Raw genomic sequence first — 177,714 nt, forward strand, 5'->3', positions numbered from 1 at the left:
CGTTCACCGTCACCTGTCCGAAGATCGCCGCGGCCATCAGCCCCGCCACCGGCAGCACCATCCAACCCTGCAAGGTCGACAGCAGGAGAAAGCCGGGCATCTGGATGCAGGCCAACGGCAGGAACACCCGCTTCAGCGTGTGGCGGTCGATCAGCCGGCCCACGGTGAACTGTGTCAGCCCGCCGCAGATCGTCACCAGGAACGCCAGCAGTCCCACCACCGGCAGCAAATCCGGCGAATGCGCCAGGCGCTCCGCCATCAGCTTCGGCAGCAGCAGGGTGAAGGCGTTGAAGATGAAGCCGGACACGGCGGCGAGTGACAGCAGCACCACCACGGCGCGCCGTACCACCGCGCGCGGAATCTCGGGGAACGGCTTGCCCGCGGCCTTGTTGCGGGCAACGTCCTCCGGCCCTTCGCGCAGGTACAGCAGCCCGAAGCCGATGCTCAGCACGCCGGGGATGACGAAGGCCCAGCGCCAGCCGATCCAGGCCGCGACGAAGGCCGTCACCACCGGCGCCAGCGCCACGCCGAGGTTGCCGAACACGCCGTTGACGCCAACCGCCGCGCCCACCTTCGGCCCCGCCGCATCCACCAGCATCGCCGTGCCGATGGGATGGTAGATCGCGCTGAACGCCCCCATCAGCGCCAGCCCCGCGGCCAGCCAATACGGCCCTGGCGCAAACCCGGAGAACACCAGGGCGGCGCCGCTGCCGATGAAGAAGCCGGCCAGCATCGCCGGACGTCCGAAGCGTTCCGCCAGCCAGCCCATCGGCAGGCTGCCGAGCCCGTACAGCACGAACATGCCGGTGCCGAGTGCCAGGATCGGCCCATAGTCGGTGCCGAACATCGCCGGTTCCTGGAGCACCATCGCCAGCACGGCGGTGGCGAGGATCAGCAGCCCGTAATGGGTGAAGACATGCGCCGCGTTGACGAACCAGATCTGTCGGGTTGCCGCATCCATGACCGTACTTCCCTCGCCTCCGGGCATGCTAGCCTTGGCGGCTTCACGACGTCCCGACAGGTCATGTCGCCAATCCGCCAGAATCCGCCGCCCATCCGCTCCGACCTGCCGCAGGAAGCGGTGGACCGTCCGCTGTCCGCTTTCGCTCGCGACTATGCGGCAGGGGAGCTGGTGCCGCGCCATGCCCACGGGCGGGCGCAGCTTCTCTACGCCACGCGCGGCGTCATGCGGATCACCACGGACGAGGCCGGCTTCATCGTGCCGCCGCTGCACGCGCTGTGGATGCCGGCCGGTGCGCCGCATGAGGTGGCGACGGAGGGCGGCGTTGCCATGCGGGCGCTGTTCCTGCGCGCCGATGCCGCCGCCGCCGGCCCTGGCGCGACGACGGTGCTGGCGGTCTCCGCCCTGCTGCGGGAGCTGATCCTGGCGGCCTGCGCGGAGCCGCTGGAATGGGACCCGGCGGGCCGCGGCGGCCACCTCGCGGCGCTGATCCTGGACGAGATTGCCCGCGCGCCATCGCTGCCCTTCCGCGTGCCCGAACCGCGCGACCCGCGCCTGCGCCGCCTGACCGCCGCGTTGCGCGCCGCGCCCTCCAGCAGCCGCACGCTGGAAGAATTTGCCGCGCTCGCCGGTGCCAGCCCGCGCACCCTGGAGCGCCGCTTCCGCGCCGAGACCGGCCTGTCCTTCGCCCGCTGGCGCCAGACGCTGCGCCTGGCCGAGGCCGCCGCGCGCCTCGCCAGCGGCGAAACACCCGCGCGGGCCGCCGCGGCGGTCGGCTACGCCAGCGCGCCCGCCTTCGGCGCCGCCTTCCGGGCCGCCTTCGGCATCACGCCGGGGGCGGCCCGGGGGTGAGGGGCGTGGTGAGGCGCTGGAACCAGGCGGTGGAGCGCAGCAGGCCCTCCGGCCGTGGCGCCAGCCCCTCGCGCTCGATCAGCCCGGCGATATGGCGCTGGGCCTCCGCCAGCGGCAGGCTGGCGCCGACCAGGGCGCGGTACAGCGCGGCGGCTTGTGCCACATCCGCCTGGGTCACATAAGCCTGGGCCGCCTGCACCCCGCGCCCGGCCCGGCTGCGCAGGAAGGCCAGCGCCTCCCGCTCCGCCGCCGCCACCGTCGCCTGGCCGCGTTGCGCGGCGGCGCTGGACAGGGCGGCGCGCGCAACCTCCGCCGTCAGGCCGTGCCGGGTCACGCCCTCCACCAGCAGCGCGCGCTCGGCCGCCGCATCCAGCGCGCCATCGCCGATGCGCAGGCGGGCGAGGTCGGCGAAGCGCGCCGCCGCAGGGTCCGGCACCGCCTCCGCGCGCAGTGGCCCCGTGGTGGGGCCAGCCGCGGCGCAGGCGGCGCAGGGCAGCAGGGTCGCGGTGCCGTCCAGCTCCATCAGCCGGATCTCCACCGACATGTCCGGATGCCGCGCCCGCACCGCGGCGGCAGCGCCTTCCAGCACGCCATGATGCTGGCGCAACTCCTCCGCCGGGTCGTCCGACAGGCGGCGCCTGGCCCACAGATGCATGGCGCCGCAATCCCGGTGGTTCACGAAGACCACGGTGCGCACGCCGTGCAATTGGCGGGAGGCCGCCAGATTCTCCCACAGCGCGGTGCCCCAGGCCGGCCGCGCCGGGTCCACCGCGGCCAGCGCGGCGCCGGCGATGCGCATTTCCGAATACCGGTCGGTGCGGCCCAACGCCGCCATCAGGAAGGTGGTGTCGTCGGTCAGCCGTGGGTCGATGCAGCTGACCACGAAGGCATCGGCCTTGGCGGGCGGGGCGGGGGTCACTTGATCTCCTCGGTATGGGTGATGCCGCCCAGGCGGTGATCAAGGTGGGAGTAGGACAGGCCGGCGGTGAACAGCACGGCGAGGCTCAGCAGCGCCCAGACCAGGAGCGAATCCGCGCCCAGCACCGGCAGCCCCGTGACATGCGACCAGCTCATCCCCGCGCCGAGGCAGAACAGCCCGACCAGCACGATGCCGGGCCGCTTCAGCACGCCGCTGGTGGTGCGCCACAGCATCAGCAGCACCACGGCCAGAAGGGTGCCCACCGCCAGCTTCAGCCAGAACCATCCGGATCCCTGCGCCAGCCAATGCAGGTAGGAATAGCCGGAGGGATTGTAGAGCGCGAAGACCACGAACAGGCAGAACAGGCCGCGCGCCAGCACGCCACGCCAATCGAAGCGCGGAACGCTCATTTCAGCCGCACCCCGTCGCAGCCGGCAGCAAGGCGGCGCGCCGGGCCGCCAGCGCCGCCGCCACCGCCGCCGCGCCCTGCGCCGCCAGGCGATGCTCGGCGCGGTCGATCGCGTCCAGGGCCTGCGCCTCGAAGGCCTGCCGGTTGAGCGCGGAATCCACCCGGTTGAACGCCCAGTCCACGCCCCAGGACAGGCCGACGCCACCCGCCAGCCCCAGCGCCACGCCGGGCGAGCCGGCCAGCGCGTAGCCGAAGGCGCCGCCGGTGGCGACGAGCGATCCGGCCTCGCTAACCCGCAGCGCCAGCGCGCCCAGCCGTGCCGCCATCGGCCGCATGGCGCGCAGGAAGACCATGCCGCTGTCGGCGCCTTCCTCCGCCAGCAGCGCCATCGGGTCGGCGGGGCCGGCCTCTGCCAGCCACGGCGCGATGGGGCGGGTGGCGGCGGCGAAATCCACGCGCATGGCGGCGACGGCGCCAGGGGCGATGGTGACGGCGCGTGGCAACAGCGCAGCGTCCCGCGCCATGGCCGCCACCGCCTGCCGCCATTCGGCATCGACCAGGACGGCGACATGCAGCCGGTCCGCCGCCAGCGCCTCCGCCGGGATCGCCGGGTCCAGCACGCGCTGGCGGAACGCCTCCCGCACCGGGATCGCCATGGCCAGCGCGATGCGGTCCGGCAGGGTGGCGGCATCTGCCTCCGCCACGCCCTCCGCCAGGCCGCGGGCGGCGAGGCCCAGGACGCGGTAGGCGGTCATGTAGCTCTGCACCCAGTCATAGGCCCAGTCGCCGAAGGCCGGCACCGCCTCCCGCGCCGTGGCCAGGCGCATCGCGGCGGCATCGGCCAGCAGGCGCGCGGACAGGGCGCGCAGCCTGGCCGCGGTTTCCTCCAGCCGCGCATCCCACGCGGCAGGCTGGTCCTGCGGCAGCGTCCGGAGCGTACAGATGCCATCCGGCGTCCGCACCGCAACGGGCTGCGCCGAAACCGATGACGCGAAAAACAACAGAAGAACCACAACCCATGGACGCGGCCCGCCGATCCCCCTAAGCCTTCGGCGATGGATGCCGGCATCCTCCTGATGAGCGTGTGGAGCGGGGTGGAAGCGGTCGTCGCCATCCTGCTGGGCTGGGCCGCCGCACATCTGGCGCGACTTGGCTCCACCACCCTGGCACCGCCGGATGCCGAGGCCGTGCCGCTGCTGGCGCTGGCGCTGGCCGCCGGCCTCGCGCTCGGCGTCGCCCTGCTGCTGGCCGTGCCGCATGGCGACAGCTTCCGCCCCGCCCGCATCTTCGCGCCCGAGGGTCCGTGGCAGATCGGCCTGCCGGTGCTGCTGCGGGATTTCGGCCTGCCCGCGCGCGCCACGCTGGACCAGGCGCTGATGGTGCTCCGCGGTGGCGGGCCGGGCGCGCTGCCGGGGGGCGTTGCGCTGCTGCTGCTTACCGCCGCGGCCGTCCTGGCACTGCGCCGGTGGCACGGCATCGCCGGGCTGCGCGCGCTGGTCGCGCTGCTGCTGGTTGCCACCGCCACGGCGCTGCTGCTGCACTACGCCGCGCATCTGCTGGCCTGGATGCTGGCGCTGCTGAATTTCTGGGCCTTCGCCATCGCGCTGTTCGTCTTCCAGCGCTGGCGGTACGCGCGGCCCAGGCCGGACCACTGAGGCATCACGTCACCTCCATCAGCGCGAGGAAGGGCCGCGGCGTCAGCAGCGCCGGGTCGCCGACGAAGGGAAACGCCAGCTTCACCGCCACCAGCAGCACCGAACCCACGATCAGCGCCACCACCGCGCCCATTGCGTAGTGCAGCGCCGCCTGACCGCCGCCGAAGAACCACTGGAAGGCGATGGTGGCGACGGATACCGTCAGCACCAGCGCCCAGATCAGCCCCGCCAGGGTGCGGGACATGACGGATAGCCGCGCCACCCGCGCCTCCCCCACCTGGGCCATCCAGTCGCCTGTCGTCTGCTTCAGGGATTGCTGGCCCGGCGTCGCCCCCTCCGCATCGAAGAAGGCGCGCGCCAGGCGCTGGAAGGCAGCCTCGGAGCCGCTGGCACCATGGCCTGCCTGCATCGCCGGCCAATCCTGCTCCACCACCGCGCCGGCATACATCCGGATCGCCGTGCGCATTTCCGCCCGCAGCGGCGCCGCTTCCGGCCCGGCGAAGCTGTCGACCGACAGCGCCAGCATGTAGAGGCCGGCGGTCTCCTTCTGCACGGTGTCGCGCGCCGTCTGGTAGGTGTCCCAGGCACCGACCAGCGCAAGCGCCGCGACGACGGCGTAGATCTCCACCACGAAGCCGTACTTCACCACGCCGAGCGGCACGTTGGCCGCCAGTTCCACCGGCGTGAACAGCGCATGCACGACATGGCCGATGCCAAGCGCCAGCAGCACCGGAACCCCGGTGGTCAGCAGGATGCCCAGCCAGAAGGGCAGGGCAGCGATCTGGTGTGGCAGCGAAAGTTCCAAGCCGGCCCCTCCTGGGCTGGTGCCGCGTGGTCAGGCCCCGATCGAGCGGTACCAGCGCCGCGTGCGAATCAGGCCGCCGGAGGGCTTCGGCTCCAGCGCCAGCTCCTCCATCTGCCGCTTCACCCGCCGCGCGGCCTCCGCCTCCGTCAGCCCGGCGCCGGCGCGGGCGCGGTAGAAGGCGACGGCCTTGGCGAAATCGGCGCGCGCCACGCGGTTGCGACGATCCGCCAGGGTCTTCAGCAGCAGCCCGGCGGACCGGCCGATCTCGCCTTCCAGCGCGATCTCGCCCTGCTCGGCGGCACCGCGCAGCAGCCCCGTCGCCTCCTCCAGCCGCAGGCCGTAGCGCGTCAGCCCTTCCTCCAGCAGCCGGCGTTCCTCCGCCTTGTCGAGGAAGCGGCGGCCCTGCATCTGCAACTTCACCAGCTCCCCGAAGCGGGACCGGCCATCCTGGTCGGTGGCGTGCATGGGGTATCCTTCAGAATGACGCTGGGCGCAGCGACGGCGGCTGCGGCGTGGTCGGCAGGTCCATGCCCTGCGGCTGCTGCACCGCCATGCCCTGCACCCGCGCATTCAGCCGGTCGATCGCACGCAGGATGCGGCTGGCCTCGATGCCGAGCGGCGCATCCGTCGGCGTCAGCACGAACTTCACGCGCGGCAGCGGGAACAGGTCCACATCCACCTTGTCCACGGTGAAGCCGCCGATCTCGCTGGCATCCAGGATGCCGCGCACGATGGTCCGCTGCATCACCGCGATCGGACCCGGGTTGCGCGCCGCGTGCCGGTCCAGCATCCGTGCGACGAAATCGCGATCCGCCTCCGTCAGCTCCCGCGCCTGACCGAAGGTGAGGCCGAAGGTCGGGATCAACCCGACGGAGCTTTCGATCTCCTTCAGCTTGTAGCCGGAGATGTCCATCAGCCAGGTGAAGTCGTCCTGACTGGCGCGGCCACGCTGCAGGGCGCCGTGGCGACGCATGAAATGGCCGGAGCCGGTGCCGAACCCGAACAGGTCCAGCACCTCCCCCCACATCTCGCCCGCCCGTTCGCCGAAACCACCGGAATGCGGCAGGTCCTGCAATGGCGCCGTCACCACCGTACGTGGCACCATTGGCGCGGTCTGCGCCAGGGACGCGCCGGAGGTCAGCGCCATCGCGGCCGCCAGCAGCAGTCGCCGCAGGCCGGGGGGTTGGGGCATCGCGAAGCTCTCCTTGCTCGGGCGCGTCATCGGGACATCGCGGTCAGGTTGTCGGCGATCCGGCGCTGCGCCGTGCGCTCCGCCGGGCCAAGCGGCACCAGCCCGGTGACGGACAGCGCACCGCCGGGGCCGGTGGAGGATTCCGCCATTGCCTCGTTCAGGAATTCGCGGATGCCGCGCACCACGCCGATGCCTTCCCGCAGCCGCGTGTGCTGCCGCTTGGCGTAGAGGTAGACGGTGCGCGTCGCGACGTAGTCCTGCGCAAAGATCGAAGCCTGCGTCGGCAGCACGCCATCCAGCGCCAGCGCCACCAAATTGCCGCCGCTGGCCAGAAGTTGGTCGTAGGAAATCAGCCCGACGGTGCCGGGCGGGCTGGCCAGCAGCGCCGCCGGAATCTCCGCGCCCTCCATCAGCCGCACGCGGCCATCGTCGCGAAGCGTGATGCATTTGCCACGGCGGTAGCTGGCCTCGAACAGAAGCCGCACCGCCTTCACGTCGCGGCAGCCGCCTTCCAGCACCATGTCCTCGAACAGGCCGGTGGTGCCGTTGCCGGCGGGCGGCATCAGCAGGCGGATCGGCGTCTGCGGCAGCGTGGGCGCAAGGTCGGACCAGTTCGCGGTGCGGTTCGGCACGAACTCTTCCGCCGCCACACGCTCCGCCGCCAGTGCTTCCCAGACCTGGCGCGTCGTCAGGTTCGGCGTCGGCTCGCCGCGCCGCACCGCCAGCACCACGGCGCCGAGGCCGAGCTGCAGTTCCACCACGTCCCGCACGCCGTTAGCCTGGCAGGTGTCCAGCATGCTGCGCGCCATGCGTCGCACGACGATGGCGATATCCGGCGTTTGCGCGCCCAGGCCCGCACAGAACAATTCGAGCGCAGCCGAGGACGGCAGCAGGCGGACCAGCGGTGCCGTGACGCCCTCGTAGCGCTCGGTGAAACCGCTCGCCAGCATCTGCGTCACCGCGGTGGCGGAGCCGGAGCTGATCACGACCAGCCGGTCCCGCATCGCGAGCCCGGTCTGCGCCGCGGCGGTCGATGCCAGTGTCGCCGCCAGTGCGAGGCCGGCCACCAGCCGGCGCAAGGGCTTCATGCCGGACCTCCGATCGCCATCGCTTCGCGCGGCGGGCCCAGCGCGCGCAGCAGCGTTTCCTGCACCGCCTGTTCCACCGCGAGCCGCGCGCGGGCCTGCGCCAGCCAGCCGGCCAGCAGGGGCTGCACCGCGGCATCGAGCGCCCCGGCATCGGCCACCGCACCGGCCAGGTTGCCGCGGCGCAGATGCTCCAGGATGCCGTCCATGGCGCCTTCCAGCAGCCCGGCCGGCGCCGGCCCCGCCAGGCCGAGATTGGCCAGCAGCCCCACCGCCGCGGCCGAGGCCCGGTCCAGCATCGTCTCCGGCCGCGGCGCGCGGGCCAGCAGTTGCGGCGCCAGCACGGCGAAACGCTCGCGCAGCTCGGCCTCCGACGGCAGGCCGCGGGCGGCATGGCTGGCCAGCACCTCGGCCAGCGAGGGTGGCAGCGCGCCGGGCGGGGCGAGGGCTGCCATCGCCTGGTATTCGCGCAGCCACGGCCGCGGCGTGGCGATGCTGGCGCGCAGCAGCAGCGCCGCGACCAGGAACCGCTCGCCCGGCGGGCCACGCTCCGCGACCAGCGTCGCGACACGCTCGGTCGCCGCGACAGCACGCTGCGCCGCGGCCTCCGCCCGGCTGGCCTGCGCGGCGGCGTTGCGCAGCAGCGGGTCGAGCTGTTCGGTGGACGGCAGGCCGGGCGGCGGCAGATTGGCCTGGGCGGCACCGAACGGCCCTGGCCCCAGCAGCGCCAGCCCGGTCGCCGCCAGGGCGAGGCCGGCGACGAAGCCGGTCAGCGGGCCAGGCCTGCGCTTCGGCGCGGACTCCGGTTCAGGCGCCGCCTGGGTCGCGAGCAGCAGGGCGTTGGGGGCTCGCCGCGAGAACGGAATGGTCACGAGGTGCATCGCCTCCGGAGGGGCCGACCTGCGCCGGCCCCCCTGGATTAGCGAAGATTGGTTGTCATTCCGTGAAGCTGCCCTGCCGCAATGCCACGGCACACCGATCAGCGCCCGAGGCTGTCCTGGATGTGGCGCAGCTTGTCGGGGTTGCGCGTCATGTAGATCGCGGTGATCCGGCCATGCTCGATCTCGAGCGCAGTGGTCTGCAGCGTGCCGTTGTGCAGGCTGACGTAGCCGGGCGATCCATCGATCCAGGCCGCACGAAGCAGCGTCTCCACATCGCCGTAGTTCTGGAACAGTCCCTGGTAGAGGCGCAGCGCCCGGTCGATGCCGATGATGGCGTTCGGATAGGACATGACCTTGCCGCCGCCATCGGAGCGGATCGTGACCCCCGCGGCGAGAAGGGCGCGGAGGCTTCCCACATCGCCCGTCCGCGTCGCCTTGAAGAAGGCCATGGCGATGCGCTCGCCCTCCTCCCGCTCCACCGGATAGCGCGGGCGCGCCGCCTGGATGTTGCGCCGCGCCCGGGACGCGAGCTGGCGTACCGCGGCGACATCCCGCCCGAGCGTCGCGGCGATCTCGTCCGCCGGCGTGTCGAACACGTCGTGCAGCAGGAAGGCCGCACGCTCCAGCGGCGAAAGCCGTTCCAGCGCCAGCATCAGCGTGATGGTCAGATTGTCCGCCCGCAGGTCGTCATCCTCCGGCTCCGGCATCGGGTCCGGCAGCCAGCTCCCGACATAGCTCTCGCGCCGGGCACGGGCTGTCTTCATCGCGTCGAGGCAAAGGCGCGTAACGATGCGGCTGAGGAAGGCGGGACCGTCCCGCACCTCCTCCGGTCGCGTGCCCTGCCAGCGCAGCCATGCATCCTGCACGACGTCCTGCGCCTCGGAGATGGAGCTGAGCATGCGGTAGGCCAGGCGCAGCAGCCGCGGCCGCTGCGCCTCGAACAGCCCCGCGGCCTCCGGCGTCATGCCGCGCCCCCCGCCGCGTCACTCATGCGACCCGTCGTCCCGAAAGCAGCCGCTCCTCCGCGCCAAGGCCCTCGGCCCGCATCGCCAGCCGCGTGGCCGGACGATCGCGCATCTCACGTCGTAGCCTGGCCATCGCATCGGGAACCTCCACCTCGAAGCGCTCGGCCCAGAGCAGCATGACGAACAGGTACATGTCGGCGACGGTGGGTTCGTCGCCGAACAGCCAGGTCCCCCGCATGCCGCCGGCCATCAGGGTCAGCAGGCCACAGATCGTCGCCGCCGCCCGCGCCCTCTCCCGCTCGGAGCCGCCGTGCCACATCGGCTTGAAGGCGCGATGCAACTCGGTGGAGATGAAGGCCAGCGCCTCGATCAGCCGGCTGCGGCCGAGCGCACCCGGCGGCGCCAGCCGGGGATACCGCGCCGCCAGGAAATCCAGCACCGCGATATTCTCGGTCAGCAGCTGGCCATCCTCCAGCACCAGCGCGGGGACATAGCGCTTGGCGCTGATGCTGCGGAAGTCGGTGCCCCGCTCGGTCATTCCGGTGCGGAGATCGACGCGTTCCACGCTGAATTCGGCACCGGCTTCGTGCAACGCGATGTGGTCCGCCAGGCTGCAGGCGCCCGGCGCGTAGTACAGCTTCAGCATGCTCATGTCCGGAGCCCGCCGCGCTGCAGGAAGCTCTCGAACGTCGCGCGGCCAAGCCGGGCGGGCCCGGCCGGCACCAACTCGGAATCTTCGAGGACCAGGCCGAAATAGGGCGCCGCCGGATCCGTCCGGACCACCCGCGCATCGCCCGCGGCAGCCAGGAACCGCGCCACCATGCGGTCGAGCGGCGCACGGTCGGGGCCCGCGATCTCGATGCGGCCATCCAGCGGGGCGGCAAGCGCGACATCGGCAACGGCCTCCGCCACGTCGTCCGAGAAGATCGGCTGGATCAGCGCGGATGGCAGCAGCACCTCCTGCCCCTGCGTCGCGGAGCCCGCGATGGCGCCCATGAATTCGAAGAACTGCGTCGACTGGATGATCGAGTGCGGCACGCCCGATGCCTGGATCAGGTCTTCCTGCGCCTGCTTGGCACGGAAGTAGCCGCTGGCCTGCAGCCGGGCGGTGCCGACGACCGAAAGCGCGACATGGTGCCGGACGCCCGCCTTGCGTTCCGCCGCGATCAGGTTGCGGCCGGAGGCCTGGAAGAACGCCATCGCGGCCTCCGCTTCGAAGGAGGGCGAGTTGGAGAGGTCGATGACGATTTCGGCATCGTCCAGCGCCGCCTCCAGTCCGACGCCGCTGGCCGCGTCCACGCCGGTCGAGGGCGCCGCGGCGATGGCCTCATGTCCGCGCGCCCGCAACTGCGAGACGGTCTTTGACCCGATCAGGCCGTCCCGCCGATGACGACGATCTTCATGTCCGTGGCTCCTGGCTTTGCTTCTCCAACAGGACGAGGCAGCCAGGCCGGGTGTGACATGAGGCGGCAGATTTTCGTGCGGCCAGCGGCGGGAGGCGACCCTCGCGCCGTCGACCGCCCGATTCTCAGGCGACTCCGGCCGCGTCGAAGCCGTCCGCCACGCGCCCCGTCGGACGCGCCGCCGCATAGGCGCCGCGGGCGAGAAACCGCCCGCTGCCCGGCTGCGCCAGCACCTCCCCATCCCGCACCGCGACGCGGCCGGCGGCGATGGTGAGGCTGGGGAAACCCTTCACCGAAAAACCTTCCCACGGCGTGTAGTCGATGGCGTGGTGCAGGTCCTCGTTGCGGATCACCCGCTCCGCATCCGGGTCCCACAGCACCAGATCGGCGTCGGCGCCCGGCATCAGGCTGCCCTTGCGACCCTCCAGCCCGAACAGCTTCGCCGCATTGGCGGAACTCAGCCGGACGAAATGCGGCAGGTCGATGCGGCCCTTCGACACGCCTTCGGAAAACAGCACCGGCAGCCGCGTCTCGATGCCCGGCACGCCGTTCGGAATCGCGTTGAAGGCCGGCGTGCCATCCGGCCGCAACCCGGCGCTGCCCATCCCATAGCCGCCGCCACCGGGCGAGCGCTTCGCCGTGGCAAACGAAAAGCCGCAATGGTCGGAGGACACCACGTCCAGGGTGCCATCCAGGATGCGTCGCCAGACCCGCTCATTCTCGCCCTTCTCGCGCAGCGCCGGCGAACACACCGCCTTGGCGCCTGCAAAGTCCGGGCCCTGCAAATCCTCATGCGAATGCGTCAGATATTGCGGGCAGGTCTCACCCCACACCTTCACGCCCCGCGCCCGCGCCCGCGCGATTTCTTCCGCCGCCTCCTCGCAAGATACGTGAAAAATCTGCACCGGCTGGTCCACCAGCTCGGCCAGCGCGATCGCGCGATGCGTCGCCTCGCGCTCCACCACCGGCGGGCGCGACCAGGCGTGCTGCAAGGGGTCGGTCAGCCCGGCGCGCAACAGCGCCTCGATCCGCCAGCCGATCGCCTCGTAGTTCTCGCAATGGATGGTGACGAAAGCCCGGTGCCGCCGCGCCACCGCCAGCACCTCGATCAACTCCCGATCCGTCAGCCGCAGCGGATCATAAGTGAGGAACACCTTCAGGCTGCGCACGCCACGCGCCACCAGCGCCGGAATTTCCCGCCGCAACACATCCGGCGTCGGGTCGGTGATGATCTGGTGGAAGGAATAGTCGCAGCGCGACTGGCTCGCCCGCGCCTCATACCCCGGCGCACTGTCCGCGATGCTGTGGCCCTTCCACTGCGGAAGAAAACAGATGAACGAGGTTGTCCCGCCCGCCAGCGCCGCCGCCGACCCACTGGCGAAACTCTCCTCATGCACGGACCCGTCCTGGCCCAGCTCCTCGATATGGCAATGCGGATCCAGCCCGCCCGGCGTCACCACCATGCCCTTGGCCGAAACCTCCTCCCGCCCCGCCGCCAGCCCGCGCCCGAGGGCGACGATCTGGCCGCCAACGATGCCGATATCGGCCTCCACCACCTCCGCCGCCGTCGCCACGGTGCCACCCCGCACCACCAGATCATACGCCGCCATGCCAAACCCCCACCGCCACCATCGCCCCCACGGTGCGCATCCCGCCCGAGCTTGTCCACCGGAAGCCGCAACGGAAAGGCGGTGGTCCTGGGGCCTTGGCGGCGGAGGTGGCGCGGGCTGCCCGCGGGGAGGGCGCTGCCCTCCCCACACCCCACCTGCCAAGGGGCAGCGGCCCCTTGGAACCCTTTGATTCATGAACAGGATGGGAGAGGGGCGCAGCGGTCGCGCCGGGCAAGCGGTCGCTTCGTGCCCCTCTCCCTTCCTGTTCAAGGTCCTGGCGGTCCAGGTGGCCCTGCCACCTGGTCGGGGGTGCGGGGGGCTGACGCCCCCCGCGAGCCACCCGCGCCGACCACGCCCCGCCAGCGACCCTAGACCGCGCCGTCCGCCGCGGCTTCGGCGAACCGGCTCAGGCGGGTGCGGACGAGGGTTGTGATGGCGTCGAGGGTGGTGCGGCGGGGGAAGGTGGTGCGGAAGGTCAGGTTGATCTGGCGGCCGGTGTTGTTGGTCAGGGGGCGGAGGGTGATGCCGGCGTCGCGGGCCACTCCGGCGGCGAGGCCGGGGATGAGGGTGGTGCCGTAGCCGGCGGCGACCATGTTCATCAGGGTCGCCAGGCTTGAGGCGCGCAGCGCCCCGGCGCGGAGGCCGGGTTGGCCGCAGGCGGCCAGCGCCTGGTCGCGCAGGCAATGTCCGTCGGCCAGCACCAGCACGTCCGGCGCCAGGTCTTCCTCCCGGATGCGGTCCAGTGCGGCCAGGCGGTGGTCGGGCGGCAGGGCGGCGAGGAAGGGTTCGGTGAACAGGTCGTGGGATTCGAGTTCGGGTGTTTCCGGCGCGGTGGCGAGAAGCGCGGCGTCGAGGTCGTGGGTGCGCAGGCGGTCGAGCAGGGCGGTCGTGACGTCCTCCCACGGTTCCACCACCAGGTCGGGCAGCGCGTCGCGCAGCGGGCCGAACACCAGCGGCAGCAGGTAGGGGGCCAGCGTCGGGATGATGCCGAGGCGGAGCCGGCCGCGCAGTGGGTCGCGGGAGGCCTGGGCCAGGGCCAGCATGGCGTCCGCGGCGTCCACTGCAGTGCGGGCGTGGGCGAGAAGGGCTTCGCCGGCGGGGGTGGCGGCGACGGATTTGTTGGTGCGTTCGAACAGCACCACGCCGAGTTCCTCCTCCAGCTTGCGGAGCTGGGTGGACAGGGTGGGCTGGCTGATGTGGCAGAGCTTGGCGGCGCGGCCGAAATGCCGGTGCTCCGCGACGGCGAGCGCGTAGCGCAGGTCGCGCAGGTTCATCGCGGCGTTTCCCCCCTGGTGCGTCTTGTTGTCCATCAGCCTAGCAGGGTTTTTCCCAGGCGCATGATATATCTGGTCTATCGATGCGGTTGACGAGGCTTTGGCCCTGCCCTTGCGCCGCGGCCCCTGTTGCCCCTACCTCCGGTCGGTTTGCGGCGGTGCGTGAGGGTTTGGACCTATGAACTGGATCAGCGACTGGGCGCTGCCGAAGGTAAAGGCGCTGTTCGGCCAGCCGCGGGAGGTGCCGGACAACCTCTGGCACAAATGCCCGGCCTGCGAGCAGATGATCTTCCACCGCGACCTGGAGCGAAACCTGCATGTCTGCACCCATTGCGGCCATCACATGCGGCTATCCGCCGCCGGCCGGGTGAAGGCGACGCTGGACGAGGGCTGGTCGCGGATCGAATTGCCGAAGGTGCCAACCGACCCACTACGCTTCCGCGACCAGCGGAAATACGCGGACCGGTTGAAGGAGGCGCAGCAGAAGGCCGGCATGGATGATGCCGTGCTGGTGGCGCAGGGCAACATCCACGGCCGCCGTGCGGTGGTCGCGGCCTTCGAATTCAGCTTCATGGCGGGGTCGATGGGTGCCGCGGTGGGCGAGGCGCTGGTGACGGCGGCCAAGCTCGCGGTGCTGCAGGACAGCCCGCTGATCGTCTTCACCGCATCGGGCGGTGCCCGCATGCAGGAAGGCGCCGTCAGCCTGATGCAGATGCCGCGCACCGTGATCGCCACGCGCATGGTCAAGGAGGCCGGGCTGCCCTTCATCGTGGTGCTGTGCGACCCGACCACGGGCGGCGTCACCGCCAGCTTCGCCATGCTGGGCGACATCCAGATCGCCGAGCCCAACGCGCTGATCGGCTTCGCCGGCGCCCGCGTCATCGAGCAGACGGTGCGGGAGAAGCTGCCGGAGGGGTTCCAGCGGGCGGAATACCTGTTGGAGCACGGCATCCTCGACATGGTGGTGAAGCGCCACGACATGCGCGACACGCTGGCGCGCACCATTTCCCTCCTGCGGGAGCCAACGCTGCCGGAGGCGCCGGTGGAGGAACTGGTCGCCCTGCCGGCGCCGGAACCCGTGGAAGCCGAGGTCGTGAAGCCCGCGTGACCACGACCACCTCACGCAGCGAGGCCATCATCGACCGGCTGCATGCGCTGCACCCGAAGCTGATCGACCTCAGCCTCGGCCGGCTGCAGCGCTGCCTCGCGGCACTGGATCATCCGGAACGGCGGCTGCCGCCGGTGGTCCATGTGGCCGGCACCAACGGCAAGGGCAGCACCTGCGCCTTCCTGCGCGCCATCGCGGAAGCCGCCGGGCTGCGTGTGCATGTCTACACCAGCCCGCACCTGGTCCGCTTCCATGAGCGCATCCGGCTGGCCGGCGAACTGGTGACCGAGGACGCGCTGGCGGCGGCGCTGGAGCATGTCGAGCGGGTGAACGCCGGCGCGCCGATCACGGTGTTCGAGGTCACCACCGCCGTCGCGCTGCACCTGTTCGCCAGCGTTCCGGCGGACCTGCTGGTGCTGGAGGTTGGGCTTGGGGGGCGGTTCGACGCGACCAACGTGGTGGACCGGCCGGTGGCGACCGCGATCGCCAGCATCTCCATGGACCACATGGATTTCCTGGGGGATTCGCTGGCCGGAATCGCCGGCGAGAAGGCCGGCATCATCAAGCCCGGCGTGACCTGCGCCACCGGTGCGCAGCCGCCGGAGGCGCTTTCCGTTATCGCCGCGGAGGCAGCCGCCCAGGGCGCGAGGTTGCTGGCGCGCGGCCGGGACTGGGACGTGGCGCGGCATGCGGACGGCACGCTGACCTACCGCGACGCGGCCGGAAGTATCGCCCTGCCGCCGCCGGGGCTCGCCGGACCGCACCAATCCGACAATGCCGGCATCGCCATCGCGGCGCTGCGCGCCTGGAATCCCGCCTGGCTGACGGAGGCCGCGATCCGCGCCGGCATCGCCCAGGCGAAGTGGCCGGCCCGCATGCAGCGCCTCGGCGGGCGCCTCGCGGGGATGCTGCCGGCGGGGTGGGAGCTGTGGCTGGATGGCGGCCACAATGCCGGGGCCGGCGTTGCGGTCGGTCGGCACATCCGGGAGAATTTCGGCGACCGGCCGCTGCATGTGCTGGTCGGCATGAAGGCCGGCAAGCAGGTGCCGCAATTCCTCGCCCCGATCATCCCGGCCGCGACCAGCCTCTGGGCGGTGGCGGAGCCGGGGCAGCATCTGGCGATGCCGGTCGAGGGCATCGTCGCCGCCAGCGGCGGCGCGGCGCGGGCCGGCGGCACGGTGGAACAGGCCCTGGCGGCGCTGCCACGGGAGGGCCCGCCCGCCCGGGTGCTGATCTGCGGCAGCCTGTACCTGGCGGGCGAGGTTCTGAAACGGGACGGTTCTCCCCTGGCGTAAGCCGGCACATTGCGGCATGCAGTTCGCAACCGGCGCGTGCAGGATACAATGAGCATCGAAACGACCGCCGGCCCGCGCTGGCCCCTGCACAGTGCGCCGCCGCCCGGCGTGCTGTGGCCGGCGGCGTTGCAGCATGTCGGGCTCGGCTCCGTCACGCTGGTTTTTCCGCTGCTGGTCGCCGACACGGCGGGCGTCGATGGCGCGACGGTCTCCGGCTACCTGTCGCTGGCCATGCTGGCGCTCGGCATCGCCACGCTGCTGCAGGCCTGGGGCCGGCATGGCATCGGCTCCGGCTACCTGCTGCCGGCGGTGTTCACCGCCATCTACCTGCCGCCCAGCTTCATCGCCGCGCAGCAGGGCGGCATCGCGGCCGTTTCGGCACTGACCATGGTGGCGGGGGCGACGCAGATCCTGTTGTCCTTCGCCGTGCGCCGCCTGCGGCCCTGGCTGCCGACGGAGCTGGTGGGCCTGGTGGTGCTGATGATTGGCATCGGGCTCGGCCTGCTGGCGCTGCGGCTGATGCTCGGCTTCGGGCCGGGGCTGGACCGCGGCACGGATGACCGGCCGGCGACAGCCGTCGCGCTGGCGGTCATCATCGGCCTCAGCGTCTGGGGCGGGCCGCGGCTGCGGCCGGTGGCGGTGCTGGCCGGGCTGGTGCTGGGTTTCTGCTTGCATGCGGGGCGGGTGATGCTGGCGGGCGGGACACTGCTGCCCGTGCCGGTGGCCTGGCAGCTACCAGCCTGGCCGCTGGCAGTGCCGAGCCTGGAATGGGCGCTGGTGCCGGGCTTCGCGATTGGGGCGCTGGCCTGCCTGGTGCGGGTCTGCGGCGATGTCGTGGCCTGCCAGCGGGCGAACGACCCGGCCTGGCGCCGCCCGGATTTCGGGCCGATGCGGGCCGGGGCGCTGGCGGATGGGATCGGCACCTTCATCGCTGGCGGGCTCGGCCTGCCGGGGACCAACAGCTACACGGCGAGCGTCGGGCTTTCGATCGCGACCGGCGTCGCGGCGCGGCGGGTCGCGCTGGCGGTGGGGGCGCTGTGGATCGGCCTCGCGCTGGTGCCGGGCTCGGCGGCGGTGGTGTTGGCGGTGCCGCACGGCGTGCTGGGCGCGGCGCTGTTCTTCGCCGCCGCCTTCATCGTCGCCACCGGCATGGGCATCGTCACGCAGCGGCTGATGGATGCGCGGCGCACGCTGGTGGTGGGCGCGGCGCTGGTCATCGGACTGTCCTACGACGCGGCGCCGCAGATCTTCTCCAGCATGCCGGCGGGACTCCGGCTGCTGGTTTCCTCATCCCTCGTACTGGCGATGGTGGCGGCGCTGCTGCTGGTCGCCGCCTTCCGCATCGGCACCGCCCGCCAGCGCCGCCTGTCCTGGCAGCCGGCGGATGGCGCGGAGGCGTTGCAGGCCTTCGCCCGCCAATCCGGCGCCGAGTGGGGTGCACGGGCGGAGGTGGTGGCGCGGCTGGAGGCGGCGCTGGAGGAAGTCGCCGCCGCCCTGCCCGGGGTCCTTGCCCCGCGCGGGACGCTGGAGCTTTCGGCCCGCTTCGACGAATTCAACCTCGACGCCGTGCTGCGCTGGCCGGGCGAGCCGCTGCTGCCCGCCGATGGCACACCGCCCAGCCTGGAGGCGGCGGAGGATGCCGCGCTCGCCGCCCGCCTCGCCGCCATGCTGCTGCGCCGGTCGGCGGACCGGGTGGCGGAGATCGTGCTGCCGGATGGCCGGCACGAACTGCGGCTGCACTACGATCATTGATACTGCCCGGCAACGACGCCCCCGGTACGAGGCGGAGTGCGTCGCGAGCCCCCCCCCCTCACCCAACCATCTCCCCCGACCGGAGAAGACGGCTCAGGGGGGTGCCAGCCGCAGGATGCGGCCGCTGGCCTCGTCGGTCAGCACCAGCACCGCGCCATCCTGCGCCACCAGCACGTCCCGCATGCGGATGCGGCGGTCGAACAGCAGGCGTTCCTCGGCCACCACGCGGTCGCCCTCCGTCGTCAGCCGCACCAGACCCGGCGCGTTCAGCGCGGCGACGAACAGGCTGCGCTGCCAGCCGGGAAACGCCTGGCCATTGTAGAAGGCGATGCCGGAGGGGCTGACCACCGGGGTCCAGACATGGATGGGGTCCACCATGCCGGGTGCCGATTGCCGGTCGCTGATCTGGGTGCCGCTGTAGTTCACGCCATGCGTCACGACTGGCCAGCCGTAATTGGCGCCTGGGCGGACGATGTTGATCTCATCGCCTCCGCGCGGCCCGTACTCGGAGGACCACAGGCTGCCGGTCCAGGGATTGAAGGCCAAGCCTTGCGGATGCCGGTGCCCGTAGGAGAACACTTCAGCCCGCGCGCCGGCCTGCCCAGCAAAGGGATTGTCCTGCTGCGGCCTTCCCTCGCGGTCAACTCGTAAGATCTTGCCGGCGAGGTCGTCCAGCCGCTGGGCGCGCATGCGATCCACGTTGCGGTCGCCGGTGGACAGGAAAACCCGGCCATCCGGGCCGAAGGCGATGCGGCAGCCATAGTGCTGGCGGCCGGAGGATTGCGCCGGCGTCGCGTCCAGCAGCGGCGTCACCGCCTCCAGCGCCGTGCCGTCCGCGGACAGGCGTGCGCGCACCAGCCGGGTCAGCGCGCCGCCCTGCACCAGCATGGCCTGGCAGAGGAACACCTCCCGCGTCCGGTCGAACTCCGGTGCTGTGGCGACGTCCAGCAGCCCGCCCTGGCTCGCCGCCTCCACATCCGGCACGCCGCGCAGCGGCGCGGAGACGGCGCCATCGCGCCCGACCAGGCGCAGCCGGCCGACGCGTTCCGTCACCAGCAGCCTGCCATCCGGCAGCAATGCCGCGCCCCAGGGCCGTTCCAGGCCAGTGGCGAAGGTGGTCAGCCGGAAGCTTTCGCGTTCCGAGCGGACCACCTCCCCCTCCTGCGCGCGGGCGGGGGCCAGTCCCAGCAGGGGCAGCAGGGCGAGCGCGAGGCCCAGGGAGCGTCGGGGTGTGCGTCGGGTCATGCGCGTCATCTGGGTCGCCCCGCGCCAGCCGCCAGACGCACGCCGCCTCACGCCCGTGTCAGGCGCGGCCGTAGGTATCCTCCAGGCGGACGATGTCGTCCTCCCCGAGGTACGACCCGGACTGCACCTCGATCAGGGTCAGCGGGATCATGCCGGGGTTCTCCAGCCGGTGCACGCAGCCGAGCGGCAGGTACACGCTCTCGTTCTCCCGCAGCAGAATGCGCTCGCCATCGCGCTCGACGATCGCGGTGCCAGCCACCACCACCCAATGCTCCGCCCGGTGGTAGTGCTTCTGCAGGCTCAGCTTGCTGCCCGGCCGCACCGTGATCCGCTTCACCTGGAACCGCTCGCCCAGCGCCACGCCTTCGTAGGCGCCCCAGGGGCGGTAGACGCGGCGGTGTTCGGTCGCCTCCTTGCGGCGCGCCGCCTTCAGCTGCTCCACCATCTTCTTGACGTCCTGCGCGCGGTCGCGGTGGCAGGCCAGCACCGCATCGTCCGTCACCACCAGCACCACGTCATCCAGCCCGACCACCGCGGTCAGGATCCCTTCCGACCGCACGTAGCAGCGCCGCGCGCCGAGCAGCGCGGTGGGGCCGGTGGTCGCGTTGCCCTCGGCGTCCTTCGGCGCGATCTCCCATAGCGAGGACCAGCTGCCGACATCGGACCAGCCGGGCTCGCAGGGCACCACGGCGGCCAGGCCGGTGCGTTCCATCACCGCCGTGTCGATCGATACCGACGGCGCGGCGGCGAAACCGGCCCCGAGGCGGACGAAGCCGAGGTCGCGTGTGCCCTCCGCCACCGCGGCGCGGGCCGCCGCAAGCACCTCGGGCGCATGCGCCTGCAATTCCGCCAGAAGCGTGCCGGCGGTGGCGACGAACATGCCGCTGTTCCACAGGTGCCGGCCGCCGGCGAGGAAGGCCGCGGCGGTGGCCGCATCCGGCTTTTCGACGAAGCGGGCGATCTCCCGTGCGCCCTCGGCACCGGCCAGCGGACCACCGGCCTCGATGTAGCCATAGCCGGTCTCGGGCGCGGTCGGACGGATGCCGAAGGTGGCGATGCGGCCAGTGCGGGCGGCCGCGGCGGCGACGGCCAGCGCGCGCAGCAGCGCCTGCACGTCCTGCACGGCGGCGTCGGCGGCCATGATCCACAGCACGGCATCCGGCTGTTCCTCGCCCACCAGCACGGCGGCGGCGGCGATGGCAGCGGCGCTGTTGCGCGCCTCCGGCTCAAGGATGATGCGCGGATCGGCGATGCCGGCCTCGCGCAGCTGCTCGGCCACCAGGAAGCGATGCGCCTCCCCGCTCACCACCACGGGCGGGGCGAAGCCGGGACCGCGGGCGCGCTCGGCGGCGTCCTGCAGCATGGTCCGCGATACATCGGCACCTGGGACCAGGGGCCAGAACTGCTTCGGATACCCCTCCCGCGACAGCGGCCAGAGGCGGCTGCCGGTGCCGCCGCACAGGATCACAGGGACGATGGGATCGGTCGGGAGGGGAGGGGTCACGGGCGGGTCCAGGACGAGAGGAGCGACGGGTTCGGCCGGCGGAGGAACCAGCCGGGCGGCATACTACAGCGCAAGCGTGGCGCAGGTATGTCGCAGCGTTGCGCGAAGGGAAAGGGCGCGCCGCCTTGACGTCGCCGACGGTCCCGGCACAAGGGTGCCGGACCTTGCAGATTGGCCTGACCCGATGACCCGCGTCTTCTCCGGCATCCAGCCCTCCGGCGTGCCGACCCTCGGCAACTACCTCGGCGCCATCCGCAACTGGGTGCCGATGCAGGACACGCATGAAACGATCTTCTGCGTCGTCGACCTGCACGCCATCACGGTCTGGCAGGACCCGAAGGAACTGGCCCGGCAGACACGGGAGATGGCGGCGGCGCTGATTGCCTGCGGGCTGGATCCGAACCGCTGCACGCTGTTCATCCAGTCCCATGTCCATGCCCATGCGCGGCTGGCCTGGATCTTCAACTGCGTGGCCAGGCTGGGCTGGCTGAACCGGATGACGCAGTTCAAGGACAAGGCGGGCAAGGACCGGGAGGCCGCCAGTGCCGGGCTGTACGTCTATCCGAACCTGATGGCCGCCGACATCCTGACCTACCACGCGACCCAGGTGCCGGTCGGCGACGACCAGCGCCAGCACCTGGAACTGGCCAACGACATCGCCCAGAAGTTCAACCACGACTACGAAGTCGATTTCTTCCCGAAGATCGAGCCGCTGATCCAGGGCGTCGCCGCGCGGGTGATGTCGCTGCGCGACGGCACGAAGAAGATGTCGAAGTCGGATGCTTCCGACCAGTCGCGCATCAACCTGACCGACGACCACGACACCATCGCCCTGAAGATCCGCAAGGCGAGGACGGATGCGGAGCCGCTGCCGGAGCATGTCTCGGGCCTGGAGGGACGGGCGGAGGCGCGCAACCTGGTCGGCATCCTCGCCGCCATCACCGGCACGTTGCCGGAGAACGTGCTGCGGGAACATAGCGGCAAGGGCTTCGGCGCCTTCAAGGAAGTCCTGGTGGCCGCCCTGATCGGCCACCTCGACCCGATCCGCCGCGAGATGTCGCGGCTGCTGGACGACCCCGCGGCCCTGGATGCGCAGCTTAGACTCGGCGCCGACCGGGCGGAGGCGATCGCCGCGCCGATCTGCGCGCGGGCGGAGGAGATTGTCGGCTTCCTGCCGCGGCGGTAGCCGCTACATCCGGTTACCGAGGAACCACACCCAGATCGGCAAGGTCAGCACGGACAGCACGTGCTCGCTGGTGGTGATGGAGGCCATCAGCGGCGCATCGCCGCCCATGGCACGTGCCATCACATAGCTCGTCGCCGCGGTGGGCAGCGCCATCAGCATCACGCAGATGGCGGTGGGCAGCGGGCCCAGCCCCACCGCCAGCGCGATTCCCAGCGTTGCCAGCGGCATCAGCACCAGCTTCAGCACCGCCGTCGCCAGTTGCACCAGCGGCCGGTCGCCGAGGCCGCGCAAGGTCAGCGCCGCGCCGACGCACAGCAGTCCGAGCGCCACCGAGGCCTGGCCCAGTGCGCGCACCATCGGCGACAGCCCAGCCGGCAGCCCGCCCGCCAGCGATACCGCGAAGCCGAGCGCGCAGGCGATGATGAGCGGGTTCAGCAGCACCTGGCGCAGCAGCCGCAGCGGGCGGATGCGCCCCGCGGCCCCCATGGCGAAGGCGATGGTGGAGATGGTCTGCACCATTGGCACGATCAGCCCAGTGCAGATGGCGCACAGCGCGATGCCGGCCGGACCCCAGATCGCGCCAGCGATGGCGAAGCCCATCAGGTTGTTGAAGCGGATGCCTCCCTGCAGGATGGAGGTCATCGCCGGATGCCCGGCGCCGAGCGCGCGGGCCAGCAACAGCGATACCGCGGTGCCGGCCAGCAGCGCGCCCCAGATCGCCCCGGCCAGCCCACCCACCGGCAGATCCGCCAGCCGCATCCCGGACAGGGCGTTGACGATCAGGCTGGGCAGCAGCACCCAGAAGACCAGCTTCTCGATTCCGGCCCAGACCGCATCGTCGCGCAGCAGCTTCTGCCGCAGCAGCGCGCCGAGGCCGAGCAGGCCGAAGACCGGCACGAAGGCATCGAGCCAGGCGGACATCATGGAGAAGAATACACCATCCCGCCCATCCTGGCCGCCAACTCAGCGCCGCGCCACCACCACCAGGTAGTGGCAGGCCTGCGTCGCGGAGGGGTTTTCGTACAGGCAATCCGCGGGAGGGCCGAGCGCAAGGCAGTCGCCCGGTGCCAGGTCATGCGTCACCGCGCCCTCATGGAACCGCAGCGCCCCCTCCAGCAGCCAGATGCACTGCCCGCGCAGCAGCGCGTAGGAGGCTGCCGGGTAGGGCACCCGCGCCGCCGGCGGCAGTTCCACCCGCACCACCTCCGGCTCCGCGCCAGGCGGCGAGACCATGCGCCGCAGATAACCGGAGCCGGGGTCGCGCCACAGCGCCTGGTCGGCACGCCGCGCGACGACGCCACCACCGGGCGCCGCCTCGGCGCGGGCCAGCAGCGCCGAAAGGGTGAGGCCGAAGGGGCCGGACAGGCGGCCGAGCAGGGCGGCGGTGGGGCTGGCCTCCGCGCGTTCCACCTTGGAGATCATGGCACGGGAGACGCCGGAGCGTTCGGCCAGCTCGGCGATGGTCCAGCCGCGCGCCTCCCGTTCCGCCCGCAGGCGTGCGGCGAGACGGGCGGCGGCGGCATCGGGCGCTTCGGCTTCGTCTTGCATGATGGATTTCTGTCTATCATAGTTTCCGTGGATTGACCGCGGAGGCTGCATGTCCTTCCCACGACGCCGGCCCTCGGCACCCGATGCTCCCGGTGCGGCATGAGCGCCCCGCCCGGCCACAATGGCGGCCCGCCGCTGGAAAACCCGGACCCGGAGGAAGGCTGGCGGCTGCATTGTTGGCGCCGCGCCCACAAGGCCGCCTGGAAAAATCCGGGCCGGGAGATCGTGCTGCGCCGCCTGGCGCGGGCCGAGGAGCTGGGCATGAGCTACCGCGACTACACGCGGGAGATCCTGGAACGCGGGCGGTATCTTTAGGTGGCGGGCGCGCCGCCGCGGGCGATGTCCCGCAGGCAGGCGGTCTCGCCACGCCGCGCCGTGCCGACGGCACGGGCCGCCGCGAAGGCGACTCGCAGGCCGCCGCCGGGTGCCTCGTCGCGGTATAACACCAGGTCCAGGTGGCATTGCTCCGCCTGGTAGTGCCAGATCTCGGCACTGCCTTCCTCCCGCCGCAGCCGCGGTTCGCCGAACCAGGACGTCACGGCGGCGGGGCCGTGGCCGACAACCTGGCCGGCCATGGCGGGCAGGCTGCCGCCCAACTGTGCGACGGGCGGATGTCCCGCCGCCGCAGGTCGCGCCGCCGAACCCTCTCCACCCGCCGCCGCGGGGTGCGGCGAGATGCCGGACAGGCTGGCCTGGTGTGAGGCCAGCGCCTCCTGCAGCAGAAGCGCCGGATCAGCCGGGTCCTGCGTCGCGCAGGCGGCCAGCAGGCTCAGCGGCAGCAGGAGGGCGCGGAAGCGCATGCGGTGGTGCAGCAGGCGGCGCCGGCAGGGTGCCGGGCGCCGCGCGGCCGCATCAGCCCTCGGCGTAGGCGCGCGGCGCCGGGCCAGGGGCGACCTGGGCGTCGCCCAGCATCTCCATCTTGCCCGAGATCTGGCCGCCATCCTCGACCATCAGGCGGCGGCAGCGCGCGACGCCGATGACGCGGCCGGTGCCGCGGATGACAAGCTGGCCACGCGCGGTCAGGGTGCCGTCGAAGGTGCCGGCGATCTCGGCGTCCTCCACCTGGACCTCGCCCTTGAAGACGCCTGTCTGGCTGATGGAGAGCTCCGTCGCCTGGATCATCTGGCTCTCGACCGTGCCTTCCACCACCAGGCGCTCGGCATCGGCCACCGTGCCCTGCAGGCTGATGCCGCGGCCGACGACCAGGGTGCGACGCTCCGGCGCAGCGGGGCGCGGCGTCGGCATGGTCGGCGCGCCGGGCATCGGGCCCTGGGGGTTGCCCATCGGGTTGCCCATGGGACCGCCCATCTGGCCCCCCATCTGGGGCGGCCGCGGCGGGATGGCGGTGCCGGCGGGCGGCGTCGGCATGGTCGGCGTTGGCGGCTTCGGGGCGAGGCTCATGGTGGAGGCATCCCTGGTGGGTCGGAGAAAGGTGGCGCCGGGATCGGGGTCGCGGCTGGTGGGCACGATGACGGATCTGGCGTCCGAGCCGGGCTCGTGGCGAGGATCGGGCTGAGGTTCCGCGTTGGGCGCGTCGGGTCGTTCTTCGCGGCGACGGCCGAAGACATTCATCATCGTCCCCCTTCAAAGCCCCCTGCAACGGTCCATGCGCCCCTGCAACGCATGGCGGGCGGCGTGGCGCCCCGTCCGGCTGCATCGGCTAACACATGCGTGGGCGAGGGGACAACGGCGCACGGGATGCGTTTCGCTGAATCGGGCTTTCCCAAAGGTCAGGAAATGCAGGGCGGAAGGTTCCGGGACCGGTGTTCAACCGGCCCTTCTGGGGCGATTCAGCAGGTGCGTCATCGCCGCCGTGCCAAGCACCGGCACCAGCAGGTTCAGCACCGGCACCGCCGCCAGCAGCGCAAGCGCGCCGCCCAGAGTCCAGATCTCGCCACGGCGGCGCTGGCGCAGCGCTTCCGCCGCGTCGCGGCCCATGCGGCGCAGGGCGACACCTTCGAACAGCCCCTCGCCCAGCCCGATCGCCGCCACGGCCCAAAGCCCGAGCACGCCGATGATCGGCAGCAATAGCGACAGCGGCAGCAGGATCAGCGTCAGCCCGACCATCTTCGCCGCCAGGATCGCGGCACTCCAGGCCTGGGTCACGGTGCTGGCGCCGCTGGGAGGTGGCAGGGTCGGGTAGTGGCGCCGCTCCACCGCTTCCGCCACGCCGTCCAGGAAGATGCCGGACACCGCCAGCAGCAGCGGGATGAACAGCCAGTAGGCGGCCACCACGACCAGCACGGCGCCGGCCGCCGCGGCGGCGGTGGCGAACCACCCCTCGCCGCCGGCCACGGCGCCGAGCGCCCAGCCGGACAGCAGCGCCAGCCCGACCAGCCCCAGCAGCGCCCCGAGCGCACCGAGCAGCAGGGGCCGGCGGAAGGCCGGGTCGGGGATCTGGCGCAGGGCCAGCAGCAGGGCATTCAGCATGTGCCGGCAGATGGGCCGGCCAAGGGTGCCGGCCAAGCAGGCTCGCCCAACCGTCAGATGGGGTAGCGGTGCTGACGTCCTTCCGGCACTTTCCGCGCCGAAACGCAGCAAGGCCCGCATCGCATGACTTCCTCCCCATCTGGCTCCCCATCTGGCTCCAGCCTCGATCTCCTCGGCATCGGCAATGCCATCGTGGACGTGCTGGCCCGCGCCGAGGACGGCTTCCTGGCCGCGCAGGGCATGGCCAAGGGCGGCATGGCGCTGATCGACACGGCGTCGGCGGAACGCATCTACGCCGCCATGGGCCCGGGCATCGAGGGCAGCGGCGGATCGGGCGCCAATACCTGCGCGGTGGCGGCAGCCCTCGGCGCCCGTGTCGGCTTCCTCGGCAAGGTCGCGGCGGATGAGCTGGGCCGGGTCTTCGCGCACGACATCCGCGCCGCCGGCGTGCGCTTCCCGACCGCACCGCTGGAAGGCGGCGCCCCCACGGCGCGCTGCCTGATCCTGGTGACGCCGGACGGCCAGCGCACCATGAACACCTTCCTTGGCGCCTGCGTCACCTTCGGGCCGGACGACGTGGACGAGGCGGAGGTTGCCAGCGCAGCCGTCACCTACCTGGAGGGCTACCTGTTCGACCCGCCCGCTGCCCAGGCCGCGTTCTACAAGGCGGCGAAGGCGGCCCACGCTGCCGGGCGCAAGGTGGCGCTGACGCTGTCCGACCCGTTTTGCGTCGGCCGCCACCGCGCCGCCTTTCGCGCCTTCGTCCAGGGCGAGGCCGACATCCTGTTCGCCAACGAGGCCGAGCTGCTGTCGCTGTACGAGACCGAGGATTTCGACGCGGCCGTGGCGCAGGTCCGGACCGAGGTCGCGCTGTCCGCCATCACGCGGTCCGAAAAGGGCAGCCTGGTGGTGGCCGGCGGCGAATCCTGGCCCGTGGCCGCGGTGCCGACGCAGGTGGTGGACACCACCGGCGCCGGCGACGCCTATGCCGCGGGCTTCCTGGCAGCCCTGGCGCAGGGCAAGCCGATGGCGGAATGCGGCCGCTGGGGCTCCGTCGCCGCGGCGGAGGCGATCAGCCATTTCGGCGCCCGCCCCCAGGCCGACCTGAAGGCGCTGGTCGCCGCCTGACGCCACGTTCCTGAAACCATGGCGGGTGCAGGGCGTTGAGGGGGCTTGAACCGGAGGACCCGCCATGCGCCTACGCCACGCCCTGTTGCTGGCCGCCGCCCTGCCGGTGCTGGCCAGCCCCGCCCTGCTGCCACGGGAGGCCCAGGCGCAGCCGGCCTACAGCGCCGACCGCGACGGAGCCGAATCGCTCCTGCGCCTGGCACGGGAAGCCGTGGCGGCCAGCAATGCCGGCCGGGCGCGGGAATACCTGGAGCAGGCCGAAACCCGCGTCCTGACCCGCTCCGTCATCGCCACCCGTGCCGGCGAGCCTGCACAGGGTGGCGCAGTCGGGGAGATCTCGGCGGCACGCCAGGCGGTGGACCGGCGTGATCGCGCCGCAGCGTATCGCCACATCGATCAGGCGATGGACCGGCTGCGGCAGCCGGCGCCGATGGCGTCCGACATGCCGCGCTCCAAGACGGACGACATGGGCGCTGGCGGCACGGCACCGGTGGATCCCGGCGAAACCATGGGCGGCGGCGCGCCGCGCGTGATCGGGCCGGCGCCGGCGCCGATGTTCACGCCAGGGCCGATGCCCGCGCCCAGCCTGCGCTGAGCTCCCTCGGACGGAGCCCTGCCGTGCCGGCAGGGCTGCCTCCTGCCGCATGACGGGGCCGGTCATGCGGTTCTTGCTCGCTTTTTGGCGTCCGCACCCTTATGTGTGCGCCGCATCAATGCCAATGGCCCAGCGAAGTGCCTGGATGACCTCACGGTCATTCCCGGGGCGGCGGGGGTCGGCGCGAAGGTCTCTGTTGGGATCCTTCGCTAAACTCTTTGCCCGGATCCGGATTACCCCATGGAACTTCGCAACGTCGCGATCATCGCCCACGTCGACCACGGCAAGACCACGCTTGTCGACAACCTCCTGAAGCAGGCCGGCGCCTTTCGCGCCAACCAGCAGGTCGCCGAGCGGGCGATGGACCGCAACGACCTGGAGCGTGAACGCGGCATCACCATCCTCGCCAAGTCCACCGCGGTAGAATGGAAGGGCGTGAAGATCAACATCGTCGATACCCCCGGCCACGCCGATTTCGGCGGCGAGGTCGAGCGCATCCTCTCCATGGTCGATGGCGCCGTGGTGCTGGTGGACGCCGCCGAGGGCGTGCTGCCGCAGACCAAGTTCGTGCTGACCAAGGCGCTCGCCCGCGGCATCCGCCCGATGGTCGTCGTCAACAAGGTGGACCGCCAGGACGCGCGCCCGGACGAAGTCCACAACGAGATGTTCGACCTGTTCGCGGCGCTGGGCGCGGATGACAACCAGCTCGACTTCCCGATGCTGTTCGCCTCCGGCCGCCAGGGCTGGGCCGACGAGACGATGGACGGCCCGAAGAAGGACCTGTCCGCGCTGTTCGACCTGATCCTGAAGCATGTGCCGGCGCCCGGCCTCGACCCCAGCCTGCCCTTCGCGATGAACGCGGCGATCCTGGAGGCCGACAACTTCCTCGGCCGCATCCTGACCGGCCGCATCGAGCAGGGCACCGCCCGGCTCAACATGCCGGTGAAGGTGCTGCGCCGCGACGGCTCCGTGGTGGAGACCGGCCGCCTGACCAAGCTGATGACCTTCAGCGGCCTGGACCGCGTGGTGGTCGACACCGCCTATGCCGGCGACATCATCGCGATCGCGGGCCTGGGCAACGGCACGATCCCGGACACCATCTGCGACCCGTCGGTCGCCGAGCCGCTGCCGGCCATTCCGGTCGATCCGCCGACGCTCGCCATGACCTTCCGCATCAATGACGGCCCGCTCGGCGGCCGCGAGGGCAAGAAGGTCACATCGCGCCAGATCCGCGACCGCCTGATGAAGGAGGCCGAGGGCAACGTCGCCATCACCGTGAAGGTGTCCGAGGAAGTCGACGCCTTCGAGGTCGCCGGCCGCGGCGAATTGCAGCTCGGCGTGCTGATCGAGCAGATGCGCCGCGAGGGCTTCGAGCTGACCATCGGCCGCCCGCGCGTGCTGACGCGGGAAAATCCGGAGACCGGCGAGAAGGAAGAGCCGTTCGAGGAATGCCTGGTCGACGTGGACGAGGAATACTCAGGCGTCGTCGTGCAGAAGCTGTCCCTGCGGAAGGGCCAGATGCAGGACATGCGGCCGTCGGGCGGCGGCAAGCAGCGCCTGACCTTCCACATCCCGTCGCGCGGCCTGATCGGCTACCACGGCGAATTCCTGACCGACACGCGCGGCACCGGCATCATGAACCGCATCTTTGCGGGTTATGAGCCGTGGGCCGGGCCGATCGAGGGGCGCCGCAACGGCTCCCTGATCTCGAACTCCGATGGCGAGGCGATCCAGTATTCGCTGTTCTCGCTGCAGGAGCGTGGCACGCTGTTCGTCGATCCGGGCGTGAAGGTCTATGTCGGCCTGATCCTCGGCGAGCATTCGCGGGACAACGACCTCGACGTGAACCCGATCAAGGAAAAGAAGCTCACCAACATCCGCGCCGCCGGCAAGGACGAGGCGCTGCTGCTGGTGCCGCCGCGCCGGATGAGCCTGGAGCAGGCGATCGCCTACATCGAGGATGACGAGCTGGTGGAAGTCACCCCCGCCGCCATCCGCCTGCGCAAGCGCTACCTGGACCCGCACGAGCGCAAGAAGCATGCGCGCCGGTCGGAGAGCGAGGCGGCGTAAGCCGTCCGCTTCTCAGGAGCCCATCGACCATGAACCAGCGGCGCCATCCCAGCGCCGCTGTTTTCATGTCCGAGCCATGACAACGGCATCGCCTATCAGCTCGAAAGGCACGCCAAACGTTTCGCCTTCGGTCATTGTCGCGTAGCCTTCGGTCATCGGGACACGCAACAGAAGGAGGCTTCGATGAGCAGCACACCCAGGGCGATCGACGGCGAAGACCTGGCGAAGGTGGTGGGCGGCAACTACACCGAACGCCGGGGCACGGAGGGCGCCGACACCATCACCGGCGGTGACGGCATGGACAAGGTCTTCGCCGGTGGCGGCAACGACCTCATCTCGACCGGCAGGGGCGATGACGAGATCCATGCCGGCTCGGGCAACGACTTCGTCAATGCCGGGGCAGGCAACGACAAGGTATTCGGCGGTGATGGCAACGACACCATCCAGGGCCGCGGGGGCTCGGACGAGCTGCATGGCGAGGCCGGCGACGACGCGATGGATGGCGGCTACCGCGACGGTGCGGCCGACAAGGCCTTTGGCGGCGAGGGCAACGACAGCTTCATCTGGTCGCCCGGCGACGGCAACGACGAGTTCCACGGCGGCAACGGCCAGGACACGCTGTTCCTGCATGGCGTGAACCTGGAGACCTTCCAGAACGCCGTGCAGCTCTACAACCCGAACCTGCAGATGCTGCTGGCCTCCGACGGGACGATGAGCTTCACCGACCAGTCGGGCGCGCAGGTGCCCTTCAGCGGGGAGATCACCATCGGCGGCGAGACGATGAAGTTCTTCGACGTGGAGCGCATCAAGATCAACTTCTGATCTGTCGCGCCACGGAAGACAGGGGCGGTGCCGGCAGCGGCGCCGCCCCTTCTCGCATGGGCTGGCCAAGGGCGGACCTATGACTTCCATCGGCACGGCCCGCCTGCCGAGCCTACAGCCCGCAACCTATCCTGTTGCATCGGCACAGGAGGTTGCGATGGCCCGGCACAGCGGCAAACCCTTTTCACGAAGCCGGCTGGTGTCCGGCCGGGCTTGGCCGGACCTGTCCTCCGCCTGGGGCCGGCCCGCGCCGGTCCTGATCCGGCCGTTGGGCACGCTGGCAGCCGCCGCCGCGCTGGACCGCATCAGGGCGCCGGCCTGCTGGTCTCCCGCCGATGGCGACGTGATCCTGGCCGGGCGTCCGGGCCGGGACCGGCTGGTCCTGCCGGGGATCGGTCTGGTACGCCTGCTCGCTGCACTGGACCTGGACGATCCCCGCCTGTCCCTGCACCTGGATGCGGAAGGTGCTGTCCGCTTCCTGGGGCCGGAGGGCGAGTCCGTTCACTTCGGCGGCGCCCTGATGCTCGATGGCGCCACGCTGCGCTTCACCGGCATGGCCTGCCTGCTGCTGGGCTGAAGTGGGACCTGCGGCGCGCCGCCGGAGGAGGTCCGGAAGGCGGTGCGCGGCGCGCCGCAGGGGAGCGACCTCGGGCGGGGGGACGCCTCAGGGCCTCGTAGGCGAGGCTACACCCGGCCCGTGCCGCCTCCAAAAGGGTTTCGGGCGCGCGGGCATGTGATCTTCACGCGCCACCCATGCCTGCCACGCGGCTCCTTTTGCATTGAGCGTGGTTGCGCCCCACACTCCGAATTCGCAACGTTCGGATGCTGTGCATGCGCGCCCACAGATTGCTGCTCGATTCCCGCGGCCGGGTGCTGCTGACGCCCGCGCTGCGGGCCGCCACGGGCCTTGTTCCGGCCATGCCGCTGTCGGTTTCGGTGGAGGATGGCGAGGTCTGCGTCCAGCCTGCCGCCGCGGTGGCAGCCCGCAGCCCAACCCTGGATTGGAAGGGGCGCCTGACCCTGCCCGGTCCGTTGCGCCGCACACTCGGCCTGGTCCCGGGCACGACGCTGCTGCTGCGGGTGGCAGCCCCGGGGCTGCGGCTGGTGACGCCGGCCCGGCTGCTCGGCCGGCAGCGGGCGGCGAGGCTGGCCCTCACCGAGGCGCTCGGTGAATGATGGCTGCCGGTGGGATGATATCAGGCGGCTTCCGTTGCCGGGGGCGCGCGGGTAAGCACGGGTGGAGCAACTAAGGACACCCGCTTGGCAGCGCTGTTCCGGGACCGGCGATTCGTGGTGCTGCTGGCGCTGGGCTTTTCCGCCGGCGTGCCGCTGCCGCTGACGGCCTTCACGCTGCGCCAGTGGTTTTCCGAATCCGGCGTTTCCCTGACGGCCATCGGGCTGACGGCGCTGATCGGGCTGGCCTACGCCTTCAAGTTCCTCTGGGCGCCGGTGCTGGACCAGGCGGCGCCGCCGCTGTTCCGCTGGCTCGGCCGGCGCCGGGGCTGGCTCGCCACCATCCAGCCCGTGCTGGCGGCCGCCATCCTGGCGCTCGGCTTCACGGATCCGGCGACGGCGGCGGAGGTCACGGTGATGGTCGCCGTGCTGGTCGCCTTCCTGTCGGCCAGCCAGGACGTGGTGGTGGATGCCTACCGGATCGAGGTGCTGGAGGAATCCAACCAGGGCTATGGACTGGCCTGCTACATCTGGGGCTACCGGGCGGCGCTGCTGGCGGCCAATGCCGGGGCGCTGGCGATCGCGGAATTCGCCGGCTGGACCGCCGCCTTCGCCTATTGCGCGGCCCTGGTCGGCATCGGCTTCACCGCCGTGCTGCTAGGGCCGGAGCCGGAGGCACCGCCGGTGGTGGTGCTGCCCTGGGGCGCGCGCCTGAAGCTGGCGGTGGTGGACCCCTTCGTCGATTTCACGCGGCGCCGGTACTGGGTCGCGATCCTCGCCTTCGTCGCGCTGTTCAAGCTGGGGGAGGCGCTGGCCGGGATCATGACGGCGCCGTTCTACCGGGAACTCGGCTTCTCCCGGCTCGAGGTCGCGGCGGTCGGCAGCGTGTTCGGGCTGTTCATGACGCTCGCCGGCGCGTTGGCTGGCGGCTGGGTGGTGGCGAAACTCGGCACCGCGCGGGCGTTGGTGGTGACCGGCGTGCTGCAGATGCTGTCCAACCTGATGTACGTGGCGCTGGCCCATGCCGGCTATTCGCCGCCGATGCTGTGGCTGCAGGTGGGGGTTGAGAACTTCACCGATGGCCTGGCCGATGCCGCCTTCGTCACCTACCTGTCGGCGCTGACCAGCCGGACCTTCACCGCCACGCAATACGCGCTGCTGTCATCGCTGGCCGCCGTGCCGTTGCGCACGCTCGGCGCAGGATCGGGCTGGCTGGCGGAGGGGCTGGGCTGGTCGTGGTTCTTCGGGCTGACCACGCTGGCCGCACTGCCCGCCATGGCGATCATGCTGTTCCTGCTGAAGCGCCTGCCGCCGCCGCCAGACCCTGCCGCGCCCACTGCGAAGGAACTGCCAGCGTGATGTCCGGTTCATCAGGCTCCGACCTGCGGCCCGAGGGGCCGAGCGCCCGAACGGCCGCCGCGGCTCATACCGCGAACGTCCCATGACTCCCTATTTCCTGACGCCACTGCTGCTGGTGTTCTCGAACGTGCTGATGACCTTCGCCTGGTACGGGCACCTGAAGCAGCCCTCCTGGCCGCTGTGGCTCGCCATCCTGCTGAGCTGGGGCATCGCCTTCTTCGAATACTGCTTCGCCGTGCCAGCCAACCGCATCGGCTACGGCACCTTCACCGGCCAGCAGTTGAAGGTGATGCAGGAGGTGATCACGCTGGCGGTCTTCGCCGTGTTCAGCGTGATGTTCCTGGGCGAGCAACTGCGCTGGACCTACTTCGCCGCCATGGGCTGCCTGGTGGCGGCGGTGGTCTTCATCTTCCTGCCGGTGGATTAACTCTCCAGCACCCCGTGCTGGCGCAGGAAACGCAGCAGCGGCAGCAGCGGCAGGCCGAGGATGGCGCTGTGCTCGCCCTCGATCTTCGCCATCAGCTGCACGCCGGGGCCTTCCAGCCGATAGGCGCCGACCGACGCCAGCAGCGCCTCGCCCTCCGCCGCCAGATAGGCATCCAGGAACGCGTCGGAAAAGTCGCGCATCGTCAGGCGCGGGGTGGTCACGTCCTGCCAGATACGCTCGCCGCCGCGCCAGGCGACCGTCGCCGTCACCAGCTCATGCCGCCGGCCGCGCAGCGCCAGAAGCTGGGCGCGGGCGGCGGCCAGGTCCGGCGGCTTGTCGAACCAGCGCGGCGCGCCCTGATCGTCCGGGGCCACCAGAAGCTGGTCGCAGCCGATCACCAGGGCCCCCGGCGCGCCACGGGCGATGCGCATGGCCTTGGCCTCGGCCAGCATCAGCGCGGCCTCGGCGGGCGGAATGCCCTCCGCCTGGGCGCCTTCCTTGATCGCCGCCTCGTCCACCGCCGCGGCCCGCGCCTCGAAGCGCAGCCCGGCTGCCTCCAGAACCGCGCGCCGGGCCGGGGAGGCGGAGGCGAGGATCAGCGCCGGGACCGGCGATTGCCGCATCAGGCAGGCCCGGCCCCGCCGGCCAGCACGGCGGAGGCGGGGTCCTGCACCGCCGGAGGCTCCGCCGCGCGCGCGCCGCGCCGGGCGTGCCAGGCTTCCATCAGTTGCAGCACGGTAGCCGCCGTTTCCTCGATGGACCGCCGCGTCACGTCGATCACCGGCCAGCCATAGCGGGTGCACAGCCGCCGCGCCGCCTGGATCTCCGCCTTCACCGCCTCATGGTCCACGTAGTCGGTGACGTCGCTATGGACGCCATGCGCGCCGATCAGCTTCAGCCGGTGCCGGCGGATCTCGATCAGTGCGGACACCTCGATATGCAGGCCGATCACCGGGCAGGGCGCGGCCTCCAGCTCCATCGGCAGCGCCGCCCCCGGCACCAGCGGCACGTTGGCAGCCTTGATGCCGCGATTGGCCAAATAGAAGCAGGTCGGCGTCTTCGAGGAGCGGGAGACGCCGACGATGCAGACATCGGCCTCCGCGATGCCGGCCGTGCCCTGGCCGTCATCATGCGCCAGCACATAGTGCATGGCGTCGATCCGGCGGAAGTAATCCGCATCCATCACGTGCTGCGCGCCGCGCTTTTCCCGCGCCTGGGCACCGATCGCCTGCTGCAGCATCTCCATCACCGGCTCGAGCGGCGACATGTGCTCGATGTTCAGCCTCGCGCAATGCTCCTCCAGCGCCAGCCGCAGGCTGCGGTCGACCAGGGTGAACAGCACCGGGCCGGGCTCGTGCTCGATCCCCTCCAGCACCCGGTCGAGCTGAAGGCGGGAGCGGATCAGCGACCAGCGGTGGTGGATGACATGCGGGTCCTCGAAGCGGGACAGCGTGGCGCGCGCGATGGAATTCAGCGTCTCACCTGTGCTGTCGGACACCAGGTGCAGGTTGATGGTGCGGTTCGGCATGTCGGTGCGCCTGCCTCCGGGGGTCCCGCTTCCTGCGGGTGGGCCCAGGCTTACCGCAAGGAAGGGCGCGCCGACAGGGTTCCAGAATCAGGGGAGTCCTGGGGATGGAATCACCCCGCCGGACGGCGCGGCGCCGACAGCGGGGACAACCCCCGGCCGCGCGGCACACGGGGTGGAATCCAGGGGCTCCCGCCGCGCCGTGGGGATAATCCGGATTCGCGTTTCGCATCAGCGGTCTGAAGCGCGAGTCCGGCCGGGACAGGTCTGTGGATGGAATCCGCGCCGGCTTGATCCACAGTGCCCACAGGGCCCTACAACCTCCTCCTCCATTCAGATTCTTTCTCTATTATGGGTGATTGGCGTTTCGACGGTGGTGCCGTAGGCAAGGGCGCCAGGGGCGAAGCCCTGGATGGGATCGGGGGAGGCGGGTTTGACGGCAGAGCCAGCAGGCGCGGCAACCTTGACGGCCAAGAGTGAACAAAAACCCCTGCTCCGGGCCCTGGGCGGTGAGGCGGTGTGGCCGCCGCCGATGTGGCTGATGCGCCAGGCCGGCCGCTACCTGCCGGAATACCGCGAGATCCGCGCCACCGCCGGCGGCTTCATCAAGCTGTGCACCACGCCGGAACTGGCGGCGGAGGTGACGCTGCAGCCGATCCGCCGCTACGGCATGGATGGTGCCATCCTGTTCTCCGACATCTTGATGGTGCCCTGGGCGCTCGGCCAGCCGCTGCGCTTCGCCGAAGGCGAGGGCCCGATGCTGGAGCCCCTGCGCGACGCAGCGGCGGTGAATGCCCTGGAACTGGGCGCGGTGCGGGCGCGTGTGGCCCCGATCCTGGAGACGGTGCGGCTGGTGCGCGCCGCGGTGGATGCGCAGCACCCGAAGACCGCGCTGATCGGCTTCGCCGGCAGCCCCTTCACCGTCGCCTGCTACATGGTGGAAGGCCATGGCAGCCGGGATTTCGCGACCACGCGCAGCATGGCGTTCGGCGACCCGGCCCTGTTCGGCAAGCTGATCCGCACGCTGGTGGAGGCCACGACCGAATACCTTCTGGCGCAGGCGGAGGCCGGGGCCGAGGCGCTGATGCTGTTCGACAGCTGGGCCGGCCTGCTGCCGCCGAGCCAGTTCCGCCGCTGGGTGATCGAGCCGACCACGATCATCGTGCGCAGCCTGAAGCGGCAATACCCGCACATCCCCGTCATCGGCTTCCCGCGCCTGGCCGGGCCGCTGATCGGCGAATACACCCAGCGCACAGGCGTCGACACCGTGGCGATGGACACGTCGATGGACCCGAAATTCGCCGCCGGCGTAGTTCCGCCGAATGTCGGGCTGCAAGGCAATCTGGACCCGCTGGTGCTGATCGCCGGCGGCGCGGCGCTGGAGCTGGAGGCGCGGCAGATCCTGGCGGCGATGCGCGGCCGGCCCTTCGTGTTCAACCTGGGCCATGGGATCGAGAAGGTGACACCGCCGGACCACGTGGCGCAGCTGGTGCGGATCGTCCGTTCGGGCGGCTGATCCGGGTGGTTAGTTGGGCACCAGCACGAACAACGCCGCGCGGTCCCGCATCCGCCCGGCCTGTTCTGCGGCGGTGTCGCCCCAGCCGGTGAACAAATCGGCTCGTGCGGCGCCGCGGATGGCGCCGCCGGTATCCTGCGCCACGGCCAGGCGCGGCATGGCGCCCGCGACCCACACAGGGGCGCCCAGCGGCGTCTGCGTGCGGTCCACCGCGACGGAGCGCTGCGGCGTCAGGGGCGCGCCCAGGGCGCCAAGCGGCCCTGCATCCGGCGGGAGGTCCAACAGGGGCCGGAAGAAGACGTAGCTCGGGTTGCGGTTCATCAGCGCCGCGGCCTCGGACGGCGCGGCGTCAGCGAGCCAGGCACGGATGGACTGCATGGAAACCGTCTCCCGCGTCAGCGCGCCACTCTCCACCAGGGCGCGACCCACAGCGAAATAGGGGTGGCCGTTCTGCGCGGCATAGCCGAGGCGCAGCACGCTGCCATCCGCCATGCGAACCCGGCCGGAGCCCTGGATCTGCAGGAAAAAGGCGTCCGCCGGGTCATCCACCCAGGCCAACTCCAGGCCCCGCCCGTCCAACGCTCCGCGGACGATGGCGGCGCGGTCGGCAAAGGGATGCAGACGGCCTTCCCGCACCACGCCGGAGGTCCGGCGGCCACGCAGATCAGCGGCGAACTGGCCAAGATCGACCTCCACCAGGTCCGGCGGCCGGGCGTGCAGGGGGGTGGCGAAGGTGTCGGTGCGGGTCGGGCTGCCGCGCAGTTCCGGCTCGTAGTAGCCGGTCAGCACATCTTTGCCGACCTGCCAGGCGGTGAAGCGGCGTTCCAGGAAGGTACGGGCGGCGGCCTCATCGCCCGCTGGTAGCGCCGCGGCCTCGGCGCAGCGGCCGGCAAAGTCACCCGCGCTGCGGGCGAGCGGCCCGGCGCCGCCGAGGCTGCGGTCAGGGGGCAGGCGGGCCAGCACCGCGCAACTGCTCAGGAAGGCCGGAATGGCCTCCGCCACGCGGTCGGACCGCCAGCCAGGCACTTCGGCGAAGGGCACCGGGCGCGGCAGCGCCGCCTGCTCCGCGCAACCCGCCAGTGCTAGGGCGCCGGCGAGAAGCAGCGCCCGGATCGGGCGCCCGGTAAGGTGCCCGGTCAGGCGCTGCGGGTCGCGACCAGGCGCCAGGTCGGGTCGCCGCTGCGCAGGTCGCGCTGGAAGGTCCAGATGTCCGTCAGTTCGGTCACCGCCTCGGCCCCGGCCGAGACGCTGCCGTCGGCGGCAGTGGTCAGGTTGATCTGGTCGCTGACGAAGCGGACGGTGATGTCGGCCACGGTGCCACGCAAGTCGGCGGCCTCGATCCCGGCCTCCTGCATGGCGCGCACTTCGCTGCGCTGCGTCTCGCCGGCCTGCTCGCGAGCGGTGATGGCGCCCTCGAAGCCGCCATAGGTCTCGTCGGCCAGCAGCGCGCGCAGCGTCTCACGGTCGCCGCGGGCGAAGGCGTCCACCACCATGCGGAAGGCGCCCTCGGCGCCATCCAGAAACCCATGCGGCTCGAAGCTCGGGTCGACGCCCTTGATGCGGACCAGGGCCTGGCCGACCGGCGTGCGTGGGTCCGGCACCACGTGGCGGGTGGTGCTGGCGGAGGCCACGGCCGGCGGCAGTTCCGGGATGTCGCCTTCCGCGGCCGGGCGCCGGGCGCGCGGGTCGAGCGGCGGCGCCGCGGCGTCCCGTGGCGGACGTTCGAAGCCGGTGCGGCGGCCGAGCACGCTCCGCAGGCGCAGCACCAGGAAGGCCGCCACCATCGCGAACAGGATCAGATCGACAGGAAAGCCGCCCGACATTGCCAACTCCTCATCAGTCACTCACTTAAGGCGGCGCCCGTCCCCCCGCAACGCCTGCATCCCGCTGCACTGCCGATTGCAGCCCGAAGCTGCGCATCCAGATGCAACGCTGCGACGTGGCGGAAGATTGCCGTCCTGCTCGCAAATCCTCCAGGAGTTCGCCCGACCATGATCCTGCTGCGCCACGGCCAGAGCGAGTTCAACCTGCATTTCAGCGCGACGCGACGCGACCCCGGCATCGCCGACCCGCGCCTGACCCCGCTGGGCCACCAGCAGGCGGAGGAAGCGGCGGCGGCGCTGGCGGCGGCGGGCATCACGCGGATCATCGCCTCCCCCTACACCCGCGCCTTGCAGACCGCGGCTCCGGTGGCGCAGCGGCTGGGGGTGCCGGTGCTGGTGAACCCCCTGGTGCGGGAACGCTACGCCTTCAGCTGCGACATAGGCAGCCCTTGCACGGCCCTCGGCGCCGAATGGCCGCACCTGGATTTCCAGCACATGGAGGAGGTGTGGTGGCCGGCGGTGGAGGAACCTGCCGACCAGGTGATGGCCCGCGCCGCGCTGTTCCGTGGCGAGATGGCGGCGCTGGAGGATTGGTCCACCACGCTGGTGGTGGCGCATTGGGGCTTCATCCTGGCGATGACCGGCCAGAGCATGCCGAACGGCAGCTGGCTGCGCTGCGACCCGACGGAGCCCGCGCTGACGGAGGTCAGCTGGAAACATCACTGACGGAGGTCAGCTGGAAACATCACTGACGGAGGTCAGCTGGCAACATCACTGACCGAGGCCGGTCCGGAGCACGCCGTCCGCGGGGTGCAAGGCTGACGGTGGTCCAGCCCTGGGCCTCGGCAAAGGCGGTGATGCGCGCCGCCGCGCCCTCGGCCAGCGTGCCAATTTCCTGCGGGCCACGCGTCTCGCTGAGCGCCCCGCGCAGCGCCACGCCGACGGCGACGGCGCGCGCCCCGCCGCCGACGCCGATGAGCCCGCCGGGCAGGCGGCCACTATCCGCATCCAGGGCGAAGCCATCCACGCTCTGCGAGTCCACCCCATCCTGCCAATCCAGCCGCGCCCGGCCGGCGACGCGACTGGCACCGAGGCCGAAGCCGACGACGGCGCGGCGGGCGCGGTTGCCTTCCTCGAGCGCCGAGAAATCGCCACGCACGACCAGGCGGGGCATGGCCGGGCTTTCATGTCCGGACGGAACCGCCGCGAAACCACGCTCGCGCAGGGCCGCAACCAGCGCCGTCTGGAAGCCCGCCACCGCTTCCGCCGCCGAGGCCTGGCGTGCGGCGGCGTCGTTGCCATCGACCATCCGGCGGACCCGTAGCAGCGGTGCCGCATCCAGCGTGACCATGGCGGGATCAAGCCGGAATGGCTCCACCACCACCTGCACGGGACGCGGCAGGGGCAGCGCCGGGGCGGCGGTAGTGGAGGCCGCCGGCAAGGCACCGACCCTGGCCTGGGCGCAGGCGCCGAGCAGCAGCAGGACGGACAGCGGAAGGAAAAGGGCGGCGGAGCGGGTCATCGGATGCGGTTCCTGGCGGCTGTGTCCGCCATCCTCGCCCCGAACCGATGCATGAATCGTTCAGGCCCGCCGCTTCAGGCAGCCCGTCCTCACACCGCGCGGATGGCGCCGTCCGGCGGGATCTCCGGCGCGCCGAGCGCCACCAGCAGCGCGCTGCGCAGGGCGGAGAGCTTGCGCTCGTTCTCCACCTTCAGGCCGAACACGTCCTTCACGTAGAAGACGTCCACCGCCCGCACGCCATAGGTGGTGATGTGCGCGCTGGCGATCTGCAGCCCCTGGCCGCTGATCGCGGTCGTCACGTCGTGCAGCAGGCCGGGCCGGTCACGGCCGTTCACCTCGATCACGGTGTGGGTGTTGGAGGCGTGGTTGTCCAGCACGACGCGCGGCGGGATGGTGACGGCGCGCAGCCGCGCCGGCTCGCGCCGCACCTTGGCGATCTCGGCCTCCAGCCGCAGTCGGCCAGACAGCGATTGTTCCACCAGCACGGCCAGGCGCGCCAGGCGGTGCGGCGCATCGAAGGCGCCGCCGGCGGCGTCCTGCACCCAGAAGGTGTCCAGCGCCATGCCGTTGGTCATGGTGTGGATGCGGGCATCGACGATGGAGGCGCCGGCCACCGCCAGTGCGCCGGCGATGCGGCTGAACAGGCCGGGATGGTCGGAACAGTAGACCGTCACCTCGGTGACGGAGCGCGCCTCGATGACGCGGCTTCGGACGGTCAGCGGTGCGTCGTTGGCCTCGGCCTCGCGGATCATCTCGGCGTGGCGGGCGTGTGTTTCCGGGTCGAAGGACAGCCAGTAGCCGGGATAGCCCAGGCCGAGGAACAGGTCGGTCTCGGCCTTGGTCTGGTGCGTCAGCAGCGCCGCGGCGGCGGCCCGCGCGCGGGCCACGCGGGTGTCGCGTTCCGGCACCGAGAGCCCGCCGGCCAGCACTTCCGCGACGCGCCAGTACAATTCGCGCAGCAGCGTCGCCTTCCAGCCGTTCCACACTTTCGGGCCGACCGCCCGCATGTCGGACACCGTCAGGACCAGCAGCAACTTCAGGCGTTCAGGTGACTGAACCGTCTCGGCAATGTCCAGGATGGTCTTCGGGTCGTCGATGTCGCGCTTGAAGGCGGTCTGGCTGATCAGCAGGTGGTTCAGCACCAGCCAGGAGACGGTTTCCGTCTCCTCCGGCGACAGGCCGAGGCGCGGGCAGATTTCCTGCGCCACCTGGGCGCCGAGTTCCGAATGGTCGCCGCCGCGGCCCTTGGCGATGTCATGCAGCAGCACGGCCACATACAGGGCGCGGCGCGATTGGATCTGGCCGATCAGCTCCGAGGCGACCGGCGCGATCTCGCCCAGTTCGCCGCGTTCCAACGCGGCGAGCACGCCGACCGCCTCGATCGTATGCTCCTCGACGGTGAAGACATGGTAGGTGTCGAACTGCATCAGGCCGACGATGCGGGCCCAGTCCGGCATGAAGCGGGACAGGAAGCCCACCTCGTTCAGCACGCGCATCTGGCGCGCCGGGTCGCGGCCGGTCAGCAGGTCCAGGAACAGTGCATTGGCCGCCGCGTCGTCGCGCAGCTGCACGGCGTAGCGGGCGTTGCGGATCAGCGCGCGATGCGCCAGCGGATGGATTTCAAGGTTGCGGTCGCGCGCGGCGCGCACCAGGCGCAGCATGATGGCGGGCTCGGCGGCGACGTTGCGGTCGGGTGCGAACAGCACCTTGCCATCGGCCAGCGCCATGCCGGCCTGCGACAGCGCGGCATCGCCCGCCGGCACCACGGCGGGCGGGCCGAGTGCTGCGCGTTCCAGCGCCGGCTCCAGCAGCCGCGTCAGCCGGACCACGTCCCGCGCCGTCAGGAACAGGTGCTTCATGAAGCGCTCGACGCCGTCCTGCACGCCGTGCCGGGTGTAGCCCATGCGGGCGCCGACGACGGGTTGCAGGTCGAAGGTCAGGCGTTCCTCGGCGCGGCCGGTCACGTAGTGCAGGTGGAAGCGCACGGTCCACAGGAAGTTCCAGGCGCGGCGGATGGCCCGCGCTTCCTGCGGCGTCAGCAGCCCGCCGCCGGGCGTGTCCGGCCCAACCAGTTCTGGCATGCGCTGCACGCCGAAGGCATGGCGCGCCAGCCAGTACAGCGTCTGCAGGTCACGAAGCCCGCCGCGGCCTTCCTTGACGTGGGGCTCCACCAGGAACGGGCTTTCCCCGTAGCGGGCGTGGCGCGTGCTGCGCTCGGCGCGCTTGGCGGCGAGGAAGGAGGCCAACCCGCTGGCCTTGCGGGCGGCAAGGAAGGCCTGCTCGAAGCGCTCGTACACTGTGCGTTCGCCGGCCAGGAAGCGGGCGTCGATCAGCGCGGTCTGGATGGTGACGTCGGCGCGCGAATCCTCGATGCATTCGGACAGCGTGCGGGTCGCATGGCCCACCTTCAAGCCGAGGTCCCACAACAGATACAGCAGGAATTCCACCGAACGCCGCCCTTGCGGGCCGAGCGGCTGGTCCGACAGGAACAGCAGGTCGATATCCGAATAGGGCGCCAGCACGCCGCGGCCGTAGCCGCCGGTCGCGATCAGCGCGAAGGGCGCCTCCGGCGCGGCGCCGGGTTCGGAAGTGGCGGCCAGGGTGTAGGTGTGGATGGCGGCGACGATGCCGTCCGTCAGGGCAGCCAGCCAACGCGCGGCGCCGAGGCCCGAAAGGTCATGCGCCTCGAAGGCCCGCTGCACCCGGCCCTGCACGCGGCCCAGTTGGCGGCGCAGCAGGCCAAGGGCCACGTCGCGGGGCACCGGGCGACCGGCTTCGACCAATCCCGCGATCAGGTCCGGCAGGACCTCGGGCGGTTCGGTGGGAAGGGCGAGAGCGGCCGCCGGGGTTGGCGGTTGGCCGAGGCTGGCGGTCATTGTCGTCACACTAACGTGTCACTTCCCGCTGCAACAGGGTTCTCTTGCTGCGCTGCGGTAACTTCCGCGGCGAGCGCCTTGAGACGATACAGCGCATCCTGCGCTTCTCGCGGAGTAAGCGTGTCCGGATCGAGTTCTGCAAGCTCCGCGTGCAGCGGGCTCGGCGGGGTGGCCGGGGCAGCGCGCGCGAACAGCGGCAATTCCTCCGCCAGCGTGTCCGGCCCGCCGGACCGGGCGCGGGCCTCGAGCGCCGCCAGCACTTCCGCGGCCCGTTTCAGCACCGGGCGCGGCACGCCGGCCAGCCGCGCGACATGCACGCCCCAACTGCGTTCGGAGGCGCCCGGGCCGACGAGGTGCTGGAACACCACCTCCCCGCGCCATTCCCGCACCTGCATCCGCGCGAGCTGGACTTCCGGCAGGCGTCCCGCCAGCGCCGTCAGTTCGTGGAAGTGGCTGGCAAAGATGGCGCGGCAGCGGATGCGGTCATGCAACGCCTCCAGCACCGCCCAGGCGATGGCGAGGCCGTCCCAGGTGGCGGTGCCGCGGCCGACCTCGTCCAGCACGACCAGGCTGCGGGCTGTCGCCTGGTTCAGGATCGCGGCGGTTTCCGCCATCTCGACCATGAAGGTGGACCGCCCGCCGGCAATGTCGTCGCCGCCACCCACGCGGCTGAAAAGCCGGTCCACCAGCCCCATCCGGGCCGCCTGCGCCGGCACGAACAGCCCGGCCTGGGCCAGCACCACCATCAGCGCGTTCTGCCTCAGCCAGGTGGATTTGCCGGCCATGTTCGGACCGGTCAGCAGGCACAGGCGCCGGCCGGGCGACAGGTCGCAGTCGTTCGGCACGAAGGCGGGGCCGCGCGCGCGCTTCTGCACCGCCTCCACAACCGGATGACGTCCGGCGGTGATGCAGAACTCCGCGCGCTCGGTCAGTTCCGGCCGACACCAGCCGCCCTCGGCGGCCAGCGTCGCGGCGGCGGCGTGCAGGTCGAGCTCGGCGAGCGCCCGCGCGGCGGCGGAGATCGCGGCGCCGGCATCGAGCGCCAGGCGCTTCAGATGGGCGACGCAGGAGCGTTCCCGGGCGGCCGCGCGGTCGCCGGCTTCCGCCACCTTGCGGTCGAGCTCGGCCAGCGCCGGGCAGGTGAAGCGCATGGCGCTCGCCATCGTCGCCCGGTGGATCCTGGCAAAACGCGGGTCGGGATGGGCCGCATCGCGCAGCAGCTTCTCGCCGGCCGCGGACGGGACCTCCGCCAGGAAACCGTATTGCTGGTGGTGGCGGATCTTCAGGCTGGCGACGCCCCATTCCTGGGCGAGGTTCGTCTGCAGCGCCGCCACCGCCTCCCGCGCCCCGTCGCGCAGGCGGCGGAGCGCGTCGAGTTCGCCGTCGTAGCCCGCGGCGATCATGCCGCCATCCTCCAGCCGCGCCGGCAGCTTTTCCAGGTTCAGCGCGCGCGAGAATTCGGCGGCAAGCGCCGGGTCCAGGCGCAGGGCGGCCTGCGCGGCCAGGATCGGCGCGGGCGGCGGCAGCGGCGCCTCGGCAATGGCGGCAGCCGCCGCCTCGACCCGGGCCAAGCCGGTGGAGATCGCCGCGAAATCCCGCGGAAAACAGCGATCCAGCGCCAGCCGGCCGAGCGCGCGGGCCATGTCCGGCGCGCCCTTCAGCGTGGTGCGGAGCGCCGTGCGCGTCGCCTCCGCGCCCAGCAGGAAAGCCACCGCATCGTGCCGGGCGGAGACCGCCTCGGCCTCTGCCAGTGGCGCGGCAAGCCGGGCGGCCAGTTCGCGGGCGCCGGCCGCGGTCAGGGTCCGGTCTACCGCGGCGAACAGCGTCGCCTCCGTCCCACCCCGCTGGTCCCGCAGGATCTCCAGGCTGCGGCGGGTGGCGGCGTCCAGTGCCAGAGTGCCGGCCGCACCGGCTTGCGGCCGCGGCGGGTCCAGCCGCGGCAGGATGCCGGCCTGGGTTTCCCGCACATAGGACAAGGCGAGGCCGGCCGCCGCCAGCTCCGCGCCGGAGAACCGGCCAAAACCGTCGAGCGTCGCGACGCCGAAGGCCTCCCGCAGCAGCCGGGCGGCATCCCGGGCCGGGGCGCGTTCGGCGATGCGGCCGGGCAGGCGCAGGGCGAGTTCGGGCAGCGTGGAGAGGTCCGGCGGTGCCACCGCCTCCACCGGCTCGATCCGCGCCAGCAGCCCGCCGAGATCCTCCCGCGGCAGGGCCATGGTCTCGAAGCCGCCGGTCGAGACGTCGATCCAGGCGGCACCGAAGCCGCCTTCCACCTCGGCCAGCGCCAGCAGCCAGGCGGGGCGGGCGGCATCCAGGAGTCCCTCCTCGGTCACCGTCGCAGGGGTGACAACCCGGACAACCTCGCGCCGTATGGTGGAGGATTTCCGGGCCTTCGCCGCCTCCGGCGTCTCCACCTGGTCGCAGACGGCAACGCGGAATCCGTGCCGGATCAGCTTCGCCAGGTAGGCTTCCCAGGCATGGACCGGCACGCCGGCCATTGGCACCTTCTGGCCGCGGTGCTCGCCGCGGAAGGCAACCGCGATGTCCAGCACCGGGGCGGCGGCTTCCGCATCACCGAAGAACAGCTCGAAGAAATCGCCCATGCGGAAGAAGACCAGCGCATCCGGGTGCGCCGCCTTGGCCGCGAACCACTGCGCCAGCGCCGGGGTGGCGCCGTCCGCGGGTGGGAAATTTCGGAGGTCCGTCACCCGTCATCCCTAGCCCGCCACATCGGCGATGCGGAAGCCCCCGCTTCCCACGCACCCCATGGGCTGCGATGAAGGGAGGACGGGGAGTTGGGGAAGACCGTGACCATGGATGAAACGCTCAAGCAACCGGCCGAGGCCCTGGCCGATACGCGCACCGCCCGGATCACGGAGCAGGAAGCGCTGGCGATGCATGCCGAGGGCCGGCCGGGCAAGCTGGAGATCCGGCTGACCAAGCCGCTGACCACCGCCCGCGACCTGTCGCTGGCCTACAGCCCCGGCGTGGCGGCGCCCTGCCTGCACATCCACAAGAACCCGGCGCTGGCCTACGACTACACAAGCAAGGGCAACTTTGTTGCCGTCATCAGCAACGGCACGGCGGTGCTGGGGCTCGGCAACCTCGGCGCACTGGCCTCGAAGCCGGTGATGGAGGGCAAGGTCGCGCTGTTCAAGCGCTTCGCGGATGTGGACGGCATCGACCTGTGCCTGGACACGGAGGATGTGGACGCCTTCGTAAATTGTGTCCGGTATCTCGGTCCGTCGTTCGGCGGCATCAACCTGGAGGACATCAAGGCCCCCGAATGCTTCGTCATCGAGCAGCGGCTGCGCGAGCTGATGGACATCCCGGTGTTCCACGATGACCAGCACGGCACCGCGATCGTCGCCGCCGCCGGCCTGATCAACGCCTGCCACCTGACCGGCCGCGACCTGAAAAGCGTGAAGCTGGTGATCAACGGCGCCGGCGCCGCGGCGGTGGCCTGCGCGGAACTGGTCAAGGCCATGGGCATCCACCCGCAGCACGTCATCCTGGCCGACACCAAGGGCGTGATCTACCGCGGCCGGACGGAGGGCATGAACCAGTGGAAGTCGGCGCACGCCGCCGATACCTCCGCCCGCACGCTGTCCCAGGCGATGGAGGGTGCCGACTGCTTCATGGGCCTGTCCGTGAAGGGCGCGGTGACGCCGGAGATGGTGCGGTCCATGGCCGCCCACCCGATCATCTTCGCCATGGCCAACCCGGACCCCGAGATCACCCCGGACGAGGCGCGCGCCGTCAGGCCCGACTGCATCATCGCGACGGGGCGCAGCGACTACCCGAACCAGGTCAACAACGTCCTCGGCTTCCCCTTCATCTTCCGGGGCGCGCTGGATGTGCGGGCCTCCACCATCAACGACCCGATGAAGGTCGCCGCCGCCAACGCGCTGGCGCTGCTGGCGCGCGAACATGTGCCGGAGGAAGTGGCGGGTGCGGGCGCCGGCAAGTCGCTGCGCTTCGGGCCGGACTACATCATCCCCAACGCCTTCGACCCGCGCCTGATCAGCCGCATCCCGCCCGCCGTCGCCAAGGCGGCGATGGATAGCGGCGTGGCGCGCAAGCCGATCCTCGACCTGCACCGCTACGCCCGAGACCTGGCCGGGCGGCTCGATTCCACCGCGCATGCGATGGAGGCGATCGCCGAGCGCGTGCAGGCCAACCCGCGCCGCGTGGTCTTCGCCGAGGGCGAGGAGGAACGCGTGATCCGCGCCGCCATCGCCTTCCGCAACGCCGGCTACGGCACCCCCGTGCTGGTCGGGCGGGAGGACCGGGTGAACGAGGTGGTGGCCTCGCTCGGCATCGCCATGCCCGAAGGTGTCGAGATCCACAACGCCCGCCTGTCGGACCGCAACACCGCCTATGCCGACTGGCTGTACGCCAAGAAGCAGCGCCAGGGCTTCCTGCAGCGCGACTGCCAGCGGCTGGTGAATTTGGACCGCAACGTCTTCGCCGCCTGCATGGTCGCGGCCGGCGATGCCGATGCGATGGTGACGGGCGCGACCCGCAGCTACGCGGCGACGCTGGAAGGCGTGCTGACCGCGATCGACCCGGCGCCGGACACCGTTCTGTTCGGCCTGACGTTGATGCTGGCGCGGCGGTCCGGCACCGTGCTGGTGGCGGATACCGCCATCCATGAACGCCCGGATGCTGCGACACTGGCCGAGATCGCCAGCAAGGCCGCGGCCGCCGCCCGTCGCCTGGGGCACGAGCCGCGCGTCGCCTTCCTGTCCTTCTCCACCTTCGGCGACCCGAAGGGCAGCATTCCGGGCAATGTGCGGGATGCGGTCAAGCTGCTGGATCAGCGCCAGGTGGATTTCGAGTACGACGGCGAGATGGCGGCCGACGTGGCGCTGGACCCGGGGCTGCGCGCCGCGCTGTACCCGTTCTGCCGTCTCACCGGCCCGGCCAATGTCCTGGTGATGCCCGGCCTGCACGCCGCCCACATCCTGACCAAGGCGGCACCTAGGCTGACCTCGGCGCAGACCATCGGCCCGCTGCTGATGGGCCTGTCCGCACCGGTGCAGATCGTCGGCATGGAGGCCGGGGTGAACCAGATCCTGGATATCGCCTGTCTCGCCGCCCACGCGGCGCTGCCGAAGTAAGGTGGCGCTGCCGGTCTGCACCATCGGCTACGAGGATGCGACGCCGGCGCGGCTGATCGCGGCGCTGCGCGACCAGGGCATCGCGACCCTGGTCGATGTCCGCGCCTTGGCGAACAGCCGGCGGCCCGGCTTTGCGAAACGGGCGCTGGGCGCGGCACTGGCGGAGGCTGGCATCGGCTACGTGCATGTGCCGGCGCTGGGCACCCCGGCCGAAGGCCGCGCCGCCGTCCGCGAAGGCCGGCCGGAGGAGATGCGCCGCATCTTCGCGCACAGGCTGGCGGGGGTGGAGGCGCAGGCCGCGCTGGCGTCGCTATCCGACCTGGCGCGGCGGCAGGCCGTGTGCCTGTTGTGCCTGGAAGCCGACCCGCAGCGCTGCCACCGGACCCTGGTGGCCGAAGCTGTGGGATTGCCCGTTCACCACCTCAGCGCCGCGACGCCCGCCCCCCCATGTAGCGCTGCTCCGGCCGGTAGCTGAGCCAGCGGCGCAGGCTGCGCAGGAAGTCGCGCACCGGTGTGCGGGCGCGGAAGGCGAAGCTGGCGAAGTCGAGGCGTGCAGGCATGACGGAAGGCTCCCGATCCTTGGGTTCGCCTTCCTGGCGTAGCAAATCCATGTGCCGTCGGTGTGTCGGCAATATGTCGCAAGATGTCGGAGTGGGACATCCGGCCAGGGCATCATGGCACCGGGGGATGAATCAATCGTTGCGAAGCGCGGGGTTTGGCGGCGGCCCGGCGGCGGCTATGCTGTCGGCGGAATATCCTGACCCGAAGGTGGCCGAGCGTGCTCCGTAGCCTGTTTTCCTCCCGCTCCGCCGCCGCCCGCGCTCCGCGCAGCACCTACTGCTTCCTGGGCACGAGGGCGGTGGCGCTGACCCATTCGGGCCTGAAGATCTACCTCGACGTGCGCGACACCGCGATGACGCCGCATATCGCACTGTCCGGGGAATGGGAGCGCGAGGTGGAGAACGTGCTGCGCCGCCTCATCAAGCCGGGCGCGCAGATTGTCGAAGTCGGCGCCAACATGGGCTACCACACCCTCGCGATGGCCCAGATGGTCCGCGACGCCGGCCACGTCCATGCCTTCGAGGCCAATCCCCGCGTGCTGGCGCTGCTGCGCGACAGCATCTTGCTGAACGGGTTTTCCGGCCGCGTCACGGTGCACGGTGCCGCGGCGGTGGCGACCACCGGCCCGGTTGCCTTCGCCGCCGAACCGCAGAACATTGGCAGCGGCCATGTCGCCCTGCCCAACACCGTGGCCAGCTACTCCGATCGGTTCGAGGTGCGTGGCGTCCGCATCGACGACGTGCTGGCCGACCTGCCGGCAGCCGATCTGATGCGGCTGGATTGCGAGGGCAGCGAGCCCCTGGCGCTACGCGGCGCAGAGGCGCTGATCCGCCGGTCCCCCGGGCTCGTGATGGTCATGGAATGGGATGCGCCGATGCTGGCATCGCGGGATGATCCGGCCGGCTTCGAAGCCTGGCTTCGCGGCCTGGGCCTCGACCATGTGCAGCAGATCACGTCCGCCGGGCTTCGCAAGGTCGAACCCGGCAGCCTGCACGGAATCCCTCACGCCGACCTGTTGCTGTCCCGCCGGCCAATCTGACGGGATCGACCTCCCACCCTCACTCCAGCATCCCGAAGAACCAGGCCAGCCCGAGGTCGAGCATGGCCCCCCTGGTAGCGACGGCGTTGAGCCGGAACCGCGGCAGCCGAAGCGGCGGTTCCAGGCCGACAAGTCCGAAGCCGGCCGCATGCCGCGCGACGAAGCGCCGCGGCATCGCGGCGATCATGTCGGTCTCGGCCAGCACCGCGAGCGCCAGCATGAAGCTCGGAACGGTCAGCGCGACCGACCGGGCCCGGCCTTGCCGTATGAGGGCCTCGTCGACGAATCCGTGCGGGTCGCCCTCGAACGACACCACCAGGTGGCGGGCCTGGCAGTAGCGGTCCAAGGTCGGGTCGGCCGCGTAGGGATGACCGGCACGCAGGACGAGGACGAAATCCTCCTCGTACAGGCAGCGCGCATGGAACCGCGCCGGGATGTGGTCCGAGGGGATCACCGCGACATCCACGGCGCGCGCCTCGATCTCGGCGAAGGCGCTGCGCCAGACGCGCTCCGGCGCCATGTCGCCCGCCAGCGGCAGCACCTGGCGCAGGCCGATGCCCACGCCGGGCGCGCTCCGACCCAGTCCGGCGAGCAGCCGCGGCAGGAGCACGGCGGAGACGCCATCCGGCGCACCGAGCGTGAACCTGCGTCGCGAGGTTGCCGGGTCGAATGGCTGGGCCGTCGCGATCACCTGCCGGACCCGCGCCAGCACGTCGGCGACCGGCGTGGCCAGCTCCGCCGCGCGCGCCGTGGGCACCACGCCGCGCGGCGTCCTGAGGAACAACGGATCGCCCAGCAGCCGCCGCAGCCGGCCGAGCCCGTGACTGACAGCCGAGGGCGTCAGGTTCAGCCGGGCCGCGGCCCGCCCGACATGTCGCTCCTCCAGCACGGCCTCAAACAGGACGAGCAGATTCAGGTCGGCCCGGGAGAGGTCGATTTCGTTCAGCATATCGCTGAAATCATATCACTCGATTCAGCAAAACACAGGGGCGACCTTCCGGGGCGGGCCAGGCCATGCCGCCTGGCCCGATCGACACCGGAAAAAGGAGCGACTTCATGTCGATGTCACGACGCTCGACCCTGGCGGCGGCCGGCACGACCCTGCTGGCATCCCCAGACGCCTTCGGCGACGACCTCGCGGCGGGCCTGGCCCACTGTTCGGCCGAGGCGAATGCGGCGCTGATGCGCGGCGACGTCCAGCGCTACCTGGAACTTGTCACACTCGCCGACGAATTCACCCTGATGTCGCCTTTCGGCGGACCCGCGAGCCGGGCCGCCAGCTTCACCCCCGAGCGCTGGGAGGCAGTCGGAAAATTCTTCGCGAAGGGCACGCTGCGGCAGGAGGTGGTCCAGACCTACGCCGCGGCGGACATGGTGGTCCTCGTTTTGATCGAGCGGTCGCATGTCGAGGTCGGAGGGCTTCCGGCGCAGGATTGGGCGTTGCGGGTGACCCTGGTGTATTGCCGGGTGGACGATGCGTGGCGGCTCGCCCACCGCCACGCCGATCCCCTGGCACCGGGGATCAGCCTGCAGCAGGCCGCCAAGCTGGCGCGTGGCGAGGCCGCCTGACAGGTTGAGACAGGCCCTGCCTCGGATCAGCCTGAACCGGGTTGTGCGGAACGACCGGCGCCCACCGCGCGATGTGAAGGTGCCAGTCGCCCGCGAACCGGGCGGCGGGCAGCCTCCGGGGCACCTCGTGCGAGGCGACGCCGGACCACCGCCCCTGCCTCGGAGACGCCCATGCTGCGCCTGCGCCTGCGCCCACCCGCCGACATCTTCCCCGCCGATCCCTGGGCGCTGGAGGAAACCCGCTTCGGCCCGGAGGTGCAGGATTTCCTCGGCCAGGCGGAAACCATGTTCGCCCTCGCCAACGGCCATCTCGGCCTGCGCGGCACGCTGGACGAGGGCGCGCCGGTGCGGGAGCCAGGCGTGTACCTCAACGGCTTCCACATCCTGCGCGCCATCACCTATGGCGAGCACGCCTACGGCTTCCCGCGGGTCGGCCAGAGCCTGGTGAACCCGCCGGATGCGACGCCGATGCGGCTGCATGTCGGCAGCGAGCCGTTCCGCCTGGACCGGGCCGACCTCACCCACTTCAGTCGGCGGCTCGACATGCGCGCCGGCCTGCTGGAACGCCGCGTCGCCTGGCGCCTGCCGACCGGCCAGCGCCTGGCGCTGCGCACCCTGCGGCTGGTCTCGCTGGAGGATCGCAACCTGGCCGCGATCGGCTGGGAGTTGAGTGTGGAGGACGCCGCCGCCGACATCACGCTGCACTCCGACCTGCTGCTGCGCCCGCCGCTGCCGGTGGACCCGGTCGACCCGCGCCTCGGCGAGCCGATCGCCGCGCGCCGGCTTCTGGTGCCATCGGGGCAGACGGTGCAGGGACTGCGCGCCATCCTGTCGCACGAGGCCTTCGGCTCCGGCCTCATGCTCGCCTGCGGCATGGACCATGCGCTCGAGGAGCCGGGGCGGCTGGTGGCGGAAACCGAGCTCCGGGAGGATTGCGCGACGGTGCTGCTGCGCGGTCAGGTCGCGCCGGGCCGGCCGCTGCGGCTGTGGAAGGCGCTGGCCTACCATTACGACGTCGCCGGAACCCCGGCCGAGGAACTGCGGACCCGCGCCGGCCACACCCTGGACCGCGCCAAGGCGCAGGGGATGGAGGCGCTGGTCGGCCGGCAGCGGCTGCACGCCGCCAGCTTCTGGGACCGCGCGGATATCGAGGTGGTGGACACCGACCCGCACCGCCAGCAGGTGATCCGCTGGAACCTTTTCCAGCTTCTGCAGGCCTCGGCGCGGGCGGAAGGCAACGGCATCGGCACGCGCGGGCTGACCGGGCGCAGCTACGAGGGCCACTACTTCTGGGACACGGAAATCTACGTCCTGCCCTTCCTGGTCTACTGCAACCCGCCGATGGCCCGCAGCGTGCTGATGTTCCGCGCCCGGATGCTGGACAAGGCGCGCGACCGGGCGCGGGAGCTCGGCCATCGCGGCGCCTGCTTCCCCTGGCGCACCATCGATGGGCGGGAGGCGTCCGCCTACTACGCCGCCGGCACCGCGCAGTACCACATCAACGCCGACATCGCCTTCGCCGTCCGCAAATACGTCGAGGTGACCGGCGACAGCGGCTTCCTGCACGAGCATGGCGCCGAGATCCTGGTGGAGACGGCGCGGCTGTGGCGCGACCTCGGCTTCTTCTCGGCCCGCCACGAGGGCCGCTTCTGCATCAACGGCGTCACCGGGCCGGATGAATACAACACGGTGGTGGACAACAACCTGTTTACCAACCTGATGGCGCGCGAGAACCTTCGCTACGCCGCCGAGACCGCCGATGCGATGGCGCGCGACCAGCCGGCCGCATGGGCGGAGCTGGTGCGCCGCACCGGCCTGGCGCCGGAGGAGCCGGAAGAATGGCGCGAGGCCGCGCGGCGCATGTACCTGCCCTGGGACGAGCGGCTGCGCATCCACCCGCAGGATGACAGCTTCCTCGACAAGGAACCGTGGGATTTCGCCAACACCCCGGCGGACCGCTACCCGCTGCTGCTGCACTACCACCCGCTGAACCTGTATCGCGCCCAGGTCATCAAGCAGGCCGACACGGTGCTGGCGATGTTCCTGCTCGGCGAGCATTTCACCGACGCCGAGACCAAGCGGAACTTCGACTACTACGACCCGCTGACGACGCATGACAGCTCGCTGTCCGTCTGCATCCAGGCGATCGTCGCGGCGGAGATCGGCTACCTGTCGAAAGCGCTGGAGTATTTCGAATTCGCCGCGGCGATGGACATCTCCGACCTCGGCGGCAACGTCGTGCATGGCGCGCATATCGCCTCCATCGGCGGCACCTGGATGGCGCTGGTGCACGGCTTCGGCGGGCTGCGCGACCATGGCGGGCGGATCTGCTTCGACCCGCGCCTGCCCGCCCCCTGGCGATCGCTGCGGTTCCCGCTGACCATCCGCGGGCAGCGACTGCGGGTGGAGGTGCGGCACGATGTCACCAGCTATCGGCTGGAGGTCGGTGAGAGGCTGGTGGTGTTCCATGCCGGGGCGGAGGTGGTGCTGACCGCCGCCGAGCCACTCGCGATCCGCGACACGCCGGCGGCGCGGCCGGAGCCGGTGCCCGAGTTTCCGCCAGCCGCGATGCCCGCGGGTTAGGCTGGCGTCAGGTCAGGCGGCCGAAAGCTGGGTCAGGTCGCGCACGACATGGTGCGCGCCATGCTGGCGGAGCGCCTCCGCCTGTCCGTGGCGGTCGATTCCGATCACCAGGCCGAAGCCGCCGCGCTGTCCGGCCTCCACGCCGGCCTGCGCATCCTCCACCACCACGCAGCGCGCCGGGGCCGCACCGAGGCGGCGGGCGGCTTCCTCGAAAGTGTCGGGCGCCGGCTTGCCGGGCAGGCCGAGCCGCGCCGCCTCCACCCCATCCACGCGTGTGTCGATCAGCGCCGCCAGCCCGGCGGCTTCCAGAACCGCCGCGCAGTTGCGGCTGGCGGAGACCACCGCGATGGGCATGCCGCGCGCCCGCAGGGCCCGCAGCAGCGCGGCAGCCCCGGGCAGCGGCGCGACGCCCTGCCGGCGCAGCAGGTCCTCGAACAGCGCCTGCTTGCGGCGGGCGACGGCGGCGACCGTCATCGCATCCGCCGGGTCCGTGGCCGAGCCTTCCGGCAAGGCCAGGCCGCGGGAGGCGAGGAAGCCGCGCACGCCATCCTCCCGCTTCCGCCCATCGACATGCGCCAGGTAGTCGCCTTCCGGGTCGAAGGACCGAAGTTCGGCGTGCTGGCGGCGCAGCACCTCGTCGAACAGCGCCTGCCATGCTACGGCGTGGATCCGCGCCGTGTCCGTCAGAACGCCGTCGAGGTCGAACAGCACCGCGTCCCAATCCCGTCGTGCCAGAACGACGGGTTGGGAAGGTTCACCCATCGCGGGCACGCCGGCCGACCGGCGCCCGCTATCCGTCCAGCCGGATGCCCAGCTCCCGGATCAGCGGCCGCCACAGCGCATTCTCGCGCTGCACGAAATCGGAGAATTCGGTGGGGGACCAGGGCTGGTATTCGATGCCGAGGTCGGCAAGGCGCCGCGCGATGTCGGGGGAGGTCATGGCGCGCACCATCTCCTGCGCCAGGCGGTCGATCACCGGTGCGGGCGTGCCGCGCGGCACGCTCATGCCCTGCCAGCCATAGGCCACGGTCCCGGCGTGGCCAAGTTCGACCAGCGTCGGCACATCCGGGAACAGCGCGCTGCGCGCCTCGCTCATCACGCACAGCGCGCGGACGCGGCCATCGCGGATGAAGGGCGTGCCGGTGGCGGTGTCGATCACCACGATGTCGACGTTGCCGGCCAGCAGGTCCTGCATCGCCGCCGGGCCGCCGCGATAGGGCACGTGTTCCGCCGCAAGCCCCGTGCGGCGCTTCACCAGCTCCATCGCCAGGTGGTGCGGGGAGGCGACGGCGGGCGTGCCGTAGGTCGGCGCCCGGGTGCGGGACGCCGCGACCAGCCCGGCAAAGTCCCGCACCGGGTCGCCCGGCCGCACCACGATGTACAGCGGAAACCGCCCGATGAAGCCGACGCCCGCAAAATCGCGGTCGGGGTCGTAGGGCAGGCGGGTGTACAGCGCCGGGTTGTAGACCAGGATGCCGTTGTCGACATGCATCCAGGTATTTCCATCCGCCGCGCTGCGCGCCACCAAGTCGCTGGCCAGCACGGCGCCGCCGCCGGGACGGTTCTCCACCACCACGTTCTGGCCGAGCCGCGGCGTCATCTGCGCCGCGATCAGCCGGGCGAAGGCGTCGGAGGCGCCACCGGGCGGATATCCCACGATCCAGCGCATCGGCCGGTCCGGCCAGGAGGCTTGCGCCCGCGCGCCCGGTGCGGCCGCCAGTGCCGCCATCGAAAACCCCGCCAGCACACCGCGCCGCCCGACCATCCCACGCCTCCCTCGATCCGGCGCGCATTGTGCGGCCTGTTGAGCCGCATGCAACAGCAACCATGCGCGCCGTGGCGAGGTTGAAGCCGCTTCGCTGGCAAAAGCGGCAGGTGGCGGCGTGCCGGGCGGCAACACCATGCTGCCATGCGCGCCACGCGCGGCGATTCCGGCAAAGATTGTCTTGATCCTGCCATGGACAGGGTCGAGATTTATGGACATGCGCGCGATGGTCGGTATCTCCTGCTGTGTCAAAGCCTTCGGCCTGTTCGGCACGCCGAACCATGCGGCCTCGGACAGCTATGTCCGCGTCTCGCTTGGCCCCATCGGCGCCGTGCCGGTGCTGCTGCCCGCGGCCGGGGAGGCGCTGGTGCCGGATATCCTGCCACGCCTCGATGGCCTGATGCTGACCGGCAGCCGGTCCAACGTGCATCCGAACCATTATGACGGCCCCGCGCACGCCGAGGGCACGCCGGAAGACCCGCAGCGGGATTCCACCACCCTGCCGCTGATCCGCGCCGCCATCGCGGCGGGGCTTCCTGTGCTGGCGATCTGCCGCGGCTTCCAGGAACTGAACGTGGCGCTCGGCGGGTCGCTCGACCAGCGCATCCAGGACCTGCCGGGGCGGATGGACCATTCGACGCCGTCGGACCAGCGGCTGCCCGGCGTCCGCACCGGCAAGGCGCATGCGGTGCGGGTGGCGCCGGATGGCGACCTCGCACGGCTCTGGTCCGCCGCCGGGGTCCGCATCCGGCCGGAGGCTGTGCCGGTGAACTCGCTGCACAACCAGGGTATCTGCCGCCTGGCGCCGCGGCTGGTGGCGGAAGCCTGGGCGCCGGATGGCACGGTGGAGGCGGTGCGGGTGGCCGATGCGCCGGGCTTCGTGCTGGGTGTGCAGTGGCACCCGGAATACGACTGGGAACAGGATGCGCGGTCCCGCGCTATCTTCGAAGCCTTCGGCGCCGCCGCGGCAGCCTGGGCGGCGGGGCGGCGCCCGGGCGCGGGACGACTGGCTGCCGCCTGACGTCGTAACGACCCTTCAAGCCCGCGCGATCCGGTGCTTGAATGGGGTTGCATGCGCGTTTGCGGTCCATTCGCCTTTTGCATCGCAACCGTGGGCCGCGCTACACTGACGTCACCGGCCTACTCTCGCCGGTGAGCGATGCCCGGTTCCCCTGCCGGCTCGCCCGACCACTCCGATCGGAAGTGATTATAGCGTGGCGCCCGGTCACCCCCCTGACCGGGCGCTTTGCGTTTGCGGGAGGTTGTCCACGGATGGTTGCGGAGCGACTGGCGGCGCTGCGGGCGCGTTTTGCGGCCACTGGCGGGACGGAAACCGAGGACCCGCTGTTCCGCCGCATCATCGCAAGCCAGTTCACCGGGGACCGCCGCGCCTGGCCGTTTTCCGGCCTCGCCACCTTCTGCGGCGCGCCCTTCCAACCGGATGCCTTCACCAGCCCGCCCGAGATCGGCCTGGTCGGGGTGCCGATGGACCTTGGCGTGACCAACCGCGCCGGCGCCCGGCTCGGCCCGCGCGCGATCCGCGCCGTGGAGCGAATCGGGCCGTATGAGCCCGCCCTGCACATGGCGCCGCTGACCGAGGCGCGGGTGGCCGATATCGGCGACGTGCCCATGGCCTCCCGCTTCTCGCTGGAGTCGTGTCACGCGGACATCGAGGCGTATTTCCGGGCGCTGCGCACGGCCGGCATCCGAACCGTGGCAGCCGGCGGCGACCATTCGATCAGCCTGCCGATCCTGAAGGCGCTCGGCGAGGGACGTCCCCTCGGCATGGTGCATATCGACGCGCATGCCGACACCGGCGGCGAGTATGAGGGCACCCGCTTCCACCATGGCGGCCCGTTCCGCCAGGCGGTGCTGGAAGGCGTGCTGGACCCGGACCGGACCATCCAGATCGGCATCCGCGGCGGCGCCGGCTACCTCTGGGAATTCTCCACCGCCAGCGGCATGACGCTGATCCCCATGCACGAAGTTTCCGCCATGGGCATCCCGGCGGTGCTGCAACGGATGCGGCAGGTGGCGACCGGGCCCATCTACGTCTCCTTCGACGTGGACGCGGTCGATCCCGGCTTCGCGCCCGGCACCGGCACGCCGGAAGTCGGCGGGCTTGCGCCGTGGCAGGTGCTGGAACTGCTGCGCGGCCTGGCGGGGCTCGACGTGGTCGGCGGCGACGTGGTGGAGGTGGCGCCGCAATACGATGCCGGCACCGCCACCGCGCAGATCGGCGCGCAGATGATGTTTCAGCTATTGTGCCTGCTGGTGCGGGCACCGTCCTTCCGGACCTGAATCGCCGGCCGGGCGCCCTTCTACTGGCGATTCCGGCCTGTTAGAGTGGCAACCCGCGCGGGGCGGGCAAGAGGTCGGCCGGTCGCCGCCATTTCGGGAATCCAGGGACCATGAAATTCACGGTGGACCGGGCGGTGATGCTCAAGGCGCTCGCGCATGTGCAGAGCGTGGTCGAACGTCGCAACACCATCCCCATCCTCGCCAACATCCTGCTGGAAGCCCGCGAGGGTGGCCTGCGACTGACCGCGACGGACATGGAGATCGCGGTGGTGGAGGACGTGCCCGGCGTCAGCGTCACCCGCGCCGGCCGCACCACCGCGCCGGCCGCGACCCTGTTCGAGCTGGTCCGCAAGCTGCCGGACAGCGCGAAGCTCGAATTGGACCACCCCGGCGGCGACGCGCAGATGACGCTGCGGGCGGGGCGCTTCGACGCCAAGCTCTCGGTGCTGCCGGTGGAGGATTTCCCCTCCATGACCGAGGGCAAGCTGCCGCATAAATTCGCCATCGGCGCCGCCATGCTGCGCGGCCTGATCGACAGTACGCGCTTCGCGATCTCCACCGAGGAAACGCGCTACTACCTGAACGGCATCTACATCCACGCCACCGAATCCGGCGGCACCAAGGTTCTGCGGGCGGTCGCGACCGATGGGCACCGGCTGGCCCGGGTCGAGGAAGCGCTGCCGGACGGCGCCGCCGGCATGCCGGGCGTCATCATCCCGCGCAAGACGGTGAACGAGCTGCGCAAGCTGGTGGAGGAAGTGCAGGACGAGGTCGCGGTGGCACTGTCCGACACGAAGATCCGCTTCACGCTGGGCTCGGTGCAGCTCACCTCCAAGCTGATCGACGGCACCTTCCCGGAGTATGAGCGGGTGATCCCGCGCGGCAACGACAAGATCCTGCGGGTTCAGAAGAAGGACTTCTCCGAAGCGGTCGGCCGCGTCGCAGGCATCAGCAGCGAGCGGTCGCGGCCCGTGAAGTTGTCCGTGGACCGCAACCACCTGCTGCTGTCCGCCGCCAGTGCCGAGCTCGGCCAGGCGCAGGAGGAGCTGGATGGCGACGTGGTGAGCTACGAATCCGGTCCGCTCGAGATCGGCTTCCAGGCCCGCTACCTGAACGACATCACGGACCAGATCGCGGACACGGTGGAATTCCGCTTCTCCGACGGCTCGGCGCCGACCATCGTGACGGACAGCGCGAAGCCGGAAGCGCTCTACGTGCTGATGCCGATGCGGGTGTGACGAAGCCCTCTCCCCCCACTTCAGGGGGGAGGGTTCCCTGGCGCACCTCACCTGCACGCCCTCCACGGCCCCATGTCGAAATGAAAATGGTCGCGATGCGCTGCGTTGTAGTCCGGGCCGAGCACGGCGCGGAACCAGTCGCAGGCGCCGTCGCGTAGCGCCCGCAGGAAGGCGGCCTCCGCGCCGCCCGCATCCCAGTGCCGCAGCAGGGTCACCTGCCGCCCGTCGCGCAGCGTGAAGCCGGCGATGTCGATGGCGTTCGCCGTGGCGTGCTGGCTGCGCCGCCCCGTCGCGGCATGGTTGACGTTTCGGCAGGCCTGGGTGCCGAGGTGGCGTATACTGGCCACCTCCGACCCCAGGTGCCGGCGCGCCGCCGGCTGCATCACTTGGCGCTCGAACAGCAGCCAGCTCGCGGCGACACGGCAGGTGGCGACCGGGCCGCCGGGCACGACCCGCGCGGCCGAGGGCAGCCGCACCGCGTCGCGGATCTCGCAGCCGATGTCGGAGTCCCGGTCGGCGATGCGGGAAATGCCGAGCCCGCTGGTCTCCAGCGCCGCGAAGCAGCTTTGCGAGTGTAGCGCCAGGCGCCGCAGCTTCAGGCCGGTGACCAGGTTGGGCTCCGCCGTCAGGTCGAGCGGCTGGCGCGGGTCCCACTCCGGCGGCAGATGGCGCAGGCTGAAGAAGCCGGCCGCGCCGAGCAGTCCCAGCACCGCCAGCCAGGCCAGCGCCCGGCGCAGGGTCAGCGCCCGATCACTCCGCCACCGATCACTCCGCCGCCTGCCGCGCCGGCTCCCCGGCCAAACCGGGCCGGCGCACCCGCAGCCGGCGGATGCGGCGCGGGTCGGCGTCCAGCACGCGGAATTCCAGGCCCGAGGGGTGCGAGATCAGCTCCCCCCGCGCCGGCACGCGGCCGGCGAGCGTGAAGATCAGCCCGCCCACGGTGTCGATATCGGCGCTGCGCTCCTCATCGGTCAGCACCGCGCCGAATTTCTGCTCGAATGCCTCCACCGTGGTGCGGGCGTCGAGTTCGACGGTGCCGTCCGGCCGGTCCAGGATCGTCACCGGCGCCACCTCGTCATGCTCGTCCGAGATGTCGCCGACGATGGTCTCGACCAGGTCCTCGATCGTCACCAGCCCATCGATGCCGCCGTATTCGTCCACCACCAGCGCCATGTGGATGCGGGCGGCGCGCATCTGCAGCAGCATGTCCAGCACCGGGATGGTCGGCACCACGAACAGCGGCCGGCGCAGGATCGCCTTCAGCGAGAAGCTGGCCGGGTCGCGGCCGACGGCGGCGAAGACGTCCTTGATGTGGACCATGCCGACGATGTCATCGAGGTTCTCCCGGTATACCGGGAAGCGGCTGTGGCCCTCGCGCTGGATCAGGCGGATCGCCTGGTCGAGCGTCAGATCCTCCGACATCGCCAGGATGTCGGCGCGCGGCACCATCACGTCGTAGGCCGCCTTGTCGCGCAGCCGCAGCACGTTGCCGAGCAGCGCACGCTCATTCGGGTCGAGCCCGCCGCCGAAGCCGTCCGGCGTACGCGGCGCGCCTTCCTCCTGCCGGCCTTCCAGCAGTTCCTCGACCTGGTCGCGCACCGTGTCCGCCGTGCGGCGCCGCAGCAGGCCCTGGATGCGCCAGAGCAGGGTGTTGCGCTTTTCGACGGGCGTGCCGTCTTCTCCGTTGCCGCTCATGATGCTGGCCGTCCCCGGCCCTCCTTCCAGGGGTTGGGGCGGCCGAGGCGGCGCATGATGCGCGCCTCCGCCTGTTCCATGCGCCGCGCCTCGCCGGCCAGCAGGTGGTCGTGGCCGGCCAGGTGCAGGGCGCCATGCGCCAGCAGGTGCGCCAGGTGGTCCGCGGCGCTGCGCCCGGCCTCCCGCGCTTCCCGCCGCACCACGCCGAGCGCGAGCGCGATGTCGCCCAGGTGGCCGGGCATGCCGCCGGGGAAGGACAGCACGTTGGTGGGCTTCGCCTTGTCGCGGTGGCCGGTGTTCAGCCGCTTGACCTCGGCGTCGTCGGTCAGCAGCACGGTGACGGCGCCCTCGGCGCCGGCATCCCGCAGCGCCGCGGCCACGGCACGGCGGGCCAGCGCGTCCGGCCGTTGCACGGCGGCGCGCCACTTCTGGGTGGCGAGGACGACGGTGATACCCGCCTCCCCGTCCTGCATCCCGGCCCCGGCAAGCTTGCCCGGGTCGGGATGACTACTTAACGGTTCCATCGCTCTCCAACTGCCTCCGGCCCGGGGCAGTGGCCCCGTGCCGCAAATCTCTCAACGCCCGCGCGGTGCCGGGTCCGCCCGGCCGGAGGCCGATTGGTCCATGCGGCCATAGGCCGCGACAATGCGTTGCACGAGGGGATGCCTTACCACATCCGTTTCTGCAAATCGCGCCACCGTGATGCCCTCCACCCCCTCCAGGATCGAAAGCGCCTCGGCGAGGCCGGATTTCTGGCCGTAGGGCAGGTCCACCTGGGTCGGGTCGCCGGTGATGACCATGCGGCTGCCCTCGCCCATCCGGGTCAGGAACATCTTCATCTGCGCCGCGGTGGTGTTCTGCGCCTCGTCCAGGATGGCGTAGCAATGCGCCAGGGTGCGGCCGCGCATGAAGGCGAGTGGCGCCACCTCGATCTCGCCGGCGGTCATCCGGCGGGTGAGTTGCTCGGCCGGCATCATGTCGTGCAGCGCGTCGTACAGCGGCCGCAGGTAAGGATCGACCTTCTCCTTCAGGTCGCCCGGCAGGTAGCCGAGTTTTTCGCCTGCCTCCACGGCCGGGCGCGACAGCACGATGCGATCGACCCGCCCGGCCTGGAGCAATGCGACGCCCTGGGCCACGGCCAGGTAGGTCTTGCCGGTGCCGGCCGGGCCGACGCCGAACACCATCTCGTGCCGCGCCAACGCGTCGATGTAGGCGGCCTGCGCCGGGGTACGCGGCGCGATCGCGCCCTTGCGGGTGCGGATCGCCGGCAGGTCCTGCAAGGGCAGGCGCGGGTCCGCTTCCTGCACGCCTTCCGCCATCCGCATCGCCGCCTCGACCTCCGCGCTACCCACCGGTTCGTTCTTCTGCAATCTTCGCCACAACGCCATCAACGCTGCTTCCGCCACATCGGTCCGCTCGGGCGCGCCGGTGATGGTCAGACGGTTGCCCCGGCTGCCGAGGCGGACGCCGAGGCGGACCTCCATGCGGGCCAGGTTGCGGTCATGCTCGCCGTACAGCAGCGGCAGCAGGGCGTTGTCGTCGAACTGCATGGTGACGACGCGCTGCATGTTGGGGTTGCCCGCCAGGCTGGCGGGCGGGGCCGGGCGAGCGGCGGGACGCAGGCTGATCGCGGCGGGGGGGGTGTTCAAGCGGCGGCCTTCTCCTGACGGGGCGTTTGTGCGGGAGGACCGAGCGCCTCATTCCCCTCGAGGCGCACGGCGAGCGAATTGGGCAGCGCGGCGGTGACCACCGCCGGAAGCACCTGGCCGGCGAGGTCGGGGGAGCCCTCACCCTTCGATCCGGGCGTCGCTACGCCATGCACCCCAGGCGTAGCCACGCCATGTACCGGCTGCAGCCAGGGGGAACGCCCGGCGAACTGCCCGGGATGCCGCCCCGGGCCGGTCACCAGGATATCGCAGGCACGGCCGACGCAGGAACGGTTGAAGGCGTCCTGTTGTTCCCGCAGCAGGGCCTGGATTTCCTGCAGCCGGCGGTCCTTTTCCGCCTCCGTCACCTGGAGTTGCGCGGTGGCGGCCGGCGTGCCGGGGCGAGAGGAGTACTTGAACGAGTAGGCCAGCGCGAAGCCGACCCGCTCGATCAGCCGCAGCGTCGCCTGGTGGTCGGCTTCGGTTTCGCCCGGGTGGCCGGCGATGAAGTCGGACGACAGCGCGATGTCGGGCCGCGCCGCCCGCAGCTTGTCGGCGATGCGGAAATAGTCGTCCGCCTTGTGGCCGCGGTTCATCGCCGCGAGCATTCGGTCGGACCCCGACTGCACCGGCAGGTGCAGGAAGGGCATGAGCTGCGGGATCGTCCCGTGTGCCGCGATCAGTGCGTCGGTCATGTCGCGCGGGTGGCTGGTGGTGTAGCGCAGCCGGGCGAGGCCAGGGATCTCGGCCAGCTCCAGCAGTAGCCGGTCGAGGCTCCAGCTGCCGCCCGACAGGCCCTCGCCGTGCCAGGCGTTCACGTTTTGACCGAGCAGCGTGATTTCGCGCGCGCCCTGCCCGACCAGGTGCCGAGCCTCCGCCAGTACGGCGGCGGCAGATCGCGAAAATTCGCTGCCACGGGTGTAGGGCACAACGCAGAAGGAACAGAACTTGTCGCAGCCTTCCTGGATGGTCAGGAAGGCCGTGACGCCCTGCGGCGTGACCGAGTCGGGCAGGAAGTCGAACTTCTGCTCGGTCGGGAAATCGGTTTCGATCACCGCGCCGACGGCGCGGCTGATCCGCGTCACCATCTCGGGCAGGCGATGATAGCTCTGCGGTCCCAGCACGAGGTCCACATAGGGTGCGCGCGCGGTGATTTCAGCGCCCTCCGCCTGGGCGACGCAGCCAGCGACCGCCAGGATCAGCCGGCCGCCGCCCTGTTCCTTCGCCTGCTTCAGCACCCGCAGCCGGCCAAGCTCGGAGAACAGCTTCTCGCTGGCCTTCTCGCGGATGTGGCAGGTGTTCAGCACGATCATGTCGGCGTCTTCCGGCGCCGTGGCCGGGGCATAGCCGAGCGGGGCCAGCACATCGGCCATGCGGCCGCTGTCATAGACGTTCATCTGGCAGCCCCAGCTGCGGATGAAGAGCTTCTTCTTGTCGGAACTCATGCCGGACCGTGCTCCGCCGCCCCGCCCGGACCGGGGCAGGGGAAAGCGGGGGATTTGCGCAGGCCGCGCGCCGGGGTCAAGCGCGGTCCAACGGTCCAGGAGGGTTCGGCCCGGCGGGCCAGGCGGGGTTCAGCACCATGAGAGGCTGCGGGATGGCGCCGTGTCGGGTCAAGCGGGAAGCGTCTCCGCGCGCTGGACCTTGAGGGGGATCGGCGCCTGCAACGGGACAGCGGGCCGGTTCTGGCGCAGCGTCGAGCAGGAATCCGCCACCACCCCGGCACAGGCCGCGGCCAGCGCCTTGCGGTCGGGGTAGTCTGCCGGGTTCATCGGTGCGTGCAGGATAATGGTGGCGCGGCTGTTGGACCGCCGGGCGATGCGCCAGAAATGCGTCAGGATGTCCGTGTCGCCGTACCAGGCGAACAGCGGCCGGTCGCGCCGGCAGGCCGGCAGACCGCCGAGCCGGTCGAACACCACGGACACCGGCTGCACCACCTGCGCGCGGTCCGCCACCGACAGGAAGGCGCTGCGGAAGGGCAACACGCGGCCGCCATCGCTGGTGGTGCCCTCGGGGAACAGGATCAGGTTGTCGCCGGCGGCAAGCCGCGTGCGGATTGCATCCGCCTCCCCCTTCGTGCCGGTGCGGCGGCGGCTGACGAAGACGGTGCGGCCGAGCCGCGCCACCATGTTGATCAGCGGCCAGCCATCGATCTCAGACTTGGCGACGAAGGCGGCTTCCAGCGTCGCGCCCAACGCCAGCACGTCGAGCCAGGAGGAATGGTTCGAGACGTACAGCACCGGTGCCCCCGGCGCGGGTTCGCCGACCACCTGAAGCCGCAGGCCCATCAGGGCGCACAGGGTGCGGTGGTAGATCCGTGCGAAGGCGATGTGCCCCCGCCCCGGCAGCACCAGCAGCAGCGCCTGGATCGGGATGGCGATGATGGTCCACAGCAGCAGCGTGACCAGCCGCCGCACCGCGCGGAATCGCCCGCCATGCGGCCGGAAGCCGAGCACATCCCCCCACATCCCTTCCGGGTCCGAGGCGGAGAACTGGATGGCCTTGCGCCGCTTGCGGGGGCGCAACGCGTCCGGTGCGGTCAGTCGAGCGGTTGCCTGCATGACATCGCATTAATACCGCGTTTCGAGGCAGGGCAATGAATCCCTTGCGACGATCGCATGAACTCGACGCTGAACTCCCTGCGCGGTTCCGACCATGGCAACCTTGCCGGGTGGGGTGCGAAGCTCGATGCGGGGCTGTAAGCTTGCCGGATGACCCTGTTTCCGCACCGATCCTGTCCTGCCACCCGCCCTGCCGCGGCGGGGGCCTGAGCCGATGCGCCTGGCCGTCCTGGGTGCCGGTGCCGTCGGGCCGGGGGCGGCCGCTCTGGCCGTCAGCCGCGGGCATGAAGCTGCCATCTGGTCGCCGCGCGGCGGCGGCACGCACGGCATCGGCAGCAGCCTGAGCGTGCAGGGCGTGCTCTCCGGCACCGCGCGGGTCTCCGTCGCGGTGGATGTGGCGCGCGCGCTGGACCGTGCCTCCGCCGTGCTGGTCAGCGTGCCGCCGCATGCGCTGGGCCCGCTGCTGCGCCGCATCGCGCCGATGCTGCCCGATGGCGTGCCGGTGCTGCTTGCGCCGAGCCATTCCCTCGCCCCCCTGCTGCTGGACCGGCTGCTGGCGCGGCGCGGGCTGCGCGTGCCGGTGGCGGCGCTGGCGGTGCCGCCGGTGGTGGCGGAACGCCTGGCCGGTGACGAGGTGCGCATCCTGGCGCTGCCGGAGGCCGTGGAGATCGCGACGGTGCCGGCGGCTTCCGCCGAAGCCATGGCGCGGCTGTGCTCGGACCTGTTCGGCATGGCCTTCGTGCACCTGTCGGATGCTCTGGGCGCGGCACTGGCGGCGCATGAGCCGGTCCTGCAATCGGCGCTGATCCTCGGCAACGTAACCCGGATCGAAGCCGGCGAGGCCTGGGACCAGCATCGCCAGATGACGCCCGCGATCTGCCGGCTGGCGGAACGGCTGGATGCCGAGCGCCTGGCGCTGGCCGAGGCCTATGGCCACGCCGTGCCAAGCCTGCCGGCCGGGCTGCACCGCATGGCGGGCGTGCCGGTCGGGCCGCTGCCGGTGATGGCGCGCGCCCTGGCCGCACTTCGCCCGGCGCCGGGGCTGCGCGGGCTGGATGCGACGCAGCTGGCGCAGAGCGTCACCTACGGCCTTGCGCTGTGGCTGCGGCTGGCGGCGGCGCGGGGCGTGCCGATGCCGCTGACCGGGGCGGCGATGGCGGTGCTGGAGGCGATGTGGGGGGCGTCGCTATCCGCCGACGACCTGCTGGAGGGGCTGGATTTCTCCCGCCTGCGGCAGTTGCTGCGGGATGGGCATCCCAGGGATTAACGTGCGGCGCGGCGCAGCCGGGGTTTCTCGCCCGGCACCTCCCCCGGGACGTCCCGATCCAGCAGCCCGTGCATGGCGGCGACCGTCTGCGGGCTGAGGCGGTGGATCGACTCCGCCAGGCGGTTGGCCAGCGCCGTTGCCTCCGGCGTCAGGCCGCCGGTGTCCAGCGAGACCTTGGGGTGGGACAGCTTTGCGAGATCGGAAAGCTCCTCCGCCTCGTCCCAGATCAGGCCGAAGAACTCGTTCACCTGGTGCACCAGGCCCGCGGAGGGCCGTCCGCGATGGCCGTGTTCCAGCGCGGACAGGTAGGCGGAGGAAACCTGGAGGTGCGTCGCCAGCGCCTTCAGCGTCACCCGACGCTGGCGCCGCAGCATGCGCAGCCGGGCGCCGAAGGGGGTCATCGCTGATCCTTGCCGGCTGTCGCAGCCCTCCCCGCCCTGCGGGGGAAAGGGTTGGGTGAGAGGGGGCCGTGCCAGCCGGACAAGGTGGTTGTCACCCCCGGTTCGTCCGCCGCCGCCGCAGCAGCAGGTTCACCGCCCCGGAATTGGTCGGGTGCGGATGCGCGGCGCCGAGTACCAGGGGGCGCATGTCCGGGTCGTTCAGCCAGTGCGGCAATTCACGCTGCAGGATGCCGCCTTCCGGCTGCGGTCCCTTGCCAGTGACCACCGTGACGGTGCGGATGCCCTCCGCCGCCGCCCGGTGCAGGAAGGCGCGGAACACCAGGTGCGCCTCCGCGGCGCGCCGCCCATGCAGGTCCAGCGTGCGTTCCGCACGCATGTCGCCGCGGCGCAGCGCCGCCCAGCGCTTGCGATCGAGCCCGCCCGGCACCTCTCCCACCCGGATTTCCGGCGGCGGCGCCGGGCGCGCGGGTTTCACGGGCGTCGGCGCCACCTGCACCGGCGCGGCGGACGCGGGCGCCGGCGGCTCGGGTGGCGCAGGGGGCCGCTCATGCCCGAACAATGGGGAGATCTCGGCAGTGAAGGCGCGCCACAGCGCGAGGTCGGCCGGGCTCAGCCGCTTGGCGCGCATGGGGATTGCTCAGTCGCCCGGGACGGCGGCGGTGCCGGGCTGCGCCACCGCCTCGGCCCGGGCCTCCGCGGGGCTTTCCATGCGCGGGGCGGGCTCGTCCTCGATCAGCAGGATGTGCAGCCGGCGCGGGCCGTGGGCGCCGAGTTCCAGCGTCTGCTCGATATCGGCGGAACGCGACGGGCCGGTGACCAGCATGATGTTGCGCGGCATGAAGCCACCAGTCAGCGCATCCGCCTGCCCGGCCCGCAGCCGGTCCCAGGCTTCCTCATAGGCGCCGACCACGTCGGAGGCGCGCAGCACCGCGATCTCGGTATCCGGCAGCAGGTTCAGCGTGGTCGGACGCTCGGGACCGGAGGGCAGCACCAGCGTGCCGGTCTCCGCGATGCCGGCCCAGGCATGTTGCAGGGAGACCGCATCGCCATCCTGCGCGCGGCGGGCCTCGCGTTCCAGCATCGGGCGAGTCGACCAGTCGATGCCCAGCAGGTCCGGATGCGGCGCCATCACCAGGCGGGAGGGCAGGTTCTGCGCGGCCAGGTAATCCGCCACCGCGGCCGGAATTGCGGCTGCGTCCGGCACCCGCTCAACCGTGGCGAATTCCTTCTCGGCGTTGCGGATGAACAGCGCGATCTGTTCGGCGCGCGGCAGGCGGGACCGCGCCGGGATCAGGTGGCGCGGGTGGGTGGCGAGCCGCCCTTCCAGCATCGCCGCCTGGTCGGCGGGCAGCGGGCCGCGCTTCAGGCCGCGGCGGATGGCGCCGAGGATGGCGTCCTTGGTCATTGGCGATCCTGCTCCAACGCTTCGCGGACCGCCTGTTCCAGCCGGGCCAGCGCGGTCTCGATGCGGTCGAGATCCTCGTTCAGCCGCGCCGCGGGGGTGGTGGCGTCGATCCGGGCGTAGATTTCCTCGAGCGTTCCGGTTGGGCGGGGCGCCACGCGGTCCGGCGCGCGCTGGTCCGGGAAGGGGTAGCCGCGGACGCGCTCGGCCTCGTCGCCGGCTGGCTCATAAGGTGGACGGTTCATCGGCGGCGTGCCCCGTGCCGGGTGGTGCGGTAGCGGGCCATGAAGGTGCCGCCCGGCTCCGGCGCCGGCAGGTCCCGCCCCGCCGTCCAACCGCGGGCCAGCGGCAGCGACTTGAACCCGCCCTTGCCGCGGCCGAGCAGTGACAGCGCGCCGATGCCGAGCTTCGTCGCCATCCGGTACATCCCCGGCCGCTTCGCGAACCAGGCCCAGAAGGCAAGGCCGGAGCGCACGGATTGCGGCGACAGGTGCCGCTCGAATTCGCGTTCCCGCCAATGCCGCATCAGCTTCGGCAGCGGGATCTTCACCGGGCAGACGCTCTCGCACTTGCCGCAGAAGGTCGACGCGTTGGGCAGGTTGCCGGCCTTGTCGATGCCGATCAGGGTGGGGGTCAGCACGCTGCCCATCGGGCCAGGGTAGACCCAGCCATAGGCATGCCCGCCGGCGACGCCATAGACCGGGCAGTGGTTCATGCAGGCGGCGCAGCGGATGCAGCGCAGCATTTCCTGGAAGTCGGTGCCGATCATGTTGGACCGGCCATTGTCGATCAGGACCACGTGGTAGTCCTCCGGCCCATCCAGGTCGCCATCGCGCCGGATGCCGGTGGAAAGGGTGGTGTAGACGGAGAAATCCTGGCCGGTGGCGGACCGTGCGAGCAGCCGCAGCAGGCTGGTCGCATCCTCCAGCGTGGGCACCACCTTCTCGATGCTGGCCAGCACGATGTGCGTCTTCGGCAGGGTCTGCGTCAGGTCGCCATTGCCCTCGTTGGTGACGATGACGTTGCTGCCGGTCTCGGCGATCAGGAAGTTGGCGCCGGTGATGCCGACATCGGCGGCGAGGAAGCGGGAGCGCAGCTTGGTCCGCGCCTCCGCCATGATATCGCTGCGTTCGTGGAACACCCGGTCCTTCGGCAGTTCCGTATGGATCTCCCGGAACGTGCTCTCCCAGTCCTCGCGGTTGAGGTGGAAGGCCGGGCCGATGATGTGGCTCGGCGGCTCCTTGCGGATTTGCAGAATGTATTCGCCGAGGTCGGTCTCCACCGGCTCGATGCCATGCGCCTCCAGGTGGTCGTTGATGCCGAGTTCCTCGGAGATCATCGACTTGCCCTTGGTGACCGTGCGCGCGCCCTTGTCGCGGCAGATCTTCAGGACCGTGGCGCGGGCGTCATCCGCGGTGGAACACCAGTGCACCGTACCGCCGGCGCGCTCCACCTTCGCCGCATAGGCTTCCAGGTAGAAGTCCAGGTTCGCCAGCGTGTGGTTCTTGATGTCCCGGCCGATGTCGCGCAGCCGCTCGAACTCCGGCAGCGCCGCCACCGCCGCCGCCCGCTTGGCGTGCGAGGTGCCCTTGCTGCGGTCGAGCGCCTTCTGCAGGCCGACATCGGCCAGGGCGCGGGAGGCGTTCGCCTTGAAGGCGGGGGAGGTGATGTGGACCACGGGGCGCTCCTGCTTCCCCCTGATATAGCCGGGAAAAGCGCCGCGTGCAGTACCGGCCTGGCCAGGCCCGTATCAAGCCGTTGCGGCCTGCCGCAGGAGCAGCCCGAACCCCTCCAGCACCGCCGCGCTGGGTCGCGTGGATTTGCCGTAGCGGTGCTGGCGCAGCCCAAGCCAGGTGGCGGCGAAACGCTGCTTTTCGGCGCATCCCGACGCGGCCAGCGCGCCGGTGACGAAGCGCGCCACCTTCGGCGCCGCAGCGTCCACGAAAGCCCGGAGGTACGCCGCATGATCGGCGGCATCGGCCAGGCGCCAGCCGCGGACCGCACGGTCGAGATCGGGCGCGCCGACGCTGGCGAGAATCGGGCGGTAGATCTCGTCCGCCTCCGCACCCGAATCATCGGGGCCCTGGCGAAACAGCTCCGCCTCGAAACGGGCCCGGGTCGCCTGGTCGGCCGGGCTGCCCAGCAGCCGCCCGACCAGGTCGCCGAAGCAATCGAGGTCCCCGGTGAAGATCGCATCGAAGGACACGACCAGCGTCCGTTCGGGAAAGCTCGCCAGCGCATCCAGGGCCAGGATCCACTCCCACAGGCCGATCAGCCCGGTCTGGTGCACATCCCAGCCGCGCCGCTGCCGGGCGGCCTTGACGTCCCAGGACCGCAGGAAGCCCGCGGTGCCGCGATGGATCACGAGGTTCCGGCAGTCGGGGAATTGCGCCCGAAGCTGGGAGACGATGCTGACATAGCCGGGATGCTTGTTGCCATACAGCGCGACGCCGCCGGCCTTCAGCTTGGCGCGCAGCAGGGCCCGCGCCCGCGTCAGTTCCTCGGCGCCGATCCAGCCTCGGTCGCCACCCAGGACGAAGCGGGGGAACCGGGGTTCGGGCGGCTGCGGCTGGAAGCCGATCTGGCCTTCATGCAGGCAGAAGATGCCGGGGACCAGGTTGGCCGCCCGCTCGAGTGCCGTGGTGCCGGAGCGGGCGACACCCCAGATCACGAAGCCGAGTGGGTGATCGCTATCCAAGCAACCGCCCGATCACCCGCGCCGTGTAATCCACCACCGGGATGATCCGCCCGTAGTTGATCCGCGTCGGACCGATCACCCCGATGGCGCCGACGATCTGTTCCGCGCCGTTGCGGAAGGGCGAGACCACCATCGAGAGCCCTGCGCTGTCGAACAGCCCGCTCTCGGCGCCGATGAAGATCTGCACCCCCTCCCCGCGCTGCGCGAGATCCAGCAGCCGCAGCATGGTCTCCTGCGCCTCCAGCCGTTCGAACAGAGCCTGGATTTCCTGCACGCGCTGGGCGTAGTCCAGGTTCTGGCCCAAATTCTGCAACAGCTTGGCCTGGCCGCGCAGGATCAGCGAGCCGCCGGCGCCGCCGGACCAGGTGCCGAGCCCGGCCTCGATCACCTGATTGGTCAGGGCGTCCAGCGCGGTGCGGTTGGCGGATATCTCCTCCGCCACCGTGCCACGGGTTTCTTCCAGCGTGCGGCCGGACAGGCGGGCGTTCAGGTAGTTGCTGGCCTGTTGCAGGGCGCTGGGCGGCAGGCCGAGCGGCACCTCGATGACGCGGTTTTCCACCTGGCCATCGGCGGTGACCAGCACCACCAGGGCGCGGCCGGTGCCCAGCGCCACGAATTCGATGTGCCGCACCGGCGCTTCCCGCTTCGGCGCCACCACCAGGCCCGCGGCGCCTGCCAAGCCCGACAGCATCTGGCTGGCCTCGCCGAGGGTTTCCTGCAGGGACCGGCCGCCGGCGGCGCAGCGCGCGGCGATCGCATCCCGCTCCTCTTCCGGCAGTGCGCCGAATTGCAGCAGGCCGTCGACGAACAGGCGCAACCCACGCTCCGTCGGCAGGCGCCCGGCGGACGTGTGCGGGGCGAACAGCAGCCCGGCTTCCTCCAGATCCGCCATGACGTTGCGGATGGTGGCCGGGGACAGCGAATGCGGCAGGCGGCGCGACAGGGTGCGGGAGCCGACCGGCTCGCCGGTCTGGACGTAGGTCTCCACCAGCTCCCGCAGCACCGCGGCACTGCGCTCATCGAGCCCCGGCGGCAAGGGAATGGCCGTGTGGGCGAAGGTCATGCTGGGCGCCCCGGTTGGGCGCGGCGGCCTGGTGATGGGACCCATGGCGATCCGGTCCGTGAAGATTTCATTGCGACGCTAGGGGCCTGCGATGGTGCGGGTCAACCTTGCGACCACCGATAGGTCATGCCGGGCCGCCCGACCTGCAAGATCAGCCGCCCTCACGTTGCGGCAAGGTTTCGACACAGTCGTGCCATGCGGTGGTTACAACGCCCTGGTCTGGTGTGCCTGGCGAACAGGGGTGACGAGGATGACCGGCCAGGGGCAGGCACCGGCGGAGTTGTGGGCGGCCCTGCTGCGGGCCTGGCTGCCACGGCCATGACGGCGATCTTCGCCGCGGCGACGTTGATGTTGGCAGGCGGGGCCGGGCTGCTGGCTTCCCTGCTGGTCGCACCGCTGCGCAGCGCGGCGCGGATGGCGACGCTGGTGGTGGCCTCCGCGGCCGCGGTCGGGCTCGGCCTGCTGCTGCTGGTCGGGCTGCCGGAGACGCTGCCCTTCTTCACGACCGAGGTGGCGACCCCGATCCGAGGTTGACGCGGCCGGCATGGCCCCGGCAGGTGGCGGCATGGCCCTGCTTCGCCTGATTGTCCTGTGCCTGCTGCTGTGGCCCCTCGCCGCGCGGGCGCAACCGGACCCCTGGACTGCCTGCGCCCGCGCCATCGCGGCGGCGGAGGCGCGCAGCGGCATCCCGGACGGCCTGCTGCTGGCCATCGCCCGCGTCGAGAGCGGCCGCGCCAGGCCGGGCGGCGGCACCGCCCCCTGGCCTTTCGCGCTGAACGCCGGCGGCGAGGGCCTCTTCCCGGAATCCGCGGCGGAGGCGGTGGAGACCGTGCAGGCCCTGCGCGCCGCCGGGCGACGGTCCATCGATGTCGGCTGCATGCAGGTGAACCTGGTGTATCACCCGGAGGCCTTCCTGGACCTCGCCACCGCCTTCGACCCGCAGGTCAACGTCGCCTACGCCGTGCGCTTCCTGCGGGAGCTGCGCGGCCGCACCGGGAGCTGGGCGGAGGCGGTGGCGCAGTATCATTCGATGGAGCCTGGCCGCGGGCTCGCCTACCACACCAAGGTTCGCGTCGCGCGCGGCGCCGCCCTGCCGGCGCGGACGGTAGCGGGGCTGTGCCCGCCGGGGCGGCAGGCGCGGCTGGTGATCCCGCCGGGGGCCGGGGCGCGGCCGCGGATGGTTTGCGGCAGATAGATTGGGAACCGCGAGGGTTTTTGGCGCTTACATCGCCATCGGGGCAGGGAGAGTGCACGTGGGTTTCATCTGGACGATCATCATCGGCTTCCTCGCGGGCGCGCTCGCGAAGTTCCTCATGCCGGGGCGCGATCCCGGCGGGTTCATCATCACCATCCTGCTCGGCATCGTCGGTGCCGTGGTGGCGACCTGGCTCGGCCAGGCAGTGGGCTGGTATCGAGCTGGGGAGGGCGCGGGCTTCATCGGCGCGGTTGTCGGCGCAGTGATCGTGCTGGCAATATACCGCATGGTCATCGGCCGCCGTGCCACCTGATACCAAATCTTATTGATTGGAACCTGCGCCCGCCGAAGGCGGGCGAGCGGTCGGATGGCCGCCGCGCCAAGGGGCGCGCAGCCAAGCCGGCGGTTGCCGGCGCCGGCGATCGCAGCGGTGATCGGCCACGATCACCGGAATTGGTAAGTGGCACGCCCTGGGGCAGGCCAGCAGTCATTCGGACATCTTGCTGGTCTGCCCGCGTGTGTCGATGTGGCAGAAATTTTCGCTTGGATAAGCGTGGATGTAGCCCTTGAAGGCGAACCACACGCCGAGCGGCCAGACCCGCCAGGTGCGGGGCAGTTCTCCGAACGGGATGGTGCCGGCCTTCACCTTCTCGGCCTTCCTTTCGAACATCACCGGGGAGTGGAACATCCTCCCGCTGTTGCTCCATTCCATCAGGATCTTCTCGATATCGGTGCAGGGCATGCCGGCGACTTTGAAGTCGATGGCGCTGAAGGCCATGTGCTGGCTGGTCTTGGCGCGGCCGGTGTAGCCGGTGGATTTGTCGCTCGATGCCTGGTTGTAGGCCTCGCTGCGGTAGATGCTGACCAGGCTGATCGATTTGCCGAGATGTTCCCGCAACGCATCCAGCACCAGGATGGTGGGGATGATGTTGTCCCACAGCCGCTCCGGCGGCTTGCTGTTCGCCGTGCCGAACTTGTTCTTGGCCGAGGTCCGCGCCAGCAATTCGCCGGGGCTGAAATACTTCAGCCCCAGCCCGCCGATCCGCGCGTCGAAATCCGTCCTGTAGTCGCCCATCTCCGTATCCTCCCGGCAGGGAGGCTACGGTCGGTTCCGCCTCACAGCGGTTTCGCCCGATTTCAGGCCTGGACCTTGGCTTCGATGGCGTCCCACAGGGCGCGTTCCAGGTGGATGCCGTCGAAGCGGGCGATCTCCTGCAAGCCGGTGGGGGAGGTCACGTTGATCTCGGTCAGGTAGCCACCGATGACGTCGATGCCGACGAAGATCATGCCGCGCGCCTTCAACTCCGGTCCGATCACGGCGCAGATCTCGCGCTCCCGGTCGGTCAGCGTCGTCTGCATGGGCGTGCCGCCGACATGCATGTTGCTGCGCGCCTCGCCGGCCGCCGGCACGCGGTTGATGGCGCCCATGGCAACGCCGTCCACCAGGATGATGCGCTTGTCACCCTCCCGCACCGCGGAGACGTATTTCTGGATCACCAGCGGCTCCCGCGATCGCTCCGTGAACATCTCCACCAGCGCATTCATGTTCGGGTCTTCCGGGCGCAGGTGGAACACGCCGGCGCCGCCATTGCCGAACAGCGGCTTGATGATGATGTCGCCGTGCTTCTGGCGGAACTTCCGGATCTGCCCGACATCGGCGGTGACCAGCGTTTCCGGCATCAGGTCGGGGAAGTGGGTGACGTAGAGCTTCTCCGGCGCGTTGCGGACGCTGGCCGGGTCGTTCACCACCAGGGTCTTCGGGTGGATATGTTCCAGGATGTGCGTCGCCGTGATGTAGGCCATGTCGAAGGGCGGGTCCTGGCGCATCAGCACCACGTCCACCCCGCCCAGGTCGATCTCCTGCTTCGGGCCGAGGGTGAAGTGGCGGCCCTTCTCCCGCCGCACCTCCACCGTCTCCGCCTGCGCCAGCACCCGGCCGCCAAGCAGGGCCAGGTCGCGGACGTGGTAGTGCCATAGGGCGTGGCCGCGCGACTGCGCCTCCAGCATCATGGCGAAGGTGCTGTCGGCGTCGATGTTGACCGAGGCGATCGGGTCCATCTGGACCGCGACCTTGAGGCTGCGCACCATGGGCGGGTTCTCCTGATTGCCCCTCCTGTCGCATTGCCCGCGTCAGCTTGGAAGGGGGGCGTTGACGGCGGCCCGCGGCCGGAGTCACTTCGCCCGATGCAGATATTGAGCGGCAAAGCGTTGAAGGCCGGGGTGCTCGGCTGGCCGGTGGCGCATTCGCGATCCCCCCGGCTGCACGGCTTCTGGCTGGACCGGCACGGCATAGACGGCGCCTACCTGCCGCTTCCGGTGCGGCCGGAACACTTTGTTGAATCGGTGCGCGCGCTGCCCCGACTTGGGTTTGCCGGGGCCAATGTGACGATCCCGCACAAGGAAGCGGCCTATGCGCTGTGCGACGCGGTGGATGCCGTGGGCCGGCGGGCCGGATCGGTGAACACGCTGTTCTTTCGCCCCGATGGCCGGATCGAGGGCACCAGCACGGATGGCTACGGATTCCTGGAATCCATCCGCGAACAGGCGCCGGGCTGGCAGGCCTCGGACGGGCCGGCGGTGATTCTCGGCGCGGGCGGGGCGGTGCGGTCCGTCGCCGCGGCGCTGCTCGATGCCGGCTGCCCGAAACTGGTGCTGGTGAACCGGACGGTGGCGCGGGCGGAGGCGCTGGCGCGGGATCTCGGCGGGCCGGTGGCGGTCAGCGACCAGCCGCTGCTGCGGGATGCGGCGCTGCTGGTGAACGGCACCTCCATGGGCATGCAGGGGGAGCCGCCGCTGGAGATCGACCTGGCGCCGCTGGCACCCGGTGCCGTGGTCGCGGACATGGTCTATGTGCCGCTGGAAACCCCGCTGCTGGCGCAGGCCCGCGCGCTTGGGCTGAGGGCGGTGGATGGCCTCGGCATGCTGCTGCACCAGGCGCGGCCCGGCTTCACCGAATGGTTCGGCGTGGCGCCCCGGGTGGATGCGGAACTGCGCGCCTTCGTGGCGCATGACCTTATGCCCCGATGAGGATCATCGGCCTGACCGGCAGCATCGGCATGGGCAAGTCCACGGCCGCCAACACCTTCCGCCGCCTGCGCGTGCCGGTGTTCGACGCGGACGCCGCCGTGCATGCCCTGCAGGGGCGCGGCGGCGCGGCGGTGGCGCCGATCGAGGCCGCCTTCCCCGGCACCACGCGCGCGGGCCGCGTGGACCGGGAGGCGCTGCGCAGCCGGGTGCTGGGTGACCCGGCGGCACTGCGGCGGCTGGAGCGGATCGTCCACCCGCTGGTCCGCCGCGCCGAGGAAGCCTTCCTGAAGGCCTGCCGCCGGCGGGGGGAGCGGCTGGCGGTGCTCGACATTCCGCTGCTGCTGGAAACGGCGGGCGAGGACCGGGTGGACCTGGTGCTGGTGGTCTCCGCCCCCGCCAGGGTGCAGCGCGCGCGCGTGCTCTGCCGCGGCGGGATGACGCCGGACCGCATGGCCGCCATCCTGGCCCGGCAGCTGCCCGATGCGGAAAAGCGTCGCCGGGCCGATATCGTGGTGCCAACCGGCCTGTCGCGGCATCATGCGCAGCGCCGGATCCGACGGCTGGTGCGGGAGATGGTCTAGACCATGCGGCAGATCGTGCTGGACACCGAAACGACTGGCCTCGACCCCGCCTCCGGCGACCGGGTCATCGAGGTCGCGGCCATCGAGATCTTCAACTTCATGCCGACCGGCGCGACCTTCCACCAGCTGGTGGACCCGGAGCGCGACATCCCGGAGGACGCGACGCGCATCCACGGCATGACGGCGGAGATGCTGCGCGGCAAGCCGCTGTTCCGCGACATCGCCGGGCCGATGCTGGATTTCCTCGGCGACGCCGAGATCATCGCCCACAACGCGCCCTTCGACTTCGGCTTCCTGGATGCGGAGCTGGTGCGCGCCGGCCATAAGCGGCTGGACCGGGCCCGGATGGTGGATAGCCTGGCAATTGCCAAGCGGCGCTACCCTGGGCTTCCGAACAGCCTGGATTCGCTGTGCCGGCGGCTCGGCGTCGATAATTCCATGCGGACCAGCCACAACGCCCTGCTCGACGTGAAGCTGCTGGCCGAGGTCTACCTCGAGTTGATGGGCGGCAAGCAGCCGGGCTTCGAGCTGGCGGCGCGGCCGGCCCGGCCGGTGCTGGTGGGTGACGTGGTGGTGGCTCCCGTGGTGCGCACGCCGCGCCCGATCATCCCCAGCGCGGCCGAGATCGCGGCGCACGAAGCTTTTGTCGCAAAGAAGCTGAAGGACCCCCTCTGGCCCACCCTCGCCGCGCCCGTGGCCTTGCAGTAGACAGTCAAGGATGTCCCAGACCCGCCCGCGCGTCGCGCTGTTCGTCACCTGCCTGGTGGACCTCTACCGGCCCACGGTCGGCTTCGCCGCGATCAAGCTGCTGGAGGCGGCGGGGTGCGAGGTGGTGGTGCCGGACCGGCAGACCTGCTGCGGCCAGCCGGCCTACAATTCCGGCGACCGCGCCACCGCGACCGAACTGGCGCGGGCCATCGTCGACGACTTCCTGCCCTATGACTACACCGTGGCGCCTTCCGGGTCCTGCGCCGGGATGATCAGCCACCACTTCCCGGCCCTGTTCGCCGACGATCCGCATTACCGCGGCAAGGCCGAGGCGCTGGCCGCCAAGACCCATGAACTGGTCTCCTTCCTGGCCGATGTGCGCGGCATGCAGGGCGTGGCCGCCCAGTATGACGGCGTGGTGACCTACCACGACAGCTGCTCCGGCCTGCGGGAGCTGAAGGTGAAGGCGCAGCCGCGCCGGCTGCTCGGCAGCGTCGCCGGGCTGGCGCTGCGCGAGATGGGCGACAGCGAGCTGTGCTGCGGCTTCGGCGGTACCTTCTGCGTGAAGTACCCCGAGATCTCCACCCGCATGGTCGAGGACAAGACCAAGGACATCACGGCCACGGGCGCCGACACGCTGCTGGCCGGCGACCTCGGCTGCCTGCTGAACATGGCCGGAAAGCTGGCCCGCGAAGGCTCCCCGGTGCAGGTCCGCCATGTGGCGGAGGTGCTGGCGGGGGTGACGGAGGAGGTGGCGCCGATCGGGATGGCACCCCGCTGAGGCCGGGCGCCGCGCCAGTGCGACGACTGGCCGCGCGCCGTGGCGCGTGGTAGCCGGGCGCCTGCCGAAGTCCCGATGAGCTGGAACGCCCCATGTCCGACGCGAACGCCAACACCAATCCCCCTGGCTCGCCCATCCCGAATGGTGCCCAGGCGGGCCAGCCGGCGCCGCCGCTGCAATTGAACATCCAGTACACCAAGGACCTGTCCTTCGAGGTTCCAGGTGCCCCCGAGATCTACGTGACGCTGCGCGAGCAGCCGCGCGTCGACCTGGCATTGGACGTGCAGGCGCGCCCGATCGAGCAGGGCCAGAACGTGTTCGAGGTCTCGCTGCAGATCCGCGCCGACGCCAAGGTGAACGACACCCCCTGCTTCATCGCCGAGCTGGTCTATTGCGGCGTCTTCACCATCAACGTGGAACAGCAGCACCTGGAAGCGGTGCTGCTGGTGGAATGCCCGCGCCTGCTGTTCCCCTTCGCCCGCAACATCCTGGCCGACATCACCCGTGACGGCGGCTTCCCGCCGGTAATGCTGGCGCCGATCGATTTTGTCGCCCTCTGGCAGAGCCGCCGTGGCCCGGGCGTGCAGGCCGCGACGCCCCAGGTCGGTACCGCCTGAAGACGCGCGACCTGAAGGATCCGGCGCGCCCCCCGCGCGCCGGCGTGATGCGCGGGCTGGTGGCGCCGGGGCGCTGGCGCATGGCGCTGGTGCGGCGGCTGGAAGGCCGCGGCTTCTGGCGCGCGCTGGCCACCGCCTTCGGGCTTGGCGCCATCGCAGCCCTGGCGCTGCCGCCGGTGCATCTTCTGCCGGTGCTGCTGCTGTCGCTGCCGGGTCTGTTCATCATGGTCACGAGCGCGCCGAGTCGCGGGCGCGCGGCCTGGATCGGCCTCGCCTGGGGCTGGGGCTTCCATGTCGCCGGCCTGCACTGGCTGACCAACGCCATCCTGACCGAGGTCGAGCGCTTCTGGTGGCTGGTGCCGATTGCGGTGCCGGCGCTGGCCCTGCCGCTGGGCGCCTTCACCATCCTGCCGGCGCTGGCTGCCCGCCTGGCGCGGCCCGGCTGGCCGCAAGGGCTGGCCTTCGCCGGCGCCTGGCTGGCGGCCGAGATGCTGCGCGGTGTGGTCTTCACCGGCTTTCCCTGGAACCTGCTCGGCACCGTCTGGGCCTTCGCCAGCCTGCCGGTCCAGGCCGCCGCGTGGATCGGCGTGCATGGGCTTTCGCTGGCCACCGTGCTGCTGGCGTTGGCGCCGCTGGCCGGGCGGCGCGGCTGGGCCGGCATGGCTGTGGCGCTGCTGGTCTTCGCCGGGATCGGGCTGGCGCGGCTGTGGCCGGCGGAGCCGGAGCCGGAAGATGTCGCCCTGGTGCTGGTACAGGGCAACGTGGCCCAGGAGGCGAAGTGGCGGGAGGAGTCCCGCATCCCGATCTTCCAGCGCTACATCGACCTGTCCGCCGGTGGCGTGCGCACCGCGCGGCAGGAGGCGCCGGAGGCCCGGATCATCGTGGTCTGGCCGGAAACCGCCAGCCCCTTCCTGCTGGCCAGCGACCCGCGCGCGGCCGAGATGGCCACCGCTCCGCTGCCACCGGATGCGCTGCTGCTGGCCGGCAGCGTGCGCGCCGAATTCGGCGCCGATGGACGCGCCTCGCGGGTCTGGAACAGCCTGGTGGCGCTGGACGCCCAGGGCACCGTGCTGGATGCCTATGACAAGGTTCATCTGGTGCCGTTCGGCGAATACACGCCGCTGCGCGGCCTGCTGCCGATCCGGCTGGTGATCTCGGCGCTGGATTTCTCGGCGGGTCCCGGTCTGCGCAGCATCCGGCTGCCCGGCCTGCCGGCCTTCGGCGGACTGATCTGCTACGAGGTGATCTTCCCCGGCGCAGTGACTCCGGCGGACCGACCCGGATTCCTGCTGAACATCACCAACGATGCCTGGTTCGGCGTCTCTGCCGGGCCGCACCAGCACCTGGCCAGCGCCCGGCTGCGCGCGGTGGAGGAAGGCCTGCCGCTGGTCCGGGCGGCGCAGACCGGCATTTCCGCCGTGTTCGACAGCCGCGGCCGAACCGTGGCGCGGATGGGCCTGGCGGAAACCGGGGTGGTGGTGGCCCCGCTCCCGAGGGCGGGAGCCGCGACACCGTTTGCCTATCTGGGGTTGTGGATGCCGTTTCTTTTGCTCGCTCTGGTCTCGGGTGTTGCGATCGCGGGATCCATTACGAGAAATGATTCGCGCGGCGAAGAGGCGTCTTAAGGTCGCGACACAGCGGGGGGTAAGGCAGCTTTATTGAGATTTCTCAAAAGAGTTGACAAAAGATGACCGGACGAATACGGATTGCCTCGGCCCTCGGCGCAGCGCGTTCCTGCCCTTAGTCGGCCCCGCCCGGGCCAGGATGGCCCCCTTCGAACGGGCGGCCTTGTCTTTCCTGGAGTGGAGTGCGCGTGTTGGCCATCCCGAGCGAAGACGTTGTTGAGCGCGTGGAAAAAGAGCACCGCCCCAGCCCGATCGATGTGCATGTCGGCAGCCGCGTGCGGCTGCGGCGCACCCTGCTCGGCATGAGCCAGGAGAAGCTCGGCGAAGCGCTTGGCCTGACATTTCAACAGGTTCAGAAGTATGAGCGGGGCGTGAACCGCATCGGCGCGAGCCGTTTGTTCGACATCTCCCGGGTGCTCGATGTGCCGATCGGCTTCTTCTTCGACGACATGCCGCCCGAGGTCGGCGGCAGCCAGGGCAACCGTCGCTTCGGTGGCTTCCAGGAACAGCAGGAAGGCTTCGAGGACGATACGCTGCACCGGCGTGAGACGCTGGAGTTGGTGCGGGCCTACTACCGCATCACCGATGCCTCGGTTCGCAAGCGCGTTTTCGACCTGATCAAGAGCCTCACGCCGTCCGAGTGAATTAACCCTCAGCGCAACTGCGGGTTGTCGAATTTCGGCGTGCGATAGCGCCGCAGGGCGGCGTCGAGTGCCTCTCCCAGGTCACGTTTCTCAGGATCCGAGAGGAAGCAGCCCAGCTCGACCTGACGGCTGCGCTGCACCAGGAACAGCCGGGCCACGCCGCCGGCCACCTCCTGCACCACCACCCGTGTCCAGTACGGCTCCAGCACCGTCTCCCGCCGCCCGCCGCGGCCGTTGGCGGTGGTGACGCGCAGTGTGCCCTCCGTCAGCTGCACAGCCTCCCAGGCCGCGGCGCTCCAGCGGCGGTGCAGCGCGACCAGGGTGAGCACGCCGACCACCTCGAGCCCCAGGAAGCCGAGCACGGGCCAGGCGCCGAGCACCAGGAAGAACCCGCCCGGGACCGCCGCGCCGGCCGCGGACAGCACGCACAGCAGCCGCATGCCGCGCGCCGAGAGGCTCTGCGACGGCGTGCTGACGGCTTCGAACAGGATCGGTTCCGCGGCGGCTGACATCACTCCTCACTATGGTGTAGCAGCGGCGATCCGCCATGCCAGAAAATACCTCTCCCGCACCCGTTCCCGCCTCTCGAAAGCCCCGGCCCCGCGCACCGCGCCGTGCCCGGCGCATGTCCGCGGCGCAGGCGCAGCTTTTCCTGCGCGCCCTGGCCGCGGCGAACCCGGCGCCGGAGACGGAACTGCATTTCCGCGATGCCTACACGCTGCTGGTGGCGGTGGCGCTGTCCGCGCAGACCACGGATGTGGCGGTGAACAAGGCGACCGCGACCCTGTTCGAGGCCGCCCCCACTCCGGCCGCCATGGTGGCGCTGGGGGTGGAGGGAGTCGCCGCGCATATCCGGCGCATTGGCCTGTGGCAGGGCAAGGCGCGCAACGTGGTGGCGCTGTCGCAACTGCTGCTGGACCGGCATGGCGGGGAGGTGCCGAACGATCGTACGGCGCTGGAAGCGCTGCCCGGCGTCGGCCGCAAGACCGCCAACGTCGTGCTGAACGTCGCCTTTGGGCAGGACACCATGGCGGTGGATACCCACATCTTCCGCCTCGGCAACCGCACCGGCTTGGCGCCCGGCAAGACGCCGCGGCAGGTGGAGGATGGGCTGGTGAAGCGCTGCCCGCCGGAGATGCTGCGGGATGCGCATCACTGGCTGATCCTGCATGGCCGCTACTGCTGCAAGGCGCGCGCCCCGGAATGCTGGCGCTGCCCGGCGATCGGCCACTGCAACTACCCGGAGAAGGTGCTGGCCCCGCCGGTCAGGTAGAATGCCGGTCAGGTGGAATGCTGTTCAGCTAGAATGCCGGCGGTGGGATTCGGGGGGCTTGCGGGGCTGCACGGCCGCTCACCCTGCCCCCTCCCCCAAGGGGGGGGAAGAGAGTCCTTTTGAAAAGCTACCGATCCACATCCTCGATCGACAGGCCGAAATCGGCGACTCCCTCGGCCAGCAGGTCGCCGAAATTGTCCATCGCCAGCAGGATCTCGGCGGCATCCGTGCCGCCTTCGCGCTCCGCCGCCTGGGCCAGCGCATCGTCCCATTCCTCGGATGTAAAGTCGCCCCGGCCGACCATGGCGAGGGCGATGAGGGCCGTCTGCTCATCCTCGTTCAGGGCCAGGATGGCGGCGCGCAGGCTATCCTCGTCGAACTCATCCTCGATCTCGGCGGATTCGGCCGCGTCTGGGCCTTCCTCGGCATCCAGGTCCGGGATCTCGGTCCCCTGCACCGCCCGGGCGTGGTCCACGATCGTGGCCACCGTCTCCAGGCTGATGCCGAGGTCGGGGTCGTCTTCCGAAGGCTCCGCCATGGGCCCTGATTCCTTTGCGTCGTCTCGGCTGATTAGAACGACGGGCGGCGAAAGGTTCCAAGCCCCACGCGCCAAAAATCCTTCAGCCGTCGATCCAATCCGGCGCCATGGCCGGGTTCACGAAGCGGCGGTCCTTCGGCAGGCCGGCAATCGCGGCCAGGTCGGCCGCATCCAGCTTCAGGTCGAGCGCGCCCAGATTCTCCGCCTGCCGCGCCCGGCTGGCAGCCTTCGGCACCATGGCGACGCCGGGCTGCGCCAGCAGCCAGGCCAGCGCCACCTGGGCCGCCGTCGCGCCATGCCGGCGGGCGATGCCCTGCAGCACCGGGTCGGAGGAGGCGTTGCCCTTGGCGAGCGGCGAATAGGCGGTCAGCGCCATGTCGTTGGCGCGGCAGATCTCCAGCAGCCGGGACTGGTCCAGCATCACGTGGAACTCGACCTGTAGCGCGGCCAGCCCGACACCCTCCGCGATGGCGCGGGCGAGCAATTTCGGTGGGAAGTTGGAAATGCCGATGGCCCGCGCCGTGCCCTCCGCCCGGATCGCGGCGAGGCCGGCCAGCGCGTCCGGCAGGTTCAGTTCCGGGCTCGGCCAATGGATCAGCAGCAGGTCGACATACGGCGTCGCCAGGCGCTTCAGGCTGGCGTCGAAGGCGCGGCGGATGCTGGCGCCATCCGGCTTGTCGTTCCAGATCTTCGTGGTCAGGAAGATCTCCGCGCGGGGGAGGCCCGATGCGGCAAGGCCGACGCCGACGGCGTCCTCGTTGCCGTACATCTCCGCCGTGTCGATGTGGCGGTAGCCGAGCCCGATGGCGCTTTCCACCGCCGCGCTGCACGCCGCCCCCGTCATCGGCCAGGTGCCGAGGCCGAGGCGCGGCATGCGGAGGTGGGCCGTCTCGATGATCGGCATGATCATGGGCATAGATCCTCAGCGCTTGGTCAGGTCGACGGAACCCGCAAAACCGCCCTCGGTGCCGAAGGCGAGACGGGTGCCGGTGGCATTCCAGGCGAGGCTGGTGACGGCGCTGCCGCGCGGCGGTGCCACCGGCACCACCTTGCCGGAGGAGACCTCCGCCATCAGCACCAGCCCGTCGCCGAAGCCGGCGGCGATGACCTCGTGCTGCGGGTGGCAGGCCACCGCGCTGCACAGCACCTCGTCCCCGCCGGCAAGTTCGGTCGGCGCCTTGCCCATCGGGCCGCCGCCGAAAAACGGCCACAGCACCACGGATTCGGCGCCGCTGGTGGCGAGCCACCGGCCGCGGGAGGTGAAGGCGATGGAATGCGTCTTGGACGGGTAGCCCGACATCCGCATGTGCTGGCCATCGGCCAGCCGCCAGCCGTGCAAAGCGGTTTCCTGCATGGCGGTGACCACATGGGTCCCGTCCGGGCTGAAGGCGATGGCGTGGTGGCTGCCCTTCCACTCCAGGACCTTTGGCTTGTCCTCCTTCGCCGCCACGAACCACAGCGAGGCGCCGCCATAGTGGCTGGCGGCCAGGCGCTTGCCCTTGGTGTCGAAAGCCAGCCCGCCGACGGAGGAGGGATGCGGCAGCGCTTTCAGCACCTTGCCGGACGCATCCAGCACATGCGCGACCTTGCCGACCGAGGCGGCGCGGATGCCAGAGTCGTGGGCGGCGACGTGATCGACCCACTTGCTGCCGAACTTCTGCAAGGTGGTCACGGTGCCGTCCGGGCCGGTGTGCTGCACCTTTCCATCGTCGCCACCGGTCAGGAAACCGCCCTTGGCGTCGGCGCAGGCCGACAGGATGGCGCCGTCATGCGCCTCCACCGTCCGGTCGCCGATGCGGATGGTGCCATCGGCAAGCGCGAAGCCGAGCTGGCCCTGGCGATCGAAGATCGCCGCCACGACCCAGCCGCCAAGCTCCTGCGCCTCGCCCCGCGCGGCGAGGAGGAAATCCGCTTCCGAAACTCCTGCCATCAAGCCGGCACCTGGCAGCCTTCAAAACCGCGGCGCAGTTGCGGGCGGTTCAGGTCGCGGCCGATGAAGACGATCTTGGAGCGGCGCGGATCGCCCTCCTTCCAGTTCCCGATGTAGTCGCCATCGGCGATCATGTGCACAGCCTGGAAGGCGAAGCGCCGGTCGTCATTGGCATAGGCCAGGATGCCCTTGGTGCGCAGCAGGTCCTGGCCCTTCTTCTGCAGCAGCTCGCTGATCCACATGTTGAACTTCTCAGGGTCGAGCGGACGGCTCGCCTCAAAGGACAGGCTCATCACCGCGTCGTCGTGGGTGTGGTCGTCCTCGCCCGAGAGGAACTCCGGCTCGCGTTCCAGGATGCGCTCCAGGCTGAAGGCGTCGCGGCCGATCACCGCCTCGATCGGCACGTCGGATTTCGTGGCGCGGCGGATCTCGGCATAGGGGTTGATGCCGCGGATGCGGCGTTCCACCGCATCGGCTTCCTCGGCCGTCACCAGGTCCATCTTGTTCAGCACGATGATGTCGGCGAAGGCGACCTGTTCCTGCGCCTCCTTGCTGTCGTCGAGGCGGGCGAACAGGTGCTTGGCGTCCACCACGGTGACGATGGCGTCGAGCTTCGTGGCGCGCTTCACATCCTCGTCGGCAAAGAAGGTCTGCGCGACGGGAGCGGGGTCGGCGAGGCCGGTGGTTTCCACGATGATGCCGTCGAAGCGGCCACGGCGCTTCATCAGCCCGCCGATGATGCGGATCAGGTCGCCACGCACGGTGCAGCAGATGCAGCCGTTGTTCATCTCGAAGACTTCCTCGTCGGCATCCACCACGAGGTCGTTGTCGACGCCCAATTCGCCGAATTCGTTGATCACCACGGCGAATTTCTTGCCGTGGTTCTCCGACAGGATGCGGTTCAGCAGCGTGGTCTTGCCAGCGCCGAGATAGCCGGTGAGGACGGTGACAGGGACGGGCCCAGGGGAAACAGCGGCATCGGACATCACGAAAAACTCCGGGAGCGGTTGGGCGCATATATGGGATCGCGCCCGCCCGCTACCCGTTCTTCAGGCCGGTACGGCCTCGATCGCCTCCGCCAGCGTGCCGAACAGCCGGTCCACATGCGGCCGCTCGATGATCAGCGGCGGCGACAGCGCCACGATGTCGCCGGTGACGCGCACCAGCACCCCGCGGTCGAAGCACGTCCGGAAGACTTCCATGGCGCGGGCGCCGGGCTTGCCGGCGCGGGGCTCCAGCTCCACCCCGGCGACCAGGCCCATGCTGCGCACGTCGATCACGCCGGGGGTGTCGCGCATGGCATGCGCGGCGTCCTCGAAATACGGCTCCATGGCGCGCGACCGGCCCGGCAGGTCCTCCGCGCGGTGCAGATCCAGCGTGGCGATGGCCGCGGCCGAGGCCAGCGGGTGGCCGGAATAGGTGTAGCCGTGGAACAGCTCGATCCCGGCCGGCATGCCGTCCACGATGGTGTTGTAGACCTCGTTGCTGGTGGCGACCGCGCCCATCGGCACGGCGGCGTTGGTCAGGCCCTTGGCCATGGTCATGATGTCCGGCGTCACGCCCAGCCGCTCCGCGCCGAAATTGGCGCCGATGCGGCCAAAGCCGGTGATGACCTCGTCGAAGATCAGCAGGATGCCGTGCTTGGTGCAAAGCTGCCGGAGCTTCTCCAGGTAGCCCTTTGGCGGGACCAGGACGCCGGTGGAGCCCGCCAGGGGTTCGACCATGACGGCGGCGATGGTGTCGCCATGCAGCGCGACCAGGTTCTCCAGCGTATCGGCCAGGTGCGCGCCGTGTTCCGGCTGGCCCTTCGAGAAGGCGTTCTGGGCCGGCAGGTGGGTGTGCGGCAGGTGGTCGACATAGGGAAGCTGGGCGCCGAACTGCTTGCGGTTCGGCCCGATGCCGCCCACCGACATGCCGCCGAAGCCGACGCCGTGGTAGCCGCGTTCCCGCCCGACCAGCCGAACGCGCTGCGACTCGCCGCGCGCCTTATGGTAGGCGAGGGCGATCTTCAGCGCGGTATCCGCGGCTTCCGACCCGGAATTGACGAAGAAGACGCGGTCCATGCCCTCCGGCGTCATCTCCGCCACGCGGGCCGCCGCCTCGAAGGCGATGGGGTGGCCGAGCTGGAAGGTCGGGGCGAAATCCATGATGGCGGCCTGCTTCTGGATCGCCTCGACGATCTCCCGCCGCCCATGCCCGGCATTGCAGCACCACAGGCCCGCGGTGCCGTCCAGGATCTCCTGCCCATCCTGGGTGAAGTAGGACATGCCCTCGGCGCGGGCGAGCATGCGCGGGGTGGATTTGAAATACTTGTTGTCGCTATAGGGCATCCAGAACGCGTCGAGGTTGTTCCGGCGCGGGATGTTGATTTCGTTCATGGGCGGGGTCCTTTTGCGCGGCAATCCAAGCAAGCGGCGCGCGCGGGGGCAAGCTTTCGCATGAATCTTCTGGTGCTCGACGGCGCGCTGGCGCGCTGTTCCGTGGCAGTCTTCGCCGATGGCGTGTTGCTGGCGGAAGAGGTGACGGAGGGCGCGCGAACGCAGCCCACCGCGCTGCCGCCGATGGCCGCGCGCATGCTGGCCCGGCTGGGTCGGCTGGATGCAGTGGCGGTGGTGGTGGGCCCTGGCGGCTTCACCGGGCTGCGCGCGGCGATCGCCCTGGCGGAGGGCCTCGCGCTGGGCGCCGGCGCCCGCCTGATGGGCGTGACGACGGCGGAGGCGCTGGCCGCCGCACTGCCGACGGATTTGCGCCAGGCCCGCGCCGTATGGTCCGCGGTGGACACGAAGCGCGGCCGGCTGGTGCTGGAATGCCTGGACCCCGGCGCCTGGCATGCCTCCGCGCCGCCGCGGCCGATGGCGCTGGAGGACCTGCCGCAACCAGACGGGCCGTTGGCGCTGGTCGGCGATGCGGCCGGGCCGGCCGCTGCGCTGCTGCTTGGGCGGGGCGCCAATGTGATCCTGACGGATTCCCTGCTGCCGCTGGCCTCAGCGGCCGGGCAGGTGGCGCTGCGGCGGCTGCGGGGCTTGGTGCCGCCGCGCGATGCGACGCCGCTGTACGTCGAGCCGCCGGCCGTGCGGGCGCCCGGGTGATGGATGCCGCCGCCGCCGCGGCGCTGCATGCACGCGCCTTCCCGCCGGGCGAGGCGTGGGGGGTACAGGCCATCACGCTGATGCTGGAGATGCCCGGCTGCTTCGGCATCCTGCGCCGCGACGCCGGCTTCGTGCTGGCACGGGTGGCGGCGGACGAGGCCGAAATCCTTACGCTGGCCGTGGTGCCGGAGGCGCGCCGGGCCGGGCTGGGCGGGGCGCTGCTGGCGGAGGCGATGGCGGCGGCGGTGCTGCGCGGCGCGGGCACGATGTTCCTGGAGGTTTCGGAGACAAACCGTGCGGCGCGGGCGCTGTATCGAGCGGGCGGATTTACCGAGGTCGGCCGGCGCCCCCGCTACTACGCCGATGGATCGGACGCGCTGGTGCTGCGGCGCGCGCTGTCCGGCTAGGATTTCTTCCGGATCAGTAATATCTGTACGCCATCCGCCGCCTCGGTCGCCGAAAGCACGACGTGGCCTTGCTCCGAGGCCGTCCGTGGCACGTTGCGGCGCGGCTCGTCGCCCTTGAGCGCGAGACGGAGCACCTGGCCCGGCGCCATGCGGTCCAGCGCCAGCCGGGTGCGGACGAAGGTCATCGGACAAGTCTCTGTAGTGATATCGAGGATGGTGTCGTAGGTCTCTTCTTCGGTCGGCAAGGAGTTCATGTCAGGATTCCTCTTTTCTTTGCCAATCGTTGTTGCAATGCGCCGATTCAAGGCAATATGATGGCGGCAAGCGTCACGGCACAGGACATAGCGTCCGGTTGTCCGCGGAGTATTCGGCACATTCAGGCCGAACGACGCGAATGAGAGCAGATCGATGTCCGACACCTCGGCAAATGCAGACATTCTTGGCCTTACCGCGGAGATCGTTTCGGCGCACGTCTCCAATAATTCGGTCGCGGTGGCTGATCTGCCGAACCTGATTCAGGAGGTGTATCGCACCTTGTCCGGCATGGGCCAGCCGGTGGTGGAGGTGGCGGAGCGTCCGCAGCCGGCGGTGCCTGTGAAGAAGTCGGTGACGCCGGAATATCTGATCTGCCTGGAAGACGGCAAGAAGCTGAAGATGCTGAAGCGTCACCTGAAGACGTCCTTCAACCTGACGCCCGACCAGTACCGGGAGCGGTGGGGCCTGCCGTCCGACTATCCCATGGTTGCGCCGAACTACACGAAGCACCGTTCCACGCTGGCCAAGCGGATCGGCCTCGGCACCAAGCCGCGCGCCCGGCCGGTGGGCAGGCCCCGCGCGGCAGCGCGGGAAGCCTGATGCTGGCGGCAGCGCGGGAAGCCTGATGCCGGCGGCAGCGCGGGAAGCCTGATGCCGGCGGCAGCGCGGGAAGTCCAGGTCGCCTGGCGAGGCCGTTCTGCGCAGATGGGTGGTGGGCCGGCGCGGTCGGGGCTATGGATAGCGGGCCGGCCGCATTGGGCCGGATCGCCGGAGGGTGCCGCGCCGACGCATGCAGAGTTCCCACGCCCCGACACGCGCTGAGGCGGACCGCCCAGATCCCTCGCGGATCGAGCGGCTCTGCATCGAGCGCGGGCTGAAGATGACCGGCCAGCGCCGGCTGATCGCGCGCGTGCTCAGCGAGGCGGAGGACCACCCGGATGTCGAGGAACTGTACCGTCGCGCGGTGACGCTCGATGCCCGCATTTCCGTCGCCACCGTCTACCGCACGGTCCGACTGCTCGAGGAGAAGGGCATCGTCGAACGCCGCGACTTCGGCGGCGGGCGCGCCCGCTACGATCCAACCGACCGCGGCCACCACCACCACCTGATCGACGTCGACACCGGCAGCGTGATGGAGTTCGAGGATCCGGAGCATGAGAAGCTGGCCCAGGCCATCGCCCGCCGGCTTGGTTTCACCCTGGTCGGCCAGCGGCTGGAGCTGTTCGGCCGCCGCGCGCCCGCCGAGACGGCACCGCGCCTGCCCGGGCCCGCCCCCCGTGGCAAGCCGCGCGGCTGAGGCATCCCGGGTCTTCGCCCGATGAGCGTGGACGGTCCCCTGCCGGAAGACGCCCCGTTGCCGACTGAGCCGCCGCGCGCCGCGCCGCTGGCCGATGGCTTCGAGGAGCTGCGCGCCGGCAATCTCGGCCTGCGCCTGGCGGAGACGGAGGCGGAGATCGACGCCGCGCAGGCGCTGCGCTACCGCGTCTTCTATGAGGAGATGGGTGCGCACGCCGATGCCGCGACCCGCGCGGCGCGGCGTGATAGCGATGCCTTCGACGCGGTCGCAGACCATCTGCTGGTGCTGGACCACGATCTGGGGCAGGGGCCGGAGGCGGTGGTCGGCACCTACCGGCTGATCCGCCGCCGCGCCGCGGACCGCATCGGCGGCTTCTATTCCGCGGCAGAGTACGACATCGCGCCGCTGCTGGCGTTCGATGGGGAGGTGATGGAGCTTGGCCGGTCCTGCGTCGCCGGCGCCTATCGCACCCGCGGCACGCTGCAATTGCTGTGGCGCGGCATCGCCGCCTTCGTCTTCCGCCATCGCATCGACCTGATGTTCGGCTGTGCCTCCCTGCCCGGCACCGACCTGGAGGCGCTGGCGCCCCAGCTCAGCTACCTGCACGCCAACCACCTGGCGCCGCCGGCGCTGCGGCCGCGGGCGGTGCCGGACCGCTATGTGGCGATGGACCGCCTGCCGCCCTCTGCACTGAACATGCGCGCTGCCCTGGCGTCCCTGCCGCCGCTGGTGAAGGGATATCTGCGGCTCGGCGGCTTCGTGGGCGATGGGGCGGTGATCGACCGGCAGTTCAACACCACGGATGTCTGCATCGTGGTGAAGACCGACCTGGTGACCGAGAAATACTTCCGTCACTACGAGAGGACGGCGGGGCCGGGTTAGGCCCCGCGCCCCGACGGCGCATCAGTCGCCGGCGGCCACCCGGCCGGCTGCCACGGCATCGTTCGCCGCGACCGGTGGCACCGCGTCCTGGATACGCGCGAAAGTCGCCAGCGCCTGACCGACTACCTGGTCCATGTTGTAGTAGCGGTAGGTGGCTAGCCGCCCGACGAACCAAGTGTCCCGTTCGGCATCCGCCAGCGCCTCGTATCGCTTGTACAGCGCCTGGTTCTCCGGCCGGGGGATCGGGTAGTAGGGGTCACCCTCGGCCGCGGGGAATTCATAGGTCACGCTGGTCTTCGGGTGGGTCTGCCCGGTCAGGTACTTGTATTCCGAGACGCGGGTGAAGGGTGTGGCCTCCGACGGGTGGTTCACCGTGCCGGTCGGCAGCGCCCATTCCTGGTCCAGCGTCTCGTGCCGGAAGCGCAGGGACCGGTAGGGCAGGCGACCGTGGCGGAAGCCGAAATACTCGTCCACCGGGCCAGTCCAGATGACCCGTCGGAAGCTGAAGCGGCGCCGGGCCTCGTCGAATTCCATCCCTGTGCGGACATCGATCAGCGGATGGTCGAGCATCCGGGCGAACATGGCGGTGTAGCCATGCAGCGGCATCGCCTGGAACTTGTCGGTGAAGTAACGATCGTCGCGGTTGGTGCGCGTGGGCACGCGGGCGGTGACGGATTTGTCGAGCTCGCTGGGGTCCAGCGCCCATTGCTTCCGGGTGTAGCCGCGGAAGAACATCTCGTACAATTCGCGGCCAACCTTGCCGACCACCACGTCCTCGCTGGTGCGGACCTGCTCCACCGTCTCGGCACGGGCGGCGAACCAGGCCTCCAGATCGTTCTCGGACAGGTCCAGGCCGTACAGGCGGTTGATGGTGTCGAGGTTGATCGGCATCGGCACCTGCACGGTCTGGCCGGTGGTCGGGCTGACGACCTCCGCCAGCACGCGGTGCTCATAGGGGCGCCAGTCCGTGAACCTCGACAGGTGGGCGAAGACCGCCTCGCTGTTGGTGTGGAAGATGTGCGGGCCGTAGCGGTGGATCAGCACGCCCGCCTCGTCCAGGTGGTCGTAGGCGTTGCCGGCGATGTGGTCGCGCCGGTCGATCACCAGCACGCGGTCGCCACGCTCCGCCGCCAGGCGCTCCGCCAGGACGGACCCGGCAAACCCGGCGCCGACCACAAGCCAGTCATAGGTAGTGCGTTCAGACATGCGAGGCTCCGGCGGCCAGGGTTGTGGCGGGCACGGCGCCGGCGCCGGGAAAGGCGGCCGGTTGCGTCACGCGCTGGCTGCGGATCAGCGCCGCCATGCGGGTCCAGGTGAGGTCCCAGGAGTTGGTGGCGAGCTGCGCATCGACGCGCGCCAGCCATTCGGGCGAGACCGCATGCAGCAGCCGGTCTGCCTGTTCGGCCATCTCGGCGGCGGAGGATACGACCTCCACCAGCCCGGCCTCGCCATAGTCCCGCACCACGTCGACCACGGGGGTCGAGACCACCGGCAGGCCGGCCGCCAGGAATTCCGGCGTCTTGGTCGGGCTGATGAAGCGGGTGCTCTCGTTCAGCGCGAAGGGCATGAAGCCGAGGTCCCAATGCGCCAGATAAGCCGGCAGCTCCTCGTAGCGACGGCCACCAAGCCAGTGCAGGTTCGGTGCCTGCGGCAGGCTTGCCGGGTCGATCTTCACCACAGGGCCCAACATGACGAGCTGCAGGTCGGGCCGCAGCGCCGCCAGGCCAGCGACCAGGCCGAGGTCCATGCGCTCGTCGATCACGCCGAAAAAGCCCATGCGCGGGCGGGCGATGCAGGCCATCGACTCCGGCTCCGGCACCCCGCCGCGGGCCTGGGCGAAATGCGCGGTGTCGATCGAGGAGGGGAAGCAGCTGACGCGCGGATGGCGGTCCCGCTTCGCCTCGTACAGGCTGCGGCCGCCGGTGAAGACCAGGTCGGCGCGCTCCAGCAGCCGGCGCTCCATGTCGAGCATGGCGGGTGGCGCGCCGCGGAAGGCGGAAAGCTCGTCCATGCAGTCATAGACAGTGACATCGGGCCGCAGGTGGTCGGCGAAGGCCAGCGCCATCGGCGTGTAGAACCAGGCGACGAGGCGGCGGCCGGCGCGTTCCTCCAGCAGGTCGTCCAGCAGCGCCCGCTGCGCTGCCACGGCATCCACGCCGCGCGGCAGGATGGGGATGGCGCGGGTGACGCCGCCGGTCTCGGCCGACAGTTCGAGGCGCGGCGCCTCGACATCCCGCTCCACAGGCTCCTCGAAGAAGATCACCTCGTTGTCGCGGGCCGCGCGAGTCATCAGGTGTTGCGGGCGCTGGAAGACGAAATCCCAGCGCAGATGGGACAGGCAGAGCAGCACGGGCCGGGAATCACGCCCGCTGGAACGCGTGGGGGGTGCAGCCGTCTTCATTCTGGTCTCCTGTGACCAGCATCCGGGCACACGACCAGTGTCGCGCGGCCTGATCTGCCGCTGCCCTTGTCCTGCTGGAAATCCTGATGGGGACCAAACGCGGCATGCTGCGGTGCAGTTGCAGCCGACCCCGGAACGGCAGGTAATGCCTTATTCCTGCCCTATACGCGCAGAGGTTGCCCAGGCCGTTCCGCGATCTCACGGATCAGCTTGCGACGGACCGCCTGGCCAAAATCGCCAAAATCCTCCGCGGCGATCATGAAGGCGCCGGGGCCGCCGATCACGCTTTCCCGGAAGTAGATGTCGAGCGGGATGGGGGGCCGGCGGCCGAAGGTGGGGCGGTCGTTCAGGATCGGCAGGCCGTTGATGGTGATGCCCTCCGCCACCGCGCGGTCGCGGGCTTCCTCCGCCGGCGGGCCGCTGTTGTTAACGCCGTCGCCGGAGACGTCGATGACCTTGCGCGTCGCCTCGAAGGGGCAGGAGTCCAGGGTGCGGCGGGAGAAGTCGATGGCGCCCGAGATGGAGGTCCAGGACAGCGAGGCGAACGGTGCCTCGTCCAGTGCCGTGGCCCAGGCTTCCGCCGCCTGCTGCGTGCCGATGCGGGTCCAGGGCAGCACCAGGCGCTGGTACTCGATGCCCGCCCATTCGACATAGGCGAGCGCGATGGACCCCATCATGCCGCCGCGGATCGCCTGGATCAGTTGTGCGTCGGTCAGCGCGGTGCGGTAGCCAAGGCGTTGCAGCCGCGCCTCGTCGGCGTCGACGGAGCGGCTGACATCGACCGCGAGGACCAGCGCGACATCGACTGGGTCTTCCGCTTTCGCGCGGCTCGTGGGGTGGAGGGCGGCCGCGGCACCGGCCGCGGCGAGAAGGGACCTGCGGCGCATCGCGATCTCCCGGCTGCTTGACCGGGCCATGCAACCGCACCGTGTGGCTGCGGTTCAAGCGCCAAGAAATATATCTGCGCGGGGTCTTGCGGGCTTACCCCCGCGGCCAGTCAGGTGGCGCCCGCCACGGCGGCCACCACGCGCGCCACCTCGGCCTCCGTCAGGTAGGGGTGCATGGGCAAGGACAGGATGCGCTGGCACAGCGCCTCCGACACCGGCAGCTCGGGTGCGCCGGCGGCGATCCCCTCGGCATGCGCGGCGGCATAGGCCGGCTGACGGTGCAGGGACTTCGGATAGTAGATGGCGGTCGGCACCCCGGCCTCCTTGCAGGCGGCCTGCACCCGGCCGCGGGCGGCCTCGTCCGGCAGCAGGATGGAATACAGGCCGAAGGCGTGGCCGGGCACCATCGCCGGCACCTGCACCCGTGCCGCGAGGCCGGCGTGGTACTGCGCGGCGACGTGGGTGCGGGCGGCCAGTTCATCCGCCAGCAGCGGCAGCTTGGCCAGCAGGATGGCCGCCTGCATGGTGTCGAGCCGCCCGTTCATGCCGGTGCGCTCCACCTCGTAGCGAGTGCGGCCCTCGCCATGGGTCCGCAGGCTGCGCCACAGCTCGGCACGGTCGGCATCGTCCGTCAGCAGTGCACCGCCATCGCCGTAGCAGCCCAGCGTCTTGGTCGGGTAGAAGCTGAGCGCCGTGGCGTGGCCCCAGCGGCCGAGCCGCTTGCCATCCAGCGAGGCGCCGAAGGCCTGGGCGGCGTCATCCAGCGCGAACAGGCCCTTCGCGGCGCACAGCGCCTCGATTGCCGGCCAATCCGCCGGCAGGCCGAACAGGTCGACGCCGATGACGGCGGCCGGGCGCAGCCTTCCCTCGGCCTCGACCAGCGCGATGCGGCGCGCCAGGTCGGCGAGGTCGATGTTGTAGGTCAGCGGGTCGACGTCGACGAAAATGGGCGTGGCCCCCAGCACCAGCGGCACCTCCGCCGTGGCGGTGTAGGTGAAGGCCGGCAGGAACACGGCGTCGCCGCGTCCGATGCCCTGTCCCATCATGGCGATCTGCAGCGCATCGGTGCCGGAGGAGACGCCGACGGCATGGGCACAGCCGGCGAAGGCCGCCAGCTTCTGCTCCAGCTCCACCACCTCCGGGCCGTTGATGAAGCGGCCGCCATCCAGCACCGAGGCCAGTCGCCGGTCGATCTCGGCGCGAATCAGCGCCTGCTGCGCCTTCATGTCGAACAGGGCGATGGGCGGGCTGGCGGGGGAGATGGTGTTCATGGAGATCCGTCGTTCGTGCCGTCCGCCTTCCTTAGCCCCGGCCCGGCGCCGCGGCCAATCACCGGGCGTTTCGCCGCTTTGCCGAAGCCGGGCGCGCCGGAAGACGGGGGACCAGAACGCGAAACGCGCGCCCGGCGATGTGCCGGACGCGCGTTCCTGAAGTCACGTCAGCCAGGGGCCGAAGGTCAGGCCTTCTTGGCCCGCGCGCGGCGCGCCAGGCCGAGGCCCAGCAGGCCGGCACCGAACAGCGCCAGGGACGCCGGCTCCGGCACCGCGACGGCATCGACGGTCGCCGAGAACGTCACCTCGGTCGGGAAACCGGACTGCGTGGAGAACACGAAGTTCGCCTGCGTCGGGTCGTAGCCGGTCAGCGTCACGGTGCCCGTGCCGATGATGTCGACGGCGCCCGGCGCGCTGCCGACAGTGGTCGTCGAGGCGCCCGGGTTCAGCGTGAAGGTGGTGGTCAGGCCGGCATTGCTGATCGTGAAGATCTGGCCGGACGACACCGTCGGGGAGATGGTGATGTTGCTCAGTTCCACGCAGCCGAAGCAGGTGCCGAGGCCGGAGAAGGTGCCGGTGCTGACGAACAGGGAGCCGTTCGAGGGGAAGCTGATCGAGGTCGGGGTGACGGTGTTGACGCCAACGATGGACAGCGTGCTGCCCGGCGCGATCGGGCCGGCGAGAGCGGGTGCTGCCGCGAGAGCGACGGCTGCAACGGCGCCGAGGAGAGCCTTCTTCATGGTCGCAAGTCCTTATCCATTTGGCCGCCACAGGGATCGGGCGGTGCTGGCCTAACTTTGCAAGAGGTGTGCCAGGCCTCTAAATCGCTGATATATAACAATAAAACAGGCTTGTGCCCACGGGCTTCCCAGCCCGTGTAAGATTGTCCGACCGATCCGCGACGCACGCTGGAAGTGCAATGAAAGCCTGCCGCCATTGCGGACGTGCAAATTCCGGACGGCGATGCAACCGTTGCGCATCGGTGAGATCAATTCGGGGCGGAGAGGAATTGGGTCGCTACGTTGGAACAGGATTCGCTGCCCCATCGGAGGCCGGCGCAGGCTGCGCCAACCCTCTGACCTGACGGATGGGGCGTGGGCGCCGGTGGCGCCGATGATCCGGCCAGCAATGCACGGCGGCAGGCCCCACACCGTGGAGGTGCGCGAGGCGCTTGGCATGGTCTTCCACGTGCTCTCCGCCAGATGCCAGTGGAGCGCGCTGCCGAAGAGCACGGTGTGGGACGACGTCTCACGGTGGGAATGGGATGACAACATCGAGCGCATCCACCACGCCCCCTACGTCGCGATGCGCGAGCAGCCAGGACTGCCCAGCGACCGCGATCATCGACAGCCAGGCGGCAAAGGCGGCACGAAAGCGGGCGCCACGCTCGACCCGTCCGGCTAGGGTGCGGGCAGGAAGGTCGTTGGCCGCAAGCGCCATTTGCTGGCCGACACCATCGGCATGCTGCGCGCGGTGATCGTGCATCCGGCTGATGTGCGGGACCGCGACGGCGCCGCGCCGCTGCTGCGTCAGGCGTGGCGGCGGCTTCCCTTCGTCGGGCGCCTGATCGGCGACGCAGGCTGTCAGGGGCCGAAGATGGCTGCTGCCATGGTCCGCACCGGCGCGCGGAAAATGGAGATCGTGCGTCGCCGTGACCGCCACCGCTTCGTCGTGCTGCCGAAGCGCCGGATCGGCGCGCGCACCATCGGACGGATCGACCGCAACCGGCGGCAGGCCCGCGACTTGGAGCGGCAACGCCGCATCGCCGCCCACTTCGTTCGAACGGCCATGATCCGCATCATGCTTCGGAGGTTGGCCGCAAAGTCCTCAGCGCTGATCCGAACTTCCCGGATGGCGCTCAGCGACCCTTGGACAGTCCCGCCGCTTCCATAGCGAGGCCTTCGGCCTGGGCGGCCAGCACGCGGCGCAGGGCCTGGCTGGGCGGTGTCCCGGCTTCAGCGGCGGGCAGGAACTCAACGACCGCGAGCACCGGCGCCGCACCGCCGCCGCGCAGGCTGGACAGCGCCTGGGCGAGGCGCGAGCGCAGCCCGTCCCCGGCCGGTTCGCCATCGCGCCAGGCGGCGACCGCGGTCAGGGCCGGGCGGCCGGGTTCCTGACGCGCCTGCCAGGCCATGCCCGGCGCATTGACGTTGAAGGCCAGCGCCGCATCGTCCACGGCATCCAGCGCGGCACGGCGGGCGGCGGCGATGGCGGCCCAATTGGCGGCGGGGTCGAACAGCACAAGGCGGGCGGTTGCGGTGCCCTCCGCGCAGCGCAGCGCCAGTCCCTCGGCGACGCATCCCTCCGCGGCCCCGAGCGTGGTGGGGATGATCCGTGGGGCGGTGACGGCGGAATCCAGCTGCGCGGCGGCCAGCGGGCCGATGCCGGCCAGCCCGGCCACCAGCACCGCGGCCACGACGCCGCGGCCGGTGGCGCGCGGCGCGGGCCGCAGCGGGGCCAGCGCATCCGCCTCCCGGCCGGGCTCGCCAGCGTCCTCGCGGAACGGTAGGCCGGCCAGGACCAGCAGCAGCAGCACGAGCGAGAAGAAGCCCCAGCCATAGACCAGGTGATCGGCCGCCGCCGCTTCGGCGCTGCCGAGGTAGTGGCCGTACAGCACGATGCCGAGCGCGCGCAGGCCGTTCGCCAGCACCGGCACCACCAGAGCCAGGACCATGACGATGGCGCGCCGGCCGGGGCTGCGGAACATGACCAGCGCGTACAGCGCGCCGAAGGCCAGCGCCGCGATCAGGAAGCGCAGCCCGGCGCAGGCCTCGGCCACCAGGAAGGTGCCCGAGGGGATCTCGATGATCAGGCCGTCAATGTAGTGCGGGATGCCTGTGATCCGCAGGCCCAGCTCGATCATGCGCAGGGTCAGGTCCTGCAGCATCGGGGTCAGGAACTCGCCGAAGGGGACCAGGAAGACCAGGTAGGCGAGCGGTCCCGCCATCGCCAGCGCGATGCGCCAGCCGAGCGTCGCCAGCACCAGCACCCAGACCAGCCCGATGAGGACCAGCTGCCGGCCCTCCATGATGCCGAGGCGCTCGGCGACCAGCCAGGCTAGGGCGCCGCCGATTGCGGGCAGCGCCAGCAGCAGGCTGGGCCGCGGGCGCAGCGTCGCTAGGCGTTCGCGGCGCGACCACGCCAGCCAGGCGGCGATGGGCAGCACCAGCCAGCAATGCGTGTAGGCGGCGGAACGCTCCCAGGTCGCGATCGCCGCGGTGACTTCCGTCTGGAACAGCAGGCCGAGCGCGAGCAGGCCCAGCGCGAGGCCGGCCAGCGGCAGCGTCCAGGCCCCCTGTGCGGCCACTGCCGGACGGTTGGGCGCGCGCAGCATCATGTTCATGCGAAGGCCCGCCACGCCGCGGCCGCATCCGGCGCCATCACCGCATCCAGGCGGCGCAGCGTGGCGCGCCAGTCATGCGCCTCCGTCACCGCCGCGCGGGCGCGGGCGCCGAGGCCGGGGTGGCGGCCGGCCAGGACGTCCAGCACGCTGGCGGCCATGGCCGTGGCGCCTTCCGCGACGAGGATGTCCCGGCCGGGCAGCGCGCGGACGCCCTCGAAGGCCTCCGGCGAGGCGACGACCGGGCGCGCGAGCGCCATCGCCTCCAGCACCTTGTTCTGGATGCCGCGGGCGATGCGAAGCGGCGCGACGGAGACCGCGGCGTGGGCGATCCAGGGCTGGATGCGCGGCACGCCGCCGGACACGCGCACGCCCGGCAGCGCCGCCAGGGCGCGCACGGCCGGGGTCGGGTTGGCACCGACGATATGGAATTCGGCTTGCGGCGCTGCATCGCGCAGCAGCGGCATGACGGCTTCGGCGAACCAGGCAACCGCCTCGATGTTCGGGCGGTAGTCCATGGTGCCGGTGAAGACGAGGGGCAGGGTGCCGGGCGCGTAGGGGCTTGGGCCGGGCTGCTGCGGGTCGTAGGCCGAAAGGTCCACGCCGTTGTCGACATGGTCGATGCGCCCGGCCGCTTCCGGCGCCATGGCGCGGAACTGCGCGGCCTCGGCGGCGGAGACGAACAGGGTGCGGTCGAAGGCGGCGGCGGCGCGGCGTTCGAAGGCGAGCAGCGTCCGCGCCTCCCGCGCCCAGACCTGGCGCATCGGCGGCTTCGCGTCCGCGGCGTAGGCACGCCACTTTTCCGAATCCACGTCGACCATGTCCAGCACCCGGCGCAGGCCGGGTCGCCTGGCCGCAGGCGTCATGACGTAGGGCGCCATGGCGGAGGAATAGACGAACACCGCGTCATGCGTGCCGGCGGCCAGATGCGCCTGCGTCCAGTCCCACAGCGCCGCCTCGCGGAACCAGCCGAGGCTGAGCGGCTGGCCCGGGCGGCAGCGCAGGATGGCGCGCAACGCAGCCTGGCGCCGGGTGCCGGTGCGCCGCGCCTCGACGCTGACGCAGCGCGTGCGCAGCGTGGGCAGGTGGTCGAGATCCGCCGGATCATCCACCAGGCAGCCGAGGTCGATCTCCCAATCCTGCGCCAGCCGGTCCAGCATGTGCCAGGCGCGGATCTTGTCGCCCTTGTCGGGCGGGTAGGGGATGCGGTGGCACAGGAACAGAAGACGTTTCGCCATCACCCGAGGCCCCGCACGATGGTCGGTCCGATGACGTTGGCCAGTTGCAGCGGCAGCTTGCGCCAGGCGGCGATCATCAGCTTGAACTTCGGGTTGGAGGGGTTGTTCTCCGACAGCTTCGCGCCCTCCCGCAGCTGGTAGCAGTAGTGCAGCGGCTGCGCCTCGAAACCCCAGTTGCGCTTGAAGTCGAAGGCGCCGGTGTTGGCCTTGCTGCGGCCGAAATCGAACAGCCGCGCGCCGCGCTCGGCACCGGCGCGGCGCATGACTTCCCAGTACAGGAAATCGTTGCCGGCCAGGCCGCGCGCTTCCGGCGTGCCGCCGCCGTAGTAGGGCAGCACTTCCTCCCGGAAGTGGAAGTTCAGCACGGCCGAGACGGGCTTGTCCTCGTGCAGCACCGTCGTGACGTCGTGCGCGTCGGGAAATGCCTCGCCCAGCAGACGAAAATACTTCTCGGAGAAGACCGGCGTGCCGAGGGCGTGCACCATGCGGGCGTAGACATGGTGCAGCCGCCGCGTGTCGCGGTCGGACACGCTGGTCAGGCCGTTGGCGATGCCCTTGCGGACCATGGCGCGCTGCTTGCGCGGGATCGCCTTCATGTCGGCATCGGCGTTGCCGGTGATGGCGCGGCGGAAGGTGTAGTGCAGCGCCGGCCGTTCGTCCCAGCCCTCATCGGCGACGTCGCGGCGGCGGAATTCCAGGCTCGGCACGCCGGTGCGGCGCATCAGGTCGCGGGCATGCGATTCCAGCAGCCGCGCGGCTTCCGGCGTGGCGGCGACGGGGCCGCCATAAACGCAGAAGGGGGTCGAGATCAGCGCATCGCCGAACAGCAGCGTCTTCATCCGCGCCAGCGGCAGCACGCCGACGATGGCGCCATCCTGTTCCGCATAGGCGTAGTGGGTGCGATGGCCGAAGGCGCGTTCGATGACATGGCGCCAGGGCGCCAGGTGGAAGAAGGTGGCCTCCGGCGTCGCCTGCACGAAGGCATCCCAGGCCGGCTCGGCACCGGCGTCGAGTTCACGGATCCGCAGCATGGGCTCAGCTCGCCATCGCGCGCAGCGGGGCAAGCTGGGCAGGCTGCATGATCTCCGCCGCAAAGACATCCGCCATGCGGCCCCAGGCGAAGTCACGTAGCAGCCGGTCAAGCCGGGGGCCCATGCTGGCAAGGCCCGTATAATGCCGGAAGCGCGACAGCGCGCGGGCCTGGAAGACACGCGGCTGGTCCGGGTCCACCTCCCACGGGTGGAAGTAGAAGATGCCGGGCCGGCCTTCCTCCGCGTTCACGCGTTGCAGCCCGGCGCGGAACAGCGCGTAGGGTACCAGGCGGAACCAGCCACCCCCGGAACAGGGCAACGTGCGGCGGAAGGCGCGCACCGTGGTCATCGGCAGCTCCACAACGCCATCCGGATGCGGACGGTAGGGGCCGCGCGGCGCATCCGGCGCGCCGTACAGGTCGTGCCGCACCGGGAAGATGGAGGAGGAGTAGTGGTACCCCTCCTCCGCCAGGATCGCATGCGCCCACGGCGTGCGCGGGCCGATCGAGAAGGTCGGCGCGCGGTAGCCATGCACGGCGACGCCGCCGGCATCCTCCAGCAGCGCGCGGGCGCGGCGGATGTCGGCGCGGAAGGCATCCGCGCCGATCCGGCTCACCAATTCGTGGCCGTGGCCGTGGCTGGCCAGTTCGTGGCCGGCCGCGACGATGCGCCGCACCAGCGCCGGGTAGCGCTGCGCCACCCATCCGAGCGTGAAGAAGGTACCGCGCACGCCGGCCTCGGCGAAGCGTTCCAGCACCTGTTCGGTGTTCGCTTCCACGCGGCAGGACAGCCAGTCCCATTCCTCACGCGGGATCGCGTCGGCGAAGGCCTGGACCTGGAACCAGTCCTCGACATCCACCGTCATGGCATTGCGCAGCCGCGCTTTGGGCGGCGGCAAGCCGAGTTCCTGGACTGTCACCGGTGCATCCTCCGCCCGCCACCGAACAGTTCCGCCATCTGCTGGAACACCCGTTCGCGGCGGGCGGTCAGGTTCTCCAGTGCCTCGATCCGGTTCTCGATATCACGCAGAACCACGCCCGAATCTGCGCCCGCATCGCCGAAGAAGGCGTTGGCCATGCCGCCGCCCAGGTCTTCCTCCAGCTCGATCGCGGTCGCTTCCACCAGCGGCACGGTCAGCAGCGTCGCGCGTTCCAGCGCGGCGCCGAGCAGCACGCGCGAGCACAGGCGGTTGATGCGACGCGGAATGCCCTCGCTGTGCCGGTGCACCACGTCAAGCGCGCCGGTGTCCCATTGCGGGTTGTCCTGCCAGCCCACCGCGCGCATGCGGTGTTCAATGTAGGCGTGGGTTTCCTCGCGCGACAGTGCGCCCAGGTGGTAGCAGGCCAGCACGCGCTGGCGCAGCTGGTCCAGATCCGGGCTCGCCAGCGTGCGGCGCAGCTGTGGCTGGCCGAGCAGGATGGTCTGCATCGGCGCCGCACCGCCTTCCGTCACGTTGGACAGCATGCGCAGTTCCTCCAGCGCCGCCGGCGCCAGCGCCTGCGCCTCGTCGACGATCAGCAGGAAGCGCCGGCCGCCATGGCGCAGCGCCGCGCTGATGCTGCGCAGCACCGCGGCCTTGTTGCCTTCCGGTTCCGCTCCGAAGGCATCCGCCACCAGGCGCAGCAGGTCGTCGCCGGCCACCTGCGTGGTGCTGACGCGGGCGACGGCGAAGCCGGTGGGGTCGAGCTGCCCGCACAGGCGCTCGACCAGCGTGGTCTTGCCGGCGCCGACCTCGCCCGTCACCACCACGAAGCCTTCGCGCTGGGCGATGCCGTAAAGCAGGTGGGCATAGGCGCGGGCGTGGACGGAGCTTTCGTAGAACAGCCTGGCGTCCGGCGTCATCTGGAAGGGATGCGCGCGAAAGCCGTAGATCTCGTCTAGCATCGCGGGCCTCCTAGAATGTCTGGCGTAGTCCGATGAGCATGAAATTCTGTGTCGAGCGGCCGCCGGTCCCTGAATTGTCACGGGTATTGCGGCCGAATTGCAGCTGGCCGGTCAGACCCTCGCGAAGTTGCTGCACGAAGGTCAGGCCGATGCTGGAAACGGTGCCATCGCCGAAGACATCGCTGCTGGTGCGCCCATACTGCACGAAGGCCACAGCCTCCGTGCTTTCCGAAAGGCTGCGGGCCCAGGTCAGGCTGCCGGAGGTCCCGGTCTGGGCAAAGTTGCTGCCACCGACCGCGACGGAGATCGGCGTGCGCTCCTCACGCCGCACTGTCAGCGCGAAACGGTCGCGCGGCCAGGCCTGGGACAGGGTGGCGGAGGCAGTCTTCACACGGTTCAGGCTGTTCTCCGCACCCAGGAACGATCCCGTCAGGGGCCGCGTCGCCGGCAGCCCGGTGCGGAGGTCGACGGGGTTGCCGAACTGGTCCAGCGTCGTCGTCGTCAGCAGGTCGCCCGCCTCCAGCGCCGAATTGCTCAGCCCCTCGCTGTATTGGGCGGAAATCCGCGTACGGACGCCGACCTGCACCGCGGCGTCGAGCGACGCCGAGTTGAAGCCGTTGCGCCGGCCGTAGCGCAGCGTGATGGTACCACGGTCGGTAACATCCACCCGAACGCCGACGGACCACACCGGTTCGTCGATGTCGACGCCGGGATTGCCGCCGTAGCGCTGCTGCTCGTAGCCGACCTCGCCCAGCACATAGAGGCCCCGCAGGATCGCGTAGCGCGCCTCCACCGTGCCGATGCGACGATAGGCTTCGTCCAGCACGCCCTCGCCGATATACTCGGTGGCCTCCAGCCGGCCTTCCATGGCCAGCCGCCCGAAGGCGGGGCCGGTGCGGACCACGGCGTAGCCCTGGTGCGCCTCGTAGGACTGGCCGACGTTGAAGACCTGCCCGTTCGGCCCCTGCACCAGCGAATTGCCGGACTGGTCCACATTCAGGTAGGCGTAGCCGATCTGCATCGTCGCGGTGTCGCCGAAGCGATGCACGATGTAGGGCGAGACCTGGAAGCTGGTGGTCTGCAGCCGGTCGTCGTCATCCGTCACCAGCCCCGATTCCGGCGCCCGGCCACCGCTCGAACTGCGGACGGCGGATTGCCCCCGCAGATCCAGGTAGGCGAAGCCCGGCACCAGGGTGACCAGCGCGGCGCCGTTGAAGTTGTGGTCGATGCGGTTCTGGTCCGAGTTGTCGGCGTAGAAGCGCGCGCTCGGGCGATAGTTCAGCACGCCCTGGAGGCGTGCGGTGTCCGCGGAGATCACGACGCCGGGCGTCACGGTGGTGATGACGTCCGAGGATTTCCGGTTGGGGCTGTTGAATACGTTGTCCGTCGCCAGTGCCTGCACCTCGATGCTCGGCGTGATGGTGAAGGCGCGTCCGGGTTCGGCGACGGAAGGCTGGTCGCCGGTGATCGGGAAGCCGAAATTGCCCAGGCGGATCTGCGGCGCCGTATCGGTGGGCGGCAGCGGCAGGCCATCCTCGCCGCGCGGCAGTGCCGCGGCGCGCGCCGAAGGCAGCGAGCCCACGCCGGTATCGCCCGGCAGCGGCGGTGTGGCGGCATCGCCGGCCATCGGGGCCAGGGACAGCGCCAGCGCCGCCGCCATGAAGCTGCGCGGGCCCAGCGTGAAGCCCGGCGCCGGAAGCGGAACGTCACGGCGGGTGGCGCTGCGGCCGAAGCGGATCATTGCGGCGCCGTCCGGCGACACACGTGCGGCCCCACGGCCGCGCTGGGAGTTACGCATCATTGGCCGCCGTGGTCTCACCGAAGCTGTCATCGCTGCTGATCCGGCTGCGGTTCAGCACAAGTTGCAGGACCGGGCAGGCCTCCAGCACGTCGAGCGCGGCTTCCACCGCGTCCCGCTGGGTTTCCTCCGCCTGCACCACCAGCAGCACCTGGCCGACCATCGCGGCCAGCGTCGGCGCGTAGGAGGAGGCGAGGGCCGCGGGCGTGTCCAGCACGACCACGTGGCGCGGCAGGGCGAGTGCCACGGCGCGCAGGGCCGCGGCCAGCGCGGTGCCGCTCGGCGCGCCCTGACCGGCCAATCGGGCACCATGCGGCAGCACGGACAGGCCGGGGATCGCCGTGCTGCGCAGCAGCAGGGAGATCGGCTGCGTCGGATCCTGGGCCAGCGCGCGCAGGCCGGCCTCCCCGCTGATGCCAAGACGGTCCGTCAACGCATCGCTGCTGCCGTCCACATCCACCAGCACCACCGCCTGCCCGGTGCTCGAGGCAATGCTGCAGGCCAGGTTGAGGCCGATGAAGCTCTTGCCTTCCTCCGGCCGCGCGCTGGTCACCATCACCAGCTGGCGGCAGGCGGCGCTGTTGCGCACCGTCTCGACCGGCGGGATGGCGCGCAGCACCTGGTTCTGGATGAGCAGCAGTTCCTCCGCCAGGCGCGACCGCGTCTCCGCCCCCGGGTCGAAGGACAGGCCCGCGCTGCGCAGCGCGTCCATTCCGATGGCCGGCGGAGCGCCGGATGGCGACGCCACGGGCGGGATGCCGAAGGCGTCCGTGTTCGGCCGCGGCGGCAGGGTGAAGTCCGCCGTCCCGCCGTTCGGGGCCAAGCCGCCGGGGGCGCCGGGGGCGAACGCGTCAGGCGCCAGGGTGTCGCCGCCACGCAGCGGCCCCATCGCCGCCACCGCGCGTTCCGCGAGGTGGCTTCTGGGTGCAGTCAGGCCGGTCATGCCAACATCCTTGCGATGAGGCGGGGCGCACCCGCGAGAACCGCGCCGAAGGCGAGGAACAGCATGGCCACGCCGCCGGCGAAGCCGAGGCCGGACAGCGCCGCCATGCGGCGCCGGGGCGCGGTGATGGCACCCAGCACCGGCAACCCGATGCGGCGCAGGTCGGCCACCGTGTAGAAGCTGCGGTCGAACTGCATCAGCAGCAGCACCAGGCCGACGCCGGCGCCGAGGCCCACGACCAGCACGCCGGCCGAGAACAGCAGGCGGTTCGGCGCCACCGGCTGCGTCGGCACCGTCGGCGGGTCCACCACCTCGAGCCGCACGCGTTCCGAGTTGTCGCGAGCCGCGCCGGCTATCTGGAGGGATTCGCGACGCGTCAGCAGTTCCTCGTAGTTGTTGCGCAGCACCGTGTAGTCACGGTCCAGGTTCAGGAACTGCGCCTGGACCTGCGGCGCGCTGCGGGCGATGTCATCCAGGCGTTCCACCTGGACCAGGCCCTCGCGTTCCTGCCGCTCGAGCGAGGCGATCTCGGCATCGGCATCGACCAGCCGCAGCCGCATCAACTCCAGCGCCTGGCTCTCGCGCGGCGCGGCGGCACGGGGACCACCGCCGCCGCCGCCACCGCCACCACCCGCGCGGAGCGAGGCCACCAGGCTCTGCGCCGCGCGCACGTCCGGGTGCGCATCGGTGAAGCGCAGCTGCAGGTCGGCCAGCACGCGCTGCGCTTCCTGGAGCCGCGGATTGCCGCCGCCGCCGAGCACCGGGGCCGGCTGCGCCGCCGCGGTATCGAGCTGCAACTGCGTCAGTTCGCGCCGCCGGCGTGCATCCTCCAGCTGTCCCTGCACCTGCGCCACCCGGGCGCGCGCGGCCTCGAGCCGGGAGACGCCACCGAGGGCCGCGTTGGGCAGGATGTCCATGTACTGGGTCTGGAACTCGGCCCGGCGTCGTTCCGCCTGGCGCAGCTGCACCTCGTAGGAGGCGATCTGCTGGTTCACGAACTCGCGCGCATTGTCCATCTGCTGGCGGTCGGTGACCGTCGCCGCTTCCATGAACAGGTTCAGCGCGGTCAGCACCACGTCATGGGCGATCTGCGGGTTCTGGTCGCGGTATTCGATGCTGAACAGGTTGCGCGTCTGGGTCCGCATCTGGATGTCGCGGGCCAGGTTGGTCAGCAGCTGCTCACGGGCTTCCACCGTGCGTGCGCGGGCCTCGAGGCCCGTGCGGTCGATGATCTTCTCCAGGTTCGGACGGCTGAGCAGCGTGCGCTGCAGCGTCTCCACCTGCCCGGCCGGGGAGCTGTCGATGGCGATGCCACGCAGCAGCAGGCCGAGGATCGCATCCGCGTCGGCATAGATGCGGGTGGTCGAGGCGTACTGGTTGGGGATCGTCGCGACCCCCGCCCAGCCGGCCAGACACACCACCCAGGCGAGTGCCAGGGCCTTCCAGCGATGCCGCGCGCCAGCGGCGAGGGTGCGGCGCAGAAGCGCATTCAGGTTCATGGTTCAGAACCAGCCTTGTGGGATGACGAGGGTGTCGCCCGGTTGCATGGCAACATCCTGGCTGATGTCGCCGCCACGCAGCAGGTCGTCGAGGCGCACCGGGATCACCTGCGCGTCACCGCCACCGGGCGGGCGGCGAACGATCTCGGCGCGGTTGCCGGCGGCGAAGCGGGTCAGGCCGCGCGCGTTGATCATGACATCCAGCACGCTGAGGCCTTCCCGGTAGGGGATCGCCAGCGGCTGCGTCGCCTCGCCGATCACGCGGATCTGGCGGCTCGGCTGGCCGACGAAGGACTGCACCATGACGGTGACATTCGGCTCCCGCACATATTCGCGGAGCTGGCCCTCGATGGCGCGGGCGAGTTCGGTCGGCGTGCGGCCGGCGGCCTGCATGTCGGGCACCAGCGGCAGCGAGATGCGGCCATCCGGGCGGACGGGCAGGTTCGGCGCGCTGAGCTCCGGTGCACGGTAGACGAAGACGGAAAGCGTGTCGCCTGCGCCGATCTGGTAGCCGGAGGTCGGCTGCGCCGCCTCGGGCGGCGGCAGGCTTGGCGCGGGCGCCGTGCATGCCGCGAGACCAGTCGCGAGAAGCGACAAGGCCGCGATCCCTGCGAAGCGGATACTGTTCATGCCGGATGCCCTTGGCTGGAGTGAACTGCGGACACGTCAATCCGGAGGGTTTCCCCGACGGTACGCGCCGCATGACAGCGGGATCGATACAAAACGCTGCGCCGCAACGCCACCTAAAATTCAAGTACGCTTATTTACGCTTAGATCAATCAAAATACACCGGAAGCAATGTTAGCAATTTTCGGGGTCGAAAACAGGGGTGCATTTTTGCAGAGCGAAAGTTTGTCCAATTTATGCCTAAATCATCTCATTTACAATCTTTTGTGATTATTATTCGGATCACATGATGTCCGCGTTTGCCGCATTATGCTTCCCGACGAGGACATCTCCCCATGACAAATCTGTTTGGCCATTCGGTTCGATCTGAAATCCTTGCGCTGTGCCTCTGGGAGGCGGGCGCCGTGTTCCTGGCGGTCTTCGCCCTGCTCGCCGGCGCCGGCCCCTTCGGCACTTCCGAAGGGCTGGCCGCCGCCGGGTTGCTGGCGGCCACCACTGCGACGGTGGTGATGCTGGTGGCGGGCGCCGTCGGCCTCTATGAGCCAGGAACGCTGGCCGGGCTGCGCGCCACGCTGGTCGCCGGCCTGACCGGCACCGTGATCCTGCTGCTGCTGGCGGTGCTCGCGCTGCAGTTCACGGATGGCGACACCGTCAGCCCAGTGCAGCGCCATGCGCTGGTCTCCGTGATGCTCGGCACGGCGGCGGCCATCCTGGTCACCAGGCTGGGCTTCACGCTGCTGCGGCCGCCGCTGCGGCGGGTCGCGGTGCTGGGCGGCGACGCACCTGCGGACCCGTCGGCGATGGGCGCTGGCGAGGCGGCCGACAGGCCGCCGGCCGATCGCGGCTTCCAGCCCTTCGAGGTGACGCTGGCGCTGCCGGTGGGGGAGGCACTGACCCAGGCCCTGCAACGCGGCCGTCTGCGCGCCTGGCGCATCTGGGCCGTGGTGGCGCCGGGGCGCGCGCCGGTCTCGGCGGCGGTCCGGCAATCCTGCGCCGCGGCCGGCCTGCAGGTGTTCACCCCGGCCGAGTTCACGGAACACGGCCTGCGGCGGCTGGACCTGGAAAGCCTGCAGCCGGGCTGGCTTGCCGGTGCCAAGGCCGCGCATACCGGCCGGATGGAAGCGGCATTCCGGCGCGGCCTCGACATCACCACCGCGGGCTCGCTGCTGCTGCTGACCCTGCCGCTGCTGCTGCTGACCATGCTGGCCATCAAGCTGGATAGCCGCGGGCCGGTCTTCTACCGGCAGGAACGCGTCGGGCTGAACAACCGCCCGTTCATGCTGTTCAAGTTCCGCAGCATGATCACGGATGCGGAGGCCGGCGGCGTCGCCCGCTGGGCGATGCGGGGCGACCCGCGGGTGACGCGCGTCGGCCGCTTCCTGCGGCTGACCCGCATCGACGAGATCCCCCAGGCGCTGAACGTGCTGCGCGGCGACATGTCCGTCGTCGGCCCGCGCCCGGAACGGCCGACCTTCGTCGCCCAGCTCGGTGAGATCATCCCGCACTACAACGACCGCGCGGTGGTGAAGCCCGGCATCACCGGCTGGGCGCAGGTGAACTACCCCTACGGCGCCTCGGTCGAGGATGCGCGGATGAAGCTGTCCTACGACCTTTACTACGTGCGCCGCCGCAGCCTGCTGCTGGACCTGCTGATCCTGCTCGGCACCGTGCGCGTGGTGCTGTTTCAGGAAGGCGCGCGCTGATGCGTGTCGCGACCGCACCGCGGCGCGGGGGGGAGCCATGACCACGGGCGCGTCCCCGCTGCTGCACGGCGCGGTCGCTGTGCTGTGCCTTGGCTGGGTGGCGCTGATCCTGGTCTGTGGCCGGGGCCGCGCCGGGCTGCTGCTGGCGCTGGCCAGCGTCGCCGCTTCCGCCTGGGCCGCCGCCGTCGCCTGGCAACCGGAGACGCCACTGACCGGCCTGTCCGGCGCGCTGGAGATCGCGCGCAGCGCCACCTGGCTCGGCGTGCTGCTGCTGCTGGGATGGCGGGTCGGCGGCACCGCCGCCCGGTCGCTGTCGCTGCGCTTCGCGCTGGCCGGCGTGGTGCTGGTGCTGGGCGGCCTGGCGGCGCTGTTGCCGGGGACGCCGCAGCCGGAAGGCCTCGGCTCACCCAGCCTGCTGGCGCGGCTCGGCCTGGCGCTGCTGGTGGTGGTGGTGGCGGAGAACCTGCTGCGCAATGTCGGCCGCGCCGTACGCTGGCACGTGATCCTGCCCTGCCTGACGCTAGGCGCGCTGTCCGCCTTCGATGTCGTGCTGCACGCCGATGCCGCACTGCACCACAGCTACGCGCAGGCCATGCTGGATGCACGGGCGGTGCTGACGGCGGTGGCGCTGCCGCTTCTGGCCATCGCGGCCGCCCGCGACCGCCGCTGGCACCGGGACCCGCCGGTGTCGCGGCAGGTGGTGTTCCACGGCGCCACGCTGGTGATCGCCGGCACCTTCCTGACCGGTGTCGGCGCGGTGGGGGAGGGCCTGCGGCGACTCGGCGCCGATTGGGGCCAGGCAGCGCAGATCAGCCTGCTGGCCGGGGCGCTGCTGGCGGTCGCTGTCGGGGTTTCCTCCGCCTCCATGCGGTCGCGGCTGCGGCGGCTGGTGGTGGATCACTTCTTCGCGGCGCGCTTCGATTACCGCGCCGAATGGCTGCGCTGCGTCGCCACGCTGTCGGCGCAGAACGCCGAGGCCGAGCAGCGCGCCATCACCGCCATCGCGGACCCGGTGGACAGCCCGGCCGGGCTGCTGCTGCTGCGAGACGCCCCGATGACGCCGCTGCGCTGGGCCGGATCGTGGAACCTGCCGGCCAGCGCCATGGTTCTGGCCGCCGGGCATCCGCTGCTGCAGGCGACGGAAGACGGCACCCGCATCGTCACGCAGATGCCGGGCGACCTGGACCCCGCGCTCGGTCCGATCTGGATCGCCGTGCCGTTGCGCCACCACCGGGACGGGCTGCTCGGCCTGGTGCTGCTGGCGCCGCCGCGCGCGCCCTTCCGCCTGGACCAGGAGGCCTTCGACCTGCTGCGCGCCGTAGGGCGCGAGGTGGCGCTGTTCCTGGCTGAACGCCGCGCGGCGGAGCGCCTGCACGACCAGCGCGCGCTGGCGGAACATGCGAAGCGCTTCGCCTTCGTGGCCCATGACGTGAAGAACGTGGCAAGCCAGCTGACGCTGGTGCTGGCCAATGCCGAGGACAACATCTCCGACCCGGACTTCCAGCGCGACATGCTGCTGACGGTCGGGGCCGCCGCCACCCGCATCAATGCGCTGATCGCGCGCCTGCGCGCGCCGGACGCCGAAGCGTCGGCGTCCGGCCTCGCCACGCCCGGCATCGCGGCGATCACGCCAACGGCGCCCGGCGGCCCGGCGATGGCCACCGAGCCGGCCGAGACGCTGCAGCGCGTGCTGCGCGACGTGCCGCATCCGGTGCAGTTGCTGGCGGAGGATCGCGTTCCACGCATCCAGATCCCGCCGGAGGATCTCGAGGCGGCGCTGCGCCATCTGCTGGACAATGCCGCGGAAGCCTCGCCCCCCGGGGTGCCGGTGACGGTGGAACTGCGGCGGGAGGCCGGATGCGTGGTGATCGACATCATCGATCGCGGCCCCGGCATGACCCCCGATTTCGTCCGCGACCGCCTGTTCCGCCCGCTGGTGTCCGGCCGCGTGGGCGGCAACGGCATCGGTGCCTGGCAGGCGCGCGACCTGCTGCGCGGCGCCGGTGGCGACCTGCTGGTGCTCAGCACCCCCGGCACCGGCACCACAATGCGCCTGACCCTTCCCTGCCCGGCTTCGGGCCAAGACATCTTCGAGGACATCGCGGCATGAGCAAGCCGAAGCTGCTGGTGGTGGAGGACGATCCGGGCCTCTGCGCGCAGTATCGCTGGGCCTTCCCGACCTGCCGCGTGGTCATCGCCAACGACCGCAAGCAGGCCGAGGCGATGGCGAAGCGGGAGGAGCCGGCCCTGGTGCTGCTCGACCTGGGCCTGCCGCCGGATGCGGAGGGCGTGGCGGAAGGCTTCGCCACCTTGGCCGCACTACGTGCCATCGCCCCCGGCACGCCCATCATCGTCGCCAGCGGCCAGGGGCAGCGGGAGACGATGCTGCGCGCGGTTTCGCTCGGCGCCTACGATTTCTGCGAGAAGCCGGTCGACCTCGACGTGCTGCGCACCATCATGGATCGCGCGCTGCGGCTGCGCGCGCTGGAGGAGGAGAACCAGCGCCTGGCCGCGGCGCCGCGCCCGAGCCCGATCGCGGACATCATCACCGCCGACGAGACGATGCTGAAGCTGTGCCGCAGCGTCGAGCGCCTGGCGACGGTCTCCGTCCCCGTGCTGATCCTGGGCGAAAGCGGCACCGGCAAGGAAGCCCTCGCCCGCGCCCTGCACACCCTCGGCCCGCGTGCGTCGAAACCGTTCATCGCGCTGAACTGCGCGGCGATCCCGGAGGCGCTGCTGGAGAGCGAGCTGTTCGGCCATGAGCGCGGCGCCTTCACCGGCGCGGTGCGCCAGGTGACCGGCCAGATCGAGGCGGCGAATGGCGGCACGCTGTTCCTCGACGAGGTCGGTGACCTGCCGATGTCACTCCAGGCCAAGCTGCTGCGCTTCCTGCAGGACCAGGTGGTGGAACGCGTCGGCGGGCGGACAAAGATCCGTGTCGACGTCCGCGTGGTCTCCGCCACCAACCAGCCGCTTGAGGAACACGCGGCCGGTGGCCAGTTCCGGCAGGACCTGCTGTACCGTCTGAATGCGCTGACGTTGCGCGTGCCGCCGCTGCGGGACCGTGGCGACGACGTGCTGCTGCTGGCGCGCTGGTTCCTGGCGCGCTTCGCGCAGGAGGCGCAGCGCCGGCTGCGCGGCTTCGACGACGGCGCGCTGGCCGCTATCGCGGCGCATGGCTGGCCCGGCAACGTGCGCGAACTCGGAAACCGCATCCAGCGCGCGGCGCTGATGGCGGAAGGCCCGCTGGTCGGTGCCGCCGACCTGGAGCTGGCGGTGCCGGCGACCGACACGGCGACCGAGGACCTGGACCTGCGCGCCGCCCGGGCGCGTGCGGAGCGCGAGATGATCGGCCGTGCCCTGGCGCGCGGCAATGGCAGCCTCTCGGCCGCCGCGCGGCTGCTCGGGATCAGCCGGCCAACGCTCTATGACCTTCTCGAAACGCATGGTCTGACGCCGCAGCGCGCCGACCCGACCCCCAGCTGACCGGAACCCCCCATCATGGCCCGCCGCACCCTCGCGCTGCCCGTTCTCGCCCTGACCGCCCTGATGGCGGCCGCGCCGCTTGCCCAGGCCCAGCAGGGCCACCCGTCGCAGGAACGGGCGCGTGCCGCCGCCGCCCGTGGCGAACTGCGCGCCGCGCAGATCGAATGGCGCAACGCCGTGCGCGCCCTGCCGGATGACCCGCAGATCCGCGCCGCGCTGGCCCGTGCCAGCCTCGACCTCGGCGATGGCGAGACGGCGGAGCGCGAGGCGCGGGCGGCGCTGGAGCGCGGGCTGGACCCGGCCGCCGGCACCGCGCTGCTGGTGCGCGCCTACCTGGTGCAGAACAAGGCGCGGGAGCTACTGGCGGACTTCCCGCAGACGGAAACGCCGCCGGCCGCCGCCGCGCAGGTCGCCGTCGGACGCTCCATGGCGCAGCTGCTGCTGCGTGACATCCCGGCGGCGCGACAGTCCGCGGAACTCGCGGAACGCCTGGCGCCGGAGGCGATGGAGCCCGGCATGGCGCTCGCGGAGGTGCTGCTGGCGGAAGGCGATCGCGCCGCGGCCGAGGCGCGCCTGGACCGCCTGCTGGCGGCGCACCCGACGGCCAGTGAGGCCCGGCTGCGCCGCGGAACGCTGCTGCTGGAACGCGGCGCCGTGGCTGAGGCGATCGCCAGCTTCGGCCAGGTCATCGAGCGCAACCCCGGCGATATCCCGGCCCGGCTGCGCCGCGCGGAGGCGCTGCTGCGGGCCAATGATGCCGCCGCCGCCGGGCGCGACCTGGACGTGGTGCTGACCGGCGCGCCGAACAGCGCGACCGGCGTCTACCTGCGCGCCATGCAGCTGGCCAGCCAGAACGACTGGGCCGGTGCCGATGCCGCGTTGCAACGCCTCGGCCCGCAGGTCACCAATTTTCCGGACGGGCTGCTGTTGCAGGCCCTGGCCAAGGGCGGGCTGGGCCAGGCGGCGCAGGCGGAGGATGCGGCCCGGCGCCACGTGGCGCGCAACCCGGATGACCCGCGCGGCGCCAAGCTGCTGGCCAGCATGGCGATGGCGGCCGGACGGCACGAGGAAGCCGCCGCCGTGCTGTCCCGGGCGACGCAGAACCGGCCGCGCGATGCGGTGCTGTACGAGGCGCTGGCCCGGGCCCAGACCGCAGCCGGCCGCCCGGCGGAGGCGGTGCCGGCGATGGAGGAGGCGGTGCGGATCGCCCCCGATGACCCGGCGCTGCTGACCCGGCTGGGTGCCGCGCGCATGGCGGTGGGCGACAACGCCGGGGCCGAGCAGGCGGTGCGGCGCGCACTGGAACTCGGCCCGCCCCAGGCTGGGGCGCGGGAGATGCTGGTGGCCGGCGCCATGGCGCGCGGCGACCTGGAGGCGGCCGCCGCCGAGATGGCGAAGCTGGACGAGGCCGCGCGCCGGGGCGAAATGGCCGGCGTGCTGGAGGGCACGCTGCGGCTGCTGCGGCTGGATCTTCCGGGCGCGAAGCAGGCCTTCGAGCAGGTGGTGGCGCGGCACCCCGGCAGCGTCGGCGGCCGGCTCGGCCTGACCCGCGTGCTGGTGCAGCAGGGCGCGGTGGCGGAGGCGGTGCCGCTGCTGGCCACGGTGCTGCGCGAACAGCCCTCCAATGCGGAGGCGCTGTCGCGGCTTTCCACCCTCGCCCGTGCCGAAGGGCCGGTGGCGCAGGCGGCGTTGGCGGCGATCGCCGGCGTGCAGGCCTCGCGGCCGGCCTCGGCGCCCCTGGCGCTGGCGCATGCGAATCTGCTGCTGCAACGGCGCGACCCGGCCGGCGCGCTGGCGGTGCTGGACACCCCTGCGCTGCGCGGCCAGCGCGGGGCCGCGCTACCCCTGGCGCGGTCCGAGCTGCACGCCGCGGCGGAACAGTTCAGCCTGGCGGAATCCGCGGCGCGGGAGGCGCTGGCGGAAGACCCGACCTCGGTCGCCGCGCGCCGGCAGCTGGCGGCGCTGCTGCTGCGCGGCGGCGACAAGCGCGGTGCGGAGACGCTGCTGCGCCAGGGCCTGCGGGAGAATCCCGGCGAGCCGGTGCTGCAACAGGCGCTGATCGGGCTGCTGCTGCAGGATGGCGGGCAGGAGGCGGCGCTGGCCGAGGCGCGGCGCCGGTCCACCGCGCCCAACGCGCCGGCCACCGCGCAGGCGCTGCATGGCGACCTGCTGATGACGCTGCGCCAGCCGCAGCAGGCCGCGGAGGCCTATGCGGCGGCGCAGGCGCGCGCCCCCTCCGGCACCCTGGCGGTGCGCCTGGCCGGCGCGTTGCAGGCAGCGGGCAAGGCCGCGGACGCGGAGCGCGGGCTGGCGGCATGGGTCGCGGCGAACCCTGGCGATGCGGTGGCGCTGAACCTGCTGGCGCAGCTCGACCTGGTGGCGGGCCGCCTGCCCCAGGCGGAACAGCGGCTGCGCCGGGTTGTCGCGATGACGCCGGAGAATGCCGTGGCGCTGAACAACCTGGCCTGGGTGCTGGGCGAGCAGGGGGAGGCGAAGATGCCGGAGGCGCGCGCCTTCGCCGAGCGCGCCTACTACCTGTCCCCCAACGTCGAGACGGCGGACACGCTGGGCTGGATCCTGGCGCGCAGCGGCGAGACCCGGCTGGCGGTGGAGTTGCTGCGGCGCGCCATTGGCCCCGGCAGCCAGCCTGGCGCGCGCTACCACCTGGCCTATGCGCTGCACCAGGCGGGCGAGCGCGCCGAGGCGCTGGAGGTGCTGGCCCCGGCGCTGGCCGAGGGCACCGCCTTCGGCGAACGCGCGGCGGCCGAACGCCTGCGCGCCACCCTGACCTCCTCTCCGCGGTGATCCACGACCATGCGTGATGCAGTCCTCCTCATCGCCATGCTGGCGCTGCTGCCGATGTCGTTCTTCAAGCCCTTCGTCGGCGTGCTGCTGTGGTGCTGGATTTCCTTCATGAATCCGCACCGGCTGGTCTACGGCTTTGCCGGCAGCGTTCCCTGGGCGGCGCTGGTGTTCATGGCGACCGTCGCCGGCTGCGTCCTGTCGGTGGAGGCGCGCAAGCCGGTGTTCAACGCGGTGACCTGGCTGCTGATCGCCTTCCTGCTGTGCATCACGATGACCACGGCGATGGCGATCGCGGCCCCGGACGCGGCCTGGGCCAAGTACAGCCAGGTCAGCAAGGTCATCCTCGGCCTGCTGCTGACGAGCTTCCTGCTGACCGACCGCTGGCGCATCCACGCGCTGGTCTGGATCATGGTGATCTCGGTCGGATATTTCGGCGTGCGAGGCGGCATCTTCGCCATCATCACCGGCGGCAGCTACCGGATCTGGGGGCCGCCCAACACCATGATCTCGGACAACAACCATCTGGCCGCGGGCATGCTGGTGACGCTGCCGCTGATGAACTACCTGCGGCTGCAATCGCGCCACCACCTGATCCGCCTCGGGCTTGCCTTCGCCATGGGCCTGACGCTGCTGGCGACCGTCTCCACCTACTCGCGCGGCGCGCTGCTGGGGCTTCTGGCGATGCTGGCCGTGCTGTGGTGGCGCAGCCAGCGCAAGATCGTCGCCGCCATCGTGCTGCCCTTCGCGCTGGCCGGGGCCATCGCCTTCATGCCGCCGGCCTGGACGGAGCGGATGGAGACCATCGGCACCTACGAGCAGGATGGCTCCGCCACCGGCCGGCTGGTGCTGTGGGGCATCTCGTGGAAGCTGGCGGTGCAGAACCCGCTGACCGGCAGCGGCTTCACCGGGCCGTACAACCAGCGCGTGGTGGATACGGTGGAGTTCGGCGGCCCTGCCCGGGCGGTGCACAGCATCTGGTTCGAGCTGCTGGGCGAGCACGGCTTCATCACCTTCTTCGTCTGGTCCGGCCTTCTCGTTACCGGCGCGATCTACGCGCAGATGATGGTGGCGATGGCGCGCAACAGGCCGGAGCTGAGATGGGCCTACGACCTCGGGCGCATGTCGCAGGTCTCACTGGTCGCCTACGTGGTCAGCGGCACCTTCCTGTCGCTCAGCTACTGGGACTTTCTGTGGACGCTGCTGGTGGTGATCGGGGCCGGCTACGGCTTGGCGCGGCGCCAGATGAACCCGGAGGTGCAGCCGGCGTGGCGCCAGGCCGGCGCCGCCGCGGCGCAGACGGGATGGCGCACGGCATGACCCTCGCACATCCCATGGCAATTCTGACGAAGGAGCCGCCGCATGGACGGCATCTATTTCCTCTGCATGCTCATCGGCATCGGCTGGCTCTGTGCCTGGGCGGCACAGGACAAGCCGATGAAGGGAAACATCTGGTGGCCATTCGACATGATCGAGGAGGGCGCGCCTGATGCCGCCGGACCAGACGATTCTGACGGGTCCGGCCGCGCCGCCCGCGCCGGCGCCGCTGCCCGGAAGCCAAGCTGGCGCAGCCTCGGCGCATTGCCCGGCCGCCGCCCCGCCGGCGCCTTCGCCCGTGAAGCCACCCCGAAGCGGGAGCCGGCCGGGCCACGCTGGCGTGCTGCGCCTGCTGACGTTCAGCACCCTGTACCCCAACGCGGCGCTGCCCAATCATGGCGTGTTCGTGGAAAATCGCCTGCGGCACCTGGTCGCCGGCGGTGAGGCGACCAGCACCGTCCTGGCGCCGGTGCCGTGGTTTCCCTTCGGCACGGGGCGCCTGAGCGCACGGCTGCCGCAGCGCCTCGGCACGAAACTGAAGGTCTGGGGCCGCTTCGCCGCGGTGCCGGCGCAGGAGGTCCGGCACGGGCTTGTGGTGCACCATCCGCGCTATGCGGCGCTACCCGGCATCGGCATGCTGACTGGCCCTGCGGCGCTGCACCTGGCCGCGCGCGCCGCGTTGGCGAAGCTTCTGGCGGAAGGCCACCGCTTCGATGCGATCGACGCGCACTACGCCTATCCGGATGGCGTCGTTGCCGTCTGGCTCGGGCGGGAATTCAACCTGCCGGTGGTTGTGACGGCGCGTGGGTCCGACATTTCGCAGCTGCCGGACCACCGCCTGCCGCGCCGCCTGATCCAGCGCGCGATCCGCGACGCGGATGCGCTGATCGCGGTCAGCGTCGGCCTGAAGGACGGGCTGGTGAAGCTCGGCGCACCGGCGGGCAAGGTGACGGTGCTGCGCAACGGCGTCGACCTCGAGGCGTTCCGGCCGATCCCGGATGGCGACCCGGAGGACCGCGCTTCGGTGCGGCGCGCGCTGGGCCTCGGCGCCGGCCCGCTGCTGGTCTCGGTCGGGCACCTGATTCCGCGCAAGGGGCACGACCACATCATCCGCGCCATGCCGCTGCTGCCCGGCCACGCGCTGATGGTGCTGGGCGATGGGCCGGAACGCGATGCGCTGGCGAAGCTGGCGCAGGACCTCGGCGTGGCGGACCGCGTGCACCTGCTCGGCGCCAGGCCCCATGCCGAACTGCCGCGCTACTACGGCGCCGCCGATGCCCTGGTGCTGGCTTCCAGTCGCGAGGGCTGGGCGAATGTCCTGCTGGAAGCCATGGCCTGCGGCACCCCGGTGGTGGCCAGCCCCGCCTGGGGCAGCCGCGAGGCGGTGCGCAGCATCGCCGCCGGGGTGGTGATGGAGGAAACCACGGCGGAGGCGATCGCCGCCGCCGTGCGGCGCCTGCTGCTGCTGCACCCCGGGCGGGCTGCGACGCGCGCCTATGCCGAGGGCTTCGGCTGGGGCGAGACCACCGCAGGCCAGCTGGCCGTTTTCCGCGAGGTACTGGCATGAGTGTGACAAGGCGTGGGCTGGGTGCGCTGGGAGCCGGCCTCGGGCTGCTGCCGCTGATGCCGCGCGACGCCGCGGCGCAGTCCGCTGTGGTGATGATGGAACCGATGCCCTGCCTCGACCGGCAGGGCGACATCGTGGCGCTGCTGCTGGAGGGCAGCGGCGCGCCGGCCGGCGCGGTGGTCACCTTCGGACAGGTCTTCAAGGCCGGCGACCTGCCGCGCGGCGCCGGCCTGGTCGCCCGCCTGGCGGATGGCACCGCCCTACCGGTGCAGGCGGATGTGCTGAACCGGCATGAGGACGGCTCCGCCCGCTTCGCCGTGCTGGCGCTGGCGGCGCCGCAGGTCGGCCGTGGCAGCCGCGCCGGCGTGATCCTTTCACGTGGCCGCGCGGCGCAGGCGCGGGCCTTCGACGTGACGCCGCTGATGGCGCGCCGCAGCATCACCATCGAGCTGAACGACCAGGCCATCGACCTGATGGCGCTGCTGGCGGAGAGCCTGGCCCGGCGCGGCGCGCGGCCGTTCCAGTCCGGCCCGCTGGCGGTGCAGATGCGGGTGGTGACACCGGTGGATGTGGGCGGCGTGACCTCCCTGCGCATGGTCTCCGACGTGACGCTGCGCGCGGATGGCGAGCTGACGGTGGAGCTGTGGATGCGCAATGACGGCGCCATGCGGCCCGGCGGCGGCGCGGTGGGCTACCGTGTGCGCGTGCTGCTCGACGGGCAGGAGGCGATGGCCGCCGAGATTCCGCGCCACCACCAGTACACGGCCTGGGGCCGCCTGATGCACACCGGCGCCCCGGTGCCGCTGGTGCGCCCGGACCCAACCTATCTGGCGGAGGCCGGTGCGACCCCGCGCTACGACCTGACCACCGGCGTCGCGGCCGGGCTGCTGGGCACCATGGCGCGGCAGATCGGTAGCGAGGACTGGGCGCAGCCGTTCAATTCGCGCGGGGTGTTGCGGGCGATGGGCAGCGGCGGCGGTCGCCCCGACATCGGGCCGATGACGCAGTCGCAGGCGGCCTGGCTGATCACGGGCGACCCGCGCGCCGCGATGCATGCGATCGGCCAGGCCGAGGCCGCCGGCAGCATCCCCTGGCACTACTGGGACACCGAGGCCGGCCGCTGGATGGATACGCGCCGCTGGCCGCGGCTGTGGACCGACCCGCGCGGCGGCCCGCCGCCGGGTGGGCTGGCGCAACGCATCTCGGGTGATACCGGCTGGTCGCTGGCGGCCTCGCACCAGCCCGACCTGTCCTACCTGCCCTGGCTGCTGACCGGCCGCCGCGCCTTCCTGGACGGGCTGCAGGCGCAGGCCTGCTGGTGCGTGATCGGGCGCTGGCCGGCGCCCCGCGGCACCGCCGGCCGGCCCGGCGTGGCGGAGGGCGTGAACGTGGTGCGCGGCAACCAGGTGCGCGGCTCCGCCTGGTCGCTGCGGACGCTGACCAACGCCGCCTGGGCCAGCCCGGACGAGGACGCGACGACACCCTGGCTGCGCGAGACGTCGCAGGCCAACTGGACCTGGGTGCGCCAGCAGATCCCGCGCTGGACCCAGGCGCAGGGCGAGGCGCATGGCTGGATTCCCGGCGAATACGGCGTGCGCGGCGCCCTTCCGCCCTGGCAGCAGGACTATTTCGCCGCCGCCGCCGCCGCCGCCGCGCGGCAAGGCAGCCCGGATGCGCGGGCGGTGCTGCGCTGGATGGAGAATTTCCTCGCCGGCCGCTTCCTGGCCGGCCGGCAGGGCTTCCCGCCCAACGATGGCGCGGCCTACCTGCTGGCCGTCAACGCCGATGCCGAGGCCCGCAACCCGTTGAAGACCTGGGCCGCGATCGGGGAGGCGACGCGCTCGGGCAACCTGTCGAACGGCGATGGCTGGAGCAAGACGCAGGGCGACTACGCGCAGCTTGCGCTGCAATCCCTGGCGCAGGTGATCGACGTGACCGGGTCCGAGGATGCGGCGCGGGCCTATGCCTGGCTGTCGGAGGCCGATGCCCCCTACACGCGGGACGAGGATTACCGCCGCAATCCGCTGTTCAACATCGTGCCCCGCGGAAAGCCGCGCGTGCCGAGCCGGGTGATGCGCTGCCGGTAGCCAGTGCGCACTCGGCACCTGAGGGAAGGCGGCTGGCGAAGCCGGCCGAGACCGCTGATGCGGCGAGCCAAGGCCCCGGAGGGGCCGCCCGGCGCCTGAGGGCCGAGCAAATCCTCAATTCACCCGGCGGAACACCAGGTCCACCAGCTCGCCCGGCCGCCGGTCGAAAGGTCGGGCCCGGGTGGCGACTGGGGCGATGTAGAAGCGGGTGTCGTAGCGGTTGGCGATTTCGAAGGCGGTGAAGCCGGCTTCCGCGAACATCGCCAGAAGCGCGTCCATCGAGCCGCCGAAGCGCGCCAGCGCGGCGGGGTTCAGCTCCAGCAGGATCTCCGCATCCGGCCGCAACCGGGGCAGCAGCGGCGCCAGGCCGCGCAGCACCAGCCATTCGGCGCCTTCGACATCGATCTTGATGAGCCGCGCCGAGAGCAGATCCGCCTCCGGCACGATCCGGCCGAGCGGCCGGCCCTCCACCACCGCCTCCCGCACCGCGCCGAGGCGGGTGGCTTCCGACGGCACGATGGTGGTGCCGCCGAGGTTGCTGGCGTCGTGCAGGAAGACGGTGACCGGCCCGGGCGCGTCCGTCGCCGCCATGTTGTAGGTGCGGATGTTCCAGGCGGCATTCGCCTCGATGTTCCGGCACAGGCGGTCGTGGATGAAGGGCGAGGCTTCCACGGCATGCACGCGACCATGCGGGCCGACCAGATGCGCGGCGAGCAGAGCGTGTGCGCCGACATTGGCGCCGACATCCACCACCACGTCGCCCGGCTTCAGCGCGGCGCGGTACAGCGCCGTGATCCCCGGCTCCCAGACGCCGAAGAAATACATGTAGGCCTGGATCAGGTCCGGCAGGTCGCCCTCGAGCCGGGCGCCGAAACGGGTGCGGGCCACAAGGCCCATGGGCCGCCACAGGATGTAGGGCCGCACCAGGCGGTTCCAGAGCAGCGCCTTGCCGAAGCGGAAGGGCATGCCGCGGAAATAAAGCATCAGGCCGAAGCACAGCGCCCGCAGCGCGGCGTCCTTCGCCCGCACGCCGCGCGGCGTGGCCAAGGCCTGTGCCTGTGCCTGTGCCGGTACGTGGAGATGGTCGCGCGTCGTGCTCACGAGGCCTTCCGCAGATCGTCTGGGTGGGTGTCCTGTTGCGGGGCGCGCACCACGAAGCTCTCGGCCTTGCTGTAGCGGCCAGGATCGACGCGGCCGCGGCCGGTCCACAGCCGCAGGAACAGGCTGAGTTCGCCAACCTCGCGCGGATCCAGCATCCAGGCGCGCAGGGCCAGGGCCAGCGCGGGCATCCGGCGTCCGGCCAGCAGGTTGTTCACCGCCAGGCCCTTGGTGGCGCTGTAGCGGGCCCAGTGGATCTCGCGCCGGAAATCCCGCAGCAGCGGGTCGCGCGCCGCCGCGGCGTGCTGGCGCAGGGAGGCCGCGCGCAGGCGGGCGGAGCTCGAGGTCAGGCTGGGCCGGCCACGGCGCCATGCGTAGCCCGGGACGTCCAGGTAGTGCAGCGGCGTCACAGTGGACAGCCGTGCCATCAGGTTCTGGTCCTCGCCATAGACCAGGCCCTCGGCGAAGCCGCCGATGCGCTGGAGCAGCGCGCGGCGGGCCAGCATGGCGCCCAGGTGCATCCAGAAATTGCCGAGCATCAGGCGCGTCAGTGGTGGGCCGGCATGGCGGCGAAGCCCGGGGCCCAGCTCCGCGCCCGTCGCCGCCGGCAGCATCGGGGCTGGCTCAAGCTCACCATCCGGGTTCAGCCAGGCATGCGCGCTGCCGATCCAGCCGGCGTCCGGATGCGCCGCGGCGACGCCGCGGAGCCGATCGAGCTGCCCCGGAAGCCACAGGTCGTCGGCATCGAGGAAACCGACCCACTCCCCGATCGCCACGCTGAGGCCCAGGTTGCGGGCGCTCGCCGGGCCGCGGTTGCGCGGGCTGCGCAGCAGCAGTACCCGCCGGTCGCCCTCCGCCAGCGCCGCCAGGGCCGCCCGGGTCGCCGCGGAGGGCGAGGCATCGTCCACCAGGATCAGCTGCGCGACGCCCTCCGCCGATGCGGCGGAGGTGGCGGACAGAACCGAATGGGCGGCCGCGCGTAGAAGCTCCGGCGGCGTGTCATAGACCGGGCAGACCAGGCTGATCCGCATCGCAGGGTCCTTTCCCCAAGATACACAACCGGCAGCATCGACCAATTCGAGGTTTTGGACAGTCAAAACGCGATCAAATTTAATACATGAGAAAAGATCAACCATAATTTACGTTGAGCGTAAATCCTATAAACAGATTGCAGCTTATCAAGAACCTGCGAACCAATAATTCGACCCGTCTCTTTGTCCTGGAATTGGAGTATTGGTGCCGCAGGGAAACAGAGCGGTAAATCGGTGGCAACATTTCTCGTGACGGGTGGCTGCGGCTTCATCGGATCGCATCTCTGCGCGGCCTTGCTGGCGCGCGGCGATCGGGTGCGGGTGCTGGACGACCTCTCCACCGGCTCTCGAGCCAACCTGGCGCGGGGGGCGACGCTGACGGTCGGCAAGGTGGAGGACCCCGAGATGGTGCGGGATGCCATGGCGGGGGTGGACGGCGTGTTCCACCTGGCGGCCATCGCCTCCGTCGCGCGCTGCACGGAAGCCTGGCTCGACACGCATCGCATCAACCTGTCCGCGACCATCGCGGTGCTGGACGCGGCGCGCACCGCATCACCGAAGGGTGGCCCGGTGCCGGTGGCCTACGCCTCCTCCGCCGCCATCTATGGCAAGCCGGAAAGCTGCCCTCTGGAGGAGGATGCGCCGGCGCGGCCGCTATCGGCCTATGGCGCCGACAAGCTGGGCTGCGAACTGCATGGCCGCGTCGCCGGCCTGGTGCATGGCGTGCCGAATGTCGGGCTGCGCTTCTTCAACGTCTATGGCCCGCGCCAGGACCCGCGCTCGCCCTATTCCGGCGTCATCTCCATCTTCTGTGAGCGGCTGGTGCGCGGGCAGACGGTGTCCGTGCATGGCGATGGCCTGCAGACGCGCGACTTCGTCTATGTGGCGGATGTGGTGGCGGCGCTGATGGCGGCGCTGCCTGTGGCATCGACGGATGCGCCGGTCTTCAACGTCTGTACCGGCCAGCCGACCACGCTGCTCGACCTGCTGTCCACCATCGGCCGGGTCTGCGACACGGCGCCGCGCATCGCGCATGAGGCGCCGCGGATCGGCGACATCCGCCATTCCGTCGGCTCCGCCCGCCGGTCGCAGGAAGCGCTGCGGCTGCGCGCGCCGGTGACGCTGGAGGCCGGCCTCGCGCAGGTGGTGGCCTGGTTGCGGGCCGGCAGTCCGGCGCTGGTCGGGCTGCGGCCCTCGGCCCCGTCCCGCCCGCGCGCGGCTCAGCCCGCGAGCCAGCCCAGGATCGTGGCGAACAGCAGCCAGGAGGCGATGGAAAGACACAGGATCACGGCGATGGAGACGCGCCGGGACCAGCGGACGGGCACCTAGCGGGCCCTTCCGCCCGCATCGTTCCTCGCCATGGCCCGATGCCGCACCGCCTGCGCCTCCCCGCCGTTCGTCCCGCGGAGCGTGATCCCGTTGCGAGCGCCTCGCAAGCGCCCACAGGACGAAAATCCGGCCGGGTTCGACCGCAGGGGTTGAGCCGGCCGCAGCCTTGATACTCCAGGAGACGCCATCGATGTGTGGCCTGACCGGTCTGTTCCACCCGCTCGACCCGGCGATTCCGGATCGCGGCACGCTGACCCGGATGACCGACCTGCTGCGCCATCGCGGGCCGGATGGGGAAGGCTTCCACACCGAGCCGCATCTCGGCCTCGGCCACCGGCGCCTGGCGATCGTCGACCTCGCCGGTGGCGCGCAGCCGATGGCGACGCCGGATGGCAAGGTCGTGATTTCCTTCAACGGCGAGATCTACAACCATGCGGAGCTGCGCACGGCGCTGCAGGCGCTGGGCCACGTCTTCCGCACGCGCTCCGACACGGAATCGATCCTGCTCGGCTGGCGCGCCTGGGGGCTCGGCGTGCTCGACCGGCTGGATGGCATGTTCGCCTTCGCGCTGTGGGACCGCGACCGTGGTGAGCTGCTGCTGGCGCGCGACCGGCTCGGCGAGAAGCCGCTGCATTATGCGCGCACCCCCGGTGGCGGCTTCGCCTTCGCCTCCGAATTGGCGCCGCTGCTGGCGCTGCCGGGCGTCGCGCGCGGGATGAACCATGCGGCGCTGGAGGATTTCCTGGCGCTCGGCTACGTGCCGGACCCCCACAGCATGCATATCGGCATCCAGCGCCTGCCGCCGGCGCACGCGCTGCTGCTGCGGCGTGGCGCGGCGGAACCCGCCGCGCTGTACCGCTACTGGCAGCCACCGACGCGCGCCGCCGCCGCGCCGTCCGATGCGGCGGGTGAGATGACACGGCGGCTGGATGCGGCGGTGCGGGCGCGGTTGATGGCCGACGTGCCGCTCGGCAGCTTCCTGTCCGGCGGGCTCGATTCCGGTGCGGTGACCGCGCTGGCGGCGCAGGCACACAAGGGCATCGCCAGCTTCACCATCGGCTTCGAGGGCGCCGAGGATGAGAGCGCCATCGCCGCCATGGTGGCCGAACGCTACGGCACCGAACACCGCACGCAATCCGCCACCGCCGACTACCTCGCTGCCGCGCGCGGCCAGGCGGCGATCTTCGGCGAGCCGTTCGGCGACCATTCCGCCGTGCCGACGCTGGCCGTCTGCACCCTGGCGCGCAAGCATGTGACCGTGGCGCTATCCGGCGATGGCGGCGACGAGGTGTTCGCGGGCTACCGCCGCTACCGCTTCCACAAGCTGTCGGAAGGCGTGCGGCGAATGCTGCCGGCAGGCGTCCGGCGCCAAGTGATCGGGCGGCTCGCCGCGGCCTATCCGGTGATGGCGCGGGCGCCACGCTGGCTGCGCGCGCGCAACACGCTGACGGAGCTGAGCCTGGACAGCGCGCTGGGCTACTACCGCACGGTCTGCAAGCTGCACCACGAGAAGCGGCGCGGCCTATATGCGGCCGGGGTACGCACGACCTTGGACGGCTACGATCCCTCCGACCGGTTCACCGGCCTGATGGCGGAATGCGACCCGGAGGATTCGCTGCTGCAGGCGCAGTACGCCGATCTGCACACCTACCTGCCCGGCGACATCCTGACCAAGCTGGACCGCACCAGCATGGCGGTGTCGCTCGAGGTCCGGCCGCCGCTGCTGGCGCACCCGATGGTCGAATGGGGCATGGCGCTGCCGGCGCACCTGAAGCTGCAAGGCGGCGTCGGCAAGCAGATCCTGCGGCAGGCGATGGCGCCGATGCTGCCGAACGAAGTCCTGTCCGGGCCGAAGCGCGGCTTCGCGCAGGGGATCGCCGGCCAATTCCGCGAGCGGGCGGAGGTGGTGCGTGCGCGGCTGGGCGGGGAGGCGATGCTGGACAGCGGGTTGTTCGATGCCGTCGCGCTGCACCGCCTGGTGGACGAGCACGAATCCGGCCGTGCCGACCATGCCCAGCCGATCTGGCAGTTGCTGGTGCTGGAGGGCTTTCTGCGCGGCGCGTCGGAGCCTGCCGAGGCCGAGATGGCGCAGGCCTGACCGATGGCGGAGGAGGAGACGGGCAGCATCCTGGCGCGCACTGCGCGCGGCGCCTTCTGGGTGGTGGCCTGGCGGATGATGACGCGGCTGATCGGGCTGGTCAGCACGCTGATCCTGGTGCGGCTGCTGGCGCCGGAGGATTTCGGCCTGATCGCGCTGGCCACGTCCTTCGCCGTGGCGCTGGAAGCGTGCCTGGTGCTGGGCGTGGAGGACCAGATCGTCCGCGCGAAGGCCCCGGGCCGTGCAATGTACGACACCGGCTTCACGCTGAACCTGCTGCGCGGCCTGCTGGTCGGCGTGCTGGTCGCGCTGGTCGCGGAACCGGCCGGGCGCTTCTTCGGCGATGCGCGGCTGGAGCCGGTGCTGTGGGCGCTGGCGGCCTCCGCCGTGCTCAGCGGGCTGGCCAATATCGGCGTGGTGGATTTCCGGCGGAACCTGCGCTTCGAGAAGGAATTCGCGCTCAACCTGTATCCGCGCCTGGCCGGCGTGGTGGTGACGATCGGGCTCGCCTTCCTGGTGCGCAGCCACTGGGCGCTGGTCGCGGGCATCCTCGTCACGCGCGTGGGCGTGGTCGGCATGGGCTATGCGATGCACCCGTTCCGGCCGCGCCTGACCCTGTCGGCGTGGCGCGACCTGATCGGCGTCTCCGCCTGGGCCTGGGCGCTGAGCTTCACCGCCATGGTGAAGGACCGGTCGGAGAGCCTGGTGATCGGCCGGCTGCTCGGCCCGACTTCCGTCGGCCACTACGCCGTGGGCGCGGAGGTCGCGACGCTGCCGACGACGGAGCTGGTGGACCCGATCTGCCGCGCCTGCATGCCGGGCTTCGCCGCCAGCCGGCGGACGGATGAGGAAGGCGGTCGGCAGAACTACCTGCGCATCCTGGCGCTGCTGGCCTTGCTGACGCTGCCGGCGGGCATCGGCATTTCGGCTGTGGCCGGGCCGGTGGTGGCGCTGGGCTTCGGGCAGAACTGGCTGGAAGCGGTGCCGGTGGTGGTGGTGATCGGCCTGTCCAGCACGCTGGTGCTGTTCGGCAATGTCAGCGGTGCCATGCTGAACGCCCATCAGCGCCTCGGCACGCTGCTCGCCATCACGCTGGCGGCGGGCGTGCTGCGCATCGGGCTGCTGGTGGTGCTGATCCCGGCCTACGGGCTGACCGGCGCGGCTCTGGCGGTGGGCGCCTCGCTGCTCGCGGAACATGTGGTGCTGGTGGCGCGCACGCTGGGGCTGCTGCGGATGAACCCGATGCGGCTGCTGGCGCGGCTGTGGCGGCCGGCGATGGCCTCCGCCGCCATGGCCGCGCTGCTGTGGCAGTCCGGCCTGGGCTGGGCGGCGGCGCCGGCCGGGGCGGGGCCCGCCACCGGGCTGTTGCTGGCGGGCATGGGCCTCGGCGCCGCGAGCTATGCGGTGGTGCTGGTCGCGCTGTGGGCGGTTTCCGGCCGGCCGGATGGGGCGGAGGCCGACCTCCTCGGCCTGCTGCGCCGGCTGCTCGGGCGGCTCACGGTGCTGCGCCCGGCAGGCAGCGGCGCATGAGCGGGAGGCGGGTGCCTGCGTCAGGTGGCGCTGTCCGGCCCGGCTGCGCCGCGGCCGGGTCGTCGGGTCGCTGGCGCATGCGTCCGCAGCCATTGCCGCGCCCGCGCGGCAAGGCCGAGCGCCGACCAGCGCGGTACCTGCTCGGCCCAGAACAGCGCCTCGCTGCGATTGGCGAGGCTTTGCTTGTAGCGGTCGGCGCCGCCGAGGAAGTCGTAGACGGCATCGCCGTTCTGCACGCCGCGGGCGATCGCGAGCGCATGGCAGCTCATGCCCGGCTTGGCGTGCGGCGTGTCGGCCGGAGCGAAGCCGCTCTGGTAGGCATAGGCCCGGTCGCCCGCCCGGAAATTGTAAAGCACGCCGACGGTCTCGGCGCCGGCGCGCAACTCCAGCAGGTCCAGCTCGTCGCGCGGCTGCGCGCGTCGCACCAGCTCCGCGTGGAAGCGGCGCACCCAGGGATGGGCGAAGGCGCCGGGCTTGCCGCGCGCCTTCCAGCTCGCCTCGTGCAGCGCGATCAGGCGCGCCAGCATGGCCTGCGCCTCCTCCTCCGTCCCGGCGCGGTGCAGCCGCAATTCGCCGGAGCGGGCGTAATGTCGGTGGGAACGGCGGATCTGCTGGCGGGTGTTGGCGCTGAGGCCCTGCAGGTGGTCGCCGCCGGCGGCGCGGATGACCGCGAGGTCGATGAACGGCGCCTGGCGTTCCTGGCAACGCAGCGTCACGCCCGGCGCGGCCGCCAGCACATCCGCCGGCACGCCGCCCAGCACCAGCCTTCGCACGCCCGGCAGTCCGGCGGCGGCCTGCAGCAGCGCGGCGGTGAGCCGGGGATCGGCCAGCACCAGCGGGCCGTTGTGCTCGACGAAGGGCGCATCGCGCACTGGGTCGCCACTCTCGCCCAGGCACAGCCGGCCATCCGCCAGGTTGAACAGCGCGAGGCCGGCCAGCCGCCCGTCGACCTCCGCCCGCAGCAGCACCGCATCCGGGAAGCGTTCCGCGGCCAGGCAGCCGACCCAGGTCCAGCTTCGGAAGAAGGGCCGCCACGGCATCGTGGCTTCCAGCCCGCGCCATTCGATGCCGAGCGTATCGAAGTCCGGCCGGCGGATGATGTCGATCCTCACGTTGCACATGCAGCGCGAAGCGCCCGCCTCGCGCAAGGGACCGCACCATGAACAGCCCCATCCCGCCGCGCCGTGGGCGCGTATTGCACGTGCTGAAATACTATCGTCCCGCCTTCACCGGTGAGGGCGTGTTCCTGGAACGCAGCAGCGCCGTGATGCAGGAAATCGCGCCGGGCGTGGCGCATGACCTGCTGGTGACGCATACGCCGCGCCCGGCGGAGCTGGTGCCGGTTTCGACGCTGGAGCGCGTGATCTACCTGTCGGCGCGACCGCTCGGCACGCTGCGACGCCAGGCGGCAATGGCGGCGTGGTTCATCGCCAACCTGCACCGCTACGACACGGTGCATTTCCGTACCCATGCCGATTGGTACTTCCTCAGCTACGCGCTGGCACGCCTGGCGCGGCGGCGGCTGGTGATCTCGGCGACGCTGGATGACAGCGTGCCGGCGCTGGTCAACCAGTACCGGCCGAGCCTGCGGCCCTGGGCGTTGCGCGGCTTCCGGCTGTTCGAGGGCTTCGTCAGCATCAGCCCGAAGCTGGACGAGGAAACGCGCACGGTCGCCGACCCGGCCCGCTGCCACCTGATTCCCTGCGGCGTCACCATCCCCGCCACGGTGCCCGATGCCCGGGCGCGGCTGCGCGGCGAACTGGGCCTTGGCGCAACGGACCTGGTGCTGCTGTTCGTCGGCGGCCTCGGCGCGCGCAAGGACCCGCTGTTCCTGGTGCGCGCCTTGCCGCGCATTCTCGCGGCGCGGCCCGACACGCGGCTGGTGCTGGTGGGGCCGGAGCTGGAGGCCGACCACGTCGCCGCCATCCGCCAGGCAGTCGCCGAGCTGCACCTGGAAGGCCATGTCATCCTGGCCGGCGAGCAGCGCGACCCGCATCCCTATTTCGAGGCGGCGGACATCCTGACCTTCGCCTCCCGCCTCGAGGGCTTCGGCACCGTGGTGCCGGAGGCGATGGGCCACGGGCTGCCCGTGGTGGTGCGCCGCCTGCCGGGCGTGAACGACAGCTTCGTGCTGGAGGACGAGACCGGCTTCCTGTTCGACACGGAGGAAGGCTACGTCGCCGCCGTCACCCGCCTGGCGCTGGATCCGGCGCTGCGCGCACGGCTCGGCGCCGAGGGCCGCCGCCTGGCCCGTGCCCGCTTCGGCATGCGCGGCGTCGCCGACCGCTACCTGGCGGTCTACGGCCTGCCGGCGGCGCCGGCGGCACCGGAGGAAACGCGGCTGGGCAACGATGCCTCGGTCTTCGACCGGCGCTTCCACGCGCCCGTGCAGGCGCGGGACCCGTCGCCGCTGCTGGTCACCATGGTGGATGCCGAGGAAGCCTTCGACTGGTCCGGCCCGTTCCGCCGGGATGCGCCGGACGTCACCTCGATGGCCGCGCAGATGCTGGCGCACCGGGTGTTCGAGCGCCATGGCGTGGTGCCGCTTTACCTGGTGGACCATCCGGTCGCGACGCAGGATGCCGGGCGGGCGCCGCTGCGCGAGCTGCTGCGGTCTGGCGTCTGCGAGATCGGCGCGCAGATGCACCCCTGGGTGACGCCGCCCTTCGACGAGGCGCTGTGCGAGCACAACAGCTATGCCGGCAACCTGCCGGTGGAGCTGGAGCTCGCCAAGGCCCGCGCGCTGACCGAGACGCTGGCGGAGACCTTCGGCGAGGTCCCGCGCATCTACCGCACCGGCCGCTTCGGCGCCGGCCCGCGCACCGCGGACATCCTGAAGTCGCTGGGCTACCTGGCCGACAGCAGCGTGACGCCCTACTGGCCGGCGCAAGGCGTGCCCGGCGGGCCGGGCGGCAACTGGGCGTTCTCCTCGCAGCCCTACTGGGTGGATCGCCAGCGCAGCCTGTTGGAGATCCCGGTCTCCGCCGCGCTGGTCGGGCGGCTGGCAGGCGGGCGCAGCACGCGGGTCGCGCCGCTGCTGTTCGGCCGCATCGGGCATCGGCTGCACATGGGCGGCGCGCTGGCGCGGCTGGGCCTGCTGGAGCGCATCCGGCTGAGCCCGGAGGGCATGACGATCCTCGAGGCGAAGCGCCTGGTGCGGTCCATGCTGGCGGCCGGGCACCGGACCTTCGTGCTGACCTACCATTCGCCGTCCCTGGCGCCGGGCAACACGCCCTATGTCCGCAGCGCGGCGGAGCTGGAAGGCTTCCTGCGCTGGCTCGACGAGTTCTATGCCTTCTTCGCCGAGGAGGCCGGCGGTCGCTTCGGCAGCTGGCGCGACGTGCGTGGCGTGGCGCAGCAGTCAGATGTCGTGCCGGCGGCCGGGAGCCTGTCCGCCGCCACGCCGTTCGCACTGGCATGAACGGCCTGCAGGCGATCCTCGGTGCGGTCTTGCTGCCGCCCATCGGGCTGCTGGTGCTCGGCCTGCTCGCTGGCCTGGTGGCATGGCGGCGCAGCCGGACCGGCCGGCGCAGCCGGGCCGGGCTGCTGGCGGCGCTCGCCGCGGCCGCGGTGATCCTGCTGGCGACGCCGCTTGTGGCCGGCCTGCTGATGGCGGGCCTTCAGGTCACACCCGCGGCGGAGGCGGACGCGCCGCCCGGAGTTGGGCCAGGATCGATTCCCGGCGCCATCATCATTCTTGGCGGCGATATCGAGCGGGGCCGGGACGGGCGGGAGGTCGGGCCGCTCACCCTGGAACGGCTGCGCGCCGGGGCCGCGCTGCATCGCACCAGCGGCCTGCCCATCCTGGTGACCGGCGGGTCCAGCCGCCCCGACGAACCGAGCCTCGCGGCGCTGATGGCGCGCAGCCTGCGGACGGATTTCGGGGTGCCGGTCCGATGGGTGGAAGCCGAGGCTGCCGATACGCGGCAGAATGCGGATTTATCCGCCGCGCTGCTGCGTGCCGATGGCATCGACGCTGCCCTGTTGGTCTCCCAGGCCTGGCACCTGCCGCGGGCGATGCAGGCCTTCGCGCGGCAGGGCTTCGCGGTACGGCCGGCGCCGGTACGCCACCCTGTCGCGGGGCCATTCGAGCCGCAGGCGCTGGTGCCGCGTGCCGACCACCTGGCCGAAAGCTGGTTCGCCATCCACGAATGGGCCGGGCGCGCCTTCTACGCGCTGCGTGATGGGGTGGCACCCTCATGAGCGCCCTCGTCGCCGCGCCTTACAACCCGCGCCAGCCTTCGGCGATCCGGGCCGTATCGCGTTGGTATCCTAGCGCATTTCTTGTGGCGCACGGCTTGCTTGGAGGCTGGTTCGCTGGCCGGGATGCGGGCGATGCCGCGGGGGGGCCTGCCGCGCCGCATCCGCATGCCTCGCCACGCAGCGGAGATCGGTTCCATGTGCACGCCTTGCCACGACTGCCTCGCGCCGGCCGGATTGCCATCCTGGGCGCTTCCGCCCGGGCCTGCGACGCCGGGCCGCGCTTGAGCCCCGACGAGACCCGGGCCCTGCCTGCCGCTGGTACGACGCGCCCGCTGCCCGCGGGCGCCTGGCGCGGCCCCCGGGGCCAGACGCCGATGCGCATGGTCGCCCTGCCGCGCCGGCGCCTGCCGGACTGGTGCGACCGCTTCCTGCTGCCGCCGACCGGCGGCGACATCTTCGCCACCCGGCTGTGGTACGACACCACCTTGGCGCATGCGATGCATCCGGGTGCGGAGGCGCTGGTCGGCCTGTGCGGGGCGGAGGTGGCGCTGCTGCCGTTGCAACGGGGCCCGCGCGGCGGGCTGCGCAGCCTGACGACGCCCTATTCGCTGTCCTGGCGCCCACTGCCGACGCTGCTGGCCGGCCCTTCCGCGCTCGAGGCCGCCGGCGCCAGCCTCGGCGCCTGGCTGCGCCTGCGCGCGCCGGCACGGCTGGAGGCGCTGGCCGAGGATGCACCAGGCCTGGATGCCTGGCTGGACGGCATCGCCCGCGCCGGCATCGCGGTGCAGCGCTACCGCCATTTCGGCAACTGGCACGAACCGCTGGAGGCGGGCGCCGGCTGGGCCGGCTACCTCGCCGCACGGCCGCCAGCGCTGCGCAGCACCATCCGCCGCAAGCTCGACCGCGCCCGCCGCGACCTGCGCTTCGAGATGCTGCACGTGCCCGGCGCGGAACTGGAGGCCGGGATCGCTGGTTACCTGGATGTGCATGCCCGCAGCTGGAAACCCGCGGAACCTTTCCCGGCCTTCGACCCCGCGCTGATGCGTGCCGCCGCGGCGGCCGGCGTGCTGCGCCTCGGCCTGCTGCGCGATGCCATGGATGGCAAGCCGGTGGCCGCGCAGTACTGGCTGCTGTCCGGCGGCCGCGCCTGGCTGCTGAAGCTGGCGCATGTCGAGACCAGCCGTGCCGCATCCCCCGGCACCGCGCTGACGGCGATGATGATCCGCCACCTGATCGAGGAGGAAGCCGTGCAGTCCCTGGATTTCGGCCGCGGCGACGACCCCTACAAAAGCCTGTGGGTGGCCTCGCGGCGGCAGCGCATCGGCGTGGTGCTGGCGCATCCCTGGCACCCGCTCGGGATGCTGGAGGTGGCGCGGCGCCGCGTCGCCGGGTGGCTCGGCCGATGAGGATCCTCTACAGCCACCGCATCCGCTCCCGCGACGGCCAGGGCGTGCACCTGGACGCCATGGTCGCCGCCCTGCGTGCGGCGGGCCACACGGTGAAGCTGGTCGGCCCGGCAGGCTACGACAGCGCGGAGCTGGGCGGCGAGAGCCGCGGCCTGGCGCGGCTGCGGCAGTTGCTGCCGGCCTGGGCGCAGGCGCTGGCCGAGATCGCCTATGCGGTGCCCGCCACCTGGCGGCTGCACCGGGCGGCGAAGGAGTTCGCGCCGGACGTGATCTATGAGCGTGCCAACCTGTACCACGTGGCAGGCCGCATCGTGGCGCGTGCCCGCGGCGTGCCGCTGCTGCTGGAGGTGAATGCGCCACTGGCGGAGGAGCGCGCCCGGTTCGGTGGGCTCGGCCTGCCGCGGATCTCCGCCGCCATCGAGCACTTCGCCTGGCGCGGCGCGAGCCGGGTGCTGCCGGTGACGGAGGTGCTGGCCAGCAAGATCGCCGCGGCCGGCGTGCCGGCCTCCCGCCTCACCGTGGTGCCGAACGGCATTCATCCGGAGGAATTCCCGGAACCCATCGCGCCGGACACGCCCTCGGAAGGTCCGCTGGTGCTCGGCTTCGTCGGCTTCGTGCGGGACTGGCACGGCCTGGACAAGGCACTGCACGGCATCGCCGCCTGGCGCGGCACACGCCCGCTGTCGCTGGTGGTGGTGGGCGATGGCCCGGCGCGGCCGGGGCTGGAAAAGCTCGCCGCCGAACTCGGCATCGCCGACCGCGTGCGCTTCACCGGCCTCGCGGCGCGGGAGGCGGTGCCGGCGCTGGTCGCGGGCTTCGACATCGCCCTGCAACCGGCGGCGGTGCCCTACGCATCTCCCCTCAAGGTTTTCGAATACATGGCTGCCGCGCGTGCCATCGTGGCGCCGGACCAGCCGAACCTGCGGGAGGTTCTGCGGGATGGCGAGACGGCGCTGCTGTTCGATCCGGCCGACCCGGCCGGCTTCTGGGGCGCGGTGGCGCGGCTGGCGCAGGATGCCGCGCTGCGCACCCGCTTGGGCGAAGCGGCGCGGGCCGAGGTGTTCCGCCGCGACCTGACCTGGGACGGCAATGCGCGCCGCGTGGTGGCGATCGCGGAGGCCGAGATCGCGGCGCTGCGCGAGGCCCGGGCCGCGCCAGTCGCCCGCGGGTCGCTGGCATGAGCACGCAGCTCGACAGCACGCAGCTCGACCGCACCCTGGATGGCCCGCAGGCCAGCGGCGTGCGTGCGGTGCCGGAGCCGTTCAACCGCGTGCTGCCGGAGGGCGAGGGCCGGCTGGTGATGCATGTCTTCCCGAGCTTCGCGGTCGGCGGCGCGCAGGTGCGCTTCGCGGCGCTGGCCAACCGGTTCCGGTCGCGCTGGCGGCATGTGGTGGTCTCGCTGGACGGCAACGCGGGCTGCGCGGCGCGGATCGGGCCGAAGGTGCCCTTCGCGCTGCTGGACCCGCCCAGGGGCGGCGGCGGGCCGCTCGGCAATCTGTGGCGCATCCAGGCCCTGCTGCGGCGGCTGCGGCCGGACGTGCTGGTGACCGGCAATTGGGGCAGCATCGACTGGGCGATCGCCGCCCATGCCGTGCCCGGCCTGCGCCACCTGCACATCGAGGACGGCTTCGGGCCGGAGGAAGCCCACACCCAGTTCCGCCGCCGCGTGCTGGCCCGGCGCGTCGCGCTGCGCGGCAGCACGGTGGTGCTGCCATCGCTGACGTTGTTGCGGCTGGCCCGCGACGTCTGGCGGCTGGACCCGGCGCGGCTGCGCTACGTGCCGAACGGGCTGGACCTCAACCGCTTCCGGCCGGATGGTCCCACCGCGCCGTTCAACCTGCCGCCGATCAACCCGGCGCTTGACGGGCCGATCATCGGCACCGTCGCCGCGCTGCGGCCGGAGAAGGCGCTGGACCGGCTGCTGCGCGCCGGCGCGCTGCTGGCCCGGCGGCGCCTCGGCTTCCGGCTGGTGCTGGTGGGCGATGGCCCGGACCGGGCGCGGCTGGAAGCGCTGGCGGCGGAGCTTGGCATCGCGGCACAGACCACCTTCGCCGGCCACCAGCCGGACCCCGCCGCCGCCTACCGCGCCTTCGACATCTTCGCCCTGTCCTCCGCCACCGAGCAGATGCCCTTCTCCGTGCTGGAGGCGATGGCAACCGGCCTGCCGGTGGTGGCGACCGATGTCGGCGATGTCGCCGCGATGCTGGCGCCCGAAAACCTGCCCTTCGTGACGCCACTGGAGGACGCGGCCTATGCTGATGCCCTGGCCAGGCTGGTTGAGGATGCCGGCCGCGGCCGTGTCGTCGGTGCGGCCAACCGCACCCGTGCCGTGCTGGATTTCAGCGAGGAGACCATGTTCCAGACCTACGCCGCCCTGATCGAGGGCACGAGGCCGGATACCGCCTGATGGATGCCGGCACCGAGGACCCCGGCCGCGCCAGCCTGCGGGGCATAGCCCTGCACTGCCCGCGCGACGGCACGCCGCTGCGGACGGAGGCCGCCAACCTGCGATGCCCCGTCTGCGGCACGGCCTTCCCGGTGGTGCGCGGAATCCCGGTACTGATCCATGATGAACGATCCGTCTTCGCGATCGCCGACTATGCCGGCGCGGAGGCCTATACCGGCGCCGCCTATGGCCGCGACGCGGATGCCACCGGCGGCGCGCGGCGGCAGTATCGGCGGCTGATGCGCTGGCTTGGCGATGCGCCCTCCTCCATCCGCCACCCGGACGGCGCCGCGGCGCTCGACTACATGAAGGCGCTGCTGCCACGGCCACGCGTGCTGGTCATCGGCTCCGGCGGCCTGCGCATCGGCGGGCCCGGGGATTGCGTGGTGCAGACCGACGTCGCCTTCGCGCCGGAAGTCGATGCCATCGCCGACGGGCACGACCTGCCCTTTCCCGACGGCGCCTTCGACCTGGTGGTGGCGGTGGCGGTGCTGGAACACGTGGCGGACCCGCAGCGCTGCGTCGCCGAGATGTGGCGCGTGCTGGCGCCGGGCGGGCATGTGCATGCGGTGACGCCCTTCCTGCAGCCGGTGCACATGGGCGCCTACGACTTCACCCGCTTCACGCCGATCGGCCATCGCCGCCTGTTCCGGCAGTTCGACGAGGTGGCGGCCGGCGTGGCCATGGGCAATGGCAGTGCCGCCGCCTGGGCGTTGCGCGGCGTATTGCAGTCGGCCTCCGGCGCCCGCTGGTGGCAGGCGGCCGCCAGCATCGCCGGGCTGCTGGCGACGCCGCCGCTGCGGCTGCTGGACCGCTGGATGCGGCATGGCGCGGATGCCGCCGGCGGCTGCTGGTTCTTCGGCCGCCGGCGCGAGGGCGCGCCGGTGTCTGACCGCGACCTGGTCCAGGGCTACCGGCAGGGCTTCGGCATCGGCCCCACCGCCTTGCCACGCCCGGACCAGCCGAAGCCCGGCACGCCTGCACCGCCACCACCCCCTGCCTGACCGGGCGAGCTCCGCGCAGGTTCCAGGCGCGGGGCCGCACCTGGCCGGATCCGGCCGACCCGGCGCGCGCGGCACAGGAGGGCGAGGCATTCCAGCCTCCGTCCGGCACCGGCATCGTCCGGCAGCCTTAAGATCCGCTTGGCACGACCGCTCGGCAGCGTGACCTTTTTGCGGTTGCACCCGCCGATCTAGGCCGGCCGATGGCGCGGCCATGACTGTGCCACAAACAGGCTGAGAATGCGGCGTTGGGAAGGTACCGCAACCAGCGTGGTTCGCGGTGTCCAGATCAGCCATGCCAGGACGTAGTTCAAGCGACCAACAACGGGAGTAACTTGTACGTAAATAGATGCAAAACAGATATAATTACATACAAAAACTTACAGTTCATAGCCTTCACATCAGCGCGAGCAGTGGCCCTGACTTAACCTTACAGTCAAGAGCCCAGACTCTGAGTCAAACGAGTCGACGCTCGCGAATTTATGATGCAACTTCCGGTCACAGTTTCGCGACCAGATGTCGCGTCGGGGGAGTTGCAGATGACCATCACAACCCACGATATCGCGTTCCAGAATGCCGGTGCGGCGACGCTGGTTGCCGGTATTGCCACCTTCGGCCAGGTGTTCCAGCGCGGCGAAATCCCCTCCGGCGCATCGCTCGTGGCGAAAGACGGCGCGACCAGCGTGCCGATCCAGATGGATGTGAAGACCCGCTACGAGGACGGGTCCGTAAAGATGGCGGTGCTCGCCGTGCAGCGCCCGGCGCTGGCGCCCGGCGAAACCTTCGACCTGGTGCTGTCGAAGGGCCCGGCGGCGGCGGCGCCGGCAGCGCTGGACCTCGCCAAGGGGCTGGTCGGCCATTCCTTCGTGGTGCAGGCCGGCGCCACCAAGATCGACGTGATTTCCGCGCTGAACGCCGCGTTGAAGGATGGCTCGGCCAGCTTCTGGCAGAAGGGCGCCCTGGCGACGGAGGCGCGGGTCGAGATTGACCTGCCCGGTTCGCAGCGCATGCTGTTCGACGTCACCGTCTTCAAGGGCGGCGGCTTCTCGGTCGAGGCGCAGTTCAACAACGACGGCGCCATGGGGGCCACCGGCGGCCGCGTCAGCACGCCGCTGACCGTGACCATGGACGGCAAGGTGATGACCAGCACTACGCTGAACCAGGCACAGTACCAGAACTGGCACGAGAGCTATTCGAACGGCGTTGATGGCGGCCAGGGCACCGGCAAGCCGAGCGCGGGCTGGCTGAACATCGTGCACGACATCGCCCACCTGCAGGATGCAGGGGCGGTGGCGAACTATAACCTCGGCCTCAAGATCAGCGAGACCGTGCTCGGCAGCTACGCCAAATCCATCGCAGGGGACAACTGGGACGCGCCGCTCGCCGGCAACAACGTCACCAAGTACATGCCGATGACCGGCGGGCGCGACGACATCGGCATCACGACCGAGCCGAACACCGCCTGGCTGATCAGCCAGGACGCCCGCGCCGCCGGCTACGCGCTTGGCCAGGCCGAGGCCGCCTCCTCCATTCCCTGGCATTTCTGGGACGCGGCGAACGACACCTGGCTGAACACCGACAACTATCCGAAGCTCTGGGTCGATGGTCGCGGTGGCAAGGGAAAGCCGGGCGACGCCAATTCCGGTGGCCTGACCCAGCAGCAGAGCGGCGACACCGGCTGGACGCTCGATATTTCCCACCAGCCGAACCTGTCCTACGTGCCCTACATCATGACCGGCGAACGCTGGATGCTGGACAATCTGCAGGCGCAGGCCGCGTGGAACGTCATGAACATCTGGCCGACCATGCGCAACAACGGCAGTGACCTGCTGGTGCAGGAGAACCAGGTCCGCGGCGCCGCCTGGGCGCTGCGGGAGGTGGACCAGGCGGCGCTGACCAGCCCGGACGGCAGCAAGGAGAAGGCGTTCTTCCAATCCGTCTCGGACGCCAACTACAAGTGGATGGTCTCCAAGATCCCGGAATGGACGGCGGCGCAGGGCGAGGCGCATGGCTGGATCCCCGGCGTCTACGGCTATGCCGGCGTGCTGCCGCCCTGGCAGCAGGACTACTTCGCCTCCACCGTGATCGCCGCCGCGCGCAACGGCAATGCGGATGCGCGCACCCTGCTCGACTGGCAGTCCAACTTCCTCGTCGGCCGCTTCCACGCGGAGGACGAAGGCTTCGAGATGCGCGACGGCGCGGCCTACCTGATCGCCATCAGCGACAAGTCCACCGGCCGCATCTACAAGACGTGGGAGGAGATCGGCGCGAAGACCGTCTCCAACAACCTCAGCAACGGCGACACCACCTGGTCGAAGACCCAGGGCGACTATGGCCAGCTGGCGCTTGCGACCCTGTCCGGCATCTACGAGCTGACCGGCAACCCGGCCGCCAAATCAGCCTATGAGGCGCTGATCAAGGAAGCCCCGCCGCTGACCAGCGCCGCCACCTTCGCCAAGGATCCGACCTACGCGCTGGCCGCGCCCGGCACGAGCCCGACGCAGCAGGTGCCGGTGGTCGTGGCCCCGCCCGCGCCAGCGCCCGCCCCGGTCACGCCGCCGCCGGTGGTGGTCGCGCCGCCCGCGCCGACCCCGACGCCCACCCCCACCCCAACCCCCACGCCCACGCCCACGCCCACCAAGACGGAGGCGCTGGCCGTGAAGCTTGGCGCCGACTCCTGGCAGGGCAATCCGATCGCCGTGGTGAAGGTGGATGGGCGGGAGGTGTTTCGTGGCGAGATCTCGACGCCGCATGCGAAGGGTGGCCAGGTGGTGCAGCTCGGCAAATATGCCGCGGATGTCGACCACGTGATCACGGTGCAGTTCACCAACGACGCCTGGGGCGGCAGCGCGACGACCGACCGCAACCTGTATGTCGAGGCGGTCCTGGTCGATGGCGTGGCGACCGGCCAGAAGCAGGCGCTGCTGAATGCCGGGACGGCAACCTTCAAGCTGGCGGGCGACCCAGCCCCGGCCCCCGCGCCGGTCCCGGTTCCAGCCCCGACACCGGCCCCAATCCCGGCTCCGGTTCCCGCCCCCACGCCGACACCTGCCCCGACACCGACGCCCGCGCCGACGCCCACACCGGCACCCACGCCGGCGAAGCTGGACGTGCTGAAGATCGGCATCGCGCAGGACGCCTGGCAGGGCGATGCGCGCTACACCATCACGCTCGACGGCAAGCAGGTGGGCGGCGAGCGTGTCGCGAAGGCTTCCGCCGCCAAGGGCGAGATCGACTACATCACCTTGACGGGAGACTTCAACGACAAGGTGCACAAGCTGGACGTCACCTTCCTGAACGATGCCTGGGGCGGCAGCGCGAAGACCGACCGCAATTTGTATGTCGAGAAGCTGATCCTCAACGACGTCGATCTGAAGAAGTCGGCCGACCTGATGAGCAACGGGACGGCCAAGTTCGAGTTCAAGGCCGCCGCCGCACCCGTGGCGAGTGCGCCGGTGCCGGAGCCTTCCAAGGTGGCGACGCCCGCACCTGTCGCGCCCGCACCTGTCGCGCCCGCACCGGTCGCGCCGGCACCCGAGAAGCCCATCGTCGTCGCGCCTTCTCCCGATCCCGTGAAGTTGGACGTGCTGAAGATCGGCATCGCGCAGGACGCCTGGCAGGGTGATGCGCGCTACACGATCTCGTTGGACGGCAAGCAGGTTGGCGGCGAGCGTGTCGCGAAGGCCTCCGCCGCCAAAGGCGAGATGGACATCATCACGTTGACGGGAGATTTCGACGGCCGCGTGCACAAGCTGGACGTCACCTTCCTGAACGACGCCTGGGGCGGCAGCGCGAAGGCCGATCGCAACCTTTATGTCGAGAAGCTGATCCTCAACGACGTCGATCTGAAGAAGTCGGCCGACCTGATGGGCAACGGGACCGCCAAGTTCGAGTTCAAGGCGGTGGCCGAGGTCGCGCCCGCGGCGTCCCTCGGCAGCGGACCGGACGTGCTGCGGGTGGCACTGTCGCAGGATGCCTACAAGGGCGACGCGACCTTCCTGCTGTTCGTCGACGGAAAGCAGCTCGGCGGGCTGCGCAGCGTCGATGCGTCGCGTGCCGCCGGGGAGAAGGACTTCATCGAGATCCGCGGCGACTTCGATGCGGGTGATCACATTCTCGGGGTCCGCTTCACCAATGACCTGTGGGGTGGAAGTGCGGCGGCCGATCGCAACCTGTACGTGGATTCGCTCGAACTCAACGGCGCCAACCTGAACACGCAGGCGGCGCTGCTGAGCAACGGTGACGTCTTTTTGCAGTTCTGATCGAGATTAACGAGACGGCGCCAAGGGTATCGTGAACGGGCGTACCATCTGCGACACCCTGACGCTGTTCTTTACGTGAGTATTTTCCGGTCCTGCCACGGAGGTGCAAACCGCTGTAGGTGGATGCAAGCGCGGAGGAGGTTCGTCGCGTCCAGACCGGACGCCGGGCCTTCAGCACATGAGACCGTTTGTCTCGGGTGACGTACCGCGTCTGCGTTTCATGGCGGCTTCACCCTACCGTCCGAGGACCCGAACGATGCAGGCATTCAACAAGTCATTCCCGGCCGGACACCGCACTGCGCCGATGGATGCAAGACCGCAGGCGATGGCGGAGATGGACGATGCGGCGGAAGCGGAGCCCGTTGTGGCGGCCATCCCGGGCAACCGCTCGCCGACCTCCGCCGATGCCAGCGTTGGCAGCCGGATCAAGGAACTGCGCCGCGCCGCCGGCCGGACGCAGAAGGAAATCGCCGATATCGTCGGCGTCACCGGCGCGCAGTTCCACCGCTACGAGACGGGCGCGACACGGATCGCGACCAGCCGCCTGCTTGGCATCGCGACGGCGCTCGGCGTGCGGCCGGAGGTGCTGGTCGGTACCGCCGCGCCGCGGCACGAGCCGATGGTCGACTTTATCGATGGCGCAACGGATGAGCTGGTCGAGCTGGTGCAGGTGTTCTCCACCATCAACGACCCGCGCCGCCGTGGGGCCCTGATGGCTTTCGCGCGCGCCGTCGCACGCGGCCAGCCGCTTCAGACTGCGGGCCAGGCGTCCGAGTAATCCCGGCGCAGGCGCCGACCGGACGGGTCGCCGCCTGCCTCAGCCTTCCGGCGGTGGATTGCCCGCCGAGACGACCTTCCGGATCAACTCCGGCAACGACCGCGCATTCAGCTTCGACATGATCGCGGCGCGGTGATTTTCCACCGTGCGCTGGTTCAGCTTCAGCTCCGCCGCGATGATCTTGCTGGGCGAGCCCGCGATCACGCGATCCAGGATCTCCCGCTGCCGCGGAGTCAGCCGGGCCAGCCGGGCCGCGACTTCCGCCCGCACCGCCGCCTCGCCCATCGCATTCGTGATGCGTGCATTCGCGTTGCAGATGCTGCGCAGCAGGTCATGCCGGCGGATCGGCTTTTCGATGAAGTCCATCGCGCCCGCGGCCATGGCTCGCACCGCCATGCGCACATCGCCGTGGCCCGTCACCATGATGGCGGGCAGCCGCTGCGCGTACGGGCGCAGCGCCGCCAGCAGTTCCAGCCCATCCATGCCCGGCATCACCGCATCGACCAGGACGCAGCCCTGGCGGGACGGATCATCGGCCTGCAGGAAAGCCTCGGCGGAGCCGAAGACCTCGGCTGTCCAGCCATTCGCCTCCAGCCATTCCGCCACATCGCGCCGCAGCGCGGCGTCGTCGTCGACGATGAAGACATGGCCGACGGCCGTGGCCGGTTCAGTCTGGTCCTCGGCCAGCCCCGGCCTGTCCTCGGCTCTGGTCGGCGCGGCCATCGGCGCGGCCGGCCCCGGCTCGGGCGCTGCGAGTTCGGGAACGGCGGTTGCCTGTGAGGAAGGCTGCGGCAGCAGGCGCCGGATCCGCTCGAGCAGATCCTCGGCCCGGACCGGCTTCGGGGCATACTCCACGCCGAGCAGGCCGATCTCCTGCCGGGTCTGCGCCGAGGTATCGCCGCTCAGGATGATGGCGGCCGGCGGCTCTGGCAGCACCTGGCGCAATTGCAGCACCACCTCGACACCATTGAAGGTACCCGGCAGGTTGAAATCCGCCACCACCAGGGCCGGCGGATGTTCCACCGCCAGGGCGATGGCCTGTGACCCCTCATGCGCCAGCATCACGGAATAGCCAGCCTGCTGCAGCAGCATGCGCAGGCTCTCCGCCACCGTGGCGTCATCCTCGATCATCAGGATGCGCGTAGTGGCGACGGCGGGATGCCGCGGCGTCCGGGGTGTCGGGGCCGTGGCGTCGGCGCTGACCGCCAGCGGCACGTCCACATGGAAGCAGGACCCGGTGCCCTCCCGCGACCTGACCCCGATCGGGTGGCCGAGCAGGTCCGCAAGCCGGCGCGCAATGGCAAGCCCAAGGCCGATGCCCTGGCTGCGGGCGCGTGCCGTGCCGCTGATCTGCTGCGCCTCATCGAACACCGTGGGCAGCTGCGCGCGCGGAATGCCGATGCCGGTGTCCCACACCTCGATCCGCAGCATCCCGCCGATCCGCCGGCAGCCCAGCAGGATGCGGCCCATCCTGGTGTATTTCAGCGCATTGCCCAGCAGGTTGCGCAGGATCTGCCGCAACAGCCTGGCATCGCTGAGCACCATCGCCTGGGTCGGCACGCTGCGCCACACGAGTCCCGCACCGCGTGCGGCTTCGGCGAATTCCCGCTGCAGCCCGGTCAGCAGCGGACCCAGTGCGACCGGGGCGATGGCCGCCTGCGTCCGCCCCACCTCCATCTGGTTGAGGTCCAGCAGCGTGTCCAGGATGCCGGACATGGTGTCGATGGTCTCGTCGAGCCGCCCGATCAGCCGCAGCATCGCCGGGTCACCCGCCTTCGCCGCCAGCAAGCCGTGCAGCATGCTCATGCTTTGCAATGGCTGGCGCAGGTCGTGGCTGGCGGCGGCGAGGAAGCGCGACTTGTCGTGATCGGCGCGTTCCGCCACCGCCTTGGCCAGTTCCAGGCGGGCCGCCAGGCGCGTCGCCTCCGTAATGTCCTCGACCACCAGCAGCGTCTGCGGCGGCGACTGCGGCAGGCTGCGCGCCGTAAGCCGCAGCAGGCGGCGGACGGTGCCATCCTTCCCGACCTCGACGATCGCCTCCTCGGCGCCATCGGCCGATGCATCGGGCTTCGCCAGGAAGGCGGCCAGCCTGGGCGCGCCGTGTAATGCTTCGGCAAGCTGGGTGTCCGCGCCTGGCGCCGCGGTGCCGAAGACCTCGCGGAAGGCGGCGTTGGCGCGCACGACGTGCCCGCCGGATTCCAGCACCGCGATGGGCTGGCGGATCGCCTGCAGCACGAAATCGCCGAGTTCCGCATCGCGAACCGTCGCTGCAAGCCGTGCCAGCGCCGGGCCCAGGGCCGCGACCGGCAGCGCCTGGACGCCGGTCAGGGTCCGGCGCAGCGGGTCCGTGGCCTCGGCCTGGTCCTGCAGCAGCACCCGGCCGCCCTGGCGCTGCACTTCGGCAAGGCCGCGGGCCCCATCCGTGCCACGGCCGGACAGCACCACGGCAATGGCCCTGCTGCCCTCGCTTTCCGCGAGGCTGTCGAACAGGACGTCGAGCGGGTCGGGCGGAGCGACCGCCGCCGCGGCTAGCCGACCTTGCCAGATCCGGAAGGGTGAGGCGTCGGCCATGACATGCACCCTGTCGGGCAGTAGCGGCATGCCGTGGCTCGCCCGCACGAAAGGCAGCTTGCCGAGCCGAACCAACAGCTCCTCGAACGGCATCAGGTCCGCATCACGCACCAGCACGACCAGAGCCAGTCCGGCGTCCGGCGGCAAGCTCCCGAACAGGGCCTCGAGCGCCGGCAGGCTGCCCTCCAGGGCTGCGATGACAACGACTGCAACGGTACGGTCGCGCAGCGCTTCGACGCCGGCACCAGCCTCGCCGTACCCGGCACCCGCCATACATGAGGCTCCCGACCATCCATCGACCATTGGCGAGACAATACAGCGGCGCTCACTGGCCGGCGTGCGCCAATTTTGCCGAAGAGGTCAAATAAAGGAGTGTTGTCGCATATCGCTAGCCTCCCGTTTGCGTGAACTACGCGCGGGTGGTAGCGCATTTCCTTGTGGTGCCTGGCGACGGAGCTTGATTTCAGTCTGCGCCGATATTGTGACCTTCTGTAAAGTGATACAATGCGGCCTCTGGGCCGAGGCCGACTGCTAGCCGACTGGCCGTTGGGCATGCTGGCGCCGCCCAGGCAATGTGGGCATTTCGGGTATGGCGCCGGCACGCTGTGCCGCGAACCAGGTGATGGTCGCAACCAGCCCCTCCTCCAGCGACACTTCCGGCTGCCAGCCGAGCAGAGCCGAAGCGCGGGCGATATCCGGGCAACGCCGGCGCGGGTCGTCCACCGGAAGCGGCCGGCCCTCTACGCGCGAGGATGAGCCCGTCAGGTCCAGCACCAGCGACGCGATCTGCCGGATGCTGCGCTCCACCGGGTTGCCCAGGTTGACGGGCAGCCCTGGATTGACCTTCACCTCCATCAGCGCGACGAGGCCGCGGATCAGGTCGGAGACGTAGCAGAAGGACCTGGTCTGTTCGCCGCTGCCGTAGATCGTCAGCGTCTCCCCAGCCAGTGCCTGGCAGATCAGGTTGGAGACGATGCGGCCATCATCGGCGCGCATGCGTGGTCCATAGGTGTTGAAGATGCGCGCCACGCGTACATCGGCGCGGCCCAGGCGCAGGTAGTCGAAGCACAGCGATTCCGCCGCGCGCTTGCCTTCGTCGTAGCAGGCGCGGGGGCCGATGCTGCTGACATGGCCGCGGTAGTCTTCCTGCTGCGGATGCTGTTCGGGGTCGCCATACACCTCGCTGGTCGAGGCCTGCACCATCCGCGCGCCGGTGCGCGCCGCCAGTGCCAGCAGGTGGTTGGTTCCGACGACATTGGTCAGCATCGTGTGCACGGGATCCGCCTGATACTGTGGCGGTGAGGCTGGGCAGGCGAGGTTGTAGATCTCATCCACCGCCAGAGGCGTCTCGAACGGTTGGCAGATGTCGTGGCGAATGAAGCGGAACCGCTCATTGTCCATCAGCGTGTGGAGGTTGGCGGCCAGGCCGGTCTGCAGATTGTCGACGCAGGTGACCCGGTGGCCGCGCGCCAGGAGAAGTGCACACAGATGCGAGCCGAGGAAGCCGGCGCCGCCGGCCACCAGCACCCGCCGCATCGGCTTCGCGGCCGCCGGGCCACCGCCATCGTCCTGCCGCCAACGTGATCCGCGATCCGTCCGCATGTTCCGTCCCTAGGCGCGGGCCGCAAGGGCCCTGTTTTGCCGGCCGTCGAGTTGCCAGTCCTTCAGTCGCCGCAGCGCCTGTGCCAGTTGCCCGGCACGGGCCAACCCGGTGTGGTCGGCCAGCACGATGCGCTGTGCCGCGGCGGCCATGACGAGGCGTGCGCCGTCATCATCATCTTCCAGCGCGGCAACCACGTCCGTGGTTCCCCGCGCGATGGCGACACCTCCCGGCAGCAGCGCCTCCAGCCCGTCCCACGCATCACTGAGGATCGGCGTGCCGATCGCCGCCGCCTCGAACAGCCGGACGCTGGGCGACCAGCCGGCGGCGATCATGTCGGCCCGCGTCACGTTCAGCGTGTAGCGCTGGGCACTGTAGAAATCCGCATGCTGCGCCGGCGGCAGGTGCGCGATGCGCTCCACATTGTCCGGCCAGGCAATGTCGCCGGGGTATTGCGGGCCGGCGACGACGAAGCGGCGGTCGGGCAGGCGGCGCGCAGGTTCGATCAGCAGGCGCTCCAGCGTCGGTTGCCGGTCGGCGCTGTAGGTGCCGAGATAGCCGAGGTCCCAGCGCTGTGCGGCACCGGTGTTGCGGTATCGCTCCGGTTCGACCGAACAGTACAGCGGCAGCGCATGCGCGGCACCGAATCGTCGTTCGAGGCGATCAAGGGTCGGGCCGCCGGTGAAGGAGAAGTAGGCGGCCAGGCAGGGTATCTGCCGCGCCGCGACATAGTCCTCCTCGCCGCGGTCCAGCTTCGCCAGCGTCACCGGCGTGTCGATGTCGTAGAAGCTGGTGCGACCGGGTGCCAGGCGAAGCGCCGCATCCAGCGCCGCAACGCCATCCTGCACGTAGGACCCGACGATGACGGCATCCGCAGCGGCGATGCGCGCACCGAAGCGGCGCGCAAGATGCGCAACGTCGTCATACAGGGCGAAGTCGCAGAAATCCGGATCGGGCAGGTCGCGGTTCTGCGCGTACCAGGGCCGGTCGCATTCCAGGAACAGCGTGCGGTGGCCAAGGCTGTTCATCCCGCGCAGCAGCGAACGGAAAGTGGTGGCGTGGCCATTGCCCCAGGAGGAGGACAGCGACAGCCCGATGACGACGATATCCAGCGGCGTCATGCCGCCACCGCCTTCGCCTGCCGTGCCGCAAGCGCTCGGCGCAACAGCGCATCGACCAGAACGGCTCGCCGTTCATAGGTGTGCTCCGCCAGCACGCGCCGCAGCGCCGCCTGGCCGATGGCGGTGGCGCGTGCCGCATCCAGCGCGGCGAGGTGTTCCGCCACCTCGCGTCCATCGCGAGCCACCAGGATCTCCTCGCCGGGCTTCAGGAAAAGGTCGATGCCTGGCCAGTCATCGGTGATCAGGCAGGCGCCGGCACCGGCCGCTTCGAACACGCGCGTCGGTGGGGAGAAGCCGATCTCCGCCATGCTCGCCCGGTTGATGTTCAGCACCGCCATCGGCGTGGCGTTGAAGGCGTTGTGGTCGCGCGTCGGCACATGGCCGATGTCGCGTACATTGGCGGGGATGCGGCGGTCGCCCCAGCCGGAACCACCAAGCAGGAACCGTTCCTCGGGCAGCCGCTCCGCCGCATCGAGGAAGAAGGCTTCGACCCGCGCCTCCCGATCCGGCAACCGGTTGCCGAGAAATCCGAGCCCGGCTTCGAACCGCGCATCGGGCAGCACGGGGTGGTGCGTCGTCGGGTCGAGCGCGTTGTAGATGGGCACGCAGTTCGCGGCGCCGAGGGCGCGATAGGCATCGACCACCGGATCGCCACCCCCATAGGTCATTACCATGTCGAGACGCGGCAGCGCCGCGTGGCTCGGATGGTCGGGCGCGGCGCGAAGTTCCGCCAGCGTCGCCGGCGCATCCACATCCCAGAAGATGCGGACCGCCTGCGGCGCCGCGGCGTCCAGCACCGCTGCCAGCAGCGCGTCGTCGCCGTAACCGACGCCGCTGGTCTTTACCACCACATCCGCCTGCCGCGCTTCCGCTGCTGCGGCTCGCAGCGCATCGGGTGTCGCGGCGTACACCACGCTGCGGCACCAGTCGGGTGGATCAATGTCGCGATGCTGCTGCCGGCCGAATGCATCGGGTTCGTAGAAGGTGATGTCGTGGCCATGCGCCGCCAGCGCGCGCAGCAGGCCGCGATAGTATGTGGCCGCGCCATTCCAGTAGGAGGACAGAAGGCTGGATCCGTAGAAGGCGATCCTCATGTCGTGGCCTCCGCCGGCGCGGTGGCGCCAAGCTGTTCCAGGATGCCGAGCAGCTCGTCCACACGGTGCCGGCAGGTGTGGCGCGCGCGGATCGTGGCGAGGCCGGATTCGGCAAGCGACCGCGCCAGTGCCGTATCGTGCAGCACGTCCCGCAGGCGCGCCTGCATCTCCGCCCCGTCGCGGGCCAGCAGGTAATCCGCGCCGGGCCGGAACAGGCCCTCCGCATCCTGCCACGGTGCGCAGATCAGCGGGATGCCGCAGGCCAGCGCCTCGAACACCCGGATGGTGGGGATGCCGGGCAGCGCCTCGACATAGGGTCGGCGCGGGATGTGCAAGGTCACGCGATGGTCTGCGAAGGCCTGCGGCACGCGCGCATTTGCGATCCAGCCGCGATAGTCGAGACCGGCATCGCGTAGCGCCGCCAGCGCGCCCTCGGGGTAGCGTACGCCATGCACGGTGCCATGCAGGCCAAGCGCCTTGGCAGGCTGCATCAGGAAGCGGTGCAGTTCCTCGGTGCGTTCACCGTCGCCCCAGTTGCCGATCCAGACGAGATCGCCCACGGGTCCGGCAGGCAGTGGGCGGAACAGGCGGTCATCCGCCGCCTCGTGCCAGGTGAAGACCCGCGCGCCCCATCCGCTGTCCAGGTAGCGCTGCCGCAACGTCTCGCCGAAGGCAAGGATGCCGTCATAATCTTCCAGCAGCATGGCCGCGATCGCGTCTGTGTCGGAGACGGCGCGATGGTGCGTGTCATGGAACAGCAGGCAGAAGCGGGCGCCCTCGCGTCGCAGCTGGCCGAGCTCTGCGACCAGGACCGGGTCGGTCCATTCATGCACGACGACGACATCGGCATCCGCCGTCGCGGCGGCGTGATCGAAGCCGGGCCCGTAGCTGCGGCTGGTGAGTTCGGGAAAATCCGCGTGGAACTGCGTGACGGCGGCCTCGCCGGCCTGCTGCACCAGGTTCTGGCGGCTCCAGCCCTCCGCCGGTTCCAGCGCCACCGCGCCATGCCCGCGTGCGACGAGGTCGCGCATCACGCCGCGCAGGAAATGCGCGTTACCGTGGTTCCAGTCGGATACCAGCGAGTGGGTATAGAACACGAACCGCATGGTCACTCCGCAGCCTGGGAGGCGGAAGAAGAAGCCGCTGCGGCATAAGCGGGCAGCAGCGCCAGAAGTTGCCGCGCCGCCGTGAACTGGCCGGCCCGCGCGCGGCCCTGTGCTGCGAGCGCTTCCCGGCGCGCAGGATCCTGCGCGAGCCCGTTGACGGCGGCGGCGAATGCGCCGGGATCTCCGGGATCCACCAACAGCGCTGCATCGCTCCAGATCTCGCGATAGGTCGGGATGTCGGCCAGCACCAGCGCCGCGCCAGCCTGCGCCGCCTCCAGTGCCGCGAGCCCGAAGGGTTCATAGCGGGAGGGCGATGCGAAGATGGCGGCTTGGCGCATCAGCGTCTGCGTCGCACCGTGCGACAACGGACCGAGCGCCTCCGCGTGCCGAAAGACGAAGTGCTGGCCGTTCCCCGCCTGGCAGGCGCCGGCGGCCCGCACCGGCCATGCCATCGCAACCGCCGCCGCGTCGAGCAGCGCGGCATTCTTGCCCTCGTCCCACCACCGCGCCGCCGCGAACACGAAATTCCGCCGTACACTCGGCTGCATGTCGCTTTGCCCCGCATTCGGTACCACGCCAATCCCGCGCGTCAGCCCGTAGGTGGCGCGCAACGCCGCGGCTTGGCTCGCGCTCGGTGCCAGCACCACATCGGCGCGGGCAAATCCTGCTGCATTCAGATTTCTGTGCCAGGCCCATTCCGGCGGCAGCGCCGTACCGCGCACCGCCTGCCACCAGGTCGCGACGCAGGAATGGGACACCACGACCACCGGCAGGCCGGTACGCAGGCCGGCCGCCTGCGAAGGCAGGTTGAGATGCAGCAGGTCGCAGCCGTCGCGCCGCGCCAGCTCCTCCAGCAACGTGGGAACGCCGGCCAGGGCAGCCGCATCCGGCGCCATCCAGTCCAGCGGCGCATCCAGCACGCGCAACTGGGTCCGGAGCAGGCCGGCGAGCTCCGCAACCTGGTCCGCGCGTGGGGGCGGGCCGAGGCAGGCAAGCAGCACCTCGATGCCCGAATCATTCAGGCTGCGACACAGGTCGATGGCGTAGCGCCAGACGCCGCCGACGGCATCGACCGTCATCAGCACCCGGCGCGGCCTCACGCGATCAGCCGCGCTGGCTCGCGCCGGGGCGCATGGCGCGTGCCAAGCCAGGCGTGCAGGTCGGCAATGCCGCGGCGCCAGCCGATGCGTGCGGCCCAGCCGGTTATGGCGCCGAGCTTTGTGGTGTCGGCGACGAAATAGGCCTGATCACCCTGGCGCGTGCCGCTGAACGATACCTCCGGTTCATGCCCGACGAGGCGGGCGATCTCCCGCAGCACCATCCGCAGGCTGACACTGTTGGTGGGGCCGCCACCCAGGTTGAAGGCTTGGCCCTGCACACGGTCCATATCGGACAGCAGCGCGCGATAGGCCGCGACGGCATCATCCACATGCAGGATGTCGCGCACCTGCTTGCCATCGCCATAGATGGTGATGGGCTCGCCGCGCAGGGCCCGGATCAGGAAATGCGCGACCCAGCCCTGATCTTCCGTGCCGAACTGGCGTGGCCCGTAGATGCAGCTCATGCGCAGCACCGCCGTCGGCAGGCCGAAGGACTTTGCGTAATCCAGCACATACTGGTCGGCGACGCCCTTCGAGCAGCCATAGGGTGTGCAGAAATCCAGCGGCCGCGCCTCGCTGATGCCCTGCGCCGCCACGGCGTTGTCGGCAGGGACGTAGCGGTCGTCATGCTCGATCATCTCGAGGTCGGCGAGGTTGCCGTAGACCTTGTTGGTGGAGGCGAAGATAACGGGCGTGCGGCGGCCGGACCGTCTCACCGCCTCCAGCAGGTTCAGCGTGCCGCGGGCGTTGACCTCGAAATCCGCGACCGGCGCCTCGAGGCTCGTGGTCACCGCCACCTGTGCCGCGAGGTGGAAGACGGCGCCGACATCGGCCAGGATTTCCCGCATCACCGGCTCGTCGCGTACGTCGGCCGGGTGCCAGGAGACGCGCGCGCCGTGGCGATCCTTCAGCCAGGCGAGGTTCTGCTCCACACCCGGCCGGCTGAGATTGTCGAGCAATACGACGTCGCGGCCATCCCGCAGGAAGCTTTCGGCCAGATTGCTGCCGATGAAGCCGGCGCCGCCTGCAATCAGCACGGGATGCGCCGGATGCGTCAGGCGCGGCGTCGCGAGCTGCAAGGTATTGGCCACGGCCTCCACGCCGCCCTCCGTCAGCAGACGGGCCAGCAGTTTGGGATGCCCCGCCGTGTCGACCACGCCCATGTGGTAGTGGCGCTGGTCGAAGCGCAGGCCTTCCTGCACCGGCACCGTATCCGCGATGTCCTGCCAGCCGTACCAGTACAGGCGCTCCGCCGGCGCCGACAGCGCATCCAGGAAGCCGCGCGCCTGTTCCGCGCCATCGTGCCGCCAGGTGGCGTAGCCGGCCTCCGTAATCCAGATCTCGGCATGCGGGTTGAAGCGCGCGGCAGTCTCCCGTGCTCGGGCAATCAGGGACGGCCAGCCATCCCAGTTGCTGCGTTCACTGTCCCAGGTGCCGGGGAAGCCGTGGATGCCGAGTGCGTCGATATGCGCAAGCACGCCGCGCTGGCCCATCAGTTCCAGCCAGTGCGGATCGAAGGGGCAGGGGCCGCCGAGCACCGTGCCGAAGCCGCGCTGCTTCGCCCAGTAGGCGGCGGCGCCGATCATCTCGCTGAACAGCAGCCAGTCGCGATCCTGGTGCCAATCCCAGTCGAGCAGGTTGTTGGGCTCGTTCCACAACTCGACGCTGCGGAAATGACGGCCGTAGCGGGTCAGGCTGTGGTCGACGAAATCGGCGTAGTCCTGCAGCCGGCGAGGTGCGCCGGACGCGGTGCCGGTCCGCGACAGCGACGGCGGCGTGTAATGGATGCAGGGCAGAAGGTCAAAACGCGCGCCAAGCTTCGGCAGCAGCCAGTCATACCAGGCCTCGCCACCTTCCTTGTGATACTCCGCCCAGGACAGATGCGTGCGCAGGTAGCGCGCGCCGGTGGCGGCGATCGCGTCCACGGCCTGTTCGGTACGTTCGTACTCACCGGGCCGGAACCACTCGGCGAAGCCGAAGGCGGGTGGCATGGTCATGCGACGAGGCCCCGTGCCTCGAGATGGCGCCGCATCTCCGCGTTGCGATCCACCACCTTCTGCTGCGCCACCCACTCCGCCAGTTCGCCGAGCGAATCCTCCAGCGCGTGCCGCGGCGCGAAGCCCAGAAGGTCCCGGGCGCGGGAGATGTCGGCAAAGCAGTTCCGGATGTCGCCGATGCGCGCCTTGTGCATGATCTCGGGCTCCAACTCGCGCCCCATGGCGCGCGCGACCATCCGAGCCACCTCGCTGATGGTGTAGGCGTGGCCGCTGCCGATGTTGATGGTGGTGTCGCGCAGCCCCGGCACTTCCAGCGCAAGGCGAAAGGCGCGTGCCACGTCGCGCACATGCACGAAGTCGCGGCGCTGCTCGCCATCCTCGAAGATCGTGGGCGCCTCACCGCTGGCGACGCGGGAGGAGAAGTTGGCCAGCACGCCGGTATAGGGGTTGGACAGCGCCTGACCCGGCCCGAACACGTTGAACAGCCGCAGCGCCACAGCGTCACGCCGGTAGGCGCGGCCGAAGATCAACACTGCCTGTTCCTGGAAGAACTTTGTCAGGGCGTAGATGGAGGCGAGGTCCACCGGCTTCGTCTCATCGGTTGCCACCGGCGACAGTGCCTCGCCCTGTGGCGTCGACAGGTTCCACCGTCCCTCGGCAATCTGGTGCGGGCTGCGGCGCGCATCGTCCACCGCGCGGCCATCTGGCGTGCGGTACCGGCCCTCGCCATAGACACTCATCGAGGAGGCCACGACGATGCGCTGCACCGGCCGGTCGATCATCGCCTCCAGCAGGACGGCGGTGCCGGTGTCGTTGGTGCTGACGTAGCGCTCGATCTCGTACATGCTCTGCCCAACGCCGACCTCGGCCGCGAGGTGCACCACGCCGTCGACACCCTCCAGCGCCGCGCGCACCGCCGCGGCGTCGCGCACGTCGCCGCGTTGCAGGTCCACGCCATGCAGGGCAACCGGCTGGTCCGGGCCGTGTACCTGGTCGATCAGCGAGTCGAGCACGCGCACTTGGTGCCCGTGCTCGATCAGCTCGCGGCAGACCTCGCGGCCGATGAAGCCGGCGCCGCCGGTGACGAGGGTGCTGGGCAAGATTGTGGCTCCTGTCCTGTGCTGGCGTGGATGCGGTCCTGACCGCTGGCGTAGATGCGGTCGAGCACCGCGGCGACGTCGACGAAATGCAACGCGGAGGCGTCGAACCGGTTCGACTGCGCAAGCCGCGTCGCCCATTCGACCGCGGTGCGACCACCCCACTCATCGGGGGGCGTGGCCAAGGTCTCGGAGGATGTGCCGCGGAACAGGGCCGCCTCGAAGTCGTAGAAGGACCCGCCGATGTTGCGGAAGGCCGCGCCACCCCCGGTGCCGTAGAATTCGGCGGAGATCGCCGCATCGCGACCGGCATGCAGCCACCAGGAACAGGCCAGCCGCAGCACCGCGCCCGATTCCAACGTGATCGTGGCCAGCGCGAAATCCTCGACCTGCGCCGCGTCGCGCGCCAGCGGCACACCCTTGGCGAAGGCCTGTCCGGACACATCGGCGACGGCCGGGAAATCCAGCGCCCACAGCGCGAGGTCGACCAGATGCACGCCAAGGTCCATCAGGCAGCCTCCGCCGGACTGCGCGCGATCCTTGAACCAGGGCTTGTCCGGTCCGTAGGCATTGTGGAACACCAGGTCCACCGCATGCACCTGGCCCAGCGCGCCTTCGCGCAGCTTCGCGCGGATGCGTCGCATGGCGTCCGTCGCGCGGTAGGACAGGTCCACGCCGAGCAGGCGGTCCGCGGCGCGCGCCGCCTCCACCACGCCGCGCACCTCGGCGGCGCTGCGGCCAAGCGGCTTCTGGCAGAACACCGCGACGCCCTGCCGCAGCGCGGCGATGGATTGCGGCGCGTGCAGAGCGGAGGGCGTCGCGATGACCACGCCATCGAGGCCGAGCGCCAGCAAACCGTCCAGCCCTTCGACGCAGGCCGCATCGGGCGCGACGGCGCGGGCGGCGTCCGCCATCTCCGGCGCCGGATCGGCAATGCCGACGATCTCGGCCACGCCTGCATCGGCGATGGCCTGCATGCGGTGCCGGCCGATCCAGCCGACGCCGAGGAAGCCGAGGCGCGGCGGCCTCATGGAATCACCAGCGCCTTCAGGAACCCCTCCGGCCTGTCGCGCGTCGCGTCCAGCGCCGCGCCGAGCTGCGCCAATGGAAAGCGGTGGGTGTAGAGTGGCGAGGGGTCGAGCCGGCCGGAGGCGACAGCGTCCACAGCCTCCCGCATCCCGCGCAGGTATTCCGCCGGGTCGCGCTCATGCGCGTTCACCACGTCCAGCCCGCGCCAGTTCCAGAGCTGCATGTTCACCTGGCGTGGGCCGTCCTGGTGGTAGCCGGCGATCACCAGGCGGCCGCGCACCCGGGTCAGCTCGCCGGCCAGATCCAGTGGCCATTGCTTGCCCACGGCCTCGATCACGCGCTCGCAGAATTCGCCGCCGGTCAGCGCGCGCACCTGGTCGATGATGGCGTGGTGATCCTCCATCGCGATGGTCTCGGCGGCGCCCATGCGGTGGGCAACCTCCAGCGAGAAGGCGCGGCGGGAGATGGCGATGACGCGGGCGCCGGCATCCGTTGCCAGCCGCGTCAGCAGGGCGCCGAGGAAGCCGATGCCGATGATGGCGACGGTCTGGCCGGGCTTGATCTCCGCGCGGCGCAAGATGTTCATTGCACAGCCCAGCGGCTCGCCCGGGAAGGGCTGGCCCGCCAGGCTTTCGGGCAGGCGCACCGCCTGGTCGGCGGGGCCGGTGTCGTAATCCGCGTAGCTGCGCCCGAACAGCGTCGCCACGCGGTCGCCGGGTGCCAGGCTCGTCACCCCCGGCCCCAGCGCATCGACCACGCCCCAGCCCTCGTGTCCCAGCCCGCCCGGTTCAGTCGGGAAGCGCATCCACTCCGGCCCGGCCCATGGCGTGAGGTTGGAGGCGCAGACGCCGCAGCCTTCCAGCCGCACGCGGATCTCGCCCGGCCCCGGCTCCGGCCGCGGCACCGGCGCCACGTGCAGTGCGCCTGGCCCGGTCAGGATCGCGGCATGCATGGTCAGGGCGGGGGCGATGTGCAACGTCGTGATCCTGATGAGGCACCGCAGGGCGCTGTGTGTCCGGAACCGTGACAACGGAAGGCGCCCGGCAAAGTTTCAACGGGGCTGCGCCGGCACGGAGCACCTTGGAAGCAACCCCCGCCGCGCCTATTTTCGGGCTAGTTGAACCACCCCACGGGTCGCCGGAGCGTCCCGACATCAGGAATCCGGCTCCCCGACGCATGACCGAAGCCAGCCCGCCTGCCGATCCGCCGCCCCGTCTGAAGGACCGCCTGCTGAAGGACCGCCTGCGCCGCACCGGTGCAGTCGTGCAGGGGTTGCTGGTGGACCTGCGCCGGCCAATCGCGCCCGCCCCGGCCGGGCCGCTGCGCGCTGAGGCCGGGACGCTGCGTGTTGCCTCCTACAACATCCACAAATGCGTCGGCACGGACCGTCGCTTCGACCCTGCCCGGACCGCCGCCGTCATTGCCGAACTCGGCGCCGATGTGGTTGCGGTGCAGGAGGCCGACCGCCGCTTCGGCCGCCGCACCGGCCTGCTGGATGCCGCGGCGCTGGAACGCGAGACGGGGCTGGCGCCGCTGCCGGTCTCCGACCTGCCGGATGGCCATGGCTGGCACGGCAATGCCCTGCTGGTGCGTCCCGGCACCCCGGCCCGCATCCGCCGGCTCGCCCTGCCGGGGGCGGAGCCGCGTGGCGCCCTGGTGGCGGAGCTGGACCTTCCTACCGGGCGCCTGCGCGTGGTGGCGGCGCATCTTGGCCTGCTGCGCCGCAGCCGCCGGCAGCAGGCCGTCGCCATCCTGCGCGCGCTTGCGGAGGATGAAGGGGAGGTGCCGACCCTGCTGCTCGGCGACCTGAATGAATGGCGGCCCGGCACGCGATCCTCGTTGCGCGCCTTCGAGCCGTATTTCGGCCCGGTGAACCACGGCCCGCCCAGCTTCCCCGCCCGCCTGCCGGTGCTGGCACTGGACCGCATCCTGGGCTGGCCGCGCGGCCTGGTGGGGAACGTCGTGGCGCATGACAGCCTGCTGGCGCGCGTCGCCTCGGACCACCTGCCGCTGACCGCCTGCGTGCGGCTCGGCCTTCCGGCCGGGGTGGAAGCGGCGGCCTGACCGGAACGGTCACAGCCGCGCGGCCTGCCCGAACCCACCCCTGCCTCGGCCGTTGTGCGGCGAGCGCCGGATCGCCATGTCCGGGGAGTGAGGAGCGGCATGTCCCAGACCCTGTGCCCGGACGACATGACGGAGCTGGAGCAGGGCGTCCGATCCACGCTCGCGCGCCTGGGCGCGGAGGCCGGTGCGGCGCTGGTGCCGGAGGGGCTGGACGCCTACGCCGTGCGCGTCGCCACCGCCCGCGCCGCCGGCCGCACGCTGGACCTGCAATACTACATGTGGCGCGGCGACGTGACCGGGCGCCTTCTGGCCTGCGAGGTGCTGGACGCCGCCGACCGCGGCGTACAGGTGCGGCTGCTGCTGGACGATGCCTATGCGCTGGGGCGGGAACGCGTGCTGTCGGCGCTGGATGCCCACCCGGCCATCGAGGTGCGGCTGTTCAACGGAACCCGCTGGCGCATGTTCGGCCGCTGGGGCTTCCTGCTGGAGATGGCCTTCGGCGGCTGGCACCTGAACCGGCGCATGCACAACAAGTCCTGGATCGCCGATGGCCGGGTTGCCATCGTCGGCGGCCGCAACCTGGGCGACGAGTATTTCGGCGCGGAGGGCGGGGAGTTCCTGTTCCGCGACCTCGACATCGTGCTGGCCGGTGCCGCGGCCTCCGGTGCCACGCGGGTGTTCGAGCAGTACTGGCGCAGCAAGCTGGCACGCCCCGCCGCAGTGGTCAGCCCGAGCACGGAAGCCGGCGGCGGCCTGCCGCAACTGCGGAAGGACCTGGCGGCCGCTTCGGGCCAGCCCGAGGCGCGACGCTACCTGGAGCATCTGGGGCAGGTGCAGCAGGCGGCGCGGCAGATGGCGCGCGGCATGGTCGGGCTGGCGCGTGGCGCGGTGCAGGTGGTGGCGGACCCGCCTGAGAAGGCGCGCCGTGGCCTCGCTGCCCGGCGCCGCGCCCGCGCCGCCGGTGGCATCGCGCCCGAAATCGCGGATGCGCTGCGACGCGCGAAGCGGCAGGCGCTGCTGATCTCGCCCTATTTCGTCCCGGGCCGTGCGGGGCTCGCGCTGCTGCTGGATCTGGCGAAGCGCGGCGTGAAGGTTTCGGTGGTGACCAATTCGCTGGCGGCGACCGATGTGGTCGCGGTGCATGGCGGCTACACGCATTACCGCCACGCCCTGCTGCGCGCCGGGATCGAGCTGTTCGAGCTGCGCCCGAGTGGCGAGGATGAGAAGGCGAGTGCCTTCGGCTCCCGCGGCGCCAGCCTGCACACCAAGGCCTTCGTGGTCGATGACGGGCCGGTCTTCGTCGGCTCCTTCAACCTGGACCCGCGATCCGCCGCGCTGAATACGGAGATGGGCGCCTTCGTGCGGCATCCCGTGCTGGCCGAGGAGCTGCGGGCCGAACATGCCCGCCTGGCCGATCCTTCGCGCAGCTGGCGCCTGGGGCTGGAGGAGGGCCGGCTGACCTGGACGGCGGCCGGCGCCGAGGGCAGGATGCAAATTCTGCGGCGGGAGCCGGAGGCCTCGCTGCGCCGCCGCGTGCTGGCCGGGCTGCTGCGGCTGCTGCCGATCGAGTCCCAGCTATAGGCGGCGCAGCGCCACGGCCAGGATGTGGCGCGGGGTCGGCCGCCATTGCAGGAAGCGCCAGGCCGCGGCATCGCCAGCCTCCAGCGTCAGGCGCGGCGGGTCCAGTGTGAAGGCGAAGCGGTGCAGGCCCAGGCTGATGCCATCGCCGGTCGCCTTCACGAAGGCCTCCTTCAGGGTCCAGATCCGCAGGAAGGTCTCGTGCCGCGCGGCCGGCGGTGCGGCGGCGAGCAGCGCCACCTCGGCGGTGGCGAAGTGGCGCTCGGCCAGGCCGGGTGAGGCCTCGCGGCGACCCAGGTCCTCGACATCCAGGCCGACATCGTCCTGGTTCGCCACCGCGCAGGCGACGAGGCCGCGCGTGTGCGAAATGTTAAAGCGCAGGTTCGGCAAGCCGAGCGCCGGGTCGATTTCGGGCTTCCCGGCGCGACCGGCGACGAAGCGCCAGGCGGCGGGGGGCAGCGGCGCCACATCGGACAGCATGGCGCGGGCCAGGGCGTGGGCGGCGATGTAGGCGTGGCGGTCCCGCGCGAAGTGGAAGCGCGCCGCCTTCGCCCGTTCCGCCGCATCCAGCGTGGCGTGCCAGGTGGCGAGGGTCGCGGCATCCGCCGCCTCAGGCGCCACCCAGCGCAGCCGCACCGCGCCCCTCTGCAACCTCCCTACCTCGCCGAGCCCTCTCCCCCCGGGGGGGGGAGAGGGTTGGGTGAGGGGGGCATGGCCGATACCACCAGCCCGCGCCCCCGCCCCGCCGCGACCAACGCCTGCTGCAGCGACTGTCCGTAGGAGCGGTAGCAGGCCAACCGAAACCCTGCCTCCACCCGCCACACCAGCAACGGCACATGCGCCCCCAGCGTCGCGGCGGCGGCGCCCGGCGGGAAGGCGCGCGGATGCAGGTCGATCGGCAGCAGCGTCGCCAGCAGCTCCGCCGCGCGCGGGCCCGTCAGTTCCAGGATGCAGCGCGCGCCATGCAGGGGTGTGCGATGCGCCTCCGGCACCGCTGGCGCGGCGCCGGGCGCGTGCAGCACGAGCCATTGGCGCGGGGCGGTCCAGAGGATCGTGGAGCCGTCCTGCGCCACCCAGCCGGGACGCTGCGGCAGGCCCGGCAGCAGGTCCGGCGGGCCGTGCAGGGCGGTGAGGTCGAGGCCGTGGACCTCGCGCAGGGTCAGGGCGTCAGCCACGGGTGCGAAGCCCGTCCGGGTCGATGAAGACGGGGTGCGCCACCTCCGCCTCCCCGTCGCCGCCGCGCAGCGGGTCGTGCACGCGGATGCGGGTGCCGATGCGCTCCCGGCCGCCGGACAGCAAGGCAAGGCCGATCATGTGGCCGAGATGCGGCGACCAGCAGGCGGCGGTGACATGGCCAAGGTCGTTCTCCGTCGTCGGTGCGGCGCCGGGTGCCAGCAGGTGCGACCCGGCGCGCAGGACCTGCGCCGGATCCAGGGCCCGCAGCCCGACCAGCACCGGCCGCGCCGGGTCCAGCAGTGCCGGCCGTTGCGCCATGACGCGGCCGCAAAAGTCCTTGCGCTTCGAGAGCATGCGGCCGAGGCCAAGATCGGCGGCGGTGGTCTGGCCGTTCAGCTCGCCGCCGGCCGCGTGGCCCTTCTCGATCCGCAGCACGCCCAGGGCTTCCGTGCCATAGGGCGCGATGCCGTGCGGCGCGCCCGCCTGCATCAGCAGGTCGGCCAACGACTCCGCATGGTCCGGCGGCACGCCGATCTCGTAGGCGAGTTCGCCGGAGAACGACAGGCGGTACAGCCGCGCGGGGATGCCGCCACGCAGCGTAGCCTCGGTGCAGGCCATGTGCGGCAGCGCGGCGTTCGACAGATCGGCATCGGTGGTCGCCGCCAGCACATCCCGCGCGCGGGGGCCGGCGAGGGCGACCTGGGCCCAGGCATCGGTGGTGGACAGCATCGCCACGTCCAGCTCGGGCCGCAGCACCTGATGGCAATACTCCAGGTGCTGCATGACGCGCGCGGCATTGGCGGTGGTGGTGGTCAGGAAGAAGCGGTGCTCGGACAAGCGCGCGCAGGTGCCGTCATCCATCACGAAACCGTCCTCGCGCAGCATGACGCCGTAGCGGATCCGGCCAGGCTTCAGGGTGGAGATGTCGTTGGCGTAGACCAGGTCGAGCAGCGCGGCGGCGGCGGGGCCGACCACCTCGATCTTGCCGAGTGTCGAGACGTCGCAGAAGCCGACATTGGCGCGGACGTTGAGCACCTCCCGGTCCACGCTGTCGCGCCAGCCCTTTTCGCCCGGCCGGGAAAACCATTCGGCGCGCAGCCAGGCGCCGGATTCCACGAAGCTGGCGCCATGGCGCGCGGACCAGCCATGCAGCGGCGTGCGGCGCGTGGGCCGGAACTCGCGGCCGGTCATGTGGCCGGCCATCGCGCCCATCGTCACCGGCGTGTAGGGCGGGCGGAACATGGTGGTGCCGGTCTCGGGAATGGTCCGGCCGGTGGCTTCGGCGAGGATGGCGAGGCCCACGACATTTGCCGTGCGGCCCTGGTCCGTCGCCATGCCGAGGGTGGTGTAGCGCTTGGCGTGCTCGACGCTGCGAAAGCCCTCGCGCGCGGCGAGCGCGATGTCGTCGGCGGTGACGTCGTGCTGGAAATCGACGAAGGCCTTCCCGGCGCCGCGCACATGGAAGATCGGGGCCAGGGCGCTCGGTTCGTCATCGGCGCGCGGCAGGGCCAGGGGCTGTCCGTCATGGCCGGCGTCGCGTGCCGCCTGCAAGCCGGCGGCGGCGCCATCGGCGAGGCAGGCGGCGAGGGTCATGCGGCCAGCGGCGGCGCCGGCGACGCTGAAGCCGGGAGGCGCCTGCCCCGGCACGAAGGCGTGCAGCGCGGCGTCCCAGCGCGGCCGGCCGCCATGGTGGCTGGACAGGTGCAGCGTCGGGTTCCAGCCGCCGGCGACGGCGAGCAGGTCGGCGGCGATGCGTTCTCCGGTACCAAGCTGCACGGTAGACAGGCCGAGCCGGCCCTTGGTGCCGGTGACGCGACCGCCCAGCACCTTGCGTGCGCGCTGTGCGGTGGCGGCGACGGCGGGCGCGACCTCGGCGCGCGTATCCACCACGGTGACCTCCGCGCCCGAGGCCAGAAGGTCCACTGCCGTGCGCCAGCCATCGTCGCCGGCGGTGAACACCACGGCGCGTTGGCCCGGCAGCGTGGCATAGCGGTTGAGGTAGCCACGCGTGGCGGCGGCCGACATCACGCCAGGACGGTCGTTCCCCGAAAAGGCGATGGGCCGTTCCACTGCGCCCGCGGCGAGGACCGTACGCCTGGCGACAATGGTCCAGGCGCGCTGGCGTGGCTGGCCTGGCGCAGGCTCCGCCAGATGGTCCGCCACGCGTTCCACCGCCGCATGCACGCCATCGTCGAAAACGCCGAAGACGGTGGTGCGCGGCAGCAGCGTGACATCGGGCAGGCTGGCGAGCTCCGCCACCACGCGGTCTGCCCACAAGGCGGCCGGCGCGCCGTCGATCTCCTGCCGGTCCTGCAGCAGCCGGCCGCCGATGCGCGAATCCTCATCCGCCAGCACGACGCGCGCGCCGGTGCGCGCCGCCGCCAGCGCCGCCGCAAGCCCGGTGGGGCCGGCGCCGACCACCAGTACGTCGCAGTGGATGTGCATGCGTTCGTAGCTGTCGGGGTCCGACGCTTCCGGCGCACGGCCAAGGCCAGCGGCACGGCGGATCAGCGGCTCGTACAGCTTTTCCCAAAAAGCGGCCGGCCACATGAAGGTCTTGTAGTAGAAGCCGGCGGAGAGCACCGGGCCGAACAGCCCGTTTACCGCCATCACGTCGAAGCCAAGACTCGGCCAGCGGTTCTGGCTGGTGGCGGCGAGGCCCTCGAACAACTCGGCGGTGGTGGCGCGGGTGTTGGGTTCGCGCCGGGCGCCGCCGCGCAGTTCCACCAGCGCGTTGGGTTCCTCCGAGCCGATGCCGAAGATGCCGCGCGGACGGTGATACTTGAAGGACCGCCCGACCAGCCGCACGCCGTTGGCTAGCAGCGCCGAGGCCAGCGTATCGCCGGGATGGCCGGTGTAGCGCCGCCCGTCGAAGCTGAAGGACAGCGACTGCGTGCGGTCGATCAGCCCGCTCTGCGCCAGCCGCGTCATGGCCGGCAGGCCTGGGCGGACTCAACCGCATGCGTGCGGGTGTCGCGCATCACGCGCAGCCATTGCCGGCAGCCCTGGACGTGCTGCCACAGTTCCTCATGCAGCCCGGCTGGGTTGTCGCGAAGATGCAGGTAGTCGTGCCAGTCCTCGAACGGCGCGTCGGCCGCGGGGCGCGGCGGCGGCGCGCTGCCCACAGTCGAAAATTCCGCGCTGTCACGCGGGCCGCAGAAGGGGCAGGGGATGCGCATCAGTGCAGGTTCGCCTGGGCGCCCGCGCCCTTCTCGTCCAGCACCGCACCGCTCGCGAAGCGGTCCAGCCGGAATGCCGCGTTCAGGGGATGCGGCTGCCCGGTGGCGATGGTGTGCGCGAAGCACCAGCCGCTGGCGGGCGTCGCCTTGAAGCCGCCGTAGCACCAGCCGCAATTCAGATACAGGCCCTCGATCGGCGTGCGGTCGATGATCGGCGAGCCGTCCATCGACATGTCCATGATGCCGCCCCATTGGCGGAGGTAGCGCAGCCGGCTGATGGCCGGGAAAAGCTGCACGCCACATTCCAGCACGTCCTGCACCACCGGCAGATTGCCGCGCTGGGCGTAGGAGTTGTAGCCATCGATGTCGCCGCCGAACACCAGCCCGCCCTTGTCGGATTGGCTGACATAGAAATGGCCCGCACCAAAGGTGACGACGGTGTGGATCATCGGCTTCACGGCTTCCGACACGAAGGCTTGCAAGACATGGCTCTCGATTGGCAGCCGCAGCCCGGCCATTGTCGCGACGCGGGACGTGTTGCCGGCGACTGCGAGCCCGACACGCTTCGCGCCGATGAAGCCGCGCGTGGTCTCGACGCCGCGCACGCGTCCGGCCTCGACGCGGATGCCCGTCACCTCCGTATTCTGCAGCAGGTCCACGCCGCGCTTGTCTGCGGCCCGCGCGTAGCCCCAGGCGACGGCATCGTGACGCACCGTTCCGCCGCGCCGTTGCAGCAGGCCGCCCTTCACCGGGAAGCGGGCGCTGTCCATGTTCACGCCCGGCAGCATCGCGCGCACCTGTGCCGCGTCCAGCAATTCGGCATCCACGCCGGCCATCCGCATGGCGTTGCCGCGCCGCGCATAGGCGTCCCGCTGGCTGTCGGAATGGCACAGGTTCAGCACGCCGCGCTGGCTGACCATGGCGTTGTAGTTGATGTCCTGCTCCAGCCCTTCCCACAGCTTCATCGAATGCTCGTAGAAGGGCGTATTGCCCGGCAGCAGGTAGTTCGACCGGATGATGGTGGTGTTGCGCCCAACATTGCCGGAGCCGAGGTAGCCCTTCTCCACCACCGCCACGTCCGTGATGCCCTGTTCCTTCGCCAGGTAGTGCGCCGTGGCGAGCCCGTGCCCGCCGCCGCCGACGATGATGGTGTCGTATTCCGCGCGCGGCTCCGGATGCCGCCAGACCGGCGTCCAGGACTGGTTGCCGGTGAAAGCGTGGCGCAACAGGGCGAGGGCGGAATAGCGCATGGCGGAAGCCTGACAGGACGCCCCCAGGCTACATGCCTGCCAGCGACAAACAAATGTCCATCCGCGACTACTCCCCCTCCGCCAGAAGCGCCGCGTCGCCCCCCGCCGCGGCGGTGTTCACGCTGACCACCCGCTCCGTCATGAAGCGTGGCAGGTAGTGCGGCCCGCCCGCCTTCGGCCCGGTGCCGGACAGCCCCTGCCCGCCGAAGGGCTGGCTGCCGACGACGGCGCCGACCATGTTGCGGTTCACATAGACATTCCCCGCCGGCACCGCCCGCGCCACCTGCGCGGCGAAGCCGGCGCGGCGGCTCTGCACGCCAAGAGTCAGCCCGTACCCGGTGCCGGCGAGGGAGCGCAGCAGCCCATCCAGCTCCCTTCCACGCCAGCGCACCACATGCAGCACCGGGCCGAAGACTTCCTGGGTCAGGTCCTCCGGCCGCCGCAACTCGACGATGCGTGGTGCCAGGAAATTGCCCGGCTCCGCGGCCGGGTGCCGAAACACTTCCCGCGCCCCTGGCGGCAGCTTGTCCAACCAGGCGATGATGCGCGCCTTGGCCTCGGCATCGATCAACGGGCCGAGATGCACGGCCGGGTCGCGCGGATCGCCCAGGCGCAGTTCCGACGCCGCGCCCGCGATCATCGCCAGCATCCGGTCCGCGGCGTCCTCCTGCACGCACAGCAGCCGCAGCGCCGAACAGCGCTGGCCGGCGGACCGGAAGGCGCTGGTCAGCACGTCGTCCGTCACCTGTTCCGGCAGCGCCGTCGCATCCACCACCATGGCGTTCAGCCCGCCGGTCTCCGCGATCAGCGGGACGATGGGCCCGTCCTTCGCCGCCAGTGCTTGGTTGATGGCGCGCGCCGTGCCGGTGCTGCCGGTGAAGGCGATGCCGGCGATGGCCGGATGCGCCACCAGCGCCGCACCTTCCTGCGGTCCGCCCGGAACCAGGACAAGCACGCCCTCCGGCAGCCCCGCATCGAAAAGAGCCTGCGCCGCCAGCGCGCCGATGCGTGGCGTCTGCGGCGCCGGCTTCGCCACCACGGCATTGCCCGCCACCAGCGCCGCCGCCACCTGGCCGAGGAAAATCGCCAGAGGGAAATTCCACGGCGAGATGCACAGCACCGCGCCGCGGCCCGACAGCGTCAGCAGGTTGCTCTCGCCCACCGGGCCGGGCAGCGTCGTGGGGGCGGCGATGCGCTCGGCTTCCCCGGCATAGTAGCGGCAGAAATCGATGGCTTCCCGCAATTCGGACAGGGCGTCGTCCAGCGTGCGAAAACCCTCGTCCTGGATCGCTGCGATGAAGACGCCGCGGCGCTGTTCCAGCAAATCCGCGGCGCGGCGCAGGATGGCGGCGCGGGCGGCGACGGGGGTGGCGTTCCAGGCCGGGAAGGCAGCCTGCGCGCGCGCCACCGCAGCCTCCGGCGCCACCGGTGCGGCGGCCGGCAGCGGCGGGGCCGCATCGCGTTCCGCCAGCAGCCCGGCCAGGGCGCGACGTTCGCCGAATTCCACGCCGCGGCTGTTCGGCCGCGTGGCGAACAGCGCGCCGGGCCGCTTCACCCGCGGATGCCGTGGCGGCCCCTCCGCCAGCGGCACGGAGGGATGGCGCAGCAGCCGTTCCAGCGGCATCTCCTCATCGGCCACCGCCGCGACGAAGCCGCCATTGGCGCCGTTCTCCAGCAGGCGCCGCACCAGGTAGGCCAGCAGGTCCTCATGCACGCCGACCGGCGCGTAGATCCGCAGCGCCACATCCGGCCGTGCCTTCGCGAGTTGCGCATACAGCGCCCCGCCCATGCCATGCAGCCGCTGGAACTCGAATCTTTGCACGCCGACGCCCCGCGCCTCGGCCAGCGCGAGCGCCTCCGCCACGCTGCCGGCATTGTGGGTCGCCAATTGCGGAAAGATGCGGCCCTGCTTCGCCACATCGAGCAGCGCCGCCGCCTGGGTCAGCCAGGCGAGGTCGGTCGCGGCCTTGCGGGTCCAGACCGGGAAATCCTCCAGCCCGCGTTCCTGCGCCCGCTTCACCTCCGCATCCCAGTAGGCGCCCTTCACCAGCCGCACCATCAGCCGCCGCCGCGTTGCCGCCGCGCGGTCCGCCAGCCAGGCCACCACCGCGCCGGCGCGCTTCTGGTAGGCCTGCACGGCCAGGCCCAGCCCCTCCCACCCCGCAAGGGACGGTTCGGTCAGCAGCCGGTCGAACACCTCCAGCGACAATTCCAGCCGGTCGGCTTCCTCCGCATCCAGGGTCAGGTTCAGGTCATGCGCCCGCGCCGCCTGCGCCAGCCCGATCAGATCCGGCAGCATTTCCCGAAATACCCGATCGCGGGACACGGCCTCGTAGCGTGGATGGATGGCCGAGAGCTTCACGGACAGTCCCGGCCGGCCCGGCAGCGACCCGTGCGCGGCGCGGCCGATGGCCTCACAGGCCGCGTGGTACGCGCCGAGGTACTTCCGGGCGTCGGCCGCCGTGCGCGCGCCCTCGCCCAGCATGTCGTAGGAATACCGGGTGCCCTTCGCGGATCGCCCTAACGCATCCTCGATGGTCTCGCCGAGCACGAACTGTCCGCCCATCAGCCGCACGGCGCGCCGCGCCGCGTTGCGCACCGCCGGCACGCCGAGTCGCCGGACCATCGGCCCGAGCACCCCGCCAGGCGTCTCCCCCGGCCCGACCAGCCGCGAACCGACCGCCAGCGCCCAGCCGGAGGCAGCCGAGGCCCAGCCTTCCGCGTGCTTGTCCCACGCCCCTTCGGACAACTTCTCCGCGATCAGCGCATCGGCGGTGGCGTCGTCCGGCACCCGCAGCAGCGCCTCCGCCAGCGCCATCAGCGCCAGGCCCTCCCGCGTGGACAGCGGCCAGCCGCGCAGGATCTCCTCCACCGCCAGCGGCCCGCCGCCGTCCCGCGCCGCACGGGCGAGATCCAGCGCCAGGGGCATCGCCTCCGGCCGGGGTGGCGGGGCGGCGGCGAGCAGCGCGGCGCGCGCGGCTTCCTCCAGCGGGGCATAGGGCGCTTCGAAGATCGTCATGGCCCACAGCATGCCGGGCGATGCGCCGTGGATGGAGCGGCATTTTCACCGCTATACCCGCCGGATCAACGGCGGAACGCCCGATGGAACACGAAATCGACCGCATTGACCGCCGGCTTCTGGCGCTGCTGCAACGGGACGGCCGCGCTACGGTGGCGGAACTCGCCACCCGCATCGGCCTGTCCCCCAGCGCCGCGTCCGAACGGCTGCGCCGGCTGCAATCCGGCGGCCTGATCACCGGCTGGGGCGCGCGGCTGGATGCGGCCAAGGTCGGGCTCGGCCTGCTGGTCTTCGTCGAGATCAGCCTGGACCACACCACGCCGGACGCCTTCGATCGTTTTGCCACAGCGGTGCGGCGGGTGCCGGAGGTGCTGGAATGCCACATGGTGGCCGGCGGCTTCGACTACCTGATCAAGGCCCGGCTGCGCGACATGGCCGCCTACCGGCGCTTCCTGGGCGACGTGCTGCTCAGCCTGCCGGGCGTGAAGAGCAGCCACACCTACGCCGTGATCGAGGAAGTGATCGCAGAGGCGCCGCTACCCCTGTGACACTGTGCGTTGTCGCGGTTTGGCCGGGGAATGGGCAATGTCGGAGACGCAGGCTTTCGGGCGGTTCCCGGTGGTGCGGATGCTGGCGCGGAACTGGTGGCTGTTCCTGCTGCGCGGGGTGGCGGGCATCCTGTTCGGCATCGTGGCGCTGCTGGTGCCGGGCGTCGGCCTCGCCTTCATCCTGGGCTTCCTCGCGGCCTTCCTGGCCATCGATGGCGCCTCCTCCATCGCCCAGGCCTGGCGCGGTGGCGCGGACCCACAGAAATCGAAGACCTGGCTGTGGATCGACGGCTTCGCCTCCCTGGTCGCGGCGGCGGCCCTGCTGCTGCTGCCGGTGGTCTCCGCCGTGGTGCTGGTGCTGATGGTCGCCGCCTGGTCGATCGTCGCCGGGATCACCCGGCTGGTGCTGGCCTTCCGGTCCGGCAGCGTGATGCTCGGCCTGATCGGCGCGCTGGCGATCCTGGTCGGCGCCTGGATGGTGGTGGCGCCGGGCCCCGGGCTGCTGGCGCTGATCTGGCTGGTGGCGTTCCAGGCGATCTTCGCTGGCGCGCTGTTCATCGGCCTCGGCTGGCGGCTCCGGCGGATCGCGAACGACCCGAACGGACCGGACGCCGAGGCGGATCAGGTCCGCGGCTGATCCTTCCGGCGTCGCAGCCATCCAGCCAGCGGCGTCTGGCTCAGCAGCAGGAAGGACATGCCGCCGATCAGCACCAGCGACAGCGGGCTGGTGAACATCTCCTCCAGGAAGAAGCCGAGGTCGTCGCCCACCGAGATGACGGCGCGGCGCCAGGACACATCCATCATCGGCCCGAGGATCATGCCCAGCACCACCGGCCCCACCTGGAAGCCATACATCTTGAGCAGGTAGCCGAAGATGCCGAAGCCGAGCATGAAGTACACGTCCACAACGCTGTTCTGGATGGCGTAGGTCCCGACCACGGACAGCACCAGGATCAGCGGGATCAGCACCGATGGCGGGCATTCCACCATCTTGGTGAAGGCGCGGATGCCGGTCAGCCCGAAGACCAGCAGGAAGATGTTGGCCAGCGTCAGGTTGCCGACGGTGAACCAGAACAGATGCGGCGTCTCGATCATCAGCATCGGGCCGGGCTTCAGGCCGTGGATGAACAGCGCGCCGATGATCACCGCCGTCACGGCATCCCCGGGAATGCCCAGCGTCAGCATCGGGATGTAGGCGCCGCCCACCGCCGCGTTGTTGGCGGTTTCCGGCGCGACCAGGCCTTCGTAGGCACCCTCCCCGAATGGCGCGGAGGGGTTCTTCACCGTGCGCTTCGCCTGGTCGTAGGCCATCAGCGCCGCGATGTCGCCGCCGGTGCCGGGAAGCGCGCCGATGACGACGCCGATGACAGAACTGCGCAGCGACAGCGGCAGGTATTTCCGCACCAGCTTCCATGGCGGCACGATGCGCGCCACCTTCTGCTTCACTGGGATGGCGTGCCGGTGGTGCAGCTGCACCAGTGCCTCCGCCACGCCGAACAGGCCGATCATCGCCGCGACATAGGGGATGCCGCCCATCAGCTGCACGGTGCCGAAGGTGAAGCGGCCTTCCGCCGTCATCGGGTCCAGCCCGACCATGCCGAGTGCCACGCCGAGCGCCCCGGCATACAGCCCCTTGGCGAGCGATTCGCCGGACATGCTGCCGACCAGCAGCAGCCCCATGACCGCCAGCAGCAGGTAGTCCCGCGGCGCGAACAGCAGCGCGAAGTCGGAGATCACGGGGGCTGCCACCGCCAGTGCCAGGATGCCGACGAAGCCTCCGACCACGGACATCACCGTGGACAGCCCGATGGCGATCCCCGCCTCGCCACGTTTGGCCAGCGGGTAGCCGTCCAGCGCGGTCGCGATGGCTGCCGGCGCGCCGGGGATGTTCAGCAGGATGGCGGTGCGGGATCCGCCGTAGACGCCGCCGGTGAAGACGCCCGCGATCAGCGCCAGCGCGTCGTTCACCTCCCAGCTGAAGGTGAAGGAGATCAGGATGGCCGCGGCCATGGTCACGGACAGGCCGGGGATGGCGCCGACATAGATGCCGGCCAAGGTGCCCGCCGCGGTCAGCAGCAGCAGCGACGGGTCCAGCCAGGACAGCAGGAAGTAGCCCAGCGCTTCATTCATTGCAGAAGGCCGGGCGGCAGGACGCCGCGCAGCAGCCAGCCCTGCGGCAGCACCACGGTAAAGATCATGCGGAACACCACATGCACCACGACGACGGACACCAGCGCCAGCAGCAGCGCGAAGCCGAACCCGCCACCGCGTAGAAACCAGATGATCGCGGTGAGGAAGCCGAGCGTCGCGAGATGAAAGCCCAGCGGCTCCAGCACCAGCATGTAGGCCGCGATCAGCGCGACGGAGACCGCGATGTCACGCGGTGCGATGCGCGTGGCGAAGCCGGACTCGGGCGCCGTCAGCGCACGGTTGCGCAGCATGATGGCGAGTGCGGAGGCCGCCATCACGGCGCCTGCCGCCAGCGGCATCACCCCCGGCGTGCTCACCGCCTCCAGCCCCTGCAGCCGCACGCCCTCGGCGACAATGCTGAGTCCAAGCAGCAGAAGGACGAAGCCGAACAGGGTCTCGCCCGGCTCGCGCCGCCGGCGTGCCTCCGCCATGAAGCGCTACGACGGCCGCGGGATGTTGAGCTCCGCCGGGCTGGTCCGCGCGGCACCGGCCTCCTGCAGGATCCAGGCGGTGACGGACTGCCAGCGGGCGAGGAAGGCATCGGCCTCGGCGCCGGAGATGTTCATGATCACGTTGCCGTTGTTCGCCATCAACTGCTGGAACTGCGGGTTCGCCGCACCGGTGCGGAAGGCCTGCACCAGCTTGTTCCGCGCCGCTTCCGGCGCGTCCCGCTTCACCCAGACGCCGTAGAACGACCCCCATGGCATAAGCCGCCCCAACTCGGGGAAATCCGCCGTGGCGGGGGCGACACCGGGCAGGCTGGCGAGCGGTGCGTCGTTGAACACAGCCAGCGCCTTCAGCCGCCCGGCGCGGACATGTTCGGCCACCGCGCCGGAGCCCGCCGCCATCCAGTCCGCATGGCCGCCCTGGATCGCCGTCAGGCCCGGACCCTCGCCATCGAAGGGCACGGAGATGTGGCGGAACGGGCCGGTGGAGGCGATCATGGTGCTGACCACATGCGCCTGCCCGCCCGGGCCGGTGCCGGCCATGCGGATGCGGCCCGGATTGGCGCGCACATCCGCCACCAGGTCCTTCAGCGAATTCCAGGGCTTGTCCTTGTTCGCCACGATCACCGGCACGCTGCGCGCCAGTAGGCACACCGGGTAGAAATCCGTGTAGTCGAGGCGGGAGATGTTCAGCACCCGGTACAGCAGCGGGTTTTCCGCGCCGAACAGCAGCGTGTACGCATCGGAGGGCTGGCCATGCACATAGGTCAGGCCGATCGCGCCGGTGCCGCCGGTGCGGTTCTGCAGGACGATCTTCTGGCCGAGCGCTGCTTCCACATGCGGCGTCACCGCGCGCACCGTCAGGTCCGTGGCGCCACCCGCACCCCACTGGATCACGCCGAGCAGGTCGCGCGCCGGAAATTCCTGCGCCAGGGCGCTGTTCGTGCCGAGCAGCGGCAGTCCGGCCATTCCGGCCAGCAGGGTCCTGCGATCCATTCCCGTATCCTCCCCTTGTGACATGTCTTCGTTTCCCATCCGCAGGCTGCCACGGCTGGAGCCGGGTTTCCAGACACCGCAGGGGCATTGGCCATGGAAGCGGGCAGGGCTATCGGTGGCGTCATGCTCCAGCGACTTGAGTCCCTGGCCGAGGACGCGGCCTACGACGTGATCGTCCTCGGCGCCGGCGGGGCCGGCATGGCCGCGGCGCTTTTCGCCGCCATCGAGGGCCAGCGCGTGCTGCTGGTGGAGCGCACGGAATTCCTGGGCGGCACCACCGCGTGGTCCGCCGCGACCACCTGGGTGCCCAACACGCAGCATGCGGAAGGCACCGGCGACAGCCCGGACCAGGCCGCCAGCTTCCTCGACCACGCCGTCGGCAACCACGCCGGCGCCGCGCTGCGGCAGGCGTTCCTGGAGGCCGGTCCGCAGGCCATCGCGTGCCTGGAGGCGCAGACAGACGTCAAATTCCGCGCACGGCCGTTGCACCCGGACTACATCCAGGAGGTGCCGGGCGCCGTGCTGCGTGGCCGGGCGCTGGAGCCGCTGCCCTTCGATGGCCGCGCGCTCGGCGAACTGTTTCCCCTGCTGCGTCCGCCGATTCCGGAATTCACCGTGCTCGGCGGCATGATGGTGGACCGCGACGACATCGGCCACCTGCTCCGCCTGCGCCAACCCGGGAAGCCCGGCTTCTGGCAATCCGCTTGGCAATCCGGCCGGCACGCCGCCCGCCTGCTGGCGCGGCACGCGCTGGACCGGCTGCGCGGGCCGCGCGGGACACGGCTGGTGATGGGCAACGCGCTGGCCGGGCGGCTGCTGCTGTCGCTCGCCCGGCGCGGCGTGGATATCCTGGTCTCGACACGGACGGAAGCGCTGCTGCGCGAGGCGGGCCGCGTCATCGGCCTGGTCATGACCCAGGCCGGCCCGCGGCGGCAGGTCATGGCGCGGCGTGGCGTGATCCTGGCGACCGGCGGCTTCAACCGGCACCCGACCCGCCGGGCGGAGATGCTGCCGCAGCCAACGCCGCAATTCAGCCCCGCCGCGCCCGGCCATACCGGGGAGATGCACGACCTGGCGCTGGAGGCCGGCGCCCGCTACGGCGAGGGCGGCCTGGATACCGCCTTCTGGGCGCCGGTTTCCGTCCGCACGCGGCGAGACGGCAGCACCGCCGTCTTCCCGCATTTCGTGCTGGACCGTGGCAAGCCCGGCATCATCGCGGTGAACGCCGCCGGCCGCCGCTTCGTGAACGAGGCCACATCCTACCACCTGTTCGCCCGTGCCATGTTCCAGGCGCACGAGACGGTGCCGAGCATTCCCTGCTTCCTCGTGACCGATGCGGAAGGCATCCGGAAGTACGGCCTCGGCATGGTGCGGCCCGGCGGGGGCGGTTTCGGCTCGTTCCTGGCGGAGGGCTACCTGCACCAGGGCGCGACGCTGGCGGCGCTTGCGGGAACGCTTGGCGTCGATGCGGCGGGGCTGGAGGACACCGTGGCGCGAATGAACCGCTTCGCCGAGGCGGGCGAGGATCCCGACTTCGGCCGCGGCAGCACCGCCTATCACCGCGTCAACGGCGATGCCGCGCATGGTCCGAACCCGAACCTCGGCCCGATCGGCACGCCGCCCTTCTACGCCGTGAAGCTGTGGCCTGGCGACATCGGCGCCGCGACGGGGCTGGTGACGGATACGGCGGCGCGGGTGCTGGATGGCGCGGACCGGCCGATCCCAGGCCTGTATGCCGTGGGCAACGACATGCATTCGATCATGGGCGGCGCCTATCCCGGCCCCGGGATTACACTCGGGCCCGGCATCACCTTCGCCTGGATCGCGGCGCGCCACATTTCGGGTCACTGACCCAGGAGAAAATCCACCATCATCGCGCGGCCGGCCGCGAACATGCCGATGCCGGTCTGCGTGCCGCAGCCCATCGCGCGGGCGGCGTGCAGCAGCGGCGTCAGCTCCGGGCTGGTGATCACCTCGCCCACGAACATGCCGGGCGCCAGCCGGTCCGCGCGGAACGGCATCGGGTCGCCGGATGCCATCCCGGCGGGGGTCGCGTTGACGATCAGCTCATGGCCCGTGGGATCGTCGCTGCCCGCGCGCAGAACCGCCGGGCCACGCCCGGCCAGGCGCGCCAGCAGCCGGTCGCGCCGCGCCGCATCGGCATCATGGATGGCGAGTTCCGCGACGCCCGCCTCCACCAGCGCCAGCGCGATCGCCGTGCCGGCGCCGCCAGCCCCCGCCATCAGCGCGCGGCGGCCGCGCGGATCGTAGCCCGCTGTTGCCAGGCCGCCGACGAAGGCCGCGCCATCCGTCATGTCGCCATGCCAGCCGCCATCGGCCCGGCGGCGCAGGATGTTCACCGATTGCAGGAAGCCGGCGCGGTCCGTCGTGCTGGCGCAATGCGGAAACGCGGCGAATTTGTGCGGCACCGTCACCACGATGCCGTCGAGGTTGCCCGCATGCCGCAGGCCGTCGAGCAGCGCATCGACATGCGCCGCATCCACCTGCATCGGCACCAGCACCGCATCCCGCCCGCGCGCTGCGAATTCGCGGGAGATGCCGCCGGGCGACTGCACCTGTGCGATCGGATCGCCGATGATGACGTGCAGCCGCGTCGCGCCGGACAGTTGCGCCAGCATCAGGTCGCGACCTCCACCAGCACCGGCACGTGGTCGGACGCCTTGGCCCAGCCGCGCGCATCCTTCAGCACGGTATGGCTGACCAGCCCGCCCGCCAGATCCGGCGAGACCCAGACATGGTCCAGCCGCCGCCCGCGGTCCGAGGCGCGCCAATCCGACGCACGGTAGGACCACCACGTGTACAGCTTCTGGTCCGCCGGGACGAAGTGGCGCAGCGCGTCGTGCCATTCGCCGGCGCGCATCATCTGCGTCAGCGCCGCGGTTTCCACCGGCGTGTGCGACACCACGTCCAGCAACTGCTTGTGCGACCAGACATCGTGTTCCAGCGGCGCGATGTTCAGGTCGCCCACCAGGATGGCGCGCCTGAAGCCGCCGGCCGCGTGACGCGAAGCGGACCAGGCGGTGGCTTCCGCGACGAAGTCCAGCTTGTGCGCGAATTTCACGTTCTTCTCCCGGTCGGCGATGTCGCCGCCCGCCGGGATGTAGAAGTCGTGCAGCTCCACCGGCCCGCCAGGCGCATCGAGCTCGACCGCCAGATGCCGGCAATCCCCCTTGCCGCACCAGTCGGGGTCGGCGCCGTCGCGCAGCGCGAAGGGAATCCGGGAGAGAATGGCGACGCCGTTGTAGCCCTTCATCCCGCGCACCGCACGGTGTTCGAAGCCCAGCGCCGCCGCGCCCTCATGCGGGAAGTGCTCGTCGGGGCACTTCGTCTCCTGCAGGCAGACCACGTCGGGCGACAGTGCCGCGACGAGATCGGCCAGCAATGGCAGGCGCAACCGGACCGAGTTGATGTTCCAGGTGACGACCCGCACAGGATCAGACGATCTTCACCGTGACGGTGCCGACGCCCTCGACCATGCCTTCGAGCAGGTCGCCGCGGACCACGGCGGCGACGCCTTCCGGCGTGCCCGTCATGATCAGGTCGCCCGGCTCCAGCCGCACCAGGCCGGACAGGTTGGCGATGACTTCCGGCACGGACCAGATCAGCTTCGACAGATCGGAGGTCTGCGTGACCTTGCCGTTCACCTTCAGCTCGATCTTGCCCTTGGACGGATCGAAATCGCCTGCCGGGACCAGCAGCCCCATCGGCGCGGATTTGTCGAAGCCCTTGCCCATGTCCCACGGACGGCCGGTCTTCTTTGCCTCGTTCTGCAGGTCGCGGCGGGTCATGTCGAGGCCGCAGCAATAGCCCCAGACATGCTTCAGAGCGTCCGCCTGGCTGATGTCCACGCCGCCGGTGCCGATGGCGACGACCAGTTCCATCTCATGGTGCAGGGACTTGCTGGCCGGCGGGTAGGGCATGTCGGCGCCGTTCACCACCACCGCATCGGCCGGCTTGGTGAAGTAGAAGGGCGGCTCCCGCGTCGGGTCGCTGCCCATCTCGATGGCGTGCTCGGCGTAGTTGCGGCCGACGCAGAAGATGCGCCGCACGGGGAAGGACCCGCCGCCCTTGACGGGCAGGCTAGCCTGGGCGGGCGGGGGGATGACGTAGTCGGCCATGATGCGGTCCTTCGGTGGTCGCGGCGGACCATAATCCGGCCCGGCTGGCACGCAAGGGTGCCCCCCTATCCCACCGTCACCCGCCACATGTACCGGCGGCTTTCCCCGGCGCCGAGCATCTCCATCCCCGGCTTGGCCCAGATGTCGCCCCAGAACTGCGCCGGGTCGGCGTAGCCCGCCCAGGGCTCGATGCAGAGGAACTCCGCGCCGGGCTTCATCCACAGGCCGAGATGGGAAAATCCCTGCCAGGACACCGCCAGCGCCGGCGCGCCCTGCGCCGTATAGCGCAGGCGGCGGCTGGCCGGGTTCAGCAGGATCATCGCGGAGGGCCGGAACAGTTCCTCCCGCAGGCCGAGGTTGCGGCCATGCACGGGCAGCGGCTGCGGCGTGGCGTCGATCAGGCCGTTGTCGTCCAGTCGCCAGACCGGGCCGGATTCATCCTGCTCGAACTCGATCCGGTGCGCCGCCTTGCCACCGGCACCGGGCAGCGGCCAGCGGAAGGCGGGATGCGCGCCGAGCGAGAAGGGCAGCGTGCCCTCGCCCGGGTTGGTCACGGTGTAGGAGACGGTCAGGCTGGCGCCGTGCAGCGCGTAGGCGATCTCCAGCCGGAAGCCGAAGGGAAACACGGCGCGCGTCGCGGCGCTGTCCACCAGCAGGAAGCGGCAGGCCGCGTTGCCCTGTTCGACCAGCTCGAACCGGCTGTCGCGGGCGAAGCCGTGCTGGCCCATCGGGTAGACCTCGTGCCCGATGCGCAGCGTGTCGTCGCGCAGCCGGCCGACGAAGGGGAACAGCACCGGCGAATGGCGCGGCCAGGCGGCCTCCGCCTGCCACAGGAATTCGCGGCCGGCGGCATCCTTCAGGCTGGCCAGTTCGGCGCCCTCGGCCTTCACCACCACCGACAGGTCGCCGGAGCCGAGCTTGACGCGGTCACTCATGGCAGACGGCCCGCCTCTCGGCGCTGGTCGTAGGCCTTGGCATGCAGATGGGCCAATTGCAGCAGGTCTCCGGAGATGTTCGCGGCACGCGCGGCGTCGCACAGGAAGCCGAGAATGTGGTCCGCCTCGGTGCGCCCCCCGGCTTCGAGGTCGCGCAGCATGGAGGCGGTGTAGGCGCTGCCAGCGTCGGAGAACAGCGCGCGATAGGTCGCCAGGAAGGCTTCATCCATGACGTGCCCGTGCGCAGCCGCAATGGCGGCATTGCCTTCCAGTAGCGAGAGCAGAAACGGCGTGCCGCCCGCTCGGGAAATCTCGCCGACGCTGGCGCGCATCAGCACGGTGCCGGCGGCGACGGTGCCGAGATGTACCAGCTTCTCCCACATCCGCCGCTGGATGTCCGGCACCGCCTGCGCCACCAGGCCCGGCGCGCTGCCGAGCGCCTTCGCGAGTTCCGCCGCGCGTCCATCCATGGCGCCGTCCTGCTGGCCGAAGGTCAGCCAGTGCCAGTCGTTCAGGTGGCGCACGGTGCCATCCGGCTCCAGCGTCGCGGCACATTTGGCGAGGCCGCCCCAGATTCGCCCCGCGCCGAAGGCGGCGTTCAGCGTGGCGATGTGGGCGATACCGTTCAGGATCGGCAGCACGCACGCCCCGGCTTCCACCGCCGGGCGGATGGCGGAAATCGCGCTGTCCAGATCGTAGGCCTTGCAGGACAGCAGCACCACGTCGAAGCCCGGCCCGGCGGTCGCGGTGGTGGCGACGGGCCGGTCGATGTCGCCGAAGCTGCTGCGCACCCGCAGCCCGTCGCGCGCCAGCGCCGCCGCGCGTCCGGGCCGCACCAGGAAGGTGACATCCAGCCCGCGTTCCAGCGCCCGCCCGCCGAAATAGCCCCCGAGCGCGCCCGCCCCCAGCACCAGCATCCGCATTCGAACGTCTCTCCGCTTTGTCGCGGAGCAATCCCCAGCGCGTCGGCCCTGTCCAGCCCTCGGCCGGAAATGAGACCGCCGCCATGCACGGGAGCATGGCGGCGGCTTCGGGCGGGATGCGCCGGGAGAGGGGGCGGCGCACCCCGCCGAAGGGTCAGCGTCTCCCGCCGGAGGCGGGCCTCAGCGCATCGCGGCGACGTCGATGATCTCGGCGCCCGGCAGGCCGGCCACCGCGCCCATCGCGGTCAGGCGGCCATTGGCCAGGTCGATGCCGTGCAGCGTGCCGCCGGCGAGCACGTAGCCCATGTTGCCGCCCTGGCCGTCCGACAGGATGTCGAAGCCGACGCCGACCGGCAGGCTCATGCCGAGCATGCCCTTCACCTGCTGCACGCCGTCATTCGGCGGCGCCTGCAGGTTGTAGGTGCCGAGCAGCGTGTCGATCGTATAGAGCGCCGTCGTCGGCGCGCCGGGCTGGCCGGCGGCCGGCGCACCGGCGGCAGGGGCCACGCTGTTCGTGTAGGCGCCAGCGGTGATGCGCGGCGTCGTCTCGGCCTGCGGCGAGCCGACCTGGTACTTCTGCTGGCCGTCGCGCGCGACCTCCCCGGTCTCCACGTTCACCCGGAAGTTCACGCCGGACATGCCCATCAGGCGCAGCCGGTTGGCGATCGGGTTGAAGTCCACCACCGCGCGGCCGCCGCTCTCGAACGGCATGTTGAGGCGGGAGACCGGTGTGGCGCGGCCATTCGCCACGTCGATGGAGACGATCTGGCCGCGCTCCGTCACGCCATACAGCTTGCCGTCCTGCGGCCGCTGATCGATC

General features: G+C 71.1%; 162 protein-coding genes and 1 pseudogene (1 of these 163 running past the window's edge). 67 read left to right on the forward strand and 96 right to left on the reverse strand.

Annotation, left to right across the window (positions count from 1 at the left end; all coding sequences use genetic code 11):
• Positions 1-961 carry the 5' portion of an MFS transporter gene (locus tag ACLF3G_RS06845; RefSeq protein WP_430668596.1) on the reverse strand. 278 nt of this gene lie to the left of the window's left edge, so 961 of the gene's 1,239 nt are visible here — the first part of the coding sequence; the start codon lies at positions 959-961; its stop codon lies off the left edge, out of view.
• Positions 962-1,024: 63 nt separating this feature from the next.
• On the opposite strand from ACLF3G_RS06845, the gene ACLF3G_RS06850 reads away from it, so the two are divergent.
• A complete protein-coding gene (locus tag ACLF3G_RS06850; protein WP_430668597.1) occupies positions 1,025-1,813 on the forward strand; it encodes a helix-turn-helix domain-containing protein in 789 nt (262 codons plus the stop codon).
• Here the strand turns inward: ACLF3G_RS06850 and ACLF3G_RS06855 are convergent.
• From ACLF3G_RS06855 to ACLF3G_RS06865, 3 genes are read right to left on the reverse strand one after another with little or no spacing between them, the layout of a single operon-like run.
• Positions 1,788-2,732 (reverse strand): hypothetical protein, encoded by a 945-nt coding sequence (locus ACLF3G_RS06855; protein WP_430668598.1) that lies wholly within the window; start codon positions 2,730-2,732, stop codon positions 1,788-1,790. The genes ACLF3G_RS06850 and ACLF3G_RS06855 overlap by 26 nt on opposite strands.
• Complete coding sequence (locus ACLF3G_RS06860) at positions 2,729-3,142, reverse strand: DUF6524 family protein (protein WP_430668599.1); 414 nt, start codon at positions 3,140-3,142, stop codon at positions 2,729-2,731. The genes ACLF3G_RS06855 and ACLF3G_RS06860 overlap by 4 nt, the downstream gene beginning before the upstream one ends.
• A gap of 1 nt (position 3,143) precedes the next feature.
• The gene (locus ACLF3G_RS06865) at positions 3,144-4,142 is read right to left on the reverse strand and encodes a hypothetical protein (RefSeq protein ID WP_430668600.1); all 999 of its coding nucleotides are present in this window, start codon (positions 4,140-4,142) and stop codon (positions 3,144-3,146) included.
• A 75-nt stretch (positions 4,143-4,217) separates the two neighbouring features.
• Here ACLF3G_RS06865 and ACLF3G_RS06870 point away from each other — a divergent pair, with 75 nt between their 5' ends.
• Positions 4,218-4,796, forward strand: a complete 579-nt coding sequence (locus ACLF3G_RS06870) for a hypothetical protein (protein WP_430668601.1) — start codon at positions 4,218-4,220, stop codon at positions 4,794-4,796.
• 4 nt (positions 4,797-4,800) lie between these two features.
• On the opposite strand, the gene ACLF3G_RS06875 is transcribed toward ACLF3G_RS06870, so the two are convergent.
• The 10 genes from ACLF3G_RS06875 to ACLF3G_RS06920 all read right to left on the reverse strand — a co-directional run bounded on the left by ACLF3G_RS06875 (position 4,801) and on the right by ACLF3G_RS06920 (position 14,047).
• The gene (locus ACLF3G_RS06875) at positions 4,801-5,601 is read right to left on the reverse strand and encodes a hypothetical protein (protein ID WP_430668602.1); all 801 of its coding nucleotides are present in this window, start codon (positions 5,599-5,601) and stop codon (positions 4,801-4,803) included.
• A gap of 30 nt (positions 5,602-5,631) precedes the next feature.
• Positions 5,632-6,066 (reverse strand): hypothetical protein, encoded by a 435-nt coding sequence (locus ACLF3G_RS06880; RefSeq protein WP_430668603.1) that lies wholly within the window; start codon positions 6,064-6,066, stop codon positions 5,632-5,634.
• Positions 6,067-6,076: 10 nt separating this feature from the next.
• Positions 6,077-6,793, reverse strand: a complete 717-nt coding sequence (locus ACLF3G_RS06885; RefSeq protein WP_430668604.1) for a hypothetical protein — start codon at positions 6,791-6,793, stop codon at positions 6,077-6,079.
• Between the two features lie 26 nt (positions 6,794-6,819).
• The gene (locus tag ACLF3G_RS06890) at positions 6,820-7,881 is read right to left on the reverse strand and encodes a PstS family phosphate ABC transporter substrate-binding protein (protein ID WP_430668605.1); all 1,062 of its coding nucleotides are present in this window, start codon (positions 7,879-7,881) and stop codon (positions 6,820-6,822) included.
• A complete protein-coding gene (locus tag ACLF3G_RS06895) occupies positions 7,878-8,759 on the reverse strand; it encodes a hypothetical protein (protein WP_430668606.1) in 882 nt (293 codons plus the stop codon). Before ACLF3G_RS06895 ends, ACLF3G_RS06890 begins: the two co-directional genes overlap by 4 nt.
• Positions 8,760-8,857: 98 nt before the next feature.
• The gene (locus ACLF3G_RS06900) at positions 8,858-9,724 is read right to left on the reverse strand and encodes a sigma-70 family RNA polymerase sigma factor (protein ID WP_430668607.1); all 867 of its coding nucleotides are present in this window, start codon (positions 9,722-9,724) and stop codon (positions 8,858-8,860) included.
• Between the two features lie 22 nt (positions 9,725-9,746).
• Positions 9,747-10,376 (reverse strand): glutathione binding-like protein, encoded by a 630-nt coding sequence (locus ACLF3G_RS06905; RefSeq protein ID WP_430668608.1) that lies wholly within the window; start codon positions 10,374-10,376, stop codon positions 9,747-9,749.
• Entirely contained in the window at positions 10,373-11,023 is a 651-nt protein-coding gene (locus ACLF3G_RS06910) for an SDR family oxidoreductase (protein ID WP_430668609.1), read from the reverse strand. The genes ACLF3G_RS06905 and ACLF3G_RS06910 overlap by 4 nt, the downstream gene beginning before the upstream one ends.
• A gap of 229 nt (positions 11,024-11,252) precedes the next feature.
• The gene (gene hydA, locus ACLF3G_RS06915) at positions 11,253-12,737 is read right to left on the reverse strand and encodes a dihydropyrimidinase (RefSeq protein ID WP_430668610.1); all 1,485 of its coding nucleotides are present in this window, start codon (positions 12,735-12,737) and stop codon (positions 11,253-11,255) included.
• A gap of 368 nt (positions 12,738-13,105) precedes the next feature.
• Positions 13,106-14,047: a LysR substrate-binding domain-containing protein gene (locus ACLF3G_RS06920; protein WP_430668611.1), complete on the reverse strand. Its 942-nt coding sequence runs from the start codon at positions 14,045-14,047 to the stop codon at positions 13,106-13,108.
• A gap of 142 nt (positions 14,048-14,189) precedes the next feature.
• Here ACLF3G_RS06920 and accD point away from each other — a divergent pair, with 142 nt between their 5' ends.
• Genes accD through ACLF3G_RS06935 form a run of 3 tightly spaced genes read left to right on the forward strand, consistent with a single transcriptional unit; the run spans position 14,190 to position 18,166 of the window.
• Positions 14,190-15,119, forward strand: a complete 930-nt coding sequence (gene accD, locus ACLF3G_RS06925; protein WP_430668612.1) for an acetyl-CoA carboxylase, carboxyltransferase subunit beta — start codon at positions 14,190-14,192, stop codon at positions 15,117-15,119.
• Positions 15,116-16,414 (forward strand): bifunctional folylpolyglutamate synthase/dihydrofolate synthase, encoded by a 1,299-nt coding sequence (locus ACLF3G_RS06930; protein ID WP_430668613.1) that lies wholly within the window; start codon positions 15,116-15,118, stop codon positions 16,412-16,414. The genes accD and ACLF3G_RS06930 overlap by 4 nt, the downstream gene beginning before the upstream one ends.
• 48 nt (positions 16,415-16,462) lie before the next feature.
• Positions 16,463-18,166 carry a solute carrier family 23 protein gene (locus tag ACLF3G_RS06935; protein ID WP_430668614.1) on the forward strand — a complete coding sequence of 568 codons (1,704 nt, stop codon included), beginning with the start codon at positions 16,463-16,465 and terminating at the stop codon, positions 18,164-18,166.
• Positions 18,167-18,259: 93 nt separating this feature from the next.
• On the opposite strand, the gene ACLF3G_RS06940 is transcribed toward ACLF3G_RS06935, so the two are convergent.
• Positions 18,260-19,411, reverse strand: coding sequence for a PQQ-dependent sugar dehydrogenase (locus ACLF3G_RS06940; RefSeq protein WP_430668615.1), 1,152 nt, complete (start codon positions 19,409-19,411; stop codon positions 18,260-18,262).
• 58 nt (positions 19,412-19,469) lie between these two features.
• A complete protein-coding gene (locus ACLF3G_RS06945; protein ID WP_430668616.1) occupies positions 19,470-20,915 on the reverse strand; it encodes a mannose-1-phosphate guanylyltransferase/mannose-6-phosphate isomerase in 1,446 nt (481 codons plus the stop codon).
• 184 nt (positions 20,916-21,099) lie between these two features.
• On the opposite strand from ACLF3G_RS06945, the gene trpS reads away from it, so the two are divergent.
• Positions 21,100-22,101, forward strand: coding sequence for a tryptophan--tRNA ligase (gene trpS / locus ACLF3G_RS06950; RefSeq protein ID WP_430668617.1), 1,002 nt, complete (start codon positions 21,100-21,102; stop codon positions 22,099-22,101).
• A 3-nt stretch (positions 22,102-22,104) separates the two neighbouring features.
• Here the strand turns inward: trpS and ACLF3G_RS06955 are convergent, their stop codons facing one another.
• A complete protein-coding gene (locus ACLF3G_RS06955) occupies positions 22,105-23,025 on the reverse strand; it encodes an AEC family transporter (protein ID WP_430668618.1) in 921 nt (306 codons plus the stop codon).
• Positions 23,026-23,064: 39 nt separating this feature from the next.
• On the reverse strand, positions 23,065-23,649 hold the full coding sequence (locus ACLF3G_RS06960; protein ID WP_430668619.1) for a helix-turn-helix domain-containing protein: 585 nt from the start codon (positions 23,647-23,649) through the stop codon (positions 23,065-23,067).
• Positions 23,650-23,748: 99 nt separating this feature from the next.
• Between ACLF3G_RS06960 and ACLF3G_RS06965 the strand changes: the two genes are divergently transcribed.
• Entirely contained in the window at positions 23,749-23,964 is a 216-nt protein-coding gene (locus ACLF3G_RS06965; protein WP_430668620.1) for a hypothetical protein, read from the forward strand.
• Here ACLF3G_RS06965 and ACLF3G_RS06970 read toward each other — a convergent pair.
• The 3 genes from ACLF3G_RS06970 to ACLF3G_RS06980 all read right to left on the reverse strand — a co-directional run bounded on the left by ACLF3G_RS06970 (position 23,961) and on the right by ACLF3G_RS06980 (position 26,079).
• Complete coding sequence (locus ACLF3G_RS06970) at positions 23,961-24,449, reverse strand: hypothetical protein (RefSeq protein WP_430668621.1); 489 nt, start codon at positions 24,447-24,449, stop codon at positions 23,961-23,963. The genes ACLF3G_RS06965 and ACLF3G_RS06970 overlap by 4 nt on opposite strands.
• Positions 24,450-24,501: 52 nt before the next feature.
• Complete coding sequence (locus ACLF3G_RS06975; protein WP_430668622.1) at positions 24,502-25,050, reverse strand: bactofilin family protein; 549 nt, start codon at positions 25,048-25,050, stop codon at positions 24,502-24,504.
• 366 nt (positions 25,051-25,416) lie between these two features.
• On the reverse strand, positions 25,417-26,079 hold the full coding sequence (locus ACLF3G_RS06980; protein WP_430668623.1) for an EI24 domain-containing protein: 663 nt from the start codon (positions 26,077-26,079) through the stop codon (positions 25,417-25,419).
• Positions 26,080-26,202: 123 nt separating this feature from the next.
• On the opposite strand from ACLF3G_RS06980, the gene ACLF3G_RS06985 reads away from it, so the two are divergent.
• The 8 genes from ACLF3G_RS06985 (at position 26,203) to ACLF3G_RS07020 (ending at position 33,653) form a co-directional block, all read left to right on the forward strand.
• Complete coding sequence (locus ACLF3G_RS06985) at positions 26,203-27,207, forward strand: adenosine kinase (RefSeq protein ID WP_430668624.1); 1,005 nt, start codon at positions 26,203-26,205, stop codon at positions 27,205-27,207.
• Between the two features lie 64 nt (positions 27,208-27,271).
• The gene (locus ACLF3G_RS06990) at positions 27,272-27,802 is read left to right on the forward strand and encodes a hypothetical protein (RefSeq protein ID WP_430668625.1); all 531 of its coding nucleotides are present in this window, start codon (positions 27,272-27,274) and stop codon (positions 27,800-27,802) included.
• A gap of 240 nt (positions 27,803-28,042) precedes the next feature.
• Positions 28,043-29,872, forward strand: coding sequence for a translational GTPase TypA (typA, locus tag ACLF3G_RS06995; protein ID WP_430668626.1), 1,830 nt, complete (start codon positions 28,043-28,045; stop codon positions 29,870-29,872).
• 183 nt (positions 29,873-30,055) lie between these two features.
• Positions 30,056-30,694 (forward strand): calcium-binding protein, encoded by a 639-nt coding sequence (locus ACLF3G_RS07000; RefSeq protein WP_430668627.1) that lies wholly within the window; start codon positions 30,056-30,058, stop codon positions 30,692-30,694.
• A 157-nt stretch (positions 30,695-30,851) separates the two neighbouring features.
• Positions 30,852-31,271 (forward strand): hypothetical protein, encoded by a 420-nt coding sequence (locus ACLF3G_RS07005; RefSeq protein ID WP_430668628.1) that lies wholly within the window; start codon positions 30,852-30,854, stop codon positions 31,269-31,271.
• A 269-nt stretch (positions 31,272-31,540) separates the two neighbouring features.
• Positions 31,541-31,870, forward strand: coding sequence for an AbrB/MazE/SpoVT family DNA-binding domain-containing protein (locus ACLF3G_RS07010; protein WP_430668629.1), 330 nt, complete (start codon positions 31,541-31,543; stop codon positions 31,868-31,870).
• 84 nt (positions 31,871-31,954) lie between these two features.
• The gene (locus ACLF3G_RS07015; protein ID WP_430668630.1) at positions 31,955-33,226 is read left to right on the forward strand and encodes an AmpG family muropeptide MFS transporter; all 1,272 of its coding nucleotides are present in this window, start codon (positions 31,955-31,957) and stop codon (positions 33,224-33,226) included.
• Between the two features lie 82 nt (positions 33,227-33,308).
• Positions 33,309-33,653: a DMT family protein gene (locus tag ACLF3G_RS07020; RefSeq protein ID WP_430668631.1), complete on the forward strand. Its 345-nt coding sequence runs from the start codon at positions 33,309-33,311 to the stop codon at positions 33,651-33,653.
• Here the strand turns inward: ACLF3G_RS07020 and ACLF3G_RS07025 are convergent.
• Both ACLF3G_RS07025 and ACLF3G_RS07030 read right to left on the reverse strand, forming a co-directional pair.
• Complete coding sequence (locus ACLF3G_RS07025) at positions 33,650-34,276, reverse strand: Maf family protein (RefSeq protein WP_430668632.1); 627 nt, start codon at positions 34,274-34,276, stop codon at positions 33,650-33,652. The two genes, ACLF3G_RS07020 and ACLF3G_RS07025, sit on opposite strands and share 4 nt — an antisense overlap.
• Entirely contained in the window at positions 34,276-35,181 is a 906-nt protein-coding gene (locus ACLF3G_RS07030; RefSeq protein WP_430668633.1) for a pyruvate, water dikinase regulatory protein, read from the reverse strand. Before ACLF3G_RS07030 ends, ACLF3G_RS07025 begins: the two co-directional genes overlap by 1 nt.
• Before the next feature lie 460 nt (positions 35,182-35,641).
• Between ACLF3G_RS07030 and hemE the strand changes: the two genes are divergently transcribed.
• Entirely contained in the window at positions 35,642-36,694 is a 1,053-nt protein-coding gene (gene hemE, locus ACLF3G_RS07035) for a uroporphyrinogen decarboxylase (RefSeq protein WP_430668634.1), read from the forward strand.
• 9 nt (positions 36,695-36,703) lie between these two features.
• Here hemE and mltA read toward each other — a convergent pair whose 3' ends face one another.
• Both mltA and ACLF3G_RS07045 read right to left on the reverse strand, forming a co-directional pair.
• Positions 36,704-37,735: a murein transglycosylase A gene (gene mltA / locus ACLF3G_RS07040; protein ID WP_430668635.1), complete on the reverse strand. Its 1,032-nt coding sequence runs from the start codon at positions 37,733-37,735 to the stop codon at positions 36,704-36,706.
• Between the two features lie 95 nt (positions 37,736-37,830).
• Positions 37,831-38,517: a Tim44/TimA family putative adaptor protein gene (locus ACLF3G_RS07045; protein WP_430668636.1), complete on the reverse strand. Its 687-nt coding sequence runs from the start codon at positions 38,515-38,517 to the stop codon at positions 37,831-37,833.
• A 168-nt stretch (positions 38,518-38,685) separates the two neighbouring features.
• Here ACLF3G_RS07045 and ACLF3G_RS07050 point away from each other — a divergent pair, with 168 nt between their 5' ends.
• The gene (locus ACLF3G_RS07050; RefSeq protein ID WP_430668637.1) at positions 38,686-39,243 is read left to right on the forward strand and encodes a histidine phosphatase family protein; all 558 of its coding nucleotides are present in this window, start codon (positions 38,686-38,688) and stop codon (positions 39,241-39,243) included.
• Positions 39,244-39,262: 19 nt separating this feature from the next.
• Here ACLF3G_RS07050 and ACLF3G_RS07055 read toward each other — a convergent pair whose 3' ends face one another.
• From ACLF3G_RS07055 to mutS, 3 genes are all read right to left on the reverse strand, one after another.
• Positions 39,263-40,039, reverse strand: coding sequence for a DUF4410 domain-containing protein (locus ACLF3G_RS07055; protein WP_430668638.1), 777 nt, complete (start codon positions 40,037-40,039; stop codon positions 39,263-39,265).
• A gap of 89 nt (positions 40,040-40,128) precedes the next feature.
• Complete coding sequence (locus ACLF3G_RS07060) at positions 40,129-42,915, reverse strand: [protein-PII] uridylyltransferase (RefSeq protein ID WP_430668639.1); 2,787 nt, start codon at positions 42,913-42,915, stop codon at positions 40,129-40,131.
• 5 nt (positions 42,916-42,920) lie between these two features.
• The gene (gene mutS / locus ACLF3G_RS07065; RefSeq protein WP_430668640.1) at positions 42,921-45,620 is read right to left on the reverse strand and encodes a DNA mismatch repair protein MutS; all 2,700 of its coding nucleotides are present in this window, start codon (positions 45,618-45,620) and stop codon (positions 42,921-42,923) included.
• Between the two features lie 105 nt (positions 45,621-45,725).
• Here mutS and ACLF3G_RS07070 point away from each other — a divergent pair, with 105 nt between their 5' ends.
• Positions 45,726-48,035: an NADP-dependent malic enzyme gene (locus tag ACLF3G_RS07070; RefSeq protein WP_430668641.1), complete on the forward strand. Its 2,310-nt coding sequence runs from the start codon at positions 45,726-45,728 to the stop codon at positions 48,033-48,035.
• A gap of 1 nt (position 48,036) precedes the next feature.
• Positions 48,037-48,510, forward strand: a complete 474-nt coding sequence (locus tag ACLF3G_RS07075) for a DUF488 family protein (protein ID WP_430668642.1) — start codon at positions 48,037-48,039, stop codon at positions 48,508-48,510.
• Here the strand turns inward: ACLF3G_RS07075 and ACLF3G_RS07080 are convergent.
• The gene (locus ACLF3G_RS07080) at positions 48,458-48,646 is read right to left on the reverse strand and encodes a hypothetical protein (protein ID WP_430668643.1); all 189 of its coding nucleotides are present in this window, start codon (positions 48,644-48,646) and stop codon (positions 48,458-48,460) included. The two genes, ACLF3G_RS07075 and ACLF3G_RS07080, sit on opposite strands and share 53 nt — an antisense overlap.
• 167 nt (positions 48,647-48,813) lie before the next feature.
• Here ACLF3G_RS07080 and ACLF3G_RS07085 point away from each other — a divergent pair, with 167 nt between their 5' ends.
• Positions 48,814-49,635, forward strand: coding sequence for an FkbM family methyltransferase (locus ACLF3G_RS07085; protein WP_430668644.1), 822 nt, complete (start codon positions 48,814-48,816; stop codon positions 49,633-49,635).
• 19 nt (positions 49,636-49,654) lie between these two features.
• On the opposite strand, the gene ACLF3G_RS07090 is transcribed toward ACLF3G_RS07085, so the two are convergent.
• Positions 49,655-50,584: a LysR family transcriptional regulator gene (locus ACLF3G_RS07090; RefSeq protein WP_430668645.1), complete on the reverse strand. Its 930-nt coding sequence runs from the start codon at positions 50,582-50,584 to the stop codon at positions 49,655-49,657.
• A gap of 107 nt (positions 50,585-50,691) precedes the next feature.
• Here ACLF3G_RS07090 and ACLF3G_RS07095 point away from each other — a divergent pair, with 107 nt between their 5' ends.
• The gene (locus ACLF3G_RS07095) at positions 50,692-51,204 is read left to right on the forward strand and encodes a YybH family protein (protein WP_430668646.1); all 513 of its coding nucleotides are present in this window, start codon (positions 50,692-50,694) and stop codon (positions 51,202-51,204) included.
• Positions 51,205-51,375: 171 nt separating this feature from the next.
• On the forward strand, positions 51,376-53,787 hold the full coding sequence (locus tag ACLF3G_RS07100; protein WP_430668647.1) for a glycoside hydrolase family 65 protein: 2,412 nt from the start codon (positions 51,376-51,378) through the stop codon (positions 53,785-53,787).
• A 12-nt stretch (positions 53,788-53,799) separates the two neighbouring features.
• Here ACLF3G_RS07100 and ACLF3G_RS07105 read toward each other — a convergent pair whose 3' ends face one another.
• Together ACLF3G_RS07105 and ACLF3G_RS07110 are read right to left on the reverse strand one after the other, a co-directional pair.
• Entirely contained in the window at positions 53,800-54,549 is a 750-nt protein-coding gene (locus ACLF3G_RS07105; protein ID WP_430668648.1) for an HAD family hydrolase, read from the reverse strand.
• Between the two features lie 28 nt (positions 54,550-54,577).
• A complete protein-coding gene (locus ACLF3G_RS07110; RefSeq protein WP_430668649.1) occupies positions 54,578-55,552 on the reverse strand; it encodes a Bug family tripartite tricarboxylate transporter substrate binding protein in 975 nt (324 codons plus the stop codon).
• Between the two features lie 217 nt (positions 55,553-55,769).
• On the opposite strand from ACLF3G_RS07110, the gene ACLF3G_RS07115 reads away from it, so the two are divergent.
• The 3 genes from ACLF3G_RS07115 to dnaN all read left to right on the forward strand — a co-directional run bounded on the left by ACLF3G_RS07115 (position 55,770) and on the right by dnaN (position 59,091).
• Complete coding sequence (locus ACLF3G_RS07115; protein ID WP_430668650.1) at positions 55,770-56,573, forward strand: gamma-glutamyl-gamma-aminobutyrate hydrolase family protein; 804 nt, start codon at positions 55,770-55,772, stop codon at positions 56,571-56,573.
• A 251-nt stretch (positions 56,574-56,824) separates the two neighbouring features.
• A complete protein-coding gene (speB, locus tag ACLF3G_RS07120) occupies positions 56,825-57,853 on the forward strand; it encodes an agmatinase (RefSeq protein WP_430668651.1) in 1,029 nt (342 codons plus the stop codon).
• 110 nt (positions 57,854-57,963) lie between these two features.
• Positions 57,964-59,091, forward strand: a complete 1,128-nt coding sequence (gene dnaN, locus ACLF3G_RS07125; RefSeq protein WP_430668652.1) for a DNA polymerase III subunit beta — start codon at positions 57,964-57,966, stop codon at positions 59,089-59,091.
• Between the two features lie 47 nt (positions 59,092-59,138).
• Here dnaN and ACLF3G_RS07130 read toward each other — a convergent pair whose 3' ends face one another.
• The 6 genes from ACLF3G_RS07130 to ACLF3G_RS07155 all read right to left on the reverse strand — a co-directional run bounded on the left by ACLF3G_RS07130 (position 59,139) and on the right by ACLF3G_RS07155 (position 64,957).
• A complete protein-coding gene (locus ACLF3G_RS07130) occupies positions 59,139-59,801 on the reverse strand; it encodes an extensin family protein (RefSeq protein ID WP_430668653.1) in 663 nt (220 codons plus the stop codon).
• A 55-nt stretch (positions 59,802-59,856) separates the two neighbouring features.
• A complete protein-coding gene (locus ACLF3G_RS07135; protein ID WP_430668654.1) occupies positions 59,857-60,786 on the reverse strand; it encodes a hemolysin family protein in 930 nt (309 codons plus the stop codon).
• On the reverse strand, positions 60,783-61,259 hold the full coding sequence (ybeY, locus tag ACLF3G_RS07140; protein ID WP_430668655.1) for an rRNA maturation RNase YbeY: 477 nt from the start codon (positions 61,257-61,259) through the stop codon (positions 60,783-60,785). Before ybeY ends, ACLF3G_RS07135 begins: the two co-directional genes overlap by 4 nt.
• A 102-nt stretch (positions 61,260-61,361) precedes the next feature.
• On the reverse strand, positions 61,362-62,354 hold the full coding sequence (locus tag ACLF3G_RS07145; RefSeq protein ID WP_430668765.1) for a PhoH family protein: 993 nt from the start codon (positions 62,352-62,354) through the stop codon (positions 61,362-61,364).
• A 77-nt stretch (positions 62,355-62,431) separates the two neighbouring features.
• Positions 62,432-63,877 carry a tRNA (N6-isopentenyl adenosine(37)-C2)-methylthiotransferase MiaB gene (gene miaB, locus ACLF3G_RS07150; protein WP_430668656.1) on the reverse strand — a complete coding sequence of 482 codons (1,446 nt, stop codon included), beginning with the start codon at positions 63,875-63,877 and terminating at the stop codon, positions 62,432-62,434.
• Between the two features lie 168 nt (positions 63,878-64,045).
• Positions 64,046-64,957: a lysophospholipid acyltransferase family protein gene (locus tag ACLF3G_RS07155; RefSeq protein WP_430668657.1), complete on the reverse strand. Its 912-nt coding sequence runs from the start codon at positions 64,955-64,957 to the stop codon at positions 64,046-64,048.
• Positions 64,958-65,207: 250 nt separating this feature from the next.
• Between ACLF3G_RS07155 and ACLF3G_RS07160 the strand changes: the two genes are divergently transcribed.
• Complete coding sequence (locus ACLF3G_RS07160) at positions 65,208-66,260, forward strand: NAD/NADP octopine/nopaline dehydrogenase family protein (protein WP_430668658.1); 1,053 nt, start codon at positions 65,208-65,210, stop codon at positions 66,258-66,260.
• Here ACLF3G_RS07160 and ACLF3G_RS07165 read toward each other — a convergent pair.
• The 7 genes from ACLF3G_RS07165 to hrcA form a co-directional block, all read right to left on the reverse strand.
• Positions 66,257-66,661, reverse strand: coding sequence for a helix-turn-helix domain-containing protein (locus tag ACLF3G_RS07165; protein ID WP_430668659.1), 405 nt, complete (start codon positions 66,659-66,661; stop codon positions 66,257-66,259). The genes ACLF3G_RS07160 and ACLF3G_RS07165 overlap by 4 nt on opposite strands.
• A gap of 91 nt (positions 66,662-66,752) precedes the next feature.
• Positions 66,753-67,289 (reverse strand): Smr/MutS family protein, encoded by a 537-nt coding sequence (locus tag ACLF3G_RS07170; protein WP_430668660.1) that lies wholly within the window; start codon positions 67,287-67,289, stop codon positions 66,753-66,755.
• A gap of 9 nt (positions 67,290-67,298) precedes the next feature.
• Positions 67,299-68,066 (reverse strand): LutC/YkgG family protein, encoded by a 768-nt coding sequence (locus tag ACLF3G_RS07175; protein ID WP_430668661.1) that lies wholly within the window; start codon positions 68,064-68,066, stop codon positions 67,299-67,301.
• Positions 68,063-68,308, reverse strand: coding sequence for a hypothetical protein (locus ACLF3G_RS07180; RefSeq protein ID WP_430668662.1), 246 nt, complete (start codon positions 68,306-68,308; stop codon positions 68,063-68,065). The genes ACLF3G_RS07175 and ACLF3G_RS07180 overlap by 4 nt, the downstream gene beginning before the upstream one ends.
• Positions 68,305-69,741: a LutB/LldF family L-lactate oxidation iron-sulfur protein gene (locus ACLF3G_RS07185; RefSeq protein WP_430668663.1), complete on the reverse strand. Its 1,437-nt coding sequence runs from the start codon at positions 69,739-69,741 to the stop codon at positions 68,305-68,307. The genes ACLF3G_RS07180 and ACLF3G_RS07185 overlap by 4 nt, the downstream gene beginning before the upstream one ends.
• A gap of 72 nt (positions 69,742-69,813) precedes the next feature.
• On the reverse strand, positions 69,814-70,761 hold the full coding sequence (locus ACLF3G_RS07190) for a hypothetical protein (RefSeq protein ID WP_430668664.1): 948 nt from the start codon (positions 70,759-70,761) through the stop codon (positions 69,814-69,816).
• Positions 70,754-71,860 (reverse strand): heat-inducible transcriptional repressor HrcA, encoded by a 1,107-nt coding sequence (hrcA, locus tag ACLF3G_RS07195; RefSeq protein ID WP_430668766.1) that lies wholly within the window; start codon positions 71,858-71,860, stop codon positions 70,754-70,756. The genes ACLF3G_RS07190 and hrcA overlap by 8 nt, the downstream gene beginning before the upstream one ends.
• Positions 71,861-72,142: 282 nt before the next feature.
• Between hrcA and ACLF3G_RS07200 the strand changes: the two genes are divergently transcribed.
• Genes ACLF3G_RS07200 through ACLF3G_RS07210 form a run of 3 tightly spaced genes read left to right on the forward strand, consistent with a single transcriptional unit; the run spans position 72,143 to position 73,332 of the window.
• Positions 72,143-72,358, forward strand: coding sequence for a hypothetical protein (locus ACLF3G_RS07200; RefSeq protein ID WP_430668665.1), 216 nt, complete (start codon positions 72,143-72,145; stop codon positions 72,356-72,358).
• A gap of 31 nt (positions 72,359-72,389) precedes the next feature.
• A complete protein-coding gene (locus ACLF3G_RS07205; RefSeq protein ID WP_430668666.1) occupies positions 72,390-73,019 on the forward strand; it encodes a hypothetical protein in 630 nt (209 codons plus the stop codon).
• A 58-nt stretch (positions 73,020-73,077) separates the two neighbouring features.
• Positions 73,078-73,332, forward strand: coding sequence for a GlsB/YeaQ/YmgE family stress response membrane protein (locus tag ACLF3G_RS07210; protein WP_430668667.1), 255 nt, complete (start codon positions 73,078-73,080; stop codon positions 73,330-73,332).
• Between the two features lie 174 nt (positions 73,333-73,506).
• Here the strand turns inward: ACLF3G_RS07210 and ACLF3G_RS07215 are convergent, their stop codons facing one another.
• Both ACLF3G_RS07215 and gshB read right to left on the reverse strand, forming a co-directional pair.
• On the reverse strand, positions 73,507-74,094 hold the full coding sequence (locus ACLF3G_RS07215; RefSeq protein WP_430668668.1) for a D-Ala-D-Ala carboxypeptidase family metallohydrolase: 588 nt from the start codon (positions 74,092-74,094) through the stop codon (positions 73,507-73,509).
• A gap of 62 nt (positions 74,095-74,156) precedes the next feature.
• Positions 74,157-75,107, reverse strand: a complete 951-nt coding sequence (gene gshB, locus ACLF3G_RS07220) for a glutathione synthase (protein WP_430668669.1) — start codon at positions 75,105-75,107, stop codon at positions 74,157-74,159.
• A 96-nt stretch (positions 75,108-75,203) separates the two neighbouring features.
• Here gshB and ACLF3G_RS07225 point away from each other — a divergent pair, with 96 nt between their 5' ends.
• From ACLF3G_RS07225 to ACLF3G_RS07255, 7 genes are all read left to right on the forward strand, one after another.
• A complete protein-coding gene (locus ACLF3G_RS07225; protein WP_430668670.1) occupies positions 75,204-76,046 on the forward strand; it encodes a shikimate dehydrogenase in 843 nt (280 codons plus the stop codon).
• Positions 76,043-76,627 (forward strand): dephospho-CoA kinase, encoded by a 585-nt coding sequence (coaE, locus tag ACLF3G_RS07230; protein ID WP_430668671.1) that lies wholly within the window; start codon positions 76,043-76,045, stop codon positions 76,625-76,627. Before ACLF3G_RS07225 ends, coaE begins: the two co-directional genes overlap by 4 nt.
• A gap of 3 nt (positions 76,628-76,630) precedes the next feature.
• Positions 76,631-77,335: a DNA polymerase III subunit epsilon gene (gene dnaQ / locus ACLF3G_RS07235; protein WP_430668672.1), complete on the forward strand. Its 705-nt coding sequence runs from the start codon at positions 76,631-76,633 to the stop codon at positions 77,333-77,335.
• 10 nt (positions 77,336-77,345) lie between these two features.
• Positions 77,346-78,116 (forward strand): (Fe-S)-binding protein, encoded by a 771-nt coding sequence (locus tag ACLF3G_RS07240; RefSeq protein ID WP_430668673.1) that lies wholly within the window; start codon positions 77,346-77,348, stop codon positions 78,114-78,116.
• 92 nt (positions 78,117-78,208) lie between these two features.
• On the forward strand, positions 78,209-78,733 hold the full coding sequence (gene secB, locus ACLF3G_RS07245) for a protein-export chaperone SecB (RefSeq protein ID WP_430668674.1): 525 nt from the start codon (positions 78,209-78,211) through the stop codon (positions 78,731-78,733).
• A 47-nt stretch (positions 78,734-78,780) separates the two neighbouring features.
• The gene (lnt, locus tag ACLF3G_RS07250) at positions 78,781-80,358 is read left to right on the forward strand and encodes an apolipoprotein N-acyltransferase (protein WP_430668675.1); all 1,578 of its coding nucleotides are present in this window, start codon (positions 78,781-78,783) and stop codon (positions 80,356-80,358) included.
• Between the two features lie 197 nt (positions 80,359-80,555).
• Positions 80,556-81,002 carry a helix-turn-helix domain-containing protein gene (locus tag ACLF3G_RS07255; RefSeq protein ID WP_430668767.1) on the forward strand — a complete coding sequence of 149 codons (447 nt, stop codon included), beginning with the start codon at positions 80,556-80,558 and terminating at the stop codon, positions 81,000-81,002.
• Between the two features lie 8 nt (positions 81,003-81,010).
• On the opposite strand, the gene ACLF3G_RS07260 is transcribed toward ACLF3G_RS07255, so the two are convergent.
• Positions 81,011-81,514, reverse strand: a complete 504-nt coding sequence (locus tag ACLF3G_RS07260; RefSeq protein WP_430668676.1) for a DUF2244 domain-containing protein — start codon at positions 81,512-81,514, stop codon at positions 81,011-81,013.
• 113 nt (positions 81,515-81,627) lie between these two features.
• On the opposite strand from ACLF3G_RS07260, the gene nth reads away from it, so the two are divergent.
• Entirely contained in the window at positions 81,628-82,275 is a 648-nt protein-coding gene (gene nth, locus ACLF3G_RS07265) for an endonuclease III (RefSeq protein ID WP_430668677.1), read from the forward strand.
• A gap of 127 nt (positions 82,276-82,402) precedes the next feature.
• Here the strand turns inward: nth and ACLF3G_RS07270 are convergent, their stop codons facing one another.
• The 5 genes from ACLF3G_RS07270 to ACLF3G_RS07290 form a co-directional block, all read right to left on the reverse strand.
• Positions 82,403-82,813 (reverse strand): DUF3775 domain-containing protein, encoded by a 411-nt coding sequence (locus ACLF3G_RS07270; protein ID WP_430668678.1) that lies wholly within the window; start codon positions 82,811-82,813, stop codon positions 82,403-82,405.
• Positions 82,814-82,895: 82 nt separating this feature from the next.
• On the reverse strand, positions 82,896-83,723 hold the full coding sequence (locus ACLF3G_RS07275) for an aldo/keto reductase (protein WP_430668679.1): 828 nt from the start codon (positions 83,721-83,723) through the stop codon (positions 82,896-82,898).
• A gap of 12 nt (positions 83,724-83,735) precedes the next feature.
• Positions 83,736-84,743 carry a WD40 repeat domain-containing protein gene (locus ACLF3G_RS07280; RefSeq protein ID WP_430668680.1) on the reverse strand — a complete coding sequence of 336 codons (1,008 nt, stop codon included), beginning with the start codon at positions 84,741-84,743 and terminating at the stop codon, positions 83,736-83,738.
• Entirely contained in the window at positions 84,743-85,729 is a 987-nt protein-coding gene (locus tag ACLF3G_RS07285; RefSeq protein WP_430668681.1) for a CobW family GTP-binding protein, read from the reverse strand. Before ACLF3G_RS07285 ends, ACLF3G_RS07280 begins: the two co-directional genes overlap by 1 nt.
• A gap of 63 nt (positions 85,730-85,792) precedes the next feature.
• Entirely contained in the window at positions 85,793-87,121 is a 1,329-nt protein-coding gene (locus tag ACLF3G_RS07290; RefSeq protein WP_430668682.1) for an aspartate aminotransferase family protein, read from the reverse strand.
• Positions 87,122-87,181: 60 nt separating this feature from the next.
• Here ACLF3G_RS07290 and tsaB point away from each other — a divergent pair, with 60 nt between their 5' ends.
• Together tsaB and ACLF3G_RS07300 are read left to right on the forward strand one after the other, a co-directional pair.
• The gene (tsaB, locus tag ACLF3G_RS07295; protein ID WP_430668683.1) at positions 87,182-87,832 is read left to right on the forward strand and encodes a tRNA (adenosine(37)-N6)-threonylcarbamoyltransferase complex dimerization subunit type 1 TsaB; all 651 of its coding nucleotides are present in this window, start codon (positions 87,182-87,184) and stop codon (positions 87,830-87,832) included.
• Complete coding sequence (locus tag ACLF3G_RS07300) at positions 87,832-88,239, forward strand: GNAT family N-acetyltransferase (protein WP_430668684.1); 408 nt, start codon at positions 87,832-87,834, stop codon at positions 88,237-88,239. Before tsaB ends, ACLF3G_RS07300 begins: the two co-directional genes overlap by 1 nt.
• Here ACLF3G_RS07300 and ACLF3G_RS07305 read toward each other — a convergent pair.
• The gene (locus ACLF3G_RS07305) at positions 88,236-88,493 is read right to left on the reverse strand and encodes a sulfurtransferase TusA family protein (protein WP_430668768.1); all 258 of its coding nucleotides are present in this window, start codon (positions 88,491-88,493) and stop codon (positions 88,236-88,238) included. The genes ACLF3G_RS07300 and ACLF3G_RS07305 overlap by 4 nt on opposite strands.
• A gap of 154 nt (positions 88,494-88,647) precedes the next feature.
• Between ACLF3G_RS07305 and ACLF3G_RS07310 the strand changes: the two genes are divergently transcribed.
• From ACLF3G_RS07310 to ACLF3G_RS07320, 3 genes are all read left to right on the forward strand, one after another.
• Positions 88,648-89,094 carry a MucR family transcriptional regulator gene (locus tag ACLF3G_RS07310; protein WP_430668685.1) on the forward strand — a complete coding sequence of 149 codons (447 nt, stop codon included), beginning with the start codon at positions 88,648-88,650 and terminating at the stop codon, positions 89,092-89,094.
• A 190-nt stretch (positions 89,095-89,284) separates the two neighbouring features.
• Positions 89,285-89,791: a Fur family transcriptional regulator gene (locus ACLF3G_RS07315; protein ID WP_430668686.1), complete on the forward strand. Its 507-nt coding sequence runs from the start codon at positions 89,285-89,287 to the stop codon at positions 89,789-89,791.
• 21 nt (positions 89,792-89,812) lie between these two features.
• Positions 89,813-90,673 (forward strand): GNAT family N-acetyltransferase, encoded by an 861-nt coding sequence (locus ACLF3G_RS07320; protein WP_430668687.1) that lies wholly within the window; start codon positions 89,813-89,815, stop codon positions 90,671-90,673.
• A gap of 21 nt (positions 90,674-90,694) precedes the next feature.
• Here ACLF3G_RS07320 and glf read toward each other — a convergent pair whose 3' ends face one another.
• The 5 genes from glf to ACLF3G_RS07345 form a co-directional block, all read right to left on the reverse strand.
• Positions 90,695-91,879 carry a UDP-galactopyranose mutase gene (glf, locus tag ACLF3G_RS07325; RefSeq protein ID WP_430668688.1) on the reverse strand — a complete coding sequence of 395 codons (1,185 nt, stop codon included), beginning with the start codon at positions 91,877-91,879 and terminating at the stop codon, positions 90,695-90,697.
• Complete coding sequence (locus ACLF3G_RS07330; RefSeq protein ID WP_430668689.1) at positions 91,872-93,074, reverse strand: glycosyltransferase; 1,203 nt, start codon at positions 93,072-93,074, stop codon at positions 91,872-91,874. Before ACLF3G_RS07330 ends, glf begins: the two co-directional genes overlap by 8 nt.
• 161 nt (positions 93,075-93,235) lie before the next feature.
• Positions 93,236-93,961 carry a DUF1194 domain-containing protein gene (locus tag ACLF3G_RS07335; protein ID WP_430668690.1) on the reverse strand — a complete coding sequence of 242 codons (726 nt, stop codon included), beginning with the start codon at positions 93,959-93,961 and terminating at the stop codon, positions 93,236-93,238.
• A 110-nt stretch (positions 93,962-94,071) separates the two neighbouring features.
• Positions 94,072-95,232, reverse strand: coding sequence for a DegT/DnrJ/EryC1/StrS family aminotransferase (locus ACLF3G_RS07340; RefSeq protein ID WP_430668691.1), 1,161 nt, complete (start codon positions 95,230-95,232; stop codon positions 94,072-94,074).
• 185 nt (positions 95,233-95,417) lie between these two features.
• A complete protein-coding gene (locus tag ACLF3G_RS07345) occupies positions 95,418-95,972 on the reverse strand; it encodes a PEP-CTERM sorting domain-containing protein (RefSeq protein ID WP_430668692.1) in 555 nt (184 codons plus the stop codon).
• Positions 95,973-96,195: 223 nt separating this feature from the next.
• Between ACLF3G_RS07345 and ACLF3G_RS07350 the strand changes: the two genes are divergently transcribed.
• Both ACLF3G_RS07350 and ACLF3G_RS07355 read left to right on the forward strand, forming a co-directional pair.
• Positions 96,196-96,636: a transposase gene (locus tag ACLF3G_RS07350; RefSeq protein WP_430668693.1), complete on the forward strand. Its 441-nt coding sequence runs from the start codon at positions 96,196-96,198 to the stop codon at positions 96,634-96,636.
• Positions 96,637-96,651: 15 nt separating this feature from the next.
• Positions 96,652-97,125: pseudogene (locus ACLF3G_RS07355) on the forward strand (transposase); the annotation flags it as partial.
• Here the strand turns inward: ACLF3G_RS07355 and xrtA are convergent.
• From xrtA to ACLF3G_RS07400, 9 genes are read right to left on the reverse strand one after another with little or no spacing between them, the layout of a single operon-like run.
• On the reverse strand, positions 97,091-98,590 hold the full coding sequence (gene xrtA, locus ACLF3G_RS07360) for an exosortase A (protein WP_430668694.1): 1,500 nt from the start codon (positions 98,588-98,590) through the stop codon (positions 97,091-97,093). The pseudogene ACLF3G_RS07355 and the gene xrtA sit on opposite strands and share 35 nt — an antisense overlap.
• Complete coding sequence (locus ACLF3G_RS07365) at positions 98,572-99,810, reverse strand: TIGR03087 family PEP-CTERM/XrtA system glycosyltransferase (RefSeq protein ID WP_430668695.1); 1,239 nt, start codon at positions 99,808-99,810, stop codon at positions 98,572-98,574. The genes xrtA and ACLF3G_RS07365 overlap by 19 nt, the downstream gene beginning before the upstream one ends.
• Positions 99,810-100,841 carry a FemAB family XrtA/PEP-CTERM system-associated protein gene (locus ACLF3G_RS07370; RefSeq protein WP_430668696.1) on the reverse strand — a complete coding sequence of 344 codons (1,032 nt, stop codon included), beginning with the start codon at positions 100,839-100,841 and terminating at the stop codon, positions 99,810-99,812. The genes ACLF3G_RS07365 and ACLF3G_RS07370 overlap by 1 nt, the downstream gene beginning before the upstream one ends.
• A 4-nt stretch (positions 100,842-100,845) precedes the next feature.
• Positions 100,846-101,760, reverse strand: a complete 915-nt coding sequence (locus ACLF3G_RS07375; protein ID WP_430668697.1) for an XrtA system polysaccharide deacetylase — start codon at positions 101,758-101,760, stop codon at positions 100,846-100,848.
• A complete protein-coding gene (locus tag ACLF3G_RS07380; RefSeq protein WP_430668698.1) occupies positions 101,757-102,725 on the reverse strand; it encodes an AAA family ATPase in 969 nt (322 codons plus the stop codon). Before ACLF3G_RS07380 ends, ACLF3G_RS07375 begins: the two co-directional genes overlap by 4 nt.
• Before the next feature lie 10 nt (positions 102,726-102,735).
• Complete coding sequence (locus ACLF3G_RS07385; protein WP_430668699.1) at positions 102,736-104,466, reverse strand: TIGR03016 family PEP-CTERM system-associated outer membrane protein; 1,731 nt, start codon at positions 104,464-104,466, stop codon at positions 102,736-102,738.
• Between the two features lie 49 nt (positions 104,467-104,515).
• Positions 104,516-105,466, reverse strand: a complete 951-nt coding sequence (locus ACLF3G_RS07390) for a hypothetical protein (protein WP_430668700.1) — start codon at positions 105,464-105,466, stop codon at positions 104,516-104,518.
• Positions 105,463-106,965, reverse strand: a complete 1,503-nt coding sequence (locus tag ACLF3G_RS07395; RefSeq protein WP_430668701.1) for an XrtA system polysaccharide chain length determinant — start codon at positions 106,963-106,965, stop codon at positions 105,463-105,465. Before ACLF3G_RS07395 ends, ACLF3G_RS07390 begins: the two co-directional genes overlap by 4 nt.
• Before the next feature lie 3 nt (positions 106,966-106,968).
• The gene (locus ACLF3G_RS07400) at positions 106,969-107,595 is read right to left on the reverse strand and encodes an XrtA/PEP-CTERM system exopolysaccharide export protein (protein WP_430668702.1); all 627 of its coding nucleotides are present in this window, start codon (positions 107,593-107,595) and stop codon (positions 106,969-106,971) included.
• Positions 107,596-107,927: 332 nt separating this feature from the next.
• Here ACLF3G_RS07400 and ACLF3G_RS07405 point away from each other — a divergent pair, with 332 nt between their 5' ends.
• From ACLF3G_RS07405 to ACLF3G_RS07435, 7 genes are all read left to right on the forward strand, one after another.
• Positions 107,928-109,295 (forward strand): exopolysaccharide biosynthesis polyprenyl glycosylphosphotransferase, encoded by a 1,368-nt coding sequence (locus ACLF3G_RS07405; protein ID WP_430668703.1) that lies wholly within the window; start codon positions 107,928-107,930, stop codon positions 109,293-109,295.
• Between the two features lie 37 nt (positions 109,296-109,332).
• A complete protein-coding gene (prsK, locus tag ACLF3G_RS07410; RefSeq protein WP_430668704.1) occupies positions 109,333-111,405 on the forward strand; it encodes an XrtA/PEP-CTERM system histidine kinase PrsK in 2,073 nt (690 codons plus the stop codon).
• The gene (gene prsR, locus ACLF3G_RS07415; protein ID WP_430668705.1) at positions 111,402-112,781 is read left to right on the forward strand and encodes a PEP-CTERM-box response regulator transcription factor; all 1,380 of its coding nucleotides are present in this window, start codon (positions 111,402-111,404) and stop codon (positions 112,779-112,781) included. The genes prsK and prsR overlap by 4 nt, the downstream gene beginning before the upstream one ends.
• 15 nt (positions 112,782-112,796) lie before the next feature.
• On the forward strand, positions 112,797-115,586 hold the full coding sequence (gene prsT, locus ACLF3G_RS07420) for an XrtA/PEP-CTERM system TPR-repeat protein PrsT (RefSeq protein ID WP_430668706.1): 2,790 nt from the start codon (positions 112,797-112,799) through the stop codon (positions 115,584-115,586).
• A 9-nt stretch (positions 115,587-115,595) separates the two neighbouring features.
• Positions 115,596-116,903 (forward strand): putative O-glycosylation ligase, exosortase A system-associated, encoded by a 1,308-nt coding sequence (locus ACLF3G_RS07425; RefSeq protein ID WP_430668707.1) that lies wholly within the window; start codon positions 115,596-115,598, stop codon positions 116,901-116,903.
• Positions 116,904-117,072: 169 nt separating this feature from the next.
• Positions 117,073-118,467: a glycosyltransferase family 4 protein gene (locus tag ACLF3G_RS07430; RefSeq protein ID WP_430668708.1), complete on the forward strand. Its 1,395-nt coding sequence runs from the start codon at positions 117,073-117,075 to the stop codon at positions 118,465-118,467.
• On the forward strand, positions 118,464-120,554 hold the full coding sequence (locus tag ACLF3G_RS07435) for a hypothetical protein (protein ID WP_430668709.1): 2,091 nt from the start codon (positions 118,464-118,466) through the stop codon (positions 120,552-120,554). Before ACLF3G_RS07430 ends, ACLF3G_RS07435 begins: the two co-directional genes overlap by 4 nt.
• Positions 120,555-120,668: 114 nt before the next feature.
• Here the strand turns inward: ACLF3G_RS07435 and ACLF3G_RS07440 are convergent, their stop codons facing one another.
• A complete protein-coding gene (locus ACLF3G_RS07440; protein ID WP_430668710.1) occupies positions 120,669-121,655 on the reverse strand; it encodes an FkbM family methyltransferase in 987 nt (328 codons plus the stop codon).
• Positions 121,652-122,683 (reverse strand): glycosyltransferase, encoded by a 1,032-nt coding sequence (locus ACLF3G_RS07445; protein ID WP_430668711.1) that lies wholly within the window; start codon positions 122,681-122,683, stop codon positions 121,652-121,654. The genes ACLF3G_RS07440 and ACLF3G_RS07445 overlap by 4 nt, the downstream gene beginning before the upstream one ends.
• A 234-nt stretch (positions 122,684-122,917) precedes the next feature.
• Between ACLF3G_RS07445 and ACLF3G_RS07450 the strand changes: the two genes are divergently transcribed.
• The 3 genes from ACLF3G_RS07450 (at position 122,918) to ACLF3G_RS07460 (ending at position 127,640) form a co-directional block, all read left to right on the forward strand.
• Positions 122,918-124,012, forward strand: coding sequence for an NAD-dependent epimerase/dehydratase family protein (locus ACLF3G_RS07450; RefSeq protein WP_430668712.1), 1,095 nt, complete (start codon positions 122,918-122,920; stop codon positions 124,010-124,012).
• A gap of 190 nt (positions 124,013-124,202) precedes the next feature.
• Complete coding sequence (gene asnB / locus ACLF3G_RS07455) at positions 124,203-126,110, forward strand: asparagine synthase (glutamine-hydrolyzing) (RefSeq protein ID WP_430668713.1); 1,908 nt, start codon at positions 124,203-124,205, stop codon at positions 126,108-126,110.
• Between the two features lie 3 nt (positions 126,111-126,113).
• A complete protein-coding gene (locus ACLF3G_RS07460) occupies positions 126,114-127,640 on the forward strand; it encodes an oligosaccharide flippase family protein (RefSeq protein ID WP_430668714.1) in 1,527 nt (508 codons plus the stop codon).
• Between the two features lie 20 nt (positions 127,641-127,660).
• Here ACLF3G_RS07460 and ACLF3G_RS07465 read toward each other — a convergent pair whose 3' ends face one another.
• The gene (locus ACLF3G_RS07465) at positions 127,661-128,752 is read right to left on the reverse strand and encodes a GNAT family N-acetyltransferase (protein ID WP_430668715.1); all 1,092 of its coding nucleotides are present in this window, start codon (positions 128,750-128,752) and stop codon (positions 127,661-127,663) included.
• 47 nt (positions 128,753-128,799) lie between these two features.
• Here ACLF3G_RS07465 and ACLF3G_RS07470 point away from each other — a divergent pair, with 47 nt between their 5' ends.
• The 8 genes from ACLF3G_RS07470 (at position 128,800) to ACLF3G_RS07505 (ending at position 141,736) form a co-directional block, all read left to right on the forward strand.
• The gene (locus ACLF3G_RS07470) at positions 128,800-131,061 is read left to right on the forward strand and encodes a glycosyltransferase (RefSeq protein ID WP_430668716.1); all 2,262 of its coding nucleotides are present in this window, start codon (positions 128,800-128,802) and stop codon (positions 131,059-131,061) included.
• Complete coding sequence (locus ACLF3G_RS07475) at positions 131,058-131,843, forward strand: YdcF family protein (protein WP_430668717.1); 786 nt, start codon at positions 131,058-131,060, stop codon at positions 131,841-131,843. The genes ACLF3G_RS07470 and ACLF3G_RS07475 overlap by 4 nt, the downstream gene beginning before the upstream one ends.
• A gap of 374 nt (positions 131,844-132,217) precedes the next feature.
• Complete coding sequence (locus ACLF3G_RS07480) at positions 132,218-133,249, forward strand: GNAT family N-acetyltransferase (RefSeq protein WP_430668718.1); 1,032 nt, start codon at positions 132,218-132,220, stop codon at positions 133,247-133,249.
• Positions 133,246-134,430: a glycosyltransferase family 4 protein gene (locus tag ACLF3G_RS07485; protein ID WP_430668719.1), complete on the forward strand. Its 1,185-nt coding sequence runs from the start codon at positions 133,246-133,248 to the stop codon at positions 134,428-134,430. Before ACLF3G_RS07480 ends, ACLF3G_RS07485 begins: the two co-directional genes overlap by 4 nt.
• Positions 134,427-135,656, forward strand: a complete 1,230-nt coding sequence (locus tag ACLF3G_RS07490) for a glycosyltransferase (RefSeq protein ID WP_430668720.1) — start codon at positions 134,427-134,429, stop codon at positions 135,654-135,656. Before ACLF3G_RS07485 ends, ACLF3G_RS07490 begins: the two co-directional genes overlap by 4 nt.
• On the forward strand, positions 135,656-136,699 hold the full coding sequence (locus ACLF3G_RS07495; protein ID WP_430668721.1) for a methyltransferase domain-containing protein: 1,044 nt from the start codon (positions 135,656-135,658) through the stop codon (positions 136,697-136,699). The genes ACLF3G_RS07490 and ACLF3G_RS07495 overlap by 1 nt, the downstream gene beginning before the upstream one ends.
• A 536-nt stretch (positions 136,700-137,235) precedes the next feature.
• Positions 137,236-140,958, forward strand: a complete 3,723-nt coding sequence (locus ACLF3G_RS07500; RefSeq protein ID WP_430668722.1) for a carbohydrate-binding domain-containing protein — start codon at positions 137,236-137,238, stop codon at positions 140,956-140,958.
• A gap of 304 nt (positions 140,959-141,262) precedes the next feature.
• Positions 141,263-141,736 carry a helix-turn-helix domain-containing protein gene (locus ACLF3G_RS07505; protein ID WP_430668723.1) on the forward strand — a complete coding sequence of 158 codons (474 nt, stop codon included), beginning with the start codon at positions 141,263-141,265 and terminating at the stop codon, positions 141,734-141,736.
• Positions 141,737-141,775: 39 nt separating this feature from the next.
• Here ACLF3G_RS07505 and ACLF3G_RS07510 read toward each other — a convergent pair whose 3' ends face one another.
• The 10 genes from ACLF3G_RS07510 to ACLF3G_RS07555 form a co-directional block, all read right to left on the reverse strand.
• Complete coding sequence (locus ACLF3G_RS07510) at positions 141,776-144,580, reverse strand: response regulator (RefSeq protein WP_430668724.1); 2,805 nt, start codon at positions 144,578-144,580, stop codon at positions 141,776-141,778.
• Positions 144,581-144,838: 258 nt separating this feature from the next.
• Positions 144,839-145,909 (reverse strand): UDP-glucuronic acid decarboxylase family protein, encoded by a 1,071-nt coding sequence (locus ACLF3G_RS07515; protein WP_430668725.1) that lies wholly within the window; start codon positions 145,907-145,909, stop codon positions 144,839-144,841.
• 9 nt (positions 145,910-145,918) lie between these two features.
• Complete coding sequence (locus ACLF3G_RS07520) at positions 145,919-147,028, reverse strand: CgeB family protein (RefSeq protein ID WP_430668726.1); 1,110 nt, start codon at positions 147,026-147,028, stop codon at positions 145,919-145,921.
• Positions 147,025-148,122, reverse strand: coding sequence for a CgeB family protein (locus ACLF3G_RS07525; RefSeq protein WP_430668727.1), 1,098 nt, complete (start codon positions 148,120-148,122; stop codon positions 147,025-147,027). Before ACLF3G_RS07525 ends, ACLF3G_RS07520 begins: the two co-directional genes overlap by 4 nt.
• On the reverse strand, positions 148,119-149,228 hold the full coding sequence (locus tag ACLF3G_RS07530) for a CgeB family protein (protein ID WP_430668728.1): 1,110 nt from the start codon (positions 149,226-149,228) through the stop codon (positions 148,119-148,121). The genes ACLF3G_RS07525 and ACLF3G_RS07530 overlap by 4 nt, the downstream gene beginning before the upstream one ends.
• Positions 149,229-149,230: 2 nt before the next feature.
• Positions 149,231-150,328 carry a glycosyltransferase family 4 protein gene (locus ACLF3G_RS07535; protein ID WP_430668729.1) on the reverse strand — a complete coding sequence of 366 codons (1,098 nt, stop codon included), beginning with the start codon at positions 150,326-150,328 and terminating at the stop codon, positions 149,231-149,233.
• On the reverse strand, positions 150,325-152,325 hold the full coding sequence (locus ACLF3G_RS07540) for an NAD-dependent epimerase/dehydratase family protein (protein ID WP_430668730.1): 2,001 nt from the start codon (positions 152,323-152,325) through the stop codon (positions 150,325-150,327). Before ACLF3G_RS07540 ends, ACLF3G_RS07535 begins: the two co-directional genes overlap by 4 nt.
• A complete protein-coding gene (locus tag ACLF3G_RS07545; protein WP_430668731.1) occupies positions 152,322-153,425 on the reverse strand; it encodes an NAD-dependent epimerase/dehydratase family protein in 1,104 nt (367 codons plus the stop codon). The genes ACLF3G_RS07540 and ACLF3G_RS07545 overlap by 4 nt, the downstream gene beginning before the upstream one ends.
• Positions 153,362-154,453, reverse strand: a complete 1,092-nt coding sequence (locus ACLF3G_RS07550; protein WP_430668732.1) for a Gfo/Idh/MocA family protein — start codon at positions 154,451-154,453, stop codon at positions 153,362-153,364. Before ACLF3G_RS07550 ends, ACLF3G_RS07545 begins: the two co-directional genes overlap by 64 nt.
• Entirely contained in the window at positions 154,450-155,427 is a 978-nt protein-coding gene (locus ACLF3G_RS07555) for an MDR/zinc-dependent alcohol dehydrogenase-like family protein (protein WP_430668733.1), read from the reverse strand. Before ACLF3G_RS07555 ends, ACLF3G_RS07550 begins: the two co-directional genes overlap by 4 nt.
• Positions 155,428-155,627: 200 nt before the next feature.
• Between ACLF3G_RS07555 and ACLF3G_RS07560 the strand changes: the two genes are divergently transcribed.
• Together ACLF3G_RS07560 and ACLF3G_RS07565 are read left to right on the forward strand one after the other, a co-directional pair.
• On the forward strand, positions 155,628-156,515 hold the full coding sequence (locus ACLF3G_RS07560; protein WP_430668734.1) for an endonuclease/exonuclease/phosphatase family protein: 888 nt from the start codon (positions 155,628-155,630) through the stop codon (positions 156,513-156,515).
• A gap of 99 nt (positions 156,516-156,614) precedes the next feature.
• A complete protein-coding gene (locus tag ACLF3G_RS07565) occupies positions 156,615-158,096 on the forward strand; it encodes a phospholipase D family protein (protein WP_430668735.1) in 1,482 nt (493 codons plus the stop codon).
• On the opposite strand, the gene ACLF3G_RS07570 is transcribed toward ACLF3G_RS07565, so the two are convergent.
• The 6 genes from ACLF3G_RS07570 to ACLF3G_RS07595 all read right to left on the reverse strand — a co-directional run bounded on the left by ACLF3G_RS07570 (position 158,091) and on the right by ACLF3G_RS07595 (position 166,717).
• Positions 158,091-158,744: a 4'-phosphopantetheinyl transferase family protein gene (locus tag ACLF3G_RS07570; protein ID WP_430668736.1), complete on the reverse strand. Its 654-nt coding sequence runs from the start codon at positions 158,742-158,744 to the stop codon at positions 158,091-158,093. The genes ACLF3G_RS07565 and ACLF3G_RS07570 overlap by 6 nt on opposite strands.
• A 5-nt stretch (positions 158,745-158,749) precedes the next feature.
• Positions 158,750-159,268, reverse strand: a complete 519-nt coding sequence (locus ACLF3G_RS07575) for a sarcosine oxidase subunit gamma (RefSeq protein ID WP_430668737.1) — start codon at positions 159,266-159,268, stop codon at positions 158,750-158,752.
• Positions 159,261-162,200 (reverse strand): sarcosine oxidase subunit alpha family protein, encoded by a 2,940-nt coding sequence (locus ACLF3G_RS07580; RefSeq protein WP_430668738.1) that lies wholly within the window; start codon positions 162,198-162,200, stop codon positions 159,261-159,263. The genes ACLF3G_RS07575 and ACLF3G_RS07580 overlap by 8 nt, the downstream gene beginning before the upstream one ends.
• Positions 162,197-162,448, reverse strand: a complete 252-nt coding sequence (locus ACLF3G_RS07585) for a sarcosine oxidase subunit delta (protein ID WP_430668739.1) — start codon at positions 162,446-162,448, stop codon at positions 162,197-162,199. Before ACLF3G_RS07585 ends, ACLF3G_RS07580 begins: the two co-directional genes overlap by 4 nt.
• The gene (locus ACLF3G_RS07590; RefSeq protein ID WP_430668740.1) at positions 162,448-163,698 is read right to left on the reverse strand and encodes a sarcosine oxidase subunit beta family protein; all 1,251 of its coding nucleotides are present in this window, start codon (positions 163,696-163,698) and stop codon (positions 162,448-162,450) included. Before ACLF3G_RS07590 ends, ACLF3G_RS07585 begins: the two co-directional genes overlap by 1 nt.
• A 67-nt stretch (positions 163,699-163,765) precedes the next feature.
• Complete coding sequence (locus tag ACLF3G_RS07595; RefSeq protein ID WP_430668741.1) at positions 163,766-166,717, reverse strand: L-glutamate gamma-semialdehyde dehydrogenase; 2,952 nt, start codon at positions 166,715-166,717, stop codon at positions 163,766-163,768.
• An 83-nt stretch (positions 166,718-166,800) separates the two neighbouring features.
• On the opposite strand from ACLF3G_RS07595, the gene ACLF3G_RS07600 reads away from it, so the two are divergent.
• Together ACLF3G_RS07600 and ACLF3G_RS07605 are read left to right on the forward strand one after the other, a co-directional pair.
• On the forward strand, positions 166,801-167,265 hold the full coding sequence (locus tag ACLF3G_RS07600; protein ID WP_430668742.1) for an Lrp/AsnC ligand binding domain-containing protein: 465 nt from the start codon (positions 166,801-166,803) through the stop codon (positions 167,263-167,265).
• A gap of 37 nt (positions 167,266-167,302) precedes the next feature.
• Entirely contained in the window at positions 167,303-167,902 is a 600-nt protein-coding gene (locus ACLF3G_RS07605) for an HdeD family acid-resistance protein (protein ID WP_430668743.1), read from the forward strand.
• On the opposite strand, the gene ACLF3G_RS07610 is transcribed toward ACLF3G_RS07605, so the two are convergent.
• Genes ACLF3G_RS07610 through ACLF3G_RS07620 form a run of 3 tightly spaced genes read right to left on the reverse strand, consistent with a single transcriptional unit; the run spans position 167,887 to position 170,897 of the window.
• Positions 167,887-169,395 (reverse strand): tripartite tricarboxylate transporter permease, encoded by a 1,509-nt coding sequence (locus tag ACLF3G_RS07610; protein ID WP_430668744.1) that lies wholly within the window; start codon positions 169,393-169,395, stop codon positions 167,887-167,889. The two genes, ACLF3G_RS07605 and ACLF3G_RS07610, sit on opposite strands and share 16 nt — an antisense overlap.
• Complete coding sequence (locus tag ACLF3G_RS07615) at positions 169,392-169,886, reverse strand: tripartite tricarboxylate transporter TctB family protein (RefSeq protein WP_430668745.1); 495 nt, start codon at positions 169,884-169,886, stop codon at positions 169,392-169,394. The genes ACLF3G_RS07610 and ACLF3G_RS07615 overlap by 4 nt, the downstream gene beginning before the upstream one ends.
• A 6-nt stretch (positions 169,887-169,892) precedes the next feature.
• Positions 169,893-170,897 (reverse strand): Bug family tripartite tricarboxylate transporter substrate binding protein, encoded by a 1,005-nt coding sequence (locus ACLF3G_RS07620; protein ID WP_430668746.1) that lies wholly within the window; start codon positions 170,895-170,897, stop codon positions 169,893-169,895.
• A 123-nt stretch (positions 170,898-171,020) separates the two neighbouring features.
• Between ACLF3G_RS07620 and ACLF3G_RS07625 the strand changes: the two genes are divergently transcribed.
• Entirely contained in the window at positions 171,021-172,748 is a 1,728-nt protein-coding gene (locus ACLF3G_RS07625; RefSeq protein WP_430668747.1) for an FAD-dependent oxidoreductase, read from the forward strand.
• Here the strand turns inward: ACLF3G_RS07625 and ACLF3G_RS07630 are convergent.
• From ACLF3G_RS07630 to ACLF3G_RS07655, 6 genes are all read right to left on the reverse strand, one after another.
• On the reverse strand, positions 172,742-173,536 hold the full coding sequence (locus ACLF3G_RS07630) for a shikimate dehydrogenase family protein (RefSeq protein ID WP_430668748.1): 795 nt from the start codon (positions 173,534-173,536) through the stop codon (positions 172,742-172,744). The genes ACLF3G_RS07625 and ACLF3G_RS07630 overlap by 7 nt on opposite strands.
• Positions 173,536-174,348 (reverse strand): exodeoxyribonuclease III, encoded by an 813-nt coding sequence (locus ACLF3G_RS07635; RefSeq protein ID WP_430668749.1) that lies wholly within the window; start codon positions 174,346-174,348, stop codon positions 173,536-173,538. Before ACLF3G_RS07635 ends, ACLF3G_RS07630 begins: the two co-directional genes overlap by 1 nt.
• 4 nt (positions 174,349-174,352) lie before the next feature.
• Positions 174,353-175,036: a fumarylacetoacetate hydrolase family protein gene (locus ACLF3G_RS07640; RefSeq protein ID WP_430668750.1), complete on the reverse strand. Its 684-nt coding sequence runs from the start codon at positions 175,034-175,036 to the stop codon at positions 174,353-174,355.
• A gap of 65 nt (positions 175,037-175,101) precedes the next feature.
• On the reverse strand, positions 175,102-175,971 hold the full coding sequence (locus ACLF3G_RS07645) for an aldose 1-epimerase family protein (RefSeq protein WP_430668751.1): 870 nt from the start codon (positions 175,969-175,971) through the stop codon (positions 175,102-175,104).
• Positions 175,968-176,894: a ketopantoate reductase family protein gene (locus ACLF3G_RS07650; RefSeq protein WP_430668752.1), complete on the reverse strand. Its 927-nt coding sequence runs from the start codon at positions 176,892-176,894 to the stop codon at positions 175,968-175,970. Before ACLF3G_RS07650 ends, ACLF3G_RS07645 begins: the two co-directional genes overlap by 4 nt.
• A gap of 180 nt (positions 176,895-177,074) precedes the next feature.
• Positions 177,075-177,714: DUF4394 domain-containing protein (locus ACLF3G_RS07655; RefSeq protein ID WP_430668753.1), on the reverse strand; the 640-nt coding region annotated here is incomplete at its 5' end.

The organism is Falsiroseomonas sp. HC035 (assembly GCF_050563525.1).
Classification (GTDB): Bacteria; Pseudomonadota; Alphaproteobacteria; order Acetobacterales; family Acetobacteraceae; genus Falsiroseomonas.

Excerpts from the sequence above, each read along its gene's own strand:
- ACLF3G_RS07550 (WP_430668732.1), bottom strand. The coding sequence starts at position 154,453 with ATGAGGCCGCCGCGCCTCGGCTTCCTCGGCGTCGGCTGGATCGGCCGG.
- ACLF3G_RS07390 (WP_430668700.1), bottom strand. The coding sequence starts at position 105,466 with ATGACCGGCCTGACTGCACCCAGAAGCCACCTCGCGGAACGCGCGGTG.
- ACLF3G_RS07395 (WP_430668701.1), bottom strand. The coding sequence starts at position 106,965 with ATGAACCTGAATGCGCTTCTGCGCCGCACCCTCGCCGCTGGCGCGCGG.
- ACLF3G_RS07200 (WP_430668665.1), top strand. The coding sequence starts at position 72,143 with ATGACGGCGATCTTCGCCGCGGCGACGTTGATGTTGGCAGGCGGGGCC.
- ACLF3G_RS07615 (WP_430668745.1), bottom strand. The coding sequence starts at position 169,886 with ATGGCGGAGGCACGCCGGCGGCGCGAGCCGGGCGAGACCCTGTTCGGC.
- trpS (WP_430668617.1), top strand. The coding sequence starts at position 21,100 with ATGACCCGCGTCTTCTCCGGCATCCAGCCCTCCGGCGTGCCGACCCTC.
- accD (WP_430668612.1), top strand. The coding sequence starts at position 14,190 with ATGAACTGGATCAGCGACTGGGCGCTGCCGAAGGTAAAGGCGCTGTTC.
- gshB (WP_430668669.1), bottom strand. The coding sequence starts at position 75,107 with ATGGTGCGCAGCCTCAAGGTCGCGGTCCAGATGGACCCGATCGCCTCG.
- ACLF3G_RS07005 (WP_430668628.1), top strand. The coding sequence starts at position 30,852 with ATGGCCCGGCACAGCGGCAAACCCTTTTCACGAAGCCGGCTGGTGTCC.
- ACLF3G_RS07580 (WP_430668738.1), bottom strand. The coding sequence starts at position 162,200 with ATGACGCGGCTGGCGCAGAGCGGGCTGATCGACCGCACGCAGTCGCTG.
- ACLF3G_RS06960 (WP_430668619.1), bottom strand. The coding sequence starts at position 23,649 with ATGCAAGACGAAGCCGAAGCGCCCGATGCCGCCGCCGCCCGTCTCGCC.
- ACLF3G_RS07595 (WP_430668741.1), bottom strand. The coding sequence starts at position 166,717 with ATGACGATCTTCGAAGCGCCCTATGCCCCGCTGGAGGAAGCCGCGCGC.
- ACLF3G_RS06905 (WP_430668608.1), bottom strand. The coding sequence starts at position 10,376 with ATGAGCATGCTGAAGCTGTACTACGCGCCGGGCGCCTGCAGCCTGGCG.
- ACLF3G_RS07165 (WP_430668659.1), bottom strand. The coding sequence starts at position 66,661 with ATGACCCCCTTCGGCGCCCGGCTGCGCATGCTGCGGCGCCAGCGTCGG.
- ACLF3G_RS07530 (WP_430668728.1), bottom strand. The coding sequence starts at position 149,228 with ATGCGGTTCGTGTTCTATACCCACTCGCTGGTATCCGACTGGAACCAC.
- ACLF3G_RS07095 (WP_430668646.1), top strand. The coding sequence starts at position 50,692 with ATGTCGATGTCACGACGCTCGACCCTGGCGGCGGCCGGCACGACCCTG.
- ACLF3G_RS07180 (WP_430668662.1), bottom strand. The coding sequence starts at position 68,308 with ATGAACCGTCCACCTTATGAGCCAGCCGGCGACGAGGCCGAGCGCGTC.
- ACLF3G_RS07320 (WP_430668687.1), top strand. The coding sequence starts at position 89,813 with ATGAGCGTGGACGGTCCCCTGCCGGAAGACGCCCCGTTGCCGACTGAG.
- ACLF3G_RS07605 (WP_430668743.1), top strand. The coding sequence starts at position 167,303 with ATGTCGGAGACGCAGGCTTTCGGGCGGTTCCCGGTGGTGCGGATGCTG.
- ACLF3G_RS07565 (WP_430668735.1), top strand. The coding sequence starts at position 156,615 with ATGTCCCAGACCCTGTGCCCGGACGACATGACGGAGCTGGAGCAGGGC.
- ACLF3G_RS06860 (WP_430668599.1), bottom strand. The coding sequence starts at position 3,142 with ATGAGCGTTCCGCGCTTCGATTGGCGTGGCGTGCTGGCGCGCGGCCTG.
- ACLF3G_RS07050 (WP_430668637.1), top strand. The coding sequence starts at position 38,686 with ATGATCCTGCTGCGCCACGGCCAGAGCGAGTTCAACCTGCATTTCAGC.
- ACLF3G_RS07630 (WP_430668748.1), bottom strand. The coding sequence starts at position 173,536 with ATGCTGGCGCAACTGTCCGGCGCGACGCGGCTGCACGTCATCATCGGC.
- ACLF3G_RS06895 (WP_430668606.1), bottom strand. The coding sequence starts at position 8,759 with ATGCACCTCGTGACCATTCCGTTCTCGCGGCGAGCCCCCAACGCCCTG.
- coaE (WP_430668671.1), top strand. The coding sequence starts at position 76,043 with ATGAGGATCATCGGCCTGACCGGCAGCATCGGCATGGGCAAGTCCACG.
- ACLF3G_RS07100 (WP_430668647.1), top strand. The coding sequence starts at position 51,376 with ATGCTGCGCCTGCGCCTGCGCCCACCCGCCGACATCTTCCCCGCCGAT.
- nth (WP_430668677.1), top strand. The coding sequence starts at position 81,628 with ATGTCCGCGGCGCAGGCGCAGCTTTTCCTGCGCGCCCTGGCCGCGGCG.
- ACLF3G_RS07620 (WP_430668746.1), bottom strand. The coding sequence starts at position 170,897 with ATGGATCGCAGGACCCTGCTGGCCGGAATGGCCGGACTGCCGCTGCTC.
- ACLF3G_RS07070 (WP_430668641.1), top strand. The coding sequence starts at position 45,726 with ATGGATGAAACGCTCAAGCAACCGGCCGAGGCCCTGGCCGATACGCGC.
- ACLF3G_RS07380 (WP_430668698.1), bottom strand. The coding sequence starts at position 102,725 with ATGCTAGACGAGATCTACGGCTTTCGCGCGCATCCCTTCCAGATGACG.
- ACLF3G_RS07365 (WP_430668695.1), bottom strand. The coding sequence starts at position 99,810 with ATGGCGAAACGTCTTCTGTTCCTGTGCCACCGCATCCCCTACCCGCCC.
- ACLF3G_RS07145 (WP_430668765.1), bottom strand. The coding sequence starts at position 62,354 with ATGCAGCGCGTCGTCACCATGCAGTTCGACGACAACGCCCTGCTGCCG.
- dnaQ (WP_430668672.1), top strand. The coding sequence starts at position 76,631 with ATGCGGCAGATCGTGCTGGACACCGAAACGACTGGCCTCGACCCCGCC.
- ACLF3G_RS07240 (WP_430668673.1), top strand. The coding sequence starts at position 77,346 with ATGTCCCAGACCCGCCCGCGCGTCGCGCTGTTCGTCACCTGCCTGGTG.
- prsT (WP_430668706.1), top strand. The coding sequence starts at position 112,797 with ATGGCCCGCCGCACCCTCGCGCTGCCCGTTCTCGCCCTGACCGCCCTG.
- ACLF3G_RS07330 (WP_430668689.1), bottom strand. The coding sequence starts at position 93,074 with ATGAAGACGGCTGCACCCCCCACGCGTTCCAGCGGGCGTGATTCCCGG.
- ACLF3G_RS07025 (WP_430668632.1), bottom strand. The coding sequence starts at position 34,276 with ATGCGGCAATCGCCGGTCCCGGCGCTGATCCTCGCCTCCGCCTCCCCG.
- ACLF3G_RS06890 (WP_430668605.1), bottom strand. The coding sequence starts at position 7,881 with ATGAAGCCCTTGCGCCGGCTGGTGGCCGGCCTCGCACTGGCGGCGACA.
- ACLF3G_RS07510 (WP_430668724.1), bottom strand. The coding sequence starts at position 144,580 with ATGGCGGGTGCCGGGTACGGCGAGGCTGGTGCCGGCGTCGAAGCGCTG.
- ACLF3G_RS07445 (WP_430668711.1), bottom strand. The coding sequence starts at position 122,683 with ATGCGGATCAGCCTGGTCTGCCCGGTCTATGACACGCCGCCGGAGCTT.
- ACLF3G_RS07385 (WP_430668699.1), bottom strand. The coding sequence starts at position 104,466 with ATGATCCGCTTCGGCCGCAGCGCCACCCGCCGTGACGTTCCGCTTCCG.
- ACLF3G_RS07600 (WP_430668742.1), top strand. The coding sequence starts at position 166,801 with ATGGAACACGAAATCGACCGCATTGACCGCCGGCTTCTGGCGCTGCTG.
- ACLF3G_RS07485 (WP_430668719.1), top strand. The coding sequence starts at position 133,246 with ATGAGGATCCTCTACAGCCACCGCATCCGCTCCCGCGACGGCCAGGGC.
- ACLF3G_RS07115 (WP_430668650.1), top strand. The coding sequence starts at position 55,770 with ATGCGCGCGATGGTCGGTATCTCCTGCTGTGTCAAAGCCTTCGGCCTG.
- ACLF3G_RS06955 (WP_430668618.1), bottom strand. The coding sequence starts at position 23,025 with ATGATGTCCGCCTGGCTCGATGCCTTCGTGCCGGTCTTCGGCCTGCTC.
- ACLF3G_RS07425 (WP_430668707.1), top strand. The coding sequence starts at position 115,596 with ATGCGTGATGCAGTCCTCCTCATCGCCATGCTGGCGCTGCTGCCGATG.
- miaB (WP_430668656.1), bottom strand. The coding sequence starts at position 63,877 with ATGAGTTCCGACAAGAAGAAGCTCTTCATCCGCAGCTGGGGCTGCCAG.
- ACLF3G_RS07135 (WP_430668654.1), bottom strand. The coding sequence starts at position 60,786 with ATGAGCGGCAACGGAGAAGACGGCACGCCCGTCGAAAAGCGCAACACC.
- ACLF3G_RS06980 (WP_430668623.1), bottom strand. The coding sequence starts at position 26,079 with ATGCTGAATGCCCTGCTGCTGGCCCTGCGCCAGATCCCCGACCCGGCC.
- ACLF3G_RS07000 (WP_430668627.1), top strand. The coding sequence starts at position 30,056 with ATGAGCAGCACACCCAGGGCGATCGACGGCGAAGACCTGGCGAAGGTG.
- ACLF3G_RS07305 (WP_430668768.1), bottom strand. The coding sequence starts at position 88,493 with ATGAACTCCTTGCCGACCGAAGAAGAGACCTACGACACCATCCTCGAT.
- typA (WP_430668626.1), top strand. The coding sequence starts at position 28,043 with ATGGAACTTCGCAACGTCGCGATCATCGCCCACGTCGACCACGGCAAG.
- ACLF3G_RS07560 (WP_430668734.1), top strand. The coding sequence starts at position 155,628 with ATGACCGAAGCCAGCCCGCCTGCCGATCCGCCGCCCCGTCTGAAGGAC.
- ACLF3G_RS07215 (WP_430668668.1), bottom strand. The coding sequence starts at position 74,094 with ATGGGCGACTACAGGACGGATTTCGACGCGCGGATCGGCGGGCTGGGG.
- ACLF3G_RS07055 (WP_430668638.1), bottom strand. The coding sequence starts at position 40,039 with ATGACCCGCTCCGCCGCCCTTTTCCTTCCGCTGTCCGTCCTGCTGCTG.
- ACLF3G_RS07290 (WP_430668682.1), bottom strand. The coding sequence starts at position 87,121 with ATGAACGAAATCAACATCCCGCGCCGGAACAACCTCGACGCGTTCTGG.
- ACLF3G_RS07640 (WP_430668750.1), bottom strand. The coding sequence starts at position 175,036 with ATGGCCGACTACGTCATCCCCCCGCCCGCCCAGGCTAGCCTGCCCGTC.
- prsK (WP_430668704.1), top strand. The coding sequence starts at position 109,333 with ATGACCACGGGCGCGTCCCCGCTGCTGCACGGCGCGGTCGCTGTGCTG.
- ACLF3G_RS06985 (WP_430668624.1), top strand. The coding sequence starts at position 26,203 with ATGACTTCCTCCCCATCTGGCTCCCCATCTGGCTCCAGCCTCGATCTC.
- ACLF3G_RS07110 (WP_430668649.1), bottom strand. The coding sequence starts at position 55,552 with ATGGTCGGGCGGCGCGGTGTGCTGGCGGGGTTTTCGATGGCGGCACTG.
- ACLF3G_RS07525 (WP_430668727.1), bottom strand. The coding sequence starts at position 148,122 with ATGAGGATCGCCTTCTACGGATCCAGCCTTCTGTCCTCCTACTGGAAT.
- ACLF3G_RS07310 (WP_430668685.1), top strand. The coding sequence starts at position 88,648 with ATGTCCGACACCTCGGCAAATGCAGACATTCTTGGCCTTACCGCGGAG.
- dnaN (WP_430668652.1), top strand. The coding sequence starts at position 57,964 with ATGAAATTCACGGTGGACCGGGCGGTGATGCTCAAGGCGCTCGCGCAT.
- ACLF3G_RS06970 (WP_430668621.1), bottom strand. The coding sequence starts at position 24,449 with ATGCGCTTCCGCGCCCTCCTGCTGCCGCTGAGCCTGCTGGCCGCCTGC.
- ACLF3G_RS06850 (WP_430668597.1), top strand. The coding sequence starts at position 1,025 with ATGTCGCCAATCCGCCAGAATCCGCCGCCCATCCGCTCCGACCTGCCG.
- lnt (WP_430668675.1), top strand. The coding sequence starts at position 78,781 with ATGCGCGGGCTGGTGGCGCCGGGGCGCTGGCGCATGGCGCTGGTGCGG.
- prsR (WP_430668705.1), top strand. The coding sequence starts at position 111,402 with ATGAGCAAGCCGAAGCTGCTGGTGGTGGAGGACGATCCGGGCCTCTGC.
- ACLF3G_RS07060 (WP_430668639.1), bottom strand. The coding sequence starts at position 42,915 with ATGACCGCCAGCCTCGGCCAACCGCCAACCCCGGCGGCCGCTCTCGCC.
- ACLF3G_RS07650 (WP_430668752.1), bottom strand. The coding sequence starts at position 176,894 with ATGCGGATGCTGGTGCTGGGGGCGGGCGCGCTCGGGGGCTATTTCGGC.
- secB (WP_430668674.1), top strand. The coding sequence starts at position 78,209 with ATGTCCGACGCGAACGCCAACACCAATCCCCCTGGCTCGCCCATCCCG.
- ACLF3G_RS07105 (WP_430668648.1), bottom strand. The coding sequence starts at position 54,549 with ATGGGTGAACCTTCCCAACCCGTCGTTCTGGCACGACGGGATTGGGAC.
- ACLF3G_RS07495 (WP_430668721.1), top strand. The coding sequence starts at position 135,656 with ATGGATGCCGGCACCGAGGACCCCGGCCGCGCCAGCCTGCGGGGCATA.
- ACLF3G_RS06920 (WP_430668611.1), bottom strand. The coding sequence starts at position 14,047 with ATGGACAACAAGACGCACCAGGGGGGAAACGCCGCGATGAACCTGCGC.
- ACLF3G_RS06965 (WP_430668620.1), top strand. The coding sequence starts at position 23,749 with ATGAGCGCCCCGCCCGGCCACAATGGCGGCCCGCCGCTGGAAAACCCG.
- ACLF3G_RS07435 (WP_430668709.1), top strand. The coding sequence starts at position 118,464 with ATGAGTGTGACAAGGCGTGGGCTGGGTGCGCTGGGAGCCGGCCTCGGG.
- ACLF3G_RS07585 (WP_430668739.1), bottom strand. The coding sequence starts at position 162,448 with ATGCGCATCCCCTGCCCCTTCTGCGGCCCGCGTGACAGCGCGGAATTT.
- ACLF3G_RS07280 (WP_430668680.1), bottom strand. The coding sequence starts at position 84,743 with ATGGCAGGAGTTTCGGAAGCGGATTTCCTCCTCGCCGCGCGGGGCGAG.
- ACLF3G_RS06940 (WP_430668615.1), bottom strand. The coding sequence starts at position 19,411 with ATGACCCGACGCACACCCCGACGCTCCCTGGGCCTCGCGCTCGCCCTG.
- ACLF3G_RS07590 (WP_430668740.1), bottom strand. The coding sequence starts at position 163,698 with ATGCGCTATTCCGCCCTCGCCCTGTTGCGCCACGCTTTCACCGGCAAC.
- tsaB (WP_430668683.1), top strand. The coding sequence starts at position 87,182 with ATGAATCTTCTGGTGCTCGACGGCGCGCTGGCGCGCTGTTCCGTGGCA.
- ACLF3G_RS06900 (WP_430668607.1), bottom strand. The coding sequence starts at position 9,724 with ATGACGCCGGAGGCCGCGGGGCTGTTCGAGGCGCAGCGGCCGCGGCTG.
- ACLF3G_RS07030 (WP_430668633.1), bottom strand. The coding sequence starts at position 35,181 with ATGCCGAACCGCACCATCAACCTGCACCTGGTGTCCGACAGCACAGGT.
- ACLF3G_RS06870 (WP_430668601.1), top strand. The coding sequence starts at position 4,218 with ATGAGCGTGTGGAGCGGGGTGGAAGCGGTCGTCGCCATCCTGCTGGGC.
- ACLF3G_RS07045 (WP_430668636.1), bottom strand. The coding sequence starts at position 38,517 with ATGTCGGGCGGCTTTCCTGTCGATCTGATCCTGTTCGCGATGGTGGCG.
- ybeY (WP_430668655.1), bottom strand. The coding sequence starts at position 61,259 with ATGCAGGACGGGGAGGCGGGTATCACCGTCGTCCTCGCCACCCAGAAG.
- ACLF3G_RS07400 (WP_430668702.1), bottom strand. The coding sequence starts at position 107,595 with ATGAACAGTATCCGCTTCGCAGGGATCGCGGCCTTGTCGCTTCTCGCG.
- ACLF3G_RS07170 (WP_430668660.1), bottom strand. The coding sequence starts at position 67,289 with ATGCGCGCCAAGCGGCTGAGCCCGGCCGACCTCGCGCTGTGGCGCGCC.
- ACLF3G_RS07625 (WP_430668747.1), top strand. The coding sequence starts at position 171,021 with ATGCTCCAGCGACTTGAGTCCCTGGCCGAGGACGCGGCCTACGACGTG.
- ACLF3G_RS07500 (WP_430668722.1), top strand. The coding sequence starts at position 137,236 with ATGACCATCACAACCCACGATATCGCGTTCCAGAATGCCGGTGCGGCG.
- ACLF3G_RS07300 (WP_430668684.1), top strand. The coding sequence starts at position 87,832 with ATGGATGCCGCCGCCGCCGCGGCGCTGCATGCACGCGCCTTCCCGCCG.
- ACLF3G_RS07315 (WP_430668686.1), top strand. The coding sequence starts at position 89,285 with ATGCAGAGTTCCCACGCCCCGACACGCGCTGAGGCGGACCGCCCAGAT.
- ACLF3G_RS07505 (WP_430668723.1), top strand. The coding sequence starts at position 141,263 with ATGGATGCAAGACCGCAGGCGATGGCGGAGATGGACGATGCGGCGGAA.
- ACLF3G_RS06935 (WP_430668614.1), top strand. The coding sequence starts at position 16,463 with ATGAGCATCGAAACGACCGCCGGCCCGCGCTGGCCCCTGCACAGTGCG.
- glf (WP_430668688.1), bottom strand. The coding sequence starts at position 91,879 with ATGTCTGAACGCACTACCTATGACTGGCTTGTGGTCGGCGCCGGGTTT.
- hydA (WP_430668610.1), bottom strand. The coding sequence starts at position 12,737 with ATGGCGGCGTATGATCTGGTGGTGCGGGGTGGCACCGTGGCGACGGCG.
- ACLF3G_RS07175 (WP_430668661.1), bottom strand. The coding sequence starts at position 68,066 with ATGACCAAGGACGCCATCCTCGGCGCCATCCGCCGCGGCCTGAAGCGC.
- ACLF3G_RS07370 (WP_430668696.1), bottom strand. The coding sequence starts at position 100,841 with ATGCTGCGGATCCGTGAACTCGACGCCGGTGCCGAGCCGGCCTGGGAT.
- ACLF3G_RS06885 (WP_430668604.1), bottom strand. The coding sequence starts at position 6,793 with ATGCCCCAACCCCCCGGCCTGCGGCGACTGCTGCTGGCGGCCGCGATG.
- ACLF3G_RS07080 (WP_430668643.1), bottom strand. The coding sequence starts at position 48,646 with ATGGATTTGCTACGCCAGGAAGGCGAACCCAAGGATCGGGAGCCTTCC.
- ACLF3G_RS06975 (WP_430668622.1), bottom strand. The coding sequence starts at position 25,050 with ATGAGCCTCGCCCCGAAGCCGCCAACGCCGACCATGCCGACGCCGCCC.
- ACLF3G_RS07645 (WP_430668751.1), bottom strand. The coding sequence starts at position 175,971 with ATGAGTGACCGCGTCAAGCTCGGCTCCGGCGACCTGTCGGTGGTGGTG.
- ACLF3G_RS07340 (WP_430668691.1), bottom strand. The coding sequence starts at position 95,232 with ATGAACACCATCTCCCCCGCCAGCCCGCCCATCGCCCTGTTCGACATG.
- ACLF3G_RS07475 (WP_430668717.1), top strand. The coding sequence starts at position 131,058 with ATGAACGGCCTGCAGGCGATCCTCGGTGCGGTCTTGCTGCCGCCCATC.
- ACLF3G_RS07350 (WP_430668693.1), top strand. The coding sequence starts at position 96,196 with ATGCAACCGTTGCGCATCGGTGAGATCAATTCGGGGCGGAGAGGAATT.
- ACLF3G_RS07470 (WP_430668716.1), top strand. The coding sequence starts at position 128,800 with ATGAACAGCCCCATCCCGCCGCGCCGTGGGCGCGTATTGCACGTGCTG.
- ACLF3G_RS07610 (WP_430668744.1), bottom strand. The coding sequence starts at position 169,395 with ATGAATGAAGCGCTGGGCTACTTCCTGCTGTCCTGGCTGGACCCGTCG.
- ACLF3G_RS07520 (WP_430668726.1), bottom strand. The coding sequence starts at position 147,028 with ATGACGCCGCTGGATATCGTCGTCATCGGGCTGTCGCTGTCCTCCTCC.
- asnB (WP_430668713.1), top strand. The coding sequence starts at position 124,203 with ATGTGTGGCCTGACCGGTCTGTTCCACCCGCTCGACCCGGCGATTCCG.
- ACLF3G_RS06990 (WP_430668625.1), top strand. The coding sequence starts at position 27,272 with ATGCGCCTACGCCACGCCCTGTTGCTGGCCGCCGCCCTGCCGGTGCTG.
- ACLF3G_RS07480 (WP_430668718.1), top strand. The coding sequence starts at position 132,218 with ATGCGCATGGTCGCCCTGCCGCGCCGGCGCCTGCCGGACTGGTGCGAC.
- ACLF3G_RS07515 (WP_430668725.1), bottom strand. The coding sequence starts at position 145,909 with ATGCGGACGGATCGCGGATCACGTTGGCGGCAGGACGATGGCGGTGGC.
- ACLF3G_RS07225 (WP_430668670.1), top strand. The coding sequence starts at position 75,204 with ATGCAGATATTGAGCGGCAAAGCGTTGAAGGCCGGGGTGCTCGGCTGG.
- ACLF3G_RS06880 (WP_430668603.1), bottom strand. The coding sequence starts at position 6,066 with ATGCACGCCACCGACCAGGATGGCCGGTCCCGCTTCGGGGAGCTGGTG.
- ACLF3G_RS07020 (WP_430668631.1), top strand. The coding sequence starts at position 33,309 with ATGACTCCCTATTTCCTGACGCCACTGCTGCTGGTGTTCTCGAACGTG.
- ACLF3G_RS07275 (WP_430668679.1), bottom strand. The coding sequence starts at position 83,723 with ATGATCATGCCGATCATCGAGACGGCCCACCTCCGCATGCCGCGCCTC.
- speB (WP_430668651.1), top strand. The coding sequence starts at position 56,825 with ATGGTTGCGGAGCGACTGGCGGCGCTGCGGGCGCGTTTTGCGGCCACT.
- ACLF3G_RS07205 (WP_430668666.1), top strand. The coding sequence starts at position 72,390 with ATGGCCCTGCTTCGCCTGATTGTCCTGTGCCTGCTGCTGTGGCCCCTC.
- ACLF3G_RS07335 (WP_430668690.1), bottom strand. The coding sequence starts at position 93,961 with ATGCGCCGCAGGTCCCTTCTCGCCGCGGCCGGTGCCGCGGCCGCCCTC.
- ACLF3G_RS07540 (WP_430668730.1), bottom strand. The coding sequence starts at position 152,325 with ATGACCATGCCACCCGCCTTCGGCTTCGCCGAGTGGTTCCGGCCCGGT.
- ACLF3G_RS07345 (WP_430668692.1), bottom strand. The coding sequence starts at position 95,972 with ATGAAGAAGGCTCTCCTCGGCGCCGTTGCAGCCGTCGCTCTCGCGGCA.
- ACLF3G_RS07160 (WP_430668658.1), top strand. The coding sequence starts at position 65,208 with ATGCGCCTGGCCGTCCTGGGTGCCGGTGCCGTCGGGCCGGGGGCGGCC.
- ACLF3G_RS07430 (WP_430668708.1), top strand. The coding sequence starts at position 117,073 with ATGCCGCCGGACCAGACGATTCTGACGGGTCCGGCCGCGCCGCCCGCG.
- ACLF3G_RS07285 (WP_430668681.1), bottom strand. The coding sequence starts at position 85,729 with ATGTCCGATGCCGCTGTTTCCCCTGGGCCCGTCCCTGTCACCGTCCTC.
- ACLF3G_RS07490 (WP_430668720.1), top strand. The coding sequence starts at position 134,427 with ATGAGCACGCAGCTCGACAGCACGCAGCTCGACCGCACCCTGGATGGC.
- ACLF3G_RS07270 (WP_430668678.1), bottom strand. The coding sequence starts at position 82,813 with ATGGCGGAGCCTTCGGAAGACGACCCCGACCTCGGCATCAGCCTGGAG.
- ACLF3G_RS07405 (WP_430668703.1), top strand. The coding sequence starts at position 107,928 with ATGACAAATCTGTTTGGCCATTCGGTTCGATCTGAAATCCTTGCGCTG.
- ACLF3G_RS07460 (WP_430668714.1), top strand. The coding sequence starts at position 126,114 with ATGGCGGAGGAGGAGACGGGCAGCATCCTGGCGCGCACTGCGCGCGGC.
- ACLF3G_RS07260 (WP_430668676.1), bottom strand. The coding sequence starts at position 81,514 with ATGTCAGCCGCCGCGGAACCGATCCTGTTCGAAGCCGTCAGCACGCCG.
- ACLF3G_RS07090 (WP_430668645.1), bottom strand. The coding sequence starts at position 50,584 with ATGCTGAACGAAATCGACCTCTCCCGGGCCGACCTGAATCTGCTCGTC.